Origin of the sequence: Streptomyces sp. V3I8, assembly GCF_030817535.1 — a bacterium.
In the GTDB taxonomy this organism is placed as follows: domain Bacteria; phylum Actinomycetota; class Actinomycetes; order Streptomycetales; family Streptomycetaceae; genus Streptomyces.
The window spans coordinates 5,818,530-6,048,522 of record NZ_JAUSZL010000002.1 but is presented as its reverse complement, the minus strand read 5'-3'; the positions used below and the strand labels follow the sequence as shown (position 1 = coordinate 6,048,522).

The window sequence follows — 229,993 nt, the reverse complement described above, 5'->3', positions numbered from 1 at the left end:
CTGGGCCGGTGGCCGGCTGGGTCCGGACGAGTACCCGAGCCGCGCCCAGTACGGCCACTACCTGGAGTGGGTCTTCACCGAGGTGGTCCGCGGGGCGCCGCCCGCGCTGCGGATCGAGACGCACCGGGCGCGCGCGACCCGCCTCGACGGTGCGGCCGACGGCCACCAGACCCTCGCACTCGACAACGGCCGTACCCTGACCGGCCTGTCGGCCGTGGTCCTCGCGCAGGGCCACCTGCCGGCGGTCGCGGACCGGGCACAGGAACGGCTGTCCGCGTACGCCGGGTGCCACGGCCTGCGCCATGTCCCGCCCGCAAATCCGGCGGACCTGGACCTCTCCGCCGTCGCCCCCGGCGAGACCGTCCTCCTGCGCGGTCTGGGTCTCAACTTCTTCGACCACATGGCCCTGTTGACGACGGGCCGCGGCGGCCGTTTCCTGCGCACCCCGGCCGGTACGCGCTACCTGCCCTCGGGCCGCGAGCCGCGCCTGGTGGCCGGTTCCCGCCGCGGCGTCCCGTACCAGGCGCGCGGCGACAACGCGAAGGGCCCGTACGGCCGGCACGTCCCGCTCGTGCTGACCCCCGGGACCGTCGCCGGCTTCCGCAGGCGCGCGGACTCGGGCGAGGCGCCCGACTTCCTCACGGAGATATGGCCGTTGGTGGCCAAGGAGGTCGAAACCGTCTACTACGAGAAGCTGTTGACGCGTGGCGGCACGCCCCTGAGCGATTTCCGCGAGCGTTTCCTCGCCGTGCCGCACCGGGACCCCCGAGAGGCGCTCGTCCTGGACGGGTTCGGGATCCCGGAGGCCGACCGCTGGTCCTGGGACCGGGTCTCACGGCCGTACGGCGGACGCGTCTTCACCGGCCCCGGGGACTTCCGGGGCTGGCTGCTGGACCACCTCCGCGAGGACGCCGAGCAGGCCGCGCTCGGCAACGTCGAGGGTCCGCTGAAGGCGGCTCTCGACGTGCTGCGCGACCTGCGCAACGAGCTGCGGCAGATCGTCGACCACGGCGGGCTCGCGGGCCTGTCGCGCCAGGAGCACCTGGACCGCTGGTACACGCCGCTCAACGCGTTCCTGTCCATCGGACCGCCGCGCCGCCGCATCGAGGAGATGGCCGCGCTGATCGAGGCGGGCGTGCTGGAGGTGCTCGGCCCCCGGCTGGAGGTGCGGGCGCAGGGCGGGGCGTGGGTGGCACACTCGCCGGACGTGCCCGGTTCGACCGTGACGGCGACGACCCTCGTCGAGGCCCGGCTGCCGGAGCCGGACCTGCGGCGGACCGCCGACGCGCTGCTGGCCCGGCTGCTGAAGACGGGCCAGTGCCGCCCGCACACCGTGGACGGTTACGAAACCGGAGGGCTGGACGTAACACAGCGCCCCTATCGTCTGATCGACCGTCAGGGCCGCCCGCACCCACGGCGGTTCGCGATCGGCGTGCCCACGGAAGGGGTGCACTGGGTGACCGCCGCCGGAGTCAGGCCGGGGGTGGACTCGGTCACCCTGTCGGACGCCGACGCGGTGGCGCGGGCCGTCCTGCGGACGGCTGCCGCGCAGCCGGGGCGGCCGGAGCGGCCGGAGCGGCCGGAGCAGGCGGAGCAGGCGGAGCAGGCGGAAACCGCGCCCGTGCCGTCCGAAAATCCGTGGCCAAAAGTTGAACTTGCAAGCATCGAATAGGCACACCTAACGTAGAGCACTCACTCGGTTACGCCCCCACCGGTCCCCCCGGGACCGTACTCAAACCGAAGGAGCTCCCCCTCATGACCGGACGCCTCAACAGCGCCCAGCCCTACGCCGTCGGCCTGTTCCGCATCGTCATCGGCCTGCTCTTCGCCTGCCACGGCGCCGCGTCGCTCCTGGGCGTCCTCGGCGGCCTGGACGGCAAGGGCGCCACCGTGGAGACCGGCGCCTGGCCGAACTGGTACGCGGCCGCCATCGAGCTGGTCGGCGGCACCCTGGTCCTGCTCGGCCTCGGCACCCGCGTCGCGGCGTTCGTCTCCTCGGGCGCCATGGCCTACGCGTACTTCAAGGTCCACCAGCCCGAGGCCCTGTGGCCGATCGAGAACAACGGCGAGAGCGCGGCCATGTACTGCTGGTCGATGCTCCTGCTCGTCTTCACCGGCTCGGGCGCGTTCGGTCTCGACCGGCTGCTCCCCGGCCGTTCCTCCGCACCGGCCGGGCGGAACCGCCCGTCGGAGCCCGTCACGGCCTGACGTGTGGCGCAGGCGGGTGAACATGGCGTGACGAACACCCGAGCCCCCTGTGGATCTCCTGCCGGACCCGACGCGTACGCTGTATGGCTGTCACAGGCCGCTCCTGCCGCTCCCCCGCGACACCGCGGCACACGGCACGATCGGGCTCACGGGGGAGACACAGGGGAGTTCCGGTGCTTGAGAGTGTGGGGTCGCTGTCCGGCACCCCTTGGATCTACAGCCAATGGATCTACGCCGTGGTGGCGCTGTCGGTCCTGTTCGACGTCTTCCTGCCGGTGCTGCCGAGCGGCGTCCTCGTCATCACGGCGGCGACGGCGGCCGCGGCGGGCACCGGAGCGGCCACCCGGCACGTGCCGGACATCCTCGCGCTGATCCTCTCGGCCGCGACCGCGTCGGTCCTCGGCGACCTGGTGGCGTACCGGCTGGCCTGGCGCGGCGGCGAGCGGCTGGACCGCGCCATCGCCCGCTCCCGCCGCCTGAGCGGCGCGCAGGAACGTCTCGGCGCGGCCCTCGCGCGCGGCGGCGGCGCCCTGGTCGTCCTCGCCCGCTTCGCGCCCGCCGGCCGCTCGGTCGTCTCGATTGGCGCGGGCGCCGCGCACCGCCGGGTCCGCGATTTCCTGCCCTGGTCGATCCTGGCGGGCCTCGCGTGGGCCGCGTACAGCGTCGGCCTCGGGTACTTCGGCGGCCAGTGGCTGGGCGCGACCTGGCTCGCCTCCGGCATCTCGCTGGTGGCGCTGTTCGGGGCGGGGGCGGGGGCGGCCTACCTGATGCGGCGCCCTTCGCCGGTGGCGGTGTCCGCACCGGTGGCGGTGTCCGTACCTGTGGGGGTACCCGTACCGGTGACCGCGCCGGACCCGGGCACGGGCGCGGGCGTCTGAGACTTCCCGCGGACCTCCAGCCCGGCCAGCAGTTCGGCCGTGGCGGCCGTCACCGCTTCGACCGCGCGGTCGAACACCTCACGGTTGTGGGCGGCGGGGGCGCGGAAGCCCGAGACCTTGCGGACGTACTGGAGAGCGGCGGCACGGATGTCGTCCTCCGTGGCCTCTTCGGGAAGGACGGGCGGTCGGAGTGTCTTGATGCTGCGGCACATGCGCCCAGTCTCGCGCGCGGCACTGACAACGCGAGTTCGGATGAAGTCCCAGTTCGAGTGAAGTCCCAGAAGGAACTCGCATCATAAAATCGAACAGGCGTACCATTACCGCGTGGCTGCGACCTATGACTTCCCGAGCGATCTCCTGTCCGGTCAGGAGGAGTTGCACCAGGTCCGGGCCGAACTGCTGGCCCTGCTGAAGCGGCTTCCCTGGTCGGTCGAACCCCTGGACGGCTTCAGCGACGACCACGGCTGGCGCAAGGTCGAACGCCCCGCCTCCCCCGGCTGGACATCCGACGAACAGGCCGAGGTGGAGAAGCTCCGGGAGCGCGAACGCGAACTGGCGGTCTTCGTGACCTGCCACCGCTTCTGGTCGGAGGTGACGGCCCCGGAGAAGGTGGACGCACGGATGACGCTGAAGCACGTACGGGAGCGGGTCCCGGAGCCGGAGCGGGTCCCAGAGCCGGTCCCGGGGCAGGTCCCGGACCTGGAACCGGGACCGGCCCCGGAGCCGGACCCGGACCCGGACCTGGATCCGAGCCCGGAGCCGGACCCGGACCCGGATCCGAGCCCGGAGCCGGACCTGAACCCGGCCCCGGAATCGAAGCCGGAGCCGAACCCGAGCCCGGGGTCAGAATCGGAGCCGGACCTGGAGTCGAAGCCGAAATCGGACCCCGCCTTGGGACCGAACCAAGCCCTGGACCCGGACCCGGACCCGGACCCAGATCCGGAGCCCAGGGCTTGATGAGGCCGCAGGACCACTCGGCTCGCGACTGAGCCCTGCCCCGTAACTGCCCCGCAACCGGCCCGTGGTCGGCCCCGACCGAGGGCCAGGGGGCTAGAGGGCCAGAGGGCTAGGCCCCGGCCCCCCGCTCCTCCCGGATCTGCGCGACCACGCCGCTGACGGTGCCCCGGACGGCCTCCAGCTCGGTCAGGAAGTGCCAGTAGTCCGGGTGCCGTCCCTCCAGCGTGCCGATCGCGCGCTCCAGGCGGGCCACCGAATCGTCGAGGGGACGCGCCTGGCGGGGGTCCGGGGTGTTGCGGCCGGCCATGGCGAGGCGCTGCGCGTCCCGGATGGCGAACCGCGTGCGCTCGATCTCCCGCTCGGGGTCCTTCGACACCTCGTTCAGCCGGCGCAGCCGGTCACCGGCCGCGGACACCGCCTCGTCGGTGGTGTTCAGCAGCGCGCGCACGGTGGACAGCAGCGCGGTCGCGTCCGCCCAGCGCTGCTCCTCGCGGGCGGTCCGCGCCTCCGCCAGCTTCCGCTCGGCCTGCCGGACGGCTTCGGCGGCCTGGTCGGGCACGTGCTGGAGGTCCTGCCAGCACGCGGCCACGAAGCGCCGCCGCAATTCGCTGAGTATCGGGTCCACCTGCTCCGCGCGGGTGGTGAGCGCCTGCGCGCGCGTACGCAGCGAGACGAGGCGCCGGTCGATCTCGGTGGCCCGCTCCGGCAGCCGCTCGGCCTCCGCGCGCACGGCCCCGGCGTCCCGGGCGACCCGGTCGGCCCGCTCCAGGGTCTCCGGCACACCGTGCTGCCCGGCGCCCTGGTTCAGCTTGGTCAGCTCGGGGGCGAGCGCGGCGAGGCGCGCGGCCAGGTCGTCGGCCTTGAGCCCCGATCCCCGTACGGCGTCCAGGGCGTTCGACGCGGCGAGCAGGGACTGGCGGGCGCGCTCGACGGCGGGGGCGAGCCGGGCGAGCTGGGTCTCGGCCTTGCCGAGGAGCGGGCCGAGCCCCTGTTCGAACCGGTCGAGCTCCTGCTTGACGCGGGTCAGCTCGTCCTTCGCCCTGGTCAGCTCCGTGCGCGCGTGGGCGGCGACGGAGGCTTCCAGGTCGTCGCGGTCGAGGTCGTGGGCGTCGACCGCGCTGATGTAGATGCGGCTGACCTCGTCGATACGGCGGCCGAGCGCCTCGAAGTCGGCGACCGCGCGGCGGGCGGCCGGGGAGTCGTCGACCGCGGTGATGGTCTCGATCGAGATACGCAGATCGCGCTGCGCCGTGTCGAGTTCGTAGAACGCGGCCGCCGCGGCGTCCTTCGCGGCCTGCGCCTCGGCCCGCTGGCTCTCGGAACGCCCGCCGAACCACCGCCGGGTGCCGCCGCCGGCGAAGGCGGCGGGGAGGGCGAGCGCGAGCAACGGGAGCGGCAGCAGGACGAGCCCCAGCAGATCACGACCGGCACGGCGAGGCGCATGAGATGCATGCTGCGCACATGGCACAACCGGTGTGTACGGCTGCGAAGGTGTCGCCGTCACGTCCCTCTCCCGTGCTGTGATCCGTCCCGCCCCGGTGGTCCCGTCTCATTCTCCCACCAGGTAGGACGAACACACGGGCCGGTTAGTTCGCGGTACGCACCGTGACTTTCCCGTCCTGGGTGTGGGCGGACACCACATGTGAGCTGCCCTCGTCGCGGGGCACCGACACATCCACGGAGCCGTCCTGGGCGCCGGTGGTCACCCGGTAGCTGGCGTCCGGCAGCCCGATGGTGAGCGAGCCGTCCTGCCCGTGCGCCGAGACCCGGTCCGGAACGGACGCGAATTCGAGCCGGGCCGAACCGTCCTCGGTCTTCACGTCGACCTGCCGGGACTCGATACCGCTCGCGTGCACGGAGCCGTCGGCGGTACGCAGGGTCAGGGCCCCGGAGACATCCTGGACACGTACGGAACCGTCACTGGCCCGGATGTCGAGCCCCTCCTTGAAACCGGTGGCCCGCACGCTCCCGTCCTGGTCCTTCACGGCGAGGGCCACGCCACGCGGCACGACGATCCGATGCTTGGCCGAACAGTCGGCGACGACCCCGGAGCAGGTCACCCGCAGTTTCAGGGTGTCCCCCTCCATGCTCCAGGTCGTCTTCGGATCCTTGCCGATCGTCACATGCGCCTTGAACCACCGGGTGACCTGGACCTCGTCCACGTCCCCCACGACCAGTTCGAGCGCCGAGTCGTCGGAGTCGACGGTCAGCGTCTTCCCACTGAACGCGAAGGACCGCTTCTCGGGCGAGGTGTCCTCATCCGCACTGGCACACCCACTGACAAGCACCCCCACGGTGACAACCCCGACCCCGAAGAACCCGAAAGCCCTCCGCCGCCTCCGCTCCAGCCGCTGCCCCTGAAAACCACTCATGACGACACTCCCCCAGATTCGAAGGCCCACGGCTCCACGCTGCGCCGGGGACACACCTCGACCGTACGGATCAGACCTCCGCAGGGGGATCCGGACCACTCCCGGATACGGGGTGGGGTAAACCCCCGCATCCCCACACCCCCGCCGATCACCGGGAACGGGTTTGCGGGGCACCGCCCCGGGCAATGTAGGCTGTCGACTCGTCCCGGGCGCGTAGCTCAGGGGTAGAGCGCCGCCCTTACAAGGCGGATGTCGGCGGTTCGAAACCGTCCGCGCCCACCAGCCCCAGGACACGACAAAGGCCCAGGCCGACCGGCACACATCCGGACGCCTGGGCCTTGATCATTCCCACCGCCTTCTCACCACGATGCCACTCACGCGCCAGAAGAATCCCGCGGGAACGCTCCACTCTCCTGATCTACCCATCAACACAGTCGGCGACCTCGTGATCACGACAACCGACAAAGCGCCCACAACCAACACGACCCACACAACAGGCGTAGCCCTGCACCTACTCCTACGAGCAGGTTGCCCAACACTGATGACCAAATCCAATCAGGAAGCGCGGTAGAACTTTCCCTACTCCATCAAGTCCCGCGCACGGCGTGGGCGCGCGCCCACGGGTAGATAGCCGGTCTGATGAGTGGCGATCACCGCACGAACGCAGCCGCAGTTACAGACGTGCCTCCGGCGGGGGCGCTCCGACTCCGGGATGGAGGGGGCGCCGTTCGCGAGTGCCGGCCGAGTGGGGCGTGCGCGGGGTGCTCCCACCCCGACCACCGCCGACCAGGCAGAGCCGAGCGGGCGTGGGTCGACGGCGGACGGGATGGGAGCTGAGGAGAGTGGTGGGCTGAGGTGCAGTCAGGAGCCCGGAACGCGAGGGGGCGTGTCATAACCAGCGGGGGCGTTCTGCGCATTGACCCATCGCTGGATGCGCAAGCAGAGCCATATGAACGTCCCTATGCCCAACCCTAGGAGGGCGGAGTCAAGGCGGTAGGTCGGATCAGTGAAAGCCGAAAGGGCCCAGCCAACTGACATCCCGACAAGCATTGCGACGCCCATGGCGCATACCAGCGGATGCCGGATCGCCCATAGCTCGAACCGCGATGGAGGTTGACCACTACCAAGCGTCCGCTCAAACCTCAGGACAGCACGTTTGAGCGCGTCCATAGACCCCACCTCGCCCTCCCCGCCCCCTGATCACCGTTCGGCGCAGGCAGACGACGGAAGATTACTCATCCGGGAACGGGAAGAACCAGGCCTTCCGGTAACCGACGAGGAACAGTCCAGACGCATCGATCACCACCGGAGCACCGGCAGTCATGCGCACTCGGGCCTTGCCCCAAGGCCCCCCGGAAGAGGGGGAGATTTTGTCTCTAGCGATCACATGGACATTGGGCAGTCACGGCTGGGCGAGCGTCAAAGTGGCTGATGATCATGGTGAGGCAGAGGCCATTGCTTCCTACATCACTGACGCGCCCGAGGCGTTTCTTTACGCCGTTGCCCGGCTCGTCCTCGGTGACGAGGACACACGCGCCGAGTCGGAGGGAGAACCACAGGTCTACCGGTGGTTCTTCCGCAGAGACGGATCCGTGGTCAATATCCGCCTGGTCCTGGCTGACGACGCCCAAGCTCCGGACAGCTCAGGGGTAGTTCTCTGGTCAGGCCGCCACACCGTTACGGCACTCGCACGGTCAGCCGTCCGGGCCTTCGACCGAATCGACTACAAGCAGGGCGAAGAAGCCTACGAGTCTAAATGGGGCCGGCCGTTCCCCCGAACCGAACTCGAAGCTCTGCGAACCGCAATGCGGTCACACCAGAAAGCCACATCAGCCAACGGCACCGCCTCCGAGGCGGGCCGATGAGCGGGATCCTGGGCCGTCCCTGGGCCGTCCGAGGCTGCTCAACAGTGGCCAATGACGACCAACGGCGACCACCAGACGCGCGAGTCCACCGCCCCGGACCGGCAAAAAACCGGCTCACCGATATCCCCGGCAAGACCCAGGGCAAGAAGAAGTAAGCCCGCGTCCGCAGGCCCCTGTCCGCGGTTCTTCCGTCGGCAGGGGGCCTGTCGCTGTGCCAGAACTCCCAGGGCGCGCGTCTTGTCTAGGTGTTGTCTCCGTGCCCGGCATGTCCCTGACTGGTTGGCACGGGAGCGACCGGCCGGACCGCGGTGAAGTCCTGGAACTCGTAGCGGGTGGCGGAGAGCAACAGCAGCCACTCGTCGCAGCCCTGCCACGGAGAGAGGTCGCCGGCTCCTCCGCGCACCACCCGCGGTCCGTCCCCGGTGCGAGGGCGCGCATTCACCGGCGCGTCCTTGAAATGCGGGATCCATACGTCGGCGCAGATTTCGTTGGCCGACCCCATCGCCGCCAGCCCGAAGGCCTTCTCAGCCACGGCAGTGCTTTCTTCATCAGCGAAGTAGTCGAGCACCTGGTCCTCGTCCGGCCTCCCCTCCCCTCGGAAGGTCAGAGTGGTTGTACCCGCCCGGGCCGCGTACTCCCACTCCGCCTCGCTGGACAGTCGGAAGGGCAACGTCCCAAGCAGGTCGTCCAAGTCGTCCTCGAGCCGGGCCGTGCTCGAATCCGAGTCGGCGAAGCTGTCCTCGTACTCAGGCAGCCAGTGCCGTACTTGCGTCACCGTGAGCAGATGCCGGGCTATCAGGAACGGCTCGACCCGCACTTCCCGCACAGGCCGGGCCTGGACCGCACCGGCGAAGAACGCTTCAAGGTCGTCATCGGCGCCGTCGGCCCGCTCAACGGCACGAACCGCGTCCAGTTCCGCGTCGGACAGGCCCATCCGGAACGTCCCACCAGGCACAGCCCGGAAGACCACTCCGGAAGGGGTGTGCCGCCAAGCCGGTCGGCCGGCCACGATCTCTTGAGCCCACATGGTGCGGACACTAGGGCGTGTGTCGGAAGTGATCTAGGTTGGCTGAGGTGAGTGGGCGGGGGCGGAGTTATCGATATGTCGGACCGATCGAGCTGAAGGCTGCGGTCCGGTCGGGTGACGGCGGGCGTCGGATCGGCTCGGCAGCTGACTTCGGTGGCTGGATCATGGAGCAATCGGCAGCGGAGCGGGCTGAACCGTTCACCTTCGTCGTCGGCACGGACGGTGTGCTTCGGCTGGCGCCGCGGCGAAGCGAGCATGTGGCCTGTGCCGGCGGAGGCATGGTTCTGAGTTCCGGCGAGATCAGCTTTATGCGCGAGGCAGACCGGTGGACCGTGAGCGAGATCAGCAACCAGTCCACCGGGTACTGTCCGGACATCGACTCCTGGGCAGAGGTTGCTCGTGCCCTGGACACTGTAGGGCTCCGGCGGCCCTGCAGCTTCACCCACGAGGTGGTATTCCGGCGGTGCCCTGACTGCCAGGAGCACAACATCGTGCGCGAAGATGACTTCTTCTGCGTCTTCTGCGGCAGCGATCTGCCCGCGGCGTGGAACGTGGATCCCACCGCGTGACGGCCAAGGGTCACAGCCACTCACTGATGGCAGCGACGAGGACGGTCGCCTCGAAGCGGACGGCGAGCTTGTCGTAGCGCGTGGCGACAGCGCGGTGTCTCTTGAGGCGGTTGATCCCGCACTCCACCGCATGACGCTCGCGGTAGTCGACCAGGTCGAAATGCGGTGGCCGGCCACCGCGGGAGCCGAGCTTTTGGCGGTTGCGTGCCTGGTCTGCCTTATCCGGGATGGTGCAGCGGATCTTCCGGCGGCGCAGGTAGGCTCGGTTTTTTTGGGGGGGGGGAGGCATAGGCCTTGTCGGCCCGCACGCGGTTGGGGCGGACGCATGGCCGGCCTGGCCCGATGCGGGGCATGCGGACCTTCTCCAGGACCGGTTCGAACTGCGGCGAGTCCCCGCGTTGTCCTGCCGTGATCACGATCGCCATGGGCTTTTGACCCTGCTCGACGGCCAGGTGGAGCTTGGTGGTGAACCCACCGCGCGACCGTCCCAGCCGGTGATCACGGGGCTCGGTGAAGACGCCGCCTGGTGGTTCCTTCTGCAGGTCACCCCGTTTCCGGGCCCCGGCCGCGTGCTGAGGGGCGCGGCACACCGTGGAGTCGACGCCCAGGTCCCACACGATCGCACCCTTCGCGTCGGCCAGGGACTGGAGCCGGGTGAGGATCCGGTGCCAGGTGCCGTTCCGCTGCCACCTGCGGAACAGATCGTAGACCCGGTTCCACGGTCCGCACTCAACGGGGACGTCCCGCCACGGCACACCGGTCCGCACCCGGAACCGTATGCCGTCGATGAGCCGCCGCCGAGACCAGACGGGCGGTCGGCCCGCCTTCGCACCCTTCGGCAACAACGGCTCCAGCACCGCCCACTGCTCGTCCGTGAGATCTCCCCGACCCATGAACCGTGATCATCCACAGCCCAAGATCCACTTTCGACACACGGCCTAGGGCCTTTTGGGTGCAGGGGCGCGAGGGTGCCGGTGTGCTTCAGGTCTGGTGGTAACGGGATGCCAGATGGGGGGCCTGGGATTCGAACGCGGTCAGGGTCGCGGTGAACGCCGATTCGAGGACGGTGCGGTCCTCGACGCCCGGGGCGATGACGACCTCGCCGAGTTCGATGCCCGCCAGGGCCGCCGTTACGACGTCGTCCGCCGACATGCGGGGGATGGCCGACAGGTCCATTCCCTGGACCTCGTGGAACTCCGTGGCCACCACGCCGGGGCAGACGACGTGTGCCGTCACGGCCGTTCCCTCCAGCTCGGCGTGCAGGGTCTGCGTCATCGTGACCGTGTGGGCCAGGCTGCCCGCGTACACCGCGCGGCCCGCCTTCTGTGTCGCGGGGCCCGAGAAGGCGAGCATGCCTGCGACGTTCACGATCGTGCCCTTGTCGCGCGCGAGCATGCCGGGCAGGGCCGCGCGGGTCAGCAGGGTCGGTGCGGCGACCTTGACGTTCACCAGTTCGCGCGCCTTCGCGGCGGGGAGCTGGTCCAGCGGCATGTAGTGCGCGACGCCGGCGTTGTTCACGAGCGTCTTCAGCGGGCGGTTCGCGCACAGCTCGGCCACCGCGTCGATGCCCTCGTCCGTGGACAGGTCGGCGGTGACGACCTCCACCTCGGTGGGCAGCGTGGCCGCGAGCTCTTCGAGCCGTTCCCGCCGGCGCGCGACCAGGATCAGGTCGTGGCCGTCCTTCGACAGGCGTTCCGCGAACGCCCTGCCGATTCCCGACGACGCGCCGGTGATGAGGGTGAGGTTGCGGGTGGGGGGAGGGGTGGGGGCAGTCTGCGGTGTCATGTGTGTTCTGTTCCTTCTTCGTCCAGCTCTTGTTCTCGGAGCGGGGTCGGCATGCGCCGTGCCTCTTCGAGCTTCCGGGGTTTCGGGGAGCGCCGCTCGCCGGGCCCTGAACCACCGTCCGTCCTTGCGCCCGGTGCTGCCAGGGCCCCCTTCAGACAGGGGGCCGGCAGGACCCCTGTCACGTACGGGATTCGGCTCGCCCTGCCGGAAACCGGCCGGCGGAACCGGCGGAGCTGACGAAACCGGCGAAACCGGTGATTCCTCCTGGTCGGCGCTGGCGGGACCGTCTTCCCGGGCGGATGCTGGGAGTGCGGACGCCCTCCGCTCGCACCCGAGCCCGTACCCAAGGAGGCGGTCATGGCCTCGCATGTCACGCATGCCCTGCGTACGACGTCCAAGCGGCAGCGGATCAAGCTCGACGAGCACCTGCCGGTCGACCACCGTCTCAGCCGGTTCTACCGGATCGGCGCCGGGCTCATGGGGCTCGTGCTGCTCGTCTTCGGCATTCTGGGTCTGATCGACAAGGTCGGCTTCTTCGACACCGGCGGTGACACCGTCACCGGACTCAGCACCAACGGCGCGCTCAGCGTGCTCTCCCTCTGCGTCGGGCTGCTGCTCCTGGCCGGCATGGTGATCGGCGGCAACGTCGCCTCGACCATCAACATGATCCTCGGGGTCCTGTTCATCCTCAGCGGCTTCGTGAACCTCGCCCTGCTCGACACCGACCTCAACTTCCTCGCCTTCCGCATCCCGAACGTGTTGTTCAGCTTCGTGGTCGGCGTACTGCTGATGTTCTTCGGGATGTACGGACGGGTCGGCTCGGCCCTGCCGCACGACAACCCGTACTGGCGCTCCCGCCACCCGGAACAGTCCGCCTACGAGCAGCGCGCGAAGGCGGGGGCCGAGCTGCGCGCGAAGGCCCGGGCTCAGGGCACCCGTTCCGCCCCGGCGCATCTGGGAGAGGACCGTTCAGCCCGCTAACCTGAGCGCATGCCTCGCTATGAGTACCGCTGCCGCACCTGCGGAGACACCTTCGAGAAGAGCCGTCCGATGGCCGAGTCGTCCGCACCCGCGGCCTGCCCCGCCGGTCATGACGACACGGTGAAGCTGCTGTCGGCGGTGGCGGTCGGCGGCTCCGCCGCGTCGTCCGCGGCCGCGCCCCGCTCCGGCGGTGGGGGCGGAGGCGGGGGTGGCTGCTGCGGCGGGGGCTGCTGCAGCTGATCTCCGCGCGCAGGCCCAAGTTCAAGCCCGGGCCTGAGCCCGAACCCGGGCCCAGGCCCGGCTTCAGTCTGGCTTCAGCTTCGGTTCTCTAGCGTCGGGCGGGTGACCGACACCAGCGCACCGCAGTGGATCAACGGCCTGATGGACACGCTCGGCGCCCCGGGCGCGGGCATCGCCATCGCCCTGGAGAACCTCTTCCCACCCCTGCCGAGCGAGGTGATCCTGCCGCTGGCGGGATTCGCGGCGAGCACCGGGCAGATGAACCTGTACGCCGCGCTGCTGTGGACGACCGCCGGTTCGGTCATCGGCGCGCTCGCGCTGTACGGCGTGGGGGCGCTGCTCGGCCGCGACCGTACGGTGGCCGTCGCGGCGCGGTTGCCGCTGGTCAAGGTGTCGGACATCGAGAAGACGGAGGCGTGGTTCTCCCGGCACGGCACCAAGGCCGTGTTCTTCGGACGGATGATCCCCATCTTCCGGAGCCTGATCTCGGTGCCCGCGGGCGTCGAACGGATGCCCCTGCCCGTCTTCCTCGGTCTGACCACGCTGGGCAGCGCCATCTGGAACACCGTCTTCGTCCTCGCCGGCTACCTGCTCGGCGAGAACTGGGCCGACGTCACCACCTACGTGACCGCGTACTCGAAGGTCGTCCTGGTCGTCGCGGCGCTCGCCCTGCTGGTCTTCGTCGGCGTACGACTGTCCAGGCCGGGTCGCGGCGGCCGACGGCGAGGGGAGGAGAAGTCAGGGACGAGGGCTGGGGCAGAGCCGGGGTCGGGCGACCGTTCCGAAACCGTGCCCGAGTCCACCGGTGCCGGAACCGGCACCGGATCCGGCCCCGGCGGCGACCGGCGCCCTCCCCGCGGCTGATCACCGCCCGCCGGTCGCCCCGCCCTCAAGACCCGCCACGCCCTACCGCGCCTGCACCCGGACCCGAACCCCGTCCAGGAACTCCCGCAGGATCCGCTCGCCCGCGATCACGCCCCGTTCCGGGAGCGCGGTGATCCCCTGGGCCGTCCATCCCGCCTCGGCCAGTTCGCCGTGGCCCGGGCGCCAGCCGCGGTCCGCGGCCAGCAGCAGGTCGGCGTCGAGAAGGGAGTCGCCCGCCGCGAGGGTGAGCGTCGCACCCGTGCGGCGGGCGACCTCACGCATGGCGGCGCTCTTGGTGAGCGGCTTCGGCACGGCGTAGATCTTGCGGCCCTGGACGGAGACGGTCCAGCCGCGCTGCTCCGCCCACACGGCCAGTTCCTTCACCCACTCGCCGGGGAGCAGGTCCCGCTCGACGACGAAGTACACGAAGAGGTCCTCGGCGACCCGCTGCTTGCGTACCCAGGCCGGGTCCGCGACGGCCGCCATGTGCGTGCGCACCTCGTCCAGCGGGGCGCACTCGCGGGCCAGCCGTTCGGTCACCCCGGCGTGCCAGTCGGGGTCGGAGACGCCGTCGACGAGGAGGTGCCCGCCGTTGGCGCAGATGGCGTACCGCGAGGCGGGGCCGGGGAGCCGGATGCGATGGTACTGCTCGCGGGTACGGGTCGTGGTCGGGACGAAGTCCGCCACCCCGCCCAGCTCGGTGAGCAGCCCGGCCGCGGTCTCGGTGACGTACGACAGCGGCTTGCTCCCGTACACCTCGACGCACAGCAGCCGGGGCGCCTCGGCGTCGGGCCCGGTCAGCGCGAGTGCGTTGGCGGAGTAGATGAGCGTCCGGTCGAGGTCGCTGGCGACCAGCACCCGGGGAGCGGAGGCGGGGATCGGGACGGGGGCGGAGGCGGAGGCGGAGGCGGGGGCGGGATCCGGCATCAGACCGTCACCGCCCGGCCGTCGGCGCCGGTCGCGCCGCGCGTGTACTTGGGGTGGATCAGCCCGACGCAGGTGTACGGGAGGTCGGCGACCTCCTCGACGGGTACGCCGCGCTGTTCGGCGAGCAGGCGTACGTGGTCGAGGTCGGCGCCCGCCCCGGCGCGGGCGAGGATCTTCCAGGGGACGCGGCGCAGCAGCACCCGGGTCGCCTCGCCGACGCCCGGCTTCACCAGGTTGACGTCGTGGATGCCGTACTCGTCGCTGATCCGCTCGACCGCCGCCCAGCCCTCCCAGGTCGGGGTGCGGTCGGTGGAGAGCAGTTCCTTGACCCGGTCGTCCACCGCGTCGCCGACCTCGTCGAAGCGGGCGGAGATCGCGTCCAGGAACTCGACGGAGACGTCCACGTCGGCGAGTTCGCGGTAGAACTTCGCCCCGTGGTAATCGTGCTCCCCCACCAGGTCGGCGCGGAGCACCGTACGCGAAATGAGCCCGGAGACGGTGGAGTTGAGGCAGGCGGACGGGATGAGGAAGTCCTCGCGGGTGCCGTACGTGCGCACGCAGGAACCGGGGTCGGCGAGGACCGCTATCTCCGGGTCGAAGCCGCCGACGCCGTCGGATGCCTCGAACTCCCGCAGGGCCTGAGCCAGTTCGCGGGTGATGGCCCCCTTGCCGGTCCAGCCGTCCACGAAGACGACGTCGGCCGGGTCGTGGTGGGCGGCCAGCCAGCGCAGCGCGTTGGCGTCGATGCCGCGGCCCCGCACGATGGAGACGGCGTAGTGCGGCAGGTCGAGGCCGTGGCGGTGCCGGGCCCAGCGCCGCATCAGGACGCCGACGGGGGTGCCGGCGCGGGCCAGAGAGACGAGCACGGGACGCGGTGAGCGCTCCGCCAGCACGGTCTCGGTGACCGCTCCCACGGCCAGTGCGATACGGGCCGCCGAATCGGCGAGCGCGCTGCGGAACAGCTCCTGGTACTGCGGGCTCGGCTGGTACTCCACCGGCAGCGACTCGGCGTAGTGGGCGCCGCCGGCCTGGATGGCCTCCTCGCGTTCCTCGGTCGGTGCCTCCAGCCGGGTGTCCGAGAGGTCCTGCAGCAGCCAGCCGACCTCGTCCGGCGCGTACGAGGAGAAGTCGGGGCCACGGAGGGGCTCGGGCAGCATCAAAGGCCTTTCAGCAGGTACGGCGGGTGTAGCGAGTGTCGTGGGTGTGGCGGGTACATACGAGGGGACGACGGCGAGCAGCACGCTCCGCGTGTGGGCGGCGAGCTGCGCCAGCAGGCCGCCGGGTGCGTGCAGTTCGGGGGTGTCGGCGACGGAGTCGACCACGGCGACGACCGCGTCGAAGCCGGCGCCGGCCACGTTGTAGGCGTACCGCTCGCCGGGGCCGTCGGCCGGGTCGTCATGGGCCGGGAAGACCAGCCGGGTGCGGATCGCGTAGCCGGGGTCGTCGACGGCCAGGACGGGTGAGCGGGTGGTCGTGGAGCAGCGGACCTCGGCGTCGGTCAGTTTCTCCAGCGCGACCCCGAGCCGCAGCGGCGCGTACATCAGCTCCTCGAAGCCGAGTACGAGGACGCGGCCGCGGCGGGCGGAGGGCGGGAGCGCCGCGGATATTCGGGCCGCCATGGCGGGCAGCGCGGCCTCCAGACGGGTGCGGTGCTCCGGCGTGAAGCCGTGCCGGCCGCCGTCGGCGAGACCCTGCGGCCAGCCGAGGTCCACCCGGACGATCGTGCCGGGCTCCGGAAGCGGTGCGGGGGCGACGGCCGCTGCCCCGTCCTCGGCCGTTCCCCCGCCCCCGGCAGCTGTCCCGCCCCCGGTGGCTGTCCCGCCCCCGGCGACTGCCGCAAGCCCGGTGGCTGTCCCGTCCGCGGCGACTGCCGCGAGCCCGGCGGCTGTCCCGTCCGCGGCGACTGCCGCGAGCCCGGCGGCTGTCCCGTCCGCGGCGACTGCCGCGAGCCCGGCGGCTGTCCCGCCCCCGGCGGCTTCCGTGAGCCCGGCGGCTGTCCCGTCCGCGGCGACTGCCGCAAGCCCGGCGGCCCGTTCGCCCTCGGCGGCCCGCTCGTGCTCGGCGACCAGTGCCTGCCCCTTCTCCAGTACGCCCTCGGGCAGCCGTACCGTGCCGGAGGCGGCCGTCACGAGGTCCACGGTCGCGTCGATCTCGCGGGCGAAGTCCGCCAGCCGGCCGAGGTCGGCGGCCGAGCGCATGTCGACCAGGGCGACGATGACGTACCGGTCGCGCGGATAGCGTTCGTGCAGGTCACGGATGGTGTTGAGGATCGTGTTGCCGGTGGAGAACTCGTCGTCGACGAGGACGAGCGGGCCGTCGGTGGCCAGCAGGCCGGGGTCCTCCGGGAGCAGCAGGTGCGAGGTGGCGTGCGAGTGGGACTCCTCGAAGCCGCCCGCGGTCGCGACGCCCTCGACCGGGCGCCGGGTCGAGTGGAGGCAGGGGGCGAGGCCCACGCCGTCCGCGACCGAGTGGCCGAGCCCGGTGGCCGTCTCGGCGTATCCGAGGACGACGGCCCGGCCCGCCGCCTCCTCGCCGAGCAGGGCGCGCACGCGCAGGCCGAGCGCGAACCCGTACCCGTACACGACGGCGGGCGACTGCGGTACGTGCTTGCCGAGCACGTTCGACACGAGCAGGTGCGCGCGCTTGGGGTTGCGCCGCAGCGCGAGCCCCAGCAGTTCCCCGAGCCCCTCGTCCCCGACGAGTTCGACGCCGAGCCGCGCGGCGACCCAGCTCCCGGACCAGACCTCGCCCGCGGACGCGCCGTCCGCCGGGCCGCCCCGCGCTCCGGTCCGGGCCGGCGCCCCGGTGCCGGGACGGAAACCCGTCGCGGACCAGACGCCGGACCCGTCGTTCACGACCTTGTTCATGGATTCCTTGTGTGTCAGCCGAGCCGGGGATGGGTGCCGGGCACAGGTGTGCGGCGGGTGCAGGTGTGTACCTGCCGGACAAGTGGGTGTCGGCCGGGGAAGTGTGTCAGCCGGGGATCCCGGCGGCCAGCAGCTCCACGAAGCCGATGTCCTCGTTGGTGACGCCGAAGACCTCGGCGCGCTGGAGGGTGCGCTCCGCCCAGGCGCGGTGCGGCTTCACCTCGTTCATCTTGTTCGTGTACGCGGACCGCAGGACGCCCCCGCCGCCCCGCTCGGGCCGCAGGATGTCCTGGGCGTCGCTGAACTCCTCGTGGCTGACCACCGACAGGGCGTGCACGGGCAGTACGTGCGAGGGGTGGATGCAGGTCTTGCCCTGCAGTCCGTTGGCCCGGTCGAGGGCGATCTCCCGCAGCAGCCCGTCCATGTCGTGCTCGATCAGGGCGGCGCGCAGGCCCTGGGCCTCGGGGTTGAAGGGGCTGCTGCGCAGCTGCGGCTTGAACATGCGCTCCTGGACGCGGAAGTACTCCCACACGGGTCCGGTCACGGTGAATCCGGTGCCGTCGGCCCGTCCGAGGACGTTCACCACGTCGGCTATCACGGAGGCCACTATCTGGACGTCGTACGCGGTCATGTCGGGCGCCCGGCGCAGTCCGTACGCCGAGCAGAAGTCGGTGACGCCGAGCCGCAGCGCGAGCACGCGGTCGCGGTACTTGTCGACGGCGCGGAAGATCCCGGCGAGGGTCTCGGCCCTCGACTCGCGGTACAGCAGTTCGGGCGATTCGAGGACGGGCATGGCGAAGAGCCGCCGTCCGCTCGCCCCCTCGGTCTCGGTGAGCGCCTCCAGGAACGGCACCCCCCGCTCCTCGGTGAACTTCGGCAGTACGAATCCGGACAGGAGCCGCACGGAAGCGCCGAGACGGTGGGCGAGGTCGGGGATCTGCTCCGGCGTTCTGACCCGGATGAAGAGCAGGGGCAGATCGGCCACGGGGCGGCGTTCGGCCAGATCCGCGAACTGCCGGACGAGGTTCTCCTCGGCGCCGGTGACGTCCTCGTCGCCGATCGAGTCCTCCAGGCACAGGACCATCGAGACGACCCCGCGGCCGGCCTGCTTCACGATGTCGTCGGCCATCTTCTGCCTGGTCGCGGGGCTGTAGAGGGTCGCTCCGAGGGCGGCGGCGAGCACCCGGGGCGCGGAGTCCGCGGTGAATGCGCACGGCTCCTGGAAGAAGAGGCGCTGCCGCACCTCAGGGGCGAGATGCCCGAAATGACGCATGAGTTACCCCCGGGGCGGCTGTGCGGCCTGACGATATGTGGCCGGTAATAGTACGTAGAGATCCGTGTCAAGGGTTCCCATCGGGCATGAAGTTCAGGTAACGCAGACAAACACCATTGTGCCCGCCCGTTCGCACAACAAGCCGAACGGGCACCCACCCCCGCGTTGTCGTGGCCAGGACCGAGAAGGCAGGATGACCGCATGACGCACGCCATGCTGAAGGGGTCGAACGTCCCGCTGGACGCCACGGCGGTGCGCGCCGTGCTGCGCTGGACGCCCGGGCGGGGCCTCCCGAACGTGGACGCCTCCGCCCTGCTCCTCGGCCCCGACGGCCGGGTCAGGTCCGACGAGGACTTCGTCTTCTACAACCAGCCCCGGCATCCGTCGGGCAAGGTCTGGCGGCTGGGCAACAAGCGCGTGAACGACGGTCTCGCCGAAGGGCTCACCGACACGATCCAGTCGGATCTGGCGGGTGTCGACGACGCCGTGGGGCGGATCCTGCTGGTCGCCTCCGCCGACGGCGTCACCTTCGACCGGGTACAGGCGCTGCGGATCCTGCTGTTCGACGCCACGGTCGCGGACGCGGAGCCGCTGGCGTACTTCGACATCAAGCCGGAGACCGGTGAGGAGACCGCGCTCATCTGCGGTGAACTGTACCGGCGGGGTGAGGGCTGGAAGTTCCGGGCCCTCGGCGAGGGGTATTCCAACGGCCTGGAGGGCCTGGCGTCCGACTTCGGGATCTCGGTGGACGAATCCGGGACCGAGGAGGGTTCGGCATCCACCGGGCGGGGCGGGGCCCAGCCGCTGCCGCCCGAGGCGCCCACGCAGGTGCCCCAGCAGCCCGTGCAGCCGGCGTACGGATATCCCCCGGCCGCGCCGGGCCCGGAGCCGACGCGGCAGCAGCCGCCGGCCACGCAGCCCGCGTACGGCTATCCGCAGCCCACCGGCGCACCTGCCTACGGCTATCCGCAGTCGGCCCCGCCCCGGCCCTCGCAGTCCGGCTACGGCTACCCGCAGCCGGTGGGTCCGGCCCCTGCCCCGGACCCGGACTTCCGCCTCCCGCCCCAGGGCCCCCAGTTCATCGGCCGCTGAGGGAGCTCCGCGCCCGCCGGGGACGCTGGTGCCGCGGCGCTAGGCCTTGGTCTTGTAGCCCCGGCCCCACTGCAGGCCCCAGCCGTAGAACCGGTCCAGCTCCGCCTGGAAGCCGTAGACGAACTTCACCTCGCGCCGCACCACCAGTTCGTTCTTCACGTTCTCGATCATGACCACCGCGCAGGACCGCGCCTGCGAATGCCGCTCGTCGAGCCCGATCTCGATCCGGGGCCCGTTGCTCGGGTACAGCGTCACGATGGCGTGCGTACGGTCGAACGCGGGCGTCTGGTCGTAGATGTAGACGAAGACCAGCAACCGCTTTATCTGCTCGCGGTGGTCGAGGTTGACGAAGATCGTCTCGCCCGAACCGGAGCCGAAGCGGTCGTCGCCGCTGAGCTTCACGTACGGCGCGCCGTTGAGGTCCCCCAGGAAACCGCCGAGCGGCTGGACGACCCCCTTGGTGCCGTCGGCCAGTTCGTACATGCAGCCCAGGTCGAGGTCGACGTTGACCATGGACTGGGTGTGCGCCTGCACCACTTCCGGCTTCAGTGCCTTGAAGGGGTGCCGCAGCAGGCTGCCCCGCTGCGGTCCGCCGATGTCGGAGGTCCGCATCCGCCAGGACAGGTTGATGCGGAGGTTGCCGGTGGCCGCGCCCTGCTTGGTGAGTGAGATCGTCTGGTTGCGTTTGGTCAGCTCGATGGCGTTGGTCGACGCGCTGCCCGAGTCGAACGGCGTCGACCGGCCGCGCCACAGGTTCTCCCAGAACTTCATTCCCGCCCCCACGCTTCTTCGTCGGCCCCGACACGGATCGGGGCCCCATACGCCGGGGCGGCCGCCGAGGACTCCTCGGCGGCCGCCCTCACAGAGCGTTCCTCAACCTGACCGGTGTCACACCCCGGACGAGACCTCTGTCTTGTCGTCCGAGGGGTCAGCCTTTCCCCCCGCGGCCTCCAGCGCCTTGTTGCGGCGGACGGAGGACCAGAAGGACCAGGCGATCAGGACGACCCCGATGAGGCCGGTGACGATCTCGTTGACCTCGAACCGGATGGTGACGAGAAGGATCGCGGCCAGGGCGCCGATGGCGTAGTGGGCGCCGTGCTCCAGGTAGACGTAGTCGTCGAGGGTGCCCTGGCGGACCAGGTAGACGGTCAGCGAACGGACGTACATCGCGCCGATGCCGAGGCCCAGCGCCATCAGGACGATGTCGTTGGTGATGGCGAAGGCGCCGATCACGCCGTCGAAGGAGAAGGACGCGTCCAGGACCTCGAGGTAGAGGAACATGAAGAACGCGGCCTTGCCGACGAGGGCTCCCGCGGAGATCTGCTTGCCCTTGGCCCTGGCCTCCTCCTCGGCCTCGTGCTCGCGCTCCTCCGCCTCCTCCAGCCGGTTCTCGAAGAAGCCGGAGAGCCCGCCGACGACCAGGTACGTGATGAGGCCGGCGACGCCGGAGAGCAGCACCGTCTCGGTCTTGTCGGCGGATCCCGCGTGCAGGTGGGCGTGCGGGGCCAGGAACAGTGCGGTGACGAGCAGGATGATCAGCGCGATGCACGCCGACAGCATGTCGACCTTGCCGAGCTTGGCGAGCGGGCGCTCCAGCCAGCCGAGCCACTTGATGTCGCGGTCCTCGAAGATGAAGTCGAGGAAGATCATCAGCAGGAACATGCCACCGAAGGCGGCGATCGACGGGTGGGCGTCGGTCACCAGTTCCTGGTAGCGGTCGGCGTCGTTCAGGGCGAGGTCGACGGCCTCGATGGGGCCGAGCGAGGCACTGATCGCGACGATCACGACGGGGAAGACGAGCCGCATCCCGAAGACGGCGATGAGGATGCCGACGGTGAGGAAGATCTTCTGCCAGAAGGCACTCATCTTCTTCAGGATGCCGGCGTTGACCACCGCGTTGTCGAAGGACAGCGAGATCTCGAGGATGGACAGGATCAGCACGATCCCGAAGGCGGTCCATCCGCCGATCAGCACCGCTGCGACCAGGCCGAGCGCGGTGACCGCGAACGACCAGCCGAAGGTTTTCAGAACCACTGGCTACCCAATCGTGAGGTTGGGGGGCTACCCCCGGACGAAGTCCGGAGGGGGTTTCCCCCCGCCGTACCCGGCTTTACGAAACGTTGACCCCGAAGTCTAGAGGGCCGACCCCCCGCAGGAGAGGGCCGGGGCCGATCCCCCGGAGATCCGCAGGTCCAGCGGGTACGGAACCATGGGATGCCCGCGCCTTCCCGGCTTTACGAAACGTTGACCCCGAAGTCCAGGGCGATGCCGCGCAGCCCGGACGCGTAGCCCTGGCCCACCGCGCGGAACTTCCACTCGCCGTTGTAGCGGTAGACCTCGCCGAAGATCATCGCGGTTTCGGTGGAGGCGTCCTCGGAGAGGTCGTAGCGGGCGAGCTCCTGGCCGTCGGCCTGGTTGACGACCCGGATGAAGGCGTTGCTCACCTGGCCGAAGGTCTGGCCGCGGTTGTCGGCGTCGTGGATGGAGACCGGGAAGACGATCTTCTCCACGTTCGCGGGCACCTTGGAGAGGTCGATGAGGATGGACTCATCGTCGCCGTCGCCCTCACCGGTAAGGTTGTCGCCGGTGTGCTCGACCGAGCCGTCCGGGCTCTTGAGCTGGTTGTAGAAGATGAACCACTCGTCGCCGAGCACCCGCCCCGAGTTGCACAGCAGCGCGCTGGCATCGAGGTCGAAGGGGGCTCCGGTGGTGGAGCGCGCGTCCCAGCCGAGCCCGATCATCACCTGCGTGAGGTTCGGTGCGGCCTTGGAGAGGGAGACATTGCCCCCCTTGGCGAGCGTGACGCCCATGTTCCTGGTCCTCTCCGGTCAAGCCGTTGGTTCATGCGTGGCACTACCACGTCCGGCGCCGCACTGGGAGTGTGCGGCGCCGGACGGGAGGGATGGTGCCGGTCGGGGCCGGTCCCGACACGACGGGCCCGGCCCCGGACGGGCGAAACGGCTCAGACGTTGACGCCGAAGTCCTGCGCGATGCCGCGCAGGCCCGACGCGTACCCCTGGCCGATGGCGCGGAACTTCCACTCCGCGCCGTGGCGGTACAGCTCGCCGAAGACCATGGCGGTCTCCGTCGAGGCGTCCTCGGAGAGGTCGTACCGGGCGATCTCCGCCCCGCCGGCCTGGTTCACCACGCGGATGAACGCGTTGCGCACCTGGCCGAACGACTGCTGGCGGTTCTCGGCGTCGTAGATCGAGACCGGGAAGACGATCTTCTCGATGTCGGCCGGGACCCCGGCGAGGTCGACCTTGATCTGCTCGTCGTCGCCCTCGCCCTCACCGGTGGTGTTGTCGCCGGTGTGCTCGACGGAGCCGTCGGGGCTCTTCAGGTTGTTGAAGAACACGAAGTTGGCGTCACTGCTGACCTTGCCGTCCGCGTTCGTCAGGATGGCGCTGGCGTCGAGGTCGAAGTCGGTACCGGTGGTGGTGCGGATGTCCCACCCCAGACCGATGATGACCGCGGTCAGGCCCGGGGCCTCCTTCGACAGCGATACGTTGCCGCCCTTGCTGAGGCTGACTCCCACGAGTCCTCCCATTGGTGTCCGGGGGGCGGGAAGCCCCGTAGTGCGTTGGTATCGGATCAACGTGTCGATCCTAGTGAGAGGTTCCCCGTCCCCGCAGGCCCTGGGGCACGAAAAATCCCGAAGTGTCGGCGTCCCGGTCCGCCGGACCGCGTCGGCGCCGGACTCACAGGGCGTCGAGCGCCCGTACGTACTCGTCCAGGTCGCGTGCGTCGGGCAGGGAGTTGACGACGGTCCAGCGCACCACGCCCTCCTTGTCGATGACGAAGGTGCCACGCACCGCGCAGCCCTTGTCCTCGGCGAACACGCCGTACGCGCGCGAGACCTCGCCGTGCGGCCAGAAGTCCGAAAGGAGCGGGTACTCAAGACCTTCCTGCTCGGCGAAGACGCGCAGGGTGTGGATCGAGTCGTTCGAGACGGCGAGGAGCTGGGTGTCGCGGTCGGCGAACCGCGGCAGGTTGTCGCGCAGCGCGCACAGTTCGCCGGTGCACACGCCGGTGAAGGCGAAGGGGTAGAAGAGCAGCACCACGTTCTTGGCGCCGCGGAAGTCCGACAGCCGCACGGTGGCGCCGTGGTTGTCCTTGAGCTCGAAGTCCGGGGCCTTGTCGCCGACCTCGATCGCCTCGGTGGCCATGGTCCTGCGTCCCTTCCGTCGGATCAGGCTGTTCGGGTGACACCCACCCTACGCAGCGTTCCCGGAAGCGGGTCGCGGGCCCCGCCAGGGGCGCGGGGAACTGCGCGACCGGCCACAGCGGACCCGCGGCGCCCCACCGGCGGCCGACGCCCGGGGCCGGAGACCGGAGGCCGCCGGGGTCCGCCACGGACGAGGCCCCCGCCGACAGGAGTCGGCGGGGGCCTCCTGGCCTCGGCTGCGCCTCAGCGCTTCTTGGCGGCCGTCTTCGGCGTCGCCAGCTTCGTGCCGCTCCAGTCCTTCCCCACGCTGATGCCCTTGGTCTGGGACAGACCCGCGGTCGTCACGGCTTCGGCGATGTCGCTGGGCTCCACATAACCGTCTCGGCCGGTCTTGGGCGTCAGCAGCAGGACGGCGCCGCCCTCTTCGACGTACGTGGTGGCGTCCACCAGCGCGTCCGTCAGGTCGCCGTCGTCGTCTCGGAACCAGAGCACCACGGCGTCGGCGACGTCGTCGTACTCCTCGTCCATGAGCTCGCTGCCGATTACTTCTTCAATGGCCGAGCGGAGCTCCTGGTCGACGTCATCGTCGAAGCCGATCTCCTGGACCACCTGCTCGGGCTGGAATCCCAGCCTGGCGGCCAGGCTCGTCCGCTCCTCCGCGTGGTCCGCGGTCGCGCTCACGGGTTGCCTCCTGATCATGTTCGGTAATGGGGTCCTCCCCGGCCCGGACTGAGCCGGGGCCTCGGGGAAGTTCAAGCCACGCGCGTGCGCGAAGCATTGGCCGTAGTCCACACGGGCGGGACGGATCGCGCAAGTACCCGGCCGTCGAGACCGCCGAAACGGTGACGATCCAGGCGGTCTCGCCGCAACCCCAGTCAGGGAATCACAGCTTCAGGTGACACACACCACAGCGATCCGCCCTGTTTGTGAATTTAGGAACCCTACGAGGGTACGAGACTCGAATGCCTTTGCGGTACGCGTCACGGGGCGGGCGTATCGTTGCGATTTGCCGGACCCACCCTCGGGGGAACGGGACGAACGTGTCGATTACCTCTCGGTAGAGATGACGTTTCCGTTCCCGCGGTACACGATGGGAAACGGTGCAGACGCCCAGGAAACCAGAGAAGAACCAAAGAAAAAACTGAGAAGAAGCGGCCCCCGAGAGCGAAGGAACAGCGTGGCTTCCGGACCCGATCGTAATCCGATCATCATTGGCGGCCTTCCGAGTCAGGTTCCTGACTTCGATCCCGAAGAGACACAGGAGTGGCTCGACTCCCTGGACGCCGCTGTGGACCAGCGCGGCCGGGAGCGGGCCCGCTATCTCATGCTGAGGCTGATCGAGCGGGCCCGCGAGAAGCGCGTGGCCGTGCCCGAGATGCGCAGCACCGACTACGTCAACACCATCGCCACCAAGGACGAGCCGTTCTTCCCCGGCAACGAGGAGATCGAGCGCAGGATCCTCAACGCGACCCGCTGGAACGCGGCCGTGATGGTGTCCAGGGCCCAGCGTCCCGGGATCGGCGTCGGCGGCCACATCGCCACCTTCGCGTCCTCCGCCTCGCTGTACGACGTGGGCTTCAACCACTTCTTCCGCGGCAAGGACGAGGGCGACGGCGGCGACCAGATCTTCTTCCAGGGGCACGCCTCCCCGGGTATCTACGCCCGCGCGTTCCTCCTGGACCGCCTGGACGAGGCGCAGCTGGACGGCTTCCGGCAGGAGAAGTCGAAGGCCCCGCACGCGCTGTCGTCGTACCCGCACCCGCGGTCCATGCCGGACTTCTGGGAGTTCCCGACCGTCTCGATGGGCCTCGGCCCGCTCGGTGCGATCTTCCAGGCGCGGATGAACCGTTACATGGAGGCGCGCGGTGTCGCGGACACCTCCGCTTCGCACGTCTGGGCGTTCCTCGGCGACGGCGAGATGGACGAGCCGGAGTCGCTCGGCCAGTTGTCCATCGCCGCGCGCGAGGGCCTGGACAACCTCACCTTCGTCGTCAACTGCAACCTCCAGCGCCTCGACGGCCCGGTGCGCGGCAACGGCAAGATCATCCAGGAGCTGGAGTCGCAGTTCCGGGGCGCCGGCTGGAACGTCATCAAGCTGGTCTGGGACCGCAGTTGGGACCCGCTGCTCGCGCAGGACCGCGACGGCGTGCTCGTCAACAAGCTGAACACCACGCCCGACGGCCAGTTCCAGACGTACGCCACCGAGACCGGCGCATACATCCGCGAGCACTTCTTCGGCGGCGACCACCGGCTGCGCGGCATGGTCGAGAACATGACGGACGACCAGATCCTGCACCTGGGCCGCGGCGGCCACGACCACCGGAAGGTGTACGCGGCCTTCGCGGCGGCCAAGGCGCACAAGGGCCAGCCGACCGTGGTCCTCGCCCAGACGGTCAAGGGCTGGACGCTCGGCCCGAACTTCGAGGGCCGCAACGCCACGCACCAGATGAAGAAGCTGACGGTCGCCGACCTCAAGGGCTTCCGCGACCGGCTGCACCTGCCGATCTCCGACCAGGAGCTGGAGTCCGGCGCGCCGCCGTACTACCACCCGGGCCGGGACTCGGAGGAGATCCAGTACATGCACGACCGCCGCAAGGCGAACGGCGGGTACGTCCCGACGCGTGTCGTACGGTCGAAGCCGCTGGCGCTGCCCGAGGACAAGACGTACGCGAGTGTGAAGAAGGGCTCCGGCCAGCAGTCGATCGCCACCACCATGGCGTTCGTACGGCTGCTCAAGGACCTGATGCGGGACAAGGAGATCGGCAAGCGGTTCGTGCTGATCGCGCCGGACGAGTACCGCACCTTCGGCATGGACTCGTTCTTCCCGAGCGCGAAGATCTACAACCCGCTCGGGCAGCAGTACGAGGCGGTGGACCGGGAGCTGCTCCTCGCCTACAAGGAGTCGCCGACGGGTCAGATGCTGCACGACGGCATCTCCGAGGCGGGCTGCACGGCCTCCCTGATCGCGGCCGGCTCGGCGTACGCCACGCACGGCGAGCCGCTCATCCCGGTGTACGTCTTCTACTCGATGTTCGGTTTCCAGCGCACCGGTGACCAGTTCTGGCAGATGGCCGACCAGTTGGCGCGCGGTTTCGTCCTGGGCGCGACCGCGGGGCGCACGACGCTGACCGGTGAAGGGCTGCAGCACGCCGACGGGCACTCGCAGCTGCTCGCCTCGACGAACCCGGCCTGTGTCGCCTACGACCCGGCCTACGGGTTCGAGATCGCACACATCGTGCAGGACGGGCTACGGCGGATGTACGGCTCGTCCGAGGAGCACCCGCACGGCGAGGACGTCTTCTACTACCTCACCCTCTACAACGAGCCGATCCAGCACCCGGCCGAGCCGGCGGACGTCGACGTCGAGGGCATCCTCAAGGGCATCCACCGCTTCGCGGCGGGCACTTCGGGTTCGATCCCGGCGCAGATCATGGCGTCGGGTGTCGCGGTGCCGTGGGCGGTCGAGGCGCAGCGGATCCTCGCCGAGGACTGGGACGTACGGGCCGACGTGTGGTCGGCGACCTCCTGGAACGAGCTGCGGCGCGAGGCCGTGGAGGTGGAGCGGCACAATCTGCTGCACCCGGAGGAGGAGCAGCGCGTTCCTTACGTGACGCGGAAGCTGTCGGGGGCCGAGGGGCCGTTCGTGGCCGTCTCCGACTGGATGCGGTCGGTGCCGGACCAGATCTCGCGGTGGGTGCCGGGGACCTACCAGTCGCTCGGCGCGGACGGGTTCGGCTTCGCCGACACGCGTGGGGCCGCCCGGCGGTTCTTCCACATCGACGCGCAGTCGATCGTGGTGGGGGTGCTGACGGAGCTCGCCCGTGAGGGGAAGGTGGACCGGTCGGTGCTGAAGCAGGCGGTGGACCGGTATCAGCTGCTGGATGTGGCGGCGGCGGATCCCGGTGCCGCGGGTGGGGATGCCTAGGCCGTAGCCCGGCCGTGGCCCGGTCCTGGCCCGGCCGTGGTCCGGCCGTGGTCTCAGGTCAGGCCTCGGGTCGTGTGTAGGGCGCGGGTGCGTGGGGGCTGGTCGCGCAGTTCCCCGCGCCCCTGGAAGGCGGCTGCCGCGGGCAGTTCGCCGAGTGCGGGCACGTCGTAGCTGGTCGCGCAGTTCCCCGCGCCCCTGGAAGGCGGCTGCCGCGGGCAGTTCGCCGGGTGCGGGCGCGTCGTGACCGGTCGCGCAGTTCCCCGCGCCCCTGGAAGGCGGCTGCCGCGGGCAGTTCGCCGGGTGCGGGCGCGTCGTGACCGAGCGCGCAGTTCCCCGCGCCCCTGGAAGGCGGCTGCCGCGGGCAGTTCGCCGGGTGCGGGCGCGTCGTGGCCGAGCGCGCAGTTCCCCGCGCCCCTGCCGGGGCGCGGGTGCGCGACCGGCCACCGGCGGCCCGCGGTCCGCGTGCGGTGCGTCCACAAAAAGATGTCCCCCGCGTCCCCCGAAGGGGGCGCGAGGGACGTTGTCCCGATGCGGTCCGGTTCGTCAGAACAGCATGCCGCCCGGTCCCGCCGCTCCGGCGATCCACACGATCGCCAGGATGGTGTCGATCACTCCCAGGACCACGGCGATCAGCGCCGGTGTCACGCGGGCGCCGCTCCAGCGGCGTCCCATGGCCAGCCAGCCGCAGACGATCGCCACCGGACCGAGGATGATTCCCAGCACGAAGAAACCGGCGACCGCGCAGATGACTCCGATGAGTCCGAGTGTCGCGCTGTCCGGCCCGCTCCGTGACCTCGTACGGCTACGCGAGCGAGGGTGTTTGCGCGTGGTGTGGCCGAAGCCCGCCATCATCAACTCCCTGGACCTCTGAGCCGACCGGGTGCCGGTCGGTTCTGGCTCGGAAGTCGGGTACCCCGGTCATGTCAATTCAGACCCGTACTTCTTTCGCCGGGCGCACGTCGGTTGCGCGGCGTGCCGCCCCCCTCCGGCGGCACGCCGCTCCATCAACCGAACTGCCCGTTCCGTACAGATCAGTTGAGGACACTCTGACCTGCGACCCGCGCAATATGAAAGTCATACGGAAAGGTGTCACCCGGATAGGCGAAAGCCCCGCCGAACAACTCGGCGGGGCGATAAAGGAGATGGAGCGGCGGCGGCCCTAGAGGTGACCGACTCCCGCGCCCGCCTCCGCGTTGGCGCCGCGCTTGGTGAGGAGGGCGACGAAGATCGCGACGACGGCCACGCCGGCCGCGACGAGACTCGCCAGACTCATGCCGGAGATGAACGTGTCGTGGGCGACGTCGGTGATCTTCGCCGCGATGTCGGGCGGCGTGTCCGGCGCCACCGGCGCGGCGCCGACCTGGACCGCCTCGGCGGCCTGGCCCAGCTGCTCCGGGGCGAGCTTCGGGAGCCCCGCCTCCGCCCAGTTGCCCGCGAGGTCGTTGTCCACCTTGGAGGCCATCACGGCGCCCAGGACCGCCGTGCCGAGGCTGCCGCCGATCTGCATGGCGGCCTGCTGGAGGCCTCCCGCGACACCGGAGAGCTCCATCGGGGCGTTGCCCACGATGACCTCGGTGGCGCCGACCATGACGGGCGCGAGACCGAGGCCGAGCAGCGCGAACCAGAGCGACATGAGCCCGCTGCCGGTGTCCGTCTCCAGAGTCGAGACGCCGAACATCGCGACGGCCGTGCACGCCATACCGCCCGCGAGCGGGATGCGCGGCCCCGTCCTGCCGATCAGCGCGCCGGCCAGCGGGGAGCCGACGATCATCATGCCGGTGAGCGGCAGCAGGTGCAGGCCCGCGTCGATCGGGCTCATCCCGTGCACGTTCTGCAGGTAGAAGGTGACGAAGAACAGGCCGCCCATGAAGGCGATCGCCATCAGCACCATCAGCACCACGCCGGCCGACAGCGGCACGGACCGGAAGAGGGCGAGCGGGATGAGCGGCTCGCGCACCCGGTTCTCCCAGAACGCGAACAGGGCGAAGCCGAGGACCGAGATACCGAGGAACGACCAGGTCAGTGCGGCGCCCCAGCCCCACTCCGGGGCCTTGATGAGCGCCCAGACCAGGCAGAACATGGCACCGGACAGCAGGCCGATGCCGAGCAGGTCGAAGGAGCGCGGCGCATTGGCCGCGCGGTGGTCGGTCAGGATCACCGCTCCGAGGACGACGGCGATGATGCCGACCGGCACGTTGACGAAGAAGACCGACTGCCAGCTGACGTGCTCGACGAGCACCCCGCCGAGGATCGGGCCGCCCGCGGTGGAGGCACCGATGACCATGCCCCAGATGCCGATCGCCATGTTCAGCTTCTCGGCCGGGAAGGTGGCCCGCAGCAGGCCGAGCGCGGCCGGCATCAGCAGGGCGCCGAACAGGCCCTGGAGCACCCGGAAGGCGATCACGGAGGAGATCCCGTCCGAGAGGCCGATGGCTCCCGAGGTCGCCGCGAAACCGGTCACGCCTATCAGGAAGGTCTGGCGGTGGCCGAACCGGTCGCCGAGCTTGCCGGCCGTGATCAGCGTGACGGCGAGCGCGAGGAAGTAGCCGTTCGTGATCCACTGGACGTCGGCGAAGGTGGCCCCGAGGTCCTTCTGGATGGCCGGGTTCGCGATGGCGACGATGGTGCCGTCGAGGGCCACCACCATGACGCCGATGGCCACGGTGATCAGGGTGAACCACGGGTGGCCGCGCAGGCCCTTGGCCGGGGCCGGGCCGGAGCCGGCCGGAACCTCGTCGGCCGGGCCCGTCTTGTCGACGGTGGTCTGACTAGTCATGCGTTCGAGGCTAGTGACAGCCACTGACAATTGACAAACCAATTCACAATTCGGTGCCCGACATGCCGTTTTCCGTGCGGGTACGCCGGACCGACGGCCGCCCGCGCGCCGCCGGGAGCCACCGGGAGCCCTCCGCGGGCATGATGGTGGCCGCGAGGAACGAGAAGAGGACTCATGGAGACGGCGTCACGACCGGGGCTGCGCGAGCGCAAGAAGCAGCGCACCCGGGACGCGCTGGTGCGGGCCGCCCTGGAGCTGTTCACGGCCAACGGTTACGAGCGGACCACCGTCGACGAGATCGTGGAGGCCGTCGACGTCTCGCAGCGCACCTTCTTCCGGTACTTCGCCGGCAAGGAGGAGGCCGCCTTCGCCGTCCAGGAGATGACGGAGTCGCACTTCCTCGACGCGGTGCACCGACGCCCGCCCCACGAACCCCCGTTGGAGGCGCTGCGCCAGGCCGTCCTGGCGAACTGGGACACCGTCGGGGAGGCCATCGAGTCGGTCGTCCCGATCGAACTGCACATGCGGACCTTCCAGTTGATCGAGTCGACGCCCGCGCTGCTGGCGGCCCACCTGTGCCGCCAGGAGGGGCTGGAGGAGGAGCTCGCCCGGACGATCGCGGAACGCGAGGGTGTCGACGTGGACACCGATCCGCGTCCGCGCGTCGCGGTGGCCCTGTTCGGCGGCGTGATGCGGCTGACGGCCCGCTCGTGGGGCGCCGGCGAGGACTTCAGCGTGGCCGCGATGCGCGAACTGACCACGTCCTACCTGGACCAGATGGGGCCCGCGCTGGCGACGGACTGGCACACACACGACGGGGGCGGTCCCGGACGCGGCGACGCGGACGGCCGCGGAACCGACGCCGGCACCCGCGGAAACACGGAGTAATTCCCGCTGCACGCACGGTCGTGCCCCGATCGCCCTGACGGAAACGTGATCCGTGTCACTCGGTTAACGCGAGACCCTCCCGTTCTCCTAGTGTGTCCTCCCAGTGACTTCCTTCGACTCCACCCCCCAACTCAACGTCTGGCGCATGCTGCTCGCGCTGGCCGTGGTGTTCGTGATGCTCGGGACCACCGGCTGGACCGCGGTGCGCGGCCACCGGGGGGCGACCACACCCCTCGCGGCCTCCCTGTCCGCATGGGAACGCGGCCACCTGGGCGGGCACCGGCTGCCGGACCCGGACACCACGACGCCGGCCCGGCTCGCCCAGTTCTTCGCCTCGCTCGACGCGCCCCGGCGGGCGGAGCTCGCCGCCCGCTACCCGCTCGCGGTCGGCAACATGAACGGGGCGCCGGTGAGCCTGCGCTACCGCGCCAACCGCATCGCCCTCGGCCAGGCGCGCAGGGCCGAACTCGCACGCATGGGCGACAGCAGGCTCTCCGCGGGCGGCCAGCACGACGCGGGCCGCCGCATGCACCGGTACGAGGCGCTGATGGCGAAGGGGCGCCGCATCCTGGCCTTCGACCCGATGGGGCCGGGCCGGGTCGCGGAGGTCTTCGGCGACCTCGGGCGGGCCCGGCGGGTCTCGGTCGTGGTGCCCGGCGTCGACACCGACCTGCTGACCTTCCAGCGCACCGAGCGCAGGTACACGGCGCCCGTCGGCATGGCGAAGGCCCTGTACGGCGCGGAGCGCGAGGCGGGCCCCGGGACGCGTACGGCCGTCATCGCGTGGGCCGACTACACGACCCCGAGCGGTCTCGGCATGGACGCCGCCACCGGGACCCGCGCCGAGGAGGGCGCGGTCCGCCTCGCCGCCCTCGTACGGGCGCTGCCCGGCCGCTCGCGCGTCGCGCTGTACTGCCACAGCTACGGATCCGTGGTCTGCGGGGTCGCCGCGCGTTCCCTGCCGTCCCGGGTCTCCGACATAGCGGTCGCGGGCAGCCCCGGCATGCGCGTCGAGCGGGCCTCACAGCTGCGCACCGCGGCCCGGGTGTGGGCCGTACGGGACGCGGACGACTGGATCGAGGACGTACCGCACCTGGAGTTCGGCGGGCTCGGGCACGGCGCCGATCCGATGTCCTCGCAGTTCGGCGCGCGGGTGCTGTCCGCGCGCGGGGCGAAGGGACACACCGGGTATTTCGAGCCGGGCACCGACAGCCTGCGGAACTTCGCCGAGATCGGAATTGGCGCGTACCGCGCGGTTCGCTGCGCGCACGAGGACCACGAGGACGACGCGTGCCGGAAAGGCCTGTCCGGCACGACCGAAGCCGGACGCGCGTAGAGAACGGGAAAAGTGCGGTCCGCTCAGGGAGGGGACGAGGAGGCACATGCCGCATACGATGGCCCGCATGGGTGACGTACTGGCCGGATTTCATGCCGCCTGGGAGTTCGGGTCCGACTCCGTGCTCATCCGCTTCGCACGGGGGATCCGCACGCCGAAGCTGTTCCAGGCGCTCGGCGAGCGGCGCATCCCGCTCGACGCGATCGCCGCGGTGACGCTGACGCCCGGCAAGCGCGGGACGGTCGTCCTGCGCGCCGAGCCGAGACCGGGGGCGGACCCGCTGATGGAGGCGGCCGCGGGACAGCTCAAGGAGGCGTCCGATCCCTACCGCCTCGTGCTGCCCGCCGAGCGGGAGACGCTCGCCGAGTACTACGCGGACGAACTGCGCGCCGCGCTCGCGCCCGGGGACGCGGGGCCGGCCGAGCGCTATCTCGTGCCGGCGCCGAAGACGCCGCTGCAGTTCAAGGCGTACGACGCGAAGGCGTCCTTCGACGGGAGGTCCGTGGTCTTCCGGTGGTTCTGGACGGGGGCCTCGTCCGCGAAGTGGAAGGCCGGCGACCAGACGTTCGCCGTGGCCGACCTGTGCGGGGTGCAGTGGCGGTCGCCCGAACTCTTCGAGGGACATCTGCGGTTGCTGCGCCGTGACGCGGGCGGTACGGAGACCGCGCAGGCGGGGCCCGCGGACCAGGATCCGGGGGCCGTTGTCTTCGGGCTGGGGTACGGGCCGGTGCACGAGTCGCTGCCGTTCGCGGCGGCCGTGCTGGCCGCGGTGCGGTCGGGCGGACCCGCGGCCGCCGTCGACGGCGTGGCCGTGGAGGCCCGGCGGGCGCCGGGGGAGGTCGCCGAGCGGATCCGGCATCTCGGGGAGCTGCACTCGGCGGGACTCGTCACGGACGAGGAGTTCTCGACGAAGAAGGCGGAGCTGCTGGCCGAGCTGTGAGGCTGTGAGGTTACCTGCCGGGTGCAGGTGGGTGGGACCCCGGTCGCGCAGTTCCCCGCGCCCCTGTCGGGGCGCAGCCCCGTCCTGGGGCGCGGGGAACTGCGCGACCAGCCACGACGCGCCCGCACCCGGCAAACGAGAGCGGCCCCCGGGGGCTACTCCCGGCCCGCCGAGACGAACGTCATGTCGGCGTAGCGGTCGCCCGCGACCCCGGCGGCTATGGCATCCAGGACGGCCAGGTCGCCGTCGGTCAGGGTGATGCGTGTCGCCGCCGTGTTCTCCTCGATCCGGGCGCGGCTGCGCGTGCCCGGGATCGGGACGACCGGGAGGCCGTGGACCGCCGCCCGCTGCTGGACCCACGCCAGGGCGATCTGCCCCAGGGAGGCGCCGTGGACCTCGGCGACCCCGCGGATCGGCTCCAGCAGCGCCCCGTTCGCCGCCGCGTTGTCCCCCGTGTAACGGGGCTGATGACGGCGGAAGTCACCGGCAGTGAGGTCGCTGTCCGCGTCCGCGAAGGCCCCCGTGAGGAAACCCCGCCCGAGCGGCGAGTACGGGACCAGGGTCACCCCCAGCTCCCGGGCCGCCGGCACCACACCGGCCTCGATGTCCCGGCTGAACAGCGACCACTCCGACTGGACGGCCGCGATCGGGTGCACCGACTGCGCGGCCCGCAGTTCGCCGCCCGTCACCTCACTGAGGCCGAGCTGCTTGACCTTGCCCTCGCGGACCAGCTCGGCCATCGTGCCGACGGTCTCCTCGATGGGGACGTTCACGTCACGGCGGTGCATGTAGTAGAGGTCGATCACGTCGACGTCCAGGCGCTCGAGGCTCGCCTCGACCGCCTGCCGGATGTACGGGCCGTCGTTGCGGATGATCCGCCGGGTCGGCTCGTCCGGCGGGATCGTCATGGCGAACTTCGTCGCGACGACCACCTCGTCCCGGTGCGCCGCGAAGAACGGCGCCAGGAACCGCTCGTTCTCCCCCTGTCCGTAGGCGTCGGCGGTGTCGTACAGCGTGACGCCCAGTTCCAGCGCGCGCTCCAGCGTGGCCCGCGCCTCGCCGGCGTCCGTCGGCCCGTACGCGAAGCTCATGCCCATGCAGCCGAGGCCCTGCACCCCGACCTCGGGGCCGTCCGTGCCGAGCCGTGCCGTCGCGATCCTGCTGTCCGTCATCGGGACCCCTCCGACGCCAGGGCCCGCCCGGCGTCCGCATAGAAACTGATCTTCCGGTCGAGCACGGCGAGGGTGTCCTGGAGCTCGGCGATCCGCGCCCGCACATCCCGCCGCGTCGCTTCCAGGAGCTCGAAGCGGTCGGTGTACGTGTCGTCGCCCGCCCGCACCATCTCCGCGTACCGCACCATGTCGGCGACCGGCATCCCGGTCAGCCGCAGCTTGCCGACCAGTTCCAGCCAGTCGAGGTCGCGGTTGCTGTAGCGGCGCTGGCCGGTGTGCGAGCGGTCGATGTGCGGCATCAGCCCGATCCGCTCGTACCAGCGCAGGGTGTGGGCCGTCAGTCCGGTGAAGGCGACGACCTCGCTGATCGTGTACTGGTCCCGGCCGTCCGGACGCCTTGTGGCGTGCGGTGGGGCGGCGCAGGTGTCGGTCCCGGACTCCGTGGTCTGCATCACCGTCATGGCCCCCACGCTAAAACCCTGGAGTGCACTCCAGGCAAGCGGATCCCGATGAAATCCCGGCGACCGAAATTCCGGCGACACGGGGCGCCGCGCTGACTAGCGTGCCGATCATGAGTCTCGTACGCCGCGCTGTGCCCGAGGACGCCGCCGAACTGCTCCGACTGCGTCAGGTGCTGATCGACTCGATGCCCGGGGCGGACACGTCCACCGGCTGGCACGCCGAGTCCCTGGCCACGGTACGGGGCCGGCTGGCCGACCCCCACGGGGGTTTCGCGGCGTTCGTCGTCGATCACCCGGAGCGGGCGGGGGCGCTGGGGGCGCTCGTGGCGGGGACCCTGGAGTACCGGATCGGCCGGCCCCGGAATCCGCACGGGCGGATCGGATACGTGTTCAGTGTCGCGACCGACCCCGGGGTACGGCGGCGGGGGTACGCGCGGGCCTGCATGGAGGCGCTGGTGGAGTGGTTCCGGGAGGAGGGGGCCGGGCAGATCGACCTGACCGCCTCGGCGGAGGCCGCGCCGCTGTACGAGTCGATGGGGTTCGTCCGGACGCCGGATCCGTTGATGCGGCTGAAATTCTGAGCGGTGCGTGGGCAGGTGCGGGTACGTGGGGGCTGGTCGCGCGGTTCCCCGCGCCCCTGAAGGGGCCCGTAGGCTCTGGCTCATGTCTTTGCAGAGTCTCGCCCTGATCGAAGAGTGGCCCGTTCCCACCGCCGCCGCGGCCGTCGTACGGGCGGACGGGACCGTGCTCGGGACCCACGGACCCGCCGGCCGGCCCTTCGCGCTGGCCTCGGTCAGCAAGCCGCTCGCCGCCTACGCCGTGCTGGTGGCGTACGAGGAGGGGGCCGTCGAGCTGGACGAGCCGGCCGGGCCCGAGGGGTCCACCGTGCGGCACCTGCTCGCGCACACGAGCGGCCTCGCCTTCGACGAGCACCGGGTGACGGCGCCGCCCGGGCAGCGGCGGCTGTACTCCAACGCCGGATTCGAGCAGTTGGGCGACCATGTGGCGAAGGCGACGGAGATCCCCTTCGCGGAGTACGCCAGGCAGGCGGTCCTCGAACCGCTCGGGATGACGTCGACGGCCCTCGACGGCTCGCCCGCGAAGGACGGCGTCTCGACCGTGGACGACCTGGTGCGGTTCGCCGCGGAGGTGCAGGCGCCCCGGCTGCTCGACCCGCGGACGGTCGCGGAGATGATGAGCGTGCAGTACCCGGGGACGAAGGGTGTGCTGCCCGGGTACGGCCACCGGAGCCCCAACGACTGGGGCCTCGGATTCGAGATCCGCGACTCCAAGTCCCCGCACTGGACCGGGAGTTCGTCCTCCTCGCGCACCTTCGGGCACTTCGGCCAGTCCGGTACGTTCCTGTGGATCGACCCGGACGCGGGGGCAGCCTGCGTGGCCCTGACGGACCGGGCGTTCGGCGCGTGGGCGACCGAGGCATGGCCGCCCTTCACGGACGCGGTGCTGGCCGAACTGGGGCGCTGAGTTCCCCACCGGCCGGTACGGGCAGGCGTGCGCAACTGCTCGGAGATCTCCACCCGTACGCCCCGTGCACCGCCGCGCCGGAACAGGAAGCAACTGCCGCAGCGGCGGCCGGGGACGTGCCGGTCCGTGGCGGGCCGAACGGCGCGGATCAGCCGGCCGTCATCTCCCACAGCAGCAGTTCCGCCTCGGAACCGGCCACCGCCTCCAGGTCCTTCGCGTCCGTGACGCGTGCCGCGTCGCCGGTGTGCAGCCTCTCGCCGTCCAGCAGGACTTCGCCGTGTACGACATGCGCGTACAGGAGGGGCGCGTCCGGGACCGCGGTCCGTTCCCCCGGTGCCAGGCGGCGCACGTGCAGCATCGCGCCCGCCTGCGGGACCGCGTACGGCGTCGAGTCGGCTATGCCGTGGACGACCTCGTACGCGGGGTCGCCGCCCGGCTCCAGCGGGGCCAGCCACATCTGGACGAAGTGCAGGGGTGCCGTGCCGTCGTTGCGTTCGGTGTGGCGGACCCCGCCCGCCGAGCTGAGGCGCTGGACGTCCCCGGGGCGCACGACCGACTCGTGGCCCGCGGAGTCCCGGTGGGTCAGCTCGCCCTCGACGACCCACGTGACGATCTCGGTGTGGCTGTGCGGATGCTCGGCGAAACCGGCGCCGGGCGCGAGCCGCTCCTCGTTGCAGGCGATGACCGCGCCGAAGCGCAGGTTGTCCGGGTCGTAGTGCGGGCCGAAGGAGAAGGCGTGGAGGGACTCGATCCCGGCCGCCGGATCGCCTCCGCGGTAGCGCTCGTCACCACGCCGTACGTCCATCACGCCCCCACGGTAGACCTGCCGAGCGTGCCACCTGCGACCCTCCGCCGCATCTCCCGCCCCTGATGAGGCAGTCTTGTTCCGTGCCCGAACCCGAACCCAGCAACACCGAACGCGCCGCGCGCGCCGCCCAGGCGCACACCGCGACCCTGAAGCGGCTGGAGAAGTCGTCCGGCAGTCTCGCCGCCCAGGCCATCGCACGCATGGACGAGACACTGCCCTGGTACCGGGCGATGCCACCGGAGAACCGGTCGTGGATCGGCCTCGTCGCACAGGCCGGTATCGCCGCGTTCACCGAGTGGTTCCGGCATCCGGACGCTCCCCAGGCGATCTCCACGGACGTCTTCGGCACCGCCCCCCGCGAGCTGACCAGGGCGATCACCCTGCGGCAGACCGTGGAGATGGTGCGCACGACGATCGAGGTGATGGAGTCCGCGATCGACGAGGTCGCGGCCCCGGGCGACGAGAACGTGCTGCGCGAGGCGCTGCTCGTGTACGCCCGGGAGATCGCCTTCGCCACCGCCCAGGTGTACGCGCAGGCCGCCGAGGCGCGCGGTGCCTGGGACGCCCGGCTGGAGTCCCTGGTGGTGAACGCGGTGCTCTCCGGCGAGGCGGACGAGGGGGCCGTGTCCCGCGCCGCGGCCCTCGGCTGGAACTCGCCCGAGCACGTGTGCGTGGTGCTGGGCACGGCACCCGACGGTGACAGCGAGCTGACCGTCGAGGCCATCCGGCGGGCCGCCCGGCACGCCAAGCTGCAGGTGCTCACCGGCGTCCTCGGTGACCGCCTCGTCGTCATCGCGGGCGGCAGCGACAACCCGCTCGCTGTCGCCAAGTCCCTGATCGGGCCGTACGCGGCGGGGGCCGTGGTGGCCGGCCCGGTGGTCCCGGACCTGCTCGCCGCGACCCGCTCCGCGCAGGCCGCCGCCGCCGGGCTGAAGGCGTGCTTCGCCTGGCAGGACGCCCCGCGGCCGGTACTGGCGGACGATCTCCTGCCGGAGCGCTCGATCGCCGGTGACCCGGCGGCGCGCGACCAGCTGGTGGAGGAGATCTACAGACCGTTGGAGGAGGCCGGTTCCGCGCTCCTGGAGACGCTGAGCGTCTATCTCGAACAGGCGAGCAGTCTCGAAGGAGCCGCCCGCATGCTCTTCGTCCATCCCAACACCGTGCGCTACCGGCTTCGACGTGTGACTGACGTCACCGGATGGTCACCCTCCGACGTACGTTCGGCGTTCACGCTGCGGATCGCGCTCATCCTGGGGCGTCTGGCCGATGGAGATCCCCAGCTCTAGGCTTTTGTGGGGGACCTACAATTCCCCCTCGTGTTCTTCGTCCCTGTCCCCACGGGCGGCCGTGCCCGTCCTCAAGAGAGAGTGTGAGAGTGCTCGTACTCGTCGCTCCCGGCCAGGGTGCCCAGACGCCCGGCTTCCTGACTCCTTGGCTCGACCTCCCCGGCGCCGCCGACCGCGTCGCCGCGTGGTCGGACGCCATCGGGCTCGACCTTGCCCACTTCGGAACGCAAGGCGACGCGGACGCGATCCGGGACACCGCCGTCGCCCAGCCGCTGCTGGTCGCCGCCGGTCTGCTGTCCGCCTCGGCGCTCGGCGCCGTGGCACCCGGTGCCGTCGCGGGACACAGCGTCGGCGAGATCACGGCCGCCGCCCTCGCGGGCGTCCTGGACGAGACGGCCGCGCTGACACTCGTGCGCAAGCGGGGTCTGGCGATGGCCGAGGCCGCCGCCGTCACCCGGACCGGCATGGCCGCGCTGCTCGGCGGCGACCCCGCCGTGACGATTCCGCACCTGGAGAAGCTCGGCCTGACCCCGGCCAACGTGAACGGCGCGGGCCAGATCGTGGCCGCCGGCACGCTGGAGGAGCTCGCCGCCCTGGACGCGGACAAGCCCGAAGGCGTACGCCGGGTGGTGGCCCTCAAGGTCGCGGGCGCGTTCCACACCCGGCACATGGCTCCGGCCGTCGATGTCCTGGAGCAGGCCGCGGCGGAGTTCTCGCCGGCCGACCCGACGATCACGTACGTCTCGAACAAGGACGGCCGGACCGTCGCCACGGGCGCCGAGGTCGTCGCCCGCCTGGTCGGCCAGGTCGCCAACCCGGTCCGCTGGGACCTGTGCATGGAGACCTTCGAGGAGCTCGGCGTGACCGCGCTGCTCGAGGTGTGCCCCGGCGGCACGCTGACCGGTCTCGCCAAGCGCGCGCTGCCCGGCGTGCGGACGCTGGCGCTCAAGACACCCGACGACCTCGAAGCGGCTCGCGAGCTCATCGCCGAGCACGCCTCGGCCTGAGCGCGTAAGGAGCCGACAGAGCATGTCGAAGATCAAGGCCCGCAAGGGCGCCCCGTACGCGCGGATCCTCGGTGTGGGCGGTTACCGCCCGGTGCGTGTGGTGCCGAACGAGGTGATCCTGGAGCGCATCGAGTCCTCCGACGAGTGGATCCGCTCGCGCTCCGGCATCGAGACCCGGCACTGGGCGAACGACGAGGAGACCGTCGCCGCCATGTCGATCGAGGCGTCCGGCAAGGCGATCGCCGACGCCGGCATCAGCGCCGAGCAGATCGGCGCCGTCGTCGTCTCGACCGTCTCGCACTTCAGCCAGACCCCGGCCGTCGCCACCGAGATCGCCGACAAGCTCGGCACGGCGAAGGCCGCGGCCTTCGACATCTCGGCGGGCTGCGCCGGCTTCGGCTACGGGCTGACCCTCGCCAAGGGCATGATCGTCGAGGGTTCGGCGCAGTACGTGCTCGTCATCGGTGTCGAGCGGCTGTCCGACCTGACCGACCTGGAGGACCGCGCGACGGCCTTCCTGTTCGGTGACGGCGCGGGCGCGGTCGTCGTGGGTCCCTCCGAGGAGCCGCACATCGGCCCCACGGTCTGGGGCTCCGAGGGCGACAAGTCCAACACGATCAAGCAGACCGTGCCCTGGGACCAGTTCAGGAACAGTGACGTGTCCCAGCTGCCCCTGGACTCCAAGGGTGAGGTCAAGTTCCCCGCGATCACGCAGGAGGGCCAGGCGGTGTTCCGCTGGGCCGTGTTCGAGATGGCCAAGGTCGCCAAGGAGGCGCTGGAAGCCGCCGGACTCACTGCGGAAGACTTGGACGTCTTCATTCCCCACCAGGCCAACGAGCGGATCATCGACTCGATGGTGAAGACTCTCAAGCTGCCGGAGCACGTCACGGTCGCGCGTGACGTACGCACCACCGGCAACACCTCGGCCGCCTCGATCCCGCTCGCTATGGAGCGGCTCCTGGCGACCGGAGAGGCGAAGAGCGGCGACACCGCGCTCGTCATCGGCTTCGGGGCGGGTCTCGTGTACGCCGCGACGGTCGTTACCCTCCCCTAGGCACCCCGTCCGGAACGTTCCGGACGGGAGCACCGCCACACCCTCTGGAAACACAAGAAGGAGCGCCTGACATGGCCGCCACTCAGGAAGAGATCGTCGCCGGTCTTGCCGACATCGTGAACGAGATCGCCGGCATCCCGGTCGAGGACGTCCAGCTGGAGAAGTCCTTCACCGACGACCTCGACGTCGACTCGCTGTCCATGGTCGAGGTCGTCGTCGCCGCCGAAGAGCGCTTCGACGTCAAGATCCCCGACGACGACGTCAAGAACCTCAAGACGGTCGGCGACGCGACCGAGTACATCCTCAAGCACCAGGGCTGAGCAACCTTCACCCCCGGCCGCTGCTAGCCCCGCCACCCGGCGGTGGCGCCGCTGAATCCCCGGATCCGTTGGAGAAAGAATTCCCGTGAGCCCGACCAATCGCACCGTGGTCGTCACCGGTATCGGCGCAACCACACCGCTGGGTGGCGACGCAGCCTCAACCTGGGAGGGCCTGGTCGCCGGACGTTCCGGCGTCCGCCCTCTGGAGCAGGAATGGGCCGCCGACCAGGCGGTCCGCATCGCGGCGCAGATCGCCGTGGAACCGAGCGAGGTCATTCCGCGCCCGCAGGCCCGCCGCCTCGACCGCTCGGCGCAGTTCGCGCTGATCGCGGCCAAGGAGGCCTGGGCGGACGCCGGTTACACCGCCAGGGCCGGCGAGACGTCGGACGCCGCCGAGCCGGGCGCGGTTGTCGACCCCGACCGGCTCGGGGCCGTCATCGCCTCCGGCATCGGTGGCGTCACGACCCTGCTCGACCAGTACGACGTGCTCAAGGAGAAGGGCGTACGCCGCGTCTCCCCGCACACCGTTCCCATGCTCATGCCGAACGGCCCGTCGGCCAACGTGGGCCTGCTCGTCGGCGCCCGCGCCGGTGTGCACACCCCGGTCTCCGCCTGCGCGTCGGGCGCCGAGGCCATCGGCTACGCCATCGAGATGATCCGCACCGGACGCGCCGACGTCGTCGTCGCCGGCGGCACGGAGGCGGCCATCCACCCGCTGCCGATCGCCGCGTTCGGCAACATGATGGCGATGTCCAAGAACAACGACGACCCGCAGGGCGCCTCGCGTCCGTACGACATCGGCCGGGACGGCTTCGTCCTGGGCGAGGGCGCGGGCGTCATCGTGCTGGAGTCGGCCGAGCACGCCGCGGCACGCGGTGCCCGGGTGTACGCGGAGGCGGTCGGCCAGGGCATCTCCGCCGACGGCCACGACATCGTGCAGCCGGAGCCGGAGGGGCGGGGCATCGCCCACGCCCTGCAGAACCTGCTCGACAACACGGACCTGAACCCGGCGGAGATCGTGCACGTCAACGCGCACGCGACCTCCACGCCGGCCGGTGACGTGGCCGAGCTGAAGGCCCTGCGGAAGGTGTTCGGCGACGACGCCGACCACTTCGCCGTGTCCGGTACGAAGTCCATGACCGGGCACCTGCTCGGTGGTGCCGGTGGCGTGGAGTCGGTGGCCACGGTGCTGGCGCTGTACAACCGGATCGCGCCCCCGACCATCAACGTCGACAACCTCGACCCCGAGGCCGAGGCGACCGCGGACATCGTGCGCGGGGAGGCGCGGAAGCTGCCCGTCGAGGGGCGGATCGCCGCGCTCAACGACTCGTTCGGGTTCGGTGGGCACAACGTGGTGCTGGCGTTCCGTACGGTCTGATGTGAGCAAGTGGCCCGGTACCTCTTCGAGGTACCGGGCCACTTGCGTGTGCGGGTGGGCGGGTACGGGGCGGTGGGGGCTGGTCGCGCCCCGCGGCCGAGCCGCAGATGCAACTGCCCCGCGCCCCTTACGGGGCTCAGACCACCTGGTGGAGCCAGCGGACCGGGGCGCCCTCGCCCGCGTGGCGGAAGGATTCCAGTTCGTCGTCCCAGGGCTTGCCCAGGAGTTTGGGAAGTTCCGACTCCAGTTGCGTCTCGCCCTGCTGCGCACGGGCCAGGGCGGCGCGCAGGCGGTCCTCCGGGATCAGGATGTCGCCGTGGATGCCGGTGACCGCGTGGAAGATGCCCAGGCCGGGGGTGCAGCTGTAGCGCTCGCCCTCGGCGGTGGCGCACGGCTCGGCGGTCACCTCGAAGCGCAGCATCTGCCAGCCGCGCAGCGCCGAGGCGAGCTTGGACGCGGTGCCGACCTGGCCCTTGTAGGAGAACTCGGATCTCCAGGTGCCGGGCGCGGCGGGCTGCCGGATCCAGTCGAGGCTGACCCGGGTGCCGAGCACGCCCGCGACGGCCCACTCGACGTGCGGGCACAGCGCGCGCGGCGCGGAGTGCACGTAGAGAACTCCACGTGTCGTCACTGGGACCTCCGACCTCCGGACAGAGCGGGCACTTTGCAGCTTGGCGGATCGTTCAGTGGCAGGGCAGCCACGTGGCGAGGCTACCGTGCGGCGGCGCGGGGAGTGTGACGTACCGTCGGTCCCGGCGTCCATGAGCACGGAGGTTTCACCCGTGAGGACGCTCGGGGGCGAGCTGCCGTTGCGTGCCGGACGGAACGAACGAGGGGAACTGTGGATGCGCAAGCGTGGTCGTCGTGCGCGGGGCCTCGTCGCGGCCGCCGTGGCGGCTCTGGTCGGCGTCGCGGGGCTGACCGGATGTGACGCGCAGGGCGGTGACTCCCCCGGGCCGTCGGGCACGGCCGTGCGGAAGTCGTCACCCAGGCCCGCTCCGGCCTGGGACCGCAGCCCGGACTCGCTGGCCGCGGTCGGCGACTCGGTCACCCGCGGGTTCGACGCCTGCTCAGTGCTGTCCGACTGCCCCGAGGTCTCCTGGGCCACCGGCACCGACACGGCGGTGAACAGTCTCGCGGTACGGCTGCTCGGCAAGGCCGGGGCCGCGCGCAGCAGCTGGAACTACGCGGTGACCGGCTCCCGCATGGCCGACCTGCCCGGCCAGATGGCCCAGGCCGCGACCCGCAGACCCGAACTGGTCACGGTGATGGCCGGCGCGAACGACGCCTGCCGGTCCTCGGTGTCCGCGATGACCTCCGTCGCGCGGTTCCGCACCCAGTTCCAGGACGCGATGCGCACGCTGCGGTCCGCGCTGCCCAAGACGCAGGTGTACGTGTCCAGCGTGCCCGATCTGAAGCGGCTGTGGTCCGAGGGGCGGGAGAACCAGCTCGGCAAGCAGATCTGGAAGCTGGGGATCTGCCCGTCGATGCTGGGGGACGCCGACTCGCTGACCGCGGCGGCGACGTCGCGGCGGGACCGGGTGCAGGACCGGGTCGAGTCGTACAACACGGTGCTGGAAGAGGTGTGCGCGAAGGACCGGCGGTGCCGGTTCGACGGCGGGGCGGTCTTCGAGTACCGGTTCGGGACCGCGCAGCTCAGTCACTGGGACTGGTTCCATCCGAGCAGGAACGGTCAGGCGCGGCTGGCGGAGTTGGCGTACGCGAGGATTACCTCGCGTACGCCACCGGGGTGACCTTGACGGGGCGTCGTGTCGGGTGCCGGCCCGGTGGGGGCTTGTCGCGCAGTTCCCCGCGCCCCTGAAGGCGCCGGCGCCAGGACCGTGGCGTTCCCCGCGGCCCCGGAGGGCGGTCGTCTAGATGACGGCCGTCGTGCTCAGCCTGGTGTCCGTGAGGGAGTGGGAGGCCTCGATCCCGTAGGTGCCCTTCACCGGGGTCCAGCTGCCGGACTCCTCGTCCCAGATCTCGAAGGCCCGGGCGGGGAGGTCGACGGTGACCTGGACCGACTCGCCCGGGGCCGCCTCCACGTTCGCGAAGCCCGCCAGCCAGCGGGCGGGGCGGTCCGGGGCGGGGGGCGTGGGGGTCACGTAGAGCTGGATCGTCTCGCGGCCGGTGCGGGAGCCCGTGTTGGTGATGCGGACCGTGGCCGTCGTGCCGGTCACCTCGAGGGCGTCGTACGTCCAGTCGGTGTAGCCGAGGCCGTGGCCGAAGGGGTACACCGGGGTGCGGCCCTCCTTCTCCCAGGCCCGGTAGCCGATGAACACGTCCTCGGTGTAGGGGAGTTCGCCGTCCGTGGGGGCGACCCGGGTGACCGGGGCCGACTCCAGCGAACCCCAGGTGGTGGGGAGCCGGCCGCCGGGCTCGTGGGTGCCGGTGAGGACGTCGGCGAGGGCGGCGCCGCCCTCCTGGCCGGGGAACCAGGACAGGAGCACCGCGGCGACCTCGTCGCGCCACGGGAGTTCCACCGGGGAGCCGGAGTTGACGACCACGACGGTGTTCGGGTTGGCGGCGGCGACGGCGTGCACCAGCTCGTCCTGGCGGCCCGGCAGGCGCAGGTCCGTGCGGTCGAAGCCCTCGGACTCGACGCGTTCGGTGGTGGCGACCACGACGACCGCGGTGTCCGCGGCACGGGCCGCCCCGACGGCCTCGGCGATCAGTTCGTCGGGGTCGCGCGCGGGCTCCCGGTGGGCGAGCGTGAAGCTGATGACCCGCATGGGCGCGTCGGCGGGGGCGACGACGACGTGGCGCAGTGAGACGGCGTAGGAGCGGCCCGCCGTCAGCTCCACCGTGGCGCGCGCCACCGGGTCGCCGAAGAACGTCACGAACGGGTCGTCCTTGTCGGTGCTCTGGACCCCGTCGAAGTACTCCGTGCCGTCGACGGTGAGCGTGAAGGCGCCCAGTCCCTTGATCCCGAAGGTGTGCGGGCCGCTCTCGCGCGGGGTGAAGGTGCCGTTCAGTTCGACGCTGTGGAGGCGGTCGTGGGTGACGCCGTCGGACAGGTCGTCGCCCATCCACTGCAGGTGGCCGCTGGGTGCGGAGTCCGTGCCCAGGACGGTGTCCCCGGCGTCGCGGCAGACCGCGCGCAGCGTGAACCCCTTGCCGGCGGCGGCCAGTTCCTGGCTGGGGTCGGCGCCGACCGCGTAGGTCAGCGCGCCCTCGGGAAGGGCGGCGGTGAGGCCGTCGAGCGGGGAGACGGTCCGGGCGGGGAAGACGGTGGCGGAGCCGCCGCCGAGGACGCGGGCGTCACGGGCGGCGGCGCCGATGAGCGCCACCGAGTGCCCGGCGGGGAGCGGGAGGGCGCCTTCGTTGCGGACGAGGACGAAGGCGCGGCGGGCGATCTCGCGGGCCAGCGACTCGCCGTCCACCGTCTCGGGCGGCTCGGTGACGACCGGTTCGGCGCCCTCCAGGACGCCGACGCGGGCGGCCAGGCGCAGGACGTTGCGCACGGCCTCGTCGACCAGGGCCTCGTCGGTCTCGCCGGCCCGGACGGCGGCGGCGAGCGCGGGCCCGTACACGGTGGTGGGGCCGGGCATCGCGACGTCCAGGCCGCCCCCGACGGCGCCGACGGTCGAGCGGGCGGCCATCCAGTCGGAGACGTTGAAGCCGTCGAAGCCCCATTCGCCGCGCAGGACCTCGTTGACGAGGTAGCGGTGCTCGGACATCGTCGTGCCGTTGACCGAGTTGTAGGCGGTCATGATGCCCCAGGGGTGGGCGTTCTCGACGATGGCCTCGAAGGGGGCCAGGTAGAGCTCGCGCAGGGCGCGCGGCGAGACCACGTTGTTCACGGTGAAGCGGTCGGTCTCGGCGTCGTTGGCGACGAAGTGCTTGACGGTGGTGCCGACGCCGCCCTCCTGCACACCGGTCACGTATCCGGTGCCGATCCGCCCGGTGAGGTACGGGTCCTCGCTGTACGCCTCGAAGTGGCGGCCGCCCAGCGGCGAGCGGTGCAGGTTGACCGTGGGGGCGAGCAGGACGTGGACGCCCTTGCGGCGGGCCTCCTGGGCGAGGAGGCGGCCCGCGCGGCGGGCGAGGGCCGGGTCCCAGGTGGCGGCGAGCGCGGTCGGCGAGGGCAGCGCGACGGACGGGTCGTCGGCGGTCCAGCGCACGCCCCGGACGCCGATCGGGCCGTCGGACATGACCAGGGACCGGAGTCCGATCGCGGGCACCGCGGGCAGGGACCACATGTCCTGTCCGGCGAGCAGCCGCGCCTTCGTGTCCAGGTCGAGGGCGGCCAGGGCCGCCTCGACCACCGTCTCGCGCGCCTGGTCCGCCGGGGTGGGCCGGGTTCCTGCCATGGCCGTGCCTCCTCGTTGAAGTCCGCTCCGTCCCCCCATCCTGCATCCGTCACCTGTCGAGCGGTAGGTTCTGTTATGTCGGCGTTACAAAAGCCGCGGGCGGACCCGGGTCCGTCGTACGGTGGCGTCATGACGAGCGGGACGCCCAGGTCGGCCAGGGGCACGGAGCGTCGTGCGGAGATCCTCCGCGCGGCGCTCGAGGTGATCGCCGAGCGGGGGTACCGGGGCGCGAGCCTGGCGGCGGTCGCCGAGCGGGTCGCCCTCACCCCGCAGGGGCTGCTGCACCACTTCCCGACCAAGGAGGCGCTGCTCGTCGCCGTGCTGGCGGAACGCGACCAGTGGGACGCGGTGCCGGGCACCGGGTGGCGACTGGAGCTGCTCGGCCAGCTGGTCGAGTACAACGCCATGCGGCCCGGAATCGTGCAGACCTTCTCGGCGCTGCTCGGCGAGAGCGTCACGGAGGGGCATCCGGCGCGCGCGTTCTTCACCGAGCGGTACGGGGCGGTGCGGGCGAACATGGCGCAGGTGCTGCGGACCGAGTACGGGGAGCGGCTGCCGAGCGGGCTCACACCGGAGCGGGCGGCCCCGCTGCTCGTCGCGGTGATGGACGGGCTGCAGTACCAGTGGCTGCTCGCGCCGGAGTCGGTGGACATGCCGGCCGCGTTCCGGGACTTCCTCACACTCCTGGGAGAGGGAGAGGGAGAGGGAGAGGGAGAGGCCGTAGGTGAAGGCGAAGGCGAGGACCGGCCGTAGCGACGGGTGCGGGGCCCCAGCGGTCACGCGCCATGGCGTGCGTCCCGCCCGTCCCGCATACTGCCGCCATCCGACGACGTCCCCACTCGCGACGGAAGGACCTGAACCACCTTGACCCACATACGTGTTCGGCTCGGCGCCCTCGGCCTGGCCCTGCTGGCGGGATTCGCCGCACCGCCCGCATCCGCCGCGCAGGACCCCGCAGCCGCGGCCGCGCCCACCGTGGAGGAGCAGCGCCTGGACCGGGCGGCGCCCCAGGAGATCCTGCGGCGGTCCGGATTCGACACGGTGGCACCGGAGTTCGCCCGGGCGCTGGGCGCGGCGCGCTCGTACGCGCAGGCCGAGCGGCTGGTCGAACGGCAGGGCAGCAGGCTGTGGCAGCGGGCGGTGGACCGGGCCCAGGGCCGCGGCCCCGCGGCCGGTGACCTGAGCCGGGACGACGACCGGCCGCTGTACTGGGCCCGGCTCGGCCTGACCCGTGAAGTACGGCAGTGGCAGCCGCGGTTCGATCTCACGCAGGCGGAGCGCACCGGGCTGCTCGCCGCGCTGGAGCGGACCTCGCGGGGCCAGGACACCATCCGGTACCCGCACTCGAAGAAGATCAAGCGAATCCTGGTGACCGGCTTCGACCCGTTCACGCTCGACCGGGACGTGCGGATCTCCAACCCGTCGGGGGCGACCGCGCTCGCGCTGGACGGCACGGTGATCAGGACGGCGGACGGTCCGGCGCGTGTCGAGACCGCCGTCTTCCCCGTCCGCTGGCAGGACTTCGCCGAGGGCACGGTCGAGCGGACGCTGCGCCCGCACCTGCCCCGCATCGACCTGTTCACGACGGTCAGCCAGGGCCGGGTGGGCCGCATCGACGTCGAGCGCACCAACGGGGCCTGGCGCGGCGGCTTCCCGGACAACGAGAACCTCTCTCGCACCGAGACCGTCCCGGTGACCGACCCGGCCTCGCAGCCGCAGTGGACGACGACGACCCTTCCGTACCAGGCCGTCGTGGCCGCCGACACGGGGCGCTTCCCCGTGTACGACAACACGTCGGTGACCGAGATCCCGGCCGGCGGGACGGAGGCCGTGGTGCGCCCCGAGGGGCCGACGGCGGGCTCCACCGCCCGGGCGGGCGGCGGCGGCAACTATCTCTCCAACGAGATCGCGTACCGCGCGACGCTCCTGCGCGACCGGCTCGGTCTGGGCGGCTCGCTGCCCGGCGGCCATGTGCACACGCCGGTGCTGGAGTTCGGGGCGGGCAACACGGATCCGGCGAGCGGGACGGTCACCGACGCCCAGTTCGTGCAGAACCGGCTGGACATCATCGCCCAGGTGCGGTCGATCCTGACGGTGGCGGCGGAGGCGGCCGGCTGACGTCAGGGAGCGAGGGAGTTCGCGGGGCCGGCGGGGTTCCCGTCCTCCGCGTGCTCCTCGCGGGTCTCCTCGCCCAGCAGGTCGCGGGCCATCAGGGTGGCGCCCGCGACCGCGCCGGGCATCAGGAACACGGCGACGACGGGGACGAGGAAGGCGAGGGCCAGCGGGGTGCCGAAGCCCCACACCAGCGTCCTGCGGGAGCGGAGCAGGGCCAGGCGGTCGCGGACCACGACGCCGCGGCGCTGCAGGGCGATCGACGTCAGCTCCTCGGTGAGGAAGAAGCCGGTGACGAAGACGCCGATCACCGGGACGACGGTCTGGCCGACGAACGGGACGAACCCGAGCGCGAAGAGGAGTACGCCCCAGATCAGCGCCCGGGTCACGATGCGGATGCTGTCGCGGGTGGAGATGACCAGTTCGCGCCAGAGCGGGAGGCCCGACTCGGGGGCCGTGCCGTCCGGGGAGACGTCCCGGTCCACCTTCTCGGAGAGGCTGTCGTAGAAGGGCTGGCCGAGGACGAGGGTGACCGCGGTGAAGGTGACCACGGACAGAAGCAGGGCGAGGGCGAACAGGACGGCGGTCAGGAGACCGCGGAAGAGTCCGGTCCAGGGGCTCGACCAGTCGTCCGCGAAGGGGGTCGCCCAGGAGACGAAGTCGGCGCCCCACACGGCCAGGGCGGTGAGGGCGGCGGCGTACAGCACGAGGGTGACGAGGCCGGGGAGGAGTCCGAAGCCGAACTGTTTTCCGTGCCGGACCACCCAGCGCTGGCCACGCAGCAAGTACTTGAATCCGACCCCGAGATCACGCATGCGTGCACCCTACCGGGGGTCGCCGCGTCTTCCGCCCGCGGCCCGGTGGGGGTTGCCCGCGCAGTTCCCCGCGCCCCCGGGAGGGCGCCCTTTGGGGGGCGCGGGGAACTGCGCGGGCAACCCCCGTCGGCCCGCGGTCGCATTCCCGCCCCCAGCCCCGCAGGGAAAACGCACCCTTGTTGCGCGTGAGTCGAACAGGTAGACCTCCCGTACCGAAGTGACCCGTGTCAGGCACTCTCCGCGGAGGTACCCGTGCGCCTACCGAGACCCGCCCTGATCGCCACGGCCGTCGCCACCGCGGCGGCCACGCTCCTGCTCGCCCCGGACGGCGCCCTCGCCGACCCCGCGCCCCGCCCCGGGGCCCCGGTCCGCGAGGGCTCCGGCCCCTTCGGCGGCGGAGCCGCCAGGGCGCCCGAGGACGCCGCCGTCCGGGCCCTGACGGCCCCGGTCACCGGGCTCACCCCCGGCGCGGGGGCCGTACGCGGCTACCCGCGCGAGCAGGTGCTCGCCCCGGACCCGCGGAACCCGGCGGACAGGTCCGTCAAGCTGGGCCTGACCCCGTACCACGCCATCGCCCCGAAGCTGAACGCCCTGCAGCGCCTGGGCGACCGGGTCAGCGTGGAGGTCGCGGGCCGTTCGGCCGGCGGGCACCGCCTCTACCTGGTCACCGTCACCGCGCCCGAGTCGGCCCGGCAGGCGCGCGCCCAGGAGCGTATGCGCGAGCTGATCGAGAACGCGCCCGCGGCCGCCGCGAAGGACCCGGCGGTCAGGCGCGACTACAAGGCGCCGGTCTTCTTCAACAACAACATCCACGGCAACGAGTGGGAGGGCACGGACGCCTCCCTGAAGCTGATCGAGAAGCTCGCGACGGCCGGGGACGGTTCCACCGCCGGCCTGCTCGCCCACCACCGCGTGTACTTCAACATCACCGCGAACCCGGACGGCCGTATCGCCGGCACCCGCGAGAACGCCAACGGCTTCGACCTGAACCGGGACTTCGTGACCGCCTCGCAGCCCGAGGTGCGGGCGATGCGGCAGATCGCGATCGACAAGCAGCCCGCGCTCATGGTCGACCTGCACGGATACGTCAACGGCACGCTCATCGAGCCGACCACTCCCCCGCACGGCGAGAACTACGAGTACGACCTCTTCCTGAAGAACACCTACGCCAACGCCCTCGGTATGGAGGCCGCCGTCAACGGCCTCGGGTACACCCCCGAGGAGGACGGGGTGGAACCGGCCCAGATCCCGTTCCGGGACCAGCAGGAGGGCTGGGACGACTGGCCGCCGGTCTTCACCCCGCAGTACATGCCGTTCCACGGCACGGTCGCCGCGCACACGGTGGAGTTCCCGATGGCGGTGAACAACGAGGAGTACGACGAGCTGCCCGTCGCCGAGCTGCGCCGCCGCTCGGCGATCAACGTGGCCGTCGCGGGCGCGGCGATGCGCGCGAGCCTCGACTACGCGCGTACGCACCGCACTTCGCTCGTCGCCGACCAGATCGAGGTGTTCCGCCGGAGCGTGACGGGCGCCGCGCAGGTCCCGGTCTCCGCCGGGACGGTGCCGGGTGTGCCGGGCATCGGCCCGGAGGACGTCTACACGACGGACTTCCCCCGCGCGTACGTGATCCCGGCGGGCGCGGGCGCCCAGCGCTCGGCCCCGGCCGCGGCCCGCCTCGTCGACCACCTGCTCGCCAACGACGTACGGGTCCGGCGGGCGACGGCCGCCTTCCGGCTCGGCGGGAAGGCGTACGCGAAGGGGTCGTACGTCGTCGACCTGCGGCAGCCCAAGCGCGGCATGGCGAACGTCCTGCTGGCGGACGGACGCGACATCAGTGGCAAGGTGTCGGTGATGTACGACATCTCCGGCTGGAGCCTCGGCCGGCTCTGGGGCGCGACCGTCGACACGGTACGGACCTCGCGGCTCTCCGTGCCGGACCGGCCGGTGCACGCCGCCGCGGCGGTCGGGTACGTGGCGCCCCGCGGCACGCTGCGGCTGCGCCTCGACGACGCCCGGGAGGTGGCCGCGCTCAACTCCCTGCTGGCGGACGGTGTCCCGGTGCGGCGGGCGGCCGACGGCGGCGCGATCGTGCCCGCCTCGGCGCGCGGCAGGGCCGCGGTCCTGGCGCGGACGTACGACGTGGCGTTCGACGCGACGAAGGAGACCGGCGGCGCTCCGCTGCGGCGGGTCCGGGTCGCCGCGGCGGTCACACCGGGTGAGCTGTTCGCGCTGCGCGAGATGAACTTCGACGTGGTCCCGGTGTCCACGGCCGTCCTCGAGGCGGGCTTCGACTGGTCGCGGGCGGACGTCCTGTTCGCCTCCTCGGGGCTGGACCCGGCGCGCCTGGGCACGGCCGCACGCAGCGCCCTGAAGGCCTTCCTGGGGCGTGCGGGGCTGGTGGGCCGCGGGACCACCGGAGCGGCCGTCAACGCCGCCGCGGGGCTCCTCGCGGTCGACGCGGTGGAGGGCAACCCGGACGCCAACGGCGTGGTGCGTGTGGTCAACTCGCCCGGCGGTGTGGCCGCCGGCGCCCCCGAGCACGGCTTCGTCTACGCGCCGGTGTGGTTCACCGGCCTCGGCGCCGGGGTGCGCGCGGAGCAGTCGTACGCGAGCGGCGACCTGCTCGTGTCCGGCCACTGGCGCGCCCTGGAGGACGGCAGCGGCGGGCCCGCGCAGGCGGCGGGGCGGGCCTCGGTGGTCAGCGGGCCGCACGCGGTGCTGTTCGGCACGGAGCCGCTCTTCCGCGATCATCCGAAGGGAGAATTCGCGCAGGTGGCACGGGCGTTGCTGACAGTGTCCTGAGAACAGGGACCCAGCACACAGAGATCTGAGGAGAGCACGGATGGCACAGGAGATCCACGGCACCGTCGCCGACGGCTACCAGGCGGTGCGTGAGGAGTTCGCGTCCGTCGTCGCCGCCGAACGACCGGACTACGCGGGCCAGTTGAGTGCGTACGTACGGGGGCGGCGGGTCGTCGATCTGTGGACCGGCGCGGACACCGACGGCGACTCGCTGTTCGGGGTCTACTCGTCCTCCAAGGGGGCGGCCCACCTGGTGGTCGCCCTCCTCGTGCAGGACGGCACGCTGGAACTGGACCGCGAAGTGGCGCACTACTGGCCGGAGTTCGCGGCCGAGGGCAAGTCCGCGGTGACCTTGCGGGAGCTGCTGGCGCACCGGGCGGGAGTGGTCGGCGTGGAGGGGGGCTTCACCCTCGACGAGCTGGCCGACGACCGGATCGTCGCCGAACGGCTGGCCGGTCAGCGGCCGTTCTGGCGGCCGGGCACGGCCTTCGGGTACCACGCGCTGGTCATCGGCGCGCTCACGGGCGAGGTCGTACGACGGGTCACGGGCCGTACGCTGCAGGAGGTGTACGAGGAGCGGGTGCGGGCCCCGTACGGACTCGGCTTCCACCTGGGGCTGCCCGAGTCGGAGGAGCACCGGTACCTGTCGGTGCGGCCGATGGCGCCGACCCCGCCGGAGCAGGCGCTGCTGGACGCGACGCCCCGGGGGCCGCACACGCTGGCCTCGATCGCGTTCAACGAGCACGGGCCAAACGCCGTGCCGCTGGCCGACTTCCCCAACCACCGTGCCGTGCGCGCCCTCGGGCAGGCGTCGGCCGGCGGGGTCGCCTCCGCGCGCGGGCTCGCCGGGATGTACGCGGCGGCGATCGGGGCCGGGACCGGGGGCCGGGCGGCGCTGCTGAAGCCGGACACGGTGGCGGAGGTGGGGCAGATCCACTCCGTGGGGTACGACCTGGTGGCGCGGGCGCACAAGTCGTACGGGCTCGGGTTCCAGGCCACGGCCGACGTGTGGCACCCGTTCCTGGGAGCCGGGACCTTCGGGCACAGCGGGGCGGGCGGGTCGCAGGGGTTCGCGGATCCGCGGGCCGGGCTGGCGTACGGGTACACACGGCGGCGGATCGCGTTCCCGGGCGGCGCGGCGCCGGAGAACCAGCGGCTGGTCCTGGCGGTCCACTCGGCGGCGTGCGCGACCTCGTGAACCGGGGGGTGCCAGCCGGAGGTGTGTGAGTCGGGCGCGGGCCGGTGGGGGCCGGCCGCGCACGGCCCGCGCCCCTCGAAGCAGGGCGCCTGCGGCCGGGCGATCCTTCAGGGGCGCGGGGAACTGCGCGACCGGCCGCACACGGCCCGCGCCCGACCGACCGGCCCGGGAGGCCCCCCCCGCGTCTTTGAGAACGCGGGGGCGCAAGCCACCGGTCCGCTGCTCAGAGGGTGACGATCATCTTTCCGGTGTTGTCGCCGCGCAGGACCCCGAGGAACGCCTCCAGGGTGTTCTCGATGCCCTCGACGACCGTCTCGCGGTACTTGAGCTCGCCGGAGGCGACCCAGGGACCGACCTCCTCGACGAACTGCGGCTGCAGGTCGTAGTGGTCGCCGACGAGGAGGCCCTGGATACGGCCGCGGGTGGCGATGAGCCGGGCGAGGTTCTTCGGGCCGGGGGCGGGCTCCGTGTTGTTGTAGACGGAGATCATTCCGCAGATGGCGATCCGGCCGCGCAGGTTGAGGGAGCCGATCGCCGCCTCCAGGTGGTCGCCGCCGACGTTGTCGAAGTAGACGTCGACGCCGTCCGGGGCGGCCTTCCTGAGCTGCTCGCCCACGGGGCCGCTCTTGTAGTTGAAGGCCGCGTCGAAGCCGTACTCCTCCACGAGCAGCTTGACCTTCTCGTCGGAGCCCGCCGAGCCGATGACCCGCGAGGCGCCCTTGAGCTTCGCGATCTGGCCGACCTGGCTGCCCACGGCGCCGGCGGCACCGGAGACGAAGACGGAGTCGCCCTCCTTGAAGGAGGCGGTGCGCAGGAGGCCCGCGTACGCGGTGAGGCCGGTCATGCCGAGGACGCCGAGGTACGTGGTGAGCGGCGCGGCCCGGGGGTCCACCTTGACGGCCTGCCTGGCGTCGAACACGGCGTACTCGCGCCAGCCGAAGTGGTGCAGGACCTGGTCGCCGACGGCGATGCCCTCGGCGTTCGACGCGACGACCTCGCCGACCGCGCCGCCCAGCATGACCTTGCCGACCTCGTAGGGGGCGACGTACGACTTCGCGGCGCTCATGCGGCCGCGCATGTACGGGTCCACGGAGAGGTGCTTGTTGCGCACCACGATCTGGTCCGGGCCGGGCTGCTTCAGCTCGGCCTCGACCAGGGCGAAGTTCTCGGGCTTCGGCCAGCCGACCGGGCGGTCGGCGAGGTGCCATTCGCGGTTCGTGGCGGGCAGTGCGGGGGTGTCGGTCATGGGGGGACGCCCTTCTCGGTACAGCGGTCTCCGTACGTCAGCGGTTTCGTACGGCAGAATGCTTCAGTATATGAAACAACCATGCTCCTGAATATTTCATGATGTCAAGCAACGGGGTAGCCTGTCGGCATGGGCACCCAGCAGACTCCCCCGTTCGACCCACTGACGCTCGAGGTGGTCGACCTCATCGGCACGGTGGTGGCCCGTTACCACGAGGAGTACGAGGACGCGGCGGCGGAGCACGCCCTGACGGGGGCGCAGGCGCGGCTGCTGAGCCTGCTGTCGCTGGAACCGCTGCCGATGCGGCGGCTGGCCCAGCGGCTGAAGTGCGAACCGTCGAACGTGACCGGGATCGTGGACCGGCTGGAGGCGCGAGGGCTGGCCGAGCGGCGGCCCGACCCCTCGGACCGGCGGGTGAAGCTCGCCGCCGTCACGGAGGAGGGGCGGCGGGTGGCTCGGAGCCTGCGGCTGTCCCTGCGGTTCGCGCGGGAGCCGCTGGCGGGGCTGTCGCGGGAGGAGCAGATGTCCCTGCGGGCGCTGCTGCTGCGCATGCTGGACGGCTCCGCCGACGTCGACTCCTGACCTGCGGCCCGCTGGGGGTCGCTCGCGCAGTTCCCCGCGCCCCTGAAGGGCACGGCAGGCTTTCAGGGGCGCGGGGAACTGCGCGATCAGCCCTCACCGGCCGGCACCGGACGCATCGGCCTCAGGCACCCCGAACCCGCGGCGAACCGCAGACTACGAGCACCACCACAAGAAGCGGTCGCACGTCTCGGACGGGGTGGGGTCCGGGTCGTCGTCCGGCGCCTCCGTCGTGGGGTCCGGGTCCGGGTCGGAGGTGCCCGGGGCCGCGGAGTCGTCCGGGGCGTCCGGCGGCGCGGAGCCACCCGCCGGGGACGACGCCGTGGGCGACACCGTCGGGGACGGCGCGTCCGGCGAGGCCGAGTCCCCGGCATCCTCGGAGTCCTCGTCCTCGCCCTTGTCCTTGTCCTTCTTGCCGTCCTTCGACCCGGCCGCCTTCTTCGACTCCGAGGCCGACGGCGAGGCCTCCGAGGACGAGCCCGCGCCCGAGCCGTCCGACGACTTCGACGACGAGCCGTCCGCCGACGCCGAGGACCCGGACGACGCCTTCTCGTCCGACGAAGCGCTCGGCAGGGAGAACGGCGCCTCGATGCCCAGCTCGGCCAGACTCAGCCCGCCGGCCGCGAGCAGCAGCCCCGTGCCCACGAGCAGCACCCGCCTGCGCCGCCGCCGGTGCAGCGCGGCCTTCCGGTCGCGCCGGTTCGCGCGGCCCGAGCCGCTCCCCCGGCGCCGGGACCGCCGCCCGCCACCCGCCGGCCCCTCCTTCTCGTCCTCGTCCGCGAGATCGTCGCGCTCGCCGGCGTCCTCCCGGTCCGGGCCGGAGAGCGAGGCCGCGTACTTCCGGCACGCTTCGGCCGATGTACCGCACCCCGGGCAAGCAAGGGCGCCATTGAGGTGCCGGTGGCACGGGTGGCAGTAGTCCATGACGCCGGAAGACTAAACTCCGCGGAGGTCACGGTCCCAGGCACAGCTGTGAAAGTTCTGTGCTGAACACGGCGTTCCGCTTGGGCGGTTGAGGACAGGACGGGCCATTCGCCGCCTTATCCCCGTCATCGCGCCGAAACCGTTATGTGCTCCACCCATTGACACGTACGCCGCCCCGTCCTTACTGTCTGGCCAGCATTTCGAACGTGTGACGAAATATCGAACAGCACGAGCAGTTCGGAACAGAGCAGTCCAGAACACCGCCGTAAAGCAGCCGCAGAGCACGACAAGGGGCATTCTCCGTGCGCATCACCGGAATCAGCACACACGTGGTCGGGACGCCGTGGCGCAACCTGACCTATGTCCAGGTGCACACCGACGAGGGCATCACCGGAATCGGTGAGACCCGCATGCTGGGCCACACCGACGCGCTGATCGGCTATCTGCGGGAGGCGCAGGCCAATCACATTCTCGGTTCCGACCCGTTCGCTGTCGAGGACCTCGTCAAGCGTATGAAGTACGGCGACTACGGGCGGGCCGGCGAGATCGTCATGTCCGGCATCGCCGTGATCGAGATGGCGTGCTGGGACATCAAGGGCAAGGCCCTCGGCGTGCCCGTGTGGCAGCTGCTGGGCGGCAAGGTCACCGACCGCGTGAAGGCGTACGCGAACGGCTGGTACACCACCGAGCGCACCCCGGAGGCGTACCACAAGGCGGCGCAGGCGGTCGTCGAGCGCGGGTACAAGGCCCTGAAGATCGACCCGTTCGGGACGGGCCACTTCGAGCTGGACCACCAGCAGTCGCTGTACGCGGTCTCGCTGATCGAGGCGGTCCGGGACGCGATCGGCCCGGAGACCGAGCTGATGCTGGAGATGCACGGCCGCTTCTCGCCGGCCACCGCGATCCGGCTCGCGCGCGACCTCGCCCCCTTCAAGCCGGCCTGGCTGGAGGAGCCGGTCCCGCCGGAGAACCTGAAGGCGCTGGAGAAGGTGGCGGCCAGGGTCGACATGCCGGTCGCGACCGGTGAGCGCATCCACGACCGCATCGAGTTCCGCGAGCTCTTCGAGAGCCAGGCCGTGGACATCATCCAGCCGGATGTCGGCCACATCGGCGGCATCTGGGAGACCCGGAAGCTGGCCGCGACCGCCGAGACGCACTACATGCTGGTGGCGCCGCACAACGTGGGCGGGCCGGTCCTCACCGCGGCCTCCCTCCAGGTCGGCTTCACCTCGCCGAACTTCAAGATCCTCGAACACTTCAACGACTTCGCGGACGCCGACATCAAGAAGGTCGTGAAGGGCGCCCCGCAGGTCGTCGACGGCTACTTCGAGCTGTCGCACGAGCCGGGGCTGGGCGTCGAGCTGGACACGGACGCGGCGGCCGAGTTCCCGCAGCAGCAGGCCCGCTTCGACCTGTGGGCGGACGGCTGGGAGCGGCGCAAGCCGAAGGGCTCCACCAAGTGACGGCGCCCGCCACCGAGTTGCCCGGCGGGCTGTGGCAGGCTGTGCAGCGCCGCCGAACGCCGCCGTGGTCGCGTGCCGCGGCGGACCGGAGGGGACACCGCTCCTCCGCGACCCCGCCACGCCCCACCGCCCCGGAGCAGTCATGAGCGCCCCCAGCCAGGCCGTCGTCATCGAGGGACCGGGCGAGCACCGGCTGGCCCCGCACGAGCCCACGGCGCCCGCCGCCGGCGAGGCGCTCGTACGGGTCCACGCGAGCGGGATTTGCGGCAGCGACCGCGAGGTGTACCAGGGCAACCGGCCCGAGGGGTACGTCCGTTACCCGCTGACGCCGGGCCACGAGTGGTCCGGCACGGTGGAGGCGGTCGGCGCCGGGGTCCCGCGGGGCCTGGTGGGCCGCAAGGTGGTGGGCGAGGGGTTCCGCAACTGCCAGGTCTGCGACCGCTGCCACGAGGGCGAGACGACGCTGTGCACGGCCGGCTACGAGGAGACGGGCTTCACGCAGCCCGGCGCCATGGCCGGCACGCTCACGCTGCCCGCCCGGCTGCTGCACGTGCTGCCCGACGACGCCGACCTGACGGCGGCGGCGCTCCTGGAGCCGGCGGCCTGCGTCGCGGCGGCGGCGCTCAAGGCGGACGCGCGGCCCGGTGAGCGGGTGGCGGTCGTCGGCACCGGCACGCTCGGCATGTTCGCCGTGCAGTTCCTGAAGGCGGGTTCGCCCTCGGAGCTGCTGGTGGTGGGCACCCGTCCGGACCGCGAGGAGCTGTCGCGGACCTTCGGGGCCACCGACTTCCGCACCCGGGACCAGGAACTGCCCGACGACTTCGACGTGGTGATCGAGACCGCCGGTTCGGCGACCGCCGCGACCACCGCGGCCGCCCTGCTGCGGCGCGGCGGGCGGCTCGTGCTCACGGGCATCCCGGCGGCGGGCGCCGAGGGACTGGACCCCACCGACCTCGTCGTGCGGCAGCTGGAGGTGCACACCGTGTTCGGGGCGCCCCCGGAGGCCTGGGCGCACACGGTACGGGTCTTCGGCGCCGGTCTCCTGGACCCGCTGCCGCTGGTCACGCACGAACTGCCGTTGGACGAGTTCGCCCACGCCATCGAGCTGGTCGGTTCGGGCGATCCGAAGGTCGGCAAGGTGCTGCTGCGGCCGTAGGCGCCCGCAGCGGCACCGGACACCGCCCCCAGATCCGTGCGCCGGTACGGAGACCTGACGCTCCGTACCGGCGTACATCCACCGACACGAACCATGTCCGACATGTCGAACGCATACTTTGCCAGAGTTAAGGAAAGCCCGTGACCGACGCTTCTCCCAGAGCGGCCCGTCGACCCGGCGAGCAGGCGCTCGCCGCGCTCGGCCTGGGCGCGCCCGCCCTGTCCCCCGCCGACGCCTCCCCGCACACCTTCCCGGGAGGCGGCCGCTGGCGCACCGAGATCCCCTCGTGCGAGGGGCCCGAGGCGCTGGCCGTGGTCCTGAAGGAGTCCTCGCGGCTCGACGTGCCGATCCACCGGATCAGCCAGGGCAGCGGTGTCTGGATGCTGACCGACGCCGAGATCACCGAGATGGTCGAGGCCACCGCCGAGCGCGACATCGAGCTCTGCCTCTTCACCGGTCCGCGCGGCACGTGGGACATCGGCGGCTCGACCCGTACCGACTCCCGCGGCGGCGGCACCCGGGCCCGGGGTCACGATGCGGTGGCGGGCTGTCTGGAAGACGCCCTACGGGCAACGGAGTTGGGCGTAAAGTGCCTCCTCGTGGCGGACGAGGGCGTGCTGTGGACCCTGCACAGGGCCCGTGTCGCCGGGATCATCCCGGCCGACACCACGCTCAAGGTCTCGGCGCTCATCGGTCCGGTCAACCCGGCCGCGTACGCCGTGTACGAGCAGCTCGGCGGAGACTCCGTCAACGTGCCCAGCGACCTCACGCTGGACCATCTGACGGAGATCCGCAGGGTCAGCGCCGCCCCCATGGACATGTACATCGAGGCTCCCGACGATCTCGGCGGCTACGTGCGCATGTACGAGGTCGCCGAGCTGATCAGGCGCGGCGCACCGCTGTACCTGAAGTTCGGCCTGTCCAAGGCGCCCGGGATCTACCCGTACGGGCACCACCTGAGGGACCTGACGCTGTCGACGGCACGGGAGAGGGTGCGGCGCGGCCGGCTCGCGCTCGACCTGCTGGCGCGGCACGGGGCGGACGGCGACATGGCGCCGCTCGGCTCGCGGCTGCCGGGAACACTCCAACGGTTTGACATTCCCTCATAACGTTCCGGGCACACCCCCTTCACAAAAGACGACGCGGCCGAACACAATCCCACACACATCTTCTCGGTCGTTCCTCGCTCCACGTCCTCACAACTGAACACCGAGCCCCGTCAGAGCATCAAGGATGATGATCATGCGCAATCGCAAGGCAGCCCTCTCCGCCATAGCCGCGGCAGCCTCCCTCGCCCTCACCCTCTCCGCCTGCGGGCAGGACAGTGACGGCGGCAGTGAGAGCAGCAAGGGAGAGTCGAAGAAGGGGTCGACCGTCGGCATCGCGATGCCGACGAAGTCCTCCGAGCGCTGGATCGCCGACGGCGCCAACGTCGAGAAGAACCTGAAGGCGGCCGGTTACAAGACCAAGCTGGCCTTCGGTGAGGACGACCCCGACACCCAGGTCTCGCAGATCGAGAACATGATCACGCAGGGTGTCTCCGCGCTGATCATCGCGGCGATCGACAACAAGTCGCTCGACAACGTTCTCCAGCAGGCCAAGGACGCCGACATCCCGGTCATCTCCTACGACCGCCTGATCCTCAACTCGCCGAACGTCGACTACTACGCGTCGTTCGACAACGAGAAGGTCGGCGAGCTCCAGGGCGGCTACATCGTCGAGAAGCTCGGCCTGAAGGACGGCTCCAAGAAGGGCCCGTTCAACGTCGAGCTCTTCGCCGGCTCGAACGACGACAACAACACCCAGTACTTCTTCAAGGGCGCGATGAACGCCCTGCAGCCGTACATCGACAAGAAGCAGCTGGTCGTCAAGTCGGGCCAGACGAAGCTCAACCAGGTCACCACCCTGCGCTGGGACGGCGGCACCGCCCAGAAGCGCATGGACGACCTGCTGACCTCGGCGTACAAGAGCGCCAAGGTCGACGCGGTGCTCTCGCCCTACGACGGCATCTCCATCGGCATCCTGTCCGCGCTCAAGTCGGACGACTACGGCTCCAAGAGCAAGCCGCTGCCGATCGTCACGGGCCAGGACGCCGAGGTCGCCTCGGTCAAGTCGATCATCGCCGGCCAGCAGACGCAGACGGTCTACAAGGACACCCGCAAGCTCGCCGAGGTGGCCGCGAAGATGGTCGACGCGGTGCTGAACGACAAGAAGCCCGAGACGAACGACACGAAGACGTACGACAACGGCGCGAAGGTCGTTCCCGCATTCCTGCTGGAGCCGGTCAACGTCGACAAGAGCAACTACAAGGCGACGGTCGTCGACTCCGGCTACATCAAGGAAAGCGACCTCAAGTAACCCGTCGTTCTCTAAGGATTGGAAGGCACGACCATGGCGGGACCCGTCCTGGAAATGCGCTCGATCGTCAAGACCTTCCCCGGCGTCAAGGCGCTGTCGGACGTCTCCCTGAGCGTCCGGCCCGGCGAGGTCCACGCCATCTGCGGGGAGAACGGCGCCGGCAAGTCGACCCTCATGAAGGTCCTCTCCGGCGTCCATCCGCACGGGACCTACGAGGGCGACATCCTCTTCGAGGGTGAGTCCTGCAGGTTCAAGGACATCAGGGCGAGCGAGCAGCACGGCATCGTGATCATCCACCAGGAACTCGCCCTGGTGCCGTACCTCTCCATCGCGGAGAACATCTTCCTCGGCAACGAGCACGCCACGCGCGGGTTCATCAGCTGGACCGAGACGCTGCGGCACGCGACCGAGCTGCTGCGGCGGGTCGGTCTGGACGAGCACCCCGACACCCGCGTCGCCGACATCGGCGTGGGCAAGCAGCAGCTCGTCGAGATCGCGAAGGCGCTGTCGAAGAAGGTGAAGCTGCTGATCCTCGACGAGCCGACGGCGGCTCTGAACGACGAGGACAGCGGCAAGCTCCTCGACCTGATCCTGGGGCTCAAGGACCAGGGCATCACCTCGATCATCATCTCGCACAAGCTCAACGAGATCGAGACGGTCGCGGACTCGGTGACGATCCTGCGCGACGGGCGGTCCATCGAGACCCTCGACGTGAAGGCCGCGGAGACCACCGAGGACCGGATCATCAGCGGCATGGTCGGGCGCGACCTCGACCACCGCTTCCCGGAGCGCACCCCGCACGACACCGAGGTGGGCGCGGCCCCGGCGCTGGAGATCCGCAACTGGACCGTGCACCACCCCATCGACCAGCAGCGCAAGGTGGTCGACGACGTGTCGATCCAGGTGCGCCGCGGGGAGATCGTCGGTATCGCCGGGCTCATGGGCGCCGGCCGCACCGAACTGGCGATGAGCGTCTTCGGGCGCACCTACGGCCGCTACGCGGGCGGCACCGTCCTCAAGGACGGCAAGGAGATCCGTACGAAGACCGTGTCCGACGCGGTCAAGCACGGCATCGCGTACGTGACCGAGGACCGCAAGCACTACGGCCTCAACCTCATCGACACCATCAACCGGAACATCTCGCTCAGCGCGCTGGGCAAGGTGGCCAAGGGCGGTGTGGTCGACGAGCACGCGGAGCGACAGGTCGCCGAGGGCTTCCGCAAGTCGATGAACATCAAGGCGCCGACCGTCTTCGAGCCGGTGGGCAAGCTGTCGGGCGGCAACCAGCAGAAGGTCGTCCTCAGCAAGTGGATCTTCGCGGGGCCCGACGTGCTGATCCTGGACGAGCCGACCCGCGGCATCGACGTGGGCGCCAAGTTCGAGATCTACACGGTCATCGACAAACTGGCCGCCGAGGGCAAGGCGGTCGTCTTCATCTCCTCCGAGCTGCCCGAACTGCTCGGAATGTGCGACCGCATCTACACGATGTCCGCCGGGCGGCTGACCGGTGAGGTCCAGCGGGCCGAGGCCACGCAGGAAGTGCTGATGCGCCAGATGACGAAGGACAAGAGGTAAGACCGATGAGCACGAATGTGACCGCCAAGTCCCCGGCTCCGGCACCCGCCGGCAAGGGCGGCTCGACAGGCGGCGGCGACGGCCTGCTGCAGCTGATGGTGGACGGCATGCGCCGCAACATGCGGCAGTACGGCATGCTGATCGCGCTGGGCCTGATCGTGGTGCTGTTCGCGGTGTGGACGGACGGCGACCTGCTGCTGCCGCGCAACGTCTCCAACCTGGTCCTGCAGAACAGCTACATCCTGATCCTCGCGATCGGCATGATGCTCGTCATCATCGCGGGCCACATCGACCTGTCGGTCGGTTCGCTCACCGCCTTCGTGGGGGCGGTGGCGGCCGTGCTGATGGTCAAGCACGACACCCCCTGGCCACTGGCCGTGGTGCTGTGCCTGCTCCTGGGCGCCGCCGCGGGAGCCGCGCAGGGGTTCTTCATCGCGTACCTCGGCATACCGTCCTTCATCGTGACCCTCGCGGGCATGCTGACCTTCCGCGGTCTGACGGAGATCTTCCTGGAGGGCCAGACGCTCGGCCCGTTCCCCGAGGGTCTGCAGAAGGTCTCCAACGGCTTCCTCCCCGAGGTCGGCCCGGACACGAACTACCACAACCTCACGCTGCTGCTCGGCTTCGCGGTGATCGCGTTCATCGTGCTGCAGGAGGTGCGTGACCGCAGGCGGCAGCAGGAGTTCGCGCTCGAGGTGCCGCCCTTCAAGCTGTTCCTGCTGAAGATCATCGCCCTGGTCGCCGCCGTGCTCACGGTGACGATGATGCTCGCCAGCTACAAGGGCGCCCCGGTGGTGCTGATCATCCTCGGCGTCCTCGTCGTGGGCTTCGGCTATGTGATGCGCAACGCCGTCATCGGCCGCCACATCTACGCGATCGGCGGCAACCTGCCCGCGGCGAAGCTGTCCGGCGTGCGGGACAAGAAGGTCACCTTCCTGGTCTTCCTCAACATGGGCATGCTCGCGGCGCTGGCCGGCCTGGTCTTCGCGGCCCGCTTCAACGCGGCCTCGCCGAAGGCCGGTGTGAACTTCGAACTCGAGGCGATCGCCGCGTCGTTCATCGGCGGCGCGTCGATGAGCGGCGGCGTGGGCACGGTCCTCGGCGCGATCATCGGTGGTGTCGTCCTCGGTGTGCTCAACAACGGCATGAACCTGGTCGGTGTCGGCAGTGACTGGCAGCAGGTCATCAAGGGCCTGGTGCTGCTCGCGGCGGTCGGCTTCGACGTCTGGAACAAGCGCAAGGTCGGTTCGTAACGTGCAGGTGGGGCCCCGTGGACGTACGGTCCACGGGGCCCCATTTTCTTTGTGCACGACAAGATGTGCACGACAGGAACCGCCACGCCTCGGGAAGACAGGAACCGGTGAAAGAACTTTTTGGCGAACTCGCCGACGGAACGAAGGTCCACCGCTGGTCGCTGGAGAACGGCGGCACGCGGCTGAGGGTCCTGTCGTACGGCGGTATCGTCCAGTCCCTGGAACTCCCCGACCGCCGCGGCAGATACGCCGGCATCTCGCTCGGCTTCGACAGCGTCGAGGCGTACGAGGCGTCCAGTCCGTACTTCGGCGCGATCATCGGCCGGTACGGCAACCGGATCGCCGGGGGCCGGTTCACGCTCGACGGCGAGGACCACCGGCTGCCCGTGAACGACGGCGGCCACCACCTGCACGGCGGGCCCGAGGGCTTCGACCGGGGGGTCTGGGACGTGGCGGAGTTCGCGTCCGGCTCCGACGTCGGCCTCGTGCTGCGCCGCACCAGCCCCGACGGCGAGATGGGCTACCCCGGCACCCTGCGGGTGAAGGTCACCTACACCCTCACCGGGCAGGGCGACTGGCGGATCGACTACGAGGCGACCACCGACCGGGCCACCGTCGTCAACCTCACCAGCCACGTGTACTGGAACCTGGCCGGCGAGGGCGCGGGCTCCGTCCACGACCACGAGCTGATGATCGCCGCGTCCCGCTACACACCGGTCGACGCCGGGCTCGTGCCGACCGGCGAACTCGCCGGGGTCGAGGGCACCCCCTTCGACTTCCGACATCTGAAGCCGGTCGGGGCGGAGCTGCGGCGCTCGGACCCGCAGCTCCTGCACGCCAAGGGCATCGACCACAACATGGTCCTCGACAAGGGGCTCACGGAGCGGCCCGAGCACTTCGCGACCCTGCGGGAGCCGGTCTCCGGACGCACCCTGAAAATCGCCACGACCGAGCCGGGCGTGCAGCTGTACACCGGGAACTTCCTGGACGGCACCCTCGTCGGCCCCGGCGGCCGGGCCTACCGGCAGGGCGACGCGGTCTGCCTGGAGACCCAGCACTTCCCCGACTCGCCGAACCGCCCGGAGTTCCCCTCGACCGTGCTCAGGCCGGGCGGGACGTACCGGTCGACGACGATCCATTCGTTCAACTTGTAACCGGTCTTCACAGCCGGTTCACAACTTGCACATCCGTTCACAGCCGTTGAACAGAGACACACAGCCGCCCGTACTTAGGGACGGCCCGCGTATCCCCGCCCGGGCCGCCCCTCAAGGACGGAGGGTCCATGGCCGACAATGTCACCTCGCTGTTCCGCACCGGCGCGCACAGCCCCTCGATGGCCGCGCTGGCACGCGAGAGCGGGGAGGCGGGTCCGGTGGACTTCTGCATCCCGTGCAATCCGTACTTTCCCTCGCCCAGGATGATGGACGAGCTGACCACTCGGCTGCGCGACATCATCACGTACTACCCGAGCAGCGCGGACACGATCACCGCGGAACTGTGCAATCTGCTCCAACTGCCGCCCCAGTGCGTGGCGATGGGCAACGGCTCGACGGAGCTGATCACCTGGATCGACCACCTGCTGGTCCGGGAGTCCCTCGCCATCCCCGTCCCCACCTTCGGCCGCTGGACCGACCAGCCGCTGGAGACCGGCAAGCGCGTCGACATGTTCCCGCTCCAGGAGAGCAACGGCTTCGCCCTCGACCCGGCGCAGTACATCCAGTTCATCCGCTCCCGGGGCACCCGCGCGGCCGTCATCTGCAACCCGAACAACCCCGACGGCGGCTTCCTGCCCAAGCAGACGGTCCTGGCCTTCTGCGACGCGCTCGCCGACCTCGACCTGATCGTCATCGACGAGTCGTTCCTGGAGTTCGCCGACGCGGAGAGCGAGCCGAGCATCGTCGAGGAGGCGGTGATGCGGCCCAACGTCATCGTGCTGCGCAGCCTCGGCAAGAACTTCGGGCTGCACGGCGTGCGGTTCGGCTACATGGTGGCCAACCCCGGCCTGGCGGGCCGGATCCGCTCGATGCTGCCGAAGTGGAACCTGAACGCCTTCGCGGAGACCGTGGTCTTCATGCTCAAGGACTACGGGGCCGAGTACGTGGAGAGCCTGCACATGGTGCGCCGCGACCGGCTCGACATGGCGCGCCAGTTGTCCACGCTGCCCGGCCTCACCGTCTACCCCTCGCAGGGGAACTTCCTCTTCGTACGCCTGCCCGTGGGCGCCGAGGGGACCGTGGTGCGGGACCGGCTGCTCACCGAGCACCGGATCCTGGTCCGCGAGTGCGGCAACAAGATCGGTTCGTCCAGTCGCTTCCTGCGGCTCGTGGTGCGCCCCCAGGCGGACGTCCAACGCCTGGTGTCCGGCCTGGAGTCGGTGCTCTACGGGACCGTCAGGAGGGGCGCCGTCGTGCCCGAGCTGAGCACAGGGACCAGCTACAGCTCGGGTACGGCGGCCGTCGACCGGCTCGTCGGTTCGACCAACGGGCACGGGTATCCGGGGCTCGCGGGAGCGGCGAACGGGATGGTCGGACAACCGCAGCCGCTCACCGCGGGGGCGGGCGCGGGCTCGATGATGGGTCAGCCGCAACAGCAACAACGACAACAGCAGCAGCAGCAGTTGCCTCAGCCGGTACCTCAGCCGGTACCGCAGCCGGTGCCCATGCCGGTACCGATGCCGATGCCGCAGCCGGTGGTCGCCGCGGCGAACGGGATGGTCGGACAGCCGCAGCCGATGACCGCCGCGCAGGCGCGCGGCACGACGGGGATGCCGGACGGGCTGACCGCGGTGACCGCGCAGGGCCAGCCGCAGGGTTTCCCGCCACCGCCGCCCCAGCCGGCCGGAGGATGGCCGAACACCCCGGGCGCGTCCGGCACGAACTGGCCGACAGCAGGCGCCCCGGGCCGCGCCGGCTGACCCGGGCCCCTGGAAGGCCCGGGCGCGGGGGACGGTTTTCAGGGGCGCGGGGAACGGTTTTCAGGGGCGCGGGGAACTGCGCAATCTTTTACCCCGGCCCCCACCGGCCCCCACCGGGCCGCAGCCGACCGCGTGCGTCGTTCGTCGGCCGCGGCCCGGTGGGGGCCGTTCGCGCAGTTCCCCGCGTCCCCGAGGGGCCGGGGCTCAGGCCGGATTGAAGCGCCACTGCTGGCAGGTGTTGTCCAGCCACGTCCACTGCCGGACGTCGGCCCCGTCGGCCGCGGAGCAGTCGGCCACGTCCGCGACCTTCCCGCTGGCCTGGTTGACCACCCGTACGTACCCCCCGCTCGTGGCCAGGAACCGGAACCGCTGGCAGGTGTTGTCGAGCCACGCCCACTGCCGCAGGTCGGCCCCGTCGGCGGTGGAGCAGTCGGCCGTGTCCAGCACCTTCCCGGACCCGACGTTCACCAGCCGGCTGGTGTCGTCGCCCCGGTCCTCCACCCGCCACTTCTGGTGGTTCCCGCCGTTGCAGGCGTACTGCTGGACGTTGCCCCCGTCGGCGGTCGAACCCCCGGCCACCTCAAGGCACTTGCCGCTGTTGCGGTTGGTGAGCGTGTACGTCGTCGAGGTGCCCGACGGCTCCCCGGACGGCCCCGCCAGCCCCGCCCCGAGCGCCACCGGTGTCCCCAGGTTCGGCGACCCGTCGGAGTTCCAGGTGAACTTCTGCGCCCGGGTCGTCCGCCCGTTGTCGCAGCCGTCACCCGCGCTGTCGTTGGCGTGGTAGACGATCCAGCTCTCCGACCCGTCCGGTGAGGTGAAGAACCCGTTGTGCCCGGGCCCGTACACCCCCGCGCCGTCGTTGCGCTGGAAGACCGGCGTGGACTTCTTCGTCCAGGACGACGCGGAGAGCGGGTTGGACCCGGTCAGGGTCAGCTGCCCGAGCTTGTAGTCGGGCGTCCAGCACCCGCTCGCGGAGTAGACGATCCGCGTGACCCCGTTCCGCTGGAGCACTTCGGGCCCCTCGTTCACCGTCCCGCCCGACTTCTCCCAGTCGTACGTCGGCGTGGAGATCGTCGAGAAGGATCCGCTGAGCGTGTACGGGTTGGCCAGGGGCGCGATGACGAGGTTCTGCGTACCCCCGCTCGCGCTGCCCAGCAGATACAGCTGCCCGTTCACGTTCAGCACGCTCGGATCCAGCATCCAGGCACTGTTCAGCTGGTTCTTGTACGTGTACGGGCCCAGCGGGTCGGAGCCGGAACTCTCCAGGACGTGGGTGCGCTGGGTCGGGTTGTAGTCGGAGACGTTCTGCCCGGCCACGAAGTACAGGTACCACTTGCCGCCGGAGTGGTGGAGCTCGGGCGCCCAGATGTTGCAGCAGCGCGAGGCCGCGTCGCCCTTCCACACCTGCACGCTGGGCGCGGTCGCGAGCCCGCCCAGGGTCGGTGACTTCCTCATCGTGATGACGTCGGTCCAACTCGTCGTCACCAGGTAGTAGTTGCCGTCGTGGTACGAGATCCAGGGGTCGGCGCCCTTCACCGACTTGACCGGGTTGGTGAAAGTGGCCGCGCTCGCCGAGGACTGCCCCAGCGACAGGGCGAGCAGCAGCGCGGCCAGCAGGGTCAGTAGGCGACGGGCCATCCGCTGCTCCAGTTCAGGAGGTTGATGCCGAGTTTGGGAGTGCCGTTGTCCTGGCCGTCGTAGTAGTGGTAGACGATCAGGTCGCCGTCCGAGTCCGCCATGATCGACTGACCGCCGGGCCCGATGTAGCGGCCGTGCGACTCCAGCACGGGGGTGCCGCCGTTGTTCATCAGGGAGACACCGCTCTTGTCGTAGTACGGTCCGGTGACGCTGGTGGCCCGGCCGACCTTGACCTTGTACGTGGAACCGGTGCCGGCGCAGCAGGTGTCGTACGAGGCGAACAGGTAGTAGTAGCCGTTGCGCTTGACGACGGACGGCGCCTCCACGGCCTTGGTGCCGGTCGGGCGGGACGCGATCGAGTAGCGCGTGGTGTTCGAGGAGAGCTGCTTGCCGGTCGACGGGTTGATCTGGATCATCTTCAGCCCGGTCCACCAACTGCCGAAGGACAGCCACCACTTGCCGTCGCCGTCGACGAAGAGGTTCGGGTCGATGGCGTTGTAGTCGCTGGAGGTGGTGGACGTGTAGACCGTCCCGTAGTCGCTCCAGGAGCCCGGCAGTCCGGTCGTCGAGGCGGCCAGTCCGATGGCCGACCTGTTCGAGCCGAAGGTCGAGACGGCGTAGTACATCAGGTACTTGCCGCCCTGGTACGAGATGTCGGGCGCCCAGGCCTCGGTCGCGTACGACGACCACCAGCCCGGCTTGGTGCCGAAGGCGTCGGAACCGGCGCTGAAGGCGATCCGGTTGGCCGACGTCTTGTGGCCGAGGCCGCCGCCGGTGGCGTACAGCAGGTACTGGCCGGACGAGGTGCGGATCATCGTGGGGTCGTGGACGACGGTCGAGCCGGTGACGGTGCCCGGGTTCGGGTACGCGGAGGCGGTGGTGGGGACGAGGGCGAGCAGGATCGCCGCGGGGAGTGCGAGGAGTGCTGTCCTGCGGGTCCTGCGGGTCCTGCCGGGGGTCCTGCCGGGGGTGCGGCTCACGCGGATACTCCTACGGATGGGGTGAGTGGGGGGAGCCGGGGTCGACGCCCGTTCGAAATGACGGACGTTGGTCATGACTTCGAACGGGACCGTAGGATCGAACCCCGTGCGCGTCAACGGTTCGCGCAGCACCTCGCACCCCGGTAAACGTCGAAAGTTTTTCGGTGAGGCGGGTGGCTCACAAGCGACTTGACGCACCGTCACTTTGCCCGATCCACAGCGTCCCGACAGGTTCCGTTCCTAAGGTGCCGTGTTCATGACAGACAACTCGATCGGACGACGAACCCTGCTCATCGCCACGGGCGCCACCGCGGCGACGCTGACCGTGGGCGCCACGGTCCAGGACTCCCCCACCGCCGCCGACCAGGTCCCGGCAGCCGCCGCGGCCGTCTGCACCCTCACGAAGGAGATGACCGAAGGCCCCTACTACCTGGACGGACAGCTGGTCCGCGCCGACATCCACGAGGACAAGACCGGCATTCCGCTGAAGCTCACGCTCACCGTCGTCGACGACGACACCTGTGCCCCGCTCGCGGACGCGCTGGTGGAGCTCTGGCACTGCGACGCACTCGGCGAGTACAGCGGGTTCGTCGGCGGGAACGGCCACGACGAGCCGGACAACGGCAGGTTCCTGCGCGGCGGGGTCCTGACGGGCTCCGACGGCGTCGCGCGGATCACCAGCGTCTACCCCGGCTGGTACCGGGGGCGCTGCGTCCACATCCACGTCAAGGTGCACACCGACGTCACCCTGACCGCCGACGGCTCCTTCGAGGGCGGCCAGGAGCTCCACACCGGGCAGCTGTTCTTCAACGAGACCGTCACCGCGAGGGTGGCGAGGGTGCCCGTGTACGCGGCCAACACGGTGACCCGCACGACGCTCGCGCAGGACGGCATCTACGACGACGGCGGCGCGGCCTCGGGCCTGCTGACCCTGACGGCACTGGGCAGCTCGACGACGGCCGGCTACGCGGGCTCGCTCACCCTGGGCGTCGAAACGAGCTGACCGGCCGCTCCTCGCCCGCGGCCGGCCCCACGCCGGGCTCGCGGTGAGGACCCGGCACCGCCTGCCGCGGCCGAGGACGTGCATGCCGCGGGCGTCCACCATCCGTACCTGGAGCCAACCGCATCCCAACGGGTCCGGACGGCGTGGCCGCCCGCGGTGCCGCACCTTACTTCTCCCCCGTCGACAGCGACGTGACGACCGCCGACCGCCGACCGCCGGAAGAAGCGCAAGGACTGCATCCGGATGCCGGAGGGTTTCAGCGCTGGAAGCCCTCCAGAGGACCGTCGATGTTCAGGTCTTCACCGAGCTTGGCGATCAGCGCAGGCGCCAGCGTGGGAGCGTGGTGGTGAGCCCATGGGCCCACGAGGGCGAGGAAGCCGTTGAGCCGGTCGTGCACGGTTCGGACAAGGGCCGGCAGCTCGGCCAGTGGAATGTCTATGGGAATTTCTGCTGGTGGGTCCGTGCCGGGCCACACCTTTACGAGGGTTGCCAGGTGCTCAACGCGTGTGGTGGTGCCATGCCCGAGCCAGACGTCTTCGGCGTTCATGAGGCCGAGCCAGTCGCGCCAGTTCTCCAGGCCGAAGCAGCACCCAGGGGCGATCGCCACGCCGGTCGCGGTGTCTTTCAGGAGGATTCCACCGGGCGCTGTGACGAGATCGACGTTCAGCAGGTTCTCGATGGACCGGATGCCCGCCTCGGCGCCCGAGACCGGATTGGCGGGATCGTCGTGGTGGTAGCCGGCCAAGACCGCCATCGCCGTTCCGACTTCCCCCGGTGACATCTGACCCGAGAGGGCCAGGAGGTGGTCTGCGTGCGGGGTAGCGGTGGGCCCTGGTCCGAACTCCGCGATGTCGTAGGTCTCCACGACAGCATCCATGATCAGCACGGTGCCATTGTCGTTGTCCGCAGATGCGATGGCCTCTCCTTTTACTGAGCCTTTCAGCGTTGTCTCTCCAGGGTGAGGACTGTGGCGGCGATGTCCGTCGTGCGGTTCGGGCTGCAGCGGCTCCGGCGGAGGATCCGCCGGGACTTCGGGTGGGTGAAGCCTCGTCCGGCGAGAGGGCGGGCCTGGGCCCCGGCCTGCTCAAGGCCCCGCGCGAGCATGAAACCGCCGGAGACCGACCCGATCACCGTGCCCCCTGCGTCCACGGCGAGTGCGGCGCCGGGCAGGCGGGGTGCGCTGCCGCTGACGGCCGCCACGGTGGCCACCGCGGCATCGCGCCCCTGTGCCATCCAGCGGTGCAGTTCCTGCGCGATGTTCAGCATCCGCGCGCCTTCGTGACGGATGGTCAGTGATCGCGGCGGGTGGCGGCGGCCAGCCTCCCGCTGATCAGGTCTTCGGCCTCCGCCACGATGCGCCGTACGACGTCCCGGACGGTCGGGATGTCGTCGATGAGGCCCTGGCCCATGCCGACGCTCCAGATACCGGCTTCCAGATCGCCGTCCTCGAACACCTTGCGCCCGCGGACACCGGCGACCAGGTCCCGTACGTCGGCGAACTCGCCCCCGGCGCCGAGTATGTCGACGACCTTCCGGCTGACGGAGTTGCTCGCCACGCGGGCGGTGTTGCGCAGAGACCGGAAGATCAGCTCGGTGGCCAGTTCGCTGCCGGCGACGATCTGCTCCTTGACGCGCTGGTGCACCGGGGACTCGACGGTGCACAGGAACCGCGTGCCCATGGTGATCCCCTCGGCACCCAGCGCCAGCGCCGCGACCAGTCCCCGCCCGTCCGTGAAACCGCCGGAGGCGATCACCGGGACGGACAGACGACGCGTCACGGCGGGAATGAGGACCAGACCGGGAACGTCGTCCTCACCGGGGTGGCCGGCGCACTCGAATCCGTCGATGCTCACAGCGTCGACGCCCATCTTCTCCGCCTTCACCGCGTGCCGGACACTCGTGCACTTGTGCAGGACCTTCACGCCGTGCGCCCGGAACTCCGGCAGGTGTTCCTCGGGGCTGAAGCCTGCGGTCTCCACGACCTGCACACCGGATTCGATGATCGCCCGCCGGTACTCGTCGTACGGCGGCGGGTTGATCGAGGGCAGAATCGTCAGGTTGACGCCGAACGGCTTGTCGGTCAGTTCCCGGCAGCGCGCGATCTCCCCGACGAGCGCCTCCGGTGTCGGCTGGGTGAGGGCCGTCAGAAATCCGAGCGCACCGGCGTCGGCGACCGCGGCGACGAGTTCCGCCCGCCCCACCCACTGCATGCCGCCCTGGACAATGGGGTGTTCCACGCCGAATGTCTCACAGAACCGTGTGGTCAGCATCGCCATCACCTACAGCCCGTAGGTCTTGCCGATGATCTCCCGCTGGATCTCGCTGGTTCCGCCGTACACCGTGGAGACGACGGTCGACCGGAGCAGGGCTTCCATGCCGTATTCCGTGGCGTAGCCGTAACCGCCCATCATCTGCATGCCCTCCAGGGCCACGTGCTTGGCGAGTTCGGTGCATTTGAGCTTGGCCATGGACGCCTCCCGTGCGAACACGCGGCCGGGTTCGGCATCGATCGCGGTGGCCACGTCGTCGAGCAGCAGCTGCGCGCATTCGAGTTCGGTGGCCATGTCCGCGATCCGGTGCTTGAGCGCCTGGAAGGAGCCGATGGGCCTGCCGAACTGTTCCCGCTGACGCACATAGGTGAGGGTGTCGTCGAACGCCCGCTGCGCGACGCCCAGCATCAGGGCGGCGAGGATCATCCGTTCCAGGTTCAGCCCGGCCATGAGCTGGGCCCATCCCTGTCCGGGGGTACCGACGACCGCGGAGTCGGGTACGAAGCAGTCGGTGAGATAGAGGTCGTTGACGTCCTTGCCTCCCATGGTGTCGATGCCCCTGATCTGGAGGCCCTCGGCATCGGTCGGCAGCATGAACTGGGTCAGGCCATGGTGCTTGGACCCGCCCTGCTCCGTGCGCGCGATGAGCAGGATGTGGTCGGCGAAGTGCGCGTTGGAACACCAGGTCTTCTGTCCGTTGACGAGGTAACCGCCGTCGGTGCGTTCCGCGCGGCAGGTCAGGGCGCCCACGTCGGAGCCGGCGCCGGGTTCCGACATCGAGACGGCCTCGACCCGGCCCTTGACCACACCTTCGAGGACGGTCCGCTTCTGCTCCTCGGTGCCGAACTTCTCGTAGGCCGCGGCCGAGATGACAGTCGTCCCGAAGCCGCTGATGGGCGCCAGTCCGTAGGAGGTTTTCTGGAGGAACAGGCAGAGGTCCGTCATCCCCTGCCCCGCGCCTCCGTACTCCTCCGGGATCGCGATGCCGAGCCAGCCCAGCGCGGCCATCTTCTCGTACAGCTTCTGGTTGTGCTGTTCCTGGCCGTTGGCGGTCAGTTTGTCGCGCTGCTCCTTCGTTCCGCACTCGCGACGGCAGAAGTCGGCGATCGTCTTGACCAGATCACGACGTTCGTCTGACAGGACTCGGGGCATGACGCTCTCTTTCTTCGGCAAGGGCCGTGAAGATGCTTCGCCGTAAGGGTGTGCTGCCGTAGAGGTGTTCTCACTCGTCGCGCAGGGCGGGGAAGACCGTTTCGACCAGGTGCAGCACGGTGCGGGTCAGCATCACGTGCAGGTCGCTGCGGCTGAGGGTGCCGCGCACCAGCCATTCGCGGGAGGCAGCCTTCAGCATGCTGCTGTGGGCGCGGACCATCGCCCGGAGCTTCTGCCGGCCCTCGGTGACGTCCGCCATCATCGCCGCCTCGAGAACACGGTCGGTGGCGATCTCGTCGGCTTCGAGCATGATCTGGTCGATCTCCGGATCGTTGCCCAGCGCTTCCAGGCCGATCGCGGACAGCCACATCTCCCGGTTGCGTTCCACGACTTCGAGCCAGCGGTCGACGCAGATCGACACACGCTCCTCGGCCGTGGTCAAAGGGAGCCGCTCGGAGACGGAGGCCGGGACGACCATCATCTGCCGGACGACCTCCAGGTAGAGCTGCCGTTTGCTGCCGAAGTAGTGGCTGACCAGGGCACGCGCCACACCCGCCTCGGCGGCGATGTCCGCGATGGACACCGTGGTGTAGCTGTTGGCGCCGAACAGTCTGCGTGCGACGCCGAGTATCTCGGCGCGCCGGGCGTCCGGCTCCATTCGGCGTCGCTGAGCCTCACGCTGAACGCCCATGTGATCATTTCTCCTTCGTGGTCGCGGCGTGTCCGTCCTACGTGTACATCGACTCGATCGCGGCGGCGTGCAGTTCGTCGATGACACGGCGCCGCAAGCTCAGTTTGGGCGTCAGCTCGCCGCTCTCGACGGTCCAGGGACCGGCCAGGACAAGGTGCTTCTTCACCTGCTCCGCGCGGGAGAGCACCGCGTTGGCCTCGGCGACCGCTTCGTCCAGGGCCGACAGCACCACCGGGTCGCGGGTCAGCGCGTCCAGGTCGCACTCGTCGATGCCGTTGGCCTTGGCCCAGATCGGAGCCATGTCCTCGTCGAGCACCAGAAGGGCGGTGACGTAGCGCCGCCGGTCACCGATCGCGACGGCCTGACCGACCAGTGGGTGCGCCCGCAGCAGGCTTTCGATCCTGGTCGGGGCGATGTTCTTGCCGGCGTCGGTGATGATGATTTCTTTCTTGCGGTCGGTGAGGGTGACCAGCCCCCGTGAGTCGACCGTTCCGACGTCGCCGGTGGGCAGCCAGCCCTCGGCGTCGGTCGCGCTCTCGATGCGGCCGTCGGCCTGCAGGTAACCGAGGAACACGACAGGGCCGCGGACGAAGAGTTCACCGTCAGCGGCTTCCCGCACCTCGATGCCCGGTCCGGCCCGGCCGACCGAGCCGAGCGCGAACACCTCGGGTGTGCTGACCGTCGCCGCGCCGGTGGTCTCGCTCAGTCCCCACACCTCGTACACCGGCAGTCCCACGCTCGCCAGGAACTCCAGGACCGCGGTGGGAATCGGGGCCGCGCCGCTGAAGGCCCTGCGGCAGTCTTCGAGTCCGACGGCCTTTCGCAGGGGCCTCGTCACCTGCTCGTCGAGCTGCTCCAGCGGCTCGGCGAGCTCGGCCGGTATGTCCTTGCCCTCGGAACGAAGGCGATACACCTCAAGAGCGATCTTCTGGGCCTGCGCCACCGCCTCCCTCTGCTGTTCGTCAAGTGTCGCCAGCCTCGCCTCCAGGCCGGCTGCGAGCTTCTCCCACACCCTGGGGACTCCGAAGAAGCCCTGCGGGCGCACCGTGAGCAGTGCGGACAGGAGCTGGTCGGGCTCCGGGCATATCGTGACGTGGCCCGCGTTGCAGATCGGCATGTAGATCCCGAGCACCCGCTCGGCGATGTGCGCCATCGGCAGGTACGCGACCGACCTCGGGTGCTCCGGGACGGGGACGAGGTGGTCCTGCATCCGGGACTCGTGGATCACGTTGCGGTGCGAGAGCACCACGCCCTTCGGGTCACCGGTCGTGCCCGAGGTGTACACCAGGGCCAGCGGCTGGTCGGGGGTGACGGCGTCCGTGAGCGCCTCGAAGGCGGTGTCGTCGGGCGGTACCGCGCCGCGCACGGCGGCATAGCTGACGAAACGCGGGTCGTCCGGCGGCGCGGCGTCCCGGTCGAGGACGACGACGGCGCGCAGATTCGGCTGATCCTCCAGGATCGGCTGCCAACGGTCCAGCTGCTCCTTGCCCTCCAGGACGAGGACGGTGGCCGCGCTGTGCCGGGCCACGGCTCCGATCTGTTCGGTGCTCAGCGTGTCGTACGTGCTGCACGGCAGGGCGCCGACGTGGATCGCGGCCAGGTCGGTGACCCAGTGCTCGGCCCGCTTGGACATCGCGACGAGCATGTGGTCGCCCCGTTCGAGTCCGAGGGCGGTGAGTCCGCGGGTGAGAGCGGCGACCTCCGCGCGCAACTGGGACCACGACAGCGTTCCGGCATCCGGACCGATACCGGTGGTCAGCGCCGGACGTCCGGCGAACCGCTGGGCGTTGCGACGCAGCAGTGCGGGGATCGTCAGCCCCTCGACGGACTCGTGCAGCTGCTCTGCTGTGGCCACGGCGGGCTCCCTCCATCACGTGAGCGGATTCCTGGGCGGTCCCCACAGTGAACCGCTCTTGGCTTTGAGTCAACAGATAAGACAGCAGGCGACATCAATCGTCCGAACGAGCCGCACACATTCCGACAACTAGCCTGCCAGACATGCTTTTTGATGTCTGCGCAGTCTATTGACGCATAGCCAACAGAGCCTCTTACTTGTCTCCATCGGAGCCATCGGGTGCACCGAGGGTGCCCGGATCGGCGGGGAGTCTCCCGCCTCGGAGAGGAAGTGCAAGGACAGTGGCCGAAGCATTCATCTACGACGCGATCCGCACCCCGCGCGGCCGGGGCAAGCGAGGTTCGCTGTACCACGTCAAACCTTTGTCACTGGTGACGGGCCTGATCGGGGAACTGCGGCGCCGCCACCCGGAGCTGGATCCGGAGCGGCTGGACGACGTCGTGCTCGGCGTGGTCTCCCCGGTCGGAGACCAGGGCATGAACATCGCCAAGGCGGCGGCGCTGGCGTCGGGACTGCCCGACCAGGTGGCCGGCGTCCAGCTCAACCGGTTCTGCGCCTCGGGCCTGGAGGCGGTGAACACGGCCGCGCAGAAGGTGCGTTCGGGCTGGGAGCAGCTGGTGATCGCGGGCGGCGTGGAGTCCATGTCGCGCGTGCCGATGGGCAGTGACGGCGGACCCATGGCCGCGGACCCGGAGACCGCGTTCGACACGTACTTCGTGCCGCAGGGCATCGGCGCCGACCTGATCGCGACCATCGAGGGTTTCTCGCGCGAGGACGTGGACGTGTACGCCGTCCGGTCCCAGGAGCGGGCCGCGCACGCGTGGTCCGGCGGCTACTTCGCGAAGTCCGTGGTTCCGGTCCGGGACCGCAACGGTGTCACCGTGCTCGCCCAGGACGAACACCCGCGCCCGGAGACGACGACGGCGACGCTCGGCAAACTGAGGCCCTCGTTCACCGACATCGGCGCGGTGGCGGGCTTCGACGCGGTGGCCCTGCAGAAGTACCACTGGCTGGAGCGCATCGAGCACGTCCACACACCGGGCAACTCCTCCGGCATCGTGGACGGTTCGGCCCTGGTCCTGGTCGGTTCGGAGCGGGTCGGCTCGGAGCTCGGCCTCGTGCCCCGCGCACGGGTCGTGGCGAGCGCGGTCAGCGGCGCCGATCCGACGATCATGCTCACCGGGCCGGCCCCGGCGACCCGGAAGGCGCTGGACCTCGCCGGGCTGACGGTCGACGACATCGACCTGTTCGAGATCAACGAAGCGTTCGCGGCCGTCGTACTCCGTTACGTCAAGGACCTCGATCTGCCCATCGAGAAGGTCAACGTCAACGGGGGAGCGATCGCCATGGGGCATCCGCTGGGTGCCACCGGGGCGATGCTCGTGGGCACCGTCGTGGACGAACTGGAGCGTCGCTCCGCGCGCCGGGCCGTGGTCAGCCTCTGTGCCGGTGGCGGCATCGGCATCGCCACCGTGATCGAACGGCTGTGACGGCCCGCTGCCCTCACCGCCCGTCGACCGCGCACGCCCCCTCGGAAGGAGAGCCGGACCGGTGCCGGAGAAGAACATGATCCATTGGGAACGGGGAGCCGACGGTGTCGTCGTGCTGACCATGGACGACCCGGATCAGCCCGTCAACACGATGAACCAGACCTACGTGGAGTCGATGGAAGCCACCGTCACCCGTCTGGAGGCGGAGCGGAAGGACATCGCCGGTGTCGTCCTCACTTCCGCCAAGAAGAGCTTCTTCGCCGGCGGCGACATCGGCTTCATGAGCAAGGCAGGGCCCGAGAACGCCGGGGAGCTCAGCGAGCTGTGCACGGTCCTGAAGTCACAGCTGCGCCGACTGGAGACCCTCGGCAGGCCGGTGGCCGCCGCCCTGAACGGCACGGCCCTCGGCGGTGGGCTGGAGATCGCGCTCGCCTGCCACCAACGCATCACCCTGGACGCGCCGGGCAGCCGTTTCGGGCTTCCCGAAGTGACCTTGGGGCTCCTGCCGGGCGCCGGCGGCGTCAGCCGGACCGTACGCCTTCTGGGACTTCAGGAGGCGCTGGCCGGCGTCCTGCTCACGGGGCGGCAGTACAAGCCTCGGGAAGCACTCGCCAAAGGACTGGTCCATGAACTGACCCGGACGCCGCAGGAGACGCTCGCCAGGGCCAGGCAGTGGGTCCTGGACCATCCCGGGTCCGTTCAGCCGTGGGACACCGCGGGATTCCGGATCCCCGGCGGCGCTCCCTCCCACCCCGAGGTCGCGATGATCCTGCCGACCCTCCCGGCACACCTGCGCAAGCAGCTGAAGGGAGCCGACCTGCCGGCACCACGCAACATCCTCGCCGCGGCCGTGGAAAGCGCGCAGGTCGACCTCGACGCGGGACAGAAGATCGAGACCGGTTACCTCGTCGAACTCATGACGGGCCAGGTCTCCACCAACATGATGCAGGCCTTCTTCCACGACATGCGGCACATCGAATCCGGTGGCAGCCGTCCCGACGGCCGTCCCCGCCACACCGCACACCGGGTGGGTGTTCTGGGCGCAGGCATGATGGGCGCCGGGATCGCGTACTCCTGCGCCCGCAGCGGCATACCCGTGGTCCTCAAGGACGTCTCCTACGAGGCGGCGAAGACGGGCAAGGGCTACTCCGAGCAACTCCTCGCCAAAGCCGTGGCGCGCGGTCGGCTCTCCCGGGCGGAGGCCGACGAGATCCTCGCGCGCATCATGCCGACCGCCGATCCCGCGGACCTCGCCGGCTGCGATCTGGTGATCGAGGCCGTCTTCGAGGACCCGGACCTCAAGCAGCGTGTCTTTCGTGAGATCGAGGACGTCGTCGCGCCGGACGCCGTACTGGGGTCCAACACCTCCACCCTGCCGGTCACCGGGCTGGCGGAGGGCGTCAGGCGTCCGGAGGACTTCATCGGCCTGCACTTCTTCTCCCCCGTCGATAAGATGCCCCTGCTGGAGATCATCACCGGTGAGAGGACCAGCGAGCACACGGTGGCGAAGGCCGTCGACATAGCGCACCAGATCGGCAAGACGCCCATCGTCGTCAGAGACAGCCGGGGCTTCTTCACGAGCCGGGTGATATCCAAGTTCATCGAGGAGGCGGTGGCCATGGTCGGTGAGGGCCTGCCTCCCGCCTCGGTCGAACAGGCCGGCTCCCAGGCGGGTTATCCCGCGCCGCCACTACAGCTTTTGGACGAGCTGACGCTGACCCTGCCGCGGAAGATCCGGGAGGAGACCAGGGCCGCGGTGCTGGCCGAGAGGGGGCAGTGGCATCCGCACGGTTCGGAGCCGGTCATGGACCGCATGATCGACGGATTCGGGCGGGGCGGGCGCTCCGCGGGCGCCGGGTTCTACGAGTACGTCGACGGTCGGCGGACAGAGCTGTGGCGCGGCTTGTACGAGCATTTCACCGTACCGGGACGTGAGATCCCGTTCGAGGACATGAAGGAGCGGATGCTCTTCGCCGAGGCGCTGGACGCGGTCCGATGCCTCGACGAGGGCGTGCTCCGGTCGGTGCCCGACGCCAACATCGGCTCTCTCCTGGGCATCGGCTTTCCCCCGTGGACCGGCGGGGTCCTGCAGTACGTCAACGGTTATCCCGGCGGGCTCCACGGCTTCGTCGTCCGGGCCAGGGAGCTGGCCGAGCGGTACGGAGAGCGGTTCGTGCCGCCGGCGTCCCTGGTGGCGATGGCGGAGAAGGGCGAACGCTACGGGTGAGGCGAGTGCGGTGGACCGAGCATCGGGACGAGGAACTGCCGTGCCGCCGCACGCACCTGCTCCTCGTCGTCGAGGTCGAGCACATGGCTGGGGATGATCAGGAATGACGCGGACACCCGGACCATCATCTCGGCCAGCATGTTCACCTCCACGTCGCCGGAGATGTTGCCCGCCGACTGTTCCTGGCGCAGCCGCGACGCGACGAACTGCTGCACCACACTCAGCGTGCGGCCCTCGTCACCGGTCATGGACGGCACGAGGGCGTCCGGTTCGGCGGCGATGAGACCGCCGATGAGAGCGTTGTGGCGAATGGCCCGCAACGAGCTCGCGAACCCCAGGACAACCCGGTCGGCGACGGTCTCGGCGTCCCGGACGTCCTCGACGAAACGGTCGAAGTAGCGCCGGAACTCGCGCCGTACGACCTGCTCGACCAACTGGTCCTTGGTGGCGAACCGACGGTAGACGGTGATCCGGGAGACACCGGCCTGTTGCGCCACGTCCGTCATGGTCGAGCGTTTGATGCCCATGCGGCAGAACTGCTCATAGGCGGCGTCGAGCAGGCGCGCAGACATCTCGTCGTCCTGGTCGGCACCGTCGACGGCCTCGGTGAACGCGATCTCCAACACGGACGGAGTGTCGGACGGCCGCTTGGCGGCCGACAGGACGGGTTCCATATGTGCCTCCCTGATTCGGTACAGCCTATGGCGTTCGCATCGCTCATGTGCTCCCCTGATGAAACACGGAATCACAAAGCGTTTCATCGTATCAACCCCGACAGTGGTGCCACAGAACTCAAGGAGGAGTTCGAAGCAATGGACGGACTCAGCAGGCGCAAGATGTTGTTCGCGAGCGGGGCTCTGGGGGCTTTCGGGGCGCTGAGCATGGCGTCGCCGGCCCGCGCACGGTCCCTGTGGACGTGGGCGCCGAGCGGTTCGGTGGCGGGCGAGGGCGCGGGACTCGACCCGGAATGGGTCTGGGACGAGGAGGCCGACCAGTTGGTCGCCGCCGTGATCCGACGCGGCGACGTGCCCAAGGTCAACGAAGCGCTGCGCACGTGGAAGCGCAACGACCAGCCGCTTCCGGCCGGACTCCCCGCGGACCTGCGCGACTTCATGGAGAAGGCCCGCCGGCTCCCGTCCTGGGCGGACCGGAACGAACTGGAGACGGCGGCCGGCTTCAACAAGTCCAGGGGCCTCTACCTCAACCTGCTCAACGGAGTGGGAGGCGGCATGCTGAGCACCGCCATCCCCCGCGAGGCGCGCGCCGTGTACTACTCCAAGGGCGGCGCCGACATGGAGGACCGTGTCGCCAAGACGAGCATGCTCGGCTTCGCCGTCGGGGACCTGAACGCGTACCGGCCCGACGGCGACGTCATCGTGCAGGCCGTCAAGACCCGCCTGGTCCACTCCGCCGTACGCCACCTGCTGCCGCAGTCCCCGGGCTGGGAGCAGACCAGTGGTGGCCAGAGGATCCCCATCAGCCAGCAGGACATGCTGGTCACCTGGCACAGCCTGCCCACCTACGCCATGCGGAAGATGCGTGAGTGGAAGGTGCCCATCACGTCGGCCGAATCGGTGGCCTATCTGCACGTGTGGCAGGTGACCGCACATCTGCTCGGCATCCGGGACGAGTACATACCCGCCACCTGGGACGCGGCCGACTCGCAGTCCGAGCAGGTCCTCGATCCGATCCTCGCCCCCACGCGCGAAGGTGTCGAACTCACCGACATCCTGCTGCGCCAGCTCGCCGAGCAGACCAGTCCCGGCGGCATGGACCGTCCCCTGGTCGACGCGCTCGCCCGGTACCTGGTCGGTGATCAGGTCGCCGACTGGGACGGCATCCCTCGCGAGCCGTTCTGGGAGAAGGCGATAGAGACCGCCTGGCCGAAGCTGGTCGCCTTCCGCGAGAAGCTGATCCCGCTGCCGATGGTGCCGCCGCTGGCCTGGACGATCGACGAGGCAGTTCGCAAGTACATCCTGTTCTACCTCACCAAGGGCCAGGGAACGCACATCGAGATCCCCGAGACCAACCGCCCCGGCTGAGGGGCCACGGCCCTCGCGGGTGCGACGATCCCGCGCCGGCACGGGCGCACGCCACTTGAGGAAATGTGCGCACCCCGCGGGAAGCGAACCGCTCGACCCCCGCACGCGTGACGGCCTGTCACCGGCCCCTACGGATTTTCCGAGCTCATCCCTGCAAGAAAACGCACGACGGCCCTCTCACACCACGGTGAGTATCAGCAGGACTCAGGACTCAAGGAGGAGTTCAGGGCAATGGACGAACTCAGCAGGCGCAGAATGTTGATCACAGGCGGAGCGCTCGGAGCGCTCGGAGCACTGGGGGCGGCGACACCGGCGAGCGCACGGTCGCTGTGGACGTGGGCACCGAGCGGTTCGGTGGCGGGCAAGGGAGCGGGACTCGACCCGGAATGGGTCTGGGACGAGGAGGCCGACCCGGTGCTGGCCGCCGTGATCGAACGCGGGGACACGGCCAAGGTCAACGCGGCGCTGCGCACGTGGACCCGCAACGACCAGCCACTGCCGGCCGGCCTCCCCACGGACTTGCGCGATTTCATGGAGAGGGCCCGTCAACTCCCGTCCTGGACGGACCGGCGCAAGCTCGATGCCGCGGCCCGGTTCACCAAGAAGAAGGGCATCTACGCGGGCGCTCTGTACGGGCTGGGCAGCGGACTGATGAGCACCGCCATTCCCCGGGAGGCGCGCGCCGTCTACTACTCCAAGGGCGGCGCGGACATGAAGGACCGCATCGCCAAGACCGCCCAGCTCGGGTACGACGTCGGGGACCTGGACGCCTACCAGCCGCAGGGCGCAATGATCGTGACCGCCGTGAAGACCCGGCTGGTGCACGCCGCCGTACGGCACCTGCTGCCGCAGTCCCCGGGCTGGTCCCGGACCAGCGGCGGTCAGACGATCCCCATCAGCCAGGCCGACATCATGGTCACCTGGCACAGTCTCTCCACGTTTGTCATGCGCAAGCTGATCGACTGGAGGGTTCCGGTGAGCTCCACCGAGTCCGACGGCTTCCTGCACGTGTGGCAGGTCACCGCGCACATGCTCGGCGTCCAGGACGAGTACATACCCGCTTCCTGGAACGAGGCCAACGCACAGGCCGCACAGGTTCTCGATCCCAGGCTCGCCGCCACTCCCGAGGGGAAGGAACTGACCGACGTCCTCCTCGACATCGTCGCCGAGCTCGACGCCGGTCTCACCCGGCCCCTGATCAACGCCTTCGGCAGGTACACGCTCGGCGACCGGACCGGGGACCTGATCGGGCTGGACAGGGAACCCTTCTGGCAGCCGCTGATCGCCGCCGCCTGGCCGCTGCTGGTGGCCTTCCGCGAGGGGCTCATCCCCCTGCCGCTGGTCCCCCAGGCGGCTTGGGTCGTGGAGGAGGCCATCCGCAAGTTCGTCCTGCTCTTCCTCGCCGAAGGACGCGGCATCCACCTCGAGATCCCCGACACCAACCGTCCCTCCTGAGTCACTTCCGGCAGGCCGGTGCGGGGGCACGTCGTCATCGGTGCACCCCCGCGTCAGCCCCATGACCCGTCCGTACTCACCACGACGGCCCGTGCCACCCGGGCTCGTCAGGTGAACTCTCCGACGATGCACCCGAGATGGAACGATGACGACACCGCGCAGTGATGGAACCGCCCCGTCGCTCTCCGCCGGGCTTCCGTCCTCGGACAGCCATCCGCCGTACCGGCGGTACAGCCGGGGGGAGGCCGTCCGTGACAGGCACTGATCCCTCGGCACGGCAGGGAGCCGGCCCCGCGCCCCTCGCCAGACGCCGGTTCCTCGGTTACGTGCTGGCCGCTCCGACGCTGACGGCCGCGGCCGAACTCGTCTCCGCGCCCGGGGCGCGGGCGGACATCCCCTCACCGGAGATCACCGAACTGATCGATCTCAACGACGTGATGACGGCGGCAGCCCTGCCGACCTCCGGTCTGATCACGGTCGAGGTGAACAAGGACGGCACCGTGTCCTTCGCGTTGCCGCGTGCCGAAGTGGGCCAGGGCATCACCACGTCGACGGCCATGCTGATCGCCGAGGAACTCGACGTGCCCCTGGACCGCGTGCGCGTCACCCTGGCCGACGCGCGACCGGAGCTGCTGTTCAACCAGCTCACCGGCGGATCCAACACGACGTTCTCGACGTACACCCCGATCCGGGTCGCCGCGGCCGTCGCCCGCAGCCGGCTGCTCCAGGCGGCGGCAGCGGAGTGGAAGGCCCCGGTCGGCGAGCTGGCTCTGAAGGCGGGAGTCGTCACCGGCCCCGGCAACCGGAAGGCCGACATCGGGACGCTGTCCGAAAGGGCCGCGAGCGTACGGACCGAACAGGTGACCGTGGACCTCAAGCCGCGCGAACAGTTCGGTGTCATCGGAAAACCGCACGGCCGCGTCGACGCCCTCGCCGCGGTCACCGGACGCAAGAAGTTCACGCTGGACCTGGACGTCCCGGACGCCATGCCGACCATGGTGTGCCGTCCGCCGACGATCAACGGCAAGGTCGGATCGGTGTCCGACCTGCCCGCGATCCGCTCCATGCCCGGCGTCACCGACGTCGTCGTGATATCGACCGGGGTGGCGGTGCGCGCGGCCACCTTCGGACAGTGCATCGACGCCGTACGCGCCCTGAAGGTGTCGTGGAAGGCCGGGAGCGCGGAAGGCAAGTCCGACGACGTGGTGCTGAAGGAACTGCGAGCGGCCGAACTGCCCCTCGGACTCCCGCCGCCGACGCCGAGCGTGGAAGGCAGGTTCACCTTCCGCTTCCGCAGCAACAGCGCGCTGGAGCCGAACTGCGCGATCGCCGACGTCCGCCCCGACCGTGCCGAGATCTGGTCGAGCCTGAAGGCACCGATCGTCGCGAGGGAGGCCATCGCCGCCGAGCTTGGTCTGCCGCTGCGTTCGGTGACCGTCCATGTCACCGAGGGAGGCGGCTCCTTCGGCCGCAAACTCTTCTTCGACGCCGCGCTGGAGGCTGTCGAGGTCTCCCGGAAGATCGGCAAGCCGGTCAGGCTCATGTGGCATCGCGCTGACGACTCCCGCCAGGGCCGCACCCATCCCATGGCGATCTCCCGGGCGCGGATCGCCTACCTCGGCAACACCGTTCTCAGTTACACCCAGCGGCACACCAGCGTCTCCACCGATCTCAGCCACGGCCTGGGGGAGATCTTCACCGCCCTGGCCGCGAGACTCCCGGTGGGCGACATCGGATTCTCGGAGCTCTTCTTCCAGCTCTCCCAGTCGATGCCGTACGACTTCGGCTCCAACAGCCGGCTCCTGAGCGAGACCGACAAGGGCTTCAACACCGGCAGCATGCGCAACGTCTACTCCCCCGACGTCACCTGTGCCCGGGAACTCCTCGTCGATCAGCTCGCCGCCAGGATGGGCAAGGACCCCTACCGGTTCCGACACGACTTCCTGCGGGACGACCGCTTCCGCCCGGTGCTGGACAAGGTCGCCGAGGTCGGGAACTGGGGCCGGAGCATGCCGGCCGGTACGGCTCAGGGCATCGCCTTCCACTCCGAGTACCACGCCGCCAGCGCGGTGCTGGTGGAGCTCGACTGCCGTCCGGAGACGGTCGACCGCCCCATCCGCGACGGTGTCGCCGGCCCTCGCGTCACCAAAGCGGTCATCGCCGTGGATGTCGGCCTCGCGGTCAACCCGCGTGGTCTGGAGGCTCAGATGATGGGCTGTCTCATGGACGGCATCGCGCTGACCCTGACCTCCAGCCTGCACCTGCGCAACGGACACTTCCTGGAGGCCAGCTGGGACAACTACTTCTACACCCGGCAGTGGAACACACCACCCGAGCTGAAGGTCGTCGTCATGCCGACCAGTACCGGTGAGCCCGGCGGTGCCGGGGAACTCGGCGTGGCCGCGTCGACGGCCGCGGTCGCCTGCGCGTACGGCCGTGCCACCGGAGCCATGCCCACCGACTTCCCCATCAATCACGGCACCCTCTCCTTCACACCCAAACCCACCGTCCCGCCCGTCCCCGCGTCACCCACCGACGGCCTGGACCACGTCCGCTGACGTGCGTCGAGACAGGGAGTTTCCGTGCCTGAGCACACGTTCCGCCTCAACGGCGAGCAGGTCACCGTCGACGCCGCGGACGACGAGCGGCTGCTGTGGGTCCTTCGCGACATCCTCGGCGTCACCGGACCGAAGTACGGCTGCGGCATCAACGTCTGCAAAGCCTGCACGAGCCACCTCAACGGCAGGGCGGCCAACCCGTGCGCCATCCCCGTGGGCGATCTGCGGCCGTCCGACGAAGTCACCACCATCGAAGGGCTTGCGGCCACCGTGGGAGCGGACCTGCACCCGATGCAGGAGGCATGGCTCGACCAGGACGTGGCCCAGTGCGGCTACTGCCAGCCCGGCCAGATCATGGCCGCCGTCGCCCTGGTCCGCCGCGTCGAGGAGGAAGGCCGTCCGGTCACCGAGGCCGACCTGGACGGCATCCGCAACATCTGCCGGTGCGGCACCTACCCCCGTATCCGCGAAGCGATCAAAGCCGGCGCCGAGAACATGTGACCAGGACCGTGCCCAGAACAGGAAAAGAGGACTACGTGTCCGCTCGTCGTTCGTCGATCGTGCTCATCACCCTGGCCGTCGTCCTGGTCGCTGTCGCGACAGTCGTCCGCTTCGTCCTCGCCCCGAACGCCACGAAGCTGCCCGATGACACCGACCAGACGGTGCACTACGCGGGTGAGGCCATGATGCTGGACAGCAAGGCCCTGCAGGCCGGAGACACCGCGCACGCGTTCAAGTCCGACATCCCCATCACCGTCGACCGCCGGGTACAGGTCACCTCCACCCACGGCGACACGGCCGTACTCAAGGACGCCACGACGATCCACCTCGGCAAGCAGTCCCTGCCCAGCGCCAAGACGTACGCCCTCGACAGGGACAGCAGACGGGGAACGTCACCCCCTGCCTCGAAGTCCGTGGAACCCTCGCACGGTGCGCTGAGCTCCGCCTTCCCCCCGGATGCCGCACAGGACAACTCCTACAGGTACTACGACTCGACGACGCGCTCGATCGTGCCGGTCCGCTACACCGGAACCGCGAAGCGTGAAGGCCGAGCGGTGAACGTCTACGACATCACGGTCTCGGCCCCGGTCAAGGACCCCGCGGTACTCGCACCGCTCCCGCCCGCCCTGCCGAAGAAGCTCGTCGCGAAACTGCGGCCCGAACTCGACTCCACGGCCCGGGCCCGTCTCACCCCCGCGGCGCTGTCCGCTCTGCCGGACCCGGTGCCGATCACCTACCAGGGCCGCTCGACGCTGGTCGCCTACATCGACCAGCAGACCGGCATCGCCATCGACCAGACGGTGAGCAGAACCGTCGTGGCGAGCACCACCGTCGGCGATGAACCGACATCCCTGATGCCGGTCTCCTCCTTCACGTTCGGCGTGACTCCTGCGAGCATGCGGGAACTCGGCGACAAGGCCGGCTCGGCCGGGCTGCTGCTGACGCTCCTGACCGACGTGACACCACTCGTCCTGATCGCCGTCGCCGCTGCACTCCTCCTGATCTATTTCCTGCGAAGGAGGAAGCATCGGCCGGGCGCCCCCGCGTCGCGGGAACCGGCTCCCGCCACCTCCGCTCCCGGAACAGGCACCACCGGGTGACAGGCCGGCCCCTCGGCGCCCACGCCTTGGCCATGACATGGTCTTCTGTCGGATGTCGGACAAGTGGGTACGCGGTTCGGGTACGCGGCTGAGGAAGGCGAGTGGCGGTGAGGGCGCTGGAACACGGGGACGGTGCTGATGTCGACGAACTGATGCGGCTCGTACGGCGCCGGGGCACCCCGGCACAGGTGCTGGAGTGGCTCGGCCGGCGGACCGGGGCGGACGTCGCCTGGATCGGGCGCGGGGGCGTGGTCGAGGCGGCCACGGCCGGGTTCCCCCGGCGGGCTGCGGGCGCGCTGGCGGAGCACGTGGAGCGCCTGGCGAGCGGACGGCTGGCCGCGGCCACGACCCGGGTCGGCGAACTGGAGGTGCGCCTCGAAGCCTTCGGCGGGGGTGAGCCGCGGCCGGTGCTGGTGACCGTCAGCGCGTCGGCGCTGTCCCGCGGGGCGGCCTCGCTGGCCTCGCAGGCGGGTGCGGTCGTGGACCTGCTGAGCCGGGTGTCCGAGGCCGACGGCACCGCGCACGGGTACGAGGCGAAGGCGGCGCAGGTGCGGTTCGCGGTGCTGACCGCGCTGCTGGCCGGGGACGTCACCATGGCGCGCCGGATGACCACCGGCAACGTACCTCCGCTGCTGGACGCGCAGCGCGTACGGGTCCATCTCCTGCACTGCCCGCCCGCCGACCGCGACCGGCTGACCAGGACGTACCTCGACCCGTCGGGCTACCACGGTCCGGGTCTGATGGTGAACTGCCCGGTCTTCCGGGAGCAGTTGATCTGTCCTGTCGCCGAGGACCCGGAACTCGGCGGGCGTTTCCGGCAGGGGGAGGTGCTGCGCCGGCTCGTCGGGGAGAACCCCGGGTACGCGCTGGGCGTCAGCAGGCCCCACCCGCTCACCGCCACGGCGGAGGCCTACGGCGAGGCCGTGCACGCCCTCGCCGTCGCCCGCAACTCCCCCGGCCGGCTGGCCGCCTACCGGGGGCGGCCCTCGCTGGTGCACGTACTGCCCCACCGGCCGGCCCTCGCCTGGGCGCGCGCCCATCTGGAGCCGCTGCAGGCCGTCCCCCAGCCCACCGTGGACGTCGTGCGCCTGGCCGTGACGTTCTCCCGGTCCGGCGTGGCCCGTCTGCTGCACCTCAGCCGCACCACCGTCACGGCCCACTGCCGCCGCGCGGAGGAGGCGCTGGGCATCGATCTCGGCGAGGTCCGCACCCGCGCCACGCTCGACCTGGCCCTGTCCCTCACCGCGCTGCAGTCCGATCCCGCCGACACCGGCCGGCCGGCCGTGCCGCAGCTCGGCGAACTCCTGCGCGCCGCGCCCGCCACGGCCTGGGCGGAGCCCTTCCTGCGCCCGCTGCGCGACAGCGGGCACCGCGACCTGTACCGGACCGTGGAGGCCTGGATCGACGCCAACACCGACGCGCAGCGCACGGCCGCGCGGGTGGGCCTGAGCCGCAACACGGTCCGCGCGCACCTGCGTGCCGCCGAACGGCTCCTCAACCGCGATCTGCTGACGACCGGTTCGGGCGTGCACGACGTCGTGCACGCCTTGCGCGTGGTGGATGCGCAGCGTGCACACCCACCGGCCGAATCTGGTCGGCGTGCACGGTGGCCGTCGGCGGACGTCGCCTCCTAACGTGCGCAGTACGCGGCGAATGGCCCACGGGGGAGGTCATTCGCCGCGGCCTCCCTCTCCTCGCACGCCGCGGCCTCCAGCGCCTTCTCCTTGCGGTGGGCGCGGATCGAGTGGGCCAGCGCCGCGGCCCACAGGACGTACAGGAGCACGTACCCGCTCCACGCCACCGCGTCCGGCGCCGCCACCCAGTCGCTCCTCAGCAGCGTACGGACGTCGGTGACGACGATGACCCCGCCGACCGCCGAGCCCAGGACGCGCGGGGGCAGCAGGCGCACCAGCCAGGCCGCGACGGGCGCCGCGACGAGACCGCCGACGAGGAACGCGGCGACCCAGCGCCGGTTAAGGCCCTGCGAGCCGAGGGAGAGGAGGAAGCCGAGGCCGGCAGCGCCGGTGTCCCGACCGGGCCCCAGCCGCCCCCGCCGGTCGCGTCCAGGAAACCGGCGACCAGGCCGAGCGGTGCCAGGAACCGCCTGCGCAACGGCTTGCCGAGATGGCCCCCGGGCAGGCCGCGGAACGTGAACCGGGACAGGACGGTCGCGCCGAGGAACGAGTCGGCGGCCCCCGGTACGCCGATCCTGACGACGACCTTCCAGTCGACGTTGCCGAAGCGCCAGTGCGAGGCGCCGGACATCAGGGTCGTGCCGATCTCCGCGAGGTGGACCGTGGCCGAGGCGGCGGCCGGACCGGTGCCGACGGAGAGCAGCAGGGTGGTCGAGGTCACGCCGTAGGCCATGCCGAGTCTGCCGTCCACCAGTTGGGCGCCGAGGCCCGCCAGGGCGAGCGGTACCAGCGTCCGCATCGTGTCCGTCCCGTCGTGCCGTGAGGCTCCCGCCGGGAGGTGGGGGGGACGGACGGGACGGTAGGTGCCCGAACTGAGGATTGCCTGAGCGTGGCATGAGGACGCCGCACAGGTGGTGCCCCGGCCGGGGAGGGCCGGGGCGCTGCGGCTGCGTCGGGTCAGACCAGCCGGATCACGTTCCAGGACAGTGGTTCCAGGGTGGCGGTGAGCACGCCGTCCGCGAGCGCGGTCCCCGTGACCTCGTGCGGGACGACCCGTTCCGGTTCGTCCAGGGTGTTGCGGGCGTCCGGGTCGGCGTCGGCCAGGGCGCTGTGCCCGACGACGGCCGTCAGGCCCAGGGAGCCGAGCGTCACCTCCAGCGGCAGGGCCGCGGTCCGGCCGCGGTTGACGGCGAAGACGGTCACCGACCCGTCCTCGGCGCGTACGGCGGTGGCGTGCAGCAGGTCCGTCTCGCCGTACTTCGCCGTCTCGTACGTCGGTGAGTCCACGCGTACGTCGAGGACCTGGCCCCGCCCGTACCGCGAGGCCTGCGCGAACGGGAAGAAGGTCGTCTGGCGCCAGGCCGGGCCGCCCGGCTCGGTCATGATCGGCGCGATGACGTTGACGAGCTGGGCCAGGCACGCCACGGCCACCCGGTCCGCGTGCCGCAGCAGCGCGACGATCAGCGAGCCGAGGACGACGGCGTCGGTGACGCTGTAGTTGTCCTCCAGCAGGCGCGGCGCCTCCGGCCAGTCCAGCGGGTCGCGCTCCGCCTCCTCCTGGAAGCGCGACATGTACCAGACGTTCCACTCGTCGAAGGAGAGGTTGATCTTCTTCTTCGACTTGAGCCGCGCGCCGATGTGGTCGCAGGTGGCGACCACGTTCTCGATGAAGGACTCCATGTCCACGGCGGAGGCCAGGAAGGAGTCGACGTCGCCGTCGAGCGGCTCGTAGTACGCGTGCAGGGAGATGTGGTCGACGAGGTCGTACGTCTCCTTCAGGACCGTCGCCTCCCACTCGGCGAAGGTGTCCATGGACTGGCCGGAGGAGCCGCAGGCGACGAGTTCGAGGCCGGGGTCGATCTGGCGCATGGCGCGGGCGGTCTCGGCGGCGAGGCGGCCGTACTCCTCGGCCGTCTTGTGCCCGGTCTGCCAGGGTCCGTCCATCTCGTTGCCGAGGCACCACAGCCGGATGCCGAAGGGGTCCTTGTCGCCGTGCGCGACGCGGAGGTCGGACAGGGCCGTGCCCGCCGGGTGGTTGGCGTACTCCTGGAGTTCCAGGGCCTCGGCGACGCCCCTGGTGCCGAGGTTGACGGCCATCATGGGTTCGGCCTGGGGGCCGAGCTTCTTCAGGAAGGCGATGTACTCGGAGAGGCCGAAGCGGTTCGTCTCCGTGGAGCGCCAGGCGAGGTCCAGGCGGCGGGGGCGGTCCTCGGCGGGGCCCACCGAGTCCTCCCACTTGTAGCCGGAGACGAAGTTGCCGCCGGGGTAGCGGATCGTCGTGACGCCGAGTTCCCGTACCAGGTCGAGGACGTCCTGGCGCAGGCCCGCCTCGTCGGCCGTGGGGTGGCCGGGCTCGTATATGCCGGTGTAGACGCAGCGGCCGAGGTGTTCCACGAACGAGCCGAAGAGGCGGGGGCTGACCTCGCCGACCGTGAAGGCGGGGTCCAGGGTGAAGCGGGCCTTGGTGTGGTGCATGGGTGCCGGGTTCGCCTTTCGGGTGGGGTGGCTTGTGTGTCGTTGGCGCATGCGGGCGTGTGGGGGTTGCTCGCGCGGTTCCCCGCGCCCCTTCAGGGGCGGCGGCGGGCCGGTCGCGCTCGCACGGCGGAGCCGCACCTCGGCACAGCCCCGCGCCCCTGAGGGGAGGCGCTACTGGCCGGCCAGGCCCGTGTGGGCCACGCCTGCCACGATCTGGCGCTGGAAGAAGACGAAGACGATGATCAGGGGAAGGCCCGCCATCAGGCCGCCCGCCATGAGCTGCGCCCACTGGATGCCGTAGGAGTTCATGACGGTCGCGATGCCGTTCGGCATGGTCATCAGGTCGGGGTTGTTGGTCACCATGTACGGCCACAGGAAGTTGTTCCAGGACGCGATGAAGGTGAAGATGCCGACCGCCGCGAGGGAGGGGCGGGAGAGCGGGAGCACGATGGTGAAGAAGACCCGCCAGCGGCCCGCGCCGTCGATGAAGGCCGCCTCCTCCAGTTCGCGCGGGATGCCCTGGAAGAACTTGTAGAGGATGTAGACCATCGCGGCGGGCGCGCACTGCGGCAGGATCATGCCCCAGTAAGTGTCGACCATCCCCATCTGCTGGACGGTGGTGAAGAGGGGGACGCCGAGGACCGCGGGCGAGACCATCAGGCCGGTCATGACCAGGCCCAGCAGGACCTTCCTGCCGCGGAACTCGGTGCGCGCGAAGCCGTACCCGGCGAGCGCGCCGACGCTCAGCACGACGGCGGTCACGCACACCGAGACCACCAGCGAGTTCACGAACCAGTTGGTGATGTTGCCGGTCTCGAAGATCGCCCGCCAGGCCTGCGTCGTCCACTCCCGCGGCAGCCAGTGCGTCGGCACCTCGACCGCCTCGGTCTCCGACTTGAGCGAGGTGAACAGCGCCCAGGCGAGGGGTGCCAGGAACACCACCGAGACGGCGGCGCCGAGGAGGGTGAGCACGATCTGGCTGGGTGTCCAGGGCCTGCGGACCCCGGTGCGTACCGGCGCCTCGGCGCGTGTCTGTGCGGCGGTGCTCATCGGCCGCCCTCCTCACGGTTGCGCAGCAGCCACATCCGCGCGAGGGCGACGGCCGCGATGATCACGAAGAAGATGATGGAGATCGCGGAGGCGTAGCCGACGCGGTAGCTGGTGAAGCCCTCTTCGAGGGTGTACTGCACGAAGGTGCGCGTGGAGCCCTCCGGTCCCGGCAGGAAGTCCATCATCACCACGGCCTGGTCGAAGACCTGTAGCGAGGCGAGGATCTGCAGGGCGAGGACGAGGCCGGTGATGTGGCGCAGCAGCGGCAGGGTGATGTGGACCATGCGGTGCCAGGCGTTGGCGCCGTCCAGCTTGGCCGCCTCGTAGAGGTGCGCGGGGATGCCCTGGAGGGCTGCGAGGTAGAGCAGGAAGCTGAAGCCGACCGTCCACCACAGGGTGCAGACGACGACGGCGAGCATGGCGTACGACTTGTCGTTCAGCCAGGCCGTCTCGATGCCGAGGACGTGGTTGACCATGCCGGTGCCGGGGTTGAACAGCCACTGCCACAGGTTGGCGGCGACGGTGGACGGCAGCAGGAACGGGGCGAAGAAGCACAGCCGCCACAGCCACTTGCCGCGCTCGATGTGGTGGGCGAGCATCGCGAGGAGGAAGGCGAGCACGGTGATGCAGGGCACGACCAGGAGCGTGAACCAGGCGCTGTGCCCGAGCGATTCCCACACCAGCGGGTCGCCGAACGCCTCGCGGTAGTTGTCGAGTCCGATGAAGTTCGTGGCGTCGCCGGAGATGTTGGCGTCCGTGAAGCTGAGGTAGACGCCGCGCAGCAGCGGCCAGATCACGAACAGCGCGAACAGCGCGAGGAACGGGGCGACGAACCAGGCGCCGTGCTGGAAGCCCTGCTTGCGGCGGACGGTGGCGCCGGCCGCGGCGGCCTTGGCGCGCGGCGGGGCGATGACGGTCTGTGCGCCGGCTGTCGTCATGCGGCCGCACCTCCCTGCGCGGCGGTCCTGCCGTCCATGGGGTTCTTCGAGGCGAGCAGCTCGGTGAGCGTGCTCTTCATGCCGCGGGCGGCGGCGTCCGGCTTGGCGGACCCCACCGTGGAGGAGACGACGATGGGGCCGACGCGCTGGGCGAGGATGCCGGTGGACCCGGCGAACCACACCTTGGGCTCGGTGGCCTGGTGGTCCATCGCCGAGACGTACTCGCTCTGCGGTTCCAGCTTCTTGTACGCGGCCGTGGAGAGGGTGGGCGTGTAGGCGGGGATGTGGCCGCCGGCCGCCCACAGTGCGGCGTGCCGGACGATGTAGGCGGCGAGCTGGTGCGCGCCCTCGTCGGCGGCCCCGCCGCGGCCGGACTGGTGGGGCAGCACGAAGGAGTGCGACTCGGCGTGGGTGGCCCGCCTGCCGAAGACGGGCGGCAGCGGGGTGGCGCCGTACTCGATCTGCGCGCCGTCGAAGACGGGCACCGACCAGTTGCCCTCCCAGACGAACGGGCCGCCGTTGACGAACTGTTCGGCGCCCGCGCCGCCCGCGAAGGCGGGGTCGGTGTACCCGTCGGTGACGTGGCGGCGCAGGAACTCCAGAACCTGCACGGCCTTGTCGGTGTCGAAGGTGACCTCGGTGTTCGCGTCGTCGAACCAGGTGCCGCCGAGCTGGGTGTAGAAGGCGACGAAGAACCACCACTGGAAGTTCTGGTCGCTGGACCACATGCCGATGGTCTGCAGGCCCTTTCCGGTGGCCGCCTTGGCCTCCTTGAGCACGTCGAACCACTCGTCGACGGAGGTGACCGGCACGAGGTGGCCGTCGTCGCCGAGCAGGCCCGCCTTCTTCAGCACGTCCTTGCGGTAGAAGCAGAGCTGGACGTGGATGTCGAGCGGGAGGGCGTAGAGCTTGCCGTCGACGACGGCGCGCTTCCACAGCTCGGGGTTGAAGTCCCTCTCCCGCACGCCGTATTCGGCGAGCAGGTCGACGTCCCAGGGGTCCAGGAGGCGGCCGGGCGAGAAGCCGGTGACGCGGCCCAGGTGCATGACGCCGAGGTCGGGTGCGCGGTTGCCCGCCGCCGCCATGGCCAGTTTGGTGTAGAAGGGGCTGCCCCACTGGAGGGTGGAGTCCTTGACGTCGATGTCCGGGTTCGCCTTCCGGAAGGCGTCCAGCATCGCGATCATGTTGTACCCGTCGCCGCCGCTGAAGAGGTTCCAGTAGCGCACGCGGGTGTCCGCGCCGGAGGCGAGTGCGTCCGCCCCGGTGCCCAGTGCGGCGAATCCGAGGCTTCCGGCGACCGTCAACCCGCTCAGTCCCGCCAGGAGTTGCCTGCGATCCAGGCCAGGTCGTCCCATGCCCTGCCCCATTCGTTCGAGATATCTCTGTTCGAGATTTCGATGAGTGCTCGTAACTTCGAACGGACCGTAGATAGGAAGCGCTTACTCGTCAATGGTTTGCGCAAAAACAGCGGCCCCCGTCCGGATCCGGACGGGGGCCGCTGTGTGCGGTGCGGTGCGAAGGCCGGCAACAGGCCGGCCCGGCTGTCAGCCCGCGAACGCGGGCAGGGGCAGGCCCTTGCCCGCGCCGGGGACGACGAGCAGCGATCCGGCGAGCGGGTGCGGTGCCTCCAGGCCCGTACGGGCCGTCGTGATGTACAGGTCGGTCAGGCCGGCGCCGCCGAACGCGCAGGCCGTGACGCGCGGTACGGGCAGCTCCACGACGTGGTCCAGGACACCGGAGGGGGTGTAGCGGCGGACCGCTCCGCCGTCCCAGAAGGCGACCCAGACGCAGCCCTCGGCGTCGACGGTGAGCCCGTCGGGGAAACCGTCGCCCTCGTCGACGGCGACCAACTGCCTTCTGTCGGTGGCCTGTCGCCCGTCGAAGTCGAAGACGTCGATCCGTCGCGTCGGTGTGTCGATGTAGTACATGAGGCGGCCGTCGGGGCTCCAGCCCGTGCCGTTGCTCACCGTCACGTCGTCGAGGACGGTGGTGACCGTCCCGTCCGGGGCGATCCGGGAGAGGGAGCCGCCGCCCGGTGCCTCGTCGTAGCGCATCGTCCCGGCCCACAGGGCGCCGTCGGGCGCGACCGCCGCGTCGTTGGCCCGGCGGCCGGGGACCACCTCGTGGTGCAGCCACCGGAAACCGGCGGGACCCGCGGGACCGGTGGAGGCGTCCGCGCCCGCGCCGCCGGCGGGATCCGGGCCGTAGAGGCCCACCCCGTCGCGGAGGTTGACCACCAGGCCGCCGCCCGCCCGCGGTTTGGCGGCACCCACGTGCTGCTCGGTGGCCAGCACGGTGCGCCGGCCGGAGACCGGGTCGTAGGTGAAGACCCGGGAGCCGAGGATGTCGATCCAGATCAGCCGCCCGCTCTCGGCGTCCCAGGTGGGACCCTCGCCGAGCGCGGCCTGCGCCCGGACGGCCACTTCGTACGCGTGCGCGCGTGTCATCCCACGCTCCGGTGTCCGAGCCGCTCCGACAGCTCGGCCGCGCCCTTGGCGGCGAGCTGCTCCAGCTCGGCCCGGCGGTCCTCGCTCCAGCGGATCATCGGCACGGAGATGGAGAGCGCGGCCACGACCTGGCCCGTGCGGTCGCGCACCGGCGCGGCGACACAGCTGACGTCGGGGTTCGACTCACGGCTCTCCACCGCGACGCCGCGGGAGCGGATCCCGTCCAGGGCCTCGCGCAGGGCGGCCGGGTCGGTGATGCTGTTCGGCGTCATCCGGATCAGGTCGGCGTCGTCGGGGATCCGCGAGGTCAGCTCGGGCCCGGACAGCGAGGCGAGCAGCATCTTGCCCACGGAGGTGCAGTGCGCGGGGAGGCGGCGGCCGGCGGCGGACACCATGCGCACGGCGTGCGTGGAGTCGACCTTGGCGATGTAGATGACGTCCGTGCCCTCGAGGATCGCCACGTGCACGGTCTCGTCGCAGGTCTCCGCGACGGACCGGGCGACCTGCTGGCCCTCGGCGGCCAGGTCCAGCTGCTCGGCGTAGCGGCTGCCGAGCTGGTACGGCCGCACGCCGAGCCGGTAACGTCCCGGCTGGCCCGGTACGGGCGTGATGTACGAGCGGGCCGCGAGGGTCGTCACCAGCTCGTGCACGGTGGTACGCGGCAGCTGGAGCCGGCGCACGATGTCGGGGGCGGAGAGTGTGCCGTCCCCGTCGAGGAAGAGCTCGAGTATGTCGAGAGCCCTGGTTACGGCAGGTACGAGGCGTCCCACAACTGGCCCCCTCCCTTGTGTTCGAAATTTCAACAGCCGATCGGCATAGCGAACACAGGCTACTCACATGGGCAAGGACCGGGCAATGGGCGCGCGCCGGGGGGCCCCGCCGGCGGACCCGCCGGTGGACCCGCCGCGAACAGGCGGGCGGGTGGGCAGGCGGGTGGGAAAGGTGTTCTCAGCGCCGGGCCCGGGGGTCACCCAGCTCACCCCGTAACCGCTGGGCGCGAAGCACCAGCTCCAGTTCGAAGCGCCGGTCCGGATCGTCCACCTCGTCCCCCCACAGCTCGCGGATCTGCCGGAGGCGGTACCGCACGGTCTGCGGATGGACCCCCAGCCGCGCCGCCACCTCGGGGGCCCCGCCCCGCGTCTCCAGCCAGGCCAGCATCGTCTCGGCGAGCCGCCGCCCGTGCGTGGGGCCGCAGTGGGCGAGCGGCTCCAGACACCGCAGGGCCAGGTCGTCGATCAGCTCCTCGGGCTGCAGGAGGACCAGCGCCTCGGTGTGCTCGGTGCAGTACAGCACCTCCCCCGCCGGCAGCAGTCCCCGCTCCATCAGCCGTACCGCCGCCTCCGCCCAGCGCAGCGACTTCGCCGCGTCGGCCAGCGGCACGGGCGGGCCGATCGCGCCCGCCCAGCCGGCCAGCGCCCGGTGCAGCAGTTCGGGGCGCCCGGCGGCGCCGGGCTCGGGCACGACCATGCGGGGCTGCTCGTACTCCATGTCCAGCAGGACGCCCTGACCCACGGCGGGCGCGACGGCCTCCCGGGCCGGCCGCAGCAGCACGCCGACCGCGACCTTGCCGGGCAGCGGCCACCCGATCCGCGCGGCCCGCTCCGCGAGCGCCCCGGCCGGATCGTCCCGGTGGTGCTCGGCGAGCAGCAGCTCCATCAGCCCGCGCTGCAGCCGCAACCGCTCCCCCGCCTGCCGGGCGGCGGCCTCGGCGTACCCCCGTACGGACTGGTCGACGAGCCCGTCCAGGTACTCGTAACCGGCGTCGACCAGCTCGTACATCGCGGGCGGCGGTATCTCCACGCGCTGCCCGATCTCGGCGAACCGGCGCCAGGCGAGCCGGACGCCGAGCCGGTAGATCGCCTGGAGCGCGTCGAGGCTGCGGCCGCCCAGTCCCTCACCGCGGCCGAATTCCTGGAAGACCTCGGGGTGGCACCCGCGGCCGGCCCTCGGCGGTCTCCAGGTGCTGGACGAACACCTCGATGGCCCGCCTGATCCCGACCAGGGCCATCGGCTCGCCGGAGTCGTCGAGCACCACGGGCAGGTGCGGGTACTCGTGCCGTATCTCCTGGAGGATCTCCTGTGCGAGGACGGGTGCCTCGGCCATCGCGAGCGCGGCGAACCGCCGCACCTGCGGCAGCGGTACGTCGTGCCAGGCCGAGCGCACGGTGACGGCTCCCTGTCGAAGAACCATGGTCAGCGCTCCCGGCCGGCCGTCTCGTAGGTGATGAGCGGCGTGTTCGGCTGGTCGGGGGTCGCGTCGAGCAGCGCCACGACACCGAGGGCGGTGCCCACGGCGAGCACGGCGGCGGCCACCACGGTCAGCAGGACGGCGAGCGGTCTGGGCATCGCGGGTCAGCCTCTCTGTCGAGGTCACTCCCACCCTGGCGCTCCGCCGGGAACATTCCCGACGCGACCGGTCCCGTCCGGCAAGTCCCCAGTGTCGGCAACGCATTGACACTTCGTCAAGGGTGCGCCTACGGTTCCCGGCCCATACCGCACCTGCACCCTCCCCCACCGTGCCGGCCCCTGTCCGCGCCGTGTCACCACGAGCCCTTGGAGTGCCCGGATGCGCCGTACCGCCACACCCTTCTCCCTGGTCGTACTGGGCTTGGGCGTCTTCCTGCTCGTACTGGCCCCGCTGTTCGCGTGGTACGTCGAACCACGCGCCCAGCGCACGCCCACCGACATCGACTCGACGACCGTGTTCACCGGCACGGGCAGTTATTTCGACACCGACGAGGTCGAGACCGTCCGCGGCAAACGGATCACCATCACCCGGCAGGTCCGCGGCGACGTGGCCGACAGCGAGAGGAGCGGCCGGGCGGTGTGGGACGTGTCCACGTCCGTCGACACCGCCGGGTCGCTGCCCGCGGCCGACCCGCACGACGCGCTCCAGTGGACCCTGGAGCGCTGGGTGACCGACCGGAAGACGAACAAGCCCGTCCACTGCTGCGAGGAGACGCCCTACTTCGAGGGCGAGGCGTACCTCAAGTTCCCCTTCGACGTGCAGGAACGCCCGTACATCTGGTGGGACAACACGCTCGGCTCGACCGTCACGCTGGCCTACCGGGGCAAGAAGCGGATCCAGGGGTACGAGGGCCTCCGGTTCACCGGCACCGTGCCCCCGACCAAGACCGGCACCCGGCTCGTACCGGGCGCGATCGTGGGCGTGGAGGACGCCGGCCAGGTGCTCGCCGAGGAGTGGTACTCCAACCACGGCATCGAGCTGGTCGCCGACCAGCGCACGGGCCGGATCGTCTACGCGGCGATCGGCCCCCGCAAGACGCTCCGGGCACCCGGCGGGAAGAAGGACGCCGTCGTCCTGCTCGACAGCAAGCGGATCGCGTTCACCCCCAAGACCCAGAAGGAGCAGGTGGACCTCGCCGACACCGACAGCGGCCTGCTGCGCACGGTGGGGCGCACGGTACCGATGGGTGCCGGAATCGCCGGATTCGTCCTGGCTGCCGTGGGTGCCGTTCTGGTGGCACGTGGGCGTCCGCGTCCCGACACGCCCGAGAGCTCCCAGCAGCCGCTCACGATGTGATGGCACGTCAGTTGCACAAAGCCCCGAAATTGTCACTTCGGTGAGTAGCCGCGTCGAACCAGCGGGCGAAAACTGTCCACCCCACCGAAGTCCCGAAAGTCCCGGCAGAACGGCCCCACCACCGACCTCCGCCGAACAGAACGACCGGCCCGAACACACCGCACACGTCACACACGTCACACACACCGAGCTCGTCGAGCTCATCACCCGTCGAACGCCCCGAGCCGTACCGACAACCCCCCACCCCCACGCTGGTTCCGCACCCCGAGACGAGTTGGAGCACCCATGCCCCAGCACGTGCCTTCGTCGTTGCGCGCCGCCTTCCCCAGCTCAGCGCAGCGACACCCGGCGCTTCCCCCACAGCCGCGCCGCATCGTCTTCCTCGCCCGTCGTGACTTCGGCAACGAAGCCGCGGGCGGCAGTGAACTCCTCGTCGACAGACTCGCCGAGGGGCTGACCCACCTGGGCCACCAGGTCACCCTGCTGTGCGGCGGCCCCGCGTCCTACCGCGACTACCGCGTCGTGTCGGCCGGCGGCGACCTCGGCCACTACCTGCGCGCCAGATCGACGTTCCAGCGCCGGGTCGGCGACTGCGACCTGCTCGTCGAGGTCTGCAACGGCATGCCGTACCTGGCACCGCTGTGGCACCGGGGACCGACCCTGCGTCTCGTCAACCACGTGCACACCGACCTGTGGCGGATGCGGTTCGGCGGACCGCTGGCACCCGCCGCCCGGCTCGGACGAAGACTCGAGCACTGGGCCCTGGCGGGCGCGCAGCGCCACGGCCTGCTGGTCGCCGTCTCCCCGTCGACGGCGCAGGCCCTGCACGCGCTCGGGGTCGAGCGCGAGCGCATCCGGATCGTGCACAACGGCGTGGAGGAGCCCGGCCCGCCCGCCCCGCGCTCACCGGAGCCGATGTTCCTGGCCATGGGACGGCTCGTCGAGTACAAGCGGATCGACCTGCTGCTGCGCCTGTGGGAACGGGTCCGCCCGGTCACCGGCGGCCGGCTGGTGATCGTCGGCGACGGCCCCGAGCGCGCCCGCCTCCAGCATCTCGCGGGCCCCGGCGTCGAGTTCACCGGACACGTCGGCGAGGCCGAGAAGCACCGTCTGCTCTGTGCCGCCTGGCTGCTGCTGCACCCCTCCGCCGTGGAGGGATGGGGCCTGGTGGTGACGGAGGCCGCGGCCCGCGGGACGCCGGCCATCGCCTTCGACGTACCCGGCCTGCGCGACTCGATCGTGGACGGCGAGACGGGCCTGCTGGCCCGCGGCGAGTCCTCGTTCGCCGCGGCCTGGTGCGCCCTCGCGCTGTCCGCCCACCGCCGCACCCTGCTGGGCCGGGCGGCCGGCGACCGCGCCGCCCAGTACCGCTGGAGCCGCACGGTACGCCAGTTCGGAGCGGTGGCCGCCGAGGCGGTGAAGGGCTGGACACCATGATCCTGCGGCGGAGGTCCGCACGGCGGCAGCTCCCCCGGCAGGGGACGCCCCGGCGGCAGCGCCTTCGGCTCCGGGGCGCGGCCCCCGGGCCCGGCACCGGTCTGCGGGACCCCTCGCTGCGCCGCTCCCTCGCGCTCCTGCGCGCCTTCCGCCACGAGCAGGACGACCCCGGGGCCTGCTACTCGCTGCTCGCCCGCGACGCCGCCGACCAGGTCGAGGCGTACGACGGCCCGGTGCGGGGCCGGACCGTCGTGGACGTGGGCGGCGGGGGCGGCTATTTCACCGCGGAGTTCCGCCGGCGCGGCGCGCACGGCCACCTCTTCGAGCCCGACGTGCGTGAGCTGGGTCCCGAGCCGCCGCAGGGGTCCGTCGTCGCCGACGGATACCTGCTGCCGCTCGCGGACGGGGTGGCCGACGTCTGCTTCTCCTCCAACGTGCTGGAGCACGTCGCCGACCCGCAGACCTTCCTCAGCGAGCTGGTCCGCGTCACCCGGCCCGGCGGACTGATCTACGTGTCGTTCACCAACTGGCTGTCCCCGTGGGGCGGTCACGAATGGGCGCCCTGGCACTATCTCGGTGCCGAGCGGGCCCGCGCCCGCTACCGGCGCCGTACGGGCCGGCCCGCCAAGCACACCCTCGGCGAGAACCTCTTCGCCGTGCACATCGGAACCACCCTGCGGCAGGTGCGCGCCCGGGACGACGTCCTGGTCGTCTCGGCGCGCTCCCGCTACTGGCCGTTCCTCGCCCAGGCCGTCGCCCGGGCGCCGGGACTGCGCGAGTTCGCCACCTGGAACCTCCTCCTCATCCTCCGGCGGTGTCCATGACCAGCACGGTCCAGGCCCCTCCCCCGGCGGCGACCCGCCCCCTCGCCCCGGACCCCGGCCCCGAGCGGGGGCCCCGGTCGAAGCGGTGGCTGCTGGGGTTCTGGGCCGTGGTCCTCGTGCTGTTCCCTGGCCGTGGACCCGGGCCGGCAGACCTTCGACACGAAGCTCGGGGTCGCACTCGACCCCGGGCGGTTCCTGTCCGACCTCGGCCAGCTCTGGCACGACCAGGGCGGTTTCGGCGGCATCGCGGACCAGTACGTCGGCTACGCCTTCCCGATGCTGCCGTACTACTGGCTGACGGACCTGGTCAGCCTGCCGGTGTGGCTGTCCGAGCGGCTGTGGATGTCGATCGTCGTGTCGGTCGCCTTCTGGGGCGCGCTGCGGCTCGCGGAGCGGCTGGGCGTCGGCGGTTCCGCGTCCCGGCTGCTCGGCGCGGTGGTCTACGCGCTGTGGCCGGTGTTCACGATCGTCGTCGGCTCGACCTCGGCCGCCGCGCTCCCGGGCGCCTTCCTGCCGTGGGTGCTGCTCCCGCTGACCGACGACCGGTACAGCGCCCGGGTCGCCGCCCTGCGCTCGGCGCTGGTCATCCCCTTCATGGGCGGGGTCAACGCGGCCTCGACCCTGGCCTCCCTGCTGCCGGTCGGCCTGTACCTGCTGTCCCGCCCGCGCGGTCCACGGCAGCGCGGACTCATCGCCTGGTGGGTGCCGGGCGTACTCCTGGCGACGGCCTGGTGGGTCGTACCGCTGCTGCTGCTCGGCGTCTACGGCGAGAACTTCCTCCCGTACGTGGAGAGCGCGCGCACCACCACGGACACCATGTCAGCGACGGAGTCCCTGCGCGGCGCCGGCAACTGGGTCGCCTACCTGCACTTCAACGAGGCCTGGCTGCCGGCCGGCTGGACCGTGACGGCCTCGGTGGTCGCCGTCGTCTCCTCGGCGCTGGCCGCCGGCCTCGGCCTCGCCGGACTGGCCCGGCGGGACGTGCCCGAGCGGCGCTGGCTGGTGCTGACCGTGCTGACCGCCGCGCTCATCACCCTGGCCGGGTACGGCGGTTCGTTCGGCGCGCCCTTCCACGGGGTGGTCCAGGGCTGGCTGGACGGCTGGCTCGTCCCCTTCCGCAACATCTACAAGTTCCAGACCGGGCCCGCCCTCGCGCTGTCCCTCGGGCTGGCGCACCTGGCCGAGGTCGCCGCCCGGACCCGGGGCGCCCGTCCGGTACGCGGCCGCCGGTACGCGCCCCTGGTCGCGGCGGTCCTCGTCCTTCCCGGACTGGCCTGGCCCTACCTCAACGGGTCGATCCTGCAGCCGGGTTCGTTCCAGGAGCTGCCGAAGTACTGGAAGACCACGGCGGGCTGGCTGGAGAAGTACTCGCCGGACTCCCGCGCCCTCGTCGTGCCCGCCACCGCGCACGGCCTCTACACCTGGGGCGACCCCATCGACCAGCCCCTCGACGTGCTCGCCGGCTCCCGCTGGGCCCAGCGGGACTACGTGCCGTTCGGCACCCCCGGCAACCGGCGCGCGATGGACGCGGTCCAGCAGGCCCTGCTGACGGGCGGCGCGGTCCCGGGCCTCGGCGACTACCTGGGCCGGGCCGGTGTCCACTACGTCGTCGTGCGCAACGACCTCGACCCCGACCAGCTCGGCCACCTGCCGACCGTGACCGTCAAGCGGACCCTGGAGGAGTCGGGCTACCGGCGCACGACCGGATTCGGCCCGCTGATGACGGACGGGCGCATCGCGGAGAACACCCCCGTCCAGGTGGAGGGGCTCTACCCGCGCCAGCGGGCCGTCGAGATCTACGAGCCCGCCGCCGACGTGCCGCGGCCCGGCCAGGCCGGGCTGAAGTCCGTCGCCGACACGGCCGTCGTGTCCGGCGGACCCGAGGCGCTGCTGCCGCTGGCCGCCGACCCCGCGCTGCGGGCCCGGGCGACCGTGCTGACCGGCGACAGCCATCCCGGCCTCGGCACCCCCGGCCTGCAGGTGGTGGGGGACGGGCTGCGGCGCGCCGACACCCGGTTCGGCCTGGTCGACAGCAACACCTCGTACACGTACACCCGTGGCGAACGCAACCACTCCGGCAGCTACCAGGACGCCGGGGAGGAGCCGCACCAGATCCTGCCGACGGACGGGATACGGCACCAGACGGTGGCCGAGCTGCGCGGGGCGCGCTCGGTGACCGCGTCGTCGAGCGGCAACTGGCTGTACCACCTTCCGCAGTACGACCCGGTGAACGCCTTCGACGGCAACCCCGACACGGCGTGGGCCGAGGGCGCGGTGGGCTCGGCCGACGGGCAGTGGCTGCGCATCGGCTTCACGGAGAAGACCGAGATCCCGTCATCGATCCGGGTCACCCCGCTGCCGCAGCAGAGCGTGCGCTCGGCTCCGACCCGGGTGCGCGTGCAGACCGAACGCGGCTCGCGGACCAGCACACTGCGGGCCGACGGGTCACGGCAGCGCATCAAGGCACCCGAGGGCCCGACGAGTTGGCTGAAGGTCACCGTCGTCGACTCGACCGCCCGGCACGCCGGGCTGTCCGGCGCGGGCTTCTCCGAGATCGGCGTCCCGGACGTCCAGGTGACCCGGCTGCTGCGGCTCCCGAGGGACGCCGAGGGCGCCGACGCGGCCGCCGAGACGATCTCCCTGCACCGGGCCACCGACCCGGGCAGCTTCTCCCCGACGGGCACGGAGACCGGACTGCACCGCCGCTGGACCTCGCGGTCGGCCGGCACGTACACGGTGGCGGCGAGCGCGATCCCCGTACCGGGCGACGCGCTCGACACGCTGCTGTACGACGTGGCGCCCGAGCAGCGCGACCGCGTCACCGCGAGCGCCGGCTCGACCGCCCGTCTCGGCACCGGCCTGTCACCGCGCAACCTCACCGACGGCGACCTGACCACCGCGTGGATCGCCGGTGACGACCCGACCGTCCGGCTGAGCTGGCCGGACAAGCAGGCCGTGGGCGAGGTCGTCCTCGCCCCGGCCGGCGGACTGTCCACCCGGCCCACCGAGGTGAACATCAGCTCCCCGGACGGCGCGGCCGTCGCGGGTGTCGACGAGAACGGCCTCGTCCGCTTCGAGCCGATCACCACGGACCGGCTCGAGATCACCGTCACCGAGACGGCTCCGCTGACCGTCCACAATCCGCTCGCCGACGAGGACCTGCAACTGCCGGTCGGCCTGACCGAGGCGTACGTTCCGGCCCTGACCGACCGGTACCGCACCCCGGTGGCCGTCGCCTCCCGCCCCTTCGAGCTGCCCTGCGGGAAGGGGCCGACACTGGCCGTCGACGACGAGCTGTACGAGACGAGTGCCGAGGGCACGGTGGGGGACCTCGTGGAGCGGCGGCCCGTGCAGCTGACGCTCTGCCAGGAAGGCAGGACCGGGGACGAGTTGTCGCTCGGCACGGGCAACCACCGGGTCGAGGCGGGTGACGCGGGACCGCTGGCCGTCGCCGACGTGACACTGACCCGCGGCGCGCTCACCACACCCACCGCCCTGGAGCGTGAACTGGGCATACGGGACTGGCTCGGTGACCGCCGCGAGGTGACCGTGGGTTCGGGCGCGGCCTCCTACCTGACGACGTACGAGAACTTCAACGACGGCTGGAAGGCCACGCTGAACGGCCGCGAGCTCGACCCGGTACGGCTCGACGGCTGGCAGCAGGGCTGGCGGATCCCGGCGGGCGAGGGCGGCACGGTCAAGCTCTCGTACGGACCGTCCACGGTGTACGAGGCCGGGCTGATCGGCGGCGGGCTCGCGGTCCTGGTGCTCGCCGGGCTCGTGCTCCTGCGGCGCCGCTCGCCCAACCCGGACGGGCCGTCGCCCGCACCGCCCCCGCCCGGGCCGGTCCTGGGCACGGTCGCGCTCACCCTGGTGGGGATCGTGATCGCCGGGTTCCTCGCGCTGCTGGTACCGCTGCTGGCACTGCTGGCCCGGCGGCGGCACACCCTGCTCGTACCCCTCGCGTTCCTCGCGCTCGCGGGGGCGGGGATCGCCGCCGCGACGGGCGCCGGGGAGCCGGTCGCCGAGGGCGCCGGCGCGTTCGGCCGCACGGCCCAGCTGCTGGCGCTGGTCGGGCTGTTCGCGGGCCTGGTGACGGTCGGCGGGACGGCGTACACCGCCCGGTGGCGCCGACGCCCCGCCACCGGGTTCCGGCGGCCCGTACGGCAGCCCGCCGCCACCGGCCTCCGAGGCCCCGACGGCGCCCCTGCCGCAACGGGCCCGGGGGGAGTACCCGGGGCCTGCGACACCCGGCACGTCCGGGACGCATGGCACACCCGGAACGTCCGGCCCGCCCGAGGCATCCGGGGCTCCCGGAGCACCGGGCGCGCCGCCGCCCCCCTTCGTGCCGGGTGGGGCCGGGCCGACCGTGTCGGCCCGGGGGCCCGGGGGGCGGGGGCCGGAGCCCGACCCGCCCACCGTGCGGACGCCGTTCCGCGAGCGCGGGTCCGGGGAGGCGGGAGCCGCGCGGCCCGGGGGCCACGAGGACCGCCGTGAGAACGAGGAGGACGGACCGACATGACCGCGCTGCACCACCCCGCACGCGACGGCACGGACGGACCCGTGGGCCCGCCCGCCCGCATCCCGTTCCCCGTGGTGGACGAGGTCGCCCGGCACTGCCTCCAGGAGGAGGAACCGGAGACCGTCCACATCGAGGTCCACCTCCCGGGCCACCTCGACCCGGACCGGCTGCGCACGGCGTTCGCCGGGGCCCTGCGCAGCCACCCCCGCATCCTGATGCGCGAGGCGGCCCGCCCCTGGTACGGGCGCCGGTACGAGTGGGAGCTCACCCCCGGGGCCGACGTGGAGGCCGTCCTGTTCCCGGCGCCGGACCGGGACGCGCTCAAGCACGCCCGGGACAGGGCCCTGCGCGACGCCCCGCCGCTCTCGGCCTCGCCGCCGGTCCGCCTGGAGGTCGTCCGCGTACCGCGGACCGCCGGCGCCGACCGTCCCGGCAGCACGGTCCTCTTCCTCACCATCAACCACACCGCCCTCGACGGCCCGGCCTGTCTGCGGGTCCTGGCGACCGCCGCGCAGCTGTACGGCGGCCGGGACAACTCCCCGGCCGCGCCCCCGACCCGCACCACGGCCGAGGCCCCGCGCGCCCCCGACACCCCCTCCACCTGGGCGCCGCCGGCCCGGGTGGCGCACGGGACGCCGGAGCCCCCGGGCCACCACGGCAACGGCATGCTCGTCGCCGAGCTGGGCGTCCCGCACCGGCCCAGGGGCGCCCCGTACACCGTGAACGACCAGCTGATGGCCGCGACCGCGCTGATGATCACGCACTGGAACCGCGAGCACGGCGCCCGTCCGCGCCCGCTGCGCATCACCATGCCGGTGGACGACCGCCCGCGCGGCACGGACATGCCGATCGGCAACGGCACCCGCCTCGTCGAGGTCCCCTTCGCCCCCGAGGAGCTGGACGCCTCCGACATGGCCGCCCTGCTGCGCCGCACGGCGGACCGCACCCGCGCCCTCAAGGCACAGCCCCGGCCCCAACTGGGCCACGGCGCCTCCCTGCTGACGGCGCCGGTGGTCCCCGTGGCGTGGCGGGCCGCGTTCACCCGGGGCCTGCGCAAGGCCGCCGGACCCTGGACGTCGACCACCCTGCTGAGCAACATCGGCCGTGTTCCGTACGCCCTCGACTTCGGCGAGGGCGCGGGGCGCGCGCACGCGGTGTGGTTCTCGGCGCCGGCCCGCATGCCGCGCGGGCTGACGGTGACGACGGCCTCCACGGCGGGCCGCCTGCACGTGGCGTTCCGCTGGTCCCGCGCCCTGCTGGGCCACGGCGACGGCAGCCACCTGCGGGACCTCTTCGAGCACTACCTGCACGCGACGCAGCACGGCACAGGGAGCGCCCCATGACCACGAAACCCCGCCCGGGGAGTGCCCCATGACCACGGCGCCGCCCCGCGGGACCCCGCACGGGCTGCGGGACTTCTACGAGGACCCCGCCGTCCCGGTCGCCTCCGGCACGCCCCGCAGCCTGCGCCAGGCCCGGATGCTCGCCGCCGCGCTGGGCCCGGCCACCGCCGGCGTGCGCACGGTCCTCGACATCGGCTGCGGCGACGGCACCGCCGCGGCGACGGCGGCGCCCGTCCTCGCCGGCCACCGCATCGTCGGCGTCGACTGGTCCCAGGACGCCCTCGGCCGCGCCCGCGCCCGGATCCCGTACGCGGTACGGGGCGAACTCACCGACGGCGGGCTGCCGTTCGGGGCCGCCTGCGCCGACGCCGTCCTGTTCAGCGAGGTCGTCGAGCACCTCGTCGACCCGGACGCGGCGCTCGACGAGATCCACCGGATCCTGCGCCCGGGAGGTCATCTCATGCTCTCCACCCCGAACCTGGCGGCCTGGTACAACCGCGCGCTGCTCCTCGCCGGTGTCCAGCCCGTCTTCTCCGAGGTGAGCCTGCGCGCCGTCCACGGGCGCCCCGGCTCGCAGGTGGTGGGCCACCTGCGGCTCTGCACGGCCCGCGCGCTGCGGGAGTTCGTGGCCGCGTCGGGCTTCGAGGTCGTGGCGCTGCGCGGCGCGCCCTTCCACGGCGTGCCGCGCCCGCTGCGCCCGCTGGACCGGCTGGCGTGCCGGGTCCCGTCGATGGCCTCGATCCTCCTGCTGCACGCGCGCAGGACGTAGACCATGTGGTGGGGAGTGGTCGCGGCCCTGGTGGCGAACCTGCTCTACAGCGCCGGATTCGTGCTGGAGAAGAGGGCGCTCGCGGCACTGCCCGAGGTGAGCGTGCGCCGGCCGGCCCGCCTGCTGCGGCTGGTCCTCGGCAGTTGGCTGTGGATCGGCGGGTCCCTCGCCCTGGCGTCGGGTTTCGGCGCGCAGCTCGTCGTCTACCGCACCCTGCCGATCGCCGCCGCGCAGGGCATCTTCGTCTCCGGGCTCGTCATCCTCGTCCTGCTCTCCTCGGTGCTGCTCGGCGAGGAGACCTCGGGCCGCGAACGGTACGCGCTCGGGGCGATCCTGCTCGCGCTCCTCATGGTGGTGCTGTCCCTGAAGGAGGGCTCCGACACGGTCAGCCGCAGCGCCCCGGCCCCGCTGATCCTGCTGGTGTGCGTACCGTCGCTCACGCTCGGCGTCTGGCTGTACGGGTCCGCCGAGCGCCGGGCCCGCCACCGGCACCGCATGCCGACGACGGGCGTCGAGTACGGCGTGGCGGTGGGCCTGCTGTACGGCGTCAGCTCACTGGCCATCAAGGGCGTGTCGAGCCACCTCACCACGGGCGGGTTCGGCGGCGCGCTGCTCGGTCTGCTGCGCTCCCCGTACCCGTACCTCCTGCTGTTCACCGGGGTGTTCGGCCTGGTCATGTCGCAGGCGGCGCTGCAGCGCTGCCGGGCCTCGCTGATCGTGCCGGTCTGCACGACGGTGACCTGCCTGTTCACCGCGGTGCTCGGGACGCTCTCGTTCGGCGAGGCGCTGCCCGCCGATCCGCTGCGGCTGGCGCTGCGGATCGGCGGTACGGCGCTGGCGGTCTGCGTGCTCCTCGCGATGCCCAAGCACGACGCGCCGCCGAAGCCACCCCCTCCGTCCTCCGAAAGGGAGTTACCGATCCATGAATCCCGACGACCCGCTGCTGAAGATACTGGCGTGCCCGCTGGACAAGGGACCGCTGCACCTCCTCGAGAAGGGGACGGGGGGTGAGGGCGGGGGCCCGGACGGCACGGAGGGCGCCCTCTACAACCCGCGGCTGCGCCGCCGCTACCCGATCGTGGACGGCATCCCGCAGCTCCTGCCCTCCTCCGGCGAACAGGTGACGGACGAGGAGCACGAGGAACTGCTGCTGCGCATCACCGCAGGCGGCGACCTCAGCGGTTCGCGCCCCGGGCCCCAGGAACCCGGGGCGATGACCTCATGACCCTGGCAGCCCGGCTGGCCCCGTTCGTGCCGGTGCGGCTGGTCGCCGCCGCCGCCCGGTCCGTCTATCCGCGCTTCGAGCCCGAGCTGGCCCGGCTCGGCGACCTGTGCCCGCCCGGCTGCGGCACCGCGGTCGACGTGGGCGGCTGGTACGGCCCCTGGACCCGCCGTCTGTCGGGCCGGGCGCGCCGTGTGGTGACGGTCGAGCCGGTCCCGCACCTGGCCCGGCTGCTCGCCGCCGCGACCCCCGGCAACGTCCGGGTCGTCCACGCGGCGGCGAGCGACCGGCCCGGCACGGCCCGCCTCTGGCTGCCGCCCGGCGACCAGGGCGACCGGGGCGTCTCGTCCCTCGTCCGGCGGGACATCCACGCCCGCGCCCTGAACGTCCGCTGCCTCACCCTGGACAGCCTGGACCTGCACGACGTGGGCTTCATCAAGATCGACGTCGACGGCGGCGAACTCGCCGTGCTGCGCGGGGCGAAGACCCTGCTGGCCCGGGACCGCCCGGCCCTGTTCATCGAGCTGGAGGCCCGCATCCAGCCCGTCGGCCCGGTGGTGTCCCACCTCGCCGAGCGGGGGTACGCGGGCTGGGTGCTGCCCGGCGCCACCTGGCTGCCGCTGTCCTCGTTCGACCTGGAGGCCCACCAGGCGCGCACCTCGCACGTGGTCGCGCAGGGCCTGCTGCGCAGGGTGCTGTCCTTCCGCGGCCCGGGGTACGTCCGGTACGTGAACTCGGTGCTCTTCCTCCCCGACGGCCGCCGCCCGGGCGGGCGGCACGCGGGAGACGTGCGGCGCGCACGGCAGGTGGAGCCCGTACGGGACGATGGGGGGCATGCCTCCCGCCGAACCGGCTAGCGCCGCCCCGTTCACCCCGCTCGACTTCCAGCTGGTCCTGCTGCGCCGGATGGCCGACCACAACGCGGACCTCGTGGAGGACGCCCGGCACGCGCTGGGTGCCTCGGCCGCGCTGATGCGCGAGGCCAACCGGCGCTGGCAGGCGATGCGGCACGCGCCCCGCAGCCGGGGCGCCGTCGCGCGCTACCGCTCGATCCTGGGCGAGCCGGAGTCGGTGACGCCGCGCCGGATCGGCGACCTGTCCTGCGAGGCACACCTGTGGCCGGTCCCCCTCTGGCCGGACCTGCGCTTCGAGGTGCTGGTGGCCCCGGGCGGCGTGGCGTGGAACGAGTGGCTGGTCCGCGCCCCGGGAGCCCCCGCCCCGGCCCTGCGCACGCCGGACGACCTGACGCCCTGGTCCTGCACGGTCGACGAGGCCGCCCGCGCCTTCGCACCGGCCCGGCCGCTGGAGGGCTCGGCGCCGACCCGGTGGGGCCTCGCCTTCACGGCGCCGGCCGGCCCGGACGCCTCCGACGGCGTCCGGCGGGAGTGCGTGGCGGAGTTCACGTGGGGGCTGCTGCAGCGGGTGACGGTCCGCGGGCCGAGCTGGTGACCGGTCACCCGACGGCGGCCTTGACGATCGCCTCGGCGACGACGGGCACCGACTCCTCGTGCAGGAAGAGGAAGAGATTCGGCTCGACGAGTTCCAGCTCCATGACGCGGGGCGCCCCGTCGTCGCCGTCCACCAGGTCCACGCGGGCGTAGAGCAGCTCGGGCGCCCCGGGAACGGCGGCCAGCGCCCGCTCGGCGACGGCGAGTTCGGCGGGGGTCGGCTCCCAGGGCCGCAGGTTGGGGTGCGGGACCTTCTTCTCGTCGAACGCGGTGCCGGGTTCCAGGACGGCGCCCTTGCGGATGGCGTGCAGGAAACGCCCGCCGAGGAACTGCAGGGCGCGTTCACCGGCCGTGTCGATGCTGCGTACGTACGGCTGCACGATCGCGGTGAGCCCTTCGGCGTGCATGCGCTCCAGGTGCCGTATCGCGGTGTCGTGTTCTTCGGGTGCGTAGCGGGCCGCGTACCGGGCGCCGGCCCCCGAGGTCGGCTTGACGACGTACTCGCGGTCGCCGGGCAGGTCGGCGGGGTCGCCCGGGGCGAGGTAGCGGGTGTCGACGACGGGCACCCCGGCGGCGGCCAGGTCGCGCAGGTACCGCTTGTCGGCGTTCCAGCGCACCACCTCCGGCGGGTTGGCCAGCGTCGTCGCGGCCCCGCACCGATCGGCCCAGGCCAGGAACTCGGCGGCCCGCCAGGTGTAGTCCCAGGTGGAGCGGATGAGAACGAGGTCGAAGCCGCCCCACCCGACGTCGGGTTCGTCCCAGCGCACGACGGTGACGTCCGCCCCGGCCCGGCGCACCGCGTCCGCGAGGACGGGCAGGTCGCGGTCGTATCCGCTGGCGAGCACCTCCTGGCAGGTGACCAGTGCGATGCGCGGGATGCTGCGTGCCACGGCGGGCTCCTCTTGGGTCTGTCGGCGGTGTGTCGGCTCCGGTGGTCCCGGTCGCACAGTAACAACCGGTCCGAGAACCGGTCCGGGCCGCTTGACCTTCCCCTTCGGGGAGGCCACAGCATCGGTGGCAGGACGGAAGGAACGCCATGACGACGATGACGATCGGGGCCTTCTCGAGGGCGAGCCGGCTGTCGCCGAAGGCACTGCGGCTGTACGACGAGCTGGAGTTGCTGCGCCCCGCGCGGGTGGACCCGCGGACGGGCTACCGCCACTACGCGCCCGAACAGGTGGAGCAGGCACGCCTGGTGGCGTGGCTGCGCCGGCTCGGGATGCCGCTGGCCGGGATCCGCGAGGTCGTCGCACTCGGACCGGCGGAGGCCGCGCGGGAGGTCCGCGCGTTCTGGGCACGGGCCGAGGCGGACATGACGGCCCGCCGCGACCTGGCGTCCTTCCTCGTCGACCACCTGACGGGCCCCCGTGCGGGCCCTTCCTCTCCCAGGGAGACCACCATGACGACACTGGAACTGCGCTACGCCGCCCTCTCCGACACCGGCCTCGTCCGCCCCGCCAACCAGGACACGGTGCACGCCGGCACCCGCGTGCTGGCCGTCGCGGACGGCTTCGGTTCCGGGGGCGCGCCCGCGAGCGGGGCGGCCGTCGAGGCCCTGAAGCACCTCGACGACGAACCGCTGCCGGCCGGGAGCGTCCTCAACCTGCTGGAGGACGCGGTCCAGGGGGCGGCGCAGGCGGTCCGGGAGGTGGCGGGCCCGACGGACCCGCGGACCGGCACCACCCTCACGGCGATGGTGTGGACCGGCTCCCGGCTCGCCCTGGTCCACATCGGCGACTCCCGCGCCTACCTCCTGCGCGACGGCGGCCTCTTCCGGATCACCCACGACCACACGCTGGTCCAGTCCCTGCTCGACGAGGGCCGCCTGACCCCGGAGGAGGCCACCGCCCACCCCCAGCGCACCCTGCTGGCGAAGGCCCTGACGGGCGACGCCTCCGCCCCGGCCCCCGACCTGCGCCTGCACGACGCGCTGGCCGGCGACCGCTACCTCCTGTGCTCGGACGGCCTGTCCGGCGTGGTCCCCGAAACCACGCTCGAGGAGACTCTGACCACGACCCCCGACCCGGCCGAGGCCGCCCGGACCCTGATCACGGCGGCGCACACCGCCGGCGCCCCGGACAACGTGAGCTGCGTGGTGGCGGACGTGGTGCGGGCCGGTTCCCGGTAGCGAGAAGCGCAAGAGGCGGGGAACCCAAGGCGCGGTGCGGACGAATCCGGGCTGGTCGAGCAGCCGTCGCCGGCTTCCGTCGGGCTGGGGATCCGGTCGGCACCGAGCCGCGGTGGACAGCCCGGATAGGCTGCACGGCGTGATCGACTTCTGTGCGGGTTCCGACGATGCCGCAGTCGCGACAGCCGGGGCGTTGGCCGGCGCGGAAGTGGTCCGCGCCATGTACGGCCGGCGGCTCGACCGCATCGACAAGGGCGCGGGGGACTTCGCCACCGCCGCCGACGTGGAGGCCGAGGAGGCGATTCTCGCCCTCATCCGTGCCGCACGGCCCGACGACGCGGTGCTCGGGGAGGAAGGCGGGCGGCGGGGTGCCCGCGACGCCGCGCGCCAGTGGCTGGTGGATCCTCTGTGCGGCACGTTGAACTATGCCGTCGGGAACATGCTGGTGGCCGTCAACGTGGCGCTGCGCGACGGGGCGGCGGCGGTGGCCGACCCGTTCAGCGGCGAGGTGTTCTTCACGGACGGGGAGGCCGCCTGGGTGCGGCGTGACGGGTCCGAGGACGCGCCGCTGACGCCCACGCCCGCCACCCGCCTGGTGGACGTCAACCTGGATCCGCCGTTTCCGGGCGCGCCCGGATTCCGGGCCGTGGACCTGCTGGCCCATCCCCGGTTCGCCGAACGTTTCCGACCGCGCGTCGTCTCTACGACGCTGGCGTTGGCCTGGGTCGCCGCCGGCAGGCGCGCCGCGTACGTCACCGATGGCGGCGACCTTTCCGGGAACGTGCATTTCGCGGCCGGCATCGCTGTGTGCCGGGCCGCCGGCTGCGTCGTCACCGGGATCGACGGTACCCCGATCGGCAGAGGGGCCCGCGGACTCGTGGCCGCCGCCGACGACGAGACCCACGGGCTGCTGATGTCCATGGTGCGCCGCCCGAACTAGCGTTCCGCTCGGGCCGGTCCAATCCGGTCCGGTCCAATCCGGTCCAGCCCGGTCCGGTCCGGTCCGGTCCGGTTACGGGATCGCCGGCAGGCGCCGCGGCTCCAGGCGTTCCTCCACGGCCGTGTCGCCCTCCCGCGTCACGACGTACGCCCCCTTGCCCGCGATCTCCGTGACCGCCTCCACCAGTTCCGTGCCGCGGTAGACCAGGCCCACTCCGTCGTCGGTGCAGTGGGTGGTGGGCAGGATGCCGTTCGCGACGAGTTCGTGGACCAGGGGGCGGCGGCCCGGATCCGTGTCGTAGTGGACGCCGTTGCCGTACGGGAGGAAGCCCAACGCGTTCGTCACGGGGCGGAGTTCAGGACCGAAGGAGTCCGTGGTGCCGCCCTGGAACCAGCAGATCGAGCCCGCGCTGACGCCGCTGAGGACGACACCGGAACGCCAGGCCCTGCGCAGGACGCCGTCGAGGCCGTGCACCCGCCAGACCGCGAGGAGGTTCGCCACCGAGCCGCCCATGACCCAGACCACGTCCTGCTCCAGGACCGCGCCCTCGATGTCGTCCAGGTTCGGCATGGGGAAGAGCTGGAGGGGGGTCAGGTCGAAGCCCGCCACGCGCGCGGCCTCGCTCATGCGGGCCGTGAAGTGTTCGGCGTCCCCGATCGCCGTGCCGACGTACATCACGCGGGGCCGGCGCCCGTGCACGCCCGACAGGTCGACCGCGTGGTGCACGAGGGCGTCGAACTCCACCCTGGTCCGGCCGCCACCGGCCCGGTGCCCGCCGGACGTGGCCAGGACGGTGGGCGGCCTGGTGGGCGCGGCGGACGTGGCAGTGGCTGCGGCTGCGGTGGTGGCTGCGGTGGTGGCTGCGGTGGTGGTGAGCGAGCCTAAGCCGTGCCCTCAGGGTTCGATGACGAGGCGTTCGACGAGGCCGTCGCGGAGTGTGAAGCGGTACTGCAGATCGACGGTCCCGCCGGGGAAATCGCCCTCCAGGTGGTGGGTGGCGACGTAGTGGGTCGCGTCGGTCCGCCGGGCGGCGGTGAGACGGACGGTGTAGGTGAATTCGGTGGTGGACCGGTCGAGCCACTCCCCGATCGCCCCGGTGCCCTCGTAGGTGTTGCCGTCGTCGACCACTGTGGCCTCACGGGTGAACGCGGTGAGCGCGGTGGCGGTGTCGTGGGCGCGGTGCGCCGTCAGGTAGCGGGTGATCACCTCGGGCAGGGTGTCCGAGGCGCTGGTGCGGGGCCGGTTGTCGTGCATGACGCTCCTTGGGGTGGTGACGGGTTCAGACGGTGGGGGTGGTGCCGCCGTCGATGACGTGCTCGGCGCCGACGATGGCCGAGGCGCGGTCGGAGACGAGAAAGGCGACGAGTTCGGCCACTTCCTCGGGCCGGTCGGGACGGCCCAGCGGGATGCCGCCCAGGGAGTCCATGAGCCGGCCCAGCGCCGCCTCCCGGGTGATGTCCGCGTCGTGGGCGATCCGGGCGACGAGGCCGTCGGCGGCCGAGGTCTGCACGAAACCGGGCGAGACGGTGTTGACGCGGACGCCGTGCGGGGCGACTTCGTTGGCCAGGCCCTTGCTGTAGGTGTTCAGGGCGGCCTTGGCGGCCGCGTAGGCCAGGGTCGCGTTCCACAGCGGCATACGGCGCTGGATCGAGGTGACATGCACGATCGCGCCCTTGCCCGTGGCGATCATGTGCGGCAGGAGGGCGCGGTCCAGGCGGACGGCGGCCAGCAGGTTCGTGTTCAGCTCCCTGGTCCAGTCGTCCTCGCCGAGCGCCGCGAACCCTCCGGCCGGCGCCTCGGAGCCGCCAAGGGAGTGGACCAGGATGTCGACGCCTCCCGTACGGGCGTCCACCTCGGCGGCCACATGAGCGGCGCCCTGGGCGCCGGACAGGTCGGCGGCGATGAACGCCTTTTCCTCGACGTCGTCGGGGCGGCTGCGGGCGGCGACCAGTACGGTCGCGCCGGCCTCGGCGAGACGTCGTGCGACGGCGGCGCCGGTTCCCTTGGTGCCGCCGGTGATCAGAGCACGTCGGCCTTCGAGGGATTCGCTGATGGACACGGCCATGATGCGCTCCATTCCCGGGCGCGGGCACAGAAGGCACCGCCCCCTCTCAGTTACTGCTAAAATAGAAGCTAGTAACTTCGACTTTAGCAGTAACTGAGGGGATGGCCACCATGGCGAGTCGGATCAGGCTGGAGGACCGGGAGTGCCCCCTGTCCACGACGGTGGAACACGTCGGTGAGTGGTGGACGCTGCTGATCCTCCACGACGCTTTCGACGGCTACACGCGCTTCGACCAGTTCCAGGAGAGTCTGGGCATCTCCTCCAGCATGCTCACCACCCGGCTGAAGACCCTCGTCGCCGACGGACTGCTGGAGCGCCGGCCCTACCGGACCAACCCCGTACGCCACGAGTACGTCCTCACCGGACTCGGGCGCTCCCTCCGGCCGGTGGTCGTCGCCCTGGCCGCGTGGGGCAACTCCCGCCTCGCGCCCGCCGAACGCAGCATGATCCTCGTCGACGCGCATAGCGGGGAGGAGGTCGAGCCCGTCGTCGTCGACGCGAGGACGGGCCGGCGGCTCGACGACAGCGATGCCTACGTCTTCACCGCGGGCCCCGCGGCGAGTGACGCCATGCGCCACCGGTACGAGGCACGGCCGGCCGGCTCCGCGCAGGCGTGAGGCCGCCCCGGCCGAAGGGAGCCGCCGACCCGGTCCGGACCGAACCGGACCGGGCCGAACCAGACCGGGCCGAACCGGACCGATCAACGTGCCCGTCCCGGCCCTCGGCGCCCCGTGGCCCTCAGGAGCCCTGCGGCTCCTTCTCCCCGGGCGCCCCGGGCGCCCCGGGCGCCCCAGGGTCCTCGGGGTCCTCGGGGTCCCAGTCCAGCAGCCGTACCCTCGCCACCGTCTGGACGTGGCGGCGCATCGCGGCGGCGGCCCGGCCCGGCTGCTGGGCCACGATCGCGTCGAAGATCGTCCGGTGCTGGGTGAGGGAACGGACGGGCCGGCCCGGCTGGCGCAGCGACTCGTGGCGGCTCTCGGTGATCCGGTCGGTGAGGGAGCGCATGAACTCGGCGAGGATCGCGCTGTGCCCCGCGGCCGTGACCGCCGCGTGGAAGAGCCGGTCCCCCTCCACCCCGTGCCCGCCCGCCGTGATCTCCGCCCGCATGTGCGCGAGGGCGGAGTCCATGGCGGCCACGTCCTCGTCGGTGCGGCGCTCGGCGGCCAGCTCCGCGAGTTTGGTCTCCAGGGCCTCGCGGGCATCGAGTACGTCGGGCAACCGGCGCCGCCGGTCGACGAGTTGCTCCACCGGCTCGGCGTCGAGGGTGTCCCGCAGGAGATAGGTGCCGCCGCCATGGCGGACCTCGACGAGACCCTGCACCTCCAGGACCACTATGGCCTGCTTCACGGAGGCACGGCTGACACCGAGTCTGGCCGCCAGGTCGCGCTCGGTCGGGAGCCGGTCACCGGCCCCCAGGCCGCCCTCGGCCGCGTAACTGCGCAGCCGGTCGAGGACCTGTTCGTACAGGCGCGGTTTGGACCCCATGGGCCGCAGTGGGTCGGTCATGTCGGTCTTCCCCCTGTACCTCTCGGTCTGTGGACGAGTGGCTGAGCCAATTTACGTCATCTCTCTTGACGCTCTCCACAGCGCCCGCCCAATGTGGTTCAGCCACTCAGCCACTCAGCCACTCAACCAGTCAGCTACTTGACCGGCCGAGCCGTCCTGGGACCCAAAGACGGGAGCCCGTATGTCCGCCGAACTGATATCGATCCTCGTGCTCGTCGTGGTGTTCGTGATCGCCACCACCCGCTCCGTCAACATGGGCGCCCTCGCCTTCGCCGCCGCCTTCGGAGTCGGCGAACTCGTGGCGGACCTCGACACCGACAAGATCTTCGCCGGTTTCCCCGGCGACCTCTTCGTGGTGCTCGTCGGCGTGACGTACCTGTTCGCGATCGCCCGCGCCAACGGCACGACCGACTGGCTGGTGCACGCCTCGATCCGGCTCGTGCGCGGCCGGGTCGTGCTCATCCCATGGGTGATGTTCGTGCTGACCGGCGCGCTCACCGCGATCGGCGCGGTCAGTCCGGCGGCCGTCGCCATCGTGGCGCCGATCGCCCTGAGTTTCGCCGCGCGGTACTCCATCAGCCCGCTGCTCATGGGCGCGATGGTGGTCCACGGCGCCCAGGCCGGCGGCTTCTCCCCCATCAGCATCTACGGGTCGATCGTCAACGGCATCGTCGAGCGCGAGGGCCTTCCCGGCAACGAGATCGCCCTCTTCCTCGCCTCGCTCGTCGTCAACCTCGTGATCGCCTGCGTCGTCTTCGTGCTGTTCGGCGGCCTGAAACTGAGCCGCGCCGAGGAACGCGTCAAGACCGCGACCACGAAGACCACGGAAGCCGTGAAGACCACGAGGACCACCGGCTCTACGGGTGTCACCGGCACGACGGGCGCCCCGGACGCTCCGGAGGACGAGGGCGGCGAGGCAAACAGGACAGACGAGGGCGGCGAGGCCGACGACGCCTTCCGGCTCGACCCCGCCCGCATCGCCACCCTCGCCGCCCTCGTGGCCCTCGTCGTCGCCGTGCTCGCCTTCGACCTGGACGCCGGGCTCACCTCGATCACCCTCGCCGTCCTGCTCAGCACCTGCTGGCCGCAGGACAGCCGCATCGCCGTCGGCCAGATCGCCTGGCCGACGGTCCTGCTGATCTGCGGTGTGCTCACGTACGTCGGTGTCCTCGACGAGATGGGCACGATCGACTGGGCCGGCGAGGGCGTCAGCGACCTCGGCGTCCCGCTGCTCTCCGCCGTACTGCTCTGCTACATCGGCGCGCTGGTCTCCGCCTTCGCCTCCTCCGTCGGCATCATGGGAGCGCTGATCCCGCTCGCGGTGCCGTTCCTCGCGCAGGGCGAGATCGGGACGGTCGGCATGGTGGCGGCGCTCGCGGTGTCGGCGACCGTGGTGGACGTGAGCCCGTTCTCGACCAACGGGGCCCTGGTCCTCGCCGCGGCACCCGATGTCGACCGCGAGCGTTTCTTCCGGCAGCTGATGATGTACGGAGGGGTCGTGGTGGCCGTGGTGCCCGCCGTGGTGTGGCTCGTGCTGGTGGTACCCGACTGGGGGTGACACCGGCACCGGCCGCCCGCAGCAGGCGCCGGTGCGGACGACCGCGCCCGACGAGCACGACCGACGACCAAGGAGTACGCACGCGTGTCCTCTCTCTTCCCGGCCCTGACCGCGGCACTGGCGGACCCGGACGGCACCGCCGCGCACCGGCCGGCCCTGCGCTTCGGCGACCGCTCCCTGACCTACGGCGAACTCGCGGCGACCGCCGCCCCCCTGGCCGCCCGGATCGCGGAGACGGGCCGGACGAGGGATACGGGCCGGGCCGGGGAAGGGGGTCGGGTCGCCGTCTGGGCCACGCCCACCCTGGAGACCGCCGTCGCCGTGGTCGCCGCGCTGCTGGCGGGCGTCCCCGCCGTTCCGCTCAACCCGAAGTCGGGCGGCGGCGAACTGGGGCACATCGTGGCGGACAGCGCGCCGGCACTGGTGCTCGCGGCACCCGGGGACCGGCTTCCCGACGTCCTGGCATCCTTGACGCGGGTCGACGTCGACGTACGTGCCACGGAACCGGCGGCGCCCCTCGCCCCGGGCGCGTCCGACCCCTCCGCGGAGCTGTCCGTACCGTCCGAGGTGTCCGAGCCGTCCGAGGTGTCCGAACTGCCGGCCCTCGTCGTCTACACCTCCGGCACCACCGGCCCCCCGAAGGGCGCCGTCATCCCCCGCCGGGCCGTCGCCACCACCCTGGACGCCCTCGCGGACGCCTGGCGGTGGACCGGCGACGACGTCCTCGTGCACGGCCTGCCCCTCTTCCACGTGCACGGACTGATCCTGGGCATCCTCGGCCCGCTGCGCCGCGGCGGATCCGTGACGCACCTCGGGCGCTTCGACACGGCGGGCGTGACCCGGGAGCTGAGCGGCGGCGCGACGATGCTGTTCGGGGTCCCGACGATGTACCACCGGATCGCGGAGGCCCTGCCCGGCGACCCGGCGCTCGCCGCGGCGCTGGCGCGGGCGCGGCTCCTCGTGTCGGGTTCGGCGGCCCTGCCCGTGCACGACCACGAGCGGATCGCGGAGGCGACGGGGCGCCGGGTCGTCGAGCGGTACGGGATGACGGAGACGCTGATGAACACCAGCGTCCGCGCGGACGGCGAGCCCCGCGCGGGCACGGTCGGCGTACCGCTGCCGGGCGTCGAACTGCGGCTGACCGAGGAGGACGGCACGACGGTCCTGACGGCGTACGACGGGGAGACCGTCGGCGAGATCCAGGTCCGGGGCCCGAACCTCTTCACCGAGTACCTGAACCGGCCCGACGCGACGGCGGCGGCCTTCACCGGGGACGGCTGGTTCCGCACCGGTGACATGGCGGTGCGCGACCCCGACGGGTACGTACGGATCGTCGGCCGCAAGGCCACCGACCTGATCAAGAGCGGCGGCTACAAGATCGGGGCGGGCGAGATCGAGAACGCCCTCCTGGAACATCCGGCCGTGCGGGAGGCCGCGGTCACGGGTGAGCCGGACACCGACCTCGGCGAGCGGATCGTGGCGTGGATCGTGCCCGCCGACGCCAAGTCCCCGCCTGGGCTCGCGGAGTTGGCGGACCACGTGGCCGGCCGTCTCGCGCCCCACAAGCGGCCCCGGGTCGTCCACTACCTCGACGCCCTGCCCCGCAACGACATGGGCAAGATCATGAAGCGTGCGCTGCCCCATGGCTGAGGACTCTCGCGCCGAGGACTCCCGGCGGTTCACCGCCCGCGAGGCGATCGGTCTCGTCAGCACCGGATTCACCGAACTGCCCGTCCCCCAGGGCACGTACGCGCCGGACGGCCCCCTGTCCTGGCAGGGGTACGACGCCTCGCGCGCCCGAGCCGCCGACCGCACCGGCGAGGAGGAGTCCGTCGTCTGCGGTACGGCCACGTTCGGTACGGCCGGGTTCGGTACGACCGCCGTGCTGATCTCCTTCGAGTTCGGCTTCCTCGGCGGTTCGCTGGGCGAGCGCACGGGCGACCGGTTGGAGGCCGCGTACACGTACGCCCGTGAACACCGGCTCCCGGTCGTCTCCCTCGTCGCGACGGGTGGCAGCCGCATGCAGGAGGGCATGCGCGCACTGGTCCAACTCCAGCGCGTGGCACGGCAGTCGGCCCTCACCCGGGCCGCCCGCCTCCCCCAGATCGCCGTCCTGCGCGACCCGACGACGGGCGGCGGCTGGGCCACCCTCGGCGCGGGTGCCGACGTGATCCTCGCGCTGCCGGGTGCGCAGGTGGGCTTCGCGGGCTCCCGGGTCCGGCCGTCCGACGCGGACCCGGCCGCCTACACGGCCGAATCGCAGCTGGCGGCGGGAGCGATCGACGCGGTGGTGCCCGAGCGCGAACTGCCGGGGACCCTGGCGCGCTGGCTGCGCCTGCTCGGCGACCCGTCGACCGAGCCCGCCCCGCCTCCCCCGGCCCTGGGCGACACCGGACTACCGGATACCGGACTGCCGGATACGGGACTGCCGGATACGGGACTGCCGGATACGGAGCTGCCGGATACCGGACTGCCGGATACGGAGCTGCCGGATACCGGACTGTCGGATACGGGGCTGCCGGATACGGGGCTGCCGGGCACAGGACCGCCGGATACGGGACCGCCGGTCACGGAGTTGCCCGCCACCGGCTGGGAGGCCGTACGGCAGGCACGGTCGCCACGACGGCCGCGCGCGCAGGCCTACCTGGACGCCTACTTCGATCACCGCGCGGCGATCAGCGGTGACCGCTGCGGCGGCACCGACGAGGGCATGCTCTGCGGTGTCGGCACCCGGGCGCGGGACGGCCGCACCGTCGCCTACGCCGCCCAGACCGGCACCGCCACGCGCCCCGCCGGCTACCGCACCGCCGCCCGGCTGGTCCGGCTCGCGGACCGGCTCCGTATCCCCGTCCTGACCCTGGTGGACACCCCGGGCGCCGCCAACGACGCGGAGGCGGAGCGGCAGGGCGCGGGCGCGGCGATCGCGGACCTGTTCGGAGCGGTAGCGGCGGCGCGGACGCCCGTCACCACGCTGCTCATCGGGGAGGGCGGCTCGGGCGGCGCGCTGGCCCTGGCCGCTCCGGACAACACGTGGGCCACCCCGGACAGTTACTTCTCGGTCATCGCGCCCGAACTGGCGGCCGCCATCCTCAAACGGCCCCCGGAGGAGACGCGGAACACGGCCGACCAACTCCGCATCCGGCCGCAGGACCTGGTGGAACTGGGTGTCGTGCGCGGCATCGTGCGGCCGGTGCGGCCCTCGTCCCCCTCCTAGCCGGGACACCGGACACCCACCGCCCGGCGCCGGGGCCCGCAGCGACACGTGGTCCGTGTCGCTGCGGCACACTCGGCGTGCCGCCGCCGGGCGTTGCTTTCGGCCATATCGACGCGGACCCGCCCGCCGAGCCGGACTGTGTCGGTCCCCTTCCGGCGGGTGAGCCCCGCCGGAACGTCCGCCCTCCTCCCGCGTCGACGGCGGACCCCGGTGGACTCCGGTGAACTCCGGCGCAAAGCCGCCCTGGCGGTTTTGCGCCAGTGAAAGGGTGAGCGCCCCGGGGAAACCGCGACAGCGTCAGGCACCGTCCGTGACAATGAAGGTGTTCATCGGTGACGGACTACGGGGGTTTCGCCGACAGCATGGACGGACTGGTGGAGTTCAAGACCGACGACGGGGCGGTGATCGTCGTCGAGGGGGCCGAGGACGGGTCGGGCTCCCGCCTGGTGGCACGCGCGGACGGCACGGTCCCGGCGGCCCGCACGTTCGAGGGTTCCCTGGAGGGAGTACGGGCGGCCGCCGAGTCCGCGCTGCGGGTCTTCCGCGACGGCTCGCTGCGGCCCGACTCCGTGGAGATCGAGTTCGGGGTGAAACTCACCGCGGAGGCGGGGGCGCTGATCGCCAAGAGCGCGGTCGAGGGCCATCTCCTGGTCAAGCTGTCCTGGTCGCCGGAGCAGTCGCCCGGCGCCCGGCCGGGAGGCGCCCCGCGCTCATGACCAGCGCTTCCTGGCACGCGAGAATCAGCTGCGGACGGGACACCGGCGCCGGTTTCCTCGTCACCGAGCAGCACGTCCTGACCTGCGCCCACGTCGTCGCGCGCGGTGACACCGAGACGGTCGCGGTGTCCTTCGCGCACGGCGGCTACGAGGAGGTCCCCGCCCGGGTGGTCGCGCACGGCGGCTGGGACGGCCGCGAGAGCGACCCCGGGGATCTGGCCGTACTGGAGCTGGACCGGCCGGTACCGATGAAGCCCGCGGAGTTCGCGGCACCCGGCGACGCCTACGGCGACCCCCCGCGAAGGCTCCTCGCGTACGGCTTCCCGAAGCGGTACGACGAGGGGACGCTCGCCGAGTACCGGGCGACGGCCGACCAGTTGATCGCGGGCGAGTGGGTCCAGCTGGAGGCGTGGGCCGCGCACGGCCAGCCGCTCGTGCCGGGCTTCAGCGGCGCCGCGGTGGCCCTCGCGGACACCGGGCAGGTCGTCGGCATGGTCTCGGCCGCCGCCCGCAGCCCCGAGATCCGCAACGGCCGCATGCTGCCCGCCCGGGTGATGGCCCGCTACTGGCCCCGCCTGGCGGACCTGATCCCCACCCCCGGCCACACCCAGCACCAGAAGGAACGTCTCAGACACCTGCTGGAGCGGCTGGAACAACCGGAGCGGCCGGAAGAACCGGGACAACGCGACCCCCGGCCACCCGGGGCGCGGCCGGGCACCCTCCGCGACCGGCCCACCCCCGGGTACAGCCCGGAGCGGCTGTACTCCGACGCGGTGGGCCCTCTCGGCCCGCCGCTCCCGCACGGCTTCACCTCTCTCTGGGACGCGGCCTGGTACCTCCTCTCCGAGGTCCCGGACCCCACCGCCGCCACCCGCTTCACCCAGCGCCTCGCCGACTTCGTCGACGACCGCCCCATGCGCACGGCCCTGCGCGCCTGGCCCATGGCACCGGCCACGACCACAGCCGCCTCCACCTCCATGTCCGCGACCGCGACCGCGACCGCAGCCACGAACGCGGCCGCCACCACAGCCGCGGTCCGGCACGGGGCACCACAGGACCGGGCCGCCGCCTGGTCCCCCATCCTCGTGGAGATCGCCCAGAGCGGGTCCGGCGACCACCACTTCCTCGTCGAGGTCTCCGCGTACAACAACGGGCACCGGCGCGTGGTGGGCTCCCGCCGCCTCCCCGTCGAGCGCGTACGCCCCTACGCGCTGGAGCGGATCGACGAGGCGTACCACGAGCTCGAACCCGGAGCCCGGGAGCTGCTCGCCTTCGTGCTGCCGAGGCGCTGGCTCAACGCGGACGTGGCGCACTGGAAGCGCAGCGCCGACGACGACAGCCCGCTCGGCTCCTTCGCCCCGCTCGTCGTGATGGACCTGGAACGGCGGCGCAGCGGCGGCCTGCAGCACAAGCTGCGCCAGAAGTGGCAGTACCTGGACGCGCGGCCCGCGCCGCGGCTGCACCGCATCGACTGCTGGTCCGTCGGCCAGGACCAGGTGAAACTGACCATCGGGCTGCGCCGCGACGCCGACATGGTGGGCTTCGGTACGCCGCCGCGCGCGGACGGTGTGCGGCGGCTGTTCCAGGCGAGCCTGAACGCGGCGGTGCCGGTGATGCTGTGGCCGCGCACCGGCTGCCGGGGCGAGCACCGGTGCGGGGCGTCGCAGGACTGCCGGGGTTCGGCGTTCCTGGACCGGCTGACCGAACACCTCGCGGGCCTGTCGGCCCGCGAACTTCCTTATCACGTACACGAGTTGCGCGAGTCGGCGTACGCCTCGGACGCCACGGAACCGCACTGGGCGTACGACCTGGCTCTGCTGTGGGAGGACCCCGAATGCCTGCCTGACCCCGTCGGTTACCTGCACAACCCGGTCGGCTGAACCACCGCCCCGACCCTACCGGGGCCGTACCGAAGCCGCCGGACCGCACACCGGAACACGTTCGGAGAGACCATGTCCCTGTGGCCCGTCTACACGGGTTCGAGCGAGCCCCACGACGGCATCGCCGAGCTGCCCGCGCCACCGCCCTGGCGCGACTTCGACGGCGGCCCGGAGCTGGCGACGCCCGCCGAGGCCGACGACACCTCGGCCACGTCCCCGGACCGCCGGCACCGCGCCCGCACCTACCGCGCCACGGACCGCGCCGTGCAGCTCGTCAACGCAGCCCTCTACCTGCGCCGGCCCCTCCTCGTGACGGGACCGCCGGGCAGCGGCAAGTCGAGCCTGGCGTACGCGGTCGCGCGGGAGCTGCGGCTGGGCCCGGTCCTGCGCTGGAACATCACGAGCCGCACCACCCTGCACGACGGGCTGTACCAGTACGACCCGCTGTCCCGCCTGTACGCGGCCGCGCGCGACGTCCGCCCCGACGGCGAGACCCGGCCGGATCCCAAGCCCTCACCCGGCCACGGTCTCCCGACCGGCCACGGTCTCCCGACCGGCCACGGTCTCCCGACCGGCAGCGGACTCGCCGCCGACAGCGAGCTGCAGGACCACCTGCGGCTCGGCCCACTCGGCACGGCCCTCCTCCCGTACGGCCGCCCGCGCGCACTGCTGATCGACGAGATCGACAAGAGCGACCTGGATCTGCCGAACGACCTGCTCAACATCCTGGAGGAGGGCCAGTACGAGATCCCCGAGCTGGTCCGTTCGGCCCGGCACACCCCGGCCGCCGAGGTCATGATCGACGGCACGGACGAACGGGTCGAGGTCGCGCGCGGCCGGGTCCGCTGCCGGGCCTTCCCCTTCGTGGTCCTCACCAGCAACGGGGAACGGGAGTTCCCGCCCGCCTTCCTCCGGCGCTGCGTCCGCCTCGAACTGCACCAGCCGCGCGCCGACCACCTGGAGCACATCGTCCGTGCCCACCTGGGCGAACCGGACGCGTACGCCCGCGAGTTGATCGCCCGGTTCCTCGACCGCGGAACCGGGGGCGAGCTCGCCACGGACCAGTTGCTCAACGCGATCTACCTCACGGGAGTGGCGGGCATCGACGCGTCGTCGCGCGACGAACTGGCCGAGCAGCTGATGCCGTACCTGAGCCGCACGGGAGAGGAACCGGATGAGTTCTGACGCCTCCACGGGCGTCGCCCACCTGGCCGAACTGCTGGTCCGGGCCGGCGACGGCCGCCCCCCGACCCCGGTGGAACTGGCCGAACTCCTCTGGCTGTCCCGGCACTTGCCGGCGCCCGCCCCCCGTACGGACCCGGGCCACCCCACCGTTCCCGAGGACGCGGGGAACCCGGCGACGAGCCCCCACCGGCCCGTAGCCGGCCCACAGCCCGGCCCCGGCACCCTCCGCGCCCCCGGCACCCGCGACTCCGTCGATCCGACCGGCCCCGCCGACCCGCCCCCCGCACCGACGGACACCCGCGTCCCCCTCCGCCTCCCCGCCGGACGGAAACCCACCACCGGCAAAGACACAGGCACAGGTACAGGCAAAGGCGCAGGCACCTACACCTCCCTCCTGGCCCCGGTCCCGCCGATGCTCCCCCACCCCCTCGCGCTCCAGCGCGCCCTGCGCCCCCTGAAGCGGAGCGTCCCCGCTCCCGTCGGCCGGGAACTGGACGAGGCGGCGACAGCACAGCGCATCGCCCGCCTGGGCGCGGCCCCCCGGTCCTGGCTGCCCGTGCTGCGCCCGCAGAGGGAGCGCTGGCTGACGCTCCACCTCGTGCACGACACCGGCCCGACCATGCCCGTCTGGCGTCCGCTCGTCCGCGAACTGCACGCGGTCCTGGCCCAGTCGGGCGTCTTCCGCACGGTGGAACTGCACCGCCTGGAGACCGACGGCACGGTCCGCCGTCCCGGCTCGCAGGAGTCGTTCGCCGACGGCCGCACGGTCACGCTCCTGATCAGCGACTGCATGGGCCCGCAGTGGCGGGACGGCCCGGCGGGCACCCGCTGGTACGCCACCCTGCGCCGCTGGTCGGCGAGCATGCCGGTCGCCCTGGTCCAGCCGCTGCCGGAACGCCTGTGGCGCACCACCGCCCTGCCGGCCACCACGGCCCGGATCGCCGCACCGGGCCCCGCGGCGCCCAACGCGGCGTACACCGTGGACTCGTACGCGCTCGACGCACTCGGCGCGCCCGGCAGCAGGCCGCACGGCATGCTGCCGGTCCCGCTCCCGCTCCCGGTGCTCGAGGCCTCGCCGGCCTGGCTGGCGAACTGGTCGTCGCTGGTGGCGGGCGGCGGGCGGCTGCCGGGCGCGGTGGGCCTGCTGGGCGCCGCCCCGCCGGTCGCGCCGGTCGACGAGCGGGGCCGCGGCGACGTCGAGCGGCTCTCCCCCGAGGAGCTCCTGCTGCGGTTCCGCTCGCTCGCCTCCCCCGAGGCCTTCCGGCTGGCCGGTCATCTGGCGGTGGGGCCGGCGGAGTTGCCGGTGATGCGGCTCGTCCACGCGGCGATCGAGAAGAACCCCCGGCCGCAGCACCTGGCCGAGGTGATCCTCAGCGGCGCGCTGACCGCGGTCCCGGGTGCGGCCGGCTCGTACGCCTTCCGGCCCGGCGTACGGGAGCTGCTGCTGCGCACGCTGCCCCGCACCGCATATGGCAGGACCTCCGAACTCCTTTCCAGGATCGGAGCGTTGATCGACGTACGCGCCGGAGTGGCCGCCGGTGAGTTCCGCGTCTCGGTGCCGGGGCCCGGGAACGCCACGGCCGACGGCGAACCGTTCGCCGCGGTGCGCGAGGAGAGCGTACGACGGCTGGGCGGAACCCCGCCGGAGCGCGCCGGCACCGGACTCGTGCTCGGCAGGTACCGCCTGTCACGGCGCCTGGGCCGGGGCGGGCACCTGATGCGGGCCGAGGACACCCGGACCGGCCGGACCGTCGCGGTGCACCGGTACCGCGTCGATCCGGAACGGCGGCAGGGGTTCCTGGAGGCCGCACGGGCCCTCGCGGGCGTGCGGCACCCGAACGTGATCGCCGTGCACGACTACGGCACGCAGGAGCGGACGGCGTACCTGGTCACGGAGTTCGTGGAGGGCGTCAGCCTGGCCGACCTCACGGCCGAGGGCGGTTTCCGGCTGCCCTTCGCCCTGCTGGCGCCTCTGGTCCACCAGGCCGCGCAAGGTCTTGAGGCGCTGCACACGCGCGGCGTGTCGCACGGGCACCTCGCACCCGGCCACCTCCTCCTGGGCGCGGACGGAACCGTCAGGATCAGCGGCTTCCCGCTGGACCGGGACCAGGACCGGGACCAGGACCAGGACCGGGGCCCGAACGAGCCGGCGGACCTCAAGGACCTCCACGCTCTCGGGCTCATGCTCCGGGAACTGGCCGGAGGCGGGACCTCCGACAGCCTGCCCGGCATCGCGCCCGAGCACCGGGAACGCATCACCGACGCCCTCACCTGCCTGCTCTCACCGGACCCGCGGACCCGGCGCCGCGGCAAGGACCTGTGCCTGAGCCCCGCCTTCGGCGCGATGGCCGAGGCGGTCGCGGCGGACCGGCCCCACTACCGCCTGCTCGGCCCCGTACGCGTCCGGCAGGGCGGCCTCCCCCGGCCGTCCGCCCGACGGCCCGTCCCCTCACCCGCTCCTTCCCCCGTCCCCTCGTCCGTCCCCTCGTCCGTCCCCTCATCCGTCCACTCGCCCGTCCACTCGCCCGAGGAGCAGGCCCTGCTCTGCCTGCTCCTCCTGCGCAACGGCCGGCCCGTGACGTACGACGAGCTGACCGAGGGGCTGTGGGGCGACCGCCCTCCGCGGCACCCCGAACGCCTCCTGGCCACGTACGCCTCCGCCCTGCGCCGCACCCTGGGCCCCGGGCTGCTCGCCACCACCGCGTACGGGTACGCCCTGCACGCGGGCCTGCGCACCGTGGACCTGGAGCAGTGCAAGGAGCTCGTCGCGAAGGCCGAGGCGTACCGCGAGGACGGCAGCCCGGCAGCGGCCCGCGAGGCCGTCCAGGGCGCGCTCGACCTCTGGTACGGCGACCCCCTCGACGGCGTTCCGGGCCCCGCCGCCCAGGCGACCCGCACCCGGCTGCGCGCCCTGCGCCTCACCCTCTGCGCCACCCGCGCCGAACTCGACCTGGAGAGCGGCCGGTTCGAGCGGGCCGCCACCGATCTCGGCGAGCTGCTCCGCTCGCACCCCGAGCGCGAGGACTTCCGGCGCCTGCACATCCTCGCCCTCAAGGCCCAGGGCCGTACCGCCGAGGCCGTCGAGTCGTACGAGACCTACGAGGCGCTCCAGGACCGGCGGTTCAACGAGCCGGACCCCACCCTGCTGCAGCTCTACCGCGAGCTGCGCGCCGTCCCGGACGACAACCGTCCCGCCATCACCATGGAGTGCACGGACCCCGGTGACCACCGCGGCGCCCACAGCACCCTCTCCCACACCCTCACCTGGCTGCTCTCGCTGGGCGGCCTGACCTCCGACCAGTACGACATGAACGCCGTCGACGACGGCTACCTCGTGTTCACGGCGCCGGGGACGTCCGTCCTGGGCGTGCTGAACGCGACGCTGCGCGATCTGCCCGACATCCTCCTGGAGACGCCGGACCCGCCCAGGGTCCGGCTGACGTTCTGGCACACCGCGCGCCCTCCCCGCGTCCCCCTCCCGGCCGCCCTGGAACGGTCCGACATCGCGGTCGTCCTCTCCCCGGTCCTGTACGAGGAACTGACGGCCGGCGACCTGCCGGCCGGCCCGGCCGGCTTCCGGCCCCTGCACACCGGGCCGGGCGACGGGCCGCCCCTCGCCTGGTACCGCCGGCTGGAGATCCCGGACCGGGTGCCCGCCCCCGAGCCCGGGTCCGTGCCGCGCGACCTGGTGCGCGGCCCGTTCAGCACGCGCCGCGCCGGATCGATCCGCCTCCCCGAACCCGGGCGTACCGCGGTGGTCGTCCAGCCCTCCGACGGGCCGCCGGCCCTCTTCGACCCCGAGGCGTTCGCCGATACGCCCGCTTCGGGGTCCCGCATCACGTACCACGAGGTCGACCTCACCACGCACCGGGCCTCCCACGAGCTCTCCCTGCCGGCCTCGCGCGGCGGGACGTTCACCGCGTCCGCCGAGCTGTCCTGGCACGTCGACGACCCGGTGGAGTTCGTACGCGGCGGGACGACCGGGGTCTCCGCGCGGCTCCTCGACCACCTGCTGCGGGAGGCGCGCCGCGTCACCCGCCGCCATCCGCTCCAGCGGGCGGGAGCGGCGCAGCACGCGGTGCACGACGTGCTGCGCGACGGGGCGCCCGGCTGGCCGGTGCCGGGCCTCTCGGTGGCGTGCTCGGTACGCCTCACGCCCGGGGCGGAACCGCAACCCGTCCGACTGTCCGACCACGCGCCCACCGCGCAGCATGATCTGCAGCCCGCCCTCCTGTCCCGTCAGACGGCCCGGATACGCCGTACGACCGCCCCGCCCCCCGACGGGTCGGCCACCTTCCTGGTGCGGGCCCCCTGCGTCCTGATCGGCTTCGACGGGCCGCTCGTCCGCCTCTACACGGGTGACGCCGAGCGGCAGGCCACCCGGGAACTCACCGCGCTGCTCGCCGAGCTGCGGAACCCGCAGGACGCGCTGAGCGGCGAGCCGCTGACCGCGCAGGCGGCCGCGGAGGGCGCGCCCGCGCCACCGCTGGAGGGACGCGTCAACCCCCTCGACCTGCTGCGGGCCTTCGCCGGCCATCCGCTGGGCGGCGATCTGCGGCGGCGGCTCAACCGGATCGAGGAGCGGGCGGTGTCGGCCGCCGCGGCCACGCCGTTCTCGGACGCCCTGATCACGACGCTCGACTCGCTCGGGCGGCGCACGGCCGTCGTCGCGGACAACGCGCCGAGCGCCGTCTGGAAGTACCTCCAGGCACACGGCAGGCTGACCGGCCTGGTCACCGGCGGTGTGCACGGCCGCGCGAACGACCTGACCCGGCTGATGCCGGACCCCGACTGCCTCCTGCGCGCCCTGGAGCACCTCGGGGCGACACCGAAGGACGCCGTCATGGTCGGCTCGTCGGTCGCCGAGCTGACCGCGGCGAAGGCCCTCGGGCTGCGCTTCCTCGGCTACACCCGCTCCGAGCCGCACCGGCAGCGCCTGGTCCGCGCGGGCTGCGAACTGACCACGGCGTCCTGGGCACCGCTGCTCCAGGCCCTGCCCAACACCTGAGCCGCTCCCGCTGGACGGGTGGTCTTCCGTGCCGGCCGGCACGGAAGACCACCCGTCCAGCGGCACCCCGCCCGGCCCACCCCGAAAGGCGACGCCCCGTCAGGTCCCGCACCATGCGTAGGGAGGACCGCCGTCCGGTGGAGTCCCAGGTCCGCGCTCTCGGGAGGATCCGCCATGACCGCCAGTCTGGAGCAGTTGCGCCGCTGCCACTTCGCCGTCGACCTGGGCGCGGCACGCACCCGCGTCTACGTGAAGGGGGCCGGGCTGATCGTCGACCAGCCCAGCGTCGCCGCCGTGAACACCAGGACCGGCGCACTGATCGCGGTCGGTGAGTTCGCCGAGAAGATGACGGGCCGCACCCCCGACTACATCCGCGTCGTACGCCCCGTCTCCGGCGGCACGGTCGTCGACATCGAGATGGCCCAGCGCATGCTGCGTCAGCTCCTCGGCGACAAGGTCCGCCGCACCCTGCGCCGCAAGCCGCTGCTGCGGGCCGCCGCCTGCACCCCGCACGGCTCCGACCCGCTGGCCCAGCGGGCGACCACAGAGACGCTCGTGGGTCTCGGCGCGCGGCGCGTCGAGCTGGTCGACACGCTCATCGCCGCCGGTGTCGGCTGCGGGCTTCCCGTGGAGCGCCCCGAGGCCACCATGGTCATGGTGTGCGGGGCCGCCGCGACCCAGGTCGCCGTGCTGTCGCTCGGCTCGATCGTCACGGCCGAGCGCATCCCCGTGGGCGGCGAGGCCATCGACCACGCGATCGTCCAGCACCTGCGCCACCACCACGAGCTGATGCTGCCCTCGCAGTCCGTCCGCCCCCTGCAGCTGGCCCTCTCCGGGAACGGTCTCACCTCGCAGGGCCCCGCCTCCACGGAGATCCACGGCAGGGACGTGGCCACCGGCCTGGCCCGCTCCGTGCAGGTCGACACGGCCGCCGTGCGCGACGCCATCCAGACCCCGCTGACGGCGGTGCTCGACGGCATCGGCAAGGTGCTGCGGGTCTGCCCGCCGGACCTGGTGGCCGACCTCGCCGACCGCGGGATCATGATGGTCGGCGGCAGCGCCCTGCTGCCGGGCCTCGACCAGATGCTGCGGCAGGCGACGGGCATGCCGGTGCACATCGCCGAACGGCCCGACGTGTGCGCGGTCCTCGGTCTGGGCGCCATGCTGGAGGGCAGGATCGAACCGCTGGTCCTCAGTCCGGCGGCCGGCTGAGCGCCGCGCAGGCAACCGCGGACGCAGCGCCTCCACCCCGCCGCCGCAGATGACGCAGCCCACGGAACCGGCCCCCGAAGACCCCACGCCCTCCCCGCCGCCCGCCGCCCTCCCTCTCCCCCGTCTCCTCGAAGCCGTCCTGGGCGTCGGGAGCGACCTCGAACTGCGCGGCACGCTGCAGCGCATCGTGGAGAACGCGGCCGCGCTGACCGGCGCCCGGTACGCGGCGCTCGGGGTGCTCGCCCCGGGTGACGACGGCGGTCTGGCGGAGTTCTGCACGACCGGCCTGCCGGAGGCCGACCGGGCCCGGATCGGCCGGCCGCCCAGCGGACGCCGGGGCGTGCTCGGCGCCGTCGTCCATGAGCGGGCGCCGCTCAGGCTCACCGACCTGACCGCCGACCCGCGTTCGTGCGGCGTACCGCCCGGGCACCCGCGGATGCGCGGCTTCCTCGGCGTACCGCTGTTCGTGGAGGACGAGGTGTACGGCAACCTCTACCTCACCGAGAAGCGCGGCGGCCCCTTCACCGCCGAGGACGAGCAGGTGGTGCGCCTGCTGGCCGCCCAGGCCGGCATCGCGATCGGCAACGCCCGCCTGTACGAGACCGCGCGGCGGCGGGAGCGCTGGATCGAGGGTGCGGCCGCCGTGACGACGGCGCTGCTCACCGGCGAGGCGGCGGCCGACGCGCTGATGACGGTCGCCGAGCGCGCCCGTGTGCTGGCCGACGCGTCGGCCGGGGTGATCCTGCAGCCCACGGACGAGGGGGGCATGGAGATCGTCACGGCGTCGGCGCCGGCCGGCGCGGCGGGCCTGGTCGGTACGACGATCGCGCCGGGCAGCGCGGTCCTGGAGCAACTGCTGGGCGGTGAGCCGGTGTTCCTGGACGACTCGGCGACCGACGCCCGCATGACGACCCCCGTACGGCACCGGTTCGGGCCCAGCATGATGCTGCCGCTGCAGGCCGAGGGCCGGCTCATCGGCACCCTGGCCCTGCCCCGCCGGCGCGGCGACCCGCAGTACAGCCCGGCGGAGAAGCTGCTGGCCACGCAGTTCGCCTCGCAGGCCGCGCTGGCGCTGGTGCTGGCGGACGCGCGGCAGCGCCGGGAGCGGCTGGCCGTCTTCGAGGACCGCGACCGGATCGCGCGCGACCTGCACGACCTGGTCGTCCAGCGGCTGTTCGCCACCGGCATGATGCTGGAGTCCACGCAGCGGCGTACGGCCGCGGAGGCGCGGGACGCCGACGTCCACGCGACCCTCGGCCGGGCCGTCGAGGAACTGAGGTCCACCGTCCAGGAGGTCCGTACGGCGATCTTCGCCCTGCAGCAGCCGCCCGCCGACGCCCCGACGACCTTCCGGGGCAAGGTGCTTCGTGAGACGTCGGGTGCGGGGGCGGTCCTCGGCGTCCAGCCTTCGGTCCACTTCACCGGGCCCGTCGACGCCCGTGTCCCGGACCCGGTGGCGGGACACCTCCTCACCGCCCTGCGCGGCGCCCTGGCCGCCGCGTCCCGCCGCGCCGGCACGACCCGTATCGCCGTCACGGTGGACGCGACGGCGACGCTCCCGGACGGCCGCCCCGCGGTACGCCTGACGGTGTCCACGAACGGCGACACGGACGGGACCGAAGCCGGGGCCGGGACCGGGGCCGGGGACGAGGACGGGGCCGGGACCGGGGACGAGGGCGAGAACGGGGCCGACGGACAGGCACCCACGGCGACATGGCAGTTCCCCCTCTGAGGGACCGGGCCGCCGCGGCCGGGCCGCCGCGGCCGGGCCGCCGTGACCGGGCCGCCGTGACCGGGCTCCGCCTTCCGCTCGCCGCGGTTTCCCCCTAACCTCGGATCAGGTGACGCCGGGCTGCTGCCCGCGCCGCAGGCTCCCGGCCCTCGAGCCATGGCTGAACCTCCCAGGCCGGCCGGAGCCGCATCACCGACAACGCAGCTCCGGCCTCCGCCCTCCGGCATGCCCGACGAGGCGACTCCCGCCGTCTCGTACCGCCAGGAGGGCACCTCGCGAGGGCCCGACACAGGGGGAGCCCCGGTCCCTCGCGCCCCGGCCGCCGTTGCCCGCGCGGCGGCGGCCGGGCACCGACCGGCGTGCCACCGCGGGCGCCCCGTGTCCGCACCCCGAACCGGGCATGTCCTCGTACGGACCGCTCCGCGCGTTCTCGTCACGGGAAGAGCGGAGCACCGATTCCGGCGCATCCACCCACGGGCCGTCACCCCGCGTGCCTTTGCCGCTACGCTGTGGGATGCGGTCGGCGGCCGGGGCGCCGCACGGGACGCACCGACGAAAGCGTGGGTGGAGGACATGAGTTCCTCGGTCAGGGAACTCCCGGACGGCCCGTACGCGGCGGCGAACGAGGAGGAGCGCCGGGTGCGGACGCTCCTCCGCGCCCGGGTGCGGAGCCTCGGCATCACGCCCGTGTCCGTGCGCCCGGCACCCGTCGGCGCGGCACGGTTCGCGACCACGACCGGCCACCGGCGCACCCCCGGTCACGCGGGGGCCGCGGGCCCGCACCGGGCCGAAGCGCGCCGGATCACCGCAGTCCTGGGCGAAGGACCCGGCGCCACACCGCGCGAAGCGCCGGCCCGGCCACGCGCCTCGGACCCGCACCCCGGGCCCGTCCCCGACGGGCACCGCCCATGCCGTCGTCCGCCGGAAACCGCCGGACGACACCGACTGACGCGGTCGACCGCACCGGCCACGCCCTGCGCGGAAGACAAGGAACCCACCATGAGCAGGCAGCAGCACATCGCCCGCACCTTCATCGAACTGGCCGACACCCTCGTCGAGGGCTTCGACATCATCGACTTCCTGCACCGGATGACGGTGCGCTGCCAGGAACTCCTCGACGTCGCCGACGCCGCGGTCTTCCTGGACCACCCCGGCCCTCGCCTGCACAACTCCGCGCCCTGCGGTCCCGGCCCCCTCCTGCAGCCGGTCCTGGACGCCGCCTGCGGCCAGGGCCCGGCCATGGACGCCCACCTCACCGCGCGCCCCGTCACCACCCGGAGTTCCACCGACGCGGACATGCTGTGGCCGCAGTTCACCCCGCGGTTACGGGCCGCCGGCTACACCCTCGCCACCGCCCTGCCGATGCGCCTGCGCCGGGACGGCATCGGCAGCCTGCTCCTCCTCCAGACCGGAGGGCAGCCGCTGAGCGCCGACGACCTGGCCCTCGCCCGGGCATTCGCCGACGCCGCGGCCATCGGCCTGATGCAGGCCCGCACCATCAGCCGGCAGCACACCGTCAACGAGCAGCTGCACACCGCCCTGCAGAGCCGCATCGTCATCGAACAGGCGAAAGGCGTCCTCGCCGCCCGCCACGGCATCACCCTCGGCCAGGCCTTCAACTCCCTGCGCCACCACGCCCGCCACCACCGCCTCCTGCTCGGCAAGGTCGCCCAGGACGTCATCGACAACCAGCTGACGCCCGATCCGGCCCCCGCCCGGCCGCGGAACAACGCCGCGGGCACCGAGTAGCACGCCCAGGGCGGACAGCGACCGGTCCGCCGGGTCCGTCAGTCGAGCCGCAGGCGGCCGGCGACGACGTCGTGGGCGACGCCGCCGAGCGAGCGGTCGGAGCGCCAGGCGTACGCACGCAGGCGCAGCAGAGCCTCCTCCACGCTCACGCACAGATGCACGCTGAGCATGCCGGCGGCCTGGTGGACCTCGGCGCGGTAGAGATCCACGCCGTCGCCGTCGCCGCCCCAGCTCTCCGGCGGGGTCTGCAGCAGCAGGTCCACGGCGGCCCGGGCGAACAGGGTGCAGTCACGCTGCTGGCCGTCGGGGAAGGGGGCGGGAGTGGTGCGGTAGCCGGTCAGGGCACCGACGCCGACGCCGTCCCGGCACAGCGGGACGGCTATGACGGCGCGGGCCCGGGTGCGGACCGCGGCCGGGGCGAACGCGGGCCAGCGCCGGGTGGCCGCGGCGGCGGTGAGGTCGGGCACGGTGACGGCGCGCCCGGTGCGGGCGGCCTGCCAGGTGGGGCCCTCGCCGACGGCGTACTGCAGATCCTCCAGGGTGTGACCGAACCGGTCGGCGGGATCGGTCCACAGCAGCTCGGGCGCGCCGCGGGCCGGCAGCAGACTCACCGTCACGGCGTCCAGACCCAACAGCCGGGCGACGGTGGCCGCCGGGGCGGCGGACAGATCGCGCCCGGTGCGGGCGGCCTGGTGCAGGTGCTCCAGAAGAGCGGCGAACTCACTGCGGGACATCACTCACCCCGTCGGTGCGGACCCGCCCTGCCGAGGGGCAGGTCGGGTGAGGGGACATCAGGGCTCCCGGCGCGCAGGCCGTTTCGCCGGCACCCACCCTTCCACCCTTTCCTCACCCGAACTACACGTCAGCCGATGCACGAACAGCGATACACCGGTCCGAAAACGTGAAACGGACGCCTGCGGACACGGCCTCCCCGGGCCCCGAGGTGATCCGGGGGACGGACTGCGGCAGCCCGCGGGCGGTGGCGATCGCACCGGAACCGCCGCAGCCGCCTCTCCTCGCGGCCTGCGGCCCGATGCACCCCTCCAGGCACTCCCGGCCCACGGCAAAAATTTCGTCCCCAGGTGCCCTGGAGCCGATGCATCGTGTTTGAAAACACCGGAGCGGAACATACGGATGCTCTGACGCAGTCTTTATACGACCAGGTAGGAGACATCATCATGGGCATCATCGCCTGGATACTCATCGGTCTGCTCGCGGGCATCATCGCCAAGGCACTCATGCCGGGCAAGGACCCGGGCGGCATCATCATCACGATGCTCATCGGCATCGCGGGAGGTCTCCTCGGCGGCTGGCTCGGCAAGGTCATCTTCGGCGTCGACTCCATCGACGGCTTCTTCGACCTCTCCACCTGGATCGCCGCCATCGTCGGCTCGCTCATCCTGCTCCTCCTGTACCGGGTCATCACCGGCAACCGGCGCCACGCCTGACCCCGCGCCCCGCACCTTCACACAACGGCTCCGCCCCCACCCAGGTGGGGGCGGAGCCGTTTCGCACAGCGCAGGGCACCGGGTCGTAGAGATCCTGGAAGTACGTCCGCGCTGCGCTTGCCGACCTTGTCAGCCCGAGACTCCCGTCGGCGCGAAGGAGCAACCGGGTGCGACGGACCCGCGACCGAGCGTACGGGCGCTCCGGGTGCCGGCCCGGATACGCGCGGGCAAGCGCGCGGAGAAGCCCCCGGCGCGGCTGCCGGACACCGCGTCGGGCAGGGGTCACGTCACCGGAGCCGTTTCCCCCACCTCGGTCACCCGCTCCGCCGCAGGTCAGGGGGTGGAACTCCCAGAACGTCGCCCGACCCCGAAGCCACGGGCAACGCCTTCGGTCCGTTCGGGCGAAACCGACGTCCCGGCACTCGAAAGGAACGTTTCCGCGGCTCATGGGCCTGCGCAGGTGGGGCGGGTGGGACTCGAACCCACGGCCGGCGGATTATGAGTCCGCTGCTCTAACCGGCTGAGCTACCGCCCCATTACGGCGCGTCGCGCACAAGTGTGCGCGCCGTCTGCCGCAGCATAGCCGCTCATACGATCTCCTGCTCCGGATGGTCGGCTTAGCCTGCCCTCAAGGACCCCACCTGGGACGCAGCGGTTCCCGGGGGCATGAAAAAGGACCCCGATGGGTTCCACGGGGTCCTCGTCCGGCCTGCTCTCCCGACTGGACTCGAACCAGTAACCTGCCGGTTAACAGCCGGCTGCTCTGCCAATTGAGCTACGGAAGATCGAAGCTCCCCCGACTGGACTCGAACCAGTAACCTGCCGGTTAACAGCCGGCTGCTCTGCCAATTGAGCTACAGGGGATTGCCTCGTCCGCATCGAACGCATCTCCCTGGGTATTCGCCAGAGGGCGTGCGCTCGCTGCGACACATACATTAGCGCAAGCAGGGGGGTGCTCCGCCAATCGGTAACCCGCCTGCGACGACGCCGCCGCACTGGACCGACCACAAGAGGGACTCACAAGAGGAAGGGTGGCCCCCATGCGCTACCGGCTCACGTTCGTCGTCGGACTCGCCTTCGGGTACGTGCTGGGCACACGTGCCGGGCGCGAGCGCTACGAGCAGTTGAGGAAGACCGCCCAGCGGGTCTCGCAGAACCCGGCGGTGCGCAACACCGCCGAGTCCGCGGCCCAGCAGGGGCGCCTGTTCGCCGGGAAGGCGTACGACGTGGTCAGCGAGAAGGTCGGTGACCGGGTCCCCGACTCGGTCACCGACCGGGTGCGCTCCCTGCGTGAGCGCAACACGAACGGCACCCGTACCGAGGACGACTGGGGCACCACCAATCCCTGACGGCACTCCTCCGGCACGGTTTCGGCGCTCCTCCCGAGGGGCGCGAGGAACAGCGCGACCAGCCCGGACGACGCCGCGGGCGCGGAGCGACGGGCACCCCGGCGGCGCCCGTGGCCCGAGCCGACGCGGCGATACGGCAGAATTTCCGCCATGGGGATAGTCGCCGGGCTGGACAGTTCGCCCGATTTCACACGCATCGTCGTCTGCGACGCGGACAGCGGAGCCGTACTCCGGCAGGGCTATGCCCCGCATCCGTCGGACGGCCCGGCGGAGGGCACCCGGCCGTCCGACGTCGACCCGCAGGCCTGGCTGCTCTCCCTGGGCGAGGCCGCGGGCGGCGGCCTCCTGGAGGGCGTCCAGGCCATCGGCGTGTCCGCACAGCAGAACGGCCTCGTCCCCGTCGACAGCCAGGGCAACACGGTCCGCCCGGCGATGGTCGGCGGGGACAAGCGTGCCCAGGTCGCCGCCGCCGACCTCATCGACGCGCTCGGCGGACGGGAGGCCTGGGCGCAGGCCGTGGGATCGGTGCCGCAGGCCGCGCAGCCCGTGACGAAACTCCGCTGGCTCGCGAGGACCGAACCCGAGTCGGCCCTGCGCACCGCCTCGCTGCTCCAGGCGCACGACTGGCTGGTGTGGCAGCTGCTCGGCCGGCCGGCCCGCCGCACCACCGACCGCGGCGGCGCCTCGGGCACCGGTTACTGGTCGGCCGCGACCGGCTCGTACCGGCCGGATCTGGTGGAGCTGGCGCTCGGCCACCAGGCGCTGCTGCCCGATGTGCTCGGACCGTGGGAGGCCGCGGGGACGACGCCCGAGGGGCTGCTGATCTCGGCGGGCACGGGCGAGACGATGGCGGCGGCCTTCGGTCTGGGCATCGGGCTCGGGGACGCGGTGGTGTCGCTCGGCGCCTCCGGTTCCGTGATGGCCGTCCACCACGAGGCGCTGGTCGACTCCTCCGGGATGATCACCTCGCTCGCGGACGCGACCGGCATGCACCTGCCGGTCGTCACCACGCTCAACGCCGTACGGGCCCTGCGCGGCGCGGCCGAACTCCTCGGCGTACCCGATCTCCAGGCCCTGTCGGATCTGGCCATGAAGTCCACGCCCGGCTCGCACGGGCTCGTGCTGCTGCCGTACCTGGAGGGCGAGCGCACGCCCAACCTGCCGCACACGGCGGGGACGCTGGCCGGGCTGCGGCGGGAGTCGATGCGGCCCGAGCACCTGGCGCGGGCCGCCTTCGAGGGCATGCTGTGCGGGCTGGCGGACGCGCTGGACGTGCTGCGCGGACGGGGCGTGGAGGTCCGGCGGATCTTCCTGCTGGGCCAGGCCGCGGAGCTGGGCGCGGTGCAGGCGTGCGCGCCCGCGCTGCTCGGTACGCAGATCGTGGTGCCGCAGCCCGCGGACTACGCGGCGATCGGCGCGGCCCGGCAGGCGGCCTGGGCGCTCGGTGTGCAGCAGGGCACGGTCCAGCCGGGTCTGCCGCCCGTCTGGCAGGGCGCGGCGGCGCAGGTCCTGGAGCCGGGCGAGGACCTGCCGGTGGGCCAGGCCGTGCGGCAGCAGTACGTGTCGGTGCGGGACCAGACCCACCCGGGCGCCTTCCGGTCCTGAGCCCCGCGCGGGTCCTCGGTCCCGAGCCGTACGCGGGAGCACGCGGCCTGCGCGGGAGCACGCGGCCTGCGCGGGAGCACGCGGCCTGCGCGGGAGCACGCGGCCTACGACTTCGGTCGCGGGCCTGTCCGCTCTTGGTCCTCTCTTGGGTTAATCAGTTGAGGTAACACCGGTGGAGTGCCCGACGATGGGGGCCAGGGGCAACCAGCCGCTCCGCCGCCGACTCCGAGAGACCCAGCGTGCTCATAAGAATCCTGCGTACCCATCTCACGCCCTACAAGAAACCCATCGCCCTGCTCGTCCTCCTGCAGTTCCTGCAGACCTGCGCCACGCTCTTCCTGCCCACCCTGAACGCCGACATCATCGACAACGGTGTCGTCAAGGGCGACACGGGCTACATCCTGTCCTTCGGCGCCCTGATGATCGGCATCTCGCTGGCGCAGGTCGTCTGCAACATCGGCGCCGTCTACCACGGCGCCCGCACGGCCGCGGCGGTCGGCCGTGACATCCGGGCCGCGATCTTCGACCGCGTGCAGTCGTTCTCCGCGCGTGAGGTGGGCCATTTCGGGGCGCCGTCCCTGATCACCCGCACGACGAACGACGTGCAGCAGGTGCAGATGCTCACCCTGATGACGTTCACGCTGCTGGTGTCGGCGCCCATCATGTGCGTGGGCGGCATCGTGCTGGCCCTCGGCCTGGACGTGCCGCTGTCCGGGGTGCTGCTGGCCGTCGTGCCGGTGCTCGGCATCGCGGTCAGTCTGATCGTGCGCCGGCTGCGGCCGCTGTTCCGGACCATGCAGGTGCGCCTCGACACGGTGAACCGGGTGCTGCGCGAGCAGATCACCGGCAACCGTGTCATCCGGGCCTTCGTGCGCGACGCGTACGAGGAGGAGCGCTTCCGCAAGGCGAACGCCGACCTCACCGAGGTGTCCCTCGGTACCGGGCGGATGCTGGCGCTGATGTTCCCGATCGTCATGACGGTGGTGAACGTCTCGTCGGTCGCGGTGGTGTGGTTCGGTGCCCACCGGATCGACAGCGGCGGGATGGAGATCGGCGCGCTGACCGCGTTCCTCGCCTATCTGATGCAGATCGTGATGTCCGTGATGATGGCCACCTTCATGTTCATGATGGTGCCGCGCGCCGAGGTCTGCGCCGAGCGCATCCAGGAGGTCCTGGACACCTCCAGCAGCGTGGTCCCGCCGAAGGCGCCCGTCCTGGAGCTGCGGCGGCACGGTCATCTGGAGCTGCGCGGGGCCGGGTTCCGCTACCCGGGCGCCGAGGAGCCGGTACTGAAGGCCGTCGACCTGGTGGCGCTGCCCGGCGAGACGACCGCCGTGATCGGTTCGACCGGCAGCGGCAAGTCGACCCTCCTGGGGCTGGTCCCCCGGCTGTTCGACGCCACCGACGGCGAGGTGCTGGTGGACGGCGTCGACGTACGGACGGTCGAGCCGCGGCTGCTGGCGCGCACGGTGGGCCTCGTACCGCAGAAGCCGTACCTGTTCGCCGGCACGGTGGCCTCCAACCTGCGGTACGGCAATCCGGACGCGACGGACGAGGAGCTGTGGCACGCGCTGGAGGTGGCGCAGGCCAAGGGGTTCGTGGAGGGTCTGGAGAACGGTCTGGACGCCCCGATCGCGCAGGGCGGCGCCAATGTGTCGGGCGGTCAGCGGCAGCGGCTCGCCATCGCCCGCACCCTCGTGCAGCGGCCCGAGATCTACCTCTTCGACGACTCGTTCTCCGCGCTCGACTACGCGACGGACGCGGCGCTGCGTACGGCGCTCGCGCGGGAGACCGCCGAGGCGACCGTCGTGATCGTCGCCCAGCGGGTCTCCACCATCCGCGACGCCGACCGGATCGTGGTGCTGGACGAGGGCCGGGTCGTGGGGACCGGCCGCCACCACGAGCTGATGGCGGACAACGAGACCTACCGGGAGATCGTGCTCTCCCAGCTGACGGAAGCGGAGGCAGCCTGATGGCCGGGCCCATGGGGCGGATGATGGCCGGGTCGGGACCCGACCATCACTCGATGGATTTCAAGGGGTCCGGCAAGCGGCTGCTGACGCAGTTCAGGCCGGAACGGGCCACGCTGTACGGGATGCTCGCCGCGGTGGTCTGCAGTGTGGGCCTGTCGGTCCTGGGCCCGAAGATCCTGGGGCGGGCCACCGACCTCGTCTTCGCCGGGGTCGTCGGACGCGAGATGCCCGCCGGGCGGTCGAAGGCCGAGGTCCTCGCGGCGATGCGGGAGCGCGGTGACGGCAAGATGGCCGACATGCTCTCGGGCACGGACTTCACCCCCGGCGAGGGCATCGACTTCGGTGCGGTCGGCGAGGTGCTGGGGCTCGCCCTGGGTGCGTTCCTGCTGGCCGGTCTGCTGATGGCGGTGGCGACGCGGCTGGTGAACCGGGCCGTCAACCTGACGATGTACAAGATGCGCGAGGACGTGCAGACCAAGCTGTCGCGGCTGCCGCTCTCGTACTTCGACAAGCGGCAGCGCGGTGAGGTGCTCAGCCGCGCCACGAATGACATCGACAACATCGGGCAGACCCTCCAGCAGTCGATGGGCCAGCTCGTCAATTCGCTGCTGACCATCGTCGGTGTGCTGGTGATGATGTTCTACGTGTCGTGGCTGCTCGCGCTCGTCGCGCTGGTCACCGTGCCCCTGTCGTTCGTCGTCGCGACCCGGGTGGGCAAGCGGTCGCAGCCGCACTTCGTGCAGCAGTGGCGGACCACCGGCAAACTCAACGCGCACATCGAGGAGATGTACACCGGGCACAACCTGGTGAAGGTCTTCGGACGGCAGGACGAGTCGGCGGCGCAGTTCGCCGAGGAGAACGACAAGCTGTACGAGGCCGGGTTCCGGGCGCAGTTCAACAGCGGTGTCATGCAGCCGCTGATGATGTTCGTGTCGAACCTGAACTACGTGCTGGTGGCGGTGGTCGGCGGTCTGCGGGTCGCCTCCGGCTCGCTGTCGATCGGTGACGTGCAGGCCTTCATCCAGTACTCCCGGCAGTTCTCCATGCCGCTCACCCAGGTCGCCTCCATGGCGAACCTCGTGCAGTCCGGGGTCGCGTCGGCGGAGCGGGTCTTCGAGCTGCTGGACGCGCAGGAGCAGGAGGCGGACCCCGTCACGGGGGCACGTCCGGCGGAACTGCGGGGCCGGGTGGCGCTGGAGGGGGTCTCCTTCCGGTACGACCCGGAGAAGCCGCTCATCGAGGACCTGTCGCTGGCGGTGGAGCCGGGCCACACGGTGGCGATCGTGGGGCCGACGGGCGCCGGCAAGACGACGCTGGTGAACCTGCTGATGCGGTTCTACGAGACGACGGGCGGGCGGATCACGCTCGACGGGGTCGACGTCGCCACGATGTCCCGCGACGAACTGCGGGCCTCCATCGGCATGGTGCTCCAGGACACCTGGCTGTTCGGCGGGACCATCGCGGAGAACATCGCGTACGGGGCCTCCGGCGAGGTCACCCGCGGGGAGATCGAGGAGGCGGCCCGGGCCGCCCACGCCGACCGGTTCGTGCGGACGCTGCCCGACGGGTACGACACCGTCATCGACGACGAGGGGTCCGGGGTGAGCGCGGGCGAGAAGCAGCTCATCACGATCGCGCGGGCGTTCCTGTCCGATCCGGTGATCCTGGTCCTCGACGAGGCGACGAGTTCCGTGGACACGCGGACCGAGGTGCTCATCCAGAAGGCGATGGCGAAGCTCGCGCACGGGCGGACGTCGTTCGTCATCGCGCATCGTCTGTCGACGATCCGCGATGCCGACACCATTCTGGTGATGGAGGACGGGGCGATCGTGGAGCAGGGGGCGCATGCCGAGCTGCTCGCGGCGGGCGGGGCGTACGCGCGCCTGTACAAGGCCCAGTTCGCCCAGGCGGTGGTGGAGATGGACTGAGGGGTCCGGCAGGATTCCTCCGCCCCCGCGATCGCGCTTCGCGCTCGTGGGGGCGGGCAAGGCCCTCAGTCCAGGTAGCCCCGCAGCTGGTCCGCGAACGCGTGGTCGCGGAGTTTGTTCAGGGTCTTGGACTCGATCTGGCGGATCCGTTCGCGGGTGACGCCGAAGATCCGCCCGATCTCCTCCAGCGTGCGGGGACGCCCGTCCGCCAGGCCGTAGCGCAGCTGGACCACCTTGCGTTCACGCTCCCCGAGCGTGGACAGGACCGCCTCCAGGTGCTCCCGCAGCAGCATGAACGCCGCCGACTCCACCGGACTCGTCGCGTCCCCGTCCTCGATGAGGTCACCGAGGGCGACGTCGTCCTCCTCCCCCACCGGCGCGTGCAGGGACACCGGCTCCTGGGCCAGCCGCAGCACCTCGCTGACCCGCTCCCCGGTCAGGTCGAGGTGCGCGGCGACCTCCTCGGGCGTCGGCTCGTACCCCCGCTCCTGGAGCATCCGCCGCTGCACCCGGACGACCCGGTTGATCAGTTCGACGACGTGGACGGGCACCCGGATCGTGCGGGCCTGGTCGGCGAGGGCGCGGGACATGGCCTGGCGGATCCACCAGGTCGCGTACGTCGAGAACTTGTACCCGCGGGCGTAGTCGAACTTCTCGACGGCCCGGATCAGCCCGAGGTTCCCCTCCTGGACCAGGTCGAGCATGGTCAGTCCGCGCCCCACGTACCGCTTGGCGACCGAGACGACGAGCCGCAGGTTGGCCTCGATGAGACGGCGCTTGGCCATCCGCCCCATGACGACCAACTTGTCCAGGTCGAGGGCGAGCTGGCTGTCGAGGTCCGACGCGAGCCGGAGCTTCTCCTCGGCGAAGAGGCCCGCCTCCACCCTGCGGGCGAGCTCCACCTCCTCCACCGCGGTGAGGAGCGGGATCCGGCCGATCTCCCGCAGGTACTGGCGGAACAGGTCGGACGAGGGCCCGCCGGTGTCCGCGCGTCCACGGGGCAGTTCCACCGGCTCCGGCGTCTCCGTCTCGCTCTCCACCAGGACCGCGACGGGCGGCTCCGGCGCGCTCTCCGGCTCCTCGGCGGTCCCGGACGCCGCGGTCTCGGGGTGGAGCGCGGCGCGGTTCTGCGGTGGTACGGCGCCGAGGGTGCCGGCGTCCGTGGTCGTGCCGTTGTCGGTCAGGGTCTGGGTCTGCACGGGGGCGACCTCCAGGAATGTCGCTGCTGGGGCGTGCGGCAGCGGTACGTCAGGGATGGGGTCGACGGCCTCGCCGCTGTCCATCCCGAAGTCATTGAGCGGAACCGCGGGGACTTCGGACCCGTCGCGTTCGGGTCGGCCGCGCTCCGAGGACTCAGGCACCGGAACCCAGTGTGGAGTACGACACATCGTCGCCACGAGGGGCGTGCGGTGACTTTTTGAGTCCGGTCCGTGACCACGCGGTTACCCTCACGGGACGATGCCGTGCTCGCCGGTGCCCTGATCTGGCACGTTCCCCGCGCGTCCGGTTCCCGATGCGGAACCCGTCCGGTGGCCCGGACCGGCGGGCCGGACGCGGCGCGGTGCCGCCGGCGCGCTCAGAGCGCGGCCGCGCCCTTCTCCCGCAGCGCCTGGTCGTACTGCTGGAGCACCCACAGCTCGTTCTGCACGGCGGCCAGCCGGGCGGGGTCGCCCTGTGCGGTGGCGCGCGCGAGGGCGCCCTGGACGTCGCGCACCCGGCGCTCGACGGCGCGCCTGCGGACGGTCACCAACTGCTCGCCCGCATAGGCCTCGTCGACGGTCTTGCGCATGATCGCCTCGACGGCCAGCTCCGTGACCATGGCGCGGATCGTGTCGTCCGCAGCGGCCTCGCGCACCCGGACCAGGTACTCCTGCGGGTCCTGCGCCCCGTACTCCGCGCCGCCCGCCTCCATGATCGTCTCCCGGACGGCCGCGTACGGCGGGGCGGTGAACTCGTCCGTCCCGTACGCGTCGAAGGCCGGGGAGACCAGCTCGGGACGCTGGAGGGCCAGTTTGAGGAGCTCGCGCTCGGTGGCGAAGACCGGGTTGCGCAGGGTCAGGGCCGGGCCGGAGGGGGGCCGCGGACCGCTGTTCTCGTACTGCTGCGGGGCGCGGCCGCCGTTCACCGGCGCGGGGCCCTTGCCGCCGCGGTCGCGGGCCCAGCGGGCCAGCTGGGCGACCCGCTTGACGACGAACTGGGTGTCGAGGATGCCGAGCATGCCCGCGAGCTGGACGGCGACCTCGTGCTGGGCGCCGCTGTTCTTGATGCGGGCCACGACGGGCGCGGACTCGTCGAGTGCGGCGGCGCGGCCGGCGGGGGTCTCCAGGTCGTAGCGGGCGACGATCTGGCGCAGGGCGAACTCGAAGAGCGGGGTGCGCGGTTCGACCAGGTCGGCGACGGCCGCGTCGCCCTTGGCCAGGCGCAGCTCGCAGGGGTCCATGCCGTCCGGGGCGATCGCGATGTACGTCTCGGCGGCGAACTTCTGGTCGTCCTCGAAGGCGCGCAGGGCGGCCTTCTGGCCGGCCGCGTCGCCGTCGAAGGTGAAGATCACCCGCGCCGAGCCGTTGTCCATCAGGAGTCTGCGCAGGATCTTGATGTGGTCGTTGCCGAAGGCCGTGCCGCAGGTCGCGATGGCGGTGGTGATGCCGGCGAGGTGGCAGGCCATGACGTCGGTGTAGCCCTCGACCACGACGGCGCGGCTGCTCTTGGCGATGTCCTTCTTGGCGAGGTCGATGCCGTAGAGGACCTGGGACTTGCGGTAGATCGGCGTGTCGGGCGTGTTGAGGTACTTGGGCCCGTTGTCCGACTCGTAGAGCTTGCGGGCGCCGAAGCCGACGACCTCGCCGCCGATGTCGCGGATCGGCCACATCAGGCGGCCGCGGAAGCGGTCGATGGGGCCGCGGCGGCCCTCCTGGGCGAGCCCGGAGAGCTGCAGCTCCTTGTCGGTGAAGCCCTTGCCGCGCAGGTGGCGCACGAGGTGGTCCCAGCCCTGGGGGCTGTAGCCGACGCCGAAGTGCGTGGCGGCCGACTGGTCGAAGCCCCGCTCGGCGAGGAACTTGCGGCCGGTGTCGGCCTCGGAGCTGGTGTCGAGCTGCTCGATGTAGAACCTGGCGGCGGCCTGGTGGGCCTCGACCAGCCGGATCCGCTCGCCGCGCTGGTGGGAGGGGTTGTAGCCGCCCTCCTCGTAACGGAGGGTGATGCCCGCCTGTCCGGCGAGGCGCTCGACGGCCTCGGAGAAGGTGAGGTGGTCGACCTTCATCACGAACGTGATGGTGTCGCCGCCCTCCTGGCAGCCGAAGCAGTGGAAGAGCCCCTTGCTCGGGCTGACCTGGAAGGAGGGCGACTTCTCGTCGTGGAAGGGGCACAGGCCCTTGAGGTTCCCGCCGCCCGCGTTGCGCAGCTGGAGGTATTCGGACACCACGGCGTCGATCGGGACCCCGTCCCGAACCGCCTTCACGTCCTCGTCGTTGATCCTGCCTGCCACGCGCAGAGTCTACGGGGACGGTGTGACAGCGCAGTCCCCCCGTCGGTCATGGGACCAGGTCGGCCAGCGGAACGCGCGGGTCCGCGAGCGCCTCGGTGTCCACCCGCACCCCTGTCCTGATCAGCTGCTGGACGGTTTCTGTGACGTCCCACACATTGACGTTCATCCCGGCCAGCACACGTCCCTCCTTCACCCAGAAGGCGATGAACTCGCGCTTGCCCGCGTCTCCCCGGATCACCACGTGGTCGTACGTCCCCGGGGGCGCCCAGCCCGAGTACTCGAGCCCCACGTCGTACTGGTCGGAGAAGAAATAGGGCACCCGGTCGTACGTCGTTGCGTGGCCCAGCATCGCGCGGGCCGCCGCCGGGCCGCCGTTCAGCGCGTTCGCCCAGTGCTCGACGCGCAGCCGGGTGCCGAACAGGGTGTGGTGGAAGGCGGCCACGTCACCGGCGGCGTGGATGTCGGGGTCGGAGGTGCGCAGCTGCCCGTCGACCGCGATGCCGCCGCCGTGGGCGCGGTCGGCGAGCTCCAGGCCCGCGGCCTCGGCGAGGCCGGTGCGCGGGGCGGCGCCGATCGCGGCCAGGACGTCGTGCGCGGGGTGCTCCTCGCCGTCGTCGGTGCGGGCCGCCAGGACCATGCCGTCCTGGCCGGTGATCTCGGTGAGCCGGGCGCCGAAGTGGAAGCGGACGCCGTGCTCGCGGTGCAGCTCGGTGAAGAGCTCGCCCAGCTCGGGACCGAGCACGCCGTGCAGCGGGGTCGGCTCCGGCTCGACGACGGTGACCTCGGCCCCGTACTCGCGGGCGGCCGCGGCGATCTCCAGGCCGATCCAGCCGGCGCCGGCGATGACCAGGTGCCCGTTGTCCCGGCCGAGGGCGGCCAGTACCTGCTTGAGGCGCTCGGAGTGGGCGAGGCGCCGCAGGTGGTGGACCCCGACGAGGTCCGTGCCGGGGATGTCCAGGCGGCGCGGCTCGGCGCCGGTCACGAGCAGCAGCTTGTCGTAGTGGACGAGCGTGCCGTCGTCACCGAAGCGGACGGTCTTCGCGGTCCGGTCGATGGCGTCGACGGTCTGGCCGAGGTGCAGCTCGACGTCGTTGCTCGCGTACCAGGCGGGCTCGTGGACGAAGACGCTGTCGCGCTCCTCCTTGCCGAGCAGGTAGCCCTTGGACAGCGGCGGGCGCTCGTACGGGTGGTCCCGCTCGTCGCAGATCAGTATCACGCGCCCGGTGAAGCCCTCCGTCCGGAGGGTCTCGGCCGCCTTGGCGCCGGCCAGGCCTCCTCCGACGATGACGAATGTCTGATCTGCGTCGACCACTTGATGCCTCCTCGTAACGGTGTCGCCACCTGCGAGCGTCCCGCACGCAGCGTGATGGGGGAAGAGGGGGTGGGCCGATCAGGCCATCAGGGCTCCCTGGGGTCACGTCCCCCTCCGGACGTCACACCCGCGCCCTGAGTCTCGCGTGCAGGGAGCGCGCGGCGGCGTCCGTGAGCGACGCGATCTGGTCGACGATCACCCGCTTGCGGGCGCGGTCGTCGGGCGACCGGTCGAACAGGGCGCGGAACTGCGGGTCCAGGCCCTCCGGCGCCCGCTCGGTGAGTGCCTCGGCCAGCTCGGCGACGACGATCCGCTGGTCGACGCGGAGCAGCTCCTGCTCGGCGCGCTGCATGACGTACCGGTCGGCGACGGCCTTGAGGACTGCGCACTCCAGGCGGGCCGCGCGCGGTACGACCAGCTCGGCGCCGTAGCGCGTGAGCCGGTCCGTCCCGTACGCGGCCCGGGTGGCGCCCTCCGCGGCGAGGCAGAACCGGCCGATGAGCTGACTGGTGGCGTCCTTCAGCCTGGCCTGGGCGATCGCCGAGCCGTCGTAGCCGTGCGGCCACCACTCCTGTTCCAGGAGCCGGTCCAGGGCCGCCGCCAGCTCGGCGGGGTCGGTGTCCGCCGCCACGTACCGCCCCACGGCGACCCGGAAGACCTCCTGCCGCTCGGGCTCGGCCTGCAGGCAGCCGGGGTCGATGTGGCCCGCGTGCAGGCCGTCCTCGACGTCGTGCACCGAGTACGCCACGTCGTCGGCCCAGTCCATGACCTGTGCCTCGAAGGTCGTACGGGTGCCGGGGGCGCCCGCGCGGATCCAGTCGAAGACGGGGCGGTCGTCCTCGTAGACCCCGAACTTCGGGGAGTGCGGGTCGGTGGGGTGGGCGCCGCGCGGCCAGGGGTACTTCGTGGCGGCGTCGAGGGTGGCGCGGGTGAGGTTGAGGCCGACGCTGACGAGGTCGTCGCCGGCCACGACGGCCGCCGACGGGACGGTCTCGCCGCGCACGAAGCGCTTGGGCTCGATGCGGGTGAGGAGTCTGAGCGACTGGGCGTTGCCCTCGAAGCCGCCGCAGTCCTCGGCGAACTCGTTCAGCGCCTGTTCCCCGTTGTGCCCGAAGGGCGGGTGGCCGAGGTCGTGGGAGAGACAGGCGGCCTCGACCAGGTCGGGGTCGCACCCGAGGGCGGCGCCGAGCTCGCGGCCGACCTGGGCGCACTCCAGGGAGTGGGTCAGCCGGGTGCGGGGGGTGGCGTCCCAGGCCTGACTGCGGGCTCCGGGGGTGACGACCTGGGTCTTGCCCGCCAGACGGCGCAGCGCGGAGGAGTGCAGGACGCGGGCGCGGTCGCGCTGGAAGGCGGTGCGGCCGGGGCGCTTGTCCGGTTCGGTGGCCCAGCGGGCCACCGCCGTGGGGTCGTAGGAGGGGGGCGGGGTCCGGTGCTCGTACGCGAGTGGGGGGTGGGTGGTGTCGGTGCTGGTGCCTTCCATGTCTCGACAGTAAGCGGAGCCACCGACAATCGGGGCGCGGGTGCGCCGTGGCCGAACGCCCCGGTCCGAGCGGAGCGCTTACGCCGGGGCCAGTGCCCGCAGCGTGCTCGCCGGGGCCGCGAGCGCCTGCTCGTAGCGGTGCAGGACGAGGCGGGCCATCGCCGGGTGGGCCCCCAGGGGGGCGGCGGCGAGCCGGGGAGCGGCTGCCGCGCACTCGGTCGAGAAGCGGCCCGGGGCCGTGAAGTAGGAGGCCACGGCAACGCGGTGGCGGCCCCGGGCGGCCAGGTCCCGTACGGCCTGCGGGACCGTGGGGGCGGCGGCGGAGGCGTACGCGGGCACGACCGGGACGCCGAGGCGGTCCGCGAGCAGCCCGGCGGTACGGCGGGTGTCGACGGCCGCGTCGGGGTCGCGCGAGCCGGCCGCGGCGAGCACGACGCCGCTCGTCCGGCGCTCGGCGTCGCCCGGCGTGCGCCACCCGGCCTCCACGAGCCGCGCGTGCAGCGTCTCGACGAGCAGCGGGTGCGGGCCGAGCGGCGCGGCGATCCGGGTGCGCGCCGGCGAGGCGGCCGCGGCCTCGGGGATGTCCTGCTTGACGTGGTGACCGCGGCTCAGCAGCAGCGGTACGAGGACCGCGTCACCGGTGCCGAGGGCGGCGAGCGTGTCGGGCAGCAGGGGCGCGTTCAGCTCGATGTGCCCGAGGTGCACGGGCAGGCCGGGGCGCAGCTCGCGGATCCGCTCCATGAGGGTCCTGATGGTGCTCAGGGCCCGCGGGTCGCGGCTGCCGTGCCCCACCAGGACGAGCGCGGGCGGGGCGGGGAGCCGGTTGCTGATGCGGTTCGTGCGGTGCGCCGTCATGCCTCAAGGGTGCCGGTACGAGGTTGCCTCGCCGTTGCGCCGCAGTGACGGAGCTTTTCCGGGGCTTCACGGCGGGGTGCGCGCAGGTGTGAGGCGCCGTGGGCGGGGCGCGTGACCTGTGCGGAGTGAACCGGATCACCGTGGGCGGCGTCTCCCGGGGGGAGGCCACCCGGGGAGGGACCGTCCATGCGTCGTCCGAGACTGCCGAAGCCGCCGCAGGCGCCGAAGCTGCCGCAGGCGCTGCGGTCGATGAGGGTGTCCGGGTTGCTGCGGCTGCCGCGTACCCGGACCGGACGGCGGCGCGCCGTGCAGGCCGTGATGGCCGGGTGCGTGCTCGGGCTGCTCCCGGCGACCTGGATGTACACGGCCGCGGGCGACCGGCTGAGGACGACGGCGGACGTGCCGCGCACCGAGGTCGCGGTCGTCTTCGGGGCGGGCCTGTGGCAGGGCGAGCCCTCGCCGTACCTCGCGCACCGGCTGGACGCGGCGGCCGGGCTGTACCGGTCCGGCCGTGTCAAGGTGGTGCTGGTCACCGGCGACAACAGCCGCGAGGACTACGACGAGCCGGACGCGATGCGCACCTACCTCACGGAGCGCGGGGTGCCGGACGGGCGCATCGTCAGCGACTACGCCGGCTTCGACACCTGGGACTCCTGCGTACGCGCCAAGAAGATCTTCGGCGTGGACGAGGCCGTACTGATCAGCCAGGGCTTCCACATCCGGCGCGCGGTCGCCCTCTGCCAGGAGGCGGGCGTCGAGTCGTACGGGGTCGGCGTGGACGACGTGCACGACGTGACCTGGTACTACGGCGGTGCGCGCGAGGTGGTCGCGGCCGGGAAGGCGCTCCTGGACGTGGTGTTCGAGCCGGATCCGATGTTCCTGGGCCCCGAGGAGCCGGGCGTGGAACGGGCGCTGGCGGCGGCCGCCGCACGGTAGCCGGCGGAAAGCGGACGGTGGGCGGCGGGCGGCGGGGAGCGGGGAGCGGACCCGCGGGCGGGACGCCCTCACGGCCGGCCGGTCCGTGCGGGGAGGTCTCCGTGCCTGCCGCGTAACGGGGTGCGCGCCGCCGCGTAACACGTGCGACGCACGCTGGGCCGTATGCAGACCTCCGTGACGCCCACCCACTGCCCGTACTGCGCGCTGCAGTGCGGCATGAACCTGACGCCCGTGCCGGACGGCGTGGGCGGCACCGTGGTCGAGGTGACGGAGCGCGCCGACTTCCCGGTGAACCGCGGCGCCCTGTGCGGCAAGGGCAGGACCGCGCCCGCGCTGCTGTCGTCCCGGGTGCGGCTGACCACCCCGCTGGTCCGGACGGACGGCGTGCTGCGGCCGGCCGGCTGGGACGAGGCGCTCGACCGGATCGCCGAGGGGCTGTCCCGTACGCGTACGGAGCACGGTCCGGACGCGTGCGGGGTCTTCGGCGGGGGCGGGCTGACCAACGAGAAGGCGTACACGCTCGGCAAGTTCGCCCGGGTCGTGCTCGGCACCTCGCAGATCGACTACAACGGACGCTTCTGCATGTCGTCCGCGGCGGCCGGCGGTCTCAAGGCCTTCGGCCTGGACCGGGGACTGCCCTTCCCGCTGGAGGACATCCCGAAGGCGGGGTGCGTCGTCCTGGTCGGCTCGAACCTCGCCGAGACCATGCCGCCCGCTCTGCGCTACCTCACGGAACTGCGGGAGAACGGCGGCAGACTGATCGTCGTCGACCCGCGCCGCACCCGCACCGCCGAACAGGCCGACCTGCACCTGGCACCCCGCCCGGGTACGGACCTCGCCCTGGCGCTGGGGCTGTTGCACCTCGTGGTGGCGGAGGGGCGTACGGACGAGGCGTACATCCGGGAGCGCACGAGCGGCTGGGAGGAGGCGCGGGCCGCGGCGATGGCGCACTGGCCGGAGTACGTGGAACGGATCACGGGGGTGTCCGTTCCCGAACTCCGCGAGACGGTGCGGATGTTCTGCGAGCCGGAATCCGCGATGGTGCTCACCGCGCGCGGACCCGAGCAGCACTCCAAGGGGACGGACACGGTCGGCGCGTGGATCAACCTGTGCCTGGCGACCGGGCGGCCGGGGCGGCCCTTCTCCGGGTACGGCTGCCTCACCGGGCAGGGCAACGGGCAGGGCGGGCGCGAACACGGCCAGAAGGCCGACCAGCTGCCCGGCTACCGCAAGCTCGACGACCCGGCGGCGCGGCGGCACGTGGCCGAGGTGTGGGGCGTCGACCCGGACTCGCTGCCGGGTCCCGGCCGCAGCGCGTACGAGCTGCTCGACGCGATGGGCACCGACATCCACGCGCTGCTGCTGATGGCGTCGAACCCGGTGGTGTCCGCGCCCCGGGCCGCCCACATCGAGGAACGGCTGCGCTCGCTCGACTTCCTGGCCGTCGCCGACGTGGTGCTCTCCGAGACGGCGGAGCTCGCGGACGTCGTGCTGCCCGTCACCCAGTGGGCCGAGGAGACGGGCACGACGACCAACCTGGAGGGCCGGGTCCTGCTGCGCCGGCAGGCGATCACGCCGCCGGACGGCATCCGCAGCGATCTGCACGTGATGCACGAACTGGCCGACCGGCTGGGCGTGGAGAAGGGCTTCCCCACGGACCCGGAGGAGGTCTTCGAGGAACTGCGCCGGGCCAGCGCGGGCGGCCCCGCCGACTACTCGGGCATCACGTACCGGCGCCTGGCGGAGGAGCAGGGGGTGTTCTGGCCCTGCCCGGCGGAGGGCTCCGCGGGTTCCGCCGGTTCCGCCGGTGAAGGGGGCGAGGGGGGCGAAGTGCCTGCGGTCCACCCCGGAACGCCCCGCCTGTTCCTCGACCGGTTCGCCACCGCCGACGGGCGCGCCCGTTTCGTGGCCGTGCACCACCGGCCGCTGGCGGAGGAGCCCGACGAGGCGTACCCGGTGCTGCTGACCACGGGCCGGGTGGTCTCCCAGTACCAGTCCGGCGCCCAGACCCGCCGCGTCGACGAGCTGAACGCCGCCGCGCCCGGCCCCTTCGTGGAACTGCATCCCCGGCTGGCCGAGCGGCTGGGGGCCGTGGAGGGGGAGCCCCTGGCGATCGTGTCCCGGCGCGGGCGGGCGGTGGCGCCCGCGCGGATCACCACCGCGATCCGGCCCGACACGGTGTTCATGCCGTTCCACTGGCCGGGCGAGGGCCGCGCCAACACCCTGACCAACCCGGCCCTCGACCCGACGTCCCGCATGCCGGAGTTCAAGGCGTGCGCGGTGCGGCTGGAACGGGTGCCGACGGCGGCGGAGAGGGCGACGGGCTGAGGTGGCCGGGCCGCCGCGGGCCGAGCGCGCGGTTCCCCGCGCCCCGTACGGGGCCCCGGCAGCTGCCTGCGCGGAAAAGCCGTGGTGGCTCGGCCGTCCGTCCCGTTACGCTCCGGCAGCCCTTGTCTTTCAGGGGCGCGGGGAACCGCGCGGCCGGCCACGACGCGCCCGCGCCCGCAGTCGACGTCCCGGCCCACGGAGCCCCATGCCGCCGCCCTCCCCCGCCCCGAAGATGCACCCCGACGAGCTCGACATCGACGCGGCACTGGTGGAGCGGCTCGTCGCGGGGCAGTTTCCCGCGTGGGCCGGGCTGCCGGTGAAGCGGGTGGTGTCGGCCGGGACCGACAACGCCATGTACCGGCTCGGCGACGACATGGTCGTACGGCTGCCCCGGCTGCCCGGCGGAGCGGGGCAGGTGGCGAAGGAGCAGCGGTGGCTGCCCCGGCTCGCACCCCACCTCCCGCTGGCCGTGCCCGAGCCGCTGGCCGAAGGAGCACCCGGGGAGGGGTACCCGCTGCCGTGGGGCGTGTTCCGCTGGCTGGACGGCGACAACGTCCACGACGCGCCGTTCACCGACGGCACCCGGCTCGCCGACGCCGCCGTGTCGTTGGGCCGGTTCGTGGCGGCGCTGCGCGCGGTCGACGCCGTCGGCGGGCCGCCGTCCTGGCGCGGCGGCCCGCTCACCGACGACGACCGCGTCCGCGCGGCCATCCGCGACCTGGGCGCGGACGGCCGCGCGGACGCGGCCGGCGCGACCGCCGCCTGGGAGGACGCCCTGCGGGTCCCCCGGTGGGACGGCGCCCCCGTGTGGCTGCACGGTGACCTCCTGCCCGGCAACCTGCTGGCCCGGCAGGGCCGGCTCAGCGCGGTCATCGACTTCGGCGGGCTCGGCACCGGCGACCCGGCGGCCGACGTGCTCGCCGCCTGGGCCGTCCTCACCCCCGGGACACGGCGCCTGTTCCGGGACGCCGCCGGGGCCGACGACGCGACCTGGGCCCGCGGGCGCGGCTGGGCCCTGTACTTCGGGCTCACGGCGGAGCACCACTACCGGGTCACCAATCCCGTCCTCGCGGCGGTGGGGCACCGGGCGGTCGCGGAAGCCCTCGCCGACACCGAATAGAGCGGGCGTCGGCCTCAGCTCCCGTACGGGCGCACCGCCTTGGCGGCCCGCAGCGCCGACGCCCACCACGCCAGCTGGTCCAGCATCGCCTTCGCCGCCGCGTCCGGGGCCGCCGGGTCCCGGTGCCGGCCCGCGTCGTCGAAGGACGCGCCCGCGTGGTGGAAGGACACCGTGTCGCGGACGGTGACGGCGTGCAGCTCGGCAAAGACCTGGCGGAGCTGCTCGACGGCACGCAGGCCGCCCGAGACCCCGCCGTACGAGACGAAACCGACGGGCTTGGCGTGCCACTCCTCGTGGTGCCAGTCGATGAGGGCCTTGAGCGAGGCGGGGAACGAGTGGTTGTACTCGGGGGTCAGGACGACGAAGGCGTCCGCCCCGGCGAGCCTGGGGGTGACCTTCGCCAGTTCGGCGGCCACCTCCGGGGACGGGGAGGAGGACAGGGCCGTCGGCAGCCGCGCGTCGGCCGTGTCGACCACCTCGGCCACGAGGTCGTCACGGCCGCGGAACCGGCCGAGCAGCCAGTCGGCGACGACGGGACCGAAGCGGCCCTCCCGGTTGCTGCCGAGGATGACGGCGACCTTCAGGGGTTCGGCGGAGGGGGCGGGAACGTCCGTGGTGGGGTTCATGGAGCGAGCCTCACACCTCGACCAAACTTGAGGTCAAGCCCGAACCTGAGTCGCGCAGGCCCCGGTCACCCGTTCACACGTGCCGCCCGCCGCCTCCTGGTTCTTTCTGCCCTTACACCCCGGACACGGCGGTGACCTGGCGAAACGTCACCGGCCGATGCGCGCGGGACGGCCGGACGACACCCGTTCACCGCACTTCCGACGTGACATCAGGAGGCGGGTGCCCCCGACTGCCACTTACCTCGGTAGGGCAAGGGCGTGACCGACGCAGCGGCGCACGAGGGTCGCGGGTCCGCCCCCTCGACAGGAGCAAGCACGATGCGCACAGCCCGTCTGCTGACCGGTACCGCGCTCGCCGTCGCCACGGCGGGCCTCTGCGCGGCGTCCGCGTACGGGGCGGCCGGCGCGGGGTCCGTCGAGCTGTACCCGGCCACCGTCGTGCCCGGCGCCGAGGTCACGGTGAACACGGCGGCGTGCGGGGCGCGCGACGCGGTGTCCGGGGACGCCGGCGCCGTCGGCGCGGGCAGGTTCACGCTGATCCCCAGCGCGCACGAGGGCGACGCGGTCGGCCACTTCGAGGTGCCGCCGTCCGCGCAGCCGGGCACGTACGAGATCGTCGCGCGCTGTTCGAGCGGCCCGCCGATGACGGCGGACCTGGTGGTCACGCTCACCTCCACCCAGGAGAGCAGGCCGCAGGAGAGCAGTCCGCAGCGGGCCGACCCGCAGGGGAACCCGCAAGGCGATCCGCAGGGCGATCCGCGGACCGACCCACGGGTCGATCCGCGGGTCGATCCGCGGGGGAGTGTGAAGACGGGGGTCGGCGGCGCACTCGGCCCCGACCCCGTGCAGACCGCGGCGGGAGTGGCGGCCCTGGCCGTCGCCGCCGCGGGCGGTACCTGGCTCCTGCATCGCCGGGCGAGAGGCGACGGGATCTGACGGACACCCTCCGCTGTCCACTGGTACCGCCGTCCCCGCCCCCTCCCGGCCCGACGCCCCTCGCGGCCCGGAGGGGGACGCGGGACATCCGCACCGTTCCAGGGGTCTCCGGGCCGCCGGGAGTCCCCGGTCGCCGAATCACCGAATCACCGAATCACCGAGAGGGGCCGACGTGCGCCGGTTCAGCAATGTCTCCATAGCCGCCGTCACCCTCGTCGCCCTGCTGTGCGGGACCTGGCTGCTGCACCGGGGCGCCGGGGCGCACGCGCCGCCCCAGCCGACGCCCGCCCAGGCCCGCGCGGGCGGCCATGTGGACCGGCCCGCCGCCGCCGCGCTGCCGCGCTCGGCGCCCGCCCGCGTCCGGATCCCCTCGATCCGGGTGGACGCCCCCCTCATGGGTCTCGGCCTCACCCCGCAGGGCAGCCTCGACGTGCCGCCCGCCGCCAGGAAGAACCTCGCCGGCTGGTACGAGGCCGGCACCGCGCCCGGCGAGAGGGGCACCGCGATCGTCGCCGGCCACGTCGACAACGCCGAGGGCCCCGCCGTCTTCTTCCACCTCGGAGCCCTGAAGAGGGGCGGCACGATCGAGGTCGGGCGCCGGGACGGCAGCGTCGCGCTCTTCTCGGTCGACGCGGTCGAGGTGTACGACGCCCGCGACTTCCCGGACGAGAAGGTGTACGGGGCCGCGGGGCGCCCGGAGCTGCGTGTGATCACCTGCGGGGGCGGCTGGTCGGCGGGCACCGGCTACCAGGGCAACGTGGTCGTCTTCGCCCACCTCACGGGCAGCCGCCCGGCGGCGGCCCGGGGCTGACGCGCCCTCACCGCCGGAACCACAGCCGGAACTACAGCCGGAACTACAGCCGGAACTACAGCCAGAAGTCGTACGCCAGCTTCGCCACCAGCGCGAACACCACCGTCAGCAGCACGACCCGGACGAATCCGCTGCCCTTCTTGAGCGCGGTGTGCGCCCCGACCATCCCGCCGGCCAGGTTGAAGACGGCCATCAGCGCGGCGAGCTGCCAGAAGACCGTGCCCTTCCAGGCGAACGTGGCGAGGGCGCCGGCGTTGGTGCAGCAGTTGACGATCTTCGCGGTGGCGGAGGCCCGTACGAGGTCGAGGTGCAGCAGCGCGGTCAGCGCGAGCACGAGGAACGTACCCGTGCCGGGGCCGACGAGCCCGTCGTAGAAGCCGATGCCCAGGCCCGCGAGCCCGATCGCGGCCAGCACGCGGCGCGGGGGGACGGGCTCGGCGGAGGGTGCCGTGCCGAAGGCGGGCTTCATGATCACGAAGGCGCCGACGCCGAGCAGGACGACCATCACGACCGGTTTCAGGATCTCGGTGCTCATCCCGGTGGCGACGAACGCCCCCGCGGTGGAGCCGACGAGCGCCGCGAGCCCGATCCGGACCGCCGTGCCGACGTCCACGGGCGCCTTGCGCGCGTAGGTCACCGCCGCGCCCGTCGTCCCGACGATCGCCACGGCCTTGTTGGTGCCGAGCGCGTACTGGGCCACCGAGCCCGTGTTGGGCAGTCCGAGCAGCAGCGCGGGGAGGAGGAGCAGCCCGCCGCCGCCCACGACCGCGTCGATCCAGCCGGCCGCGAGTGCGGCGAGGCACAGGACGACGACCGTGGTCAGTGAGATGTCGGGCATGATCGTGAGCCTAGGGACGAGGTAGATGCGCCGTCCATCGATCCCGGGAACCTTGAGGGTCTTCTGAGCTTCCCGGACCGGGCCCATCCCCGGAGACCAGGAGGCCAGGAGACCCGGAGGCCCGAAGACCAAAAGGCCCGGAGACCAGGAGATCAGGAGGCCGGAAGGCCAGGAGGGTCGGCCCGGGGCGGGGCCCTCACATCCGGGTCCGGGTGCCGCTGAGGGCAGCGTTCCCCGCGGGAAACAGTCGTGATGCGGACGGGTAACACCGGCACCGCACGCTGCGGTACATGACCTCGAATACGCGTGTGGTGGTGATCGGCGCCGGCCTCGCGGGCGTACGTCTCGCCCGCAGGCTCGGAGAGCTCGGTGTGTCCGCCGTCCTCGTCGGTGAGGAGGAGCACACCCCGTACAACCGGGTCCTGCTCGCGGAGGTCCTGGCCGGGCGGTACGCCCCCGAGGTCATCGCCCTCCCGGCGCCCGAGCGGCTGACCCGCGGCCGGGTGGTGCGCATCGACCGCGCGGAGCGGCGGGTGCACCTCGCCGACGGTGCGGTGATCGCATACGACACGCTGGTCCTGGCCACCGGCTCGAACCCGGTGCTCCCGCCCCTGCGCGGGCTGTTCGGCCCCGGCCGGCCCGAACTGCCGGAGGGCGTCCACGCGTTCCGCACCATGGACGACTGCCTGGGCCTGTCCGGCGCCGTCCGGCGGGACACCCGGGCCGTCGTCATCGGCGGCGGACTGCTCGGCGTCTCGGCCGCCCGCGCGCTCGCCGAACGCGGCGCGCAGGTGGTGCTGGCCCAGCAGGGCGAGCGCCTCATGGAACGCCAGCTCGACCCGGCCGCGTCCCGGCTGGTGCTGCGCCACCTCACGGAGCTCGGCGTCGAGGTGCACACCGAGACCCGGGTGCGCGGTGTGCGCTGCGTCGAGGGCGCGGTCCGCTCGGTCGAGATGGCCGACGGGTACGCCCTCGACGCCGACCTGGTGGTGCTGGCCTGCGGAGTGCATCCGCGGGTGGGCCTCGCCCGGGACGCGGGGCTCGCCGTGCACAAGGGCGTCATCGTCGACGACGAACTGCGCACCTCCGACCCGCAGGTGCGGGCCATCGGCGACTGCGCGCAGCACGACGGCCAGGTGTACGGACTGGCCGCCCCCGCGCTCGAACAGGCGGGTGTCCTGGCCGAGTTGCTGGCCGGGGCGCGGACCGGGTCACCGGCCGGATCACCGGCGGGGTCGTCTGCCGGGTCCTCCGCGGAGTCGTCCGCGGGGGCCGCGTCCGCGGACGTCGCCGCTGTCGGCTACCGCGGCACCCGCGCCCTCACCCGGCTGACCCTCTCCCCCGGCAGTCCCCTCGGCTCCGTCGACCGCCCCGGCTCCGGTGACCGCCCCGGCACCGGCGGTCCTCTCGACCTCGCCGTCTTCGGGGAGCAGACCCCGCTCCCCGGTGACGACGTCGTCCAGCTCACCGACGCGACCCGCGGCACCTACCGCAAGGTCGTCGTCCGCGACGACCGCCTGGTGGGCGGGGTGCTCGTCGGCGAACTCGGCACCGTCGGCGCGCTCGCCCGCGCCTGGGAGGGAGCGGAGCCGCTCCCCGCGGACGGCGCCCCGCTGCTCCACCTGCTCACCAACGATGGAGGCTCCTGATGTCCACGACCGCACCTGTGGGGACCGGGCCCCGGCCCACGATCGTGCTCGTCGGCCACGGCATGGTCGGCCAGCGCTTCCTGGAAGCACTCGTCGAGCGCGGCCTGACCGCCACGCACCGCGTGGTCGTGCTGTGCGAGGAGCCGCGTCCCGCGTACGACCGCGTACAGCTGACCTCGTACTTCTCGGGCCGCACGCCCGAGGAACTGTCCATGACGGACAGGGGGTTCATCGAGGACCACGGGATCGAGCTGCACCTCGGGGACCCGGCGGAGACCGTCGACCGGGCCGCCCGCAAGGTCACCGCCCGCTCGGGTCTGGTCGTCGGCTACGACACGCTGGTCCTCGCCACCGGCTCGTTCCCCTTCGTGCCGCCCGTGCCGGGCAAGGACGCCGAGGGCTGCTTCGTCTACCGCACCATCGAGGACCTGCTCGCCATCGAGGAGTACGCGAAGGCGCGGGCGACGACCGGCGCCGTGGTGGGCGGCGGACTGCTCGGCCTGGAGGCCGCCGGTGCGCTGAAGGGGCTCGGACTCGCCACCCACATCGTGGAGTTCGCGCCGCGGCTGATGCCCGTCCAGGTCGACGAGGGCGGCGGCGCCGCACTGCTGCGCACCATCGAGGACATGGGCCTGACGGTCCACACCGGCACGGGCACGCAGGAGGTCGTCACCGGTGACGACGGCGCCGTGACCGGCATGAAGCTCTCCGACGGCTCCACGGTCGCCACCGACCTGGTGGTGTTCTCGGCCGGCGTACGCCCCCGTGACCAGCTCGCCCGCGACAGCGGGCTCACCGTGGGCGAGCGCGGCGGCATCAGCGTCGACGAGCAGTGCCGTACGGTCTGCGATCCGCACGTCTTCGCGATCGGCGAGTGCGCGCTGGCCTCGGACGGCCGGGTCTACGGCCTGGTGGCCCCCGGCTACGAGATGGCGCAGACGGCGGCCGCCACGATCGCCGCCGACGCGGCCCCCTCCACCGGCGCCGCCGTCGCCGCCTCCTTCACCGGCGCCGACCTCTCGACCAAGCTGAAGCTGCTCGGCGTCGACGTCGCCTCCTTCGGCGACGCGCACGGCGCCGCCGCCGACTGCCTCGACGTCGTCTACTCGGACTCCCGCTCGGGCACGTACAAGAAGCTGGTCATCGGACGGGGCGGGGAGCTGCTCGGCGGCATCCTGGTCGGCGACGCGGAGGCGTACGGCACCCTGCGCGCCTTCACCGGCTCGGTGCCGCCGATCGCCCCGGAGCAGCTGGTCCTCCCCGCCGGGGCCGGCGCGCCCGTCCAGCTCGGCCCGTCCGCCCTGCCGGACGAGGCGATCATCTGCTCCTGCCACAACGTCACCAAGGGCACGATCCGCGGCGCCGTCACCGAGCACTCCTGCACGACGGTCCCCGAGGTCAAGAAGTGCACCAAGGCCGGTACCGGGTGCGGCAGTTGCGTCAAGGTGCTGGGCCAGCTCGTCACCTCCGAGCTGGAGGCGAGCGGCGTCGAGGTCGACAAGGGCCTGTGCGGCTGCTTCTCGCAGACCCGCGAGGAGCTGTACGAGATCGTCCTCGCCCTGCGCATCTCCTCCTACCAGCAGCTGCTCGACCGCTACGGCCGCGAGGGCGCGCGGGGCGGCGACGGCTGCGAGGTCTGCAAGCCCACGGTCGGCTCGGTCATCGCCTCGCTCGCGCCCACGATCGGCGCCGAGGGCTACGTCCTGGGCGGTGAGCAGGCCGCCCTCCAGGACACCAACGACCACTTCCTCGCGAACCTGCAGAAGAACGGCTCGTACTCGATCGTGCCGCGCATCCCCGGCGGCGAGATCACCCCCGAGAAGCTCATCGTGATCGGCGAGGTGGCCCGCGACTTCGGCCTCTACACGAAGATCACCGGCGGCCAGCGGATCGACATGTTCGGGGCGCGCGTCGAGCAACTGCCCGTCATCTGGACCCGGTTGGTGGACGCCGGCTTCGAGTCCGGGCACGCGTACGGAAAGTCGCTGCGGACGGTCAAGTCGTGCGTCGGGCAGACCTGGTGCCGCTACGGCGTCCAGGACTCGGTGCGCATGGCCATCGACCTGGAGCTGCGCTACCGGGGCCTGCGCTCCCCGCACAAGCTCAAGTCGGCGGTCTCCGGGTGCGCCCGCGAGTGCGCGGAGGCCCAGTCGAAGGACTTCGGCATCATCGCCACCGCCGGCGGCTGGAACCTGTACGTCGGCGGCAACGGCGGCGCCACCCCGCGCCACGCGGACCTGCTCGCCCAGGACCTCTCCGACGCCGGACTGATCCGCCTCATCGACCGGTTCCTGATGTTCTACATCCGCACGGCCGACCGCCTGGAGCGCACCTCGACCTGGCTGGAGCGGATCGACGGCGGCCTGGACCACGTCCGCGACGTCGTCGTGGACGACTCGCTGGGCATCTGCGAGGAACTGGAGTCGCTGATGGCGGCCCACGTCGCGAACTACCGCGACGAGTGGGCCGAGACCATCAACGACCCGGAGAAGCTGTCCCGCTTCGTCTCCTTCGTCAACGCGCCGGACACCCCCGACCCGGTGGTGGGGTTCGTCCCCGAGCGCGACCAGATCAAGCCCGATCTGCCGCTGCTGACCATCGGCACCCGCCCCCTGGAAGGAAGCGCCCAGCGATGACGCTCGCACCCGAGACGACCACGACGCTCACGGTCCGGCTCCGGCCGGCCGGACCGGACGGCACGGCCGCCGACGCCGACGCCGACTGGTTCGCCGTGTGCGACCTGTCCGTGCTGATCCCCGGCCGCGGGGTGGCCGCCCTGCTCCCGGACGGCCGTCAGGTGGCGCTCTTCATGGACCGTACGGGCCGGATGTACGGGATCGACAACCGCGATCCGTTCTCCGGCGCGGCCGTCCTCTCCCGCGGCCTCACCGGCTCCCACCAGGGCCGTCCCTTCGTGGCTTCCCCGCTCCTGAAGCAGCGCTTCGACCTGGAGTCGGGCCGCTGCCTGGACGACGAGTCGGTGGCGGTGACCACGTACGAGGTGCGGGCGGGGTAGGGCCGGCACCGGCACCGGCACCGGCACCGGCACCGGCGAGAAGACCGCCGACCTGGCGGAGACCGGCGGCAGCGGCGCCACCGCGTACCTCGCGGCCGGCGGCGCGGCCGTCCTGCCGGCACGCGCCGCGGGGGCGGCACCCCGCACAAGGTGCCGCCCCCGCGGTTTCTTTCGTGCGCCGGGGCCGTGATCCGTCGGTGAGGGTGGGACGGTGGATCACGGCCCCGGGGTCTCGCGGACCGGGGCCACCGGTGGTCGCCGCCGGTCGGCTACCGGTGGTCGCTGCCGGTCGAGGACGAGGCCGCCCGGCCCGCCTCCAGCCGTGCCACCGGGATGCGGAACGGTGAGCAGGAGACGTAGTCGAGTCCCACCTCGTGGAAGAAGTGGACCGACTCCGGGTCGCCGCCGTGCTCACCGCAGACACCGAGCTTCAGGTCGGGCCGGGTCTTCCGGCCGGCCGTCACGGCGTCGCGTACGAGCTTGCCGACGCCGTCCCGGTCGATCGTCTCGAACGGGGAGACCCCGAAGATGCCCTTCTCCAGGTAGGCCGTGAAGAAGCTGGCCTCCACGTCGTCGCGGCTGAAGCCCCACACCGTCTGGGTCAGGTCGTTGGTGCCGAAGGAGAAGAACTCGGCCGCCTCCGCGATCTGACCGGCGGTCAGCGCGGCCCGCGGCAGCTCGATCATCGTGCCGAGCGCCAGTTTCAGGTCCACGCCGGTGTGCTCCCGCACCTCGGCGATGACCTGCTCGGCCTCGTCCCGCACGATCTCCAGCTCCTGGACCGTGCCGACGAGCGGAATCATGATCTCGGCGCGCGGGTCGCCCTTGGCGTTCCTGCGCTCGGCCGCGGCCTCGGCGATCGCCCGTACCTGCATGGTGAACAGGCCCGGGATGACGAGCCCGAGGCGTACGCCGCGCAGGCCGAGCATCGGGTTCTGCTCGTGCAGCCGGTGGACGGCCTGGAGCAGCCGCAGCTCGTTCTCGTGCGGGTCTTGGCGGGCCTCCGCGAGGGCCACGCGCACCGACAGTTCGGTGATGTCGGGCAGGAACTCGTGCAGCGGCGGGTCGAGGAGGCGGACGGTGACCGGCAGGCCGTCCATCGCCTCGAAGAGCTGCACGAAGTCCTGCTTCTGCAGCGGCAGCAGCTCCTTCAGCGACTCCTCGCGCTCGGCGTCCGTGTCGGCGAGGATCAGCCGCTCGACCAGTTCGCGCCGGTCGCCGAGGAACATGTGCTCGGTGCGGCACAGGCCGATGCCCTGGGCGCCGAAGCGGCGGGCGCGCAGCGCGTCCTCGGCGTTGTCCGCGTTGGCGCGTACGCGCAGACGGCGCTTGCGGTCGGCGAAGGCCATGATCCGGTGGACCGCCTCGACCAGTTCGTCGGCGTCGTCGGCGCCGGCGTGCATGCGGCCCTCGAAGTACTCCACGACGGGCGACGGGACGACCGGGACCTCGCCCAGGTAGACCTTGCCGGACGAGCCGTCGATGGAGATGACGTCGCCCTCCTCGACGACGTGCCCGCCGGGGACGGTCATCCGGCGCCGCTTGGTGTCGACCTCCAGCTCCTCGGCGCCGCACACACAGGTCTTGCCCATGCCGCGCGCGACGACGGCCGCGTGGGAGGTCTTGCCGCCGCGCGAGGTGAGGATGCCCTCGGCCGCGATCATGCCGTCGAGGTCGTCGGGGTTGGTCTCCCGGCGGACCAGGATGACCTGCTCGCCCGAACGGGACCACTTCACGGCCGTGTACGAGTCGAAGACCGCCTTGCCGACCGCGGCGCCCGGCGAGGCGGCGATGCCCCGGCCGATCTTCGCCGCCTTCTCGCCGCCGGCTGCCGAATCGTCGAACCGCGGGAACATCAGCTGGGCCAGCTGGGCGCCGTTGACGCGCTGCAGCGCCTCGGCCTCGTCGATGAGGCCCTGGTCGACGAGCTGGGTGGCGATGCGGAAGGCGGCGCCGGCCGTCCGCTTGCCGACGCGGGTCTGGAGCATCCACAACTGCCCGCGCTCGATGGTGAACTCGATGTCGCACAGGTCCCGGTAGTGGTTCTCCAGCGTCTTCATGATCTGCATCAGCTGGTCGTACGACGTCTTGTCGATCTGTTCCAGGTCGGCGAGCGCGACGGTGTTGCGGATGCCCGCGACGACGTCCTCGCCCTGCGCGTTCTGCAGGTAGTCGCCGTACACGCCCTGGTGTCCCGAGGCCGGGTCGCGGGTGAAGGCGACGCCCGTGCCCGAGTCGGGGCCCAGGTTGCCGAAGACCATGGAGCAGACGTTGACGGCCGTGCCCAGGTCGTGCGGGATGCGTTCCTGGCGGCGGTAGAGCTTGGCGCGCTCGGTGTTCCAGGAGTCGAAGACCGCGTGGATGGCGAGGTCCATCTGCTCGCGCGGGTCCTGCGGGAAGTCCCGGCCCGCCTCGGTCTTGACGATCTTCTTGAACTTGGTGACGAGCTTCTTCAGGTCGGCCGCCTCGAGGTCGGTGTCGACCGCGACCTTCTTGGCGTGCTTGGCCGCCTCCAGCGCGTCCTCGAAGAGGTCGCCGTCGACGCCGAGGACCGTCTTGCCGAACATCTGGATCAGCCTGCGGTACGAGTCCCACGCGAAGCGGTCGTCCCCGGCCTGCTGGGCCAGGCCCTGCACGGACCGGTCGGAGAGGCCGATGTTCAGGACGGTGTCCATCATGCCGGGCATGGAGAACTTGGCACCGGAGCGGACCGAGACGAGGAGGGGGTCGTCGGCCTGGCCGAGCTTCTTGCCCGTCTTCGCCTCGAGGGCGTCGAGGTGCGCACTCACCTCGTCACGCAGTGCCGCGGGCTCCTCGCCGCTGTCGAGGTAGGTCTTGCAGGCCTCGGTGGTGATGGTGAAGCCCGGCGGGACGGGAAGGCCCAGGTTGGTCATCTCGGCGAGGTTGGCACCCTTGCCGCCGAGGAGGTCCTTCAGGTCCTTGTTGCCCTCCGTGAAGTCGTAGACGAACTTCACGGGCTTCACGTTCTCGACGCCGCTGTCGCCGTCGTCGTCGCCGCTCGCAACTACGTGGGGATCTTTGTTTTCCGACACGGGTCTCGACTCCTCGAGGACGCGGTGGCTGCCCTGACGACGGGGAACATACCCAGATCGAAGGTGCCTGGGTACGTCCACTTGCGCGTCATACGGCTGTAACCACCCGTCCGCCACCGGATCGAAAGTCAAGAGAGAGTAAGGCGCCGGGGCCCGCAGCCTTCACCTCTTGAACGGGCTCGCGCGCACAGCCCGGAAAAGCCGCTCAGATGAGCAGCTATCGGCACGCTTGAGTTCATGCCGTAAATGATCAAAGGGTGGCACTGAGTGCCACCCTTTGAGAAGTGCAGCCGTTCAAGATCCGCTCATCTGAGCGAAACCTCGATCAGACGTGGCGAGAATCACGCCGTCGGCAATGCCGGGATTTCACCATGCGGACCCCTCGCGCGGACCCCTCCCCGGCCGGAGACACCACCGTCACACCGGCTCAGACGCCCCGGGCGAGCAGCCGCTCCTCGATCCGCTCGGGCGCGTACAGGTGCTCCACGACCAGCGCGCCCGCCCCGACCAGGGCCGCCCGGTCGCCGAGCCGCGAGGTGACCACGTCCAGGTGGGCGGTGGAGCGGGGCAGGGCCCGCTGGTAGAGCAGTTCGCGCACGCCGGTCAGGAACGGGGTTCCGGCCAGATCCCCGGCGATCATCAGGACGCCGGGGTTGAGCAGGGTCACCACGGTCGCCAGGACGTCACCGACGTGCCGCCCCGCCTCCCGCGCGAACGCCGCCGCGCCGGGGTGCCCCGACCGGAGCAGGTCCCGTACGTCCGAGCCCGAGGCCGCCGGCACCCCCGACTCCGCGAGCCTGCGCGCCACGGCGCCGCCGCCGGCGACGGCGGCGAGGCAGCCGTACGACCCGCACCTGCACAGCGCGTCGGCGCCCGCCGGGACCCGGATGTGCCCGAGGTCCCCGGCCCCGCCGTCGATGCCCCGGTAGAGCGAGCCGTCGACGACCACACCCGCGCCGATGCCGGTGGACACCTTCACCAGGACGAAGGCCGAGCAGTCGGGGTGAGCGGTGCGCTGCTCCCCGTACGCCATCAGGTTGGCGTCGTTGTCGACCAGGACCGGGACGGCCCCCGCGCCGGTGTGCTCGGTGAAGGCGCGGGTGAGGCGGCCCCTTATGTCGTAGCCGTCCCAGCCCGGCATGATCGGCGGCTGGACGACCCGGCCGGTGTCGGTGTCGACGGGGCCCGGCACGGCGAGGCCGATGCCGCACACCTCGTGCGCCGAGTGCCCTGTCTTGACCAGCAGTTCGGCGAACCGGCGGGCCAGCTCGCCGAGCACCGCGTCCGGGCCGTCCTCCACGAGCAGCTGACCCGCGTGCTCGGCCAGCGGCTCGCCGGTCAGCGACAGCACGGCCGTGCGCGCGTGCCGGGTGTCGAGGTCGGCGGCGAGGACGACCGCGTGGGAGTCGTCGAACTCCAGGCGGACCGAAGGACGTCCGCCCAGCGGCGAGTCGACCGGGCCCGCGGCGCCCTCGCGCAGCCAGCCGGCCCGGAACAACCGGTCCAAGCGCTGGCCGACCGTGGCCCGGGACAGGCCCGTGACCTGCTGCAACTCGCTCCGGGTGGTGGCACGTCCGCTGCGCACCAGCTCCAGCAGGTCGCCGGAGCCGGTCCGGCCCCCGGTCCTGACCGCCATGGCGCTGCTCCCTCCGGTCCCGGCCATCCACACCCCTTGCGTTTACCAACTCTGCATTACATATTGAGTTGTGCGTGTTAAATAGACGTAACTCTACGGCAGTTCACGCCGAACCGGCCGGCCGCATGTCTTCGGGGAGACCTGAGTGAACCGCACATCCCAGCTCACCGCACCACGCACCGCGCACCACGGCCACGGCCGGGCCGGAACAGCCGTGCACGCCCCGGTCCGCCCGGCGGGATCGCTGCACCGCCGGGCGGCCGAGGTGCTGCACGGCAACTGGACGGGCGCCTCCACGGTCCCCTCCCGCAGCCTGTATCCCCACCAGTGGTCCTGGGACTCGGCGTTCATCGCCGTCGGGCTGCGCCACCTGTCGCCGCTGCGGGCCCAGACGGAGCTGGAGACACTGCTCGGCGCGCAGTGGGGCGACGGCCGGATCCCGCACATCGTGTTCAACCCTTCCGTCCCCCTCGACGCGTACTTCCCGAGCCCCGACTTCTGGCGCTCCTCGACCGCGGGGCACGCCGCGGGCGCCCCGGGAACGGTACAGACCTCGGGCATCGTGCAGCCACCGGTGCACGCGCTCGCCGCCTGGCTGGTGCACACCGCGGACCCCGGTCTGTCCCGGTCGCGGTCCTTCCTGTCCCGCGTCTACCCGCGCCTGGCCGCCTGGCACCGCTATCTGCTGCACCGCCGGGACCTGGGCGGCGGGGGGCTCGCCTCGGTGGTCCACCCCTGGGAGCAGGGCATGGACAACGCGCCGAGCTGGGACGCGCCGCTGGCCCGGGTGACGCCAGCCCCGGCGCGCTCCTTCCGCCGCGCGGACCTGGACCACGGCGCCGCCGAGGACCGGCCCACCGACCTGGACTACGGCCGGTACGTACGCCTGGCGGCGGACTACCGGGACGGCGGGTACGAGGACGGCGGGTACGGGAACGGCGGGCGCCGCGGCAGCGGTGGCGGCAGTGGCGGCGGCGGTACCGGCGGCTTCGCGGTGGAGGACCCGGCGTTCAACGCCCTGCTGATCGCCTCCGAGCACGCGCTGGCCCGTATCGCACGGGAGTTGGGGGCCACCGGTACGGCCCGGCACGCCCGCGCGCAGCGGCTGACGGCGGCGCTGGTGGACCGGCTGTGGGACCCGGCGGAGGGCATGTTCTTCTGCCGGGACGTACGCACGGACGAACTCGTCCCCGAGCGCGGGGTGTCCGGCCTCGTCCCGCTGATCCTGCCCACGCTGCCCCGCGAGACCGCCGCGACACTCGTACGCACCCTGCGGGGACCGCACTTCGGGCTGGGCGGCGCGACCCGGCTGGTGCCGAGCTACGACCTCACCGGACACGCCTTCGACCCGCACCGGTACTGGCGCGGCCCGGCCTGGTTCAACACCAACTGGCTGGTGGAGCGCGGGCTGCGGCTGCACGGGGAGCACGCCCGCGCGCGGCAACTGCGCGACGCCCTGCTGGAGACGGCGGACACCTCCGGGTTCGCCGAGTACGTGGACCCGTACACCGGGGAGGCCTGCGGGGCGCTCGGCTTCAGCTGGACCGCGGCGCTGACGCTGGACCTGCTGCACGACGAGGGAGCCGACGCGCCCGGCGCGGCGCACGGCACCACCGAGGAGTTCGGCGAAGGTGCCTTGGAAGGGGACCTGCGATGACGGACCGGCATCATCTGCTCGTACACGGCGGGACGTTCGCGGCCGTGGACGACGGCGGAGACATCAGCGGTGTGCGGGGCGGCAGTTCGCACGCCGCCCCCGACGGACTGTTCGTGCGCGACGCCCGGCACCTGAGCCGCTGGCAGCTGACCGTCGACGGGGCGGTGCCCGAGACCCTGTCACCGGTCGCGGACGGCGACGTCGCCCGCTGCGTGCTCGTGCCGCGCGGTGGCCGGCAGGAGCCGCCCGCCCACACGGTCTTCCGCGAACAGGCGGTCGCGGAGGGCTCGTTCGTCGAGACGCTGCGGATCACGAGCAACCGCCCGGTGCCGACGACGGTCCGGATCGCGGTCACCGCGGACGCCGACTTCACGGACCAGTTCGAGCTGCGCTCCGACCACCGCACGTACGCCAAGACGGGCGCCGTCCGCTCCCGCCGGATCCTGGACGACGGCGTGGAGTTCGGCTACCGGCGCGGGGAGTGGCGGTCCTGTACGACCGTCACCGGCGAGCCCGCGCCCGACGGTGTGGAGGAGACCGGCACGGGCGCGCGGCGCCTGGTCTGGTCCCTCGGCCTGGAACCGCACGGGTCGGCCGGACTGACCCTGCGGGTGGCGGCGCGCCCGCACGGCGCGGCGCCTCCGGAGGTACCCCTCACCCCGGCCGCCGCGAACGCCCGGCTCGAAGCGCTGGAGGGGGAGTTCGCGCGGGGTGTGCCCTTCCCGACGGGCTGGCCCGAGCTGGCGGCGGCGTGCGCGCGGGGCGTGTCCGACCTGGCGGTGCTCCAGGTGCCGGCGAAGGGCCCCGACGGCGAGGACCTGCGCGTCCCCGCGGCGGGGGTCCCCTGGTTCCTGACGCTCCTGGGCCGCGACGCCCTCCTCACCTCCCTCTTCGCGCTCCCCTACCGCCCCCAGCTGGCGGCCGCCACGCTGCCCGCGCTCGCGGCGGTCCAGGCGACCGAGGTCGGCGTGGGCGCGGTGGCCCAGCCGGGCAAGATCGTGCACGAGGTGCGGCACGGGGAGCTGGCGCACTTCGGGCAGGTGCCGTACGGCCGTTACTACGGTTCGGTCGACGCCACCCCGCTCTTCCTGGTCCTCCTCGGCGCGTACGTGGAGCAGACCGGGGACGCGGTGCTCGCCCGCCGCCTGGAACCGCACGCCCGCGCGGCGGTCGGCTGGATGCTGGACCACGGCGGGCTGACCTCGCGCGGCTACCTCGTCTACCGCGCGGACGAGGGCGGGCTCGCCAACCAGAACTGGAAGGACTCGCCCGGCGCGATCTGCTCGGGCGACGGCAGCCGGCCGAGCGGTCCGGTGATGGCGGCGGGGGCGCAGGGGTACGCCTACGACGCCCTGCGGCGCACGGCGCACCTGTCGCGGACGGTGTGGGGCGACGAGGTGTACGCGGCGCTGCTGGAGCAGGCCGCGGGGGATCTGCGGGACCGGTTCCAGCGGGACTTCTGGATGGCGGACCGCTCCTTCCCGGCGCTCGCGCTGGACGGCGACGGGAACCAGGTCGACGCGCTGGCGTCCGACGCGGGGCACCTGCTGTGGTCCGGGCTGCTGGACAAGGAGTACGGGGAGGTGGTGGGGCGGCGCCTGCTGGAGCCGGACTTCTTCTCGGGGTGGGGTGTACGGACGCTCGCCGCGGGCCAGCCCGCCTACCATCCGCTGTCGTACCACCGCGGTTCGGTGTGGCCGCACGACAACGCGCTGATCACGTTGGGGCTGGCGCGGTACGGGCTGCACGACGAGGCCCGTACGGTCGCCCACGGGCTGGTGGACGCGGCGACGGCCGCGGGGCACCGGCTGCCCGAGGTCCTCGCGGGGTACGGCCGCGGGACGCATGCAGAGCCGGTCCCGTATCCGCACGCGTGCGTCCGGGAGTCCCGGTCCGCGGCCGCGCCGCTGGCGCTGCTCACGGCGGTGGGCGGCGCGTAGCGCCTGCCGGCGGGGGCTCCAATTTCGGCTGCGGGTCCGTGGGGGCTGGTCGCGCCGTTCCCCGCGCCCCTGAAAAGCAGGGCCTCGGCCCGAGCCCTCAAAGGGCGGCGCGGGGAACGGCGCCGCCGACCCGCACCGGACGGACAACCGCAAGCCGGCATCCTTCAGGGGCGCGGGAACGGCGCGATCGGTCGTCGACGGGTCCGCCGCCGCCGGAGCCGGCCGTCAGCCCCCCGACGTGTCCAGCTCCGCGTCCTCGCTGATGCCCGCGCAGTCGTAGGGGTCCTTCAGCCAACCGTCCGGCAGGACGACCCGGTTGTTGCCGGACGTCCGTCCGCGGGGGCCGTCCGCGCCCACCGGCCACGGCTGGTCGAGGTCCAGCTCCTCCAGCCCTTCGGAGAGCGCCGCCAGCGACGAGGTGACCGCGAGCCGCCCGCGCATCTGCGACCCGACCGCGAACCCCTTCAGGTACCAGGCCACGTGCTTGCGGAAGTCGATGACCCCGCGGGCCTCGTCCCCGAGCCACTCCCCGAGCAGCGTCGCGTGCCGCACCATCACGGCCGCCACCTCCCGGAGGGCCGGACGGGCGAAGTCACCGGGCCGCCCCTCGAACGCCGCCACCAGGTCCGCGAACAGCCAGGGCCGCCCGAGGCAGCCCCGCCCGACCACCACCCCGTCGCACCCGGTCTCCCGAACCATCCGCAGCGCGTCGTCCGCCGACCAGATGTCGCCGTTGCCGAGGACGGGGATCTCCGGAACATGCTCCTTCAGCCGGGCGATCGCGTCCCAGTCGGCCGTCCCGCCGTAGTGCTGGGCCGCGGTGCGCCCGTGCAGCGCGATCGCCGTCACGCCCTCCTCGACCGCGATCCGCCCGGCGTCGAGGAAGGTGATGTGGTCGTCGTCGATGCCCTTGCGCATCTTCATGGTGACCGGCAGGTCCCCCGCCCCGGACACCGCCTCGCGCAGGATCGCCCGCAGCAGGTGCCGCTTGTACGGGAGGGCCGAACCGCCGCCCTTGCGGGTCACCTTGGGGACCGGGCAGCCGAAGTTCAGGTCGATGTGGTCGGCCAGCCCCTCCTGCGCGATCATGCGGACGGCCTTGCCGACGGTCGCGGGGTCGACGCCGTACAGCTGGATCGACCGCGGCGTCTCCGACGCGTCGAACCGGATCAGCTGCATCGTCTTCTCGTTGCGCTCGACCAACGCCCGCGTAGTGATCATCTCGCTGACGAACAGCCCCTTGCCCCCGCTGAACTCCCTGCACAGGGTGCGGAACGGCGCGTTCGTGATGCCCGCCATGGGGGCGAGCACGACGGGCGGCCGGACGGTGTGCGGACCGATCTGCAGCGCGGTGTTCACCGCGGGCGCGGGCATGGATGTGAGCGTGGGCATGGCCCCATTGTCACGTACGCCGGCCCGTGACGGTAGTCGTTAGTTAGGGACACTACCGACATGGGCGTACCCTGGTGCCATGCCTGAGCTCAGCCCCCGCCGGCGCATGCTGGTGCTCGCGATCTGCTGCATGAGCCTGCTGATCGTGAGTCTCGACAACACCGTTCTCAACGTCGCGCTGCCCTCCATGCAGAAGGATCTGCACGCGAGCCTGTCGGGCATGCAGTGGACGATCGACGCGTACACGCTCGTGCTCGCCGCCCTGCTGATGCTCGCGGGCTCGACCGCCGACCGCATCGGCCGCCGGAAGGTCTTCATGGCGGGGCTGGTGGTCTTCACCATCGGCTCGGTCCTGTGCTCGCTCGCGCCCGACCTGGAGTCGCTCGTCGCCTTCCGCATGATCCAGGCGGTCGGCGGCTCGATGCTCAACCCGGTCGCCATGTCGATCATCACCAACACCTTCACGGACCCGCGTGAGCGGGCCCGCGCGATCGGTGTCTGGGGCGCCGTGGTCGGCATATCCATGGCCGCCGGCCCGCTGGTCGGCGGCCTCCTGGTGGACTCGGTCGGCTGGCGCTCGATCTTCTGGGTCAACCTGCCGGTGGGCCTGGCCGCGCTCCTGCTCACCCTGCGGTACGTGCCCGAGTCCCGCGCCCCGAAGGCCCGCCGCCCCGATCCCGTCGGCCAGCTCCTGGTGATCGCGCTGCTCGGCTCCCTGACGTACGCGATCATCGAGGCGCCCGACTCGGGCGCCGCCGAGACCGTCGTCTTCGGCGCGGTCGCGCTCGCCGCGCTGACCGCTCTGCTCTGGTACGAGCCGAGGCGCGACGAACCCCTCATCGACCTGCGCTTCTTCCGGTCGGCGCCGTTCAGCGGGGCGACGGTGGTGGCGGTCAGCGCGTTCTCGGCGCTGGGCGGGTTCCTCTTCCTGTCGACGCTGTACCTGCAGAACGTGCGGGGCCTGAGCGCGCTGCACGCGGGACTGTGGATGCTGCCGATGGCGGCGATGACGTTCGTCTGCGCGCCGCTGTCGGGCCGCCTGGTCGGCAACCGCGGTCCGCGGCTGTCCCTGCTGGTGGCCGGTACGGCGATGACGGCGAGCGGGGTGCTGTTCGCGGCGTTCGAGGCGGAGACGGCGAACGTGACGCTTGTCATCGGGTACGTGCTGTTCGGGCTGGGCTTCGGTTTCGTGAACGCGCCCATCACGAACACGGCGGTCTCGGGGATGCCCCGGGCGCAGGCGGGGGTGGCGGCGGCGGTCGCCTCCACCAGCCGTCAGATCGGCCAGACGCTGGGCGTCGCGGTGATAGGCGCGGTCCTGGCCTCGGGGGTCGGCACGGCCTCCTACCGGGGCGCGTTCGTCCCGGCGGCGCGGCCCGCATGGTGGATCATCGCGGCCTGCGGCCTCGTGGTCCTGGTGGTGGGAGCGGCGACGAGCGGCCCCCGGGCCCGCCGCTCCGCCGAGCGCACGGCCCACGCACTGGAAGCGCCGGAAATCAAGGAGTCGGCAAGCATCCACTGACCCCGCCCCGCCTCCCCAGGGGCGCGGGGAACTGCGCGACCAACCCCCACCGGCCCGCACGTGCGGGCCGGTCCCCCCACGGCTCAGGCCCGCCCCGCAGCGCCCCGCAACCGTTCGAGCCGCTCGCGCGACTCCCCGTCCGCCGGCGCGTACGTCACCATCCGCGCCCCCTGCGCCGGCCCGAGCCACAGATCGGTGTGGACGAGCGTCAGCCGCCCCACGTACCGGTTGTCGAACAGCTTCGTCTTGCTCCGCGCCCCCACCACCTCGTGCCGCCCCCACACCTCCCGGAACTCCTCCGACTCGGCGCACAACCGCTTGAGCAGCATCTTCCAGGCGGGATCGGCGAGATGCCCGGCCATGGCCGCCCGGAACTTCGCGGCCATCAGCCGCACCGTCTCGTCGAGCAGCACGATCGAGGACCGCCACTGCTCGTTGGTCGTGATGAGGAGCATGCAGTTGCGGTCCTCCGGCGCCACCTCGTCGAGGTCGCACAGCAGCCGGCCGTACGTGCGGTTGTACGCGAGGATGTCGTACCGGCTGTTCTGGATGCAGGCGGGCAGCGGCTCCAGCTGCTCCAGCATCTGCAGCAGCGCCGGTGTGATCGTCGGACACCGCCACGCCGGAGTCGGGTCGACGGCGCCGGCCAGCTGGAAGAGATGGGCCCGCTCGTTCGAGTCCAGCATCAGGCTGCGGGCGAGCGCGTCGAGGACCTGCACGGAGACCTGGATGTCCCGGGCCTGCTCCAGCCACGTGTACCAGGTGACGCCCACCGAGGAGAGCTGGGCGACCTCCTCCCGCCGCAGCCCCGGCGTGCGGCGGCGGCTGCCCCGCGGCAGGCCCACCTGCTCGGGCGTGATGTGCTCCCGCCGGTGCCGCAGGAACGCGGCGAGCTCGTGCCGCCGTACCTCCGACTCCCCCGCGGGCCGCCCGTCCGGCCCGCGCAGGGGCACACCGGCGGCCGACGGCTCCCGTACGCCCACCAGGCCCCCTGCGACCACCCCCACCCCCGCCCCCGCCGTTGCGGCTGCCGCCGTACCCACCCCTGATTCCCCGGCCGTGATCGTCATGTCTCCAGCCTGCCGTCCCGCGGACCCTGTTGCCAGGTACTCCTCCTACCAGGATAAGAAGACTCTGGTACCCGGCTGGGAACGGGCGGACGATCGGTTCCGTGACCGAAACCCTGGCTCCCCGCACCACCCGCCCGCCGGCCGGCCCACCCCTGCTCGGCGCGCTCGGACTGTTCACCGTGCTGCTCGGCGCGGCCCTGCCCCTCGTCGACTTCTTCATCGTGAACGTCGCCCTGCCCACGATCGGCCACGACCTGGCCGCGGGCGACGCGGTCCTGGAACTCGTCGTCTCCGGCTACGGAGTCGCGTACGCCGTGCTCCTCGTCCTCGGCGGCCGGCTCGGCGACATGTTCGGCCGGCGCCGGCTCTTCCTCGGCGGCATGGTGGCCTTCGGGCTGACCTCGCTGGCGTGCGGCCTCGCCCCGACGGCCTGGACGCTCGTCGCGGCGCGCGCCGCCCAGGGCGCGGCCTCCGCGGCGATGCTCCCGCAGGTCCTCGCCACCATCCAGGCGGCGACCCGGGGACCGCGCCGCGCCAGGGCGATGGGCCTGTACGGCGCCACGGCCGGCCTCTCCATGGTGGCCGGGCAGATACTCGGCGGCGTCCTCGTCGCGGCGGACATCGCGGGCACCGGCTGGCGCGCGGTCTTCCTGGTGAACGTACCCGTCGTGCTGCTGGGCCTGTTCCTGGCCGCGCGGGCCGTCCCCGAGACGCGCTCGCAGCACCCGCAGCCGGTGGACGTCCCCGGCACGGTCCTGCTCGCCGTGACCCTCGTCTCCCTGCTCGCCCCGCTCACCGAGGGCCGGGCGGCGGGCTGGCCCCTGTGGACGTGGCTGTCGCTCGCCCTGTCCCCCGTCGCGGCGACCGCCTTCTACCTGGTCGAGCGCCGGGCGGAACGCCGGGGCCGCACCCCGCTGGTCCCGCCGGGGCTCTTCTCGAACCTGCCCCTGCGCCGCGGCCTGGTGATGATGGTCCCCTTCTCCATCGGCTTCAGCGGCTTCATGTTCGTCATCGCGGTGGCGCTCCAGCAGGGCGTGGGCCTGAGCCCGGTCCGGGCCGGCCTCACCCTCGCGCCGATGGCGCTCTCCTTCTTCGTGATGTCGCTGCTGGGCCCCCGCCTCGTGACCCGCTGGGGTACGCGCGTGGTGACGGCGGGCGGCCTGCTCCAGGCGGTCGGCGTGGGCGTCCTCGCCCTCACGGTGTGGGGCTCCTGGCCCCACGTCGGCGGTCTCGAACTCTGGCCGGGGGTGATCGTCGCGGGCGCGGGACAGGCCCTGCAGCTCCCCGTCCTGTTCCGCGTCGTCCTCTCCGAGGTGCCGGCGGACCGCGCCGGGGTGGGCGGCGGTGTCATGATCACCGTCCAGCAGTCCGCGCTGGCCCTGGGCGTCGCCACCCTCGGCACCCTGTTCCTGAGTCTCGTCCCGGGCCACGGCATGGGCGACGCCCTGGCGGTGACCCTGCTCGTGCAGCTCGCCGGTGTCGTCCTCACCACCGCCCTGAGCCTGCGGCTGCCCCGCGAGATCACCTGAGCCGCCCGCCCCGGGGCCGGTCAGCTGGGGAACATCCCGGCGGTCGCGTTGACCCAGGTGCCGGTGAGACCGGTCGCCGCGTCGGAGGCGAGGAACGTCGCGAGGGCCGCGATGTCCGCGATCCGGGGCGAGCGCCTCGTCATCCGCAGGCTGTCGAGGTGCGCGCGGATGCCCTCGACGGCCGCCTCGTCCGGGGCGGGCGCACCGGCGGCGCTCAGCTTCTCGGGGGTGAGGGTGTCGACCACGCCCGCGGTCCAGATGCCGAGCGCGCGGACGCCCGCCGGACCGGCCTCCTGGGCGAACTGGCGGATCAGCGCGTCGAGCGCGCCGTCGGCCGCCCCGGTGCCGCCCAGCATCGGACTGCCGTTGTGGGAACCGCTGTTGAGGGCGAGGACCACACCCGACCCCTGTGCGGACATCCGGCGGACGGCGGCCCGGGCGGTGATGAACTGGCAGGTGATGCCCTGCGTGACCGGCCGGGTGTAGTCCGCCACCGACATGTCGGTCAGGGGGACGCCCTGGAAGTCGCCGCGCGGCACCAGGTTGAACGAGATGTCGATGCGGCCGGCCCGTTCGACGACCGAGGCGGCGTGCGCCTCGACGGCCTCCTCGTCACCGGCGTCGAGCACGTCGTACGCGGCCCCGGTCGCGTCGGCGACCTCGCGCAGCGTCTTCTCCGTCCGGCCGGCGAGGAACACCCGCGCCCCGGCCTCCGCGTACGCCTCGGCGACACCCGCGCCCAGGGAACCCGCTCCGCCGTAGACGACCGCGACCTTGTTCTGCAGCATGGCTCTTCGACCCTTCGGTGGGGGCGCGTGGTGCGCCCGTCGTCCTGTATGACGTGCCCGCCGCGGAAACTCATCGCTCCCGGCGCCACCGGTACGGCCCCGTACGGACTTCACCGACCGTACAGGTCGCGTACGGGCTCAACGGGGCTCAGAGCGTCATGGGCAGTCCGAAGGCCGCGAACAGGTGGGGTTCGAAGGTGGTGATCTGGGCAATCAGGCCGTCCTCGACCCGCAGGACGTCGATGAGCTGGGCCCGGAAGACGCTGGTCCCGGGCCGTCGCAGATAACCGGCGACCGCCGGCTGGCCGTTGGCCCGCACCGGAAGGTGCCGCCAGTGGCCGGCGAACATCGGCGAGGCCGGATCGAGGTTCGGCCGCACGAACGCGAAGAGCGCGTCGCGCGAGGTGAACCAGAACGGGTTGGGCGGCATGGTGAGCACGGCGTCCTCCCGCACCAGCTCGACCATGGCGTCGATGTCGGCCCGGGCCACGACCTCCATGTAGCGGCGCAGGAGTTCCTGGTCGCCGGCGGTGGGCGGACGCGCCGACCAGTCCTCACGGCGGCCCGGCAGCGCCTCCCGCAGGGCCGACCTGCCGCGCTGCAGGGCGCTGTTGGCCGAGGCCTGGCTGGAGCCGAGCAGGTCGGCGGTCTCCCGGGCCGACCAGCCGGCGACGTCGCGCAGGATCACCGCGGCCCGCTGGCGGGGCGGCAGGTGCTGGATGGCGGTGAGGAAGACCAGCTCCAGGGTCTCGCCGGCCACCGCCTCCTCGTCCGGCTCGGGCCGGGGCCCGACGGCCCCGGGCAGCTGGTCGTCGGGGAACGGCTGGAGCCACGGCACGCTCGGGGGCGGCGGGCCGTCACCGGAGTCCATGCCCGGCACCGGCTCGTAGGGGGCGGGCCGCCGGTTGTGCCCGCGCAGGAAGTCCAGGCACACACGGGTGGCGATCGTGTAGAGCCAGGCCCGCGGGTTGCCGACGTCCGCCAGGCCGTCCCGGGCCCGCCAGGCCCGCAGGAACGCCTCCTGGGTGAGGTCCTCGGCCTCGTCGTACGAACCGAGCATCCGGTAGCAGTGCACCCGCAGCTCTTTGCGGTGCGCCTCGACGAGGGCGTCGAAGTCGCCCTCCCCGGCCCGCTCTCCCGCCGCCCGCACGACACCGGATTCCGTCACACGCGAACCCGTGACACCGGGGACCGCGGTACCGGAGTCCGGCACACCGGGGACCGCGGTACCGGAGTCCGGCACACCGGGGGCCGCGGCGCCGGCACTCGTCACGGCGGCGGGCGTGACGGATTCCCCGTCCGCGGTGGCGGCGACCCCTTCCGTCCCACCGGCCTCTTCGGCCCCACCGGCCTCTTCGGCCCCGTGGGTCTCACGCGCTGCCCGGGCGAGCCGGCGCAACTGGGCGAAACGCGCCGACACGGCCTCCACATCGGCGTGGAAGGCGGGCGCGGGTTCCAGCCGCAGGCGCCGCAGCCGGTCGCCCAGGTCGGCGACCAGTTCCCCGGCGGGCGCGGCGGCCGGCCGCCGCCGCTCCCGGTAGGCGCGCTGACGGCACGCCTGCGAGCAGTACGAGGCCGTCCGGCCCGGGCCCCCGCCGCCCTCGATCGGGCGCCCGCAGGTCTGGCACTTCCCTGTCATACCTGCACGCTAGAACCTGCACCACGAGCCCCGCAACGCGCGGAACGCGCACAGAACTCACTTCACACGGACCCCTGTTGATGTTGTTCTTGCTGCACACTCCATAGCGCGCCGGAACCGGAGCGCGACGACCAGGAGGCGCACGGTGCAGACGAACACCAGCAAGGTGAGCCGCTGGGACCAGCACGGCCGCGAGCACGTCGTACGGGTGCAGCGCTCGGGCATGCAGCGGACGATCAGATGCGATACGTGCGGCTGGCGCAGGGCGGCCCAGTTCCTGCCCTGGCTGAAGGCCGAGGAACACCTCACACAGGCGCACCAGGCGACGGTGGACCCGGCGCGCACCTGAAAAACCGCACCTCGCCGGGCCCGCGGCCGGATCAGGCGCGCAGCCCCCGCAGCACCAGCTCCACGACCGCCGCGAACTCGTCCTCGACGGCGGGCTGTTCCCACGCACCGGCATGGCACGGGTCGTGGAAGCGGTCCGTGGCGTGGAAGAGGGCGAGGGCTCCGGCGGCGGGGTCGGCGACGGCGAAGGCGCCCGAGTCGACACCGGACCGGATGATCGTCGTCAGCTGGCCGGTCAGGGTGGCTATGTGCTCGCCGACCACCTCGCCGCTCTCCCCGGTGAGCACCATGTACGTGGCGAACAGTTCGGGGTCGTCGCCCGCCTTGCGGCGCTTGGCGGTGAACAGGGCGGCGAGCCAGTCCCGCAGGCGGGCCTCGGGGTCACGGTCCTGCGCGACGATGGCGTCGAGCATCTCCGACGTACGGTCCAGCCACCGCTTGGTGACCGCCTCCCGCAGCGCCGCCTTCGTACGGAAGTGCCGGTAGACGCTGCCGTGGCTGACGCCGAGCGCGCGGGCCACGTCCACCACGGTGGCCTTCGCGGGCCCGTGGCGGCGCAGCACCTCCTCGGTCGCCTCGAGGATGCGCTCGGCGGTCAGGATCTCGGTGGTCCCCATGGTGACGACCGTACCGGCGGCGCGGTCAGCGCTCGCTGTCGAGGTGTGCCATCTGCGCGGACGGGTAGCGGTCGCCCGCGGCGGCCCCGGCCGGCACCGCGTCCTCGATCGCGGTGAGGTCGGCGGTGTCGAGGACGACGTCGAGCGCCCCGAGGGCCTCCGTCAGCCGCTCCCGGGTGCGGGCGCCCACCAGCGGCACGATGTCCTCGCCGCGGGACAGCGCCCAGGCGATGGCGATCTGCGCGACGGACACGCCCTTCCGCTCGGCGATCTTCCGCAGCGCCTCGACGAGGTTCAGGTTGTGCTGGAGGTTCTCGCCCTGGAAGCGGGGGCTGAACGCCCGGAAGTCGTTCGCGGCGAGCTGCCGGTCGCGCGTGAAGTGCCCGGAGATCAGGCCGCGCGACAGCACGCCGTACGCGGTGATGCCGATGCCCAGTTCACGGGTGGTGGGCAGGATCTCGTCCTCGATGCCGCGCGAGACGAGGGAGTACTCGATCTGCAGGTCCGCGATCGGGGCGGTGGCCGCCGCCCGGCGCACGGTCTGCGCGCCCACCTCGCTCAGCCCGATGTGCCGTACGTACCCCTTCTCGACGAGTTCGGCGATGGCGCCGACGGTCTCCTCGATGGGGACGTCCGGGTCGACGCGCGCGATGCGGTAGACGTCGATGTGGTCGACGCCGAGCCGCTGCAGCGAGTACGCCGCGAAGTTGTGCACCGCGGCGGGCCGCCCGTCGTAGCCGGACCAGGCGCCCCGAGGATCGCGCAGGGCCCCGAACTTCACGCTGACCAGGGCCTGTTCACGCCGGGCTGCCGGGGCGCTCCGCAGCGCCTCGCCGATCAGCATCTCGTTGTGCCCCATGCCGTAGAAGTCGCCGGTGTCGAGCAGCGTGACGCCGGCCTCCAGGGCGGCGTGGATCGTGGCGACGGCCTCGCCCCGGTCGGCGTCCCCGTACAGCGCGGACATCCCCATGCATCCGAGTCCGAGGGCGGAGACCTGGGGACCGGTGGTTCCGAGGGTCCGGTGGATCATCTGGCACTCCTTGTACGTCCGTGACGAAGCGATGCCCCCACCTTGGCATGACAGCTGACAGATTTCAATATCTGTCAGCTGTCACCATCCCGGCAACCGAAAAGCCCTCGGCCCCCTCACGTACGTGAGGGGGCCGAGGGCCACTTACCCAGGGGCGCGGGGAACTGCGCGGCCGGCCGCGACGCACCCGTGGACGAACGACTGCCGCGCCGTCCGCGAGCGGCTAGCAGCCGACGAGGCGGCTCGCCAGGTACCCCTCGATCTGGTCGAGGGAGACCCGCTCCTGCTTCATCGAGTCCCGCTCGCGCACGGTCACCGCGTTGTCCTCGAGCGTGTCGAAGTCGACGGTCACGCAGAACGGCGTACCGATCTCGTCCTGCCGGCGGTAGCGGCGGCCGATCGCGCCGGCGTCGTCGAAGTCGATGTTCCAGTGCTGCCGCAGGGCGGTCGCGAGGCCCTTGGCCTTCGGCGACAGCTCCGGGTTGCGGGACAGCGGCAGCACCGCGACCTTCACCGGCGCGAGCCGCGGGTCGAGCCGCAGCACGGTCCGCTTCTCCATCTTGCCCTTGGCGTTGGGCGCCTCGTCCTCGACGTAGGCGTCCAGCAGGAACGCCAGCATCGCGCGGCCGACACCGGCCGCCGGCTCGATGACGTACGGCGTCCAGCGCTCGCCGGCCTCCTGGTCGAAGTAGGAGAGGTCCTGGCCGGAGGCCTTGGAGTGCGCGGAGAGGTCGTAGTCCGTGCGGTTGGCGACGCCCTCCAGCTCACCCCACTCGTTGCCGCCGAACTGGAAGCGGTACTCGATGTCGGCGGTGCGCTTGGAGTAGTGCGAGAGCTTCTCGGCCGGGTGGTCGTACCAGCGCATGTTCTCCTCGCGCAGGCCCAGGCCGGTGTACCAGTTCCAGCGCTCCTGCATCCAGAACTCCTGCCACTTCTCGTCCTCGCCCGGCTTGACGAAGAACTCCATCTCCATCTGCTCGAACTCGCGGGTGCGGAAGATGAAGTTGCCGGGCGTGATCTCGTTGCGGAAGGACTTGCCCATCTGCGCGATGCCGAACGGCGGCTTCTTGCGCGAGGTCTGCTGGACCTGGGCGAAGTTGGTGAAGATGCCCTGCGCGGTCTCGGGGCGCAGGTAGGCGACGGAGCCGCTGTCCTGCGTCGGGCCGAGGTGCGTGGAGAGCAGGCCGGAGAACTGCTTGGGCTCCGTGAAGGTGCCCTTGTTGCCGCAGTTGGGGCAGTTGAGGTCGGCCAGGCCCTTCTCGGGGAGGCGGCCGTGCTTGGCCTCGTAGGCCTCTTCGAGGTGGTCGGCGCGGTACCGCTTGTGACAGGAGGTGCACTCGGTGAGCGGGTCGGAGAACGTGGCGACGTGACCGGAGGCCACCCAGACCTCGGTCGCCAGGATCACGGAGGAGTCGAGGCCGACGACGTCCTCGCGCGACGTCACCATGTAGCGCCACCACTGACGCTTGATGTTCTCCTTGAGCTCGACACCCAGCGGTCCGTAGTCCCAGGCGGCCCGCTGGCCGCCGTAGATCTCACTGCACGGATAGACGAAGCCACGGCGCTTGCTCAGGCTGACGATGGAGTCGATCTTGTCGGCGGCCACGGTGCTCTCTTCATTACGACGACGGGCGAAAATTGACTGGTGCGGCGCGAAGCGCCTCGATGGGGGGTGGCGGTCGGGTGACGGGCGGGCGGTTGCTTCACAGCGATTGCTTCAGAGCGAATGCCTCAGATTACCGGCGGCCCCGCCCTCCGGATCAAATCGGTTCCAGGTCACGGCCGCCCCCGGCGGTCGCACCGTCGCATACCGGGATGAAGCCCAGGTCACAACTCCGGTTATTGACAATCGTTTCCAGAATCATTGAAAATGACTGTCATGAACGTACGACGACGCCACATGTCCGCGACCGTGATCGCGGCGGTCACCGCCCTCGGTCTCGGCACCCTCTCCGCCTGCTCGTCCGACTCCGAGGCCGCCGGCTCCGGCAGCGGCGGGAAGCTCGACGTCGTGGCGTCGTTCTATCCGATGCAGTTCCTCGCCGAGCGGATAGGCGGGGACCACGTCGACGTCACCGGCCTGACCGAGCCCGGTCAGGAGCCGCACGACCTGGAGATCAGCGCCAAGCAGACGGCGCAGCTCCAGGAGTCGGACGTGGTCCTGTACCTGAAGAACCTCCAGCCCTCCGTCGACGAGGCGGTCGCCCAGTCCGGCATCGGGACCAAGGTCGACGCGGCGACCCTGACCGAACTCGAGAACCACGGCGGCGCGGGCCACTCCCACGAGGGCGAGGACGAGCACGCCGAGGAGGAGGGCGAGGGGTCCGGCCCCGACCCGCACATCTGGCTCGACCCGGTGAAGTACTCCCAGGTCGCCGAGGGCGTGGGCAAGGCCCTGGAGAAGGCCGACCCGGACAACGCGGCGGACTACAGGAAGAACACCGAGGCGCTGACGAAGAAGCTCGGCGACCTCGACACCGAGTTCGAGGACGGGCTGAAGGACACCGACTCCAAGGTCTTCTTCACCAACCACTCCGCTTTCGGTTACCTCGCCGAGCGCTACGGCCTGACCCAGGAGTCCATCTCCGGCCTCGACCCCGAGAGCGAGCCGAGCGCCGCCCGGATCAAGGAACTCCAGCAGGAGGCCGAGGCGGACGGCGTCACCACCGTCTTCTACGAAACACTGGTCTCGGACAAGACCGCGAAGACCCTGGCCGACGACGCGGGGCTGAGGACTGATGTACTCGACCCCCTCGAGGGCATCACCGACAAGTCCAGGGGCGACGACTACATCGAGGTCATGCGGTCGAACTTGAAGGCTCTGGAAAAGGCCCTCGGCGCGAAGTGACGCGAAGTGACGTAACGCGGTACGCACACCACGGAAGGCATGAGTCATGACGGCTGACCAGCATCGGGACCCTGTCATATCCCTGCGCTCAGTGACCGCCGAACTCGGCTCGCGCCCCGTCCTGCGCGGCATCGACCTCACCGTGCACCGCGGTGAGGTCGTCGCGCTGCTCGGCGCCAACGGTTCCGGCAAGTCGACGGCCGTCCGCACGGTCATCGGCCAGGTCCCGGTCACCGGCGGCGAGGTCGAGCTGTTCGGCACGCCCCGGCGCCGGTTCCGCGACTGGGCGCGCGTGGGATACGTACCGCAGCGCACGACCGCCGCGGGCGGGGTGCCAGCCACGGTGACCGAGGTGGTGTCCTCCGGGCGGCTGTCCCGCGCCCGCTTCGGCGTCCTGCGCAAGGAGGACCGCGAGGCCGTACGGCACGCCCTGGAGCTGGTGGGTCTCGCCGACCGCGCCAGGGACTCCGTGGACGCCCTCTCCGGCGGACAGCACCAGCGCGTCCTCATCGCCCGCGCCCTGGCCTCCGCACCCGAACTGCTGATCATGGACGAGCCGATGGCGGGGGTGGACCTGGCCAGCCAGGAGGTGCTCGCGCGGACCCTGCGGGAGCAGGTCGCGGCCGGTACCTCCGTCCTCCTGGTCCTGCACGAGCTGGGCCCGCTCGAACCGCTGATCGACCGCGCGGTCGTCCTGCGCGACGGCTGCGTCCTGCACGACGGCCCGCCCCCGCGGGCGGTCGGCCAGCACGCCCTGCCCGGCCACGACCACGTACACCCCCACGCGGCCCACGACGCCGGACCGATCCGGACCGGACTGCTGAGCTGACCGCCATGAACATCGCCACGGACCCCCTACGGACCTCGCCATGAACCTCGAAATCCTCGACTACGCCTTCATGCAGCGGGCCCTGCTCGCGGCCGTCCTCGTCGGCGTCACCGCGCCCGCCGTCGGCATCTACCTGGTCCAGCGCCGCCAGGCCCTGCTGGGCGACGGCATCGGCCACGTCGCCATGACGGGGGTCGGCCTCGGCTTCCTCCTGTCCTGGTCCCCGGTGTGGATGGCGACCGCCGTCTCCGTGCTCGGTGCGGTCCTGATGGAGCTGATCCGCTGGTACGGCAGGACGCGCGGCGACATCGCGCTGGCGATGCTCTTCTACGGGGGCATGGCGGGCGGCGTGATGTTCATCAACCTCGCGCCGGGCGGCTCCAACGCCAACCTGACCTCGTACCTCTTCGGCTCGCTCTCGACGGTGTCGGAGTCGGACGTGACGGCGATCTGCCTCCTGGCCGCCTTCGTGGTCCTCGTGACGGTCGGGCTGCGCCGGCAGCTGTTCGCGGTCAGCCAGGACGAGGAGTTCGCGCGGGTGACGGGGCTGCCCGTGCGCGCCCTCAACCTCCTGACGGCGGTCACGGCCGCCGTCACGGTCACGGTCGCCATGCGGGTGGTCGGCCTGCTGCTGGTCTCCGCGCTGATGGTGGTCCCGGTGGCCGCCGCGCAGCAGCTCAGCCGGAGTTTCGCGGCCACCTTCGCGCTCTCGGTGGCGATCGGGGTCAGCGTGACCATCGGCGGCACGGTGACCTCGTACTACCAGGACGTGCCGCCCGGGGCGACGATCGTGCTGCTGACCATCGGCGCGTTCGCGCTGCTCACGGTGGTGGCGACGCCGCTGGCCCGGCGACGGGCGCGGGCCGCGGCCAAGGCCGCGGCGCAGGAGGGCGGCGACCCGGCGGAGTGCGTCGTCCCGGCGGGCCGCAGGCCGCCCGGGAAGGTCGGCGTCTGACCGCGCCCGGCCGGGGCTGGCACAATGGCCCGGCAAGCCGCAGACGTTTGGAGGCAACGGTGACGACCGCTGGACCGCCCGTTCGGGGCCGTTCCACCCGCCAGCGCACCGCCGTGGCGGCGGCGCTGGACGAGGTCGACGAGTTCCGCAGCGCGCAGGACCTGCACGACATGCTCAAGCACAAGGGGGACTCCGTCGGGCTGACGACGGTGTATCGCACGCTGCAGTCGCTCGCGGACGCGGGCGAGGTCGACGTGCTGCGCACCTCCGACGGGGAGTCGGTGTACCGCCGCTGCGCGAGCGGGGACCACCACCATCACCTGGTGTGCCGGGTCTGCGGGAAGGCCGTGGAGGTCGAGGGGCCCGCGGTGGAGAAGTGGGCGGAGGCGATCGCCTCGGAGCACGGCTATGTGAACGTGGCCCACACGGTGGAGATCTTCGGCACCTGCGCGGAGTGCGCTGCGCGCGGCCAGGCGGAGAACTGACCGTCCGCTGTCGGCTGCGGCCCGGTGGGGGTCAAACCAGAAGATTGCGCAGTTCCCCGCGCCCCTGAATACCCAGGGGCGCGGGGAGCTTTTTTAGGGGCGCGGGGAACTGCGCGATCTTTTACACCTGCGGGCCGGAGGGGGCTCAGGTTCCTTCGGGGCGACCACGCATGTCGGCCTCCATGGCGAGCAGGTCCTCGTTGGGGACGGCCCCGCCGAAGCGCCGGTCCCGCGACGCGTACTCCACGCACGCCCGCCACAGATCACGCCGGTCGAAGTCGGGCCACAGCACGTCCTGGAACACCATCTCGGCGTAACTCGACTGCCAGATCAGGTAGTTCGACGTGCGCTGCTCACCGCTGGGCCGCAGGAAGAGATCGACGTCCGGCATGTCCGGGTAGTACAGGTACTTCTGGATGGTCTTCTCGTTGACCTTGTCCGGGTCGAGCCTCCCGGCGGCCACGTCCAGAGCCATCGCCTTCGCCGCGTCGGCCAGCTCCGCACGGCCTCCGTAGTTCACGCAGAAGTACAGGGTCAGCAGGTCGTTCCCGCGCGTCTGCTCCTGGGCGACCTGCAACTCCTGGACGACGGACTTCCACAGCTTGGGCATCCGGCCGACCCAGCGGATCCGGATGCCGAGATCGTTCATCTCGTCCCGCCGGCGCCGGATGACGTCCTTGTTGAAGTTCATCAGGAAGCGGACCTCCTCGGGCGACCGCTTCCAGTTCTCCGTGGAGAAGGCGTACAGCGAGAGGTTCTTGACGCCCAGCTCCAGGCACCCCTTGAGGACGTCCATCACGACGCCCTCGCCGACCCGGTGCCCCTCGGTGCGCGGCAGTCCACGCTCCTTGGCCCAGCGGCCGTTCCCGTCCATCACGCACGCCACATGGTTCGGGATCAGCTCTCCGGGGAGCTTGGGCGCCCGCGCACCGGACGGGTGCGGCTCCGGCGTCTTGTACTCGCGGCGCTGGCGCCCCAGGATCCCGCGTACCACCATCTGCTTCTCGTCTCCCTCGGATCAGGTCAGGTACAGCTGTTCGGTCAGGTGCTCTTCTCGACGTACCGCAGGGACCGCAGTCCACGCTCCAGGTGCCAGTGCAGGTACGCCGACACCAGGCCGCTGCCCTCCCTGACGAACCGCGGCTCGCACGCGTCCGCGACCGCCCAGTCCCCCGTCAGCAGCGCGCCGAGCAGCTCCAGAGCCCCCGCCGAGGGTACGACGCTGCCGGGCACCCGGCAGTCGGCGCAGACGGAACCTCCCGCGGCGACCGAGAAGAACCGGTTCGGGCCGGGCATCCCGCAGCGCGCGCAGTCGCTGAAGCTGGGGGCGTAGCCGTTCACGGCGAGCGAGCGCAGCAGGAACGCGTCGAGGATGAGGTGCGGCTCGTGCTCGCCCTGGGCGAGGGTGCGCAGCCCGCCCACGAGCAGGAGGTACTGCTGGACGGCGGGCTCGCCCTCGTGGTCGGTGAACCGCTCGGCGGTCTCCAGCATGGCCGTGCCGGCGGTGTAGCGGGCGTAGTCGGTGACGATGCCGCCGCCGTACGGGGCGATCGTCTCGCTCTGCGTGCACAGCGGCAGCCCGCGGCCGATCAGTTCGCTCCCGCGCGCGAAGAACTGCACGTCCACGTGCGAGAACGGTTCGAGGCGGGCGCCGAACTTCGACTTGGTCCGGCGCACGCCCCGTGCCACGGCCCGTACGCGCCCGTGACCGCGCGTGAGCAGGGTGATGATCCGGTCCGCTTCACCCAGCTTCTGGGTGCGCAGCACGATGCCGTCGTCGCGGAACAGGCTCATGCGCCCATTCTCCCGTACGCGGCCGGCGGGTGCGGCCGGGGTGCCCGATCACCTTCGCGGCCCGGGCCCCGGGGACCTCCTCCGGCTGCGCGCGGTCGGCGTACGCGGTCGGCGTACGCGGTCGCCGTACCGAACCGTTCCGCCACGGTGGCTCCCCGGACGGCATCCGGTACGCGGTCCCGTTCCCGGCCGGTTCCACGAGGGGTGGCCTGTGGCCCCGGGTCCGGCCTCAGCGGGCGGCGGGGACGTCCGGGGTGCCCGGACCCGCCGCCGTGGGAGGTGCGGCCCGCCGGGCGGTGAGGTCGCGCAGCCGGTGCCGGGGCGCGCTCTGGCGGGGCGGCCGGGTCATCGTGATCTGGCGGACGAGCTGCTGGAAGCAGGCCAGGGCGGCAAGGGCCGGCAGGGCGGCCGTGGCGATGCTCGTGAAGGAGCGGTGGGCCTGAGCCGCGCAGAGCGCCATCGCGACGGACGAGAACAGCAGGACGACGACCCACGAGTGCACGGCGCGGCGCCGGTGCAGTGCGGCCCGCAGGATGGACAGCGAGGCCATCATCCACGGGCCGTAGACCAGCAGGGGCCACCAGACCGCCGTGCTGCCCTGCGTGCGGGAGGCGACATGGCGCAGGGGGACGTAGGACACCATCCCGCCGAAGACGCTCACCATCGAGACGATGACGGCGGCGACCGCGGCGATCAGGAAGCTGACGGTCTGCAGCCAGGTGAAGCGCGAGGTGCGGACCCGCGTCCTGCGGTGCCCGTGCCGGGAGGAGGACGGCCGGATGGCCGGCAGTTCGGCGGTGATGCGTGCCAGGTTGTCCATCGGGTCGTCGGTGGGGCCGGCGTCGGGCGCCGCCTCGCTGCGGGGCGGCGGGACCACGGCGAGCCGCTCCCCGGAGACGGCGTCCTGCAGGAGGTGGGTGAGCTCCTCGACCGGGTCCCAGGCCGGGTGGAGGGGATCCGGGCGGAAGTCCCCATGCCGCGTGTCGACGGGACCGCGATGCCGTCCGGCACCCGGCGCGGCGTTGTGCGCGCGGTCGTCCGGAGCGAACAGATGGGCGTAGTCGTCGTTCACGGAAAACGCTCTTCCCCTCATGCGCAAGCCACATTGCCGCCGGGCCGCCCCTGGGCGCCCCAGCGTTGATCCAGCTCGTCCTGAGCACTGTTCAGTGAGTCCAGAAGGTCGCCCAACAGCGTTTCGGTGACGCTCAGTTCGACCGATGCGCCGTCACCGTGCAAGCTGCCGCGGGCACCCGGCGCGGAATAGGCGGAGGCGGGCGTATAGGTGTACCGGCCCATCTCCACTTCAAGGGCCGCGGGCAGTTTTCCCACACCCGCCCGGGCCTGGACCGGAGTGCCGAGGATCCTTGCTTTCGTCATATCTCGCTAACGCCGTCACGCTTACTCGGATGCGCGGCAAATGAGTGAGGGCAACGCCGCGGAAACAATTGACGAAGGCGTTTGTAGGTCAAGAACCGATAAACACGGAAGAGAAGTTTTTGTTACCGGAGATCCACCCGTACGGGCCGAAGGGGTTCCCGCCTGCGCCGCCTACGCGAACCTGCGTACGTACGACCGCTGCCACGGCGTCTCCACGGCGCGGCGGTCGTAGTGCCGCCGGACGAACTCCACGGCCTCCCCGGCCGGCACGCCGTCCAGGACGGCGAGACAGGACAGAGCCGTGCCCGTGCGCCCCCGGCCTCCCCAGCAGGCGACCTCGACGCGTTCGGCGGGGTCCGCGGCCCGCTCCCAGGCCTCCGCCAGGACCCTCCGCGCCCGGGCCCGGTCGCCGGGCAGCCGGAAGTCGGGCCACTTCACCCACCGCGCCTCCCAGGGGACTCCGGGCGGCTCATGGCCGAGGAGGTAGACGCCGTACGTCGGGCGGACCTCCTCGGGATCCGGTGCACCGCGCAGCCCCCGGCCCCGTACCAGCCGCCCGGACGGCAGCCGGAGCACACCCGGCGCCCGCTCGTCCCAGCCCGCGCCGCCCTGCTCCCCGCTCATCCGGCACCCCTCGGTTCCCAGGCGGTCCCCGACCCGGTTCCGCCGCTGACGGCGGAGCGCGTCAGCGACCGGGGGTTTCCGGGGTCGCCGGATGCGCGCCACCCGGACATGCGCCGAACCGTACGCGGCGGGAGCCGTCCGCGTCCCGCCGCCGGCCGGGATCCGCGTCGGTCGGCGACGGGTGCGGCCACGGCGCCTCCCGCGGGCAACCGGAGACTCCCGCCCCGAACGGCCAATCGTTACCCATCCGAAACATGAAGCGACCCGCCTCCCCCTGGGGGCATTGGTTACCTTTGCACTTCTGAGCAGTCAACTAGCCGAATATTTACGGAAGTTGAGATTCCGGTAGTTGCTGCGACGGCAGCCGTACAGCGAACACTCGGGGGAGGTGCTGTGCCGAAAATCCTGCTGACCTACTGGTGGAACGGGCATGAGCCCGGCGATGTGGTCGAGGTGAGCGACGAGACCGCACGAGAGGCGCTCGGGGTGATCGCCCGGCCCGCGGAGGAGGCGGACCCCGAGCCGGAGTCCGGCGATGACTGAGCCGTACATCACCTTCCCGGACGTGGAGCGGCTGGTCGTCGATCTCCTCAAGGACAGGAGCGAGCTGGCGGGGGTCGTCGTGGACGTCCAGCCGCCCGCCGGATTCGACGGCTCGCAGCGCGCCGTGCTGGTCTCCCGGGTCGGCGGGGCCTGGGCGGAGGACCCGCGGCTCGACAACCCGCTGGTCGATCTGGAGGTGTACGGCCCCTCGAAGGCCGTGGCCCACACCGTCTCCCTGGTCGCCCGCGCCCTGATGCTCCAGCTCCGGGGAGCCGTGCACGGCGCGGCGACCGTCGTCGACGTGGTCGAGGAGGACGGTCCGCGCTGGCTGCCCGACTACCGGCACGCCACCGCCAACCGTTACGTCTCGACCACCCGCCTGGTGGTCCGCCCGGCCTGAGCCGCCGGCCTCCACCCACTTCAGCACGTCGTGTCCCTCTCCCAACCAAGGAGCAGTGATGGCCGGAACGAACGCCAAGGAGATCCGGGTCGCGGGCAGTGGCCGTGTGCTCATCGCCCCGCTCGCCACCGCACCGCCCGCCGACACCGGCGCCGCGTGGGGAGCCGGCTGGAAGGACCTCGGCTACACCACCACCGACGGGATCAAGATCTCCAAGAAGGACAAGCTGGACCCGGTGGACACCTGGCAGAGCGTCAGTGCGGCCCGGTTCGTCTACTCCGACCGCGACCTCAGCTTCAAGTTCCAGCTCCTCCAGCTGAACGAGGACACCCTGCCGTTCTTCTTCGGCGGCGGGCAGGTCAAGGAGACCGCGGCCGGGTCCGGCCTCTACAAGTACGACCTGGAGGCCGAGCCGAAGTTCGACGAGCGGATGCTCGGACTGGAGTTCGCCGACGGCGGTGACGTGACGTACCGGCTGATCGTCGGCCGGGGTCAGGTGACCGAGACGGAGGAGATCTCCCTCGTCCGTACGGCGCCCGTGAAACTGGGCGTCACGTTCACGGCACTGGCCACGGTGAACGGTGCCCCGCTGGCGACGTTCCTGATGAAGGATCCGAGCCTCAGCGCAGCCTGAGGACCCGCCCGCCCGTTCGTCCACCGCGAGGAGCCGCCCGTCATGGCCCGTTTCAACGTCAATGCCGCCCGCGCCCAGCGTCTCGAAACCGTCGGGAAGGACTGGGAGTTCGAGGTGGACGAGGACGTGTTCCGTCTGCCCACCGAGTTCTCGCGCAACGTCGCCAAGCAGATCGCCACGCTGGAGGACAACGATATCGACGGGCTGCTGGCCCTGCTGCTCGGTCCCGAGCAGTTCGAGCGCTTCTGCAAGTACGACACCAGCGTTCAGGACGTCTCCGCGATCCTGGAGGCCTACGGCAGCGAGACGGGCATGACGCTGGGGGAAGGCTGAGCCTCGGTGCGCTGGTCGAGGAGCACGCCGAGGCGCTGGAGGCGGATCTGCTCCGCCACTACGGGGTCGACCTCCTCGACTGGTACCGGGGCCGCCTCTCCTCCCGCCGCCTGCGTGTCCTGACCGAACACCTTCCCGCCGACTCGTCCTTCGCCCGGGCGGTCCACGGCGAGCAGGCGGACTGGACGGTCACCGACCACCTCCTCGCCGCGGTCGTCGACCACCTGGCCGTCGCCAACTGGATGTTCGCGACGGTCAACCGGGACGAGGACACGGCGCCGGCGCCCTACCCGGACCCACTGCCGCGACCGGACGGCCGTCCGGCCCGGACCGGACCGGAGGCCGAGGCGGCGGCCGGCACGCCCCGCCCCGCCGCGAGCCCGACCGAGATTCTGGCGTTCCTCAGTTCCCCGTGATGACAGGACACCGATGGCGACTCCACCTCCGGAAAACAAAATCCCCGGCTGGGTCACTGAATTCGTCGGATCACAGCTCTTCACCCATGCCGTCGACAACCGGGTCGACCTCCTCAGAACCTCCGTCGACTCCCACTTCGCAGGTCTGCGGACCACGGTCCAGGAGCTCCAGAAGGCCCGGACGGAGTCCGAAGAAGCCATCCAGCGCGCCTGGATGGCGCAGACGCCGATCAGCGGTCTCAAGTCGGAACTCGCGGGTCTCAACCTCGCGGTCAACGGGCTCAAGGCCGAATTCAACGTCTTCGACCCGGTCAAGATCTTCGGTATCCAGGACCGCTACGACGCAATGCTCCAGAACCTGTTCCGCTCGGACGGGAGGAAGAAGGAACTCAAGGAGCAGGAGCCCGAGAACCTCCTGAAGGAGATCCGGGCGGTCAAGGGGGCGGTGGCACGCCTGAAGCAGGACCTGACCACCGTCGAGTCCGGCATCCGCCGGACCCAGCAGACCGGGAACCAGCAACTGCGACGTGAGATCAGCGACTTCCGGGCCAAGGTCGAAAACATCAGGCAGAAGCTCCTGGGCGACAACCAGCAACTGCACCGGCGCATCACCACCCTCGACACCAGGGTCGGCAGGGTGAGCCAGGTCGCGCACAGCGCGGACGACCGCAGCAGGGCCGTGCGCACCAGGACCGACGAGGCTCTCGGGAAGGTCCGCGCCCTGGACCGCGAGATCGACAGAGGCCGCAAGCAGGTCGGCAGGCTGGACAAGGAAGTCGGAACCGGTATGCAGCGGGTCGGCGCCCTGGAACGCGGCGCGACAAGTGCGAGCCGGTCCATCGAGAGCCTGCGCAACCAGATGAACGGACTCGAACAGGCCCTGCGGCGATGACGGTTCGTTTCATGACGATCATCACGGCGACAGCGACGGAGCCCATCCCTCATGCAGACGTCACTCGTATCGGTCAGCCGGGCGCTGAACCAGATGCGCACCGCGGCCACCGGCACCGGCAGTGCCGTCACCCGCATGCGGACCGCGGTGACCGGTGCCGCCGGTTCGGTCGACCGGCTCAGGAGCGCCGCGACGCAGGCCGGTACCGCCACCGGCCGGCTGCGGAGCGCCGCCACGCAGGCGAGCGGCGGGCTCAACCAGATGCGGACCGCCGCCACCCGGGCCTCCGCCGACGTCCAGCGGGCGGGGCGCAGCGCGGCGTCGGGCGGCGGGCTGTTCTCCCGGTTCAGCCAGGGGCTGCGCACCGCCACCACCGCCCAGCGCGGCCTCAACACCGCCATGAAGGCCAACATCCTCGGCGCGATCCTCGCCCTCGTCATGCCCCTCATCACCAAGCTCGTCGACATGGCGATGCAGTCCAAGACCGTGCAGGCCGTCATGCAGGCGGCGTTCAAGGTGATCGGGCAGGTGGTGGGGACGGTCATGAAGGGGGCGTCGGTCGCCGTCAACTGGCTGATCGACGCCGGGAAGAACGTCGTCAACTGGCTGAAGGCCAACTGGCCGTTGCTCGTCGCCATCCTCACCGGACCCGTCGGGATCGCCGTGCTGGCGATCGTGAAGCACTGGGACCGGATCAAGGAGGCCGTCGCAACGGTGCGGGACTGGATCGTCGACAAGTGGAACGCTGCCGTCGATTTCCTGCGGGGGATTCCCGGGAAGATCTGGGGCTTCTTCGCCGAACTGCCCGGCCGGCTCACGGGCCTGGGCGGTGACCTCGTCATGGGACTCGTCAACGGCATCAGGAACTCGGCCTCGGCCCTGCTCCAGACCGTCAAGAGGTTCATCGTCGACACCATCCCCGGCCCCATCCGCAGCATCCTCGGCATCTCCAGTCCGTCCAAGGTGATGATGGGCTTCGGCGGCAACATCGGCGAAGGCCTGGCCCTCGGCATGGAGGGCGCCGGGAACCGGGTGGCGGGGGCCGCCGGACGGCTCGCCACCGCCACCGCGCGCAGTGTGATCGGACCCGGGTACGCCCTCGCCGGTACCGCCGCCCGGCCGGCGGGCCACGGCGCCGGCAGCGGCGCGGCCTCCCCCGTCACCGTCAACGTCCACCCCCGCCCCGGGCAGTCCGAGTACGAGATCGGCCGGATCACCGCCCGCGAACTCGCCTGGGCGGCCAAGCGATGACCGCGCGGCAGCTCCAGCAGCCGGTGTTCGAGGTCGACGGCTGGGCCGGCAACACCGTCGACGACGACGAGGTCGAGTGGTGGGTCACCGCTGAGCAGGGCTGGGCCGCCACCCCGCCGGTCCGGCTCACCCTGACCGACCGCCCCGAGCGGCACGGCGCCTTCGACGCCCCCTCCTACCGGGGCCCCCGCGTGATCACCCTGGAAGGCATGGCCATCGCCCCCGAACGGGCCGCACGGGAAGCGGCCAAGGACCGCCTGGCCGCCGTACTCGCCGACGGGAGCACGCTGCTGCCGCTCGTCGTCACCGAACCGCACCGGACCCGCAGGGCGCTGGTCCGGCTCACCGCGGAGACGAAGATCGTCGACCGGAGGTCCGGGGCCTTCGAGTTCTCCCTGACCATGACGGCGCCGGACCCGCTGCGGTACTCGTACGGACTGAACGTCAGCGCCTGCCCGCTGCCCTCCTCCAGCGGCGGGATCGCCTTCCCGCTCACCTTCCCGCTGGACTTCGGCAGCGGCTCCTCCGGCGGCCGGCTGCTGCTGGAGAACAAGGGCACCGTCCCGACCTGGCCGGTCTGGCGGATCGCCGGGCCCTGCGTCCAGCCGGTGATCAGCAACACGGGGACCGGTGAGGAACTGGCCTTCGACCTGAGCCTCGAGGACGGCGAGTTCCTGCTCGTCGACACCGACGCGCGCTCGGTCCTGCTCCAGGGCACCGCCTCGCGCCGCGCCACCCTGCTGCCCGGCTCGGACTGGTTCCCGCTCCGGCCGGGCGCAACGCCCGTGCTCTTCCGTGCCCGCGACCACACCCCGGCCGCCCGGCTGACCGCCGAGTGGCGCGACGCCTGGCTCTGAAATCCTCTCCCCCGGCCCCACAGACAGAAGGAACGCCCGCATGGCTGACTTCGAGCGCGACTCCGGATGGCTCTCCGGCAGCGTCGTCGACGCCGAGGACGCCCGGCTCGCCACCGGCGTGCTCGCCTCGGCGGCGGCCGACCCCGGCAACCCGATCGCGGCCCGCACGGGCATCAGACCCGGCCCCGGCAGTCCCGGCCAGGTCGAGGCGGCGTCCACGCCCTCGCGCAACGTGACGGTCCGGCCCTTCCAGGGGGTCGTCCAGGGCACCCGTACGACCGCCGCGGGCGCGTATCTGATCACGCTCGCCCGGCAGAAGACCCTCGACGTGCTGACCGCGGCCCCGGCCGACCCCTCCAACCCGCGCATCGCCCTCGTCGTCGCCCAGCAGACCGACCGGCAGTACGGCGACGAGAGCGACGGCATGGTCGTCCGGGTGGTGGCGGGCAAGGCCGCGGTGACCCCGGTCGCGCCCACGGTCACCGGCGACCACCTTCCGCTCGCCGCGATCACCGTCCGGGCGAACGCGGGATCCGTCACCAAGGACGACATCAAGGACCTGCGGGTCTCCACGGTCGCCGCGGGCGGGGTGCTCCCCCTCCAGGTCCACGAGTCGCTGCCTGCCGACGGCTACGGGGGGCAGCGGCTGTACGACCTCGAAACCGGGCTCGACCTCGTCCGGGCCGGCACCGCCTGGCGTCCGGCGGCCACGGGCGCGCTCCAGTTCTTCGGCCCGGCCGACGCGGGCTGGCCGCTGACCAACGGATCGGCGGGAGCCACCGGGTACACCTTCAACCAGGTGACCGTGGCGGCGGCGCCCTACCCCCGGATGCTCCTGGTGACGGCGCAGCTGACCGCGCAGACCTCGGGTCCCAACGAGCGGTGGGACCACGTGGTGCGCGAGCAGGACGGCACGGCCACGGCCCTGGCCTGCTTCCACGGCGGTCCCACGGGGATCACCACCAGCGTGGCCAGCGGCCACCGGCTGCTCCCCGCGGCCACGCAGCTGGTGCTGACGCAGTACGTCGCCCGGGGCGGCGGCATGACGACCGGTACCGCGGCCGTGTTCTCGCCCGCCGCGCACTACACCGGCCTGCGCGTGCTGGCCCTCCCCGTTCCGTGACACCCCGACCGGAAGAGGCATTCTCATGAGCACGCCCACTCCAGAACGCGACTCCGGCTGGGTCTCCGGCGGGTTCGTCGACGCCGAGGACGCCCGGCTCGCCACCGGCGCGCTCGCCGCGCCCGGGGCCGGCCCGGTCCAGGCCCGCAGCGGCCTCCGGCCGGCCACCGGGGACCCCGGCCGGGTCCAGGCCACCGCCACCGTCTCCGGCAAGGTCACCGTCACTCCGTTCCAGGGCGTGATCCAGGGGACCCGGGCCAGTGCGGCCGGCGCCTACCTCGTCACCCTCGGCCAGCAGAAGACCCTCGACGTCCTCGGCACGAACCCCGCCGACACCGCCAACCCGCGCAACGACCTCGTCGTCGCCCGGCAGCGCGACGCGCAGTACGGCGACGCCACGACCGCCATGACGGTCGAGCTCGTCAAGGGAACCGCCGCCGCCACCCCCACCGATCCGGCGGTGAGCGGCGACCTCGTCCCGCTCGCCCGGATCAGGGTCGCGAGGAACGCCTCGTCCGTCGCCGCCGCCGACATCGACGACCTGCGCCCCTGGGTCGCCGCGGCCGGCGGCATCCTGCGGGTCTCGGGCGAGAGCGGCCGGCCCACGTACCCCTACTCCGGGATGTACATCCACCGCTGGGACACCAACCACCTGGAGTGGTACGACAGTTCGGTGGGCTGGCAGGCGGTCAACGACGACACCGGCTGGGCTCCCGTCACCCTGCTCGCCAACTGGGCCGTGTACAACAACGAGACACCGGGGGTCCGCCGGATCGGATCCGTCGTCCACCTGCGGGGCGCCATCCGGACCTCGGTCGCCGTCCCGACCAACGGCGCCGTCGTCGTCAACGTCCCGGCGGGCTTCCGTCCGGTGATGGGGCACCACTGGTACACCGCGCTGGGCGGCGTGACCCGGGGCCTGGAATGCATGCTCCGCACCAACGGAGCCGTGGCGGTGTTCCCCCAGGACATCCCGCTCCCCGTCAACCAAATAGTCTACCTCGACACCAATTGGCTGGTCGGCTGATGACCCGCGCCCCGACCCGCTACACCTACTACACGGCCGACCTCGCCACCGGCGCCGTCACCGACGAACTCCCTTTGTACGACGCCACGTTCAGCACCGAGCTCAACGAAGCCGGTGAGTTCCGCGCCCGGTTGGCCCTGGGGGATCCGCGGGTCACCGTCCACCGCCCCCGTGAACTCACCGAGCCCGGCCGCGCCGCCCTCTACGTCGAACGGGACGGCGTGCTCGTGTGGGGCGGGGTGGTGTGGACCCTCAAGTACACCTCCGCCGACCAGCACCTGGAGATCGGGGCGGCCGGATTCCTGTCCTACTTCGACCACCGCCGCGTCCTGCCCGCCGACTTCGATCCCGCCGCCCCCGACCTGGCCTCCGTCACCGTCCCCTTCACCGACCGCGACCAGAGCGACATCGCCCGCGACCTCGTCGCCATCGCCCAGGCGCATCCCGGCGGCGACATCCGGATACGCCCCGAGTCCACGGCCCCGTCCGGCATCACCCGCACCCTGGTGTACCCCGGCAGCGACCTCAGGAGCACCGGCGAGGCACTGCGCGAACTGGCCAGTCTGGAGGACGGCCCCGACTTCGTCTTCGACATGGCGTACGGCAGCGACGGCCGTCCCGTACGCAGACTCCGCGTCGGCACCCCGCACCTCGGCCAGCAGGGCACCCCGCACGTGTGGGAGTACGGCGCCAACCTCATCGGCTACACCTGGCCGGCCGACGGCGCCTCCACCGCGAGCCGGGTCTTCGCCCTGGGGGAACAGGGCGAGGGCAGCCAGCTCGTCGCGGTCGTCGAGGACCCCTCCACCGGGCGCCCGCTCACCGAGACCGAGGTCAGTTACGTCCATCTCACCGACGCGGCCCTCCTGCGCTCCCAGGCCCGGTCGGCCCTGGCCGCCGTCTCGGCCCCCGTCGTCCTGCCCGAGCTGACCGTGCGCGCCGACCTGGAACCCGTACTCGGCTCCTACCAGGTCGGCGACGACGCCCTCGTCGTCATCAAGGACATGTTCTTTCCCGAGGGCACCCGGTTCGGCGTACGCATCACCGGGATCGAGGTCACTCCGGGCAACGACGCGGGCGAGGAGCAGGTCCAGCTGACCGTCGTACCCGCCCCCAGTACCCCATGAACCGAAGGAGCACCCCGTGACCAGGATCAACCGCCCCGACACCCTCCTCACCGAGCTCCGCGACATCAGACGCCGCCTGCACGCCCTGGAGACCGCGCAGCACGCGACGGCGGCCACGGCCCGGCCGGCCGACGCGCCCCGGAGCCCGGCCGAGGAACCGACCGGGACCGGCACGTCCGACTCCGACTCCGCCTCCGAGTCCGGGGCCGACTCCGGGGCCGACTCCGGGTCGCAGTAACCGTTTCGCGGCGCGGCCCCGGAGCGTCACCGATCGCGCGTGCGGCGAGCACGGGCTTCGTGCGTGTTCCCTTGACCGCTCCCACGGGTCCTCCTATCGTCACGCTGCACCTGGACGTAGGACGTCGTATCTCCCACTCCTTGCTGGAGGAACCGTGCGCGACGCGACCCCCGCACCGGCGCTGCGCCGCCGGTCGTTCCTGAAGTACTCCGGCGCGCTGGGCGCGGCCGCCACGATCGCCTCGTCCCTCTCCGCGTGCTCGTCCGGGCCGGAGTCCACGACCGAGGCGGACGGCGGGGGCGAGGGTGCCGACCGGACGCTCACCGCGGTGATCGGCTACGGCAACGACCAGAGCTGGGACCCCCTGATGACGGCCTCCGCGTTCGCGATGGCCGGCAACCACCACGTCTACGAGGGGCTGCTGGACACCGACCCGATCAGCCGTGAGCCGTACGCGGCCCTGGCGACCGAGGTGCCGGCGGACCTGCGGGCGACCACATGGAGGTTCACGCTGCGGGCGGGCGCCACGTGGCACGACGGGCGGCCGGTGACCGCCGACGACGTGGTCTTCACCTACGGGCGCGTACTCGATCCGGGGACGACGACCCTCGCCGGGAACTTCTTCGTGTCCTGGCTGAAGGAGGTGAGGAAGGTCGACGACACCACCGTCGAACTCGTTCTCAAGTTCCCCTTCCCGGACGGGGCGCAGCGGCTCACGCTCGCGAAGATCATGCCCCGGCACGTGTTCGGCGCAGCGGGCGCCCTCGACGAGGCGACCACGGGAAAGGCGGTCGGCTCCGGCCCGTACCGGCAGACCGCGCACCACCCGAAATCCAACACCACCTTCGAGGCGTTCGCGGACTACAACGGGCCGCGAAAAGCGGCCTTCAAGAAGATGAACTGGCTGACCATGGTGGACGCCGCGCCGCGGGTCGCGAAGATCTCGGGGTCCAGCGCGGGCGCGCAGATCTCCGACAACATCCCGTACGCCCATATCTCCCAGCTGGAGAAGGGCGGTCTGAAGGTCGAGGGCGGGGCGGGGATGAACCATCTCTTCCTCCTCTTCAACACCGCCCACAAACCGTTCGACGACGTACGGGTACGGCAGGCGCTGCATTACGCGATCGACACCGGGAAGATGATCCAGGCCGCACTGCGCGGCCACGGGAAGGCCGCTTCGTCGTACCTGAACGAGGGGAATCCGACGTACCGGAAGGCGGCGGCCGTCTACGGCCACGACCCGGCGAGGGCCAGGGCGCTCCTGAAGGAGGCCGGGGCCGGCGGGCTGAAGGTCACGCTGATGGCGGTCAACGTGAGCTGGATCGTGGACTGCCTGCCGACGATCAAGGCGTCCTGGGACGCCATCGGGGTCGAGACGACGCTGGAACCGCAGGAGACGGCCGCCCTCTTCACGAAGCTCGACCAGAAGAAGGACTTCCAGGTCGTCGCCGCCGCCTCCAACCCGAATCAGTTCGGGCTCGACGCGGACCTGATCATGCACTACAACTACGGGCCCGGAAACACCTGGATGCGGTATGCGCGCTGGGAGAACGATTCCGTGGCGAAGGACCTCTTCACACGGATGGACCGGGCCACGCGGGAGCCGGATCCCGCGAAGAAGAAGACGATGACCCAGGACTACATCGACATCGTCGCCGAGAACGCGGTGATCTATCCGGTGGTGCACAACGAGCTGATCACCGCCTGGGATCCCGAGGACCTCACCGGTGTCCGGGCACAGCCCTATCCCGGGATAAACGTGCTGCAGGCGAAATGGGCCTGACGGGGCGAACCGGCGACAGCGAGGAGAAAGAGTAGCTGTGGCGGCGGTCGTACGGATCCTGGTTCGGCGCATCGTTCTGCTCGTGCCGCTCATGCTCGGGATCATTCTGTTCGTGTTCGTCGTCATGCGGTTCTCGGACAGCGATCCGGCGTCCGCGTATTTCCAGGGGGCGAACCCGACCGAGCGGCAGCTGCACGACTTCAGGGAGCGCAACGGGCTGCTGGACCCGTTCCTCGTGCGGTACTTCGACTTCGTCGGGGACGTGCTCCGGGGCGACCTGGGGGTCAGTGCGCTGACCCGGGCGCCGGTCGCCGACCAGGTCACCACCGCGCTGCCGCTCACGATGCAGCTGACCTTCCTGGGACTCGGCATCGCGGTGGCGCTCGCCCTGCTCGGCGGGATCACCGCCGCGATCCACCGGGACCGCCTCCTCGACCAGCTGATCCGGGTCGTGTCCCTGACCGGGGTCGCGGCGCCCGGCTTCTGGCTGGCGCTGCTGATGATCCAGTACCTCGCCGTGGACCTCGGCCGGTTCCCGACCGGCGGGTACGTCAATCCGGCCGACTCGTTCACCGGCTGGCTGAAGACCATGACGCTGCCCGCGCTGGCCCTGTCGCTGCCGGTCGCCGCCCAGCTCACCCGGATCGTCCGTACGGCGGTGGTCGAGGAGCTGGACAAGGACTACGTACGGACCGCGATCGGCAGCGGGCTGCCCCCGGTGGTCGTGGTCGGCCGGAACGTGCTGCGCAACGCCCTGATGAACCCGCTGACCGTCCTGGGCCTGCGCGTCGGCTACCTGCTCGGCGGCGCCGTCGTCATCGAGACGATCTTCAACCTGCCGGGGATGGGGAAGCTCATGATCGACGCCGTGAAGAACGGTGATCCGGCCGTCGTCCAGGGCGGCGTCCTCACCATCGCCTTCGGGTTCGTCGTCGTGAACCTGGTCATCGACATCCTCTATCTGCTGGTCAACCCGCGTCTGAGGGGTGCCGGGGCATGATGCCGATGTACCGGAGGCGGCTCACCGACGCCCTGTCCCTGCCCGGCGTCCGCCTCAAGGGGTTCACCCGGCTCCCCCTGGCCTCGCGGATCGCCGTCGTCGTCATCGGGGTGGTCGTCCTCACCGCGCTGCTGGCCCCGCTCGTCGCCCCGCACGACCCGCTCGAACAGTTCCCGCTGACCGACGGCGGCCACGGCGAGGGCGCGCCGTCGGGCGAGCACTGGATGGGGCAGGACAGCCTGGGCCGGGACATCCTGAGCCGGCTGATGTACGGGGCCCGCTGGTCCCTGGCCATCGGCCTGGGCGCGACGGCGCTCGCGCTGGTCGTGGGCGCGGTCGTCGGCGCGGTCGCGGCGACCTCGCGCAAGGCGCTCGACGAGACGCTGATGCGCTGCCTCGACATCGTCATGGCCTTCCCCGGCATCGCGCTCGCGGCCGTCTTCGTCGCCGTGTCCGGCGGCGGCATCCCGATCCTCATCGGCGCGATCGCGTTCCTCTACATGCCGCCGACGGCCCGGGTCGTACGGGCCAACGTGATGGCCCAGTACGGCGAGGACTACGTGACGGCCGAGCGGGTCGTCGGAGCGCGCACCCCGCACATCGTGTGGCGGCACGTGGCCGTCAACTGCGCCGCTCCGGTCCTGGTGTTCTGCACCGTGCAGGTCGCCGAGGCGATCGTCTTCGAGGCGTCGCTGTCCTTCGTCGGGGCGGGCGTGCGGCCGCCGGACCCGTCCTGGGGCAGTGTCATCGCGGACGGCAAGAACATGGTGCTGACCGGCGGCTGGTGGGCGACCGTGTTCCCGGGGCTGCTGATGCTGGTCACCGTGCTGTCCCTGAACATCCTCGCCGAGGGCGTCTCGGACGCGTGGGCAGCGCCCGCGCCCCGCGATGTGCGGGCGCGCGAGGAGGAGGACCGGTTCGAGGCGCCCGAGCCGGGCAGCGGGAAGGTCCTGGAGCTGCCGGGCCTCCCCGAGGCGGCCCGGCGGCTGCGCGGCCGGGCCCGGCCCCTGCCCGCGGGACGACAGCCGGTACTGAGCGTCGAGAACCTGGCGATCGGCTTCGACGCCCGCCACGGGGGCGTCGACATCGTCGACGGCATCAGTTTCGACGTACAGCCCGGTGAGGTGCTGGGCCTGGTGGGCGAGTCCGGCTGCGGCAAGTCGCTGACGGCCCTGGCGGTGATGGGCCTGGAGCCGAAGGGCGCCCGGGTGCGCGGCCGGGTGCGGTTCGGGCAGCGGCAGCTGGCCGGCGAACCGATGAGCGTACGGCGCCGGCTCCTCGGCCACGAGATGGCGATGGTCCACCAGGACGCGCTCTCCTCCCTGAACCCGGCGATGTCGATCCGCGCCCAGCTGAAGCAGGTGGTCAGGCGGGGCGGCACCCGCACGGGCGCCGAACTCCTCGAACTGGTCGGCCTCGACCCGGAGCGCACCCTGCGCAGCTACCCGCACGAACTGTCCGGCGGCCAGCGCCAGCGCGTACTGATCGCGATGGCGCTCTCCCGTGCCCCCCGGCTCATCGTCGCCGACGAGCCGACGACGGCCCTCGACGTCACCGTGCAGGCGCAGATCATGGAGCTGCTGCTGCGGCTGCGCGCCGAGCTGGACTTCGCGCTCGTCCTCGTCTCGCACGACCTGGCGCTCGTCGCGGACGTCACCGACCGGGTGGCCGTGATGTACGGCGGCCGGATCGTGGAGTCGGGCGTGACGGCGGACCTGGTGGAGTCGCCCTCGCACCACTACACGCGCGGCCTCCTCGGCAGCGTCCTGTCGCTGGAGTCGGCGGCCGAGCGCATGACGCAGATCAAGGGGACCGTGCCCTCTCCCGCCGACTTCCCGGCGGGCTGCCGTTTCGCCGACCGCTGCCCGCTGGCGACGCAGGTGTGCCGTACGACGGTTCCGCGCCTCACCGGCCCGCCCGGCCGCCACGAGGTCGCCTGCCACCACCCGGCGGTCGCACCCGGCCGCACCGACGGAATCGAGGCCGTGACATGAGCCGCGACACGAGCGGGCCGGCCGCCCCCCTCGTACGGCTGTCGGACGTGCACGTCGTGCACAGGGCGCGCACCGGCGGCCTGTTCGCCCGCGACCGCGTGTACGCCCTGACCGGCGCCGACCTCACCGTCGCGCCCGGCGAGACGGTGGGCGTCGTCGGCGAGTCCGGCTGCGGCAAGTCGACGCTCGCCAAGGTCCTGGTGGGGGTGCAGCGGCCGACGTCCGGGAGGGTGTCCCTGCGCGGCACCGACCTGTGGACGATGGCCCCGGCCGAGCGGCGGACCACGGTGGGCGCCGGCACCGGCATGATCTTCCAGGACCCGTCGACGGCCCTGAACCGCCGCCTGACGGTACGCCGGATCCTGCGCGACCCGCTCGACGTGCACCGCCGGGGCACAGGCCCTGAGCGTGACGACCGGGTACGTGAGCTGATGTCCCTCGTGGGCCTTCCCGAGGCGCTGGCCGACGGCCTCCCGGGCCAGCTGTCGGGCGGCCAGCGGCAGCGGGTCGCCATCGCGCGGGCGCTGGCCCTCGACCCGGACCTGGTGGTCGCCGACGAGCCGACGAGCGCGCTGGACGTCTCGGTCCGCGCCCAGATCCTCAACCTCCTCCTCGACCTGAAGGAGCGGTTCGGCCTGGCGCTGGTGTTCGTCTCGCACGACATCCAGACCGTACGCAGGATGAGCGACCGGGTCGTCACGATGTACCTCGGCCGGATCGTCGAGGAGTCCCCGGCCGGCGAGGTGACGGACCGCTCCCGGCACCCGTACACCCGCGCCCTCTTCTCGGCGACGCCCGGTCTGCTGGACCCCATCGACCCGATCCCGCTCGTGGGCCCGGTCCCCTCGGCCACCCGCCCGCCGAGCGGATGCCCCTTCCGGACCCGTTGCTGGCGGGCGGACGCGGTGTGCGCGCAGGACATGCCGGACTTCGCGGCCGCGTCGGCCCCCGGGCACCGCTTCCGCTGCCACCATCCTGTGGAGGACGGCCTGTCGACCCGCGACCTGGTCGCCGAGGCCGTCACCGCCGTACCGGAGGCCACCGCCATGACCGACATCCGCGCCGACGTCCCGAGGGAGCCCCGATGACCCTTCCCGCCCCGCTGACCGGTGTCGTACCGCCCGTCTGCACGCCCCTGACACCGGACCGCGAGGTGGACGTCCCCTCGTTGACCAGGCTGGTCGACCACCTGCTGGAGGCCGGGGTGGCCGGCCTGTTCGTCCTCGGGACGTCGTCCGAGGCCGCGTACCTGCCGGACCGGCACCGGCGGCTGGTCGTCGAGACGGTGGCGGGCCATGTCTCGGGCCAGGTCCCCGTCCTGGCCGGCGCCATCGACATGACGACCCCGCGCGTCCTGGACCACGTCCGGTACGTCACACGGGCGGGCGCCGACGCCGTGGTCGTGACGGCCCCCTTCTACACCCGTACGCACCCGGTGGAGATCGCCCGCCACTACCGGCTCGTCGCCGCCCGCTCGCCCGTGCCGGTGTTCGCGTACGACCTGCCCGCCGGCGTCCACTCCAAGCTCGGCGCGGAGCTGGTGCTGGAGCTGGCCGCGGCGGGGGTGCTGGCCGGGCTGAAGGACTCCAGCGGGGACGAGGGCGGTTTCCGGGCTGTCGTGACCGGGGCCCGGGCGCACCCCGCCGTCACCGGTTTCAGCGTGCTGACCGGGTCCGAGCTGGTCGTCGACTCGGCGCTGGCGATGGGGGCGGACGGGGCGGTGCCGGGGCTGGCGAACGTGGATCCCGCGGGGTACGTGCGCCTGTACCGCCTGTGCCGGGCGGGCGAGTGGGAGGCGGCGCGGGCCGAGCAGGAGCGGTTGTGCGCGCTGTTCGGGATGGTGCGGGTGGGCGATGCCGGGCGGATGGGCGGCAGCTCGTCGGCCCTCGGCGCCTTCAAGGCGGCGCTGCACCTGCGGGGCGTCATCGCCTGCCCCGCCACGGCGGAACCACAGATCCCCCTGTCGGCGGAGGAGACCGAGAGGGTGGGCAAGTTCCTGGCGGGCGCGGGCCTGTTGTAGGGACCCTTCAGGGGCGCGGGGAACTGCGCGGTCTTTTCAGGGGCGCGGGGGAACTGCGCGACCAGCCCCCGCCGGACCCGCACATGCCCGCCCGCCCCCGCCGGGACGGCACAGCGTTCAGGACGGCGTGCGCGCCGCCGTGAGCAGGCGCGTCACATCGTCCGCGCAGATCGTCAGCGCCGCGCCCACCGTCGTGAGCGCCTCCCGCTCGGCCGGTGTGTACGGCCCGTCCGCGAGGGCGATCCGCGCGCCCTGGAGCAGGATCGCCTCCCGCCCCGGGGGCGCGAGATGCGGCGCCAGCGGGTCCAGCGCCTCGTGCAGCTCTATCGTCAGCCCGGGCCCGCACGGCTCACCGTCGCCGAAGAGACGCCCCGTGTCGGCGGCCAGCGCCTCCACGAGCGCGGCGAGCTGTTCCTCCGTGCAGTCGTCGAACCCGGCCGCGCGCACCGCGCCCGCCGCCGTCTCCAGCGACGTACGCGCGCACGTCCCCCCGGCGGCGAGCACGGCGAGGGCGACGGTGTGGACGGCGTCCCGGAGCATCGCCGAGAAACGGGTGGTGGTCGGGTGGTCGAGGACGTCCGCGCTGTAGTGGCTGCCGCAGGCCGCGCACTCCACGACGGGCCCCGTCTCGCCGCGCGGCACGACCGGGACGCCGAAGCAGGTGAGGCGACGGCGGCCGGTGAGGCGCTGGTAGTTGCGGTCGCCTCCGCAGCCCGGGCAGAAGAACTCGCCGTCGCCGACGGTGGTCCACGCCGTCCTGATGCCGAGGATGCGGGAAACGCCTAACGTGCCGACGCGGACAAACCGGCCGTTTCGTCCCCATACTGGCAGCACGTTCGCACCTCCGTAACCCCACGGCAACATCGCCGCGTTGGCGTGATGTTAGCCACATTGTGGACGCGGAGTCAGTACCCCGTACGGGGCCACTCGCCGACATGGCCGGATAGACGCAGCGGTCCCGCCCGCCGGTGAGGCGGACGGGACCGGAGAAACGCAGGTGAACAGCCCTATCGCGTGGCGCGGTTGACGGCGGAGACGACCGCCTTCAGCGACGCGCGTGTCGTATTCGCGTCGATGCCGATCCCCCACAGCACCTTGTCGCCGATCGCGACCTCGATGTACGAGGCGGCCACCGCGGAGGCGCCCTCGCTCATCGTGTGCTCCTGGTAGTCCAGCAGCCGGGCGTCGACGCCGATGCCCTGCAGGGCGTGGAAGAACGCGGAGATCGGGCCGTTGCCGGTGCCGACCAGGGTGGTCTCGACGCCGTCCACCTCGGCCTCGACGGTGAGCGTGTCCACACCGTCCTTGTCCGTCGTGGACTGGCCGTTGCGGACCTGGACACGGCCCCAGGGGTTGCCCGGGTTGGGCAGGTACTCGTCCTGGAAGGCCGCCCAGATGTCCTTCGGGGTGACCTCGCCGCCCTCGGCGTCCGTCTTCGCCTGGATGATCCTCGAGAACTCGATCTGCATCCGGCGCGGCAGGTCCAGCTTGTGGTCGTTCTTCAGGACGTACGCGATACCGCCCTTGCCGGACTGCGAGTTGACCCGGATGACGGCCTCGTACGAGCGGCCGACGTCCTTGGGGTCGATCGGCAGGTACGGGACGGCCCACTCGATGTCGTCGACCGTGACGCCCTTGGCGGCCGCGTCGGCCTCCATCGCGTCGAAGCCCTTCTTGATGGCGTCCTGGTGGGAGCCGGAGAAGGAGGTGTAGACGAGGTCGCCGACGTACGGGTGGCGGGCGTGGACCTCCATCTGGTTGCAGTACTCGGCGGTGCGCCGGATCTCGTCGATCTCCGAGAAGTCGATCTGCGGGTCGACGCCCTGCGAGAACAGGTTCATGCCCAGGGTGACCAGGTCGACGTTGCCGGTGCGCTCGCCCTGGCCGAACAGGCAGCCCTCGACGCGGTCGGCGCCGGCCATCAGCGCCAGCTCGGCGGCCGCGACCGCCGTACCGCGGTCGTTGTGCGGGTGGACGGACAGGCAGACGTACTCACGGCGGGACAGGTTGCGCGACATCCACTCGAAGCGGTCCGCGTGCGTGGAGGGGGTCGAGCGCTCCACGGTGGCGGGCAGGTTCAGGATGATCTCGCGGTCCGGGCCGGGCTGCCAGACGTCCATGACGGCCTCGCAGACCTCCAGCGCGAAGTCCAGCTCGGTGTCGGTGAAGATCTCGGGGCTGTACTGGTAGCCGAAGACCGTCTCGGGACCCAGCAGCTTGCGCGCGTACTCGACCACCAGGCGGGTGCCGTCGACGGCGATGTGCTTGATGTCGTCCCTGGAGCCGCGGAAGACCACGCGGCGGAAGACGGGCGCGGTGGCGTTGTACAGGTGGAGCGTGGCGCGCCTGGCGCCCTTCAGCGACTCGACGGTCCGCTCGATCAGGTCCTCGCGGGCCTGGGTCAGTACGGAGATCGTGACGTCGTCCGGGATCGCGCCCTCTTCCTCGATGATCGAGCGAACGAAGTCGAAGTCGGTCTGGCCGGAGGCCGGGAAACCGACCTCGATCTCCTTGTAGCCCATCTTGACCAGCAGGTCGAACATCTCGCGCTTGCGCGCGGGCGACATGGGGTCGATCAGTGCCTGGTTGCCGTCGCGCAGGTCCGTGGAGAGCCAGCGGGGGGCGACGGTGATCCGGTTGTCCGGCCACGTGCGGTCGGGGATGTCGACCTGGTCGTACGGGCGGTACTTGTGGATCGGCATGGAGGTGGGCTGCTGTCGGTTCACCATGATGCGAGGGGCTCCTCTGGTCCGCTTGATCCTCGGAACCGGTCGGTTCTCGATCCGAGGGACGGCCGACGGCGCAACGCCGAACTCCGCGGGGAGGGGGTCGGCCTCGACTACAGGCCCTCGCCGCGGCAGCTAAGGAGAAGCAGCCCGATACGCATGATGCTCCGCATGCTAGCCGACCCCCGTCACGGGTGAGCCCGCGTATCACCATGCGGGACGCCACCCCCGCCCGCACGGGACGGCGCGACCCGTCACGGCGAGCTCGCATCCGTACAGGAAACCGGACCCGACCGCCCCCCTTATCCCATCATTTCACCAATCATGGTTGCCGCTAGTGACAGTGGCATCACGGAGTGCGATGGTGCCGGGCATGACGACACACGGGGGCTTCGAGCCCGTCTTCTGCACCATCGTCCCGCCCCACGTCCTGGACACCCTGGCCCGGGCGCAGAACCCGGCGATCGCCGCCAAGGCGCGCCGCACCCTCCAGCAGGACGCCTACGAGCGCACCAGCCGCCGGCTGACCACCGTGCTGGGCGCCCCCGCCCTGGCCCCGCCCGCCGGCGCCGCCGAGGACAGGCCCACCCGCACGATCCACGACGCACGGCACAAGCAGGACCTCCCCGGCCGGAAGGTCCGCGGCGAGGGCGACAGGCCCGGCAAGGACGCCACCGTCAACCGTGCGTACGCCGGCCTGGGCGCCACCTTCGACCTGTTCTCGAAGACGTACCACCGCAACTCGGTCAACGGCGAGGGCCTGCCGCTGAACGCCACCGTCCACTTCGGCGAGGACTACAACAACGCCTTCTGGAACGGCGAGCAGATGGTGTTCGGCGACGGTGACGGCGAGATCTTCCTCGACTTCACGATCCCGGTCGACGTCATCGGCCACGAACTCGCGCACGGCGTCACCCAGTACACGGCGAACCTCACCTACTTCGGCCAGCCGGGCGCTCTCAACGAGCACTTCTCGGACGTCTTCGGCTCGCTCATCAAGCAGTACACGCTGGGCCAGACCGCCGCCGACGCCGACTGGCTGATCGGCGCGGGCCTGCTCGCCCCGAGCGTCACGGGCACGGCCCTGCGGTCGATGAAGGCCCCCGGGACGGCGTACGACGACGACGTGCTCGGCAAGGACCCGCAGCCCGCAACGATGGACGACTACGTCCGCACCGGCCGCGACAACGGCGGCGTGCACATCAACTCCGGCATCCCCAACCACGCCTTCTACCTGGCCGCGAGCGCGCTCGCCGGGCACGCCTGGGAGCGGGCCGGGCAGATCTGGTACGACGTGCTGACCGGCGGCGAGCTGGGCTCGGAGGCGAGTTTCACGGACTTCGCGGCGCTCACCCTGGCGCAGGCCCGCACCTCGTACGGCGAGGGCGAGGAACTCCAGGCCGTCACGAAGGCCTGGGAACAGGTGAAGGTGCCGACCCGGTGACCGCAGCGCCGGTTCCGTACTAGACAAGGACCCATGCGTATTCAGGTGAGCCGCACAGGCGGCTTCGCGGGCATCGGGCGGCACGCCGAGATCGACACCTCGGGCCGCCCCGACGCCCAGGAATGGCACGCCCTGGCCGAGCGGGCGGTCGCCGCCGGCCGGGGCACGCCCCCCATGGGCGTCCCGGACGGCTTCAGCTACGAGATCACGGTCGACGGAAGGACGGCCTACTGCACGGACCCGCACCTGACGGAGGAGCAGCGGAAACTGATCACGAGGGTCCTGAAGGAGGGCGCGTAGAGGGACCGCCGGGAGAGGCGCGAAGACCGTCGGGAGGGGCGCGGGGCCGTCAGGGACGCGGCCACGGCCCCGTTGACTTCCGTCACCGGCGGTACGCATGATCGCGCCCATGGCCACGAACGCGACGCCCGTTCCCCCGTTCCCGCCCGGCTTCCTCTGGGGGGTCTCCACCTCGGCCCACCAGATCGAGGGCGCGGCGGACCGGCGGGCCCCTTCCGTGTGGGACGCCTTCACGGCCGAACCCGGCCGGGTGAAGGACGGCTCGACGGCCGAGGTGGCCTGCGACCACTACCACCGCTATCCCGAGGACGTGGCGCTCCTGCACGACCTCGGCGTGGACGCGTACCGCTTCTCCGTCTCCTGGCCCCGGGTGGACTCGCCCGGCGGCCTGGACTTCTACGACCGGCTGGTCGACGAGCTGTGCGCGGCGGACGTACGCCCGGTCCCGACCCTCTTCCACTGGGACCTGCCCCTGGCGCTCCAGGAGGCGGGCGGCTGGCTGCGGCGGGACACGGCCGGGCGGTTCGCCGAGTACGCGGCCCGGGTGGCCGCCCGGCTCGGCGACCGGGTCACCAAGTGGATCACCCTCAACGAGCCCGCCGAGCACACCCTGCTGGGCCACGCCCTGGGCGCGCACGCACCGGGCGGCCGGCTCCTCTTCGACGCCCTGCCGGTGGCCCACCACCAGCTGCTGGCCCACGGCCTCGCCGTACGGGCGCTGCGCGCGGCCGGGGCCGGGGACATCGGCATCGCCAACTCGCACGGCCCGACCTGGCCCGCCTCCCAGGACCCCGCGGACCTGGAGGCGGCCGATTTCTACGACCTGCTCCTCAACCGGCTGTTCGCGGACCCGGTGCTGCTGGGGCGGTACCCGGAGGGCATCGTCGAACTGATGCCGGGCAGCCCCGAGGAGGTCGCCGCCGACCTGGAGATCATCGGGGAGCCGGTCGACTGGTACGGAATCAACTACTACGCGCCGACCAGGGTGGGCGCGCCGCAGGGTTCGCAGATCGAGTTCGGCGGACTGACCATGCCCGCCGAACTCCCTTTCTCCGTACGGGAGATAGCGGGCTACCCGGTCACGGACTTCGGCTGGCCGGTGGTGCCGGAGGCCCTCACCGAACTGCTGGTGGACTTCCGCGGACGGTACGGCGACCGGCTCCCGCCCGTCGTGATCACGGAGAACGGCTGCTCGTACGAGGGACTGGACGACCAGGACCGGATCACGTACCTGGACGGGCACCTGCGGGCCCTGCACCGGGCGTCGGAGCAGGGCGTGGATGTCCGCGGGTACTTCGTGTGGTCGCTCCTCGACAACTTCGAGTGGGCCGAGGGGTACGCACGCCGCTTCGGCCTGGTGCACGTCGACTTCGGGACACTGGAACGGACCCCGAAGGCGTCCTACCACTGGCTGCGGGACGTGCTGCGAGCTCAGCGGTGACGACGGCGAAGGGTTCTCCGCGCCCCTGTCAGGGGCGCGGGGAACCGCGCGGGAACGCGCAGCGCGACAGGGGGGTCTGAGGGCACAGCCCCCAGAGGCACCCTCAGGGACACCCTCAAGGGCACCCTCAGAAACCGAGCTTGCGCAGCTGGCGGGGGTCCCGCTGCCAGTCCTTCGCCACCTTCACATGCAGGTCCAGGAAGACCGGAGTCCCCAGCAGCGCCTCGATCTGCTTGCGCGACTTGATCCCGACCTCCTTCAGCCGCTTGCCCTTGGGGCCGATGACGATGCCCTTCTGGCTGGGCCGCTCGATGTAGACGAAGGCGTGGATGTCGAGCAGCGGCCGGTCCGCGGGCCGGTCCTCGCGCGGCAGCATCTCCTCGACGACGACGGCGATGGAGTGCGGCAGCTCGTCCCGCACGCCCTCCAGCGCGGCCTCCCGGATCAGCTCGGCCACCATGACCTGCTCGGGCTCGTCCGTGAGGTCGCCCTCGGGGTAGAGGGCCGGGCCCTCGGGGATGAGCGGCACGAGCAGGTCCGCCAGCAGGTCCACCTGCTCGTCGGCGACCGCCGACACGGGCACGATCTCGGCCCACTCGAAGCCGAGCTCCTTGCCGAGCTGGTCGATGGCGATGAGCTGCTCGGCGAGCGTCTTGCTGTCCACCAGGTCGGTCTTCGTGACGATCGCGATCTTCGGCGTCTTCTTGATGGACGCCAGTTCCTTCGCGATGAAGCGGTCGCCGGGACCGAGCTTCTCGTTCGCGGGCAGGCAGAAACCGATCACGTCGACCTCGGCCCACGTCGTGCGGACGACGTCGTTGAGCCGCTCGCCGAGGAGCGTGCGCGGTTTGTGCAGCCCCGGGGTGTCCACCAGGATCAGTTGGGCGTCGGCCCGGTGCACGATGCCGCGCACCGTGTGCCGCGTGGTCTGCGGCTGGTTCGCGGTGATCGCCACCTTCTGGCCGACCAGAGCATTCGTGAGGGTGGACTTGCCCGCGTTGGGGCGGCCCACGAAGCAGGCGAAGCCGGCGCGGTGGGGTGCCCCCGAGGATGATTCCGAGGATTCCGGCGGCTCGGGTGACTGGGTACGAACGCTCATGGCGCCCATTGTCCCTGATCGTCGAGCCCCTGCCGTACCAGGATTCGGCCTCCGCCGTTCCGTACCCCCGGCGGGGCGCCCCGCCGGGGGCGCGGGGAACCGTGCGGCGGGGTCCGGCCCGCACCTTACGCCGCACGCCGCGACCGCCTACGATCACCTGCGTCGTCCCCGCCGCGCAGTCCGTCGCCCTGCTTCCCCGCTGCGCAGTCCGTCGTCCCCACCGCGCAGAAGGCCAGGTCCCGGGCATGAAGCTCATCACCGCGATCGTCAAGCCGCACCGCCTCGACGAGGTCAAGACCGTACTGCGGGAGATCGGTGTGCACGGGCTGACCGTCACCGAGGCCAGCGGTTACGGGCGCCAGCGCGGCCACACCGAGGTGTACCGGGGCGCCGAGTACCAGGTCGACCTCGTACCGAAGGTCCGTATCGAGGTCGTCGTCGGGGACGCGGACGCCGAATCCGTCACCGAGGCGATCGTGCGGGCCGCGCGGACGGGGAAGATCGGCGACGGGAAGGTGTGGACCGTGCCGGTGGAGACGGTGGTCCGGGTACGGACCGGTGAGCGCGGCCCCGACGCCCTCTGACCCGGGCCCGGCCCGGACCCGGCGGTCACTCGAACACGAACGGGCCCGGTGACTGCGGTCCCTGCGCCGTGCACGTCACGGTGATCCCGAAGATCACCATCTGCAGGGAGCCGCCGAAGGCCTCCAGGCTGTCGCCGGCCGCGACGGTGCCGTCCAGCGGGCCGACCGTGACGCTGTCGCCCGCGGCCATCGCGGGGTTCTCGGTGCCCGTGAAGGCGGTCGTCCCGCCGTCCGCCTTCACCAGGGTGAGGGTGGAGGCGATCGAGTCCTCGGCGAGGGCGAGCGGGGCGGTGATCGACGAGGCGACGCGGACGGTCGCGGCGGTGCCGTCCTGGGTGGCCGTGAGGGTGGCCGTACCGCCGCCGTAGACACCGCAGTCGGCGACGATGGTGGCGTCCTGGGGGACGACGGCCGCGGCTCCCGGAGCGAGTGCGATGCCTGCGGCGAGGGTGCCGGCGGCCAACGCCGCGCTGATTGCCGTTCGCTTGCGGATCATTGGATTCCCTTCCCTGGTACGGGAGTTGCCGTATGGGGACGGCCGAATCTGACGGCCCGTCGGGAGAACTGGCGTCCATTGATGCGCGAGGGGGCAGGGATTGCAAGAGAAGCGGGGGTGATTCTTCCGGTAGGCGGGTTCTCGCCCGTCGCCACCGCCCGCCCTCGGAGGGAACCGCGGACGGAACCGTTCAGCCCGCGGTCACCACGGACCGCACCGCACCGTCCACGCCCGCGAGCAGCACCGGCGTCGCGGCCCCGCCGAGATCCCGTACCGCCGCGAGGTCGTCCTCCGCGAGGGACTCCCCCTCGCCCACCACCGCCGCCGCCTCCAGCCCCGCCGCCCCGGAGGCCACCGCCATGGCCACCGCGGTACGCAGCGCGCTGAGCCGCAGCGACGGCAGGGCGACGGTGCCCGCCACATACGTACGGCCGTTGTCGTCCCGTACGGCCGCCCCCTCGGGCACTCCGTTACGCGCCCGGGCCGCGCGGGCCAGGGTGACGATCTTGCGGTCCTCGGGGTCGAGCGCGCTGCTGTCGGTCATGCCCAGAGCATACGAAGCCCCACCGGCCCCCCGCGCCGCGGTACACCCCGCCGCCGACGCGTACGTCTCCCGTACAGGGGGACTCGGCAGGCAGTCCACGAAAGGAGCCGACATGTCCGGGACGCACGACGACGACCTGTCCCACCCGCTGGAACAGGTGACCGGCGAGAAGGACGTGACACCGGAGGAGGAAAGGGCCGAGCGCCGGCAGGACGGAACGAGCACCGACGACGGGACCGACGCAGCCGACGGGGAGCAGCCTGCCGACACGGCGGACGCACCGGACTGACTGCGCAGACCACCGGACGCCGTCCCGCTGCCCCTCCACCCCCTCGCCCCACCGTCCGCACGTTCCGTCCCCCTCCTCACAGCGCGTCACCGCGCGATGTCCCGGTGTGTGCGGAACCCTGGCAGCTGTACGCGGCACTCCGACAGATCAGGGAACCCGATGACTGCTGACACGACGCCGGTGACGGCGATGCCGGTCGAGGGCGACGGCCACGACGGCGCATCGCGGTGATCCCGCAGGGTCCCCCCGGTCCGCCGGACCGGCCGGGCGCCGGGCTGGCCGGCGAGATCGAGGGCTATCTGCTCCTGGAGGCCGAACGGGACCAGGCGCGGCGGGAGGCCGCGGCGCTGTGCTCCAGGCTGCCCTGGCTCACCACGGCCCAGGCCGAGGACGTGGCGCGGCACTACGTCGACCAGCGGCTCGGGCTGACCGGACAGGCCCTGCGGCGGACCGCGGACAGGGCCCACCGGCTGAGGGGGGAGTACGAGTCCCGCTACGCCGCGCTGCGCGTGACCCTGCTGAAGTGGCACGCCCTGTGCGCCTCGCTCCTCCTCGCGGTCGCGGGCACGGCGGGAGCGAGCGTGTACGTGCTCACCCGGTGACGTGACCGGGTGAGCACCGGGCCTCAGGCGCGGTCGAGCCGCAGCCGCTCGGCCCTCGGCAGTTTGGCCACCACCAGGTCGTACGAGTCCTCGACGAGCTCCCGGACCAGCCGGTCCGGGAGTGCGCCGTCGGCCGTCACCGTGTTCCAGTGGCGCTTGTTCATGTGCCAGCCGGGCGCGATCAGGCCCTCGTGCTCACCGCGCAGCCGCACCGCGTCCTCGGGGTCGCACTTCAGGTTGACCTTGAGGGGCCTGGTCTCCAGGGAGCTGAGCGCGAACATCTTCCCCAGCACCTTGAAGACCGAGGTCTCCGGGGTGAAGGGGAACTCCTCCACGGCGGCATCGAAGGACAGGCACAGCGTGCGCAGCTCCTGCGGGGTCACTCCGGTTCCCCCTCCTCGGAGTCGGCCGGCGCGACGGCCTCGACGGGCTCGACCAGCACTGTGACGATCTTGTTGCGGCGGCCGGCCGACGCCTCGGCCGTCAGCCGCAGCTCGCGTCCGTCGGGCAGTTCGACCACCGAGGAGGCGCCCGCGATGGGCACGCGGCCGAGCGCCTTGGCGAGCAGTCCGCCGACCGTCTCGACGTCCTCGTCGTCGTACGCCTCGAAGCCGTACAGCTCGCCGAGGTCACCGATGTCGAGCCGGGCGGTCACCCGGTAGCGGTCCTCGCCCAGGTCCTCCACGGGCGGCAGCTCCCGGTCGTACTCGTCGGTGATCTCGCCGACGATCTCCTCCAGGATGTCCTCGATGGTGACGATGCCGGCCGTGCCGCCGTACTCGTCGATGACGACGGCGACGTGGTTGCGGTCCTGCTGCATCTCGCGCAGCAGGTCACCGGCGTTCTTCGTGTCCGGGACGAAGGCGGCGGGCCGCATCGCCGTGGACACCAGCTCGCTCTCCGCGTCCCGGCTGATGTGGGTCTTGCGCGCCAGGTCCTTCAGGTACACGATGCCGACGACGTCGTCCTCGCTCTCCCCGGTGACCGGAACGCGCGAGAAACCGGACCGCAGGGCCAGGGTGAGCGCCTGCCGGATGGTCTTGAACCGCTCGATGACCACCAGGTCCGTCCGCGGGACCATGACCTCGCGCACCAGCGTGTCGCCCAGCTCGAAGACGGAGTGCACCATGCGGCGCTCCTCGTCCTCGATGAGCGACTCCTTCTCGGCGAGGTCGACCATCGCGCGCAGCTCGGCCTCGGAGGCGAACGGGCCGCGCCGGAAGCCCTTGCCGGGCGTGAGCGCGTTGCCGATGAGGATGAGCAGCGGCGGGACCGGCCCCATGATCCTGGCGAGCGGCAGCAGCACGTACGCCGCCGCCGTGGCCGTGTTCAGGGGGTGCTGGCGGCCGATGGTGCGCGGCGAGACGCCGACCGCGACGTACGAGACGAGGACCATCACGCCGATGGCGGCGGCCAGCGCCTGCCAGGTCTCGGTGAACTCCTTCAGGCACGCGTACGTGACGAGGGCGGCGGCCGCCATCTCGCAGGTGATGCGCACCAGCAGCGCCACGTTCAGGTAGCGGGTCGGGTCGGCGGCCACCTGGGCGAGCTTGGCGCTGCCGCGGCGGCCGGACCTGACCGCCTCCTCGGCGCGGAAGCTGGAGACGCGGGCGAGGCCGGCCTCCGCGCAGGCGGCGAGCCAGGCGACCACGACGAGGGCGATGGCGCCCAGGACCAGTTGCGGGCTCATGAGACGGTCGGGGCCGGGGAGGGACCGGTGAGGCCCTTCTCCGCACGCCAGCCGTCCACGATGGCCGCCTGCAGACCGAACATCTCGGCCTTCTCGTCGGCTTCCTCGTGGTCGTAGCCGAGCAGGTGCAGCACTCCGTGGACGGTGAGGAGCTGGAGCTCCTCGTCCATGGAGTGCTGCGTCTCGGCGTCCTTGCCCTGCTGTTCGGCGACCTCCGGGCACAGCACGATGTCGCCGAGCAGCCCCTGCGGCGGCTCGTCGTCGTCCTTGGTGGGCGGCCGCAGCTCGTCCATCGGGAACGACATGACATCGGTGGGGCCCGGCAGGTCCATCCACTGGATGTGCAGCTGCTCCATGGCGTCGGTGTCCACGACGATCACCGAGAGCTCGGAGAGCGGGTGGATGCGCATCCTCGCGAGGGCGTAGCGGGCGATGTCGAGGATCGCCTGCTCGTCGACCTCGGTTCCGGACTCGTTGTTGACGTCGATCGACATGGTCGCGCTGGTCTACTTCCGTTTGGTACGGGCGCCCTTGTGGGTGCCGTTCTCCGTGCCGTTCTCACTGTCGTACTTCTCGTACGCGTCGACGATACGGCCGACCAGCTTGTGCCGTACGACGTCCTGGGTCGTGAGCCGCGAGAAGTGGACGTCGTCGAGGCCCTCCAGGATGTCCTGGACCTGCCGCAGACCGGACTTCGTGCCGCTCGGCAGGTCGACCTGCGTCACGTCACCCGTGACCACGATCTTCGAATCGAAGCCGAGCCGGGTGAGGAACATCTTCATCTGCTCGGCGCTGGTGTTCTGCGCCTCGTCCAGGATGATGAAGGCGTCGTTGAGCGTGTTGTGCGTGAGCAGGTAGTCCTGCGTCACGTACAACGAGTCCTCCGCCGCGACCTGGATGCAGACCGCTTCCTCACGGCCCGCGGGTTCGATGCTGTCGATGAAGCGCATCGGGCGTCCGCCGCCTCCGGCCGCCAGGTACTTGTCACGTTTGCGGGCAAGGCGGAAGGGCTCGATGCCTTCGGGGAGGCGGATGTCGACGACGTGGGCGTCACGGTTGTGGTTGACGTCACGGTCCCTGGCCCTGCCGGGCTTGCGCCCCTCAGCGGCACGACGGCGGGTATAGGCCACACCACCCAACGACTGCACCAGAGCGATGACGTCGTCACGGAGCAGGATCGATGTCGTCGAGTACTGGATCCGGCACGTGCGGTCCGTCTGGGTGACGGGGCCACCGTCCGAATCGAGCAGGCCTTGAAGGACTGCCAGTCGCACTTCGGCGGAGTTGTTCAGGTAGTCGTCGGGGACGAACTTGGAGTGCGAACGGCTCCGCAGCAGATCCAGCTCGCGCAGGATCCGGGTGACCGGATTCTCGAGAGTGACCACGTCGCCGGGGCTCTTGATCCGGTTGAGGACGTAGTCGGGTCCGCCGCGGTGGCGTAGTACGACCCCTGGAAGCGCGGCTTCCAGTGCCTCGGCCAGTTCCGGGTCCTCCGTCGCGAAGGAGGGCGTGGTGGAGCCCGTCAGGCAACCGTCGCCGAGAAGAAGCCCCAAAGCGTACGGATCCATGGGGATCTCGCGCTCGGGCAGGGAGACCGGACCGGTGAGCATGGGCAACTCGTACCGCCGGGCGTGCGCAGCGCGAAGGTTGCCGATCATCTCCTTCGTCTCCAGCACCCGCCACGGCTTGTCGCGGCGCTTGTCCGATGCGGTCCGGACGGTCCACAGGTGCTCGCCGCAGCACAAGGTCCAGGAGCCGTCCTGGGCGGTGACGCGGTAGATGTCCTTCTCGCCCTGCGGGTAGACGCCCAGCACGGGGGTCGGCTCGCCGTTCGAGCCGATGACCAGGTCACCGACCGCAAGGTCACCGATGGGGCGCCAGCCGTCCGGCGTCAGAACATTGGTGAAGAGCGGCTGCGCGCGGCCGCGCATGTACGCCAGTGGTGCGACCTCGATCGTGCCCGCCGCCATCAGCCGGGGGATCGAGTCCGGGTCGAGCATGTCGTGCAGCGCGTCGTACAGCGGGCGCAGGTAGGGGTCGATCTTGTCGAAGAGCGTGCCGGGCAGGAAGCCGAGCCGCTCTCCGGCCTCCACCGCGGGGCGGGTCAGGATGATGCGGCTGACCTGCTTGGACTGCAGGGCCTGCACGGCCTTGGCCATGGCGAGGTAGGTCTTGCCCGTACCGGCGGGGCCGATGCCGAAGACGATGGTGTGCTTGTCGATGGCGTCGACGTACCGCTTCTGGTTGAGCGTCTTGGGGCGGATGGTGCGGCCCCGCGAGGACAGGATGTTCTGGGTGAGGACCTCGGCCGGGGTCTCCGGGCCGTCACCCTCCCCGTTCTCGCTCGCCCGCAGCATCGCGATCGATCGTTCCACCGCGTCCTCCGTCATCGGCTGTCCGGTGCGGAGCACCAGGATCATCTCGTCGAACAGGCGTTGGACGAGGGCCACCTGACGGGCGTCGCCTACGGCGCTGATCTCATTGCCCCGGACATGGATGTCGGTCCCCGGGAAGGCCTTCTCGATCACGCGCAGCAGGGCGTCCCCGGATCCCAGCACGGTCACCATCGGGTGGGTGGGGGGAACGGTGAACTGTGCTCGTGACTGCCCCTGCGCGGGGTTGTGAGCTGTGGGTGTCTGCGTCATGGGCCGGCTCTGTAGGCCTGCTCATCTCCCTCGGTGAGGCACGCTTGCCGGTACGGCAGCTTTGTGCCTCCAAGAGTACGACGGGGCGCCGACAAGACCGTAGGACTTTTCCGTCGTACCTGTGGTCCCGTGCGTCACCTGGCCCCCTGCGTCACCGTGACCGCGGCCACGGCCCCGCGCTCCTCACACCGGCGCGCGGAACCCGATCGTCGGTACGGCCCGTCGCAGGGGCCACGTCCGGGCGGTCTCCGGGAGCAGCGGTTCCAGGAAGGCGTACCGGCCGAGCGCGGCGGGGTCCTGGTCGTCGTAGGACTGCACGCGGCGCCACCAGGCGGCGATCTCCGACCAGCCGGGCGCGGAGAGCGACCCGCCGAACTCCTGGACCGAGAGGGCCGCGGTGAGGCCGGCGAAGGCGAGGCGGTCGGCGAGCGGCCAGCCGGCCAGCGTGCCCGTGACGAACCCGGCGACGAAGACGTCCCCGGCGCCGGTCGGGTCCATGGCCTCCACCTCGATGGCCGGAACCTCCGCGGTCTCGCCGGTCCGGCGGTCCACGGCGTACGCGCCTTCGGCACCCAGCGTGACGACGGCCAGCGGCACGTACTCGGTGAGGGCGTGCGCCGCCGCGCGGGGACTGGCGGCGCCGGTGTACCGCATGGCCTCCTCCGCGTTCGGCAGGAACGCCTCGCAGTGCCGCAGGTCGGGCAGCCCGGCGAGGTCCCAGCGTCCCGTGTCGTCCCAGCCGACGTCGGCGAAGATCCGGGTGCCGCGGGCCGCGGCGCCGGCGATCCAGTGCGCGCTCGTGCCGGGCGTCAGCGAGGCGACGGCCGCCCGCGCACGGGGTGAGCAGTCGGGGGCGGGCTCCTCCGGGGGCGGCTCGTGGCCGTGGCTGACCATGGTGCGTTCGCCCTCGTACGCCATCGAGACGGTCACCGGGGAGTGCCAGCCGGGCGCGGTGCGGGACGCGGAGAGGTCGATGTGCTCGCCCTGCTCCAGGGCGTCCCAGCAGTACTCCCCGTAGTGGTCGTCCCCGAAGGCCGCCGCCAGGGACGTCCTGAGGCCGAGGCGGGCCAGGGCGGTCGCCATGTTGGCGACGCCGCCGGGGCTGGAGCCCATGCCGCGGGCCCAGGACTCGGTGCCGCGCACGGGCGCGGAGTCGAGTCCGGTGAAGATGATGTCGAGGAAGACGGTGCCGGTGAGGTAGACGTCCCAGGGCGGGTCGTCGCAGCGGCGCAGTTCGGCGAGCGGGTCGAACTGGGCCTGTCGGTACGGTCCCTTCCCGTCGGACGCGGTCACGGTGGGCTCCCATGGGTGGTGCGGATTCAGGCCAGTGTGCACCACCCGCTCCGCCGGGGCTCCGAAGGCGACACGCCGGGGGGGAAGGTGCGGGTCCGTCGTGGCCGTTCGCGCGGTTCCCCGCGCCCCCGGAGGGGTCACGGGAACTCGTACGCCTCCACCTCGGCGAGGTACCGGCTCCGCCGTTCCTCGTCGTCGTCGAGGAACGACGCGGCGAACGAGTTGCGCGCGAGCTCGCGCAGCCGCTCCGGGGACAGCCCCAGCGCCGTGCGCACGGCGTCGAAGTTGTCCTCGGCGTATCCGCCGAAGTAGGCGGGGTCGTCGGAGTTGACGGTGCACAGCAGTCCCGCGTCGAGCATCGCGGGCAGCGGGTGGTCCGCCAGGAGGTCGACGGCCCGCAGCCGCACGTTGGACAGCGGGCACAGCGTCAGCGGCACCCGGTCCCGCACCAGGCGGGCCACCAGCTCCGGGTCCTCCAGGCAGCGCAGCCCGTGGTCGATCCGCTCGGCCCCGAGCACGTCGAGCGCCTCGGTGATGTAGGCGGGCGGCCCCTCCTCGCCCGCGTGCGCGACCCGGCGCAGGCCGAGCGCGGCGGCGGCCTCGTACACCTCGCGGAACTTCGCCGGCGGGTGCCCCACCTCGGCGGAGTCGAGTCCCACGCCGGTTATCCGGTCGAGGTACGGCTTCGCGGCCTCCAGGGTCTCCTGCGCGGACGCGGCGGACTCGTCCCGCAGGAAGCACATGATCAGCCGGGTGGAGACGCCGTGCGCGGCCTCGCTGCGGTCCAGCGCCCGCCCGAGCCCCTCCATCACGGTCTCCATGCCCACGCCCCGCGCGAGGTGCGCCTGCGGGTCGAAGAAGATCTCCGCGTGCCGCACGCCCTGGGCCGCGGCGCGCGCGAGGTACGCGTCGGTGAGGTCCGCGAAGTCGTCCTCGGTCCGCAGCACGGCCATCAGCCCGTAGTACAGGTCCAGGAACGACTGCAGATCGGAGAACTCGTACGCCTTGCGGAGCTCGTCCGTGTCGGCGTACGGCAGCGCGACGCCGTTGCGGTCGGCCAGCGCGAACGCCAGCTCGGGCTCCAGGGTGCCTTCGATATGCAGGTGCAGTTCAGCTTTGGGGAGGGGCATCAGAGCATGATACGGGCATTTCACCTGCGCTTCGGAACCGGCACCCTCAGCAGGTCGTGCGCCACCGTCAGCTCCCCCTCGAACCCGGCGGCCCGCGCCTGCCGTTCGAACTCCCCGGGTTCGGAGTACCGCTGGCTGAAGTGCGTCAGCACCAGATGCCGTACGCCCGCGTCCCGCGCCACGGTCGCCGCCTGTCCCGCGGTGAGGTGCCCGTGGTCGACGGCGAGCCGCACGTCCTCGTCGAGGAATGTCGACTCGATGACGAGCATGTCGCAGCCCTCCGCGAGCGCGTGCACCCCGTCGCACAGCCGGGTGTCCATGACGAACGCGAACCGCTGGCCGCGCCGCACCTCGCTGACGTCGTCCAGTGTGACGTCGCCGAGGACCCCCTCCCGCTGGATGCGCCCCACGTCCGGGCCCCGGACCCCGTGCGCGGCGAGCCGCTCGGGCAGCATCCGCCGCCCGTCGGGCTCGACCAGCCGGTACCCGTACGACTCGACGGGGTGCGAGAGCCTGCGCGCCTCCAGCGTGTACGTCCCCGTGGCCGCGAGGACCCCGTCGGTGTCGACCGGGGCCTCGGTGAGCGCGACCGTCTCGCGGTAGGCGGTCGCGTACCGCAGCCGGTCGAAGAACTTCTGCCCCGAGCGCGGGTAGTGCGCGCTGATCTCGTGCGGCACCCGGTCGAGGTTGATGCGCTGGATGACCCCGGCGAGGCCCAGCGAGTGGTCGCCGTGGAAGTGCGTGACGCACAGGCGGTGCAGGTCGTGCGCGGCGACCCCGGCCCGCAGCATCTGCCGCTGCGTGCCCTCGCCGGGGTCGAAGAGGATGCCCTCGCCGTCCCAGCGCAGCAGGTAGCCGTTGTGGTTGCGGTGCCGGGTGGGAACCTGGCTGGCGGTGCCGAGGACCACCAGTTCACGTACGGACACGCCGGGTTATCCGGGGGGCCACTGCAGTCCGCGGCCGCCCAGCACGTGGGCGTGCGCGTGGAAGACCGTCTGGCCGGCCCCGCTGCCCGTGTTGAAGACGATGCGGTAGCTGTCGAGCTTCTCGTCGGCGGCGACCTCACCGGCCTCGCGCACGACGTCGGCGAGGACGGCGGGCTCGGCGGCGGCGAGCGAGGCCGCGTCCGGGTGGTGGACCCTGGGGATCACCAGCACGTGGGTGGGCGCCTGCGGGCTGATGTCCCGGAAGGCGAGGGTCGTCTCCGTCTCACGCACGACGGTGGCCGGGATCTTCCCCCCGACGATCTTGCAGAACAGACAGTCGTCCTGCGGTTCGCCTGCCATGTGCGGCCTCCTCGGTCTCGGTGATCGGTGCTCCGGCATGCTACCGAGCGTGCCCCGTCAGGGGTGCGGGGAACTGCGCGACCAGCCCCCACGCACCCGCACCCGGCGACACACCGTTACGCCTCCGGCAACTCCGGAGCCACCTTCGACGGGCTCTCCTCGAGCCCTTCCAGCGCGATGCGGATCGCCGCGTCGAGCTGGACGTCCCGCCCGGCGGCGTGGTCCTGCGGCGCCTGGACGACCTCGACGTCCGGATCGACGCCGTGGTTCTCCACGCCCCACTCGTAACCCTCCAGCCAGAACGCGTACTTGGGCTGGGTGACGAGCGTCCCGTCGACCAGCCGGTACCGGCTGTCGATCCCGATGACGCCGCCCCACGTACGCGTACCGACGACGGGTCCGATCCCGAGCGCCTTGATCGCCGCGTTCACGATGTCCCCGTCCGAGCCGGAAAACTCGTTGGCGACCGCGACGACGGCCCCGCGGGGCGCGTCCTCCGGATAACTGGTCGGCCGCATCCCGCGGGCGAGGTCCCAGCCCACGATGCGCCGGGCCAGCTTCTCGACGACGAGCTGCGAGGTGTGCCCGCCGCGGTTCTCGCGGACGTCCACCACGAGCCCCTCGCGCGCCACCTCGATCCGCAGGTCGCGGTGGATCTGGGCCCAGCCGGGCGCCTGCATGTCGGGCACGTGCAGGTACCCGAGCCGGCCGCCGGACTTCTCGTGCACGTAGGCGCGCCGGTCGGCGACCCACGCGTGGTAGCGCAGCGGTTCCTCGTCGGACACCGGTACCACCACCGCGTGCCGCGGATCACCGCCGCCCGCCGGGGAGATGGTGAGTTCGACGGGCTTGCCGGCCGTGCCGACGAGCAGCGGCGCGGGCCCCGCGACCGGGTCGACGGGCCGCCCGGAGACGGCCACGACGGCGTCCCCCGCGCGCACCGCGACGCCGGGTGCCGCGAGCGGCGACTGCGCGTCGGGGTCGGAGGTCTCCGACGGCAGGATGCGGTCGATGCGCCACCGGGGTGTCCCTTGCGGGCCGTCGTCGTGGCGGGAGATGTCGGCGCCGAGCAGCCCCTGCCGGTCCCCGCCGCCGAACCCGCCGCGCGGCATGACGTACGCGTGCGAGGTGCCGAGTTCGCCCTGCACCTCCCAGAGCAGGTCGACGAGGTCGTCGTGGGTGGCGACCCGGCCGAGGACGGGCCGGTAGCGGTCCAGGACGCCGTCCCAGTCGGTGCCGCCCAGGTCGGGGCGCCAGAAGTTGTCGCGCATGAGGCGGCCGGTCTCGTCGTACATCTGGCGCCACTCGGCGGCCGGGTCGACGTTCTGGCGGATGCGCGACAGGTCGACGGTGATGTTGGTGTCGCTCTCGTCGTCGTTCGAGGCGCGCCGGTCGCTGGGGACGACCTTGAGCTTGTGGTCGGTCCACAGCAGGAGCCGCTTGCCGTCACCGGTGACCAGGAAGCTGTCGGCGTCCGAGGCGAGGTGTTCGAGGCGCTGCTGGACGAGGTCGTAGCGCTCCAGGTCGGTCTTCGGGTCCGGGGCGTCGGGGGTGGCCCTGGACGCCCCGAGGACGCCGCGCACCGGGTGCCGCAGCCACAGCAGCCCGTCCTTGGCGGCCTTGAGGCCCGTGTAGCTGGCGGCCTCCACGGGGAGCGGCACGATGCGGTCGCCGAGCCCGTCGAGGTCGATCCGGGTGGCCGGCGAGCCCTCGCTGTCGGGCGTCTCGTCCTTGTCGGGCGCCTCGAAGGGGCGGCCGTGCCGCTGCGGGCCGAAGGGTGAGGGGGTGGTGGCGGCGAGGGTGATGAGGTGCGGCCGGGAGCCGCCGACGAAGGCCAGGTCGAAGACGTGCTCGTCGTAGACGGGGTCGAAGGAGCGCGCGGACAGGAACGCGAGGTGCTTGCCGTCGAGCGTGAACGCCGGCGCGTAGTCGCGGAACCGCAGCGGTGTCGCCTCGGTCACCGACAGGTCGGCGGTGTTGGCGAGCTTGAGCTGGCGCAGCGGGCGCGGGCCGGGGTGCGACCAGGCCAGCCAGGCCGAGTCGGGTGAGAAGACGAGCCCGGAGACCTCGCCGTCCTCGCTGCGGTCGACCTCCCGGACCTCGCCGGTCTCCCGCTCGACGAGCAGCACGCGGCCGTCGTGCGAGGCGACCGCGACCCGGCTGCCGTCGGGGGCCACCGCGAGCCCGAGCACGCGCCCCAGCTGTCCGGCGGCGAGCCTGCGCGGGGTGGCGCCCGGTGCCGCGCCCGTCGCCGGGGCGAACTCCAGCGCGTCGTCGCCCTCCGCGTCGGTCACCCACACCACGTGCTCCTCGCCGTCGGCGCGGAAGGTGCGGGGCAGTCTGGCCCGTACGCCCGGTTCGGCGGCGAGCGCGCGGGTGGGGCCCGAGCGGTGGGTGACCCAGTGGACGGCGCCGCGCACGGAGACCGCGCTGCCGCGTCCGGTGTGGTCGGGGGCGGCGGACCCGAACCAGCGGGACGCGTTCACCGGGTGGGGCTGCAGGTCGACGCGCTGTCCGCCGAGCCGGATGTCGAGCAGCCGCGGCTCGGCCCCGTCGAGGTCGTCGAGGATCCACAGCTGCCCGGCGGACGCGTACACGACCCGGCTGCCGTCGGTGGCGGCGTGCCGGGCGTAGAAGCCTTCGATGCCGGTGTGCCGCCGCAGGTCGGACCCGTCGGCGAGGGAGGAGTACACGGCCCCCACGCCTTCGTGGTCGGAGAGGAGGACGACCCGCTCCCCCACCCACGACGGGTACTCCAGGTTCCCGTCGAGGTCGGCGTGCAGCCGTACGAACTCCCCGGCCTCCCCCTCGCCCTCGCGGTCGATCCACAGCTTTCCCGCGGTGCCGCCCCGGTAGCGCTTCCACCAGGCGGCCTCGCGTCCCATGGGCGCGGACAGCAGAACGGTCCCGGGACCGCCCTGGGCCACGTCGCCGACGGGTCCGTACGGGAGGGTGGCCGCGGGTCCGCCGTCGAGCGGGACGGCGCGGGCCCAGCTGCGGCGCAGGCTCGCCTGGCCCTGTGTGCTGAGCGCGAGCACCTCGCCCCGCGGGGTCCAGCCGCGCACCTGGGTCCGCCAACTGCCCCAGTACGTCAGGCGTTCGACGGAGCCCCCGTCGACGGGGGCGATGTACACCTCGGGGGCGCCGTCGCGGGTCGAGGTCCAGGCGACGGTCGTCCCGTCCGGGGAGATCCGTGGATGGTTCACCGGGACGTTGTCGGCGCTGACGCGCCAGGCCCGGCCGCCGTCGAGCGGCGCGACCCAGACGTCGTCCTCGGCCGTGAAGGTGATCAACTCACCGTGCAGGTGCGGGTACCGGAGATACGCGGACGGCTGGGTGGTCGCGTCGGACGCGGCGGATGCAGGCTGTTTCACCCGATCACCCTATGCAGCCGTCCCGTCCGCGGCCAGAGCCCCTGATCACTTCCCCTGGAAGCAGGAGCAGGTGGGATCGGGGAACCGGGTCACCGTCTCGGTGACGGTGACGGTCGCTCCCGGGCCGCCCGGCGGAGTCGTCCTGTTGCCGGCGGGCTGCGTGCCGGCCCGGCAATTGCCGAGGACGTTCAGCCGGAACACCTCTTTGCCGCCCACCGTGGCGGTGAGGTCGCCCCGTACGCAGGTGCCGTTGACCTCCTGCGTGACCTTGCCCTTGATGCCGATGTCCTGGCCGTCGCCGGTCTCGCCCGTGCAGTTGACGGACGCCACGCTGTTGACGCTCGGCGAGGTGACCGTCCGGCCGTCCTTCTCGCCGTACGTGGCGGTGCAGGTGAGCCACTGCACGTCGACGCCCCGCTTCTCCAGCTCGCTGGTGCCCTTCTGGTCGGTGGTGATCGCCACGGCGGCGGTGCTCATGCCGTTGCCCGGTTCGCACGCGACCAGGGTGAACGCTGCCGCGACGGCGGCCAGGGCCATGGCCGGACCGCGATGCCGTATACGCCTCATTGCCCCCATGCACGTCAGCGTGCCACTACCGGCCGCCGCCCGGTAGGCCTCATGCGGCCACGCTCCACTCGAACGGATGACCGCTCCCGCCCGGGACGGGGCGAGGAGGGGTCAGGACCAGCGGCCCGTGCGGCCCAGCAGCAGCGCCACCGCCGCGGTTCCGGCGGTGGACGTGCGCAGCACACTGCGCCCCAGCCGGCAGACCACGGCACCGGCCGACGTGAACAGCTCCAACTCCTCGGGGGAGACGCCCCCTTCGGGGCCGACGACGAGCACGATCTCCCCGCTGGAGGGCAGTTCGACCGTCGCGAGCGGCTCCCCCGGGTGGGCCCGGTCCTCGTGCAGCACCGCGGCGAACTCCGCTTTGGCGAGAAACGCGGCAACCTGCTTGCTCGTCATCGCGTCCGCGACCTCCGCGAACCGCACCCGCCGCGACTGCTTGCCCGCCTCGCGGGCGGTCGCCCGCCACTTCCCGAGGGCCTTCACCCCCCGCTCGCCCCGCCACTGCGTGACGCAACGGGACGCCGACCAGGGGACGATCGCGTCGACGCCGGTCTCCGACATGGTCTCGACGGCGAGTTCACCCCGGTCGCCCTTGGGCAGCGCCTGCACGACGGTGATGCGGGGCGCCGGCACGGGCTCCTCGTGCACGGTGTGGAGGTCCGCGACGACGAGCCGGTCCTTGCCCTCGGCCGTCATGACGACGCCCTCGGCCCAGCGGCCGCGCCCGTCGGTGAGGACCACGTCCTCGCCGGTCCGCAGCCGCTTCACGGACACGGCGTGCCGCCCCTCGGGCCCGTCCAGCACGAACTGCGGCCCGCCGGGCACCTCGTCCACCACGAACACCGGCGCGGTCATCGCCCGACGCCTCCGCCCGTGCCCGGCTCGTCCGA

Annotated in this window: 194 protein-coding genes, 4 tRNA genes and 6 pseudogenes (2 of these 204 only partly in view); 112 read left to right on the top strand and 92 right to left on the bottom strand. The window is 71.9% G+C overall.

The features are described 5' to 3' along the window. From QFZ75_RS26835 to QFZ75_RS26825, 3 genes are all read left to right on the top strand, one after another. Positions 1-1,672, top strand: the 3' portion of a protein-coding gene (locus QFZ75_RS26835; RefSeq protein ID WP_307544804.1) for an FAD/NAD(P)-binding protein. It extends 257 nt beyond the left edge of the window; 1,672 of the gene's 1,929 nt are visible here — the last part of the coding sequence; its start codon lies beyond the left edge, outside the window; its stop codon occupies positions 1,670-1,672. An 83-nt stretch (positions 1,673-1,755) separates the two neighbouring features. Further along, complete coding sequence (locus tag QFZ75_RS26830) at positions 1,756-2,208, top strand: DoxX family protein (RefSeq protein ID WP_307540864.1); 453 nt, start codon at positions 1,756-1,758, stop codon at positions 2,206-2,208. 173 nt (positions 2,209-2,381) lie between these two features. Further along, complete coding sequence (locus QFZ75_RS26825; protein ID WP_307540862.1) at positions 2,382-3,086, top strand: DedA family protein; 705 nt, start codon at positions 2,382-2,384, stop codon at positions 3,084-3,086. 5 nt (positions 3,087-3,091) lie between these two features. On the opposite strand, the pseudogene QFZ75_RS41205 reads toward QFZ75_RS26825, so the two are convergent. Next, positions 3,092-3,298: pseudogene (locus QFZ75_RS41205) on the bottom strand (DUF2277 domain-containing protein); the annotation flags it as partial. Positions 3,299-3,410: 112 nt separating this feature from the next. Between QFZ75_RS41205 and QFZ75_RS26815 the strand changes: the two are divergent. After that, positions 3,411-3,731 (top strand): annotated as a pseudogene (locus QFZ75_RS26815) (hypothetical protein); the annotation flags it as partial. 421 nt (positions 3,732-4,152) lie between these two features. On the opposite strand, the gene QFZ75_RS26810 reads toward QFZ75_RS26815, so the two are convergent. Next, positions 4,153-5,547, bottom strand: a complete 1,395-nt coding sequence (locus tag QFZ75_RS26810) for a hypothetical protein (protein WP_307540860.1) — start codon at positions 5,545-5,547, stop codon at positions 4,153-4,155. 82 nt (positions 5,548-5,629) lie between these two features. After that, positions 5,630-6,415 carry a DUF4097 family beta strand repeat-containing protein gene (locus tag QFZ75_RS26805; protein ID WP_307540859.1) on the bottom strand — a complete coding sequence of 262 codons (786 nt, stop codon included), beginning with the start codon at positions 6,413-6,415 and terminating at the stop codon, positions 5,630-5,632. A 207-nt stretch (positions 6,416-6,622) separates the two neighbouring features. Between QFZ75_RS26805 and QFZ75_RS26800 the strand changes: the two genes are divergently transcribed. Both QFZ75_RS26800 and QFZ75_RS26795 read left to right on the top strand, forming a co-directional pair. Further along, positions 6,623-6,697 (top strand) — tRNA-Val (locus QFZ75_RS26800). A 1,142-nt stretch (positions 6,698-7,839) separates the two neighbouring features. Then, positions 7,840-8,280 carry a hypothetical protein gene (locus QFZ75_RS26795; RefSeq protein ID WP_307540858.1) on the top strand — a complete coding sequence of 147 codons (441 nt, stop codon included), beginning with the start codon at positions 7,840-7,842 and terminating at the stop codon, positions 8,278-8,280. A gap of 241 nt (positions 8,281-8,521) precedes the next feature. Here QFZ75_RS26795 and QFZ75_RS26790 read toward each other — a convergent pair whose 3' ends face one another. Then, positions 8,522-9,214 (bottom strand): SUMF1/EgtB/PvdO family nonheme iron enzyme, encoded by a 693-nt coding sequence (locus tag QFZ75_RS26790; protein WP_307540856.1) that lies wholly within the window; start codon positions 9,212-9,214, stop codon positions 8,522-8,524. 140 nt (positions 9,215-9,354) lie between these two features. Here QFZ75_RS26790 and QFZ75_RS26785 point away from each other — a divergent pair, with 140 nt between their 5' ends. Beyond that, positions 9,355-9,876, top strand: coding sequence for a hypothetical protein (locus QFZ75_RS26785; RefSeq protein ID WP_307540854.1), 522 nt, complete (start codon positions 9,355-9,357; stop codon positions 9,874-9,876). Positions 9,877-9,886: 10 nt separating this feature from the next. On the opposite strand, the pseudogene QFZ75_RS26780 reads toward QFZ75_RS26785, so the two are convergent. Both QFZ75_RS26780 and QFZ75_RS26775 read right to left on the bottom strand, forming a co-directional pair. Then, positions 9,887-10,769: pseudogene (locus QFZ75_RS26780) on the bottom strand (IS5 family transposase). Positions 10,770-10,857: 88 nt separating this feature from the next. Continuing rightward, entirely contained in the window at positions 10,858-11,661 is an 804-nt protein-coding gene (locus QFZ75_RS26775) for an SDR family oxidoreductase (protein ID WP_307540852.1), read from the bottom strand. A 357-nt stretch (positions 11,662-12,018) separates the two neighbouring features. Between QFZ75_RS26775 and QFZ75_RS26770 the strand changes: the two genes are divergently transcribed. The 3 genes from QFZ75_RS26770 (at position 12,019) to QFZ75_RS26760 (ending at position 13,746) form a co-directional block, all read left to right on the top strand. Beyond that, positions 12,019-12,642 carry a DUF4383 domain-containing protein gene (locus tag QFZ75_RS26770; RefSeq protein ID WP_307540850.1) on the top strand — a complete coding sequence of 208 codons (624 nt, stop codon included), beginning with the start codon at positions 12,019-12,021 and terminating at the stop codon, positions 12,640-12,642. A 9-nt stretch (positions 12,643-12,651) separates the two neighbouring features. Next, a complete protein-coding gene (locus tag QFZ75_RS26765; RefSeq protein WP_307540849.1) occupies positions 12,652-12,882 on the top strand; it encodes a zinc ribbon domain-containing protein in 231 nt (76 codons plus the stop codon). 141 nt (positions 12,883-13,023) lie between these two features. After that, on the top strand, positions 13,024-13,746 hold the full coding sequence (locus QFZ75_RS26760; protein WP_307544802.1) for a DedA family protein: 723 nt from the start codon (positions 13,024-13,026) through the stop codon (positions 13,744-13,746). 42 nt (positions 13,747-13,788) lie between these two features. Here the strand turns inward: QFZ75_RS26760 and QFZ75_RS26755 are convergent, their stop codons facing one another. The 3 genes from QFZ75_RS26755 to QFZ75_RS26745 all read right to left on the bottom strand — a co-directional run bounded on the left by QFZ75_RS26755 (position 13,789) and on the right by QFZ75_RS26745 (position 18,813). Further along, positions 13,789-14,673, bottom strand: coding sequence for an HAD family hydrolase (locus tag QFZ75_RS26755; protein ID WP_307540847.1), 885 nt, complete (start codon positions 14,671-14,673; stop codon positions 13,789-13,791). Next, on the bottom strand, positions 14,673-17,540 hold the full coding sequence (locus QFZ75_RS26750) for a phosphoribosyltransferase (RefSeq protein ID WP_307540845.1): 2,868 nt from the start codon (positions 17,538-17,540) through the stop codon (positions 14,673-14,675). Before QFZ75_RS26750 ends, QFZ75_RS26755 begins: the two co-directional genes overlap by 1 nt. A 106-nt stretch (positions 17,541-17,646) precedes the next feature. Next, a complete protein-coding gene (locus QFZ75_RS26745; RefSeq protein ID WP_307540844.1) occupies positions 17,647-18,813 on the bottom strand; it encodes an HpcH/HpaI aldolase/citrate lyase family protein in 1,167 nt (388 codons plus the stop codon). Positions 18,814-19,014: 201 nt separating this feature from the next. Between QFZ75_RS26745 and QFZ75_RS26740 the strand changes: the two genes are divergently transcribed. Further along, positions 19,015-19,905 carry a TerD family protein gene (locus QFZ75_RS26740; protein WP_307540843.1) on the top strand — a complete coding sequence of 297 codons (891 nt, stop codon included), beginning with the start codon at positions 19,015-19,017 and terminating at the stop codon, positions 19,903-19,905. Positions 19,906-19,944: 39 nt separating this feature from the next. Here the strand turns inward: QFZ75_RS26740 and QFZ75_RS26735 are convergent, their stop codons facing one another. The 6 genes from QFZ75_RS26735 to QFZ75_RS26710 form a co-directional block, all read right to left on the bottom strand. Then, positions 19,945-20,676, bottom strand: a complete 732-nt coding sequence (locus QFZ75_RS26735) for a Tellurium resistance (protein WP_307540841.1) — start codon at positions 20,674-20,676, stop codon at positions 19,945-19,947. A gap of 117 nt (positions 20,677-20,793) precedes the next feature. Then, positions 20,794-21,939, bottom strand: coding sequence for a DUF475 domain-containing protein (locus QFZ75_RS26730; protein ID WP_307540839.1), 1,146 nt, complete (start codon positions 21,937-21,939; stop codon positions 20,794-20,796). 200 nt (positions 21,940-22,139) lie between these two features. Then, positions 22,140-22,715 carry a TerD family protein gene (locus QFZ75_RS26725; protein ID WP_307540837.1) on the bottom strand — a complete coding sequence of 192 codons (576 nt, stop codon included), beginning with the start codon at positions 22,713-22,715 and terminating at the stop codon, positions 22,140-22,142. Positions 22,716-22,867: 152 nt separating this feature from the next. Beyond that, complete coding sequence (locus QFZ75_RS26720) at positions 22,868-23,443, bottom strand: TerD family protein (RefSeq protein WP_307540836.1); 576 nt, start codon at positions 23,441-23,443, stop codon at positions 22,868-22,870. Positions 23,444-23,606: 163 nt separating this feature from the next. Further along, positions 23,607-24,074 carry a peroxiredoxin gene (locus tag QFZ75_RS26715; RefSeq protein WP_307540834.1) on the bottom strand — a complete coding sequence of 156 codons (468 nt, stop codon included), beginning with the start codon at positions 24,072-24,074 and terminating at the stop codon, positions 23,607-23,609. Between the two features lie 242 nt (positions 24,075-24,316). Beyond that, positions 24,317-24,754 (bottom strand): DUF3052 domain-containing protein, encoded by a 438-nt coding sequence (locus tag QFZ75_RS26710; protein ID WP_055519877.1) that lies wholly within the window; start codon positions 24,752-24,754, stop codon positions 24,317-24,319. A 496-nt stretch (positions 24,755-25,250) separates the two neighbouring features. Between QFZ75_RS26710 and aceE the strand changes: the two genes are divergently transcribed. Next, positions 25,251-27,998: a pyruvate dehydrogenase (acetyl-transferring), homodimeric type gene (aceE, locus tag QFZ75_RS26705; protein WP_307540833.1), complete on the top strand. Its 2,748-nt coding sequence runs from the start codon at positions 25,251-25,253 to the stop codon at positions 27,996-27,998. A 543-nt stretch (positions 27,999-28,541) separates the two neighbouring features. Here the strand turns inward: aceE and QFZ75_RS26700 are convergent. Then, positions 28,542-28,850, bottom strand: coding sequence for a small hydrophobic protein (locus QFZ75_RS26700; protein WP_307540832.1), 309 nt, complete (start codon positions 28,848-28,850; stop codon positions 28,542-28,544). Positions 28,851-29,157: 307 nt separating this feature from the next. After that, positions 29,158-30,774, bottom strand: a complete 1,617-nt coding sequence (locus QFZ75_RS26695) for an MFS transporter (protein WP_307540831.1) — start codon at positions 30,772-30,774, stop codon at positions 29,158-29,160. A 174-nt stretch (positions 30,775-30,948) separates the two neighbouring features. On the opposite strand from QFZ75_RS26695, the gene QFZ75_RS26690 reads away from it, so the two are divergent. The 3 genes from QFZ75_RS26690 (at position 30,949) to QFZ75_RS26680 (ending at position 33,938) form a co-directional block, all read left to right on the top strand. Beyond that, on the top strand, positions 30,949-31,662 hold the full coding sequence (locus QFZ75_RS26690; protein ID WP_307540829.1) for a TetR/AcrR family transcriptional regulator: 714 nt from the start codon (positions 30,949-30,951) through the stop codon (positions 31,660-31,662). Positions 31,663-31,765: 103 nt separating this feature from the next. After that, positions 31,766-32,998, top strand: a complete 1,233-nt coding sequence (locus QFZ75_RS26685; protein WP_307540828.1) for an alpha/beta hydrolase — start codon at positions 31,766-31,768, stop codon at positions 32,996-32,998. 58 nt (positions 32,999-33,056) lie between these two features. Next, positions 33,057-33,938 (top strand): DUF4429 domain-containing protein, encoded by an 882-nt coding sequence (locus QFZ75_RS26680; protein ID WP_307544800.1) that lies wholly within the window; start codon positions 33,057-33,059, stop codon positions 33,936-33,938. A gap of 155 nt (positions 33,939-34,093) precedes the next feature. Here QFZ75_RS26680 and QFZ75_RS26675 read toward each other — a convergent pair whose 3' ends face one another. Together QFZ75_RS26675 and QFZ75_RS26670 are read right to left on the bottom strand one after the other, a co-directional pair. Continuing rightward, on the bottom strand, positions 34,094-35,110 hold the full coding sequence (locus QFZ75_RS26675; protein ID WP_307540827.1) for an aldo/keto reductase: 1,017 nt from the start codon (positions 35,108-35,110) through the stop codon (positions 34,094-34,096). Then, positions 35,107-35,571 (bottom strand): MerR family transcriptional regulator, encoded by a 465-nt coding sequence (locus QFZ75_RS26670; RefSeq protein WP_307540825.1) that lies wholly within the window; start codon positions 35,569-35,571, stop codon positions 35,107-35,109. The genes QFZ75_RS26675 and QFZ75_RS26670 overlap by 4 nt, the downstream gene beginning before the upstream one ends. A 110-nt stretch (positions 35,572-35,681) precedes the next feature. On the opposite strand from QFZ75_RS26670, the gene QFZ75_RS26665 reads away from it, so the two are divergent. Together QFZ75_RS26665 and QFZ75_RS26660 are read left to right on the top strand one after the other, a co-directional pair. Further along, positions 35,682-36,152 (top strand): GNAT family N-acetyltransferase, encoded by a 471-nt coding sequence (locus tag QFZ75_RS26665; protein WP_307540824.1) that lies wholly within the window; start codon positions 35,682-35,684, stop codon positions 36,150-36,152. A gap of 82 nt (positions 36,153-36,234) precedes the next feature. Continuing rightward, complete coding sequence (locus QFZ75_RS26660) at positions 36,235-37,056, top strand: serine hydrolase (RefSeq protein WP_307540823.1); 822 nt, start codon at positions 36,235-36,237, stop codon at positions 37,054-37,056. 148 nt (positions 37,057-37,204) lie between these two features. Here QFZ75_RS26660 and QFZ75_RS26655 read toward each other — a convergent pair whose 3' ends face one another. Beyond that, a complete protein-coding gene (locus QFZ75_RS26655; protein WP_307540822.1) occupies positions 37,205-37,861 on the bottom strand; it encodes a pirin family protein in 657 nt (218 codons plus the stop codon). A gap of 83 nt (positions 37,862-37,944) precedes the next feature. Between QFZ75_RS26655 and QFZ75_RS26650 the strand changes: the two genes are divergently transcribed. The 5 genes from QFZ75_RS26650 (at position 37,945) to QFZ75_RS26630 (ending at position 42,909) form a co-directional block, all read left to right on the top strand. After that, a complete protein-coding gene (locus QFZ75_RS26650) occupies positions 37,945-39,150 on the top strand; it encodes a CdaR family transcriptional regulator (RefSeq protein WP_307540820.1) in 1,206 nt (401 codons plus the stop codon). 89 nt (positions 39,151-39,239) lie between these two features. Further along, positions 39,240-40,157, top strand: a complete 918-nt coding sequence (locus tag QFZ75_RS26645; protein ID WP_307540819.1) for an ACP S-malonyltransferase — start codon at positions 39,240-39,242, stop codon at positions 40,155-40,157. Positions 40,158-40,179: 22 nt separating this feature from the next. Next, positions 40,180-41,211, top strand: a complete 1,032-nt coding sequence (locus tag QFZ75_RS26640) for a ketoacyl-ACP synthase III (RefSeq protein ID WP_307540818.1) — start codon at positions 40,180-40,182, stop codon at positions 41,209-41,211. 71 nt (positions 41,212-41,282) lie between these two features. Further along, the gene (locus tag QFZ75_RS26635; RefSeq protein ID WP_055611752.1) at positions 41,283-41,531 is read left to right on the top strand and encodes an acyl carrier protein; all 249 of its coding nucleotides are present in this window, start codon (positions 41,283-41,285) and stop codon (positions 41,529-41,531) included. An 85-nt stretch (positions 41,532-41,616) separates the two neighbouring features. Then, positions 41,617-42,909: a beta-ketoacyl synthase gene (locus QFZ75_RS26630; protein ID WP_307540816.1), complete on the top strand. Its 1,293-nt coding sequence runs from the start codon at positions 41,617-41,619 to the stop codon at positions 42,907-42,909. A 136-nt stretch (positions 42,910-43,045) separates the two neighbouring features. On the opposite strand, the gene QFZ75_RS26625 is transcribed toward QFZ75_RS26630, so the two are convergent. Then, the gene (locus tag QFZ75_RS26625; protein ID WP_307540815.1) at positions 43,046-43,540 is read right to left on the bottom strand and encodes a DUF3145 domain-containing protein; all 495 of its coding nucleotides are present in this window, start codon (positions 43,538-43,540) and stop codon (positions 43,046-43,048) included. A 214-nt stretch (positions 43,541-43,754) separates the two neighbouring features. Here QFZ75_RS26625 and QFZ75_RS26620 point away from each other — a divergent pair, with 214 nt between their 5' ends. Then, positions 43,755-44,663: an SGNH/GDSL hydrolase family protein gene (locus QFZ75_RS26620; protein ID WP_307544798.1), complete on the top strand. Its 909-nt coding sequence runs from the start codon at positions 43,755-43,757 to the stop codon at positions 44,661-44,663. A gap of 120 nt (positions 44,664-44,783) precedes the next feature. On the opposite strand, the gene QFZ75_RS26615 is transcribed toward QFZ75_RS26620, so the two are convergent. Next, on the bottom strand, positions 44,784-47,222 hold the full coding sequence (locus QFZ75_RS26615; RefSeq protein ID WP_307540814.1) for a glycoside hydrolase family 3 protein: 2,439 nt from the start codon (positions 47,220-47,222) through the stop codon (positions 44,784-44,786). A gap of 129 nt (positions 47,223-47,351) precedes the next feature. On the opposite strand from QFZ75_RS26615, the gene QFZ75_RS26610 reads away from it, so the two are divergent. Continuing rightward, positions 47,352-47,975, top strand: a complete 624-nt coding sequence (locus QFZ75_RS26610) for a TetR/AcrR family transcriptional regulator (RefSeq protein ID WP_307540812.1) — start codon at positions 47,352-47,354, stop codon at positions 47,973-47,975. Positions 47,976-48,086: 111 nt separating this feature from the next. Continuing rightward, on the top strand, positions 48,087-49,340 hold the full coding sequence (locus tag QFZ75_RS26605) for a pyroglutamyl peptidase (RefSeq protein WP_307540810.1): 1,254 nt from the start codon (positions 48,087-48,089) through the stop codon (positions 49,338-49,340). 2 nt (positions 49,341-49,342) lie between these two features. On the opposite strand, the gene QFZ75_RS26600 is transcribed toward QFZ75_RS26605, so the two are convergent. After that, positions 49,343-50,149 (bottom strand): EI24 domain-containing protein, encoded by an 807-nt coding sequence (locus tag QFZ75_RS26600; protein ID WP_307540808.1) that lies wholly within the window; start codon positions 50,147-50,149, stop codon positions 49,343-49,345. Positions 50,150-50,401: 252 nt separating this feature from the next. Here QFZ75_RS26600 and QFZ75_RS26595 point away from each other — a divergent pair, with 252 nt between their 5' ends. Both QFZ75_RS26595 and QFZ75_RS26590 read left to right on the top strand, forming a co-directional pair. Then, a complete protein-coding gene (locus tag QFZ75_RS26595) occupies positions 50,402-52,951 on the top strand; it encodes a M14 family zinc carboxypeptidase (protein ID WP_307540807.1) in 2,550 nt (849 codons plus the stop codon). A 40-nt stretch (positions 52,952-52,991) separates the two neighbouring features. Then, positions 52,992-54,149 carry a serine hydrolase domain-containing protein gene (locus QFZ75_RS26590; RefSeq protein WP_307540806.1) on the top strand — a complete coding sequence of 386 codons (1,158 nt, stop codon included), beginning with the start codon at positions 52,992-52,994 and terminating at the stop codon, positions 54,147-54,149. Between the two features lie 223 nt (positions 54,150-54,372). Here QFZ75_RS26590 and QFZ75_RS26585 read toward each other — a convergent pair whose 3' ends face one another. After that, positions 54,373-55,395 (bottom strand): NADP-dependent oxidoreductase, encoded by a 1,023-nt coding sequence (locus QFZ75_RS26585; protein WP_307540804.1) that lies wholly within the window; start codon positions 55,393-55,395, stop codon positions 54,373-54,375. 129 nt (positions 55,396-55,524) lie between these two features. Here QFZ75_RS26585 and QFZ75_RS26580 point away from each other — a divergent pair, with 129 nt between their 5' ends. After that, on the top strand, positions 55,525-55,977 hold the full coding sequence (locus QFZ75_RS26580; protein WP_307540801.1) for a MarR family winged helix-turn-helix transcriptional regulator: 453 nt from the start codon (positions 55,525-55,527) through the stop codon (positions 55,975-55,977). A gap of 153 nt (positions 55,978-56,130) precedes the next feature. On the opposite strand, the gene QFZ75_RS26575 is transcribed toward QFZ75_RS26580, so the two are convergent. Beyond that, on the bottom strand, positions 56,131-56,898 hold the full coding sequence (locus QFZ75_RS26575; RefSeq protein ID WP_307540799.1) for a hypothetical protein: 768 nt from the start codon (positions 56,896-56,898) through the stop codon (positions 56,131-56,133). A 302-nt stretch (positions 56,899-57,200) separates the two neighbouring features. Here QFZ75_RS26575 and QFZ75_RS26570 point away from each other — a divergent pair, with 302 nt between their 5' ends. The 8 genes from QFZ75_RS26570 to QFZ75_RS26535 all read left to right on the top strand — a co-directional run bounded on the left by QFZ75_RS26570 (position 57,201) and on the right by QFZ75_RS26535 (position 67,617). Continuing rightward, positions 57,201-58,361, top strand: a complete 1,161-nt coding sequence (locus QFZ75_RS26570) for a mandelate racemase/muconate lactonizing enzyme family protein (protein WP_307540798.1) — start codon at positions 57,201-57,203, stop codon at positions 58,359-58,361. A gap of 142 nt (positions 58,362-58,503) precedes the next feature. Beyond that, complete coding sequence (locus tag QFZ75_RS26565; RefSeq protein WP_307540797.1) at positions 58,504-59,517, top strand: zinc-binding dehydrogenase; 1,014 nt, start codon at positions 58,504-58,506, stop codon at positions 59,515-59,517. Between the two features lie 140 nt (positions 59,518-59,657). Beyond that, positions 59,658-60,626, top strand: a complete 969-nt coding sequence (locus QFZ75_RS26560) for a hypothetical protein (protein ID WP_307540796.1) — start codon at positions 59,658-59,660, stop codon at positions 60,624-60,626. A gap of 133 nt (positions 60,627-60,759) precedes the next feature. Beyond that, positions 60,760-61,875 carry a multiple monosaccharide ABC transporter substrate-binding protein gene (gene chvE, locus QFZ75_RS26555; protein WP_307540795.1) on the top strand — a complete coding sequence of 372 codons (1,116 nt, stop codon included), beginning with the start codon at positions 60,760-60,762 and terminating at the stop codon, positions 61,873-61,875. A gap of 33 nt (positions 61,876-61,908) precedes the next feature. After that, entirely contained in the window at positions 61,909-63,450 is a 1,542-nt protein-coding gene (mmsA, locus tag QFZ75_RS26550; protein WP_307540793.1) for a multiple monosaccharide ABC transporter ATP-binding protein, read from the top strand. Positions 63,451-63,455: 5 nt separating this feature from the next. Then, positions 63,456-64,703 (top strand): multiple monosaccharide ABC transporter permease, encoded by a 1,248-nt coding sequence (gene mmsB, locus QFZ75_RS26545; protein ID WP_307540791.1) that lies wholly within the window; start codon positions 63,456-63,458, stop codon positions 64,701-64,703. A gap of 65 nt (positions 64,704-64,768) precedes the next feature. Further along, on the top strand, positions 64,769-65,857 hold the full coding sequence (locus QFZ75_RS26540; protein WP_307540790.1) for an aldose epimerase family protein: 1,089 nt from the start codon (positions 64,769-64,771) through the stop codon (positions 65,855-65,857). Between the two features lie 128 nt (positions 65,858-65,985). After that, entirely contained in the window at positions 65,986-67,617 is a 1,632-nt protein-coding gene (locus QFZ75_RS26535) for a histidinol-phosphate transaminase (RefSeq protein ID WP_307540788.1), read from the top strand. Positions 67,618-67,821: 204 nt separating this feature from the next. Here the strand turns inward: QFZ75_RS26535 and QFZ75_RS26530 are convergent, their stop codons facing one another. Further along, a complete protein-coding gene (locus QFZ75_RS26530) occupies positions 67,822-69,255 on the bottom strand; it encodes a family 43 glycosylhydrolase (RefSeq protein WP_307540787.1) in 1,434 nt (477 codons plus the stop codon). Beyond that, complete coding sequence (locus QFZ75_RS26525) at positions 69,237-70,235, bottom strand: arabinan endo-1,5-alpha-L-arabinosidase (protein ID WP_307540786.1); 999 nt, start codon at positions 70,233-70,235, stop codon at positions 69,237-69,239. Before QFZ75_RS26525 ends, QFZ75_RS26530 begins: the two co-directional genes overlap by 19 nt. A gap of 256 nt (positions 70,236-70,491) precedes the next feature. Here QFZ75_RS26525 and QFZ75_RS26520 point away from each other — a divergent pair, with 256 nt between their 5' ends. Then, positions 70,492-71,238, top strand: coding sequence for an intradiol ring-cleavage dioxygenase (locus QFZ75_RS26520; protein WP_307540785.1), 747 nt, complete (start codon positions 70,492-70,494; stop codon positions 71,236-71,238). A 256-nt stretch (positions 71,239-71,494) separates the two neighbouring features. On the opposite strand, the gene QFZ75_RS26515 is transcribed toward QFZ75_RS26520, so the two are convergent. The 6 genes and pseudogenes from QFZ75_RS26515 to QFZ75_RS26485 all read right to left on the bottom strand — a co-directional run bounded on the left by QFZ75_RS26515 (position 71,495) and on the right by QFZ75_RS26485 (position 77,206). Continuing rightward, a complete protein-coding gene (locus QFZ75_RS26515) occupies positions 71,495-72,124 on the bottom strand; it encodes a hypothetical protein (RefSeq protein ID WP_307540784.1) in 630 nt (209 codons plus the stop codon). A gap of 161 nt (positions 72,125-72,285) precedes the next feature. Then, a pseudogene (locus QFZ75_RS26505) lies at positions 72,286-72,504 on the bottom strand (XdhC family protein); the annotation flags it as partial. 23 nt (positions 72,505-72,527) lie between these two features. Continuing rightward, positions 72,528-73,508, bottom strand: coding sequence for a nitronate monooxygenase family protein (locus tag QFZ75_RS26500; protein ID WP_307540782.1), 981 nt, complete (start codon positions 73,506-73,508; stop codon positions 72,528-72,530). Positions 73,509-73,517: 9 nt separating this feature from the next. Beyond that, positions 73,518-74,660, bottom strand: a complete 1,143-nt coding sequence (locus QFZ75_RS26495) for an acyl-CoA dehydrogenase family protein (protein ID WP_307540780.1) — start codon at positions 74,658-74,660, stop codon at positions 73,518-73,520. 70 nt (positions 74,661-74,730) lie between these two features. Beyond that, a complete protein-coding gene (locus QFZ75_RS26490; RefSeq protein WP_307540778.1) occupies positions 74,731-75,351 on the bottom strand; it encodes a TetR/AcrR family transcriptional regulator in 621 nt (206 codons plus the stop codon). Positions 75,352-75,388: 37 nt separating this feature from the next. Continuing rightward, a complete protein-coding gene (locus tag QFZ75_RS26485) occupies positions 75,389-77,206 on the bottom strand; it encodes a long-chain fatty acid--CoA ligase (RefSeq protein WP_307540777.1) in 1,818 nt (605 codons plus the stop codon). A gap of 281 nt (positions 77,207-77,487) precedes the next feature. Between QFZ75_RS26485 and QFZ75_RS26480 the strand changes: the two genes are divergently transcribed. Both QFZ75_RS26480 and QFZ75_RS26475 read left to right on the top strand, forming a co-directional pair. Then, positions 77,488-78,696 carry an acetyl-CoA C-acetyltransferase gene (locus tag QFZ75_RS26480; protein ID WP_307540775.1) on the top strand — a complete coding sequence of 403 codons (1,209 nt, stop codon included), beginning with the start codon at positions 77,488-77,490 and terminating at the stop codon, positions 78,694-78,696. A 61-nt stretch (positions 78,697-78,757) separates the two neighbouring features. Beyond that, positions 78,758-80,923, top strand: coding sequence for a 3-hydroxyacyl-CoA dehydrogenase NAD-binding domain-containing protein (locus QFZ75_RS26475; RefSeq protein WP_307540773.1), 2,166 nt, complete (start codon positions 78,758-78,760; stop codon positions 80,921-80,923). On the opposite strand, the gene QFZ75_RS26470 is transcribed toward QFZ75_RS26475, so the two are convergent. Continuing rightward, complete coding sequence (locus QFZ75_RS26470) at positions 80,914-81,597, bottom strand: TetR/AcrR family transcriptional regulator (protein WP_307540771.1); 684 nt, start codon at positions 81,595-81,597, stop codon at positions 80,914-80,916. The two genes, QFZ75_RS26475 and QFZ75_RS26470, sit on opposite strands and share 10 nt — an antisense overlap. 138 nt (positions 81,598-81,735) lie before the next feature. Here QFZ75_RS26470 and QFZ75_RS26465 point away from each other — a divergent pair, with 138 nt between their 5' ends. The 6 genes from QFZ75_RS26465 (at position 81,736) to QFZ75_RS26440 (ending at position 90,213) form a co-directional block, all read left to right on the top strand. Further along, entirely contained in the window at positions 81,736-82,965 is a 1,230-nt protein-coding gene (locus QFZ75_RS26465; RefSeq protein ID WP_307540770.1) for an oxygenase MpaB family protein, read from the top strand. A gap of 231 nt (positions 82,966-83,196) precedes the next feature. Next, a complete protein-coding gene (locus QFZ75_RS26460) occupies positions 83,197-84,420 on the top strand; it encodes an oxygenase MpaB family protein (protein ID WP_307540769.1) in 1,224 nt (407 codons plus the stop codon). A 164-nt stretch (positions 84,421-84,584) separates the two neighbouring features. Further along, a complete protein-coding gene (locus QFZ75_RS26455; RefSeq protein WP_373465949.1) occupies positions 84,585-86,978 on the top strand; it encodes a molybdopterin cofactor-binding domain-containing protein in 2,394 nt (797 codons plus the stop codon). Positions 86,979-87,002: 24 nt separating this feature from the next. After that, positions 87,003-87,479, top strand: a complete 477-nt coding sequence (locus QFZ75_RS26450) for a (2Fe-2S)-binding protein (RefSeq protein ID WP_307540765.1) — start codon at positions 87,003-87,005, stop codon at positions 87,477-87,479. A 35-nt stretch (positions 87,480-87,514) separates the two neighbouring features. Next, positions 87,515-88,579 (top strand): porin PorA family protein, encoded by a 1,065-nt coding sequence (locus QFZ75_RS26445; protein ID WP_307540763.1) that lies wholly within the window; start codon positions 87,515-87,517, stop codon positions 88,577-88,579. A gap of 107 nt (positions 88,580-88,686) precedes the next feature. Then, positions 88,687-90,213, top strand: coding sequence for a helix-turn-helix domain-containing protein (locus QFZ75_RS26440; protein WP_307540762.1), 1,527 nt, complete (start codon positions 88,687-88,689; stop codon positions 90,211-90,213). Here the strand turns inward: QFZ75_RS26440 and QFZ75_RS26435 are convergent. The 10 genes and pseudogenes from QFZ75_RS26435 to QFZ75_RS26390 all read right to left on the bottom strand — a co-directional run bounded on the left by QFZ75_RS26435 (position 90,210) and on the right by QFZ75_RS26390 (position 99,469). Then, positions 90,210-90,398: a hypothetical protein gene (locus QFZ75_RS26435; RefSeq protein ID WP_307540760.1), complete on the bottom strand. Its 189-nt coding sequence runs from the start codon at positions 90,396-90,398 to the stop codon at positions 90,210-90,212. The two genes, QFZ75_RS26440 and QFZ75_RS26435, sit on opposite strands and share 4 nt — an antisense overlap. An 11-nt stretch (positions 90,399-90,409) precedes the next feature. Next, complete coding sequence (locus QFZ75_RS26430; protein ID WP_307540758.1) at positions 90,410-91,012, bottom strand: sulfite exporter TauE/SafE family protein; 603 nt, start codon at positions 91,010-91,012, stop codon at positions 90,410-90,412. A 158-nt stretch (positions 91,013-91,170) separates the two neighbouring features. Further along, positions 91,171-92,688 (bottom strand): alpha-N-arabinofuranosidase, encoded by a 1,518-nt coding sequence (locus QFZ75_RS26425; RefSeq protein WP_307540756.1) that lies wholly within the window; start codon positions 92,686-92,688, stop codon positions 91,171-91,173. A 171-nt stretch (positions 92,689-92,859) separates the two neighbouring features. Then, entirely contained in the window at positions 92,860-93,738 is an 879-nt protein-coding gene (locus QFZ75_RS26420) for a carbohydrate ABC transporter permease (protein ID WP_307540755.1), read from the bottom strand. Further along, a complete protein-coding gene (locus tag QFZ75_RS26415; protein ID WP_307540753.1) occupies positions 93,735-94,676 on the bottom strand; it encodes a carbohydrate ABC transporter permease in 942 nt (313 codons plus the stop codon). Before QFZ75_RS26415 ends, QFZ75_RS26420 begins: the two co-directional genes overlap by 4 nt. Continuing rightward, positions 94,673-96,031, bottom strand: a complete 1,359-nt coding sequence (locus QFZ75_RS26410) for an extracellular solute-binding protein (protein ID WP_307540751.1) — start codon at positions 96,029-96,031, stop codon at positions 94,673-94,675. The genes QFZ75_RS26415 and QFZ75_RS26410 overlap by 4 nt, the downstream gene beginning before the upstream one ends. A 189-nt stretch (positions 96,032-96,220) precedes the next feature. Then, complete coding sequence (locus QFZ75_RS26405) at positions 96,221-97,123, bottom strand: SMP-30/gluconolactonase/LRE family protein (RefSeq protein ID WP_307540750.1); 903 nt, start codon at positions 97,121-97,123, stop codon at positions 96,221-96,223. Further along, positions 97,120-97,893 carry an IclR family transcriptional regulator gene (locus tag QFZ75_RS26400; RefSeq protein WP_307540748.1) on the bottom strand — a complete coding sequence of 258 codons (774 nt, stop codon included), beginning with the start codon at positions 97,891-97,893 and terminating at the stop codon, positions 97,120-97,122. The genes QFZ75_RS26405 and QFZ75_RS26400 overlap by 4 nt, the downstream gene beginning before the upstream one ends. 178 nt (positions 97,894-98,071) lie before the next feature. Beyond that, positions 98,072-99,314, bottom strand: a pseudogene (locus QFZ75_RS26395) (helix-turn-helix domain-containing protein). Positions 99,315-99,316: 2 nt separating this feature from the next. After that, positions 99,317-99,469 (bottom strand): hypothetical protein, encoded by a 153-nt coding sequence (locus tag QFZ75_RS26390; protein WP_307540747.1) that lies wholly within the window; start codon positions 99,467-99,469, stop codon positions 99,317-99,319. 220 nt (positions 99,470-99,689) lie between these two features. Between QFZ75_RS26390 and QFZ75_RS26385 the strand changes: the two genes are divergently transcribed. The 10 genes and pseudogenes from QFZ75_RS26385 to QFZ75_RS26340 all read left to right on the top strand — a co-directional run bounded on the left by QFZ75_RS26385 (position 99,690) and on the right by QFZ75_RS26340 (position 112,233). Beyond that, a complete protein-coding gene (locus QFZ75_RS26385) occupies positions 99,690-100,667 on the top strand; it encodes a DUF3068 domain-containing protein (RefSeq protein ID WP_307540745.1) in 978 nt (325 codons plus the stop codon). A 285-nt stretch (positions 100,668-100,952) separates the two neighbouring features. After that, positions 100,953-102,104 carry a glycosyltransferase family 4 protein gene (locus tag QFZ75_RS26380; protein WP_307540743.1) on the top strand — a complete coding sequence of 384 codons (1,152 nt, stop codon included), beginning with the start codon at positions 100,953-100,955 and terminating at the stop codon, positions 102,102-102,104. Further along, positions 102,101-102,928: a class I SAM-dependent methyltransferase gene (locus QFZ75_RS26375; protein WP_373465948.1), complete on the top strand. Its 828-nt coding sequence runs from the start codon at positions 102,101-102,103 to the stop codon at positions 102,926-102,928. The genes QFZ75_RS26380 and QFZ75_RS26375 overlap by 4 nt, the downstream gene beginning before the upstream one ends. After that, positions 102,925-107,450 (top strand): annotated as a pseudogene (locus tag QFZ75_RS26370) (alpha-(1->3)-arabinofuranosyltransferase). Before QFZ75_RS26375 ends, QFZ75_RS26370 begins: the two are co-directional and overlap by 4 nt. Then, a complete protein-coding gene (locus QFZ75_RS26365; protein ID WP_307540741.1) occupies positions 107,447-108,793 on the top strand; it encodes a condensation protein in 1,347 nt (448 codons plus the stop codon). Before QFZ75_RS26370 ends, QFZ75_RS26365 begins: the two are co-directional and overlap by 4 nt. 28 nt (positions 108,794-108,821) lie before the next feature. Continuing rightward, positions 108,822-109,562, top strand: coding sequence for a class I SAM-dependent methyltransferase (locus tag QFZ75_RS26360; RefSeq protein ID WP_307540740.1), 741 nt, complete (start codon positions 108,822-108,824; stop codon positions 109,560-109,562). Positions 109,563-109,565: 3 nt separating this feature from the next. Further along, positions 109,566-110,573, top strand: a complete 1,008-nt coding sequence (locus tag QFZ75_RS26355; RefSeq protein ID WP_373465947.1) for a hypothetical protein — start codon at positions 109,566-109,568, stop codon at positions 110,571-110,573. Further along, a complete protein-coding gene (locus tag QFZ75_RS26350; protein WP_307540738.1) occupies positions 110,485-110,787 on the top strand; it encodes a Trm112 family protein in 303 nt (100 codons plus the stop codon). Before QFZ75_RS26355 ends, QFZ75_RS26350 begins: the two co-directional genes overlap by 89 nt. Further along, complete coding sequence (locus QFZ75_RS26345) at positions 110,784-111,641, top strand: FkbM family methyltransferase (RefSeq protein ID WP_307540737.1); 858 nt, start codon at positions 110,784-110,786, stop codon at positions 111,639-111,641. The genes QFZ75_RS26350 and QFZ75_RS26345 overlap by 4 nt, the downstream gene beginning before the upstream one ends. Next, positions 111,610-112,233, top strand: coding sequence for a hypothetical protein (locus QFZ75_RS26340; RefSeq protein WP_373465946.1), 624 nt, complete (start codon positions 111,610-111,612; stop codon positions 112,231-112,233). The genes QFZ75_RS26345 and QFZ75_RS26340 overlap by 32 nt, the downstream gene beginning before the upstream one ends. A gap of 4 nt (positions 112,234-112,237) precedes the next feature. Here QFZ75_RS26340 and QFZ75_RS26335 read toward each other — a convergent pair whose 3' ends face one another. Then, complete coding sequence (locus QFZ75_RS26335) at positions 112,238-113,110, bottom strand: RimK family alpha-L-glutamate ligase (RefSeq protein ID WP_307544793.1); 873 nt, start codon at positions 113,108-113,110, stop codon at positions 112,238-112,240. 158 nt (positions 113,111-113,268) lie between these two features. Between QFZ75_RS26335 and QFZ75_RS26330 the strand changes: the two genes are divergently transcribed. Both QFZ75_RS26330 and QFZ75_RS26325 read left to right on the top strand, forming a co-directional pair. Beyond that, positions 113,269-114,360, top strand: a complete 1,092-nt coding sequence (locus QFZ75_RS26330) for a MerR family transcriptional regulator (RefSeq protein ID WP_307540733.1) — start codon at positions 113,269-113,271, stop codon at positions 114,358-114,360. A gap of 139 nt (positions 114,361-114,499) precedes the next feature. Next, entirely contained in the window at positions 114,500-115,300 is an 801-nt protein-coding gene (locus QFZ75_RS26325; protein WP_307540731.1) for an inositol monophosphatase family protein, read from the top strand. A 72-nt stretch (positions 115,301-115,372) separates the two neighbouring features. Here QFZ75_RS26325 and QFZ75_RS26320 read toward each other — a convergent pair whose 3' ends face one another. The 3 genes from QFZ75_RS26320 to QFZ75_RS26310 form a co-directional block, all read right to left on the bottom strand. Then, positions 115,373-116,044 carry a peptidase E gene (locus QFZ75_RS26320; RefSeq protein WP_307540729.1) on the bottom strand — a complete coding sequence of 224 codons (672 nt, stop codon included), beginning with the start codon at positions 116,042-116,044 and terminating at the stop codon, positions 115,373-115,375. Between the two features lie 150 nt (positions 116,045-116,194). Beyond that, positions 116,195-116,554: a nuclear transport factor 2 family protein gene (locus QFZ75_RS26315; RefSeq protein ID WP_307540726.1), complete on the bottom strand. Its 360-nt coding sequence runs from the start codon at positions 116,552-116,554 to the stop codon at positions 116,195-116,197. A gap of 25 nt (positions 116,555-116,579) precedes the next feature. Then, complete coding sequence (locus QFZ75_RS26310; RefSeq protein ID WP_307540725.1) at positions 116,580-117,365, bottom strand: SDR family oxidoreductase; 786 nt, start codon at positions 117,363-117,365, stop codon at positions 116,580-116,582. A gap of 110 nt (positions 117,366-117,475) precedes the next feature. Here QFZ75_RS26310 and QFZ75_RS26305 point away from each other — a divergent pair, with 110 nt between their 5' ends. Continuing rightward, positions 117,476-117,982 carry a helix-turn-helix domain-containing protein gene (locus QFZ75_RS26305; protein ID WP_307540723.1) on the top strand — a complete coding sequence of 169 codons (507 nt, stop codon included), beginning with the start codon at positions 117,476-117,478 and terminating at the stop codon, positions 117,980-117,982. 121 nt (positions 117,983-118,103) lie between these two features. Here the strand turns inward: QFZ75_RS26305 and QFZ75_RS26300 are convergent, their stop codons facing one another. Beyond that, complete coding sequence (locus QFZ75_RS26300; protein WP_307540721.1) at positions 118,104-118,871, bottom strand: FadR/GntR family transcriptional regulator; 768 nt, start codon at positions 118,869-118,871, stop codon at positions 118,104-118,106. A gap of 181 nt (positions 118,872-119,052) precedes the next feature. Between QFZ75_RS26300 and QFZ75_RS26295 the strand changes: the two genes are divergently transcribed. The 10 genes from QFZ75_RS26295 to QFZ75_RS26250 all read left to right on the top strand — a co-directional run bounded on the left by QFZ75_RS26295 (position 119,053) and on the right by QFZ75_RS26250 (position 137,125). Beyond that, on the top strand, positions 119,053-120,429 hold the full coding sequence (locus tag QFZ75_RS26295; RefSeq protein WP_307540719.1) for an SLC13 family permease: 1,377 nt from the start codon (positions 119,053-119,055) through the stop codon (positions 120,427-120,429). Positions 120,430-120,513: 84 nt separating this feature from the next. Further along, complete coding sequence (locus tag QFZ75_RS26290; protein WP_307540717.1) at positions 120,514-122,079, top strand: acyl-CoA synthetase; 1,566 nt, start codon at positions 120,514-120,516, stop codon at positions 122,077-122,079. Beyond that, on the top strand, positions 122,072-123,643 hold the full coding sequence (locus QFZ75_RS26285) for a carboxyl transferase domain-containing protein (protein WP_307540715.1): 1,572 nt from the start codon (positions 122,072-122,074) through the stop codon (positions 123,641-123,643). The genes QFZ75_RS26290 and QFZ75_RS26285 overlap by 8 nt, the downstream gene beginning before the upstream one ends. A gap of 362 nt (positions 123,644-124,005) precedes the next feature. Next, entirely contained in the window at positions 124,006-124,359 is a 354-nt protein-coding gene (locus QFZ75_RS26280) for a CU044_2847 family protein (RefSeq protein ID WP_307544791.1), read from the top strand. Continuing rightward, positions 124,356-126,239, top strand: coding sequence for a trypsin-like peptidase domain-containing protein (locus tag QFZ75_RS26275; RefSeq protein ID WP_307540713.1), 1,884 nt, complete (start codon positions 124,356-124,358; stop codon positions 126,237-126,239). Before QFZ75_RS26280 ends, QFZ75_RS26275 begins: the two co-directional genes overlap by 4 nt. Before the next feature lie 72 nt (positions 126,240-126,311). Beyond that, a complete protein-coding gene (locus QFZ75_RS26270; protein WP_307540711.1) occupies positions 126,312-127,424 on the top strand; it encodes a MoxR family ATPase in 1,113 nt (370 codons plus the stop codon). After that, a complete protein-coding gene (locus QFZ75_RS26265) occupies positions 127,414-132,432 on the top strand; it encodes an SAV_2336 N-terminal domain-related protein (RefSeq protein ID WP_307540709.1) in 5,019 nt (1,672 codons plus the stop codon). Before QFZ75_RS26270 ends, QFZ75_RS26265 begins: the two co-directional genes overlap by 11 nt. A 174-nt stretch (positions 132,433-132,606) precedes the next feature. After that, a complete protein-coding gene (locus tag QFZ75_RS26260) occupies positions 132,607-133,644 on the top strand; it encodes a rod shape-determining protein (RefSeq protein ID WP_307540707.1) in 1,038 nt (345 codons plus the stop codon). Between the two features lie 49 nt (positions 133,645-133,693). Then, positions 133,694-135,376: a GAF domain-containing protein gene (locus tag QFZ75_RS26255; RefSeq protein ID WP_307540705.1), complete on the top strand. Its 1,683-nt coding sequence runs from the start codon at positions 133,694-133,696 to the stop codon at positions 135,374-135,376. Between the two features lie 999 nt (positions 135,377-136,375). Continuing rightward, complete coding sequence (locus QFZ75_RS26250) at positions 136,376-137,125, top strand: ANTAR domain-containing protein (protein ID WP_307540702.1); 750 nt, start codon at positions 136,376-136,378, stop codon at positions 137,123-137,125. Between the two features lie 38 nt (positions 137,126-137,163). Here the strand turns inward: QFZ75_RS26250 and QFZ75_RS26245 are convergent, their stop codons facing one another. Continuing rightward, a complete protein-coding gene (locus tag QFZ75_RS26245; protein WP_307540700.1) occupies positions 137,164-137,859 on the bottom strand; it encodes a GAF and ANTAR domain-containing protein in 696 nt (231 codons plus the stop codon). 444 nt (positions 137,860-138,303) lie between these two features. On the opposite strand from QFZ75_RS26245, the gene QFZ75_RS26240 reads away from it, so the two are divergent. Then, positions 138,304-138,573 carry a GlsB/YeaQ/YmgE family stress response membrane protein gene (locus QFZ75_RS26240; RefSeq protein WP_307540699.1) on the top strand — a complete coding sequence of 90 codons (270 nt, stop codon included), beginning with the start codon at positions 138,304-138,306 and terminating at the stop codon, positions 138,571-138,573. Between the two features lie 461 nt (positions 138,574-139,034). Here QFZ75_RS26240 and QFZ75_RS26235 read toward each other — a convergent pair. From QFZ75_RS26235 to QFZ75_RS26225, 3 genes are all read right to left on the bottom strand, one after another. Beyond that, positions 139,035-139,108 (bottom strand) — tRNA-Ile (locus QFZ75_RS26235). Between the two features lie 177 nt (positions 139,109-139,285). Next, a tRNA-Asn gene (locus QFZ75_RS26230) sits at positions 139,286-139,358 on the bottom strand. 6 nt (positions 139,359-139,364) lie between these two features. Beyond that, positions 139,365-139,437 (bottom strand) — tRNA-Asn (locus QFZ75_RS26225). 176 nt (positions 139,438-139,613) lie between these two features. Between QFZ75_RS26225 and QFZ75_RS26220 the strand changes: the two genes are divergently transcribed. The 4 genes from QFZ75_RS26220 to QFZ75_RS26205 all read left to right on the top strand — a co-directional run bounded on the left by QFZ75_RS26220 (position 139,614) and on the right by QFZ75_RS26205 (position 145,428). Then, on the top strand, positions 139,614-139,922 hold the full coding sequence (locus QFZ75_RS26220; RefSeq protein ID WP_307540698.1) for a YtxH domain-containing protein: 309 nt from the start codon (positions 139,614-139,616) through the stop codon (positions 139,920-139,922). A gap of 150 nt (positions 139,923-140,072) precedes the next feature. Continuing rightward, the gene (locus tag QFZ75_RS26215; RefSeq protein ID WP_307540697.1) at positions 140,073-141,527 is read left to right on the top strand and encodes an FGGY family carbohydrate kinase; all 1,455 of its coding nucleotides are present in this window, start codon (positions 140,073-140,075) and stop codon (positions 141,525-141,527) included. Between the two features lie 239 nt (positions 141,528-141,766). Next, a complete protein-coding gene (locus tag QFZ75_RS26210; RefSeq protein WP_307540695.1) occupies positions 141,767-143,500 on the top strand; it encodes an ABC transporter ATP-binding protein in 1,734 nt (577 codons plus the stop codon). Continuing rightward, positions 143,500-145,428: an ABC transporter ATP-binding protein gene (locus QFZ75_RS26205; protein ID WP_307540693.1), complete on the top strand. Its 1,929-nt coding sequence runs from the start codon at positions 143,500-143,502 to the stop codon at positions 145,426-145,428. The genes QFZ75_RS26210 and QFZ75_RS26205 overlap by 1 nt, the downstream gene beginning before the upstream one ends. A gap of 65 nt (positions 145,429-145,493) precedes the next feature. Here the strand turns inward: QFZ75_RS26205 and QFZ75_RS26200 are convergent, their stop codons facing one another. The 5 genes from QFZ75_RS26200 to QFZ75_RS26180 all read right to left on the bottom strand — a co-directional run bounded on the left by QFZ75_RS26200 (position 145,494) and on the right by QFZ75_RS26180 (position 152,559). Further along, complete coding sequence (locus QFZ75_RS26200; protein ID WP_307540691.1) at positions 145,494-146,789, bottom strand: RNA polymerase sigma factor; 1,296 nt, start codon at positions 146,787-146,789, stop codon at positions 145,494-145,496. A 215-nt stretch (positions 146,790-147,004) separates the two neighbouring features. Continuing rightward, positions 147,005-148,912 (bottom strand): DNA primase, encoded by a 1,908-nt coding sequence (gene dnaG / locus QFZ75_RS26195; protein ID WP_307540689.1) that lies wholly within the window; start codon positions 148,910-148,912, stop codon positions 147,005-147,007. A gap of 46 nt (positions 148,913-148,958) precedes the next feature. After that, the gene (locus tag QFZ75_RS26190; protein WP_307540687.1) at positions 148,959-150,224 is read right to left on the bottom strand and encodes an NAD(P)/FAD-dependent oxidoreductase; all 1,266 of its coding nucleotides are present in this window, start codon (positions 150,222-150,224) and stop codon (positions 148,959-148,961) included. A gap of 121 nt (positions 150,225-150,345) precedes the next feature. Further along, positions 150,346-151,704, bottom strand: a complete 1,359-nt coding sequence (locus QFZ75_RS26185) for a deoxyguanosinetriphosphate triphosphohydrolase (RefSeq protein WP_307540685.1) — start codon at positions 151,702-151,704, stop codon at positions 150,346-150,348. A 78-nt stretch (positions 151,705-151,782) separates the two neighbouring features. Continuing rightward, positions 151,783-152,559, bottom strand: coding sequence for a sirohydrochlorin chelatase (locus QFZ75_RS26180; RefSeq protein ID WP_307540684.1), 777 nt, complete (start codon positions 152,557-152,559; stop codon positions 151,783-151,785). 186 nt (positions 152,560-152,745) lie between these two features. Here QFZ75_RS26180 and QFZ75_RS26175 point away from each other — a divergent pair, with 186 nt between their 5' ends. From QFZ75_RS26175 to QFZ75_RS26165, 3 genes are all read left to right on the top strand, one after another. Next, entirely contained in the window at positions 152,746-153,495 is a 750-nt protein-coding gene (locus QFZ75_RS26175) for a vancomycin high temperature exclusion protein (protein WP_373465945.1), read from the top strand. Between the two features lie 162 nt (positions 153,496-153,657). After that, positions 153,658-155,823, top strand: coding sequence for a molybdopterin oxidoreductase family protein (locus QFZ75_RS26170; protein WP_307540682.1), 2,166 nt, complete (start codon positions 153,658-153,660; stop codon positions 155,821-155,823). 205 nt (positions 155,824-156,028) lie between these two features. Then, positions 156,029-156,943 (top strand): aminoglycoside phosphotransferase family protein, encoded by a 915-nt coding sequence (locus tag QFZ75_RS26165; protein ID WP_307540679.1) that lies wholly within the window; start codon positions 156,029-156,031, stop codon positions 156,941-156,943. Between the two features lie 14 nt (positions 156,944-156,957). On the opposite strand, the gene QFZ75_RS26160 is transcribed toward QFZ75_RS26165, so the two are convergent. Then, positions 156,958-157,569 (bottom strand): NADPH-dependent FMN reductase, encoded by a 612-nt coding sequence (locus QFZ75_RS26160; RefSeq protein ID WP_307540677.1) that lies wholly within the window; start codon positions 157,567-157,569, stop codon positions 156,958-156,960. A 318-nt stretch (positions 157,570-157,887) separates the two neighbouring features. On the opposite strand from QFZ75_RS26160, the gene QFZ75_RS26155 reads away from it, so the two are divergent. Then, complete coding sequence (locus QFZ75_RS26155; protein ID WP_307540676.1) at positions 157,888-158,505, top strand: hypothetical protein; 618 nt, start codon at positions 157,888-157,890, stop codon at positions 158,503-158,505. A gap of 172 nt (positions 158,506-158,677) precedes the next feature. Next, positions 158,678-159,316, top strand: coding sequence for a class F sortase (locus QFZ75_RS26150; protein ID WP_307540674.1), 639 nt, complete (start codon positions 158,678-158,680; stop codon positions 159,314-159,316). Between the two features lie 55 nt (positions 159,317-159,371). Here the strand turns inward: QFZ75_RS26150 and QFZ75_RS26145 are convergent, their stop codons facing one another. Then, on the bottom strand, positions 159,372-160,154 hold the full coding sequence (locus QFZ75_RS26145) for a TSUP family transporter (protein ID WP_307540672.1): 783 nt from the start codon (positions 160,152-160,154) through the stop codon (positions 159,372-159,374). A 290-nt stretch (positions 160,155-160,444) separates the two neighbouring features. Between QFZ75_RS26145 and QFZ75_RS26140 the strand changes: the two genes are divergently transcribed. The 3 genes from QFZ75_RS26140 to nirD are packed head-to-tail and all read left to right on the top strand — an operon-like array spanning position 160,445 to position 164,819. Continuing rightward, positions 160,445-161,803 carry an NAD(P)/FAD-dependent oxidoreductase gene (locus tag QFZ75_RS26140; RefSeq protein WP_307540670.1) on the top strand — a complete coding sequence of 453 codons (1,359 nt, stop codon included), beginning with the start codon at positions 160,445-160,447 and terminating at the stop codon, positions 161,801-161,803. Further along, on the top strand, positions 161,803-164,439 hold the full coding sequence (gene nirB, locus QFZ75_RS26135) for a nitrite reductase large subunit NirB (protein ID WP_307540668.1): 2,637 nt from the start codon (positions 161,803-161,805) through the stop codon (positions 164,437-164,439). Before QFZ75_RS26140 ends, nirB begins: the two co-directional genes overlap by 1 nt. Further along, on the top strand, positions 164,436-164,819 hold the full coding sequence (gene nirD / locus QFZ75_RS26130; protein ID WP_307540666.1) for a nitrite reductase small subunit NirD: 384 nt from the start codon (positions 164,436-164,438) through the stop codon (positions 164,817-164,819). Before nirB ends, nirD begins: the two co-directional genes overlap by 4 nt. 269 nt (positions 164,820-165,088) lie before the next feature. On the opposite strand, the gene ppdK is transcribed toward nirD, so the two are convergent. Together ppdK and QFZ75_RS26120 are read right to left on the bottom strand one after the other, a co-directional pair. After that, a complete protein-coding gene (gene ppdK, locus QFZ75_RS26125; RefSeq protein ID WP_373465944.1) occupies positions 165,089-167,872 on the bottom strand; it encodes a pyruvate, phosphate dikinase in 2,784 nt (927 codons plus the stop codon). Between the two features lie 427 nt (positions 167,873-168,299). Continuing rightward, the gene (locus tag QFZ75_RS26120) at positions 168,300-169,508 is read right to left on the bottom strand and encodes an ROK family transcriptional regulator (RefSeq protein WP_307540664.1); all 1,209 of its coding nucleotides are present in this window, start codon (positions 169,506-169,508) and stop codon (positions 168,300-168,302) included. Between the two features lie 145 nt (positions 169,509-169,653). Between QFZ75_RS26120 and QFZ75_RS26115 the strand changes: the two genes are divergently transcribed. Both QFZ75_RS26115 and QFZ75_RS26110 read left to right on the top strand, forming a co-directional pair. Then, positions 169,654-171,165, top strand: a complete 1,512-nt coding sequence (locus tag QFZ75_RS26115; RefSeq protein WP_307540662.1) for a trehalase family glycosidase — start codon at positions 169,654-169,656, stop codon at positions 171,163-171,165. Then, positions 171,162-173,105: a glycogen debranching N-terminal domain-containing protein gene (locus tag QFZ75_RS26110; RefSeq protein ID WP_307540660.1), complete on the top strand. Its 1,944-nt coding sequence runs from the start codon at positions 171,162-171,164 to the stop codon at positions 173,103-173,105. Before QFZ75_RS26115 ends, QFZ75_RS26110 begins: the two co-directional genes overlap by 4 nt. A 225-nt stretch (positions 173,106-173,330) precedes the next feature. Here QFZ75_RS26110 and dusB read toward each other — a convergent pair whose 3' ends face one another. Further along, positions 173,331-174,497, bottom strand: a complete 1,167-nt coding sequence (gene dusB / locus QFZ75_RS26105) for a tRNA dihydrouridine synthase DusB (protein ID WP_307540658.1) — start codon at positions 174,495-174,497, stop codon at positions 173,331-173,333. A 79-nt stretch (positions 174,498-174,576) separates the two neighbouring features. Here dusB and QFZ75_RS26100 point away from each other — a divergent pair, with 79 nt between their 5' ends. Next, positions 174,577-176,019: an MFS transporter gene (locus QFZ75_RS26100; protein ID WP_307540656.1), complete on the top strand. Its 1,443-nt coding sequence runs from the start codon at positions 174,577-174,579 to the stop codon at positions 176,017-176,019. 83 nt (positions 176,020-176,102) lie between these two features. Here the strand turns inward: QFZ75_RS26100 and QFZ75_RS26095 are convergent, their stop codons facing one another. Continuing rightward, entirely contained in the window at positions 176,103-177,089 is a 987-nt protein-coding gene (locus QFZ75_RS26095; RefSeq protein ID WP_307540654.1) for a helix-turn-helix transcriptional regulator, read from the bottom strand. 101 nt (positions 177,090-177,190) lie between these two features. Between QFZ75_RS26095 and QFZ75_RS26090 the strand changes: the two genes are divergently transcribed. After that, a complete protein-coding gene (locus tag QFZ75_RS26090; protein ID WP_307540653.1) occupies positions 177,191-178,618 on the top strand; it encodes an MFS transporter in 1,428 nt (475 codons plus the stop codon). 20 nt (positions 178,619-178,638) lie between these two features. On the opposite strand, the gene QFZ75_RS26085 is transcribed toward QFZ75_RS26090, so the two are convergent. Together QFZ75_RS26085 and QFZ75_RS26080 are read right to left on the bottom strand one after the other, a co-directional pair. Continuing rightward, on the bottom strand, positions 178,639-179,406 hold the full coding sequence (locus QFZ75_RS26085) for an SDR family NAD(P)-dependent oxidoreductase (protein ID WP_307540651.1): 768 nt from the start codon (positions 179,404-179,406) through the stop codon (positions 178,639-178,641). 148 nt (positions 179,407-179,554) lie between these two features. Then, positions 179,555-181,045, bottom strand: a complete 1,491-nt coding sequence (locus QFZ75_RS26080) for an RNA polymerase subunit sigma-70 (protein ID WP_307540648.1) — start codon at positions 181,043-181,045, stop codon at positions 179,555-179,557. Positions 181,046-181,190: 145 nt separating this feature from the next. Between QFZ75_RS26080 and QFZ75_RS26075 the strand changes: the two genes are divergently transcribed. Beyond that, positions 181,191-181,394, top strand: a complete 204-nt coding sequence (locus tag QFZ75_RS26075; protein WP_307540646.1) for a hypothetical protein — start codon at positions 181,191-181,193, stop codon at positions 181,392-181,394. Positions 181,395-181,425: 31 nt separating this feature from the next. Here the strand turns inward: QFZ75_RS26075 and QFZ75_RS26070 are convergent, their stop codons facing one another. From QFZ75_RS26070 to QFZ75_RS26060, 3 genes are all read right to left on the bottom strand, one after another. Continuing rightward, a complete protein-coding gene (locus QFZ75_RS26070) occupies positions 181,426-182,010 on the bottom strand; it encodes a TetR family transcriptional regulator (protein WP_307540644.1) in 585 nt (194 codons plus the stop codon). Positions 182,011-182,035: 25 nt separating this feature from the next. After that, complete coding sequence (locus QFZ75_RS26065) at positions 182,036-183,040, bottom strand: aldo/keto reductase (RefSeq protein ID WP_307540642.1); 1,005 nt, start codon at positions 183,038-183,040, stop codon at positions 182,036-182,038. 223 nt (positions 183,041-183,263) lie between these two features. After that, positions 183,264-184,646, bottom strand: a complete 1,383-nt coding sequence (locus tag QFZ75_RS26060; RefSeq protein WP_307540641.1) for a glycine--tRNA ligase — start codon at positions 184,644-184,646, stop codon at positions 183,264-183,266. A 273-nt stretch (positions 184,647-184,919) separates the two neighbouring features. Between QFZ75_RS26060 and QFZ75_RS26055 the strand changes: the two genes are divergently transcribed. From QFZ75_RS26055 to QFZ75_RS26040, 4 genes are read left to right on the top strand one after another with little or no spacing between them, the layout of a single operon-like run. After that, positions 184,920-185,888 carry a metal ABC transporter substrate-binding protein gene (locus QFZ75_RS26055; RefSeq protein ID WP_307540640.1) on the top strand — a complete coding sequence of 323 codons (969 nt, stop codon included), beginning with the start codon at positions 184,920-184,922 and terminating at the stop codon, positions 185,886-185,888. Between the two features lie 46 nt (positions 185,889-185,934). Further along, positions 185,935-186,717 (top strand): metal ABC transporter ATP-binding protein, encoded by a 783-nt coding sequence (locus tag QFZ75_RS26050; protein ID WP_307540638.1) that lies wholly within the window; start codon positions 185,935-185,937, stop codon positions 186,715-186,717. Positions 186,718-186,757: 40 nt separating this feature from the next. Then, positions 186,758-187,672 carry a metal ABC transporter permease gene (locus QFZ75_RS26045; RefSeq protein ID WP_307540636.1) on the top strand — a complete coding sequence of 305 codons (915 nt, stop codon included), beginning with the start codon at positions 186,758-186,760 and terminating at the stop codon, positions 187,670-187,672. 59 nt (positions 187,673-187,731) lie between these two features. Further along, the gene (locus QFZ75_RS26040; protein ID WP_307540634.1) at positions 187,732-188,157 is read left to right on the top strand and encodes a Fur family transcriptional regulator; all 426 of its coding nucleotides are present in this window, start codon (positions 187,732-187,734) and stop codon (positions 188,155-188,157) included. Positions 188,158-188,302: 145 nt separating this feature from the next. On the opposite strand, the gene QFZ75_RS26035 is transcribed toward QFZ75_RS26040, so the two are convergent. From QFZ75_RS26035 to QFZ75_RS26015, 5 genes are all read right to left on the bottom strand, one after another. Next, positions 188,303-189,154, bottom strand: coding sequence for an isoprenyl transferase (locus QFZ75_RS26035; RefSeq protein WP_307540632.1), 852 nt, complete (start codon positions 189,152-189,154; stop codon positions 188,303-188,305). Between the two features lie 44 nt (positions 189,155-189,198). Then, complete coding sequence (gene recO, locus QFZ75_RS26030; protein WP_307540631.1) at positions 189,199-189,951, bottom strand: DNA repair protein RecO; 753 nt, start codon at positions 189,949-189,951, stop codon at positions 189,199-189,201. A 229-nt stretch (positions 189,952-190,180) separates the two neighbouring features. Further along, the gene (locus QFZ75_RS26025) at positions 190,181-191,023 is read right to left on the bottom strand and encodes a DUF2637 domain-containing protein (RefSeq protein ID WP_307540629.1); all 843 of its coding nucleotides are present in this window, start codon (positions 191,021-191,023) and stop codon (positions 190,181-190,183) included. A 17-nt stretch (positions 191,024-191,040) separates the two neighbouring features. Beyond that, complete coding sequence (locus QFZ75_RS26020) at positions 191,041-191,328, bottom strand: hypothetical protein (RefSeq protein WP_307540627.1); 288 nt, start codon at positions 191,326-191,328, stop codon at positions 191,041-191,043. 171 nt (positions 191,329-191,499) lie between these two features. Further along, positions 191,500-191,952, bottom strand: a complete 453-nt coding sequence (locus QFZ75_RS26015; RefSeq protein WP_307540625.1) for a protein-tyrosine phosphatase family protein — start codon at positions 191,950-191,952, stop codon at positions 191,500-191,502. Between the two features lie 393 nt (positions 191,953-192,345). Between QFZ75_RS26015 and QFZ75_RS26010 the strand changes: the two genes are divergently transcribed. Genes QFZ75_RS26010 through QFZ75_RS25995 form a run of 4 tightly spaced genes read left to right on the top strand, consistent with a single transcriptional unit; the run spans position 192,346 to position 193,862 of the window. Continuing rightward, entirely contained in the window at positions 192,346-192,495 is a 150-nt protein-coding gene (locus QFZ75_RS26010) for a hypothetical protein (RefSeq protein WP_307540624.1), read from the top strand. Next, positions 192,488-192,895, top strand: coding sequence for a hypothetical protein (locus QFZ75_RS26005; RefSeq protein ID WP_307540623.1), 408 nt, complete (start codon positions 192,488-192,490; stop codon positions 192,893-192,895). Before QFZ75_RS26010 ends, QFZ75_RS26005 begins: the two co-directional genes overlap by 8 nt. A 58-nt stretch (positions 192,896-192,953) precedes the next feature. After that, positions 192,954-193,529, top strand: coding sequence for a phage tail protein (locus QFZ75_RS26000; protein ID WP_307540621.1), 576 nt, complete (start codon positions 192,954-192,956; stop codon positions 193,527-193,529). Between the two features lie 42 nt (positions 193,530-193,571). Continuing rightward, positions 193,572-193,862: a hypothetical protein gene (locus QFZ75_RS25995; RefSeq protein ID WP_307540619.1), complete on the top strand. Its 291-nt coding sequence runs from the start codon at positions 193,572-193,574 to the stop codon at positions 193,860-193,862. Here QFZ75_RS25995 and QFZ75_RS25990 read toward each other — a convergent pair. Continuing rightward, on the bottom strand, positions 193,823-194,086 hold the full coding sequence (locus tag QFZ75_RS25990) for a hypothetical protein (protein ID WP_307540617.1): 264 nt from the start codon (positions 194,084-194,086) through the stop codon (positions 193,823-193,825). The genes QFZ75_RS25995 and QFZ75_RS25990 overlap by 40 nt on opposite strands. A gap of 205 nt (positions 194,087-194,291) precedes the next feature. Between QFZ75_RS25990 and QFZ75_RS25980 the strand changes: the two genes are divergently transcribed. The 12 genes from QFZ75_RS25980 to QFZ75_RS25925 all read left to right on the top strand — a co-directional run bounded on the left by QFZ75_RS25980 (position 194,292) and on the right by QFZ75_RS25925 (position 207,590). Beyond that, a complete protein-coding gene (locus QFZ75_RS25980; protein ID WP_307540615.1) occupies positions 194,292-195,170 on the top strand; it encodes a hypothetical protein in 879 nt (292 codons plus the stop codon). A 51-nt stretch (positions 195,171-195,221) separates the two neighbouring features. Then, on the top strand, positions 195,222-196,421 hold the full coding sequence (locus tag QFZ75_RS25975) for a hypothetical protein (RefSeq protein WP_307540613.1): 1,200 nt from the start codon (positions 195,222-195,224) through the stop codon (positions 196,419-196,421). Beyond that, positions 196,418-197,278 (top strand): phage tail domain-containing protein, encoded by an 861-nt coding sequence (locus QFZ75_RS25970; RefSeq protein ID WP_307540611.1) that lies wholly within the window; start codon positions 196,418-196,420, stop codon positions 197,276-197,278. Before QFZ75_RS25975 ends, QFZ75_RS25970 begins: the two co-directional genes overlap by 4 nt. Positions 197,279-197,318: 40 nt before the next feature. Beyond that, a complete protein-coding gene (locus tag QFZ75_RS25965; protein WP_307540610.1) occupies positions 197,319-198,401 on the top strand; it encodes a hypothetical protein in 1,083 nt (360 codons plus the stop codon). Positions 198,402-198,426: 25 nt separating this feature from the next. After that, positions 198,427-199,428 carry a hypothetical protein gene (locus tag QFZ75_RS25960; RefSeq protein WP_307540609.1) on the top strand — a complete coding sequence of 334 codons (1,002 nt, stop codon included), beginning with the start codon at positions 198,427-198,429 and terminating at the stop codon, positions 199,426-199,428. Further along, on the top strand, positions 199,428-200,555 hold the full coding sequence (locus QFZ75_RS25955; RefSeq protein ID WP_307540607.1) for a hypothetical protein: 1,128 nt from the start codon (positions 199,428-199,430) through the stop codon (positions 200,553-200,555). The genes QFZ75_RS25960 and QFZ75_RS25955 overlap by 1 nt, the downstream gene beginning before the upstream one ends. A gap of 16 nt (positions 200,556-200,571) precedes the next feature. After that, entirely contained in the window at positions 200,572-200,793 is a 222-nt protein-coding gene (locus tag QFZ75_RS25950) for a hypothetical protein (RefSeq protein WP_307540605.1), read from the top strand. Between the two features lie 154 nt (positions 200,794-200,947). Next, positions 200,948-202,576 (top strand): ABC transporter substrate-binding protein, encoded by a 1,629-nt coding sequence (locus QFZ75_RS25945; RefSeq protein ID WP_307540603.1) that lies wholly within the window; start codon positions 200,948-200,950, stop codon positions 202,574-202,576. 37 nt (positions 202,577-202,613) lie between these two features. After that, positions 202,614-203,576 carry an ABC transporter permease gene (locus tag QFZ75_RS25940; protein ID WP_307540602.1) on the top strand — a complete coding sequence of 321 codons (963 nt, stop codon included), beginning with the start codon at positions 202,614-202,616 and terminating at the stop codon, positions 203,574-203,576. Beyond that, entirely contained in the window at positions 203,576-205,570 is a 1,995-nt protein-coding gene (locus QFZ75_RS25935) for a dipeptide/oligopeptide/nickel ABC transporter permease/ATP-binding protein (RefSeq protein WP_307544783.1), read from the top strand. The genes QFZ75_RS25940 and QFZ75_RS25935 overlap by 1 nt, the downstream gene beginning before the upstream one ends. Further along, entirely contained in the window at positions 205,567-206,658 is a 1,092-nt protein-coding gene (locus QFZ75_RS25930; protein ID WP_307540600.1) for an ABC transporter ATP-binding protein, read from the top strand. Before QFZ75_RS25935 ends, QFZ75_RS25930 begins: the two co-directional genes overlap by 4 nt. Next, complete coding sequence (locus QFZ75_RS25925; RefSeq protein WP_307540598.1) at positions 206,655-207,590, top strand: dihydrodipicolinate synthase family protein; 936 nt, start codon at positions 206,655-206,657, stop codon at positions 207,588-207,590. The genes QFZ75_RS25930 and QFZ75_RS25925 overlap by 4 nt, the downstream gene beginning before the upstream one ends. Positions 207,591-207,707: 117 nt before the next feature. On the opposite strand, the gene QFZ75_RS25920 is transcribed toward QFZ75_RS25925, so the two are convergent. Both QFZ75_RS25920 and leuA read right to left on the bottom strand, forming a co-directional pair. Next, entirely contained in the window at positions 207,708-208,424 is a 717-nt protein-coding gene (locus tag QFZ75_RS25920; protein WP_307540596.1) for a TerB family tellurite resistance protein, read from the bottom strand. 173 nt (positions 208,425-208,597) lie between these two features. After that, positions 208,598-210,319 carry a 2-isopropylmalate synthase gene (gene leuA / locus QFZ75_RS25915; RefSeq protein ID WP_307540595.1) on the bottom strand — a complete coding sequence of 574 codons (1,722 nt, stop codon included), beginning with the start codon at positions 210,317-210,319 and terminating at the stop codon, positions 208,598-208,600. 370 nt (positions 210,320-210,689) lie between these two features. Here leuA and QFZ75_RS25910 point away from each other — a divergent pair, with 370 nt between their 5' ends. From QFZ75_RS25910 to QFZ75_RS25900, 3 genes are all read left to right on the top strand, one after another. Next, on the top strand, positions 210,690-211,760 hold the full coding sequence (locus QFZ75_RS25910; protein ID WP_307540593.1) for a M4 family metallopeptidase: 1,071 nt from the start codon (positions 210,690-210,692) through the stop codon (positions 211,758-211,760). Positions 211,761-211,793: 33 nt separating this feature from the next. After that, the gene (locus QFZ75_RS25905; protein WP_307540591.1) at positions 211,794-212,060 is read left to right on the top strand and encodes a protealysin inhibitor emfourin; all 267 of its coding nucleotides are present in this window, start codon (positions 211,794-211,796) and stop codon (positions 212,058-212,060) included. 109 nt (positions 212,061-212,169) lie between these two features. Then, the gene (locus QFZ75_RS25900; RefSeq protein ID WP_307540589.1) at positions 212,170-213,501 is read left to right on the top strand and encodes a GH1 family beta-glucosidase; all 1,332 of its coding nucleotides are present in this window, start codon (positions 212,170-212,172) and stop codon (positions 213,499-213,501) included. A gap of 127 nt (positions 213,502-213,628) precedes the next feature. Here QFZ75_RS25900 and era read toward each other — a convergent pair whose 3' ends face one another. Beyond that, positions 213,629-214,609 (bottom strand): GTPase Era, encoded by a 981-nt coding sequence (gene era / locus QFZ75_RS25895; RefSeq protein ID WP_307540587.1) that lies wholly within the window; start codon positions 214,607-214,609, stop codon positions 213,629-213,631. Positions 214,610-214,845: 236 nt separating this feature from the next. On the opposite strand from era, the gene QFZ75_RS25890 reads away from it, so the two are divergent. Further along, entirely contained in the window at positions 214,846-215,184 is a 339-nt protein-coding gene (locus QFZ75_RS25890; RefSeq protein WP_307540586.1) for a P-II family nitrogen regulator, read from the top strand. 25 nt (positions 215,185-215,209) lie between these two features. Here the strand turns inward: QFZ75_RS25890 and QFZ75_RS25885 are convergent, their stop codons facing one another. Both QFZ75_RS25885 and QFZ75_RS25880 read right to left on the bottom strand, forming a co-directional pair. Next, positions 215,210-215,680, bottom strand: a complete 471-nt coding sequence (locus QFZ75_RS25885) for a hypothetical protein (RefSeq protein ID WP_307540584.1) — start codon at positions 215,678-215,680, stop codon at positions 215,210-215,212. Between the two features lie 190 nt (positions 215,681-215,870). Then, entirely contained in the window at positions 215,871-216,224 is a 354-nt protein-coding gene (locus QFZ75_RS25880; protein WP_307540583.1) for a cytidine deaminase, read from the bottom strand. Positions 216,225-216,336: 112 nt separating this feature from the next. Here QFZ75_RS25880 and QFZ75_RS25875 point away from each other — a divergent pair, with 112 nt between their 5' ends. Together QFZ75_RS25875 and QFZ75_RS25870 are read left to right on the top strand one after the other, a co-directional pair. Next, complete coding sequence (locus QFZ75_RS25875) at positions 216,337-216,513, top strand: hypothetical protein (RefSeq protein WP_307540581.1); 177 nt, start codon at positions 216,337-216,339, stop codon at positions 216,511-216,513. Between the two features lie 227 nt (positions 216,514-216,740). Further along, positions 216,741-217,115: a hypothetical protein gene (locus QFZ75_RS25870; protein WP_307540579.1), complete on the top strand. Its 375-nt coding sequence runs from the start codon at positions 216,741-216,743 to the stop codon at positions 217,113-217,115. A 23-nt stretch (positions 217,116-217,138) separates the two neighbouring features. Here the strand turns inward: QFZ75_RS25870 and QFZ75_RS25865 are convergent, their stop codons facing one another. The 12 genes from QFZ75_RS25865 to QFZ75_RS25810 form a co-directional block, all read right to left on the bottom strand. Then, positions 217,139-217,498 (bottom strand): MmcQ/YjbR family DNA-binding protein, encoded by a 360-nt coding sequence (locus tag QFZ75_RS25865; RefSeq protein WP_307540576.1) that lies wholly within the window; start codon positions 217,496-217,498, stop codon positions 217,139-217,141. Further along, positions 217,495-218,805: a hemolysin family protein gene (locus QFZ75_RS25860; protein ID WP_307540574.1), complete on the bottom strand. Its 1,311-nt coding sequence runs from the start codon at positions 218,803-218,805 to the stop codon at positions 217,495-217,497. The genes QFZ75_RS25865 and QFZ75_RS25860 overlap by 4 nt, the downstream gene beginning before the upstream one ends. Continuing rightward, on the bottom strand, positions 218,802-219,299 hold the full coding sequence (gene ybeY, locus QFZ75_RS25855; RefSeq protein ID WP_221352600.1) for an rRNA maturation RNase YbeY: 498 nt from the start codon (positions 219,297-219,299) through the stop codon (positions 218,802-218,804). Before ybeY ends, QFZ75_RS25860 begins: the two co-directional genes overlap by 4 nt. 12 nt (positions 219,300-219,311) lie before the next feature. Beyond that, complete coding sequence (locus QFZ75_RS25850; protein ID WP_307540571.1) at positions 219,312-221,450, bottom strand: PhoH family protein; 2,139 nt, start codon at positions 221,448-221,450, stop codon at positions 219,312-219,314. Positions 221,451-221,633: 183 nt separating this feature from the next. After that, positions 221,634-222,743, bottom strand: a complete 1,110-nt coding sequence (locus QFZ75_RS25845) for a carbohydrate kinase family protein (RefSeq protein WP_307540570.1) — start codon at positions 222,741-222,743, stop codon at positions 221,634-221,636. Between the two features lie 137 nt (positions 222,744-222,880). Then, positions 222,881-223,873, bottom strand: a complete 993-nt coding sequence (locus QFZ75_RS25840) for an adenosine deaminase (protein ID WP_307540568.1) — start codon at positions 223,871-223,873, stop codon at positions 222,881-222,883. 20 nt (positions 223,874-223,893) lie between these two features. Further along, entirely contained in the window at positions 223,894-224,799 is a 906-nt protein-coding gene (locus QFZ75_RS25835; RefSeq protein ID WP_307540567.1) for a ribonuclease Z, read from the bottom strand. Positions 224,800-224,805: 6 nt separating this feature from the next. Then, entirely contained in the window at positions 224,806-225,159 is a 354-nt protein-coding gene (locus QFZ75_RS25830) for a histidine triad nucleotide-binding protein (protein ID WP_307540565.1), read from the bottom strand. Between the two features lie 116 nt (positions 225,160-225,275). Next, the gene (locus QFZ75_RS25825) at positions 225,276-228,533 is read right to left on the bottom strand and encodes a S41 family peptidase (protein WP_307540564.1); all 3,258 of its coding nucleotides are present in this window, start codon (positions 228,531-228,533) and stop codon (positions 225,276-225,278) included. A gap of 45 nt (positions 228,534-228,578) precedes the next feature. Next, complete coding sequence (locus QFZ75_RS25820; protein WP_307540562.1) at positions 228,579-229,070, bottom strand: hypothetical protein; 492 nt, start codon at positions 229,068-229,070, stop codon at positions 228,579-228,581. 141 nt (positions 229,071-229,211) lie between these two features. Continuing rightward, on the bottom strand, positions 229,212-229,958 hold the full coding sequence (locus tag QFZ75_RS25815) for a 16S rRNA (uracil(1498)-N(3))-methyltransferase (RefSeq protein WP_307540560.1): 747 nt from the start codon (positions 229,956-229,958) through the stop codon (positions 229,212-229,214). Continuing rightward, positions 229,955-229,993, bottom strand: partial view of a nitronate monooxygenase gene (locus tag QFZ75_RS25810; protein ID WP_307540559.1) — the 3' end only. The gene runs 1,053 nt beyond the window's last position; 39 of the gene's 1,092 nt are visible here — the last part of the coding sequence; its start codon lies beyond the right edge, outside the window; the stop codon is at positions 229,955-229,957. Before QFZ75_RS25810 ends, QFZ75_RS25815 begins: the two co-directional genes overlap by 4 nt.

Excerpts from the sequence above, each read along its gene's own strand:
- QFZ75_RS26830 (WP_307540864.1), top strand. The coding sequence starts at position 1,756 with ATGACCGGACGCCTCAACAGCGCCCAGCCCTACGCCGTCGGCCTGTTC.
- QFZ75_RS26805 (WP_307540859.1), bottom strand. The coding sequence starts at position 6,415 with ATGAGTGGTTTTCAGGGGCAGCGGCTGGAGCGGAGGCGGCGGAGGGCT.
- QFZ75_RS26790 (WP_307540856.1), bottom strand. The coding sequence starts at position 9,214 with ATGGGCCTGTCCGACGCGGAACTGGACGCGGTTCGTGCCGTTGAGCGG.
- QFZ75_RS26775 (WP_307540852.1), bottom strand. The coding sequence starts at position 11,661 with ATGACACCGCAGACTGCCCCCACCCCTCCCCCCACCCGCAACCTCACC.
- QFZ75_RS26770 (WP_307540850.1), top strand. The coding sequence starts at position 12,019 with ATGGCCTCGCATGTCACGCATGCCCTGCGTACGACGTCCAAGCGGCAG.
- QFZ75_RS26765 (WP_307540849.1), top strand. The coding sequence starts at position 12,652 with ATGCCTCGCTATGAGTACCGCTGCCGCACCTGCGGAGACACCTTCGAG.
- QFZ75_RS26760 (WP_307544802.1), top strand. The coding sequence starts at position 13,024 with ATGGACACGCTCGGCGCCCCGGGCGCGGGCATCGCCATCGCCCTGGAG.
- QFZ75_RS26755 (WP_307540847.1), bottom strand. The coding sequence starts at position 14,673 with ATGCCGGATCCCGCCCCCGCCTCCGCCTCCGCCTCCGCCCCCGTCCCG.
- QFZ75_RS26750 (WP_307540845.1), bottom strand. The coding sequence starts at position 17,540 with ATGAACAAGGTCGTGAACGACGGGTCCGGCGTCTGGTCCGCGACGGGT.
- QFZ75_RS26745 (WP_307540844.1), bottom strand. The coding sequence starts at position 18,813 with ATGCGTCATTTCGGGCATCTCGCCCCTGAGGTGCGGCAGCGCCTCTTC.
- QFZ75_RS26740 (WP_307540843.1), top strand. The coding sequence starts at position 19,015 with ATGACGCACGCCATGCTGAAGGGGTCGAACGTCCCGCTGGACGCCACG.
- QFZ75_RS26735 (WP_307540841.1), bottom strand. The coding sequence starts at position 20,676 with ATGAAGTTCTGGGAGAACCTGTGGCGCGGCCGGTCGACGCCGTTCGAC.
- QFZ75_RS26725 (WP_307540837.1), bottom strand. The coding sequence starts at position 22,715 with ATGGGCGTCACGCTCGCCAAGGGGGGCAATGTCTCCCTCTCCAAGGCC.
- QFZ75_RS26715 (WP_307540834.1), bottom strand. The coding sequence starts at position 24,074 with ATGGCCACCGAGGCGATCGAGGTCGGCGACAAGGCCCCGGACTTCGAG.
- QFZ75_RS26700 (WP_307540832.1), bottom strand. The coding sequence starts at position 28,850 with ATGATGGCGGGCTTCGGCCACACCACGCGCAAACACCCTCGCTCGCGT.
- QFZ75_RS26695 (WP_307540831.1), bottom strand. The coding sequence starts at position 30,774 with ATGACTAGTCAGACCACCGTCGACAAGACGGGCCCGGCCGACGAGGTT.
- QFZ75_RS26690 (WP_307540829.1), top strand. The coding sequence starts at position 30,949 with ATGGAGACGGCGTCACGACCGGGGCTGCGCGAGCGCAAGAAGCAGCGC.
- QFZ75_RS26680 (WP_307544800.1), top strand. The coding sequence starts at position 33,057 with ATGGCCCGCATGGGTGACGTACTGGCCGGATTTCATGCCGCCTGGGAG.
- QFZ75_RS26675 (WP_307540827.1), bottom strand. The coding sequence starts at position 35,110 with ATGACGGACAGCAGGATCGCGACGGCACGGCTCGGCACGGACGGCCCC.
- QFZ75_RS26670 (WP_307540825.1), bottom strand. The coding sequence starts at position 35,571 with ATGACGGTGATGCAGACCACGGAGTCCGGGACCGACACCTGCGCCGCC.
- QFZ75_RS26665 (WP_307540824.1), top strand. The coding sequence starts at position 35,682 with ATGAGTCTCGTACGCCGCGCTGTGCCCGAGGACGCCGCCGAACTGCTC.
- QFZ75_RS26660 (WP_307540823.1), top strand. The coding sequence starts at position 36,235 with ATGTCTTTGCAGAGTCTCGCCCTGATCGAAGAGTGGCCCGTTCCCACC.
- QFZ75_RS26655 (WP_307540822.1), bottom strand. The coding sequence starts at position 37,861 with ATGGACGTACGGCGTGGTGACGAGCGCTACCGCGGAGGCGATCCGGCG.
- QFZ75_RS26640 (WP_307540818.1), top strand. The coding sequence starts at position 40,180 with ATGTCGAAGATCAAGGCCCGCAAGGGCGCCCCGTACGCGCGGATCCTC.
- QFZ75_RS26635 (WP_055611752.1), top strand. The coding sequence starts at position 41,283 with ATGGCCGCCACTCAGGAAGAGATCGTCGCCGGTCTTGCCGACATCGTG.
- QFZ75_RS26620 (WP_307544798.1), top strand. The coding sequence starts at position 43,755 with ATGCGCAAGCGTGGTCGTCGTGCGCGGGGCCTCGTCGCGGCCGCCGTG.
- QFZ75_RS26615 (WP_307540814.1), bottom strand. The coding sequence starts at position 47,222 with ATGGCAGGAACCCGGCCCACCCCGGCGGACCAGGCGCGCGAGACGGTG.
- QFZ75_RS26610 (WP_307540812.1), top strand. The coding sequence starts at position 47,352 with ATGACGAGCGGGACGCCCAGGTCGGCCAGGGGCACGGAGCGTCGTGCG.
- QFZ75_RS26600 (WP_307540808.1), bottom strand. The coding sequence starts at position 50,149 with ATGCGTGATCTCGGGGTCGGATTCAAGTACTTGCTGCGTGGCCAGCGC.
- QFZ75_RS26590 (WP_307540806.1), top strand. The coding sequence starts at position 52,992 with ATGGCACAGGAGATCCACGGCACCGTCGCCGACGGCTACCAGGCGGTG.
- QFZ75_RS26585 (WP_307540804.1), bottom strand. The coding sequence starts at position 55,395 with ATGACCGACACCCCCGCACTGCCCGCCACGAACCGCGAATGGCACCTC.
- QFZ75_RS26580 (WP_307540801.1), top strand. The coding sequence starts at position 55,525 with ATGGGCACCCAGCAGACTCCCCCGTTCGACCCACTGACGCTCGAGGTG.
- QFZ75_RS26575 (WP_307540799.1), bottom strand. The coding sequence starts at position 56,898 with ATGGACTACTGCCACCCGTGCCACCGGCACCTCAATGGCGCCCTTGCT.
- QFZ75_RS26565 (WP_307540797.1), top strand. The coding sequence starts at position 58,504 with ATGAGCGCCCCCAGCCAGGCCGTCGTCATCGAGGGACCGGGCGAGCAC.
- chvE (WP_307540795.1), top strand. The coding sequence starts at position 60,760 with ATGCGCAATCGCAAGGCAGCCCTCTCCGCCATAGCCGCGGCAGCCTCC.
- mmsA (WP_307540793.1), top strand. The coding sequence starts at position 61,909 with ATGGCGGGACCCGTCCTGGAAATGCGCTCGATCGTCAAGACCTTCCCC.
- mmsB (WP_307540791.1), top strand. The coding sequence starts at position 63,456 with ATGAGCACGAATGTGACCGCCAAGTCCCCGGCTCCGGCACCCGCCGGC.
- QFZ75_RS26535 (WP_307540788.1), top strand. The coding sequence starts at position 65,986 with ATGGCCGACAATGTCACCTCGCTGTTCCGCACCGGCGCGCACAGCCCC.
- QFZ75_RS26530 (WP_307540787.1), bottom strand. The coding sequence starts at position 69,255 with ATGGCCCGTCGCCTACTGACCCTGCTGGCCGCGCTGCTGCTCGCCCTG.
- QFZ75_RS26520 (WP_307540785.1), top strand. The coding sequence starts at position 70,492 with ATGACAGACAACTCGATCGGACGACGAACCCTGCTCATCGCCACGGGC.
- QFZ75_RS26500 (WP_307540782.1), bottom strand. The coding sequence starts at position 73,508 with ATGCTGACCACACGGTTCTGTGAGACATTCGGCGTGGAACACCCCATT.
- QFZ75_RS26495 (WP_307540780.1), bottom strand. The coding sequence starts at position 74,660 with ATGCCCCGAGTCCTGTCAGACGAACGTCGTGATCTGGTCAAGACGATC.
- QFZ75_RS26490 (WP_307540778.1), bottom strand. The coding sequence starts at position 75,351 with ATGGGCGTTCAGCGTGAGGCTCAGCGACGCCGAATGGAGCCGGACGCC.
- QFZ75_RS26470 (WP_307540771.1), bottom strand. The coding sequence starts at position 81,597 with ATGGAACCCGTCCTGTCGGCCGCCAAGCGGCCGTCCGACACTCCGTCC.
- QFZ75_RS26465 (WP_307540770.1), top strand. The coding sequence starts at position 81,736 with ATGGACGGACTCAGCAGGCGCAAGATGTTGTTCGCGAGCGGGGCTCTG.
- QFZ75_RS26460 (WP_307540769.1), top strand. The coding sequence starts at position 83,197 with ATGGACGAACTCAGCAGGCGCAGAATGTTGATCACAGGCGGAGCGCTC.
- QFZ75_RS26455 (WP_373465949.1), top strand. The coding sequence starts at position 84,585 with ATGGAACCGCCCCGTCGCTCTCCGCCGGGCTTCCGTCCTCGGACAGCC.
- QFZ75_RS26430 (WP_307540758.1), bottom strand. The coding sequence starts at position 91,012 with ATGCGGACGCTGGTACCGCTCGCCCTGGCGGGCCTCGGCGCCCAACTG.
- QFZ75_RS26425 (WP_307540756.1), bottom strand. The coding sequence starts at position 92,688 with ATGCACCACACCAAGGCCCGCTTCACCCTGGACCCCGCCTTCACGGTC.
- QFZ75_RS26420 (WP_307540755.1), bottom strand. The coding sequence starts at position 93,738 with ATGAGCACCGCCGCACAGACACGCGCCGAGGCGCCGGTACGCACCGGG.
- QFZ75_RS26415 (WP_307540753.1), bottom strand. The coding sequence starts at position 94,676 with ATGACGACAGCCGGCGCACAGACCGTCATCGCCCCGCCGCGCGCCAAG.
- QFZ75_RS26410 (WP_307540751.1), bottom strand. The coding sequence starts at position 96,031 with ATGGGACGACCTGGCCTGGATCGCAGGCAACTCCTGGCGGGACTGAGC.
- QFZ75_RS26405 (WP_307540750.1), bottom strand. The coding sequence starts at position 97,123 with ATGACACGCGCGCACGCGTACGAAGTGGCCGTCCGGGCGCAGGCCGCG.
- QFZ75_RS26390 (WP_307540747.1), bottom strand. The coding sequence starts at position 99,469 with ATGCCCAGACCGCTCGCCGTCCTGCTGACCGTGGTGGCCGCCGCCGTG.
- QFZ75_RS26385 (WP_307540745.1), top strand. The coding sequence starts at position 99,690 with ATGCGCCGTACCGCCACACCCTTCTCCCTGGTCGTACTGGGCTTGGGC.
- QFZ75_RS26380 (WP_307540743.1), top strand. The coding sequence starts at position 100,953 with ATGCCCCAGCACGTGCCTTCGTCGTTGCGCGCCGCCTTCCCCAGCTCA.
- QFZ75_RS26375 (WP_373465948.1), top strand. The coding sequence starts at position 102,101 with ATGATCCTGCGGCGGAGGTCCGCACGGCGGCAGCTCCCCCGGCAGGGG.
- QFZ75_RS26365 (WP_307540741.1), top strand. The coding sequence starts at position 107,447 with ATGACCGCGCTGCACCACCCCGCACGCGACGGCACGGACGGACCCGTG.
- QFZ75_RS26360 (WP_307540740.1), top strand. The coding sequence starts at position 108,822 with ATGACCACGGCGCCGCCCCGCGGGACCCCGCACGGGCTGCGGGACTTC.
- QFZ75_RS26355 (WP_373465947.1), top strand. The coding sequence starts at position 109,566 with ATGTGGTGGGGAGTGGTCGCGGCCCTGGTGGCGAACCTGCTCTACAGC.
- QFZ75_RS26350 (WP_307540738.1), top strand. The coding sequence starts at position 110,485 with ATGAATCCCGACGACCCGCTGCTGAAGATACTGGCGTGCCCGCTGGAC.
- QFZ75_RS26345 (WP_307540737.1), top strand. The coding sequence starts at position 110,784 with ATGACCCTGGCAGCCCGGCTGGCCCCGTTCGTGCCGGTGCGGCTGGTC.
- QFZ75_RS26340 (WP_373465946.1), top strand. The coding sequence starts at position 111,610 with ATGGGGGGCATGCCTCCCGCCGAACCGGCTAGCGCCGCCCCGTTCACC.
- QFZ75_RS26330 (WP_307540733.1), top strand. The coding sequence starts at position 113,269 with ATGACGACGATGACGATCGGGGCCTTCTCGAGGGCGAGCCGGCTGTCG.
- QFZ75_RS26315 (WP_307540726.1), bottom strand. The coding sequence starts at position 116,554 with ATGCACGACAACCGGCCCCGCACCAGCGCCTCGGACACCCTGCCCGAG.
- QFZ75_RS26310 (WP_307540725.1), bottom strand. The coding sequence starts at position 117,365 with ATGGCCGTGTCCATCAGCGAATCCCTCGAAGGCCGACGTGCTCTGATC.
- QFZ75_RS26305 (WP_307540723.1), top strand. The coding sequence starts at position 117,476 with ATGGCGAGTCGGATCAGGCTGGAGGACCGGGAGTGCCCCCTGTCCACG.
- QFZ75_RS26300 (WP_307540721.1), bottom strand. The coding sequence starts at position 118,871 with ATGACCGACCCACTGCGGCCCATGGGGTCCAAACCGCGCCTGTACGAA.
- QFZ75_RS26295 (WP_307540719.1), top strand. The coding sequence starts at position 119,053 with ATGTCCGCCGAACTGATATCGATCCTCGTGCTCGTCGTGGTGTTCGTG.
- QFZ75_RS26285 (WP_307540715.1), top strand. The coding sequence starts at position 122,072 with ATGGCTGAGGACTCTCGCGCCGAGGACTCCCGGCGGTTCACCGCCCGC.
- QFZ75_RS26280 (WP_307544791.1), top strand. The coding sequence starts at position 124,006 with ATGGACGGACTGGTGGAGTTCAAGACCGACGACGGGGCGGTGATCGTC.
- QFZ75_RS26275 (WP_307540713.1), top strand. The coding sequence starts at position 124,356 with ATGACCAGCGCTTCCTGGCACGCGAGAATCAGCTGCGGACGGGACACC.
- QFZ75_RS26270 (WP_307540711.1), top strand. The coding sequence starts at position 126,312 with ATGTCCCTGTGGCCCGTCTACACGGGTTCGAGCGAGCCCCACGACGGC.
- QFZ75_RS26265 (WP_307540709.1), top strand. The coding sequence starts at position 127,414 with ATGAGTTCTGACGCCTCCACGGGCGTCGCCCACCTGGCCGAACTGCTG.
- QFZ75_RS26260 (WP_307540707.1), top strand. The coding sequence starts at position 132,607 with ATGACCGCCAGTCTGGAGCAGTTGCGCCGCTGCCACTTCGCCGTCGAC.
- QFZ75_RS26255 (WP_307540705.1), top strand. The coding sequence starts at position 133,694 with ATGACGCAGCCCACGGAACCGGCCCCCGAAGACCCCACGCCCTCCCCG.
- QFZ75_RS26250 (WP_307540702.1), top strand. The coding sequence starts at position 136,376 with ATGAGCAGGCAGCAGCACATCGCCCGCACCTTCATCGAACTGGCCGAC.
- QFZ75_RS26245 (WP_307540700.1), bottom strand. The coding sequence starts at position 137,859 with ATGTCCCGCAGTGAGTTCGCCGCTCTTCTGGAGCACCTGCACCAGGCC.
- QFZ75_RS26240 (WP_307540699.1), top strand. The coding sequence starts at position 138,304 with ATGGGCATCATCGCCTGGATACTCATCGGTCTGCTCGCGGGCATCATC.
- QFZ75_RS26220 (WP_307540698.1), top strand. The coding sequence starts at position 139,614 with ATGCGCTACCGGCTCACGTTCGTCGTCGGACTCGCCTTCGGGTACGTG.
- QFZ75_RS26215 (WP_307540697.1), top strand. The coding sequence starts at position 140,073 with ATGGGGATAGTCGCCGGGCTGGACAGTTCGCCCGATTTCACACGCATC.
- QFZ75_RS26205 (WP_307540693.1), top strand. The coding sequence starts at position 143,500 with ATGGCCGGGCCCATGGGGCGGATGATGGCCGGGTCGGGACCCGACCAT.
- QFZ75_RS26185 (WP_307540685.1), bottom strand. The coding sequence starts at position 151,704 with ATGGAAGGCACCAGCACCGACACCACCCACCCCCCACTCGCGTACGAG.
- QFZ75_RS26180 (WP_307540684.1), bottom strand. The coding sequence starts at position 152,559 with ATGACGGCGCACCGCACGAACCGCATCAGCAACCGGCTCCCCGCCCCG.
- QFZ75_RS26175 (WP_373465945.1), top strand. The coding sequence starts at position 152,746 with ATGCGTCGTCCGAGACTGCCGAAGCCGCCGCAGGCGCCGAAGCTGCCG.
- QFZ75_RS26170 (WP_307540682.1), top strand. The coding sequence starts at position 153,658 with ATGCAGACCTCCGTGACGCCCACCCACTGCCCGTACTGCGCGCTGCAG.
- QFZ75_RS26165 (WP_307540679.1), top strand. The coding sequence starts at position 156,029 with ATGCCGCCGCCCTCCCCCGCCCCGAAGATGCACCCCGACGAGCTCGAC.
- QFZ75_RS26160 (WP_307540677.1), bottom strand. The coding sequence starts at position 157,569 with ATGAACCCCACCACGGACGTTCCCGCCCCCTCCGCCGAACCCCTGAAG.
- QFZ75_RS26155 (WP_307540676.1), top strand. The coding sequence starts at position 157,888 with ATGCGCACAGCCCGTCTGCTGACCGGTACCGCGCTCGCCGTCGCCACG.
- QFZ75_RS26145 (WP_307540672.1), bottom strand. The coding sequence starts at position 160,154 with ATGCCCGACATCTCACTGACCACGGTCGTCGTCCTGTGCCTCGCCGCA.
- QFZ75_RS26140 (WP_307540670.1), top strand. The coding sequence starts at position 160,445 with ATGACCTCGAATACGCGTGTGGTGGTGATCGGCGCCGGCCTCGCGGGC.
- nirB (WP_307540668.1), top strand. The coding sequence starts at position 161,803 with ATGTCCACGACCGCACCTGTGGGGACCGGGCCCCGGCCCACGATCGTG.
- nirD (WP_307540666.1), top strand. The coding sequence starts at position 164,436 with ATGACGCTCGCACCCGAGACGACCACGACGCTCACGGTCCGGCTCCGG.
- QFZ75_RS26120 (WP_307540664.1), bottom strand. The coding sequence starts at position 169,508 with ATGGCGGTCAGGACCGGGGGCCGGACCGGCTCCGGCGACCTGCTGGAG.
- QFZ75_RS26110 (WP_307540660.1), top strand. The coding sequence starts at position 171,162 with ATGACGGACCGGCATCATCTGCTCGTACACGGCGGGACGTTCGCGGCC.
- dusB (WP_307540658.1), bottom strand. The coding sequence starts at position 174,497 with ATGCCCACGCTCACATCCATGCCCGCGCCCGCGGTGAACACCGCGCTG.
- QFZ75_RS26100 (WP_307540656.1), top strand. The coding sequence starts at position 174,577 with ATGCCTGAGCTCAGCCCCCGCCGGCGCATGCTGGTGCTCGCGATCTGC.
- QFZ75_RS26095 (WP_307540654.1), bottom strand. The coding sequence starts at position 177,089 with ATGACGATCACGGCCGGGGAATCAGGGGTGGGTACGGCGGCAGCCGCA.
- QFZ75_RS26085 (WP_307540651.1), bottom strand. The coding sequence starts at position 179,406 with ATGCTGCAGAACAAGGTCGCGGTCGTCTACGGCGGAGCGGGTTCCCTG.
- QFZ75_RS26080 (WP_307540648.1), bottom strand. The coding sequence starts at position 181,045 with ATGACAGGGAAGTGCCAGACCTGCGGGCGCCCGATCGAGGGCGGCGGG.
- QFZ75_RS26070 (WP_307540644.1), bottom strand. The coding sequence starts at position 182,010 with ATGGGGACCACCGAGATCCTGACCGCCGAGCGCATCCTCGAGGCGACC.
- QFZ75_RS26065 (WP_307540642.1), bottom strand. The coding sequence starts at position 183,040 with ATGATCCACCGGACCCTCGGAACCACCGGTCCCCAGGTCTCCGCCCTC.
- QFZ75_RS26055 (WP_307540640.1), top strand. The coding sequence starts at position 184,920 with ATGAACGTACGACGACGCCACATGTCCGCGACCGTGATCGCGGCGGTC.
- QFZ75_RS26050 (WP_307540638.1), top strand. The coding sequence starts at position 185,935 with ATGACGGCTGACCAGCATCGGGACCCTGTCATATCCCTGCGCTCAGTG.
- QFZ75_RS26045 (WP_307540636.1), top strand. The coding sequence starts at position 186,758 with ATGAACCTCGAAATCCTCGACTACGCCTTCATGCAGCGGGCCCTGCTC.
- QFZ75_RS26035 (WP_307540632.1), bottom strand. The coding sequence starts at position 189,154 with ATGGTGGTACGCGGGATCCTGGGGCGCCAGCGCCGCGAGTACAAGACG.
- recO (WP_307540631.1), bottom strand. The coding sequence starts at position 189,951 with ATGAGCCTGTTCCGCGACGACGGCATCGTGCTGCGCACCCAGAAGCTG.
- QFZ75_RS26020 (WP_307540627.1), bottom strand. The coding sequence starts at position 191,328 with ATGACGAAAGCAAGGATCCTCGGCACTCCGGTCCAGGCCCGGGCGGGT.
- QFZ75_RS26015 (WP_307540625.1), bottom strand. The coding sequence starts at position 191,952 with ATGAGCGGGGAGCAGGGCGGCGCGGGCTGGGACGAGCGGGCGCCGGGT.
- QFZ75_RS26005 (WP_307540623.1), top strand. The coding sequence starts at position 192,488 with ATGACTGAGCCGTACATCACCTTCCCGGACGTGGAGCGGCTGGTCGTC.
- QFZ75_RS26000 (WP_307540621.1), top strand. The coding sequence starts at position 192,954 with ATGGCCGGAACGAACGCCAAGGAGATCCGGGTCGCGGGCAGTGGCCGT.
- QFZ75_RS25995 (WP_307540619.1), top strand. The coding sequence starts at position 193,572 with ATGGCCCGTTTCAACGTCAATGCCGCCCGCGCCCAGCGTCTCGAAACC.
- QFZ75_RS25980 (WP_307540615.1), top strand. The coding sequence starts at position 194,292 with ATGGCGACTCCACCTCCGGAAAACAAAATCCCCGGCTGGGTCACTGAA.
- QFZ75_RS25975 (WP_307540613.1), top strand. The coding sequence starts at position 195,222 with ATGCAGACGTCACTCGTATCGGTCAGCCGGGCGCTGAACCAGATGCGC.
- QFZ75_RS25970 (WP_307540611.1), top strand. The coding sequence starts at position 196,418 with ATGACCGCGCGGCAGCTCCAGCAGCCGGTGTTCGAGGTCGACGGCTGG.
- QFZ75_RS25965 (WP_307540610.1), top strand. The coding sequence starts at position 197,319 with ATGGCTGACTTCGAGCGCGACTCCGGATGGCTCTCCGGCAGCGTCGTC.
- QFZ75_RS25960 (WP_307540609.1), top strand. The coding sequence starts at position 198,427 with ATGAGCACGCCCACTCCAGAACGCGACTCCGGCTGGGTCTCCGGCGGG.
- QFZ75_RS25955 (WP_307540607.1), top strand. The coding sequence starts at position 199,428 with ATGACCCGCGCCCCGACCCGCTACACCTACTACACGGCCGACCTCGCC.
- QFZ75_RS25935 (WP_307544783.1), top strand. The coding sequence starts at position 203,576 with ATGCCGATGTACCGGAGGCGGCTCACCGACGCCCTGTCCCTGCCCGGC.
- QFZ75_RS25930 (WP_307540600.1), top strand. The coding sequence starts at position 205,567 with ATGAGCCGCGACACGAGCGGGCCGGCCGCCCCCCTCGTACGGCTGTCG.
- QFZ75_RS25925 (WP_307540598.1), top strand. The coding sequence starts at position 206,655 with ATGACCCTTCCCGCCCCGCTGACCGGTGTCGTACCGCCCGTCTGCACG.
- leuA (WP_307540595.1), bottom strand. The coding sequence starts at position 210,319 with ATGGTGAACCGACAGCAGCCCACCTCCATGCCGATCCACAAGTACCGC.
- QFZ75_RS25910 (WP_307540593.1), top strand. The coding sequence starts at position 210,690 with ATGACGACACACGGGGGCTTCGAGCCCGTCTTCTGCACCATCGTCCCG.
- QFZ75_RS25905 (WP_307540591.1), top strand. The coding sequence starts at position 211,794 with ATGCGTATTCAGGTGAGCCGCACAGGCGGCTTCGCGGGCATCGGGCGG.
- QFZ75_RS25900 (WP_307540589.1), top strand. The coding sequence starts at position 212,170 with ATGGCCACGAACGCGACGCCCGTTCCCCCGTTCCCGCCCGGCTTCCTC.
- era (WP_307540587.1), bottom strand. The coding sequence starts at position 214,609 with ATGGGCGCCATGAGCGTTCGTACCCAGTCACCCGAGCCGCCGGAATCC.
- QFZ75_RS25890 (WP_307540586.1), top strand. The coding sequence starts at position 214,846 with ATGAAGCTCATCACCGCGATCGTCAAGCCGCACCGCCTCGACGAGGTC.
- QFZ75_RS25885 (WP_307540584.1), bottom strand. The coding sequence starts at position 215,680 with ATGATCCGCAAGCGAACGGCAATCAGCGCGGCGTTGGCCGCCGGCACC.
- QFZ75_RS25880 (WP_307540583.1), bottom strand. The coding sequence starts at position 216,224 with ATGACCGACAGCAGCGCGCTCGACCCCGAGGACCGCAAGATCGTCACC.
- QFZ75_RS25875 (WP_307540581.1), top strand. The coding sequence starts at position 216,337 with ATGTCCGGGACGCACGACGACGACCTGTCCCACCCGCTGGAACAGGTG.
- QFZ75_RS25860 (WP_307540574.1), bottom strand. The coding sequence starts at position 218,805 with ATGAGCCCGCAACTGGTCCTGGGCGCCATCGCCCTCGTCGTGGTCGCC.
- ybeY (WP_221352600.1), bottom strand. The coding sequence starts at position 219,299 with ATGTCGATCGACGTCAACAACGAGTCCGGAACCGAGGTCGACGAGCAG.
- QFZ75_RS25850 (WP_307540571.1), bottom strand. The coding sequence starts at position 221,450 with ATGACGCAGACACCCACAGCTCACAACCCCGCGCAGGGGCAGTCACGA.
- QFZ75_RS25840 (WP_307540568.1), bottom strand. The coding sequence starts at position 223,873 with ATGCCCCTCCCCAAAGCTGAACTGCACCTGCATATCGAAGGCACCCTG.
- QFZ75_RS25830 (WP_307540565.1), bottom strand. The coding sequence starts at position 225,159 with ATGGCAGGCGAACCGCAGGACGACTGTCTGTTCTGCAAGATCGTCGGG.
- QFZ75_RS25820 (WP_307540562.1), bottom strand. The coding sequence starts at position 229,070 with ATGGCCCTGGCCGCCGTCGCGGCAGCGTTCACCCTGGTCGCGTGCGAA.
- QFZ75_RS25815 (WP_307540560.1), bottom strand. The coding sequence starts at position 229,958 with ATGACCGCGCCGGTGTTCGTGGTGGACGAGGTGCCCGGCGGGCCGCAG.